This window comes from Methylobacterium sp. P1-11, from assembly GCF_008329595.1.
GTDB lineage: Bacteria > Pseudomonadota > Alphaproteobacteria > Rhizobiales > Beijerinckiaceae > Methylobacterium.
Map to the genome: position 1 here is coordinate 1 of NZ_NPKS01000015.1, position 164,473 is coordinate 164,473.

General features: G+C 68.7%; 173 protein-coding genes, 1 tRNA gene and 5 pseudogenes. 86 read left to right on the plus strand and 93 right to left on the minus strand.

Annotation, left to right across the window (positions count from 1 at the left end):
• From CIW48_RS16215 to CIW48_RS33275, 10 genes and pseudogenes are all read right to left on the minus strand, one after another.
• Positions 1-111 (minus strand): transposase (locus tag CIW48_RS16215; RefSeq protein ID WP_149311704.1); only part of this gene is annotated, 111 nt, incomplete at its 3' end.
• Between the two features lie 94 nt (positions 112-205).
• Positions 206-409, minus strand: coding sequence for a phage terminase large subunit (locus CIW48_RS16220; RefSeq protein ID WP_246695271.1), 204 nt, complete (start codon positions 407-409; stop codon positions 206-208).
• On the minus strand, positions 399-689 hold the full coding sequence (locus CIW48_RS16225; RefSeq protein WP_149311705.1) for a DUF5681 domain-containing protein: 291 nt from the start codon (positions 687-689) through the stop codon (positions 399-401). Before CIW48_RS16225 ends, CIW48_RS16220 begins: the two co-directional genes overlap by 11 nt.
• A gap of 21 nt (positions 690-710) precedes the next feature.
• Positions 711-1,028, minus strand: a complete 318-nt coding sequence (locus tag CIW48_RS16230) for a hypothetical protein (protein ID WP_149311706.1) — start codon at positions 1,026-1,028, stop codon at positions 711-713.
• An 81-nt stretch (positions 1,029-1,109) separates the two neighbouring features.
• Positions 1,110-1,280: a hypothetical protein gene (locus CIW48_RS33270; RefSeq protein WP_173009282.1), complete on the minus strand. Its 171-nt coding sequence runs from the start codon at positions 1,278-1,280 to the stop codon at positions 1,110-1,112.
• Positions 1,280-1,468: a hypothetical protein gene (locus CIW48_RS16235; RefSeq protein WP_246695272.1), complete on the minus strand. Its 189-nt coding sequence runs from the start codon at positions 1,466-1,468 to the stop codon at positions 1,280-1,282. Before CIW48_RS16235 ends, CIW48_RS33270 begins: the two co-directional genes overlap by 1 nt.
• The gene (locus CIW48_RS16240; protein ID WP_149311708.1) at positions 1,468-1,689 is read right to left on the minus strand and encodes a hypothetical protein; all 222 of its coding nucleotides are present in this window, start codon (positions 1,687-1,689) and stop codon (positions 1,468-1,470) included. Before CIW48_RS16240 ends, CIW48_RS16235 begins: the two co-directional genes overlap by 1 nt.
• Positions 1,686-1,916 (minus strand): recombinase family protein, encoded by a 231-nt coding sequence (locus tag CIW48_RS33985; protein WP_246695273.1) that lies wholly within the window; start codon positions 1,914-1,916, stop codon positions 1,686-1,688. The genes CIW48_RS16240 and CIW48_RS33985 overlap by 4 nt, the downstream gene beginning before the upstream one ends.
• A gap of 145 nt (positions 1,917-2,061) precedes the next feature.
• A pseudogene (locus CIW48_RS33990) lies at positions 2,062-2,397 on the minus strand (recombinase family protein); the annotation flags it as partial.
• A gap of 369 nt (positions 2,398-2,766) precedes the next feature.
• Positions 2,767-2,940, minus strand: coding sequence for a hypothetical protein (locus tag CIW48_RS33275; protein ID WP_173009283.1), 174 nt, complete (start codon positions 2,938-2,940; stop codon positions 2,767-2,769).
• Between CIW48_RS33275 and CIW48_RS16250 the strand changes: the two genes are divergently transcribed.
• The gene (locus CIW48_RS16250) at positions 2,933-3,181 is read left to right on the plus strand and encodes a hypothetical protein (protein ID WP_149311709.1); all 249 of its coding nucleotides are present in this window, start codon (positions 2,933-2,935) and stop codon (positions 3,179-3,181) included. The two genes, CIW48_RS33275 and CIW48_RS16250, sit on opposite strands and share 8 nt — an antisense overlap.
• Before the next feature lie 447 nt (positions 3,182-3,628).
• Here the strand turns inward: CIW48_RS16250 and CIW48_RS33995 are convergent, their stop codons facing one another.
• Both CIW48_RS33995 and CIW48_RS16260 read right to left on the minus strand, forming a co-directional pair.
• Positions 3,629-3,766, minus strand: coding sequence for a hypothetical protein (locus CIW48_RS33995; RefSeq protein WP_246695274.1), 138 nt, complete (start codon positions 3,764-3,766; stop codon positions 3,629-3,631).
• A 188-nt stretch (positions 3,767-3,954) separates the two neighbouring features.
• Complete coding sequence (locus CIW48_RS16260; protein ID WP_149311710.1) at positions 3,955-4,431, minus strand: hypothetical protein; 477 nt, start codon at positions 4,429-4,431, stop codon at positions 3,955-3,957.
• 758 nt (positions 4,432-5,189) lie between these two features.
• Between CIW48_RS16260 and CIW48_RS16265 the strand changes: the two genes are divergently transcribed.
• The gene (locus tag CIW48_RS16265) at positions 5,190-5,810 is read left to right on the plus strand and encodes an FkbM family methyltransferase (RefSeq protein WP_246695275.1); all 621 of its coding nucleotides are present in this window, start codon (positions 5,190-5,192) and stop codon (positions 5,808-5,810) included.
• A gap of 513 nt (positions 5,811-6,323) precedes the next feature.
• Positions 6,324-6,569, plus strand: coding sequence for a pentapeptide MXKDX repeat protein (locus CIW48_RS16270; RefSeq protein WP_149311711.1), 246 nt, complete (start codon positions 6,324-6,326; stop codon positions 6,567-6,569).
• 212 nt (positions 6,570-6,781) lie between these two features.
• Here the strand turns inward: CIW48_RS16270 and CIW48_RS16275 are convergent, their stop codons facing one another.
• The 3 genes and pseudogenes from CIW48_RS16275 to CIW48_RS34005 all read right to left on the minus strand — a co-directional run.
• A complete protein-coding gene (locus tag CIW48_RS16275) occupies positions 6,782-7,174 on the minus strand; it encodes a hypothetical protein (RefSeq protein ID WP_246695276.1) in 393 nt (130 codons plus the stop codon).
• Between the two features lie 335 nt (positions 7,175-7,509).
• The gene (locus CIW48_RS34000; RefSeq protein WP_246695277.1) at positions 7,510-7,773 is read right to left on the minus strand and encodes an SPFH domain-containing protein; all 264 of its coding nucleotides are present in this window, start codon (positions 7,771-7,773) and stop codon (positions 7,510-7,512) included.
• 61 nt (positions 7,774-7,834) lie between these two features.
• Positions 7,835-8,263 (minus strand): annotated as a pseudogene (locus tag CIW48_RS34005) (SPFH domain-containing protein); the annotation flags it as partial.
• A 583-nt stretch (positions 8,264-8,846) separates the two neighbouring features.
• Between CIW48_RS34005 and CIW48_RS16290 the strand changes: the two are divergent.
• Positions 8,847-9,950, plus strand: a complete 1,104-nt coding sequence (locus tag CIW48_RS16290; protein ID WP_197739353.1) for a site-specific integrase — start codon at positions 8,847-8,849, stop codon at positions 9,948-9,950.
• 924 nt (positions 9,951-10,874) lie between these two features.
• Here CIW48_RS16290 and CIW48_RS33280 read toward each other — a convergent pair.
• A complete protein-coding gene (locus CIW48_RS33280) occupies positions 10,875-11,033 on the minus strand; it encodes a hypothetical protein (protein ID WP_173009284.1) in 159 nt (52 codons plus the stop codon).
• A 516-nt stretch (positions 11,034-11,549) separates the two neighbouring features.
• Between CIW48_RS33280 and CIW48_RS16300 the strand changes: the two genes are divergently transcribed.
• Positions 11,550-12,590, plus strand: a complete 1,041-nt coding sequence (locus CIW48_RS16300; RefSeq protein ID WP_149311713.1) for a hypothetical protein — start codon at positions 11,550-11,552, stop codon at positions 12,588-12,590.
• Between the two features lie 9 nt (positions 12,591-12,599).
• Here the strand turns inward: CIW48_RS16300 and tgt are convergent, their stop codons facing one another.
• Positions 12,600-13,736 (minus strand): tRNA guanosine(34) transglycosylase Tgt, encoded by a 1,137-nt coding sequence (gene tgt / locus CIW48_RS16305; protein ID WP_149311714.1) that lies wholly within the window; start codon positions 13,734-13,736, stop codon positions 12,600-12,602.
• Complete coding sequence (gene queA / locus CIW48_RS16310; protein WP_149311715.1) at positions 13,733-14,797, minus strand: tRNA preQ1(34) S-adenosylmethionine ribosyltransferase-isomerase QueA; 1,065 nt, start codon at positions 14,795-14,797, stop codon at positions 13,733-13,735. The genes tgt and queA overlap by 4 nt, the downstream gene beginning before the upstream one ends.
• 98 nt (positions 14,798-14,895) lie before the next feature.
• Between queA and CIW48_RS16315 the strand changes: the two genes are divergently transcribed.
• The 3 genes from CIW48_RS16315 to CIW48_RS16325 all read left to right on the plus strand — a co-directional run bounded on the left by CIW48_RS16315 (position 14,896) and on the right by CIW48_RS16325 (position 16,353).
• Complete coding sequence (locus CIW48_RS16315; protein WP_149311716.1) at positions 14,896-15,153, plus strand: hypothetical protein; 258 nt, start codon at positions 14,896-14,898, stop codon at positions 15,151-15,153.
• Positions 15,150-15,368, plus strand: a complete 219-nt coding sequence (locus CIW48_RS16320; RefSeq protein WP_149311717.1) for a hypothetical protein — start codon at positions 15,150-15,152, stop codon at positions 15,366-15,368. Before CIW48_RS16315 ends, CIW48_RS16320 begins: the two co-directional genes overlap by 4 nt.
• Positions 15,369-15,465: 97 nt before the next feature.
• Positions 15,466-16,353 (plus strand): cation diffusion facilitator family transporter, encoded by an 888-nt coding sequence (locus CIW48_RS16325; protein ID WP_149311718.1) that lies wholly within the window; start codon positions 15,466-15,468, stop codon positions 16,351-16,353.
• 8 nt (positions 16,354-16,361) lie between these two features.
• Here the strand turns inward: CIW48_RS16325 and CIW48_RS16330 are convergent, their stop codons facing one another.
• The 10 genes from CIW48_RS16330 to coxB form a co-directional block, all read right to left on the minus strand.
• Positions 16,362-17,618, minus strand: a complete 1,257-nt coding sequence (locus CIW48_RS16330; RefSeq protein ID WP_149311719.1) for an SfnB family sulfur acquisition oxidoreductase — start codon at positions 17,616-17,618, stop codon at positions 16,362-16,364.
• A 42-nt stretch (positions 17,619-17,660) separates the two neighbouring features.
• The gene (gene sfnG, locus CIW48_RS16335; protein ID WP_149311720.1) at positions 17,661-18,773 is read right to left on the minus strand and encodes a dimethylsulfone monooxygenase SfnG; all 1,113 of its coding nucleotides are present in this window, start codon (positions 18,771-18,773) and stop codon (positions 17,661-17,663) included.
• Positions 18,774-18,985: 212 nt separating this feature from the next.
• The gene (locus CIW48_RS16340) at positions 18,986-19,735 is read right to left on the minus strand and encodes an SURF1 family protein (RefSeq protein ID WP_173009291.1); all 750 of its coding nucleotides are present in this window, start codon (positions 19,733-19,735) and stop codon (positions 18,986-18,988) included.
• 11 nt (positions 19,736-19,746) lie between these two features.
• Positions 19,747-20,121: a DUF983 domain-containing protein gene (locus CIW48_RS16345; RefSeq protein WP_173009285.1), complete on the minus strand. Its 375-nt coding sequence runs from the start codon at positions 20,119-20,121 to the stop codon at positions 19,747-19,749.
• A 152-nt stretch (positions 20,122-20,273) separates the two neighbouring features.
• Entirely contained in the window at positions 20,274-21,134 is an 861-nt protein-coding gene (locus CIW48_RS16350; RefSeq protein WP_091781716.1) for a cytochrome c oxidase subunit 3, read from the minus strand.
• Between the two features lie 154 nt (positions 21,135-21,288).
• Positions 21,289-21,900 carry a cytochrome c oxidase assembly protein gene (locus tag CIW48_RS16355; protein WP_149311722.1) on the minus strand — a complete coding sequence of 204 codons (612 nt, stop codon included), beginning with the start codon at positions 21,898-21,900 and terminating at the stop codon, positions 21,289-21,291.
• Positions 21,901-21,910: 10 nt separating this feature from the next.
• A complete protein-coding gene (locus tag CIW48_RS33285; protein WP_043348492.1) occupies positions 21,911-22,075 on the minus strand; it encodes a hypothetical protein in 165 nt (54 codons plus the stop codon).
• Positions 22,076-22,080: 5 nt separating this feature from the next.
• Entirely contained in the window at positions 22,081-23,031 is a 951-nt protein-coding gene (locus CIW48_RS16360) for a heme o synthase (protein WP_149311723.1), read from the minus strand.
• Positions 23,032-23,245: 214 nt separating this feature from the next.
• The gene (ctaD, locus tag CIW48_RS16365) at positions 23,246-24,874 is read right to left on the minus strand and encodes a cytochrome c oxidase subunit I (RefSeq protein ID WP_149311724.1); all 1,629 of its coding nucleotides are present in this window, start codon (positions 24,872-24,874) and stop codon (positions 23,246-23,248) included.
• 50 nt (positions 24,875-24,924) lie between these two features.
• On the minus strand, positions 24,925-25,764 hold the full coding sequence (gene coxB / locus CIW48_RS16370) for a cytochrome c oxidase subunit II (protein WP_091781705.1): 840 nt from the start codon (positions 25,762-25,764) through the stop codon (positions 24,925-24,927).
• Positions 25,765-26,132: 368 nt separating this feature from the next.
• Here coxB and fdhD point away from each other — a divergent pair, with 368 nt between their 5' ends.
• The gene (gene fdhD, locus CIW48_RS16375) at positions 26,133-26,906 is read left to right on the plus strand and encodes a formate dehydrogenase accessory sulfurtransferase FdhD (RefSeq protein ID WP_246695284.1); all 774 of its coding nucleotides are present in this window, start codon (positions 26,133-26,135) and stop codon (positions 26,904-26,906) included.
• A gap of 22 nt (positions 26,907-26,928) precedes the next feature.
• Here the strand turns inward: fdhD and CIW48_RS16380 are convergent, their stop codons facing one another.
• Positions 26,929-27,765: a hypothetical protein gene (locus tag CIW48_RS16380; protein ID WP_149311726.1), complete on the minus strand. Its 837-nt coding sequence runs from the start codon at positions 27,763-27,765 to the stop codon at positions 26,929-26,931.
• A 539-nt stretch (positions 27,766-28,304) separates the two neighbouring features.
• On the opposite strand from CIW48_RS16380, the gene gltB reads away from it, so the two are divergent.
• Together gltB and CIW48_RS16390 are read left to right on the plus strand one after the other, a co-directional pair.
• Positions 28,305-33,020 carry a glutamate synthase large subunit gene (gene gltB / locus CIW48_RS16385; protein WP_149311727.1) on the plus strand — a complete coding sequence of 1,572 codons (4,716 nt, stop codon included), beginning with the start codon at positions 28,305-28,307 and terminating at the stop codon, positions 33,018-33,020.
• 101 nt (positions 33,021-33,121) lie between these two features.
• Positions 33,122-34,555, plus strand: a complete 1,434-nt coding sequence (locus CIW48_RS16390) for a glutamate synthase subunit beta (RefSeq protein ID WP_149311728.1) — start codon at positions 33,122-33,124, stop codon at positions 34,553-34,555.
• A gap of 24 nt (positions 34,556-34,579) precedes the next feature.
• Here CIW48_RS16390 and CIW48_RS16395 read toward each other — a convergent pair whose 3' ends face one another.
• The 3 genes from CIW48_RS16395 to galE form a co-directional block, all read right to left on the minus strand.
• Positions 34,580-36,007: an SGNH family hydrolase gene (locus tag CIW48_RS16395; RefSeq protein ID WP_149311729.1), complete on the minus strand. Its 1,428-nt coding sequence runs from the start codon at positions 36,005-36,007 to the stop codon at positions 34,580-34,582.
• Between the two features lie 93 nt (positions 36,008-36,100).
• Positions 36,101-37,291 (minus strand): lytic murein transglycosylase, encoded by a 1,191-nt coding sequence (locus tag CIW48_RS16400; RefSeq protein WP_149311730.1) that lies wholly within the window; start codon positions 37,289-37,291, stop codon positions 36,101-36,103.
• A gap of 4 nt (positions 37,292-37,295) precedes the next feature.
• Positions 37,296-38,288 (minus strand): UDP-glucose 4-epimerase GalE, encoded by a 993-nt coding sequence (gene galE, locus CIW48_RS16405; protein ID WP_149311731.1) that lies wholly within the window; start codon positions 38,286-38,288, stop codon positions 37,296-37,298.
• 174 nt (positions 38,289-38,462) lie between these two features.
• Here galE and galU point away from each other — a divergent pair, with 174 nt between their 5' ends.
• Positions 38,463-39,332: a UTP--glucose-1-phosphate uridylyltransferase GalU gene (gene galU, locus CIW48_RS16410; protein ID WP_149311732.1), complete on the plus strand. Its 870-nt coding sequence runs from the start codon at positions 38,463-38,465 to the stop codon at positions 39,330-39,332.
• Positions 39,333-39,726: 394 nt separating this feature from the next.
• Here galU and CIW48_RS16415 read toward each other — a convergent pair whose 3' ends face one another.
• On the minus strand, positions 39,727-40,629 hold the full coding sequence (locus tag CIW48_RS16415; RefSeq protein ID WP_149311733.1) for an N-formylglutamate amidohydrolase: 903 nt from the start codon (positions 40,627-40,629) through the stop codon (positions 39,727-39,729).
• 206 nt (positions 40,630-40,835) lie between these two features.
• Here CIW48_RS16415 and CIW48_RS16420 point away from each other — a divergent pair, with 206 nt between their 5' ends.
• From CIW48_RS16420 to CIW48_RS16435, 4 genes are all read left to right on the plus strand, one after another.
• Positions 40,836-41,192: a response regulator gene (locus tag CIW48_RS16420; protein ID WP_003603128.1), complete on the plus strand. Its 357-nt coding sequence runs from the start codon at positions 40,836-40,838 to the stop codon at positions 41,190-41,192.
• Between the two features lie 104 nt (positions 41,193-41,296).
• Positions 41,297-41,566, plus strand: a complete 270-nt coding sequence (gene grxC / locus CIW48_RS16425) for a glutaredoxin 3 (RefSeq protein WP_149311734.1) — start codon at positions 41,297-41,299, stop codon at positions 41,564-41,566.
• Positions 41,559-42,416: a carbon-nitrogen hydrolase family protein gene (locus tag CIW48_RS16430; protein WP_149311735.1), complete on the plus strand. Its 858-nt coding sequence runs from the start codon at positions 41,559-41,561 to the stop codon at positions 42,414-42,416. The genes grxC and CIW48_RS16430 overlap by 8 nt, the downstream gene beginning before the upstream one ends.
• A gap of 20 nt (positions 42,417-42,436) precedes the next feature.
• On the plus strand, positions 42,437-42,889 hold the full coding sequence (locus tag CIW48_RS16435; protein ID WP_149311736.1) for a DUF1178 family protein: 453 nt from the start codon (positions 42,437-42,439) through the stop codon (positions 42,887-42,889).
• Between the two features lie 24 nt (positions 42,890-42,913).
• On the opposite strand, the gene CIW48_RS16440 is transcribed toward CIW48_RS16435, so the two are convergent.
• Together CIW48_RS16440 and CIW48_RS16445 are read right to left on the minus strand one after the other, a co-directional pair.
• Entirely contained in the window at positions 42,914-43,402 is a 489-nt protein-coding gene (locus CIW48_RS16440; protein WP_149311737.1) for a disulfide bond formation protein B, read from the minus strand.
• 2 nt (positions 43,403-43,404) lie between these two features.
• Positions 43,405-43,986 carry a YqaA family protein gene (locus tag CIW48_RS16445; RefSeq protein WP_091781670.1) on the minus strand — a complete coding sequence of 194 codons (582 nt, stop codon included), beginning with the start codon at positions 43,984-43,986 and terminating at the stop codon, positions 43,405-43,407.
• Positions 43,987-44,111: 125 nt separating this feature from the next.
• Between CIW48_RS16445 and CIW48_RS16450 the strand changes: the two genes are divergently transcribed.
• The 5 genes from CIW48_RS16450 to CIW48_RS16465 all read left to right on the plus strand — a co-directional run bounded on the left by CIW48_RS16450 (position 44,112) and on the right by CIW48_RS16465 (position 46,932).
• A tRNA-Leu gene (locus CIW48_RS16450) sits at positions 44,112-44,196 on the plus strand.
• Positions 44,197-44,404: 208 nt separating this feature from the next.
• Positions 44,405-45,307, plus strand: coding sequence for an FAD-dependent oxidoreductase (locus tag CIW48_RS16455; RefSeq protein ID WP_149311830.1), 903 nt, complete (start codon positions 44,405-44,407; stop codon positions 45,305-45,307).
• Positions 45,307-46,224, plus strand: coding sequence for a histone deacetylase (locus CIW48_RS16460; RefSeq protein WP_149311831.1), 918 nt, complete (start codon positions 45,307-45,309; stop codon positions 46,222-46,224). The genes CIW48_RS16455 and CIW48_RS16460 overlap by 1 nt, the downstream gene beginning before the upstream one ends.
• Before the next feature lie 146 nt (positions 46,225-46,370).
• Positions 46,371-46,544: a hypothetical protein gene (locus CIW48_RS33290; protein ID WP_173009287.1), complete on the plus strand. Its 174-nt coding sequence runs from the start codon at positions 46,371-46,373 to the stop codon at positions 46,542-46,544.
• 145 nt (positions 46,545-46,689) lie between these two features.
• Positions 46,690-46,932 (plus strand): hypothetical protein, encoded by a 243-nt coding sequence (locus CIW48_RS16465; RefSeq protein ID WP_149311738.1) that lies wholly within the window; start codon positions 46,690-46,692, stop codon positions 46,930-46,932.
• A gap of 15 nt (positions 46,933-46,947) precedes the next feature.
• On the opposite strand, the gene CIW48_RS16470 is transcribed toward CIW48_RS16465, so the two are convergent.
• The 3 genes from CIW48_RS16470 to CIW48_RS16480 form a co-directional block, all read right to left on the minus strand.
• A complete protein-coding gene (locus CIW48_RS16470) occupies positions 46,948-48,114 on the minus strand; it encodes an alanine racemase (protein ID WP_149311739.1) in 1,167 nt (388 codons plus the stop codon).
• Positions 48,115-48,200: 86 nt separating this feature from the next.
• A complete protein-coding gene (locus tag CIW48_RS16475; protein WP_149311740.1) occupies positions 48,201-48,836 on the minus strand; it encodes a 2-dehydro-3-deoxy-6-phosphogalactonate aldolase in 636 nt (211 codons plus the stop codon).
• Positions 48,833-49,711, minus strand: a complete 879-nt coding sequence (locus CIW48_RS16480) for a 2-dehydro-3-deoxygalactonokinase (protein ID WP_149311741.1) — start codon at positions 49,709-49,711, stop codon at positions 48,833-48,835. The genes CIW48_RS16475 and CIW48_RS16480 overlap by 4 nt, the downstream gene beginning before the upstream one ends.
• Positions 49,712-49,923: 212 nt before the next feature.
• On the opposite strand from CIW48_RS16480, the gene CIW48_RS16485 reads away from it, so the two are divergent.
• The 8 genes from CIW48_RS16485 (at position 49,924) to CIW48_RS16520 (ending at position 58,452) form a co-directional block, all read left to right on the plus strand.
• A complete protein-coding gene (locus tag CIW48_RS16485; RefSeq protein WP_149311742.1) occupies positions 49,924-50,682 on the plus strand; it encodes an ABC transporter ATP-binding protein in 759 nt (252 codons plus the stop codon).
• The gene (locus CIW48_RS16490; protein WP_149311743.1) at positions 50,675-51,418 is read left to right on the plus strand and encodes an ABC transporter ATP-binding protein; all 744 of its coding nucleotides are present in this window, start codon (positions 50,675-50,677) and stop codon (positions 51,416-51,418) included. Before CIW48_RS16485 ends, CIW48_RS16490 begins: the two co-directional genes overlap by 8 nt.
• 291 nt (positions 51,419-51,709) lie before the next feature.
• A complete protein-coding gene (locus CIW48_RS16495) occupies positions 51,710-52,927 on the plus strand; it encodes an ABC transporter substrate-binding protein (RefSeq protein ID WP_149311744.1) in 1,218 nt (405 codons plus the stop codon).
• A gap of 28 nt (positions 52,928-52,955) precedes the next feature.
• Positions 52,956-53,843 (plus strand): branched-chain amino acid ABC transporter permease, encoded by an 888-nt coding sequence (locus CIW48_RS16500; protein ID WP_149311745.1) that lies wholly within the window; start codon positions 52,956-52,958, stop codon positions 53,841-53,843.
• Between the two features lie 20 nt (positions 53,844-53,863).
• Positions 53,864-54,850 (plus strand): branched-chain amino acid ABC transporter permease, encoded by a 987-nt coding sequence (locus tag CIW48_RS16505; RefSeq protein ID WP_149311746.1) that lies wholly within the window; start codon positions 53,864-53,866, stop codon positions 54,848-54,850.
• Positions 54,851-55,102: 252 nt separating this feature from the next.
• Complete coding sequence (locus CIW48_RS16510; RefSeq protein ID WP_091781639.1) at positions 55,103-55,456, plus strand: hypothetical protein; 354 nt, start codon at positions 55,103-55,105, stop codon at positions 55,454-55,456.
• A gap of 54 nt (positions 55,457-55,510) precedes the next feature.
• On the plus strand, positions 55,511-57,472 hold the full coding sequence (gene mutL / locus CIW48_RS16515) for a DNA mismatch repair endonuclease MutL (protein WP_149311747.1): 1,962 nt from the start codon (positions 55,511-55,513) through the stop codon (positions 57,470-57,472).
• Between the two features lie 212 nt (positions 57,473-57,684).
• Positions 57,685-58,452, plus strand: coding sequence for an SDR family oxidoreductase (locus tag CIW48_RS16520; RefSeq protein WP_149311748.1), 768 nt, complete (start codon positions 57,685-57,687; stop codon positions 58,450-58,452).
• Between the two features lie 39 nt (positions 58,453-58,491).
• Here the strand turns inward: CIW48_RS16520 and CIW48_RS16525 are convergent, their stop codons facing one another.
• Positions 58,492-60,135, minus strand: a complete 1,644-nt coding sequence (locus CIW48_RS16525) for an AMP-binding protein (protein ID WP_149311749.1) — start codon at positions 60,133-60,135, stop codon at positions 58,492-58,494.
• Positions 60,136-60,355: 220 nt separating this feature from the next.
• On the opposite strand from CIW48_RS16525, the gene CIW48_RS16530 reads away from it, so the two are divergent.
• From CIW48_RS16530 to CIW48_RS16545, 4 genes are all read left to right on the plus strand, one after another.
• Entirely contained in the window at positions 60,356-60,895 is a 540-nt protein-coding gene (locus tag CIW48_RS16530) for a phasin family protein (RefSeq protein WP_149311750.1), read from the plus strand.
• On the plus strand, positions 60,892-61,830 hold the full coding sequence (locus tag CIW48_RS16535; protein WP_246695278.1) for an alpha/beta hydrolase: 939 nt from the start codon (positions 60,892-60,894) through the stop codon (positions 61,828-61,830). The genes CIW48_RS16530 and CIW48_RS16535 overlap by 4 nt, the downstream gene beginning before the upstream one ends.
• 399 nt (positions 61,831-62,229) lie before the next feature.
• Entirely contained in the window at positions 62,230-62,670 is a 441-nt protein-coding gene (locus CIW48_RS16540) for a helix-turn-helix transcriptional regulator (protein WP_091781622.1), read from the plus strand.
• Positions 62,671-62,721: 51 nt separating this feature from the next.
• A complete protein-coding gene (locus CIW48_RS16545; RefSeq protein ID WP_149311751.1) occupies positions 62,722-63,096 on the plus strand; it encodes a cupin domain-containing protein in 375 nt (124 codons plus the stop codon).
• A gap of 7 nt (positions 63,097-63,103) precedes the next feature.
• Here the strand turns inward: CIW48_RS16545 and rsmD are convergent, their stop codons facing one another.
• From rsmD to CIW48_RS16565, 4 genes are all read right to left on the minus strand, one after another.
• Positions 63,104-63,661: a 16S rRNA (guanine(966)-N(2))-methyltransferase RsmD gene (gene rsmD, locus CIW48_RS16550; RefSeq protein ID WP_149311752.1), complete on the minus strand. Its 558-nt coding sequence runs from the start codon at positions 63,659-63,661 to the stop codon at positions 63,104-63,106.
• Entirely contained in the window at positions 63,658-65,436 is a 1,779-nt protein-coding gene (locus CIW48_RS16555) for a pseudouridine synthase (protein ID WP_149311753.1), read from the minus strand. The genes rsmD and CIW48_RS16555 overlap by 4 nt, the downstream gene beginning before the upstream one ends.
• 131 nt (positions 65,437-65,567) lie before the next feature.
• The gene (locus CIW48_RS16560; protein ID WP_012317097.1) at positions 65,568-65,744 is read right to left on the minus strand and encodes a DUF1328 domain-containing protein; all 177 of its coding nucleotides are present in this window, start codon (positions 65,742-65,744) and stop codon (positions 65,568-65,570) included.
• A 77-nt stretch (positions 65,745-65,821) separates the two neighbouring features.
• Positions 65,822-66,013 (minus strand): CsbD family protein, encoded by a 192-nt coding sequence (locus tag CIW48_RS16565; protein ID WP_149311754.1) that lies wholly within the window; start codon positions 66,011-66,013, stop codon positions 65,822-65,824.
• A gap of 161 nt (positions 66,014-66,174) precedes the next feature.
• On the opposite strand from CIW48_RS16565, the gene CIW48_RS16570 reads away from it, so the two are divergent.
• Together CIW48_RS16570 and CIW48_RS16575 are read left to right on the plus strand one after the other, a co-directional pair.
• Complete coding sequence (locus CIW48_RS16570; protein ID WP_149311833.1) at positions 66,175-66,648, plus strand: nucleoside deaminase; 474 nt, start codon at positions 66,175-66,177, stop codon at positions 66,646-66,648.
• 57 nt (positions 66,649-66,705) lie between these two features.
• Positions 66,706-67,410 (plus strand): SDR family oxidoreductase, encoded by a 705-nt coding sequence (locus tag CIW48_RS16575; RefSeq protein WP_149311755.1) that lies wholly within the window; start codon positions 66,706-66,708, stop codon positions 67,408-67,410.
• A gap of 7 nt (positions 67,411-67,417) precedes the next feature.
• On the opposite strand, the gene CIW48_RS16580 is transcribed toward CIW48_RS16575, so the two are convergent.
• Complete coding sequence (locus tag CIW48_RS16580; RefSeq protein WP_149311756.1) at positions 67,418-69,196, minus strand: outer membrane beta-barrel protein; 1,779 nt, start codon at positions 69,194-69,196, stop codon at positions 67,418-67,420.
• Between the two features lie 319 nt (positions 69,197-69,515).
• Between CIW48_RS16580 and CIW48_RS16585 the strand changes: the two genes are divergently transcribed.
• Positions 69,516-70,016, plus strand: coding sequence for a MucR family transcriptional regulator (locus CIW48_RS16585; protein ID WP_149311757.1), 501 nt, complete (start codon positions 69,516-69,518; stop codon positions 70,014-70,016).
• A 492-nt stretch (positions 70,017-70,508) separates the two neighbouring features.
• On the plus strand, positions 70,509-71,684 hold the full coding sequence (locus tag CIW48_RS16590) for an MFS transporter (protein ID WP_149311834.1): 1,176 nt from the start codon (positions 70,509-70,511) through the stop codon (positions 71,682-71,684).
• Positions 71,685-71,688: 4 nt separating this feature from the next.
• On the opposite strand, the gene CIW48_RS16595 is transcribed toward CIW48_RS16590, so the two are convergent.
• Positions 71,689-76,533, minus strand: a complete 4,845-nt coding sequence (locus CIW48_RS16595) for an NAD-glutamate dehydrogenase (protein WP_149311758.1) — start codon at positions 76,531-76,533, stop codon at positions 71,689-71,691.
• A gap of 159 nt (positions 76,534-76,692) precedes the next feature.
• Here CIW48_RS16595 and CIW48_RS16600 point away from each other — a divergent pair, with 159 nt between their 5' ends.
• The 4 genes from CIW48_RS16600 (at position 76,693) to CIW48_RS16615 (ending at position 80,388) form a co-directional block, all read left to right on the plus strand.
• A complete protein-coding gene (locus CIW48_RS16600; RefSeq protein WP_091781599.1) occupies positions 76,693-77,109 on the plus strand; it encodes a MarR family winged helix-turn-helix transcriptional regulator in 417 nt (138 codons plus the stop codon).
• A gap of 29 nt (positions 77,110-77,138) precedes the next feature.
• On the plus strand, positions 77,139-78,425 hold the full coding sequence (locus CIW48_RS16605; protein WP_149311759.1) for an MFS transporter: 1,287 nt from the start codon (positions 77,139-77,141) through the stop codon (positions 78,423-78,425).
• A gap of 193 nt (positions 78,426-78,618) precedes the next feature.
• Positions 78,619-79,785, plus strand: coding sequence for a multidrug effflux MFS transporter (locus tag CIW48_RS16610; RefSeq protein WP_149311835.1), 1,167 nt, complete (start codon positions 78,619-78,621; stop codon positions 79,783-79,785).
• A 75-nt stretch (positions 79,786-79,860) separates the two neighbouring features.
• Positions 79,861-80,388, plus strand: coding sequence for a DoxX family membrane protein (locus CIW48_RS16615; RefSeq protein WP_149311760.1), 528 nt, complete (start codon positions 79,861-79,863; stop codon positions 80,386-80,388).
• On the opposite strand, the gene CIW48_RS16620 is transcribed toward CIW48_RS16615, so the two are convergent.
• The gene (locus CIW48_RS16620; protein ID WP_149311761.1) at positions 80,389-81,837 is read right to left on the minus strand and encodes an MFS transporter; all 1,449 of its coding nucleotides are present in this window, start codon (positions 81,835-81,837) and stop codon (positions 80,389-80,391) included.
• A 207-nt stretch (positions 81,838-82,044) separates the two neighbouring features.
• On the opposite strand from CIW48_RS16620, the gene CIW48_RS16625 reads away from it, so the two are divergent.
• From CIW48_RS16625 to panE, 3 genes are all read left to right on the plus strand, one after another.
• The gene (locus CIW48_RS16625; RefSeq protein WP_091781851.1) at positions 82,045-82,935 is read left to right on the plus strand and encodes a DUF3313 domain-containing protein; all 891 of its coding nucleotides are present in this window, start codon (positions 82,045-82,047) and stop codon (positions 82,933-82,935) included.
• A gap of 299 nt (positions 82,936-83,234) precedes the next feature.
• On the plus strand, positions 83,235-84,728 hold the full coding sequence (gene guaB / locus CIW48_RS16630; RefSeq protein WP_149311762.1) for an IMP dehydrogenase: 1,494 nt from the start codon (positions 83,235-83,237) through the stop codon (positions 84,726-84,728).
• Between the two features lie 7 nt (positions 84,729-84,735).
• Positions 84,736-85,680 carry a 2-dehydropantoate 2-reductase gene (panE, locus tag CIW48_RS16635; RefSeq protein WP_149311763.1) on the plus strand — a complete coding sequence of 315 codons (945 nt, stop codon included), beginning with the start codon at positions 84,736-84,738 and terminating at the stop codon, positions 85,678-85,680.
• 22 nt (positions 85,681-85,702) lie between these two features.
• Here the strand turns inward: panE and CIW48_RS33295 are convergent, their stop codons facing one another.
• Positions 85,703-85,876, minus strand: coding sequence for a hypothetical protein (locus CIW48_RS33295; RefSeq protein WP_173009289.1), 174 nt, complete (start codon positions 85,874-85,876; stop codon positions 85,703-85,705).
• Between the two features lie 155 nt (positions 85,877-86,031).
• Here CIW48_RS33295 and CIW48_RS16640 point away from each other — a divergent pair, with 155 nt between their 5' ends.
• Positions 86,032-87,390 (plus strand): RsmB/NOP family class I SAM-dependent RNA methyltransferase, encoded by a 1,359-nt coding sequence (locus CIW48_RS16640; protein ID WP_246695279.1) that lies wholly within the window; start codon positions 86,032-86,034, stop codon positions 87,388-87,390.
• A gap of 114 nt (positions 87,391-87,504) precedes the next feature.
• Positions 87,505-88,518, plus strand: coding sequence for an alpha/beta hydrolase (locus CIW48_RS16645; protein WP_149311764.1), 1,014 nt, complete (start codon positions 87,505-87,507; stop codon positions 88,516-88,518).
• 4 nt (positions 88,519-88,522) lie between these two features.
• On the opposite strand, the gene CIW48_RS16650 is transcribed toward CIW48_RS16645, so the two are convergent.
• The 4 genes from CIW48_RS16650 to CIW48_RS16665 all read right to left on the minus strand — a co-directional run bounded on the left by CIW48_RS16650 (position 88,523) and on the right by CIW48_RS16665 (position 92,157).
• Positions 88,523-89,761, minus strand: coding sequence for a peptide ABC transporter permease (locus CIW48_RS16650; RefSeq protein ID WP_149311765.1), 1,239 nt, complete (start codon positions 89,759-89,761; stop codon positions 88,523-88,525).
• 106 nt (positions 89,762-89,867) lie between these two features.
• Entirely contained in the window at positions 89,868-90,392 is a 525-nt protein-coding gene (locus tag CIW48_RS16655; protein ID WP_149311766.1) for a DUF2937 family protein, read from the minus strand.
• 80 nt (positions 90,393-90,472) lie between these two features.
• Positions 90,473-91,486, minus strand: a complete 1,014-nt coding sequence (locus tag CIW48_RS16660; protein ID WP_149311767.1) for a WD40 repeat domain-containing protein — start codon at positions 91,484-91,486, stop codon at positions 90,473-90,475.
• Positions 91,483-92,157: a YoaK family protein gene (locus CIW48_RS16665; protein ID WP_149311768.1), complete on the minus strand. Its 675-nt coding sequence runs from the start codon at positions 92,155-92,157 to the stop codon at positions 91,483-91,485. Before CIW48_RS16665 ends, CIW48_RS16660 begins: the two co-directional genes overlap by 4 nt.
• Before the next feature lie 207 nt (positions 92,158-92,364).
• Between CIW48_RS16665 and CIW48_RS16670 the strand changes: the two genes are divergently transcribed.
• Both CIW48_RS16670 and CIW48_RS16675 read left to right on the plus strand, forming a co-directional pair.
• The gene (locus CIW48_RS16670; RefSeq protein WP_149311769.1) at positions 92,365-92,793 is read left to right on the plus strand and encodes a response regulator; all 429 of its coding nucleotides are present in this window, start codon (positions 92,365-92,367) and stop codon (positions 92,791-92,793) included.
• Positions 92,794-92,817: 24 nt separating this feature from the next.
• Positions 92,818-93,183, plus strand: coding sequence for a photosystem reaction center subunit H (locus tag CIW48_RS16675; protein ID WP_149311770.1), 366 nt, complete (start codon positions 92,818-92,820; stop codon positions 93,181-93,183).
• 108 nt (positions 93,184-93,291) lie between these two features.
• Here CIW48_RS16675 and CIW48_RS16680 read toward each other — a convergent pair whose 3' ends face one another.
• The 16 genes and pseudogenes from CIW48_RS16680 to CIW48_RS16755 form a co-directional block, all read right to left on the minus strand.
• Complete coding sequence (locus CIW48_RS16680) at positions 93,292-93,921, minus strand: DUF2939 domain-containing protein (RefSeq protein ID WP_149311771.1); 630 nt, start codon at positions 93,919-93,921, stop codon at positions 93,292-93,294.
• A gap of 24 nt (positions 93,922-93,945) precedes the next feature.
• The gene (locus CIW48_RS16685) at positions 93,946-94,500 is read right to left on the minus strand and encodes an RNA pyrophosphohydrolase (protein ID WP_149311772.1); all 555 of its coding nucleotides are present in this window, start codon (positions 94,498-94,500) and stop codon (positions 93,946-93,948) included.
• Between the two features lie 94 nt (positions 94,501-94,594).
• Positions 94,595-95,830, minus strand: coding sequence for a divergent polysaccharide deacetylase family protein (locus tag CIW48_RS16690; protein ID WP_149311773.1), 1,236 nt, complete (start codon positions 95,828-95,830; stop codon positions 94,595-94,597).
• Between the two features lie 173 nt (positions 95,831-96,003).
• On the minus strand, positions 96,004-97,344 hold the full coding sequence (locus CIW48_RS16695) for a S41 family peptidase (protein ID WP_149311774.1): 1,341 nt from the start codon (positions 97,342-97,344) through the stop codon (positions 96,004-96,006).
• On the minus strand, positions 97,344-98,642 hold the full coding sequence (locus tag CIW48_RS16700) for a peptidoglycan DD-metalloendopeptidase family protein (protein WP_246695285.1): 1,299 nt from the start codon (positions 98,640-98,642) through the stop codon (positions 97,344-97,346). The genes CIW48_RS16695 and CIW48_RS16700 overlap by 1 nt, the downstream gene beginning before the upstream one ends.
• Positions 98,643-98,717: 75 nt before the next feature.
• Entirely contained in the window at positions 98,718-99,212 is a 495-nt protein-coding gene (gene rlmH / locus CIW48_RS16705) for a 23S rRNA (pseudouridine(1915)-N(3))-methyltransferase RlmH (protein ID WP_149311775.1), read from the minus strand.
• A 15-nt stretch (positions 99,213-99,227) separates the two neighbouring features.
• Entirely contained in the window at positions 99,228-99,617 is a 390-nt protein-coding gene (gene rsfS, locus CIW48_RS16710; RefSeq protein ID WP_149311838.1) for a ribosome silencing factor, read from the minus strand.
• Between the two features lie 144 nt (positions 99,618-99,761).
• Positions 99,762-100,349 (minus strand): annotated as a pseudogene (locus CIW48_RS16715) (nicotinate-nucleotide adenylyltransferase); the annotation flags it as partial.
• Positions 100,350-100,368: 19 nt separating this feature from the next.
• Positions 100,369-101,667: a glutamate-5-semialdehyde dehydrogenase gene (locus CIW48_RS16720; protein ID WP_149311776.1), complete on the minus strand. Its 1,299-nt coding sequence runs from the start codon at positions 101,665-101,667 to the stop codon at positions 100,369-100,371.
• A 159-nt stretch (positions 101,668-101,826) separates the two neighbouring features.
• On the minus strand, positions 101,827-102,942 hold the full coding sequence (gene proB / locus CIW48_RS16725) for a glutamate 5-kinase (RefSeq protein WP_091781546.1): 1,116 nt from the start codon (positions 102,940-102,942) through the stop codon (positions 101,827-101,829).
• 190 nt (positions 102,943-103,132) lie between these two features.
• Complete coding sequence (gene obgE, locus CIW48_RS16730; RefSeq protein ID WP_149311777.1) at positions 103,133-104,161, minus strand: GTPase ObgE; 1,029 nt, start codon at positions 104,159-104,161, stop codon at positions 103,133-103,135.
• A gap of 138 nt (positions 104,162-104,299) precedes the next feature.
• Positions 104,300-104,905, minus strand: coding sequence for a GNAT family N-acetyltransferase (locus CIW48_RS16735; protein WP_149311839.1), 606 nt, complete (start codon positions 104,903-104,905; stop codon positions 104,300-104,302).
• A 185-nt stretch (positions 104,906-105,090) separates the two neighbouring features.
• Positions 105,091-105,357 (minus strand): 50S ribosomal protein L27, encoded by a 267-nt coding sequence (rpmA, locus tag CIW48_RS16740; RefSeq protein WP_091781540.1) that lies wholly within the window; start codon positions 105,355-105,357, stop codon positions 105,091-105,093.
• An 86-nt stretch (positions 105,358-105,443) separates the two neighbouring features.
• Positions 105,444-105,758 carry a 50S ribosomal protein L21 gene (rplU, locus tag CIW48_RS16745; RefSeq protein ID WP_010683509.1) on the minus strand — a complete coding sequence of 105 codons (315 nt, stop codon included), beginning with the start codon at positions 105,756-105,758 and terminating at the stop codon, positions 105,444-105,446.
• 190 nt (positions 105,759-105,948) lie between these two features.
• On the minus strand, positions 105,949-106,350 hold the full coding sequence (locus tag CIW48_RS16750; protein WP_246695280.1) for a hypothetical protein: 402 nt from the start codon (positions 106,348-106,350) through the stop codon (positions 105,949-105,951).
• 429 nt (positions 106,351-106,779) lie between these two features.
• On the minus strand, positions 106,780-107,412 hold the full coding sequence (locus tag CIW48_RS16755) for a YceI family protein (RefSeq protein WP_149311778.1): 633 nt from the start codon (positions 107,410-107,412) through the stop codon (positions 106,780-106,782).
• A gap of 132 nt (positions 107,413-107,544) precedes the next feature.
• Between CIW48_RS16755 and ruvA the strand changes: the two genes are divergently transcribed.
• From ruvA to CIW48_RS16795, 8 genes are all read left to right on the plus strand, one after another.
• Complete coding sequence (ruvA, locus tag CIW48_RS16760) at positions 107,545-108,162, plus strand: Holliday junction branch migration protein RuvA (protein WP_149311779.1); 618 nt, start codon at positions 107,545-107,547, stop codon at positions 108,160-108,162.
• A gap of 225 nt (positions 108,163-108,387) precedes the next feature.
• The gene (locus CIW48_RS34010) at positions 108,388-108,660 is read left to right on the plus strand and encodes a (2Fe-2S)-binding protein (protein WP_091781532.1); all 273 of its coding nucleotides are present in this window, start codon (positions 108,388-108,390) and stop codon (positions 108,658-108,660) included.
• 44 nt (positions 108,661-108,704) lie between these two features.
• Positions 108,705-109,202 carry a bacterioferritin gene (gene bfr, locus CIW48_RS16770; RefSeq protein WP_012317139.1) on the plus strand — a complete coding sequence of 166 codons (498 nt, stop codon included), beginning with the start codon at positions 108,705-108,707 and terminating at the stop codon, positions 109,200-109,202.
• Positions 109,203-109,322: 120 nt separating this feature from the next.
• A complete protein-coding gene (dapB, locus tag CIW48_RS16775; RefSeq protein ID WP_149311780.1) occupies positions 109,323-110,120 on the plus strand; it encodes a 4-hydroxy-tetrahydrodipicolinate reductase in 798 nt (265 codons plus the stop codon).
• Between the two features lie 17 nt (positions 110,121-110,137).
• Positions 110,138-110,776 carry a 2,3-bisphosphoglycerate-dependent phosphoglycerate mutase gene (locus CIW48_RS16780; RefSeq protein WP_149311841.1) on the plus strand — a complete coding sequence of 213 codons (639 nt, stop codon included), beginning with the start codon at positions 110,138-110,140 and terminating at the stop codon, positions 110,774-110,776.
• Complete coding sequence (locus tag CIW48_RS16785) at positions 110,777-111,424, plus strand: alpha-ketoglutarate-dependent dioxygenase AlkB (protein WP_149311781.1); 648 nt, start codon at positions 110,777-110,779, stop codon at positions 111,422-111,424. It abuts the gene before it with no gap.
• Positions 111,421-112,779: a DUF817 family protein gene (locus CIW48_RS34700; RefSeq protein ID WP_149311782.1), complete on the plus strand. Its 1,359-nt coding sequence runs from the start codon at positions 111,421-111,423 to the stop codon at positions 112,777-112,779. Before CIW48_RS16785 ends, CIW48_RS34700 begins: the two co-directional genes overlap by 4 nt.
• 75 nt (positions 112,780-112,854) lie before the next feature.
• On the plus strand, positions 112,855-113,823 hold the full coding sequence (locus CIW48_RS16795; protein ID WP_149311783.1) for a hypothetical protein: 969 nt from the start codon (positions 112,855-112,857) through the stop codon (positions 113,821-113,823).
• 4 nt (positions 113,824-113,827) lie between these two features.
• Here the strand turns inward: CIW48_RS16795 and CIW48_RS16800 are convergent, their stop codons facing one another.
• From CIW48_RS16800 to CIW48_RS16810, 3 genes are all read right to left on the minus strand, one after another.
• Positions 113,828-115,447 carry a gamma-glutamyltransferase family protein gene (locus tag CIW48_RS16800; RefSeq protein WP_149311784.1) on the minus strand — a complete coding sequence of 540 codons (1,620 nt, stop codon included), beginning with the start codon at positions 115,445-115,447 and terminating at the stop codon, positions 113,828-113,830.
• Positions 115,448-115,604: 157 nt separating this feature from the next.
• Complete coding sequence (locus CIW48_RS16805; protein ID WP_149311785.1) at positions 115,605-116,027, minus strand: hypothetical protein; 423 nt, start codon at positions 116,025-116,027, stop codon at positions 115,605-115,607.
• A 136-nt stretch (positions 116,028-116,163) separates the two neighbouring features.
• On the minus strand, positions 116,164-116,988 hold the full coding sequence (locus tag CIW48_RS16810; RefSeq protein WP_246695281.1) for a hypothetical protein: 825 nt from the start codon (positions 116,986-116,988) through the stop codon (positions 116,164-116,166).
• A gap of 334 nt (positions 116,989-117,322) precedes the next feature.
• On the opposite strand from CIW48_RS16810, the gene CIW48_RS16815 reads away from it, so the two are divergent.
• Both CIW48_RS16815 and CIW48_RS16820 read left to right on the plus strand, forming a co-directional pair.
• Entirely contained in the window at positions 117,323-118,360 is a 1,038-nt protein-coding gene (locus tag CIW48_RS16815; protein WP_149311786.1) for an aspartate-semialdehyde dehydrogenase, read from the plus strand.
• A gap of 127 nt (positions 118,361-118,487) precedes the next feature.
• Complete coding sequence (locus tag CIW48_RS16820; protein WP_149311787.1) at positions 118,488-120,320, plus strand: alkaline phosphatase family protein; 1,833 nt, start codon at positions 118,488-118,490, stop codon at positions 120,318-120,320.
• A gap of 207 nt (positions 120,321-120,527) precedes the next feature.
• On the opposite strand, the gene CIW48_RS16825 is transcribed toward CIW48_RS16820, so the two are convergent.
• From CIW48_RS16825 to CIW48_RS16835, 3 genes are all read right to left on the minus strand, one after another.
• Complete coding sequence (locus CIW48_RS16825) at positions 120,528-120,806, minus strand: DUF2312 domain-containing protein (RefSeq protein WP_026604676.1); 279 nt, start codon at positions 120,804-120,806, stop codon at positions 120,528-120,530.
• 116 nt (positions 120,807-120,922) lie between these two features.
• Positions 120,923-121,231 carry a DUF1244 domain-containing protein gene (locus CIW48_RS16830; RefSeq protein WP_149311788.1) on the minus strand — a complete coding sequence of 103 codons (309 nt, stop codon included), beginning with the start codon at positions 121,229-121,231 and terminating at the stop codon, positions 120,923-120,925.
• 61 nt (positions 121,232-121,292) lie between these two features.
• Positions 121,293-122,057 carry an N-formylglutamate amidohydrolase gene (locus tag CIW48_RS16835; RefSeq protein WP_149311789.1) on the minus strand — a complete coding sequence of 255 codons (765 nt, stop codon included), beginning with the start codon at positions 122,055-122,057 and terminating at the stop codon, positions 121,293-121,295.
• Positions 122,058-122,235: 178 nt separating this feature from the next.
• Here CIW48_RS16835 and CIW48_RS16840 point away from each other — a divergent pair, with 178 nt between their 5' ends.
• The 3 genes from CIW48_RS16840 (at position 122,236) to pyk (ending at position 125,579) form a co-directional block, all read left to right on the plus strand.
• Positions 122,236-123,555, plus strand: coding sequence for a glycerate kinase (locus CIW48_RS16840; protein ID WP_149311790.1), 1,320 nt, complete (start codon positions 122,236-122,238; stop codon positions 123,553-123,555).
• A 37-nt stretch (positions 123,556-123,592) separates the two neighbouring features.
• A complete protein-coding gene (locus CIW48_RS16845) occupies positions 123,593-124,003 on the plus strand; it encodes a DUF1036 domain-containing protein (protein WP_149311791.1) in 411 nt (136 codons plus the stop codon).
• 139 nt (positions 124,004-124,142) lie between these two features.
• Complete coding sequence (pyk, locus tag CIW48_RS16850) at positions 124,143-125,579, plus strand: pyruvate kinase (RefSeq protein ID WP_149311792.1); 1,437 nt, start codon at positions 124,143-124,145, stop codon at positions 125,577-125,579.
• Positions 125,580-125,767: 188 nt separating this feature from the next.
• Here the strand turns inward: pyk and CIW48_RS16855 are convergent, their stop codons facing one another.
• The 6 genes from CIW48_RS16855 to ubiG all read right to left on the minus strand — a co-directional run bounded on the left by CIW48_RS16855 (position 125,768) and on the right by ubiG (position 129,968).
• Positions 125,768-126,784 carry an alpha/beta hydrolase gene (locus CIW48_RS16855; protein ID WP_149311793.1) on the minus strand — a complete coding sequence of 339 codons (1,017 nt, stop codon included), beginning with the start codon at positions 126,782-126,784 and terminating at the stop codon, positions 125,768-125,770.
• Positions 126,781-127,392, minus strand: coding sequence for a tetratricopeptide repeat protein (locus CIW48_RS16860; RefSeq protein ID WP_149311794.1), 612 nt, complete (start codon positions 127,390-127,392; stop codon positions 126,781-126,783). Before CIW48_RS16860 ends, CIW48_RS16855 begins: the two co-directional genes overlap by 4 nt.
• Positions 127,393-127,531: 139 nt before the next feature.
• On the minus strand, positions 127,532-127,657 hold the full coding sequence (gene ykgO, locus CIW48_RS16865) for a type B 50S ribosomal protein L36 (protein WP_003601867.1): 126 nt from the start codon (positions 127,655-127,657) through the stop codon (positions 127,532-127,534).
• Positions 127,658-127,831: 174 nt separating this feature from the next.
• Complete coding sequence (locus CIW48_RS16870; RefSeq protein ID WP_149311795.1) at positions 127,832-128,452, minus strand: PAS domain-containing protein; 621 nt, start codon at positions 128,450-128,452, stop codon at positions 127,832-127,834.
• 414 nt (positions 128,453-128,866) lie between these two features.
• Entirely contained in the window at positions 128,867-129,160 is a 294-nt protein-coding gene (locus CIW48_RS34025) for a hypothetical protein (RefSeq protein ID WP_246695282.1), read from the minus strand.
• A gap of 46 nt (positions 129,161-129,206) precedes the next feature.
• On the minus strand, positions 129,207-129,968 hold the full coding sequence (ubiG, locus tag CIW48_RS16880) for a bifunctional 2-polyprenyl-6-hydroxyphenol methylase/3-demethylubiquinol 3-O-methyltransferase UbiG (RefSeq protein ID WP_149311796.1): 762 nt from the start codon (positions 129,966-129,968) through the stop codon (positions 129,207-129,209).
• 259 nt (positions 129,969-130,227) lie between these two features.
• On the opposite strand from ubiG, the gene CIW48_RS16885 reads away from it, so the two are divergent.
• From CIW48_RS16885 to CIW48_RS33300, 6 genes are all read left to right on the plus strand, one after another.
• Positions 130,228-131,463 carry an aspartate kinase gene (locus CIW48_RS16885; protein ID WP_149311797.1) on the plus strand — a complete coding sequence of 412 codons (1,236 nt, stop codon included), beginning with the start codon at positions 130,228-130,230 and terminating at the stop codon, positions 131,461-131,463.
• Between the two features lie 189 nt (positions 131,464-131,652).
• On the plus strand, positions 131,653-133,914 hold the full coding sequence (gene ptsP / locus CIW48_RS16890; RefSeq protein ID WP_149311798.1) for a phosphoenolpyruvate--protein phosphotransferase: 2,262 nt from the start codon (positions 131,653-131,655) through the stop codon (positions 133,912-133,914).
• A gap of 220 nt (positions 133,915-134,134) precedes the next feature.
• Positions 134,135-135,220, plus strand: a complete 1,086-nt coding sequence (prfA, locus tag CIW48_RS16895) for a peptide chain release factor 1 (protein ID WP_149311799.1) — start codon at positions 134,135-134,137, stop codon at positions 135,218-135,220.
• Between the two features lie 9 nt (positions 135,221-135,229).
• Positions 135,230-136,129, plus strand: a complete 900-nt coding sequence (prmC, locus tag CIW48_RS16900; RefSeq protein WP_149311800.1) for a peptide chain release factor N(5)-glutamine methyltransferase — start codon at positions 135,230-135,232, stop codon at positions 136,127-136,129.
• Positions 136,130-136,549: 420 nt separating this feature from the next.
• A complete protein-coding gene (locus tag CIW48_RS16905; RefSeq protein WP_149311801.1) occupies positions 136,550-137,614 on the plus strand; it encodes a DUF4167 domain-containing protein in 1,065 nt (354 codons plus the stop codon).
• A 60-nt stretch (positions 137,615-137,674) separates the two neighbouring features.
• The gene (locus tag CIW48_RS33300) at positions 137,675-137,869 is read left to right on the plus strand and encodes a hypothetical protein (protein ID WP_173009290.1); all 195 of its coding nucleotides are present in this window, start codon (positions 137,675-137,677) and stop codon (positions 137,867-137,869) included.
• A gap of 549 nt (positions 137,870-138,418) precedes the next feature.
• Here the strand turns inward: CIW48_RS33300 and CIW48_RS16915 are convergent.
• The 3 genes from CIW48_RS16915 to CIW48_RS16925 form a co-directional block, all read right to left on the minus strand.
• Positions 138,419-139,144: an RlmE family RNA methyltransferase gene (locus CIW48_RS16915; protein WP_149311802.1), complete on the minus strand. Its 726-nt coding sequence runs from the start codon at positions 139,142-139,144 to the stop codon at positions 138,419-138,421.
• Positions 139,145-139,154: 10 nt separating this feature from the next.
• Positions 139,155-140,249 carry a Ppx/GppA phosphatase family protein gene (locus CIW48_RS16920; RefSeq protein WP_149311803.1) on the minus strand — a complete coding sequence of 365 codons (1,095 nt, stop codon included), beginning with the start codon at positions 140,247-140,249 and terminating at the stop codon, positions 139,155-139,157.
• Positions 140,250-140,359: 110 nt separating this feature from the next.
• The gene (locus CIW48_RS16925) at positions 140,360-140,833 is read right to left on the minus strand and encodes a response regulator (RefSeq protein ID WP_012317168.1); all 474 of its coding nucleotides are present in this window, start codon (positions 140,831-140,833) and stop codon (positions 140,360-140,362) included.
• Positions 140,834-141,147: 314 nt separating this feature from the next.
• Between CIW48_RS16925 and CIW48_RS34545 the strand changes: the two genes are divergently transcribed.
• The 8 genes from CIW48_RS34545 (at position 141,148) to CIW48_RS16970 (ending at position 148,326) form a co-directional block, all read left to right on the plus strand.
• Positions 141,148-141,948, plus strand: a complete 801-nt coding sequence (locus tag CIW48_RS34545) for a cold shock domain-containing protein (RefSeq protein ID WP_149311804.1) — start codon at positions 141,148-141,150, stop codon at positions 141,946-141,948.
• Positions 141,949-142,478: 530 nt separating this feature from the next.
• Positions 142,479-142,790 carry an iron transporter gene (locus CIW48_RS16940; RefSeq protein ID WP_149311806.1) on the plus strand — a complete coding sequence of 104 codons (312 nt, stop codon included), beginning with the start codon at positions 142,479-142,481 and terminating at the stop codon, positions 142,788-142,790.
• 26 nt (positions 142,791-142,816) lie between these two features.
• On the plus strand, positions 142,817-144,310 hold the full coding sequence (locus CIW48_RS16945) for a PepSY-associated TM helix domain-containing protein (protein ID WP_149311807.1): 1,494 nt from the start codon (positions 142,817-142,819) through the stop codon (positions 144,308-144,310).
• Positions 144,307-144,654 (plus strand): DUF3325 domain-containing protein, encoded by a 348-nt coding sequence (locus tag CIW48_RS16950; RefSeq protein ID WP_149311808.1) that lies wholly within the window; start codon positions 144,307-144,309, stop codon positions 144,652-144,654. The genes CIW48_RS16945 and CIW48_RS16950 overlap by 4 nt, the downstream gene beginning before the upstream one ends.
• 340 nt (positions 144,655-144,994) lie before the next feature.
• Positions 144,995-146,518, plus strand: a complete 1,524-nt coding sequence (gene adh, locus CIW48_RS16955) for an aldehyde dehydrogenase (protein WP_149311809.1) — start codon at positions 144,995-144,997, stop codon at positions 146,516-146,518.
• A gap of 516 nt (positions 146,519-147,034) precedes the next feature.
• Positions 147,035-147,460 (plus strand): DUF779 domain-containing protein, encoded by a 426-nt coding sequence (locus tag CIW48_RS16960; protein WP_149311843.1) that lies wholly within the window; start codon positions 147,035-147,037, stop codon positions 147,458-147,460.
• A gap of 15 nt (positions 147,461-147,475) precedes the next feature.
• Complete coding sequence (locus CIW48_RS16965) at positions 147,476-147,889, plus strand: carboxymuconolactone decarboxylase family protein (RefSeq protein WP_149311810.1); 414 nt, start codon at positions 147,476-147,478, stop codon at positions 147,887-147,889.
• Positions 147,886-148,326, plus strand: coding sequence for a cupin domain-containing protein (locus tag CIW48_RS16970; RefSeq protein WP_149311811.1), 441 nt, complete (start codon positions 147,886-147,888; stop codon positions 148,324-148,326). Before CIW48_RS16965 ends, CIW48_RS16970 begins: the two co-directional genes overlap by 4 nt.
• 4 nt (positions 148,327-148,330) lie before the next feature.
• Here CIW48_RS16970 and CIW48_RS16975 read toward each other — a convergent pair whose 3' ends face one another.
• From CIW48_RS16975 to gap, 7 genes are all read right to left on the minus strand, one after another.
• On the minus strand, positions 148,331-149,383 hold the full coding sequence (locus CIW48_RS16975) for a tetratricopeptide repeat protein (protein WP_246695283.1): 1,053 nt from the start codon (positions 149,381-149,383) through the stop codon (positions 148,331-148,333).
• Positions 149,380-150,024, minus strand: a complete 645-nt coding sequence (locus CIW48_RS16980; protein WP_149311812.1) for a thiamine phosphate synthase — start codon at positions 150,022-150,024, stop codon at positions 149,380-149,382. Before CIW48_RS16980 ends, CIW48_RS16975 begins: the two co-directional genes overlap by 4 nt.
• Positions 150,025-150,044: 20 nt before the next feature.
• Positions 150,045-151,115 (minus strand): class II fructose-bisphosphate aldolase, encoded by a 1,071-nt coding sequence (gene fba, locus CIW48_RS16985; RefSeq protein WP_149311813.1) that lies wholly within the window; start codon positions 151,113-151,115, stop codon positions 150,045-150,047.
• A gap of 109 nt (positions 151,116-151,224) precedes the next feature.
• Positions 151,225-151,497, minus strand: coding sequence for a hypothetical protein (locus CIW48_RS16990; protein WP_149311814.1), 273 nt, complete (start codon positions 151,495-151,497; stop codon positions 151,225-151,227).
• 79 nt (positions 151,498-151,576) lie between these two features.
• The gene (locus tag CIW48_RS16995; protein ID WP_149311815.1) at positions 151,577-152,779 is read right to left on the minus strand and encodes a phosphoglycerate kinase; all 1,203 of its coding nucleotides are present in this window, start codon (positions 152,777-152,779) and stop codon (positions 151,577-151,579) included.
• A gap of 35 nt (positions 152,780-152,814) precedes the next feature.
• Complete coding sequence (locus tag CIW48_RS17000) at positions 152,815-153,288, minus strand: hypothetical protein (RefSeq protein ID WP_149311816.1); 474 nt, start codon at positions 153,286-153,288, stop codon at positions 152,815-152,817.
• An 89-nt stretch (positions 153,289-153,377) separates the two neighbouring features.
• Entirely contained in the window at positions 153,378-154,382 is a 1,005-nt protein-coding gene (gap, locus tag CIW48_RS17005) for a type I glyceraldehyde-3-phosphate dehydrogenase (protein WP_149311817.1), read from the minus strand.
• A gap of 449 nt (positions 154,383-154,831) precedes the next feature.
• On the opposite strand from gap, the gene CIW48_RS17010 reads away from it, so the two are divergent.
• On the plus strand, positions 154,832-155,116 hold the full coding sequence (locus CIW48_RS17010) for a DUF4164 family protein (RefSeq protein ID WP_149311818.1): 285 nt from the start codon (positions 154,832-154,834) through the stop codon (positions 155,114-155,116).
• 17 nt (positions 155,117-155,133) lie between these two features.
• Complete coding sequence (locus tag CIW48_RS17015; protein WP_149311819.1) at positions 155,134-155,505, plus strand: cell division protein ZapA; 372 nt, start codon at positions 155,134-155,136, stop codon at positions 155,503-155,505.
• Between the two features lie 311 nt (positions 155,506-155,816).
• Here CIW48_RS17015 and CIW48_RS17020 read toward each other — a convergent pair.
• A pseudogene (locus CIW48_RS17020) lies at positions 155,817-156,061 on the minus strand (helix-turn-helix domain-containing protein); the annotation flags it as partial.
• A 171-nt stretch (positions 156,062-156,232) separates the two neighbouring features.
• On the opposite strand from CIW48_RS17020, the gene CIW48_RS17025 reads away from it, so the two are divergent.
• Both CIW48_RS17025 and CIW48_RS34705 read left to right on the plus strand, forming a co-directional pair.
• On the plus strand, positions 156,233-156,805 hold the full coding sequence (locus tag CIW48_RS17025; RefSeq protein WP_348645130.1) for an NAD(P)H-binding protein: 573 nt from the start codon (positions 156,233-156,235) through the stop codon (positions 156,803-156,805).
• 24 nt (positions 156,806-156,829) lie between these two features.
• On the plus strand, positions 156,830-157,108 hold the full coding sequence (locus CIW48_RS34705; RefSeq protein WP_348645131.1) for a hypothetical protein: 279 nt from the start codon (positions 156,830-156,832) through the stop codon (positions 157,106-157,108).
• A 53-nt stretch (positions 157,109-157,161) separates the two neighbouring features.
• Here CIW48_RS34705 and CIW48_RS17030 read toward each other — a convergent pair whose 3' ends face one another.
• The 3 genes and pseudogenes from CIW48_RS17030 to CIW48_RS17040 form a co-directional block, all read right to left on the minus strand.
• Entirely contained in the window at positions 157,162-157,830 is a 669-nt protein-coding gene (locus tag CIW48_RS17030; protein WP_149311820.1) for a GntR family transcriptional regulator, read from the minus strand.
• Positions 157,831-157,898: 68 nt separating this feature from the next.
• Positions 157,899-158,310: pseudogene (locus CIW48_RS17035) on the minus strand (hypothetical protein).
• Between the two features lie 55 nt (positions 158,311-158,365).
• Positions 158,366-158,647, minus strand: a complete 282-nt coding sequence (locus CIW48_RS17040) for a malonate transporter subunit MadL (protein WP_149311821.1) — start codon at positions 158,645-158,647, stop codon at positions 158,366-158,368.
• 185 nt (positions 158,648-158,832) lie between these two features.
• Between CIW48_RS17040 and mdcA the strand changes: the two genes are divergently transcribed.
• The 7 genes from mdcA to CIW48_RS17075 all read left to right on the plus strand — a co-directional run.
• Positions 158,833-160,479 (plus strand): malonate decarboxylase subunit alpha, encoded by a 1,647-nt coding sequence (gene mdcA, locus CIW48_RS17045; RefSeq protein WP_149311822.1) that lies wholly within the window; start codon positions 158,833-158,835, stop codon positions 160,477-160,479.
• Positions 160,480-160,518: 39 nt separating this feature from the next.
• Positions 160,519-160,827, plus strand: a complete 309-nt coding sequence (gene mdcC / locus CIW48_RS17050) for a malonate decarboxylase acyl carrier protein (protein WP_149311823.1) — start codon at positions 160,519-160,521, stop codon at positions 160,825-160,827.
• Positions 160,828-160,829: 2 nt separating this feature from the next.
• Positions 160,830-161,759 (plus strand): biotin-independent malonate decarboxylase subunit beta, encoded by a 930-nt coding sequence (locus CIW48_RS17055; protein WP_149311824.1) that lies wholly within the window; start codon positions 160,830-160,832, stop codon positions 161,757-161,759.
• Entirely contained in the window at positions 161,746-162,462 is a 717-nt protein-coding gene (gene mdcE / locus CIW48_RS17060; protein ID WP_149311825.1) for a biotin-independent malonate decarboxylase subunit gamma, read from the plus strand. The genes CIW48_RS17055 and mdcE overlap by 14 nt, the downstream gene beginning before the upstream one ends.
• A complete protein-coding gene (mdcG, locus tag CIW48_RS17065) occupies positions 162,455-163,114 on the plus strand; it encodes a malonate decarboxylase holo-[acyl-carrier-protein] synthase (protein WP_149311826.1) in 660 nt (219 codons plus the stop codon). The genes mdcE and mdcG overlap by 8 nt, the downstream gene beginning before the upstream one ends.
• Entirely contained in the window at positions 163,111-164,037 is a 927-nt protein-coding gene (locus CIW48_RS17070; RefSeq protein ID WP_149311827.1) for an acyltransferase domain-containing protein, read from the plus strand. The genes mdcG and CIW48_RS17070 overlap by 4 nt, the downstream gene beginning before the upstream one ends.
• 165 nt (positions 164,038-164,202) lie before the next feature.
• Positions 164,203-164,473, plus strand: a 271-nt coding sequence (locus CIW48_RS17075) for a GDP-mannose 4,6-dehydratase (RefSeq protein ID WP_149311828.1), incomplete at its 3' end; no start/stop codon positions are given.

The window sequence follows — 164,473 nt, forward strand, 5'->3', positions numbered from 1 at the left end:
GGTCGGCTCGGATACACCCATCTTCCGGCAGACCTCGTCCACCGTCGCGCCGTTCTCCGCCTGTCGCAGGGCGAAGGCGATCTGTTCGTTCGTGAAGCGTTTGCGGGGCATGGCATCCACCCTCCTTCAGGGTTCAGGATGCCCGAAAAACTTGCGCTCAGCGCGGACCAGTTTGGTGGGTCAGGGTCACCAGGAGGTCGACCTGCTACGCGAACAGCGCGTGCGCCGATTCCGCGATGCTGTTCTGGAACTCGCGAGCGGCGAGCACTCGGAGCGGGCGCTTCGCCCCCATGATGAGGAGCGCCCGGCCGAAGCCCAGGGATTTCGCCCCGCCGCGGCCGCCATAGGCGACCTTGTAGCGGGCCGGCTCGAACAGGAAGGCGAGCTTCTCCGGGAACTCAACCTGCATCGGGCGGGCGCTCGGGCCGGATGAAGGTCACCGTCATGCCGGTCGGGATCGCGCCGCCCTCGCCGTCGCCGTCGATGGGCTGGGTCGGCTTGCCGTACCCGTGATCCAGGATGGCGTTGGCGGCTGCTACGCGGGCGGCCTCGCTCTCGCCGCCCATCGCGATGTCGACGAGGACCTGCAGCGCTGTCTCAGTGTGCGCGCGGGCGAGGTCGCGCACCTTGGCCGAGGCCTTCGGGCGGCCGCCGGGGTTGCCGGACTGGCCGGGCTGGAACTGGCTCATGGGCCTGTTTCGTGCCTGATCTCAGGAGCGCCGCCGCTGGCAGAATGTCTTGTGCGTGCCACCAGCCGGCAGGCTCAGATGCGTAGTCAGCAGCGTGCCGACCATCGGGCATTCGGTGACGAGCACCACCGGCTGCGTGAGCACGTCGAGGGCGGTATCGCTCGTGCAGTCGGGCCCTTCGACCCCAGGCGGGCAGGCGAGTGCGCCGGCCATGTAGCCCGGAGACTGGGCGTGTGCAGGCTGGTCAAACAGCCAGACCCAGGCCCAGCCGAGCATCAGGATGAGGAAAATACCGGCCAGCTGCCGGACACCGAGAATGCTGCGGGCGATCTCAAGCATCGGTCGCGATCTCCATGACCAGCACATCAGCGCAGACGCTGAGCCGTATCTCTGTGGTCGCCATCACACTTCAGCCCGCCGTCAGTGCTTGGCGCGGGACGGCATGTCGCCGAACAGGAGCATCAGGCGCTCGGCCCAGACGCGCACGTCGTCGGGCAGCGCCAGCCGGACCATGACGAAGGACGCCGGGCGGCGCGGGCGCAGGGCCGCCGCGGCGATGCCGGCGAGGAGGGGGGCGCAGACGCGGGGCATCAGCGGAGAACCTTCAACGGGGTGCCGAGCAGGCGCTCCGCATCGGTGCGCGACAGCTTCGCGATCGCGCTCGACTGCGCACCGAGGTCTGGACCGGCGCACAGCTCACGCTCGCCACCATGGACGCGGGCGGGCTCGGGAGCGGCGGGACGGACACCGAGCAGCAGACGGAGCAGAAGCCGGCCCATCAGCGCGCGTTCCTCATCGCCATGGAGCGGCGAACCTCGAACTCGCCGGCCCGGGCCTCGTCGTACGGGGTCTCGGCCGGCAGCCGGACCGGCGCCGGGATCAGCCCCTTGCGGCGGAGGTGGTCGCCGTAGGCCTGAGCCGCCGGGTCGCGCTGCAGGCGCTGCGCATGGCGAAGGGCCCAGTCCGCGTCGGCCGAGGTGCAGTCGGGGCGTGCGGTCAAGAGATGATCGCCTCGTGCGCGTCCGGCTGCAGGACGTGCGTCTCGAGCCCGCTCCACCGGAACAGGTATTCGATCGCGCCGCGGTATTTCGGGTTGTCGAGCACGTAGCTGACCCGAAATGGGTGCCACGTGGCGCCGCCAGGTGATGGGATGCCCTCGCGGTTCAGATCGTCGGCGATAGACCGAAGCGTCCGCTTCCGTCGCCGCTCCCGGAAGATGCGCTGCACGATGCGCGCTTGCTCCGGGACGATGCGAAGGTGCCTGTCCGAGTCTCGCTCGTAGCCGTAGGGGACCCGCCCCCCCGGCAAAGCCGCCTTTGCTGGCCTTGGTCTGACGGCCACCCGCCGTGCGGTCGCGGATCGCGAACCGCTCGTTCTCCGCCATACCGGCCAGGATCGCGAACAGAGTGCGCCCCATCGGGGTCGCTGTGTCGATCGGCTCCGTTACTGACCGGATCACCACATCGTGGCTTTCCGCCAGATCCGAGACCGTAGTGACGGCGAACCGGATCCCGCGAGCGAGACGGTCAAATTTGTGGACCAAGAGCACGGTGAAGGCGCCGGCCGCAGCCAGCTCCAACACGCGGCCGAAGCCGGGCCGATCCGCCGACCGGGTGGCACCCGAGACGCCGGGGTCGGTCGCAACCTCGACGAGCTCGTAGCCCTGGCTCTCAGCGAAAGCCCGAACCGCATTGTCTTGCGTCTCCAGACCGTGGCCGGTAGCGGCTTACTCCTCTGTCGAGACCCGCACGTAGGCGACTGCCTTGGTGGCGATCGCCGCGCGGGCGTCGGTCTGGGCTTTATTCCGGGCCCGCAGTCGGCCCACACGACGCAAGCCAGAAATCACCGCAAGCTACTATTTTTGTTGATGTTTTTTTGTTACTCGTTGCACTTTGTCATCTTACTCAAGAGTATGGTGGTTTCGCTTCGATCCGAGGTTCTGAGCGAGGCCAATCGAGCCCGGCCGCGGCTATCGGATCGGCCGCTCATGGAGCTGCGGCTTCGTGCAGCCGAAGCGCGGGAATTTATTGGTCCTCTTTGCGGAGCCTTATCGAGAGGTGTGCAGGATCTGGACGCTTCAGGAGTGCTCGATGACTTCCTCGCGTACCGCGTTGATCGCTGCGGCTTTCGCTGTCTCCATCCCCTCGTGCGCCGTATTTGCCCAGGCAGAGCCGCCCCGGTCCGCACCAAGCCCGGAGGCATCGCCCATCAGCCGGCCGTACCCGGTACGGGTGGAGAGCACGATGAGCATCAACATTCCCGTGATTGCCGGGTCGAGCAGCGAGGACCAGCTCAAGCAGATCGCAGCAACCCGCGCGGTTCTCTACCAAGCGGCAGCTCAGGACTGCGATACTCTGAAGCAAGCCTTCCGATCGGAATGCCGAATCCTGAACATGAGGGTGAACAGCAACGTTCAATCGAGAGGCGGCTCGGGCGAGGTCATCTACGTGAACGTGTCGTCGACCTACGAAGTGACCGTCCGCCCGAACTGAATGCAACACGCTGTCTCGCGGCTCACAGCGTGATCCGAACGACCGTGCCTTCGACAAAAAAAGTTAGCGGAAGCGATCCAGGTGGCGGGATCGGCGGTTATCGCGACCTGGTCGGCAGCCTCAACGCCGAGCGATGTGGATGCCGATGAGGGCCCACGTACTCAGGATGGCCACCCCGACGCACACCCAGAATAGCTTATCGAATTGATCGAACGGCATAGCAATGGTGCCTAGTGCGCTAAGCCGTCACGGCTTCAGACCATCGTAGGCTGAATGCAATAGCCAGTGGTAAATGGCACGCCGACGTACGGCCAAAGCAGCTTTCGCCGCTCAGGCCGCCTTCCGACCCGTCCGTACTCGCCGCGCCACCGTGAACGGCTTGCCCTTCTCGCTCTGTCCGGACTGGCCGAACGTGCGCTTCTCGACTGTCCCGATCAGCGGCCGAAGCTAGCGGATCATCGCCCGGATGCGCCGGCAGTGATGGTCGCGGGCTTCGAGGTCGACGTCCTGGCGCCCGGTCGCGCGCATGCGGCAGCGCGCGAGGCTCTCCTCCTCGATCGCGGTGACGATAGCGTGGGCGCTCATCGGGGACCGATCATGGCATGGAACACTGCCCGCATCTGCCCGAGCAACGCTTAAGCTGTTGAGCGGGTTCGGTGAAGCTAGGCCCGGACATGCCAACGCCCGGAAGCCAGTAGGCTCCGGGCGTGCGTCTAACGACTGGAGCCTACTGGCTGTTCGCCCGTCGGGTGTCAAGCCGCCGGCGCCTCCGCCTACTCGACCACCTCGTCCCGCGCCAGCGCCGCCGCGATCCGGGCCGGCACGCTCTCTGCGTCCGCGAGGTAGACATCGTCCGGCGTCGGCCGCCCCGCGCCGCGGGCGGTGTGCTGGGCCGCGGTCAGCCCCTCCAAGAGGAAGCGGAAGTGCGCCGCGACCTGGGCCGTGCCCTTCTCGCTGCCCTTGCCCCGCGCAGCCGCGTAGGTCCGGAAGGTCCAGCCTTCGGTCAGGATTGCGCGGAGGAATCGGGCGCCGACCGAGCCGAGGGCGCGCTCGAGGCGGGCGGAGAACTTCCGCACCCGCTCGGCATCCTCGACGCTGTAGATGATGGCCAGCTCGTGGGCGATCGTCTGGCCGCGAGATCCAGAGATGTCCCAGCCGCCGGAGCCGCGCTCGTACACGGCCTGGATCAGCCGGCCGACGAAAAGCTGCGCGTCGGTGATGTCCCCGCGGGCGCGCTCGGCGCCCAGCACGTCGACCCGGCGCTTGACGGTGGTCAGGATGAAGGTGCCCAGCTCATAGGGGAACGGGACCGTCGCGGCCCCGGTTGGATCGCGCGGTCGCGCGCCGTGATCGGCTGAGCCGCGGCCGCCCGGCGCCGCGCGCCGGCCGAGCGCTTCTCGATGCGCACGTGCGAGTGGGTTGCCGGCGAGCCGGCGAGAGTGATGGGCTTGGTCTTGGACGCTGCCACGGTGGTGCCCCTTGAGGCGGTCGACCTTCCGTCGATCCGTGACACCTGATCTCCGTTCCTTTTTTGGACACTGGCGAGCGAACGCAGGCCCACGCGCCATTCAGAGCCGTAAGCCGTCTATAGGGGTCGAGCTTCAACGCTCGGAATCCGCCCTCGTAGTCCGCAACGGGTAGATTTCTGCCGGTCCGCTTTCGCTTAGGAAAGGCATCGAATCAGAAGTCGTCTCCCTGCCCATACTCGCCCGCCTTCGGACCAGCGGACTGGCCTGATTATTGATTAATTCGGTGTTTAAGTCATAATTATCCACTGCATAACAAAGGAGGTCCGCATGATTTCCGCAATGAGCTTGGCCTTATCGGGAACTGCGAGTGTATTAAGCAGAATTCTAGAAAATCACTCCGCTCAGAAAGTATTATTTAATGCGTTGCGCCTCAACAGGGAGGAGGCAAAAAGATCATCGTCAATGATGACATGAGATTTATTAGCTACTGCTTAGCACGGAGAGATCGCTCCAGATCGCAAATCCTACAGGATCTATGGGTGTGTTTTGAGCTCGGAGAGAAGAATGGAGGATTTTTCGTAGAGTTTGGTGCGACAAACGGCGTTAAAAACAGCAACACATGGCTTCTAGAAAAGAAATTCGGCTGGAAGGGAGTTTTAGCTGAGCCAAATCCGATCTGGCATTCAGATTTGGCAATCAATAGAATTGTTTTCATTGAGAGAGATTGTGTTTATTCAAAATCAGGGGATTCGATTGAATTTATACTGACTAATGACACTGATCCCGAGCTGAGTGGAATAGCTAAATTCTCAGATGCTGACCATTTCGCCGAAATTCGAAGCCGGGGTCAGCGCATAGAAGTAAATACAATATCTTTAGACGATTTACTTAATAAGTATAACGCTCCATCTGTCATCGACTATTTATCAATGGACACGGAGGGCAGTGAGCTAGAAATATTATCTTCATACAGTTTTCGGCATCGCTTCAGGGCAATATCTGTTGAGAACAACCATAAAAATGAGAGATCGGTAGACGAAATACTCTTATCGAAAGGACATATCAGAGTTTTCAAGCAATTTTCACAATGGGACAGTTGGTATGTCACCTCTGAATTGAGAGGTGAAAAACAAATAAATATAATAGCCCCAGAGGCATAGATTTTTATCTGACAGTATTTTCATCAATGCACACACACAAAGCGATCAAACACCTCGATGTAACCGCTACGGCGGCGGAGATTTGCGAGATTTTGGTACTGGGAGAGCTGGCCAGTCGCCTTCGAGTTAGCGTCAGACGCCATCCAAGACTTCCGCGGCGCCCTTGCCGGTCGGCCGCTTGTGGCCCCAAGTCGAAGCTGACGGACAGCTGACGATCGGCCGCTTTGGAGGAGCGCTGACATCGCTCCCGGCGACTGGGTTGGGTCGCTACCGGAAGGGCAGCTCAGGGTGGTTTTTGACGGTCCGCTTCCGGGCGATCAATGCAGAAAGCGGACGCACAGGGCCCGGCGACGACTCACAGAAACAGCCGGCGGAAACGCTCTCATGGTAATCTTAGAGGACCGAGGGCCGAGGACGCGTAGAATCGCTGATATACGGATGTAACCTGGCCGATGCCACCACGAACTCTGCAAAGTGCCATGGACTTGGCACTGGACTGCAGTGAGCACCGACATGACTAAACTGTTCCGCACTGCCTCAGCCGTTTTCCTCGCGACCTCGGTCGCAGCGAGCCCAGTAATCGCCGCCGAAGCCATGGGCAAAGATCCGATGGCTAAGGACTCGATGGATAAGAAGGGCGCAATGGCCAAAGATCACACGGCCACAGATCCCATGGGTAAAGATCCCATGGGTAAAAATCCCATGGCCAGGGATCATATGTCCAAGGACAGCATGGCCAAGGATCCGATGAAAAAGTAAAATAGAGTGGGTCGTCGGGTGAGCCGTGTTCGGCGGCCCGACCTCCCTCTTCGTGCACATCTCATCCGTCGCAATGCCAGCGGCGACGAACGGTCGAGGCGATACGCAAGCGACCACTTCGAAGACTTACGCGAGTCCGTGCTTTCGACTGCATTGGGTCGCAAGCAGCCGCGCTGGGCTGCTCAGCCAAAGAAGGCCACCGCAGGAAGAAGTCAGGCTGATCCGCCTCCCGCCCTGCGCACATTCCAGGCCTCCGCTATCCGCTCGCAGGTCCGCTTCCGGCGCCGGTCGAAGGTCCGCCGCCAGATCCCGCACTCGCGGCAATGGTCGGTGATCGTCCCGCCTGGCACGTCCTTCAGCAGCCGAAGCCGACGGTGCCGCTTGATCCGCCGCCGCGCCTTTGCCCGGGCCCACTTCAGCAGCGCAATCCGCTCATCACCGTCCCGGCCGAGGACCTCGGCAGAGAACACGATCCAGTCGAAGGTCGCCCGCATCTCCTGCGGGTCGTTCGGCTGGAGCCGGTTCGTGCGGACGCTGAAGATGCCCGAGCTGGTGAAAGCCATGAACGCCGCCGCCAGCCACCGCTCCACGTTCGCGCACGTCATTGACGGTGGGTCCGGGCCTTCGATCCGTAGCGGGTTCGCCATCAGCACCGGGTGCGGTGTCTCCTAATGCCCATCGCGAGGGGTGACACGCGCCGTCACGGCTTCCCCACATTGAGCATCGGCAGGGCGCCGCCGGGCACCATGATTGTCGGCAGCTTGCCTTCCCACCGCTCCGCCTGCGTCAGCGCCACGGGACCGGGGTTCGAGCCGAGAGCCTCCGCCCGCGCTCGGATCGCGCTGGCCTCCGCATCGCCCCGGAGCTTGGTGGCATCGGCCTCGGCCTGCGCCCGCTGGCGGATCGCGTTCGCTTCGGCGCCGGCCTTCGTGCCGACGATCTAGGCCTGGACCTTCTCCCGGAGGGCATTTTGCTTGAGGCGGTCACCCTCGACGGAGGCCTGCATGCGCTTCTCGATCGAGCGCATGTACTCAGGCGAGAACTGGATGTCCTCGATCTGCACGGCGTCGATCACGATGGGCGCGTTCATGGCGCCGACGGACTCGTGAATCGCGGCCGCCATCTGGGCATTGAGGCGCACCCGATCCTTTACGGCCGTCAGGGCGTCGAACTGGCCGAAGACGTTCTTCGACTGCTCCAGCACCTTCGGCTGGACGACGCGCGCCTCCAGGTTCCGGGTCGACGTGAATCTTGCTGTAGACCTCAGACATCCGGTCCACCGGCACGTGGTAGAGGACCGACAGCTTCATGACCGCCGGCTGCCGGTCGCGCGAGTAGGCCTCCATCTTGTCGAACTCGACACGATGGGACTCGACGCTGATCGCGACCGCCGTCTGCACGAACGGCGCCTTCCAGTGCAGGCCCGGGTCCGCCTCTCCGACCACGGCGCCGTTGGTGAGCAGCACCACCCGCTCGCGCTGGTCGACGGTGTAGAACGAGCCGCCGACGACAGAGAGGACAACAAGGCCCGACCGGAAGCGCTCGGCCGCGTCGTGAATCGCGGCAAGCGGCAGGTCCTTCAGCGCCGACACGTACTCCGCGATCAGCACCTCGTTCTCGTAGTCGCCGCGCCCGCGCCCCTGCTCGAATCCCAGCAGCACCCGGGGCGCTACTACATCACCGAGTGCGAGCATTGCGGCTGGGTAGGATCGTCCGAGCAGTGCGGGGGCGAAGACGACGACATCGTCTGCCCGGTGTGCTGCTCATCCGTCTGCGGAGACGAGCCCAGTGAGGCGGACATCGCCAAGCACGGCGAGGCCGTAATGCAGCGGATGCTCGCCGCCGAGGCTGCCCGAGATCGTCTGCTTATCGCCTTCCACGACGCGATCCGTCGGCCGCTTGGCGTGACGCCGGACAGCGGGGCCGAGTTCTACGACCCACGGATGGCGGATGAGGCGGAGGCGCGGCGGGCCGGGCGCACCGCTCTGCGCGAGCTGTCGCCGAAGGAAGCAGCGGCGCGCCGCTGCGCTGGCCGATGCGCGAAGGCGCGAACAGCAGGGAGGGACCAGTGCCGCGTAGCGTTCGCATCCCGGACCGGCACGAGGTCGACGACACGACGCCGCTGCGTCTCGACGTTGCGGCCGCTATCGCCTTCCCCGGCGGCGCCATGACGGGAGCGGGGCTTCGCCGCGAGGCCGCGCGCAGCCGCCATGCTGTCTCGCGCGTGGCGGGGAAAGACTGGACCACGCTTCGTGCAATTGCCGAGATGATCGAGCTATGCCGCGCCGCTCCGAAGGTCCCCACCTCAAGCTCGAACGGGCAGAGACGGATTCCGAAGGCCGGGTCACCCGGCACGCGTCCTGGATCATCCGAGACGGACGACGGAAAATCCGCACAGGCTGCCGCGCTGATGAGGCTGCAGCGGCTGAAAAGCGGCTCGCCGCCTACATCGCCGAAAAGCACGAATCCGCGCGGGAGAGCGATCGTGACCCCGCTCAGGTCTGGGTCGCCGACGTAGTTTCGGTCTACCTCGACGACATCGCCAGCAAGAAGGCGCGCCCGAAGGAGATCGCCGGCCGGCTGGGCAACATCCTGGCGTTCTTCGAGGGCAAGCGGCTGTCGACGGTCACCGGCCGCGCCCGCCGAGACTATGCGGAGCACCGTGGTCTCACGGTGGCGCGGCGCGAGCTGGAGGACTTCCGAGCGGCGATCAACCACTACCACCGCGAGGGGCATCTCGCCTCGCCGGTGCCGGTGGTGATTCCGGACCGGGGCGCCGCGCGAGAGCGGTGGCTTACCCGTTCCGAGGTTGCAAAGCTGATCTGGTCCGCCTGGCGTTACAGCGAGGTGCAGAAGGGCCAAGCCACCGGCCGGCGCTCTCGCCAGCACGTCGCTCGCTTCATCCTGGTGGCGCTGTACACGGGCACCCGGGCCGGCGCGATCTGCGGCGCGGCCATCCGCCCGACCGTCGGTAGCGGCTACGTCGACCTCGAGCATGGCACCTTCTACCGGCGGGCGCCGGGACCTCGACAGACCAAGAAGCGCCAAGCGCCGGCGCCATTGCACCCGCGGCTTCTGGCGCACCTCCGGCGTTGGGAGCGGACGGGCATCGCTTCCCGCTACGTGGTCGAGTGGCAGGGCAAGCGCGTCGAGCGGATCAACAAGGCGTTCCGCGCGGCGCGCGAGGATGCTGGGTTCGCCCCCGACGTCATCCCGCATTCGTTCCCGTCACACGGCGATCACCCTGGCGCTCCGCGGCGGTTGGCCGCCCTGGGAGGCCTGCGGTTATTTCGGCGTGACGCTGGAGGTCCTGCAGGACGACTACGGTCACCACTGCCCCGAGCACTTCCAGGGTGCGCTCCAGGCGATCGGCGGCCGTAGGAGTACCGGGACGCCTACCGGGACGCTTTCCCGCGCACCGAACGTGAACAAAGCGGGGTGATGATCTGAGCGTCTTCTAGGGACGACGCGGCAAGATCGAAAGGCAACGCGTTCGGGACGTTGGGTAGCAGGTTCAAATCCTGCCACTCCGACCAAGATTTCCCGAGATCACTGAAAGTTGGCGCTAGTCGGCCTGGTATTGCCGAACAGGCGTGATGCTTGGGTGCGGGTAACGCGCCGCAGCCGCCTCGAGAGCGTCCCGTGTCCGCACGAACGCGGTCATCGGCCTCGCGCAGGCCTCGACGTGTGTCTGGCTTGCGCCCCTCTGCCCGATTTTCTGCGCGGGCCGCCTCTGCGTCTCGGTCGACATGAAAGCTGCCCGGCGGTTCGAGCGCAGACTATCCCGCGCCTCGCCCGTCCGGGCGTCCCGCGCTCTGCTTCTGCGGTCGGCTCGGGCCAGCGTCGAGATCCGTCCTTTCGGATCCGGCACCGGAAAGCTTGAGCGGCGCAGCGGGTACGCTCTCCACCAGTAGCGCGATCATCGCGGATCGCGAGTTTAAGAGAACGGCCGGCGGCTCGCCCGTGATTTGACGCCATCGGGTGACAAAAACGCCCGTCGGCAACGCGGCGAGGGCATCCGACTCCGTCGCATGACGGTCCGTTTTGGGAGGCGCGGACTGATCCATGCGCCTCAACGGCCTGGGCCCCGATTCAGCAACAGCATCCGCGTGGAATGGTGAAGCGGTCGTTGCCCTGCTCGGAGAAACATCTTCCCGCCGCGGCGGGCGAGGCGAAGGAGACCCGATGTGTCGACGAGCAGCGCGGCCGAGCCCACTGGTGGGGAGGGCGAACTTGGAAGCCCGGCGGCGACGTGAATCGGGCCACATGAAGAGGCGCGCCGCGCAAAGGCCTACATCCACGCCTTCAAACTGCGCTCAGCGCCAGCATGAGCCTCTGTCCGATCACGGCCAGGCCTGCCAGGAGGCCACCGATCATGATCAGGTCGGCAAGGCCACGCTTCGGTTCGGGGCGAGGCTGCGTTCCGGGATTGCGGGACCGCATCACGTTGTCCGACAGGCTCATCACCGACCTCCGTTCGTGAGATCATCCCTATATTGCCGTTTGCGTATCCCGGGGTTGCGCAAGCGCACACGGCCGCGCCTGTCGGCGAGCCCCGGGAGACTCCAGGGTGCTCGCACGTTCCGCCGCTGCGGCCACGTCGGATACCGGGAGGCACGCGAGATCCTGATCGGTCCAGTACAGGCACAGGACGAAGCGAATGCGGTCGCGGATCAGAACGAAGTGCTCCTGATCCTGACAGTCCAGATGCCAGCCGGCCTCGGGCAACGTCTCGGATCCATCCGCGAGGCGGAAGTTGTGTGCGGTGAACGTCGTCGGACTTCTCCGCCCCGCATACCCGTTCGGGAGGCGACGCCGCGCTGAGTTTAAATGATGCCATGCCGAGCGGTTCACGGACTTCGTCGATCTGCCTGTGCGGACACGTCAGTGATCGATTGTTGTGCAGCCCAACATTGATGCGGCCTGTCTCCGCGCGCGATCCTGCGACGCGGCTCGCAGAACGGCGTAAGGAACTGGCTGATGAAAGCGCCCTCGCACCGCCAAGCCGGTCAGCCCGCAGGATGGACCGGTTTCGCGCGCAGCTTCGTCGTCAGTGCCGCCGCTCTGGGCTTGGCGGTGATTGGCTTCGTGGCCGCAATCGATCCCTACGGCTTGCGGGCCGCGCCAGGCCGTCCACCCGGTCCGATCCTGGACGCCAACCAGCGGCTTTCCTACCCTCAGATCGCGCGCGGGGGTCCCTTCGACGCAGCGGTCTTCGGCACCTCGACGGCGCGGCTGCTCGATCCCCAGGCACTGGATGCGGCCTTCGGTGTGCGGTTCGCCAACTTGGCGATGAATGCCGCAACGCCCGACGAGCAGACGCGCCTCGCCACGCTGTTCCTGGCGCGCCGGCCGATCCGCGCGATCCTGTTCGGTCTCGACGCCACATGGTGCTCCGCCGATCCGCCGGCGCGAACCGCCAATGCTTTCCCGGACTGGCTCTACGCGGATCGGGCTCCCGGTGACGTCCTCCGGCAGGTCAACCTGCGCTCGGTGACGACGGCCGTCAGAACCGGCCTCGCCGTTCTCGGGCTTGCACGGTCCAGGATCCGCGGCGATGGCTACGCGGTGTTCACGCCGCCGGACGAGCACTACGATCTCGGCCGCGCCCAGGCGCATATTCGCGCGGGAACCGTCAACGCGACGGCCGAAGACCGCCTCGACGCGCCGATGCCGGCGCTCACCCGGCTTGACGATCTGCTCGGACGCCTGCCGGCAGAGGCGCTGAAGGTCGTGGCCTTCATGCCGGTCCATGCGGCGGCGCAGGGGCTGCCGGATTCGGCCGCCGGCCGACGCACAGAGGCCTGCAAGGCGCGGACCGCGATGATCGGGAAACGCCGCGGAGCCGTCGTGGTGGATTTTCGCCTGATCTCGCCGCTAACTACGCGAGACGCAAATTACTGGGACGCGCTGCATTACCGTCTGCCCGTCGCTGCGCGCCTCGTATCGGATCTGAAGGCCGCCGTCGCGACCGGCCGCGACGCTCCGGACGGCGTCTACCGCGTGCTCACGCATCCCTGACGCAAGCGGTCAGGCGGCGGCGCGCTCGGCGCTGGCCCAGCCCACGCGGGTGCTGACGCAGTAATCAGCGTAGCGTCCATCCCGGATCGCCGCGCGGGCGCCGGCCATCAGGTCCTGGTAATAGGCGAGATTGTTCCAGGTCAGCAGCATCATCCCGAGGATCTCGTTCGAGCGCACGAGGTGATGCAGATAGGCACGGGAATAGTCCCGGGTGGCCGGACAAGCGGAAGCCTCGTCGAGTGGCGCGGAGTCCTCGGCGTGGCGGGCATTGCGCAGGTTGACCCGTCCGTGGCGGGTGTAGGCCAGGCCGTGCCGTCCGGCGCGGGTGGGCATCACGCAGTCGAACATGTCGATGCCGCGGGCGACCGCGCCCAGGATGTCGTCCGGCGTGCCGACGCCCATCAGGTAGCGCGGCTTCGCCGCCGGCAGGTGCGGTTCCACGGTCTCGATCATGGAAAACATCACGTCCTGAGGCTCGCCGACCGCAAGGCCGCCCACCGCGTAGCCCTTCAGATCGAGATCCGTGAGGGCGCGGGCGCTCTCGATGCGCAGAGCCGGCACGTCGCCGCCCTGGACGATGCCGAATAGGGCCCGCCCCGGCTGCTCGCCGAACGCGACGCGGCAGCGTTCAGCCCAGCGCAGGGACAGGTGCATGGCCTTCTCGATGGCCGCGTGATCCGCCGGCAGGCGGACGCACTCGTCGAGTTGCATCTGGATGTCGGAGCCGAGCAGGCCCTGGATCTCGATGGAGCGCTCCGGGCTCATGTGGTGGGCAGTGCCGTCGATATGTGAGCGAAAGGTCACGCCCTGCTCGTCGATCTTCCGCAAGGCGGAGAGCGACATCACTTGAAATCCGCCGGAATCCGTCAGGATCGGCCGGTCCCAGTTCATGAAGCGGTGCAGGCCGCCGAGCCGGGCCATGCGCTCCGGCCCGGGCCGCAGCATCAGGTGGTAGGTGTTTCCCAGAACCACGTCGGCACCGAGGTCGCGGACTTGGCCGGGATACATGGCCTTGACCGTCGCGGCGGTGCCCACCGGCATGAAGGCCGGCGTCCGGATCTCACCGCGCGGCGTCGCGATCACGCCGGTGCGCGCCGTGCCGTCCTGCGCCAGCAGATCGAAGCGGAAGTGGGTGCTGTCGGTCATGGGATGTCCGCGCACGGGCCCGGGAAGAGCAGGCTGGCGTCGCCGTAGGAGTAGAATCGATACCCGGCTCTGATCGCGTGCGCGTAGGCCGCGCGCATCGTCTCGAGGCCGGAGAAGGCAGAGACCAGCATGAACAGCGTCGAGCGCGGCAGGTGGAAGTTGGTCACGAGGGCGTCAACCGCGCGGAACCGGTAGCCTGGCGTGATGAAGATTTCGGTTGGCCCCGAGAACGCCGCCAGGCTCCCGTCCGGGCGGGCCGCGCTCTCCAGCAGGCGCAACGCCGTGGTGCCGACCGCGACGATTCGGCCACCCGCGGCCCGCGCGGCATTCAGGGCATCGGCGGTGGCGGCGTCGAGGATGCCGATTTCCGCGTGCATGCGGTGTGCGTCGGTGTCGTCTGCCTTGACCGGCAGGAAGGTCCCGGCGCCGACATGCAGGGTGACGTGATGGCGCACCAGGCCGGCGGCATCGAGATCGGCGAGCAGCGCGTCGGAGAAGTGCAGGCCGGCCGTCGGTGCCGCCACTGCGCCCGGATTTCGGGCGTAGACCGTCTGGTAATCGGTGGCGTCGCGGGAATCCGTGGCACGCTTGCCGGCGATGTAGGGGGGGAGCGGCAGGGCCCCCTCGAGCGCGATGGCGGCGTCGAGGTCCGGCCCGGCGCGGTCGAAGGCCAGCACGATCTCTCCGGCGTCGGCCTTCTCGAGCACCGTGGCGGATAGCGTGCCGAAGCGCAGCGCGTCCCCCGCGGCGAGCCGCTTGGCCGGCCGCGCGAAGGCGCGCCAGCGGTCGGGAGCCTCGCGCAGGTGGAGCATCACCTCCGTGCGCTGTCCGGGTGCGCCGGGGCGGGTGCGAACGCCATGCAGCCGGGCAGGGATCACCCGCGTGTCATTGAAGACCAGGGCATCGCCGGCGCGGAGGGCGTCAGGCAGATCGCGCACGGCCCTGTCGGCCAAGGGCGCGCCGGGGCGCACCACGAGCAGCCGTCCGGCGTCGCGCGGCTCAACCGGGCGCAGGGCGATACTGGTCTCCGGGAGTTCGAAATCGAAGAGGTCCACGCGCATCGCCGGCTGCGTGCACCGAACGTCCAGCGGTTTCAACCGCGGAACCGCTGGGGAGCGCGTCCGTTTTCCGCGTCACCGAGACGCGAGGCCCTCGATCCATGCCCTGGTACGCCGTTCGCCCCCGTGATGACGCCGACCCCCGCTGGCCGCTGGCCGGCACACCCGAAATCGTGCTGAAAGCCGAGGATCATGCCGACGCCCGCGCGAAGTTCGAATCGGCCTATCCGAGCCAGCCCTTCGGTAGTCCGGGCGTGCCGGTCCCGGATGTCGGTGCTGGCAGCTTCCGCGGCGATCCCGACGCCCTGACCGTGGCTGAGACCGGCGAACCGCCCGCACCGCGGGATCACGAACGATGACGCCTCGCTCCCGACTCAGGCGGATCACCCTCGACGGCCAGCTCCTCGGGTACTGGGAGCGCGAGGCCGCCCGTCTGGAGGCCCTCGCCGCCGCGACGCGCTTTATCTGGCAGCGTCGCCGCTATCTCCGCAAGGCCGAAACCGCGCGGTCCAAGGCGGAACTGAGCCGCCGGCGCGAGGCCGCCCGGGGTAACGGAGGCGCGTCGGAGACTTAGCCGCGGCTAACACGTTTTCGACGGCGTCGAACCTTTGCCGTGGCCTTGGCCGTAGCGGGTGCCGTATGGGCGCGGCGTCACTCGAACGGCGCGCACCATGGACCGCACCCAGAAAGCCGCCCTCTTCAGCGCGGGCATCGGCCTCGCCGTCACGGCGATGAAATTCTACGCCGCGTGGCTCACCGGCAGCCTCGCCCTGTACTCCGACGCGCTGGAGAGCATCATCAACGTGGTCGCGGCGGTGGGCGCTTTCGTGGCCCTGCGCGTCGCCGCGCGCCCGGCCGACGAGGACCATCCCTATGGCCACCACAAGGCGGAGTTCTTCTCCGCGGTCATCGAGGGTGCGTTGATCGTGGTGGCGGCGCTGCTGATCCTGCGCGAATCCTATTACGGGCTGCTCGCCCCAAAGCCCCTCGACGCGCCGACCCTCGGCCTAGCGATTAACTTCGCGGCGGGAATCATCAACGCGGTTTGGGCGGCGGCGCTGATGCGGTGGGGCCAACGGTGGCGGTCGCCGGCCCTGATCGCCGATGCGCGCCACGTCTTCGCCGACGTGGTCACGTCCTGCGGCGTGCTCGCCGGCGTCGGCGCCGTGGTCCTGACCGGCTACCCCGTCCTCGACCCAGTGGTGGCCGGGCTGGTCGCCATGAACATCCTGTGGTCCGGCTTCCGTATGGTCCGGGAATCGGTGGACGGCCTCATGGACCGGGCCGCTCCGGCCGAGATGGTGAGCCAGATCCGGTCGCTCATCTCCCAGCACGGGGAGGGTGCGCTGGAGGCGCACGACGTGCGCACGCGTTCCGCCGGTCAGGCGACCTTCATCGACTTCCACCTCGTCGTTCCCGGCACGATGACCGTCGAGGATTCTCACGCGATCTGCGACCGGCTGGAGATCGCCCTGGAGACCACGATCCCCGGCGCCGTGGTCACCATCCATGTCGAACCCGGCGACGAGGCCAAGGCCCGAGGATTGCCCGTGCTGTAGCCCTCCGGTTAGCTCCAGGCGTGGAGCGGGGGGTTCACGCCATTGAGGGCGTGGTTGCCGACGATCGCGTATTTCCAGCGGACCGGATCGTGCAGCGTGTGCGTGCGGGCGTTGCGCCAGTGACGGTCGAGATTCTCCGCCGCCAGGGTCGAGCGCGTCCCCGACAGCTCGAACAGCTTGTTCGCCGCCGCCAGGGCCACCCCGGTGGTCAGCACCTTCGCCTCCGCCACGGCGAGCTGCGCGGCCGCGACGGTCTCGGGATCCGGCCGCGCCACGGCGGCATCCAGGGTGAGGCCAGCCCGATCGAGCAGCGCCTCTGCGGCGTGCTGGCGGATGGTCAGATCGCCGACCGCCTGGATCGTGTAGGGATCCTCCGAAGCCCGCTCCAGGCCGCTGTCGATCCACGGACGGGCCTTGTCGCGGACGAAGCGGATCGTATCGTCGAGGGCCTCGCGGCCGATCCCGGCATCGACGGCTGCCTGGATGATCTGGAACACCGCGCCGTCGGCGGTGGGCGCCTCGTAGCCCTTCCAGGCGGGAACCAGATGACTCTTGGGGACACGCACATCCTCGATCAGCACGGTCCCGCTTGCCGTACCGCGCTGGCCGAAGCTCGACCAATCGTCGATCACCGTCAGGCCGGGCGCATCCCGCTCGGCGATGGCGTACCAGGCGCGCCCCTCGGCATCGAGGGCGACAATCGGAACGAGATGCGCGAGGAGCGCGCCGGTGGCGTAGAATTTCTGGCCCCGCACGACGACGTGATCGCCGTGATCGGTGAAGCGTGTGTCGAAGTCGGCCGCCCGCTTGGTGCCGCGCTCCGAGAAGGCATTGCCGAACCGCGTTCCGCGCAGAGCCTCTGCGAAGAGCAGGTGCTTCTGCGCCTCGTCCGACACGGTCCGGATCGCCGCCAGGATGCCGAGATGGTTCTGGGCGATCTGCGCGATGGCCGGATCGGCGGCCGCCAGAATGGCGATCACCTGGGCGAGGGTCCGGTACGAGGCCTCGGGTCCGCCATAAGCCCGCGGCACGTTGATCGACCAGAGGCCGCTCTGGGAGAAGGCATCGAGTTCCGCGAGCGGGCGTACGGCGTGGCGGTCCCGCTCAGAGGCGCCGGCCCGGAATTCGGCGGCCAGCCGTTCTGCGACCGATAGCGCTTCGGCATCGTCACGGATCACATGGGCGGGGGAGGGCGGCCGCGCGGGTCCGGGAGCACCCGGGCGGTGCTCCGGCTCGAGCGTGCGCGCATCGACGGCGATGTTCATGGCTCACTCCGGTCAGACAAGTTTCGCATCGGCAGGCGGCGCTCAGGCCGCCTCGGCGCGCCGGTCGCGGGCGGCTTCGAGGGCGCGGACCCGCGGGATCACGTGCGCGCCGAAATACGCGACGTCCTCCTGGAAATGCAGGAAGGCCAGCAGGGCGAGGTCGGCACCGGCATCCTTCAGCGCCAGGATCCGCTCGGCGATCTGGTCGGGCGTGCCGATCAGGTTCGTCTTGAAGCCGTCGTTGTACTGGACGAGGTCCTCGAAGCTCGACTTCGCCCAATTGCCTTCCCCTTCCGGAGAAGCCTTGCCGGCATTCTTCACCTCGTGGCCGAAGGCTTTCACGGCGTCCGGATCGGCGTGGTCGACGATCTCCTGAAGGACGGCGCGGGCTTCCGCCTCGGTGTCGCGGGCGATCACGAAGGCGTTCACGCCGATCCGCGGATGATTGCCGGTCTCGGCCGACTTGGCGCGGATGTCATCCACCTGGGCGCGGATCGTCTCCGGCGTGCCGCCATTGGTGAAGTACCAGTCGGAGACGCGGGCCGCCATGTCGCGCGCGGCGCGCGACGAGCCGCCCTGGAAGATCTCGGGCAGGGGCTGGGCCGGCTTCGGCTTCAGCGTGTAGTCGCTGTAGCGATAGAAGTCTCCGCGGAAGGTGAAGTTGTCCTGCGTCCAGATCCCGCGCAGGCTGCGGATGAATTCCTCCGATCGGCGATAACGCTCGTCATGATCGAGCCAGGGTTCACCGATCGCCCGGAATTCACCCGAGAACCACCCCGAGACGATGTTTACCGCGATACGGCCTTCGGTGAGCTGCGAGATCGTGGCGATCTGCTTGGCAGCGAGGGTCGGATGCCACGGCCCGGGAAGGAGGGCAGCGATCACCTTGAGCCTGGTCGTGGCGGCCAGCAGGTCGTGGCTGAAGGCGACCGATTCGTGCTGGTACTCGGCCCCATAGCCGGCGGTGAACCGGATCTGCGTCAGCCCGTAGTCGAATCCCGCTTCCTCAGCGATCTGCGCCAGCTTCCGGTTGTACTCCGCATCCCAGCCCGTCCGCTGGAGGATCTTGCTGATCACCAGCCCCCCGGAGACGTTGGGCACCCAATAGGCGAAGCGGATCGGCTCCCGCGGTGCGTTGTCGAAATGGCTGGTCATCCGGCGTTACCTCAGTTGCACGGCGGCCCAGCGCCGTGTCGTCTTCGGATGATCGCCGCGAACTGAATACACTATGCAGAACGCGGTTGATCGCTCAAGAACACTGAAAGTATTCCGGGGCGATGGCGCGCGGTCAAAGGAACGGGATGCCGTTTTTCGGCCGATCCAGGCGAGACCTTTCCTCGCCAGGGACGCGAAGCCACGGCTTTGTCCTAGGCGATACCTGCCGTGGGCGAATCATGCAGGCGGCGCCACGCGAAGACCGAGAAGACGCCGATCAGACAGGCTGCGAGGCCGAACCACGTGAACGCGTATTGCAGATGGTTGTTCGGCAGGTCGACCCGTAGCTGACCGCCGCGCGGCCAAGTCGTCTGACTGGGCACGGCATCGGCCTCGATCAGGTAGGGGGCAACCGCGCTGAGGCCGCGCGCCGCCGCGATTCCCGAAACGTCGCGGTTGAACCACTCACCGCGGCTGGGGTCCGGCTCCGGAACGAACAGGCCCCGGGCTTCGCTGGCGCGAAGGATGCCGGTGACCCGTGTTGGCCCTTCGATCAGGCCGTCACGGCGATCGCCCTGCGCCTTCAGCTCGGTGGGCACGAAGCCCCTGTTGATCAGCACAATGCTGCCATCGTCCCGGCGGAGCGGCGTGAGCACGTAATAGCCCTGCAAGGCGCGGCCCGGTGTCTCGCCGGCTGCCAGCCCGTGGACCAGGGTCTCCTGATCATTGAGGAAGCGCCCCGAGACCTGGACATGTCGAAACTCATCGCGCGCCGGATCCCAGGACTCAACCGCCGGTGGCGCCACCGGCTCCGCCCGGGTCTGCCGCACGATCCGGGCGATGAGGTCTTCCTTCCAGGCCTTGCGCTCAAGCTGCCAGGCGCCGAGGCTCAGCAGGATGGCCAGTGCGATCAGCGACGCGACTCCCGGCGCGACGAGATCGCGCCAGGCAGCCCGATGCATTTCGGCTGCGGTCACGGCTCGAAGCGTCCTTCCTCCGCCCGGTTGCTGTATTGCAGGGCGATCAAAAGACCCTTGAGCGGCCGAACCAGGAGCAGGCTAAGACCTACGGAGAGTGTCAGGGCCACGGCGGCGTGGACCCAGATCGGCGGCTCGTAGGTGATTTCCAGCCACAGGGCGAGGCCGACGACGATCAGTCCGACGATCGACATGACGAAGAAGGCCGGCCCGTCCGCCGAGTCGAAATGCGCGTAGTCGAGGCCGCAGGCCTCACAGGTGGGGCGCAGAGTCAGGAAGCCGCGGAACAGATGCCCCTCGCCACAGCGGGGGCAGCGTCCGCGCAGGCCGGTGGGGATCGGGGGCGGCGGAGAATAGGTTCGGTTGTCCACGGGCACACTCCAGAACTGATCCGCGCGGGCCCCGATCGCCCCGCGCCCGGGCCGTCCTATCCGCATATGGGGTTCTCGATCCCTCGGAAACGCAAAAGGGCGGCCTGAGCCGCCCTTCGCAGGTCCGCCATGCAGCGGCGGGATGGTTCGGCTCAGTGGGCGCTGCCGTGGAAGACGCCCGAGCCCCACACATAGATGGCGGCGAAGAGGAACAGCCACACGACATCGACGAAGTGCCAGTACCAAGCGGCGAATTCGAAGCCGAGATGCTGACGCGGGGTGAACTGGCCCGCATAGGCGCGGAACAGGCATACCGCGAGGAAGATCGTGCCGATGATCACGTGGGCGCCGTGGAAGCCTGTCGCCATGAAGAAGGTCGACGAGTAGATGCTGCCCGAGAAGCCGAACTCGGCGTGGCTGTACTCGTAGGCCTGGCAGGCGGTGAACAGCACACCGAGGATGATGGTCAGCCAGAGGCCGTATTTCAGGCCCTTGCGGTCGCCCTCGATCAGCGCGTGGTGCGCCCAGGTCACCGTGGTACCCGAGGTCAGCAGGATCAGCGTGTTGAGCAGGGGCAGGTGCCAGGGATCGAAGGCCTCGATGCCCTTCGGCGGCCAGACACCGCCAGTGAACTCCACCCGCGAGACCTGGATCGGGTCGGCTGTGTAGAGGGCAGCCTCGAAATAGGCCCAGAACCACGCGACGAAGAACATCACCTCGGAGGCGATGAACATCATCATGCCGTAGCGGTGATGCAGCTGAACAACGCGGGTGTGGTCGCCGGAATTAGCCTCGTGCGCGACGTCCTTCCACCACGAGAACATCGTGTAGAGGACACCGATCGCGCCGGCCCCGAAGATGTAGGGGCCCGGCGTCAAGGTGCCGATCTGGAGGCTCTTCATCCAGAACACGGCGCCGAACGCCATCAGGAAGCCCGAAAAGGCCCCGATCAACGGCCACGGGCTCGGATTCAGGATGTGATAGTCGTGATTCTTGGCGTGCGCCTCGGCCATCGTCCCGTCGCTCCTCACCCTCGCGCCCCGCGCCGTTCCCGGCATCCGGCCTTACGCTGTTCGTTGCTTACTCTTGGCCAGGCGCGGCACGCACCACACCCAAGCTTGCCCGAACGTTTAGTCGGTGCAGCCCCGTGTTGTCACGGGTCCGCGATCAGAAATCGCCCTTCGTTCCCGAAGAACCGGACCTCGCTACCGTCGCCTTGACCGGCTGGCCGTTCTTCGAGGCGAAGTACGTGTAGGACAGCGTCATCTCCGAAAGATGCGCGGTGTTCGAATCGTCCCGGACGGCCGGATCGACGTAGAACACCACCGGCACGTCCAGCGTCTCGCCCGGCTGAAGCGTCTGCTCATTGAAGCAGAAGCAGGCGATCTTGACGAAGTAGCCGCCCATCAGCCCCGGCTGCACGTTGAAGGTCGCCACCCCCGCCGAGGGCACGCTGCCGGTATTCTGCACCCGGAAGAAGACCGTCTTGGTCTCGCCGAGCTTCGCCTCGACGCGGCTCACCTCCGGGATGAACTTCCAGGGCAGTCCCGGCGCGACGTTCGTGTCGAAGTGGACGACCATGCTGTCGTCAGTTCGAGCCGCCGATTCAGCCAAGGCTGGACCCTGTCGGGGCGTGCCGTCGTAACCGGTCGCCTTGCAGAAGGCGTCGTAGAGGGGCACCGACGCGAAGGCGAGGCCGATCATGCCGACCGCGAGGCCGGCACAAGCGAGAGCGGTCCGCTTCGCGCCTCGGCTCGGTCCGGGAGGAGTTGCTGCCATCGGGAAAGCCTCAGAGCGGCCGGCTCAGGATCTGCGGTCCGAGCTTGACGATCGTCAGCACGAAGAACAGCAGCACCCATGCGCCGAGGGCCAGCGCGATCGCCACGGAGCGCTTGCGGCGCCGCGCTTCCTCCTCGGGCGTGAGTGGCCGGTACTGGATCTCGGGATCCGCCATGGCGCTCAGCCCAGGACCGGGCGGAACAGGCCGAAGCTCTGCTCGGCCAGGAGCGCCGAGAACAGCGCGAACAGGTAGAGGATCGAGAAGCCGAACATTCCCATGGCGGCGCGCTTCTCGGCATCGCCCTCGCGGTTCCGCAGTACCCGGATGCTGAAGGCGATCATGCCGAGGCCACCCGCCAGGCCGATCACCGCGTAGACGAGGCCGCCGAAGCCCAGAGCCACCGGCACGAGGCCGAGGGGCGCGAGGAGCAGGGAGTACCAAACGATCTGGCGGCGGGTGGAGGCCGGACCGGCGACGTTCGGCATCATCGGGATGCCGGCGCGGGCGTACTCGTCGGCCTTGATCAGGGCCAGCGCCCAGAAATGCGGCGGGGTCCAGATGAAGATGATGGCGAACAGGATCAGTGACTCGACGCCCACCGAGCCGGTGACCACCGCCTGACCGATCACCGGCGGCAGCGCTCCGGCGGCACCGCCGATGACGATGTTCTGTGCGGTCGCCCGCTTCAGCCACATCGAGTAGACCACTGCGTAGAACACGATGGTGAAGGCCAGCAGCCCTGCGGCCAGCCAGTTCGCCGTCAGGCCCAGCACCAGGACTGAGGCCACCGAGAGGAAGAGGCCGAAGCCGAGGGCTTCTTCGGACGTGATTTTGCCGGCCGGGATCGGCCGCGTGGCCGTGCGGCTCATCACGGCGTCGATATCCGCGTCCCACCACATGTTGAGGCAGCCGGAGGCGCCGGCGCCGACCGCGATGGCGAGCAGCGAGATGGCGCCGATCGCCGGCTGCACGTGACCGTGGGAGACTACCATGCCGACCAGCGCGGTGAAGATGACGAGAACCATCACCCGCGGCTTCAGCAGGGCGAAATAGTCCGGCACGTCACCACCGGCGCTGGTGAGGGCCGGGGCCGGGAGGTCCGGTCCGATGCTGTTCGTCAGGCTCGTCATCGCGTCTGCCGCTGCTGTGTCGGCGCCCGGCCGCGCGCGTCACGGCCGAGTCGTGTGTCGAATTCGACGTGTTCCAAGAGTCGGCGTGAGCGGGGCCCAGGAGATCTCCCTCGGCCCGTGCAGTTCGCCCTCATCGCTCGCCCTTGCCGGGAGGTCGGTGACCGGCCTCCGGGGAAGGGCGAGGGCCGCCGATGCGGCCCTCGCGAGCTGTCTATCAGTGCGCGCCCGGCTCGTCGACGATGCGGGGCAGGGTCTCGAACTGGTGGAACGGGGGCGGGGAGGAGAGCGTCCACTCGAGGGTGGTGGCGCCTTCGCCCCACGGGTTGTCTGCCGCCCGCTCCTTGGACCGGAAGGCCAGAACCACGCCGATCACGAACACGAACATGCTGAGGCCAAAGATGTGTCCGCCGTAAGTCGAGACCTTGTGCCACTGTGCGAACGCATCCGGGTAATCGGCGTACCGCCGCGGCATGCCGGCCAGACCGAGGAAGTGCATCGGGAAGAACAGGACGTTCGCGCCGATGAAGGCCAGCCAGAAGTGCAGCTTGCCGGCCCATTCCGGAATGATGTGGCCAGTCATCTTCGGGAACCAGTAGTAGACACCGGCGAAGATGATGAACACGGCACCCAGCGACAACACGTAGTGGAAGTGTGCGACGACGTAGTAGGTGTCGTGCAGGTACTTATCGACCGCCGAGTTGGCCAGCACGACGCCGGTCACGCCGCCCACGGTGAACAGGAAGATGAAGCCGACGGCCCAGTGCATGGCGGCGGTGAAGCGGATGGAGCCGCCCCACATGGTGGCGATCCACGAGAAGATCTTCACGCCGGTCGGCACCGCGATCACCATCGTGGCGAAGACGAAGTAGGACTGCGTCTGCAGCGACAGCCCGACCGTGTACATGTGGTGCGCCCACACGACGAAGCCGACGACGCCGATTGCCACCATGGCGTAGGCCATCGCGAGGTAGCCGAACACCGGCTTCCGCGAGAACGTGGCGATGATGTGCGAGACGATGCCGAAGGCCGGCAGGATCATGATGTACACTTCGGGGTGACCGAAGAACCAGAACAGGTGCTGGTACAGGATCGGGTCACCGCCGCCGGCCGGGTCGAAGAAGGTCGTGCCGAAGTTCCGGTCAGTGAGCAGCATCGTGATGGCGCCGGCGAGCACCGGCAGCGACAGGAGCAGCAGGAACGCGGTGACCAGCTCGGCCCAGGCGAAGAGCGGCATCTTGTGCAGCGTCATGCCGGGGGCGCGCATGTTCAGGATGGTGGTGATGAAGTTGATTGCGCCGAGGATCGAGCCGGCGCCAGACAGGTGCAGGGCGAAGATCGCGAAGTCCACGGCCGGTCCCGGATGACCGGCGGTCGAGAGCGGCGGGTAGACGGTCCAGCCGGTGCCGGCGCCGGAAGCGCCGGGTGCGCCCTCGACGAACAGAGAGCAGAGTAGGGAGCAGAAGCCCGCCACCGTTAGCCAGAACGAGATGTTGTTCATGCGCGGGAACGCCATGTCGGGCGCGCCGATCATGAGGGGCACGAACCAGTTGCCGAAGCCGCCGATCAGCGCCGGCATCACCATGAAGAACACCATGATGAGGCCGTGGCCCGTGACGAACACGTTGTAGGTCGCGGGGTTCGAGAAATACTGCAGGCCGGGCGCCTCCATCTCCATCCGGATGCCGAAGGAGAGGAACGCGCCGATCATCCCGGCGCAGAAGGCGAAGAGCAGGTAGAGGGTGCCGATGTCCTTGTGGTTCGTCGAGAGGAACCAGCGGGCGAAGAACGACGGCTTGTGGTCGTGGACCTCGTGGGCCTGAGCATGGGCTGCGGCTGTAGCCATGGATTCGGGTGCCTTGTGGATCTGATGGGTTCGGGTCGGTCAGCCGGGGCTCAGCGCGCCTCGGCGACGCTCGTGCCGTTGTCGATGCGGGCGTACTTGGTCTTCGCCTCCTTCAGCCAGTCGGCGTAGGCCTGCTCGCTGACCACGCGGACCACGATCGGCATGTAGGCGTGGCGCTGGCCGCACAGCTCGGAGCACTGGCCGTGGAAGGTGCCTTCCTTGTCGGCCTTGAACCACATCTGGTTCAGGCGCCCGGGGACCGCGTCGATCTTGAAGCCGAAGGCCGGCATGGCCCAGGAATGCAGCACGTCGGCGGCGGTGACCTGGATCTTCACGATCTTGCCGACCGGGACCACCATCTCGTTGTCGGTCTGGAGCAGGCGCGGTTGCTTGTCCTCGTCCAGGTTGGCGTCGAAGGTGAAGCCGCCGCCGGCCTCGGTCTGCGGGTACTCGTAGGACCAGTACCAGGCGTGGCCGATGACCTTGACGATCATGTCGGCCTTCGGATCCGAGAGCTGCGTGCGCAGCAGGCGGAACGAGGGGATCGCCACGGCGACCAGAATGAGAACCGGGACGATCGTCCAGGCGACCTCGATGGCGGTGTTGTGCGTTGTCCGCGAAGGCGTCGGGTTCCGCTTCTCGCCGAAGCGGAAGACGCACCAGAGGATCAGACCCAGTACGAAGACCGAGATGCCGAGTGACAGCCAGTGCAGGCCGATCTCGAAACTGAGGATGTCGCGACCGTTCTCGGTCACCTGAACCTGGCGGCTCATCTCCCAAGGCTCGGGCTGGCCGAAGCCCGCGGCATGGGCAAGGGATATCGGGGAGAGCAGGGCGCCGAAGGCGGCGAGGCTCCAGAGTGACCGGTTGATCGTCCGCACCGTCCGCATCTGCCTCTCGTGGCTCCCCTGGCTAACTGGCTGCCGCCGGACCTTCCCGTCTTGATTGCGTGCGGGATTGTACCGACGTGACGGAGTACCGGTTGTGTCACCCGGCATTATCCGACCGGGGCTTCAGACCACAAGGGCCGACGCGGTGCAACCGCACAAGCGTCGCATCACGCGCTTTCCGCCCGGTTCACGACCTCTCGTGGCGTCGGTGCACTAGGGGCCCGCGGATATGTCCTCGGACGCGTTGCGTTGGGGATGAAGCGGCGGCTAGTGTTCGTATCGCCCCATCGGAGTTCAAGATGTCGACGGAAACCGGAGATCGATCATCCGGTCCGCTGCCCTGTGCGGTACGCGTGCCCATGCAGGTGATGGCCTATGGGGGGGCGGCGCCGAAGCCGGATACGCGGGCGCTCGCCGTCGAGGCGCCCGTTAACCTCGTCTACGGCAGCGTGCCGCACGCCGTGATGATGGCGACCCCCGCGGACCTCGAGGATTTCGCCTACGGGTTCAGCCTGACGGAGGGCATCGTGGACAGCGCGGAGGAAATCCGTGCGACCCGGGTTGAGGCAGCTGTGGATGGCCTTCGCCTCCACGTCGAGCTGGCGCCCGGACGACTTCGCGAGCACCTGGCGCGCAAACGCGCCATCAGCGGCCGCACCGGCTGCGGGGTCTGCGGAATCGAGGATCTGGCGCAGCTGCCGCGGGCCGAGGCACGGGCGGCAGCCGGAGTCCGTGTCGCGCTGCCGGCCATCGCCCGCGCTCTGTCTGATCTGGATCCCGCCCAATCGCTCGGCGCAGAGACGCGCGCCGTCCATGCGGCGGCGTGGGCCCGCCTCGACGGCAGCCTCGCTGCGGTGCGCGAGGATGTCGGCCGCCACAATGCCCTCGATAAGCTGATCGGCGGCATGATGCGGTCAGGCGCGGCCGCCGACGCGGGCTTCCTGGTCATCACCAGCCGCTGCTCGTTCGAGATGGTCGAGAAGGCCGCGCGTCTCGGCGCAGCCGTGATCGTCGCCATCTCGGCTCCGACCTCCCTGGCCCTCGAACGCGCTCGTTCCTACGGCATGACGCTCTGCGCCATCGCGCGGGCCGATACGGTGACGGTCTTCACCGGTGCCGAGCGGCTGACCACCGACCCATGAGGCGACTACTCCGGCTTCGTTCCTACTCGGACGGGCCCGGAACGATCGTGGCGCCGCCGATCACGCGCACCGGCTTCTTGTCCGATGGCGGGTCCTTCCAGTCCTTCGCAGCTGGCTTGGCCGCCTCCGCGACGGCAGCATCGGCTGGTTTCGACGACGTGGTGGCCTGAGCCGCGGAGGGCGCTGACGGAGCCTTCTCGATCGACGCCGCCTTGGTCTCCGGTTTGGAATCCGGCGTCGGATCGCTCTTGATCGCTTCGGCTGGGGCGATCTTCGGAGCCGGCGCCTCGGGTGAGGTGCGGTGGGACGGCTTCATGTCGGGTGTACGGGCTGGCGCCGCGCGAGCGACCTTCCTGGGCGGAGCGCTTCGGCCGACGCCGTCGGGATTTACGCCGTCGGGATTGGCTTCAGGTCTGATGGCTTCGCCGCTCGACCGGCGCTGCGGTCGCGCCGTCGGAATATCCTCGGAGGGAACAGGACGGACCACGCGGTGCGGGACGGACTCATCCTCGGTCCGGCCGAAGCCGGGCGCCGGTCTCTCCAGGCGCGCGTAGGATTCCGGTGCGCCGATCCGTTGGCGGCCCACGATCGCCGCGGTCATAGGGTCGACGATGAGGCGCACTGGCACGCCGGTCGGACCGACAGCATCGACCACGTAGACCCGCCCGTCGAAGCGCGGGCGGCTGAGGCCGCCGAAGCCGCGCTCGGCGAGGCGCCAAGCCACGACCCGCGGCGGCAGGACCTCGTCCTCGAAGGCGAATTGCGCATGCGCGCCGCTGGACGCACCCAGAAGGGTGGCCGCCGATAGGGCGATCGCACCAAGCGTTTGGCTGCGGAAGCGTGCGGCTCTGCTCTTCATCGTCACTCTTGTGCGTTCCCGATTCGGAGACCCGCAGAGTATCCGGTTCCGGCATGGTCCGGGCCGGTGGACCCGGACCTCGACCATGCCGGCGAGGTCGTTGCCCCGCATGCCGCTTGTGCTCGGCTCGTCCCGTAGATCCCCCGATTCGGGCGAGATTGCGGAGGCCGGAACCCGGCGCCGGCCAGCTATCCAGAGCGGCAACGCTGCAGACGCGCGCGGTCTCTTGCTGAAAACATTTCAATCTGGCAGTTTCCCGCCGTTAGGACAGCACAACTGTCCCATCGGCCGTGCATCCCGGCCGTCGCCGTCTCGCGCGCGGGCGAGTTCTTCGGCTGACGGATACGGGCGCGCCAGCGCACCGCTCCTCGAGCGGTCTGGGTCCTCGATGAACGTGAGCCGACGGGCGTGTCCAACCGGACCGGCCGGATGGCCTGCGGCAAGAGGCCGGAGCGCCGGGCGCCGACGGCTTGCGGGCATGAAACATGCTCGCGGGTTCATTGGCTGCGGACGGGTTCGAGGGAAGGACGAGACGAAGCATGTCACAACGCAGGCCCGCCGAAGAGTTTGCTGCGTCCACGGACCAGGCTGCCGCCCCGCGCGGTGGCGCGATGCCGCTCATCGTGCGCGATCCCGCGCTCCCGAAAGCCCAGGGCTCCTACGATCCGGCGAACGAGCGCGACGCCTGCGGCGTCGGCTTCATCGCCGATATGCATGACCGCCGGACACACGCCATCGTCGAGCAGGGTCTGAAGATCCTGGAGAACCTCGATCACCGCGGCGCGGTGGGCGCCGATCCCAAGATGGGCGACGGCTGCGGCATCCTCACGCAGATCCCGCACGGCTTCTTCGCCGAGGAATGCTCACGCCTCGGATTCGAACTGCCGCCGGCGGGCTCGTACGCCATCGGACAGTTCTTCATGCCGAAGGCCGAGGGGCCCCGGGCGATCATCCAGGAGATCGTCGAAGCGGCGCTTGCCGCCGAGGGCCTGCCGCTGCTCGGCTGGCGCGACGTGCCGGTGGACCCGGAGGATCTCGGCGAAGCCGTGAAGGCCACCGAGCCGCATCACCGTCAGGTCTTCATCGGCCGGCCCGCCTCGGTCACTGACCAGGACGCGTTCGAGCGCCGGGTCTACGTCGCCCGCAAGGTGATCTCCAACAAGGTCTACGGCCTCGACGACCCGCGGGTGAAGGAATTCTACCCGGTCTCCGTTTCGACCCGGACCATCGTCTACAAGGGCATGGTGCTGGTCACGCAGCTCGGCGGCTACTTCCTCGACCTGAAGGACGACCGGTTCGTCTCGGCAATCGCCCTCGTCCACCAGCGTTTCGCCACCAACACCTTCCCGACCTGGCGGCTCTCGCACCCGTACCGGATGGTCGCTCATAACGGCGAGATCAACACGCTGCGCGGCAACGTCAACTGGATGGCGGCCCGGCAGGCGAGCGTCGATTCCGACCTGTTCGGCAACGACATCTCGAAGCTCTGGCCGATCTCCTACGAGGGCCAGTCCGACACGGCGTGCTTCGACAACGCCCTCGAGTTCCTCGTGCAGGGCGGCTACCCGCTCGCCCACGCGATGATGATGCTCATCCCGGAGGCCTGGGCCGGCAACCCGCTGATGAGCGAGGAGCGGCGCGCCTTCTACGAGTATCATGCCGCCCTGATGGAGCCGTGGGACGGTCCCGCCGCCGTGGCCTTCACGGACGGTCGTCAGATCGGCGCGACCCTCGACCGCAACGGCCTGCGCCCGGCCCGCTACATCGTCACCGACGACGGCCTCGTGGTGCTCGCCTCCGAGATGGGCACGCTGCCGATCCCGGACGAGAAGATCGTGCAGTCCTGGCGCCTCCAGCCGGGCCGGATGTTGCTGATCGACCTGCAGAAGGGCCGCATCGTCTCCGACGAGGAGATCAAGGGCGAGCTCGCCGCCGCGCACCCCTACGCCGACTGGGTGAAGAACACTCAGATCGTCCTGGAGGATCTTCGCCCGGTGCAGCCGCGCGAGTCGCGCGGCGACGTCAGCCTGCTCGATCGCCAGCAGGCTTTCGGCTACACGCAGGAAGACCTCAAGCTGCTGATGCAGCCCATGGCCGTCACCGGCCAGGAGGCGGTCGGCTCGATGGGCACGGACACGCCGCTCTCGGCCCTCTCCGAGAAGTCGAAGCTGCTCTATACCTACTTCAAGCAGAACTTCGCACAGGTGACGAACCCGCCCATCGACCCGATCCGCGAGGAGGCCGTGATGAGCCTCGTCTCGTTCATCGGGCCGCGGCCGAACCTGCTCGACATGGAGGGCGCGTCCCGGCGCAAGCGCCTGGAGGTCCGCCAGCCTATTCTCACCAACGCTGATCTGGAAAAGATCCGCTCCATCGGCCATTTCGAGGACCGGTTCGATACCAAGACCCTCGACATGACCTACCCGGCCGAGACCGGCGCGGCGGCCATGGACGGGGCGTTGGACCGCCTCTGCGACCGCGCCGAGGCGGCGGTGCGCGGCGGCTACAACATCATCGTGCTCACCGACCGGGCGGTCGGGCCAGACCGGATCCCTATCCCGGCGCTCCTCGCCACGGCCTCGGTGCACAATTACCTGATCCGCAAAGGGCTTCGGACCTCGGTCGGCCTCGTGGTCGAGTCGGGCGAGCCGCGCGAGGTGCATCACTTCGCGTGCCTGGCCGGCTACGGCGCCGAGGCGATCAACCCCTACCTCGCCTTCGAGACGCTGCTCGAGATGAAGGACGAGTTCCCACCGGATCTGACCGACGACGAGATCATCTACCGCTACATCAAGGCGATCGATAAGGGCCTGTTGAAGGTGATGTCCAAGATGGGCATCTCCACCTACCAGTCCTATTGCGGCGCTCAGATCTTCGATGCGGTCGGCCTGAACTCTACCTTCGTGGGCCGTGACTTCTTCGGCACGGCGACGACCATCGAGGGCGTCGGCATGGCAGAGATCGCCGAGGAGACGGCCCGCCGTCACCGCGACGCCTTCGGCGACGCTCCGATCTACCGGAACGCCCTCGATGTCGGTGGCGAGTATGCCTACCGCCTGCGCGGCGAGACCCACACCTGGACGCCCGACACGGTGGCGACCCTGCAGCACGCGGTGCGCCTGAACGTGCCCGAGCGCTACCGGGAATACGCTGCGCTGGTGAACCAGCAGGAGCACCAGCTCAAGACGCTGCGCGGCCTGTTCCGGCTCAAGTCCGCTGCCGAGATCGGCCGCGCGCCGGTGCCGCTCGAGTCGGTCGAGCCGGCCTCCGAGATCGTGAAGCGCTTCGCCACGGGCGCCATGTCGTACGGCTCAATCTCCAAGGAGGCGCACGAGACGCTCGCCATCGCGCTGAACTCCTTCGGCGGCCGCTCGAACTCGGGCGAGGGCGGCGAGGAGGTCGAGCGGTTCAAGCCGCTGCCGGACGGGCGCTCACGCCGGTCCTCGATCAAGCAGGTCGCCTCCGGCCGCTTCGGCGTCACGACGGAATACCTCGTCAATTCCGACATGATGCAGATCAAAGTCGCGCAGGGTGCCAAGCCGGGCGAGGGCGGCCAGCTGCCCGGCCACAAGGTCGACGCGAAGATCGCCAAGGTCCGCTACGCAACCCCGGGCGTCGGCCTGATCTCGCCGCCGCCGCACCACGACATCTACTCGATCGAGGATCTGGCCCAGCTGATCTTCGACCTGAAGAACGTGAACCCGTTGGCTGACGTGTCGGTGAAGCTCGTCTCCGAGGTTGGCGTCGGGACGGTGGCGGCCGGCGTCGCAAAGGCGCGTGCGGACCACATCACGATCTCGGGCTTCGACGGCGGCACCGGCGCGGCGCCGCTGACCTCGCTCAAGCACGCGGGCGGCCCCTGGGAGACCGGCCTCGCCGAGACCCAGCAGACGCTGGTGCTCAATGGCCTGCGCGGACGCGTCGCCCTCCAGGCCGATGGCGGCATCCGGACCGGGCGCGACGTGATCATCGCGGCGCTCCTCGGCGCCGACCAGATGGGCTTCTCCACCGCCCCGCTGATCGCGGCCGGCTGCATCATGATGCGCAAGTGCCACCTGAACACCTGCCCGGTCGGCGTCGCCACGCAGGATCCGGTGCTGCGCAAGCGCTTCAAGGGCACGCCCGAGCACGTGGTGAACTACTTCTTCTTCGTGGCCGAGGAGGTGCGGGAGATCCTGGCCTCCCTGGGCTTCACGAAACTGGAAGAGGCGGTCGGACGGTCGGATGTCCTCGACAAGGTCGAGGCCATCGCCCACTGGAAGGCGAAGGGACTCGACTTCACCAAGCTGTTCCACCGGCCGAAGGTGGCCGAGGGCACGGCGATCCGCCACGTCGAGGTGCAGCATCATCCGATCGACACGGTCCTCGATCGTCGTCTGATCGAGGGAGCCAAGCACGCCGTCGAGACCGGTGAGCCGGTTGTCCTCACTGACACGATCCGGAACTCGGACCGGGCGGCCGGGGCGATGTTGTCCGGCATGGTCGCCAAGGCGCACGGCCACGAGGGCTTGCCCGACGACACCATCGTGGTGAAGCTCAGCGGCACCGCCGGCCAGAGCTTCGGCGCCTGGGTTGCGGCCGGCGTGACCCTCGAACTCACCGGTCACGGCAACGACTATGTCGGCAAGGGTCTGTCGGGTGGCAAGCTGATCATCCTGCCGAGCGATGCGCTGAAGTCGCCGCCGGACCGGACCATTATGGTCGGCAACACCGTGCTGTACGGGGCGATCGCCGGGGAATGCTACATCCGCGGTGCGGCCGGTGAGCGCTTCGCAGTGCGCAACTCGGGCGCCATCACGGTGGTCGAAGGCATGGGCGACCATGGCTGCGAGTACATGACCGGCGGCGTGGTCGTGTCGATCGGGGAGACCGGCCGCAACTTCGCGGCTGGCATGTCCGGCGGCATCGCCTACGTGCTCGACGAGGACGGCTCGTTCTCGGCGCGCTGCAACTTGTCAATGGTCGATCTGGAGCCCGTCGAGGAGGAGGACGACCTGATGCGCCGCTTCCACCAGGACGGCGACCTGGAAACCAAGGGCCGGGTCGACATCCTGGCCGACATGTCGGGGCACGACGAGGAGCGGCTGACGCAGCTCATCACCAACCACCTCAAGTACACGGGCAGCCCGCGGGCGAAGACGATCCTAGACAACTGGTCGGCCTACCGCACCAAGTTCGTGAAGGTGATGCCGGTGGAGTACCGCCGGGCGCTCCGCGAGATGGAGATGGCCCGGATGCCGGCGGCCGCCGAGTAGCCGGCGCTCAAGGCCGGGCGGTGCGCCGCCCGGTCCCGCACACACGAGACGAGACGACGCGGGCAGCGCAGTCACAGACTGGCCGGCCCAGGGGCTGACCAATGGGCAAGATCACAGGCTTCCTCGAATTCGACCGGCAGGAGCAGAAGTACCAGCTCGCCGCCGATCGGGTCCGGCACTTCCGCGAATTTACGCTGCCGCTCGACGAGCACGACCTGACGAAGCAGGCGGCCCGGTGCATGGATTGCGGCATCCCGTTCTGCCACGGCCCGACCGGCTGCCCGGTCCACAATCAGATTCCGGACTGGAACGACCTCGTCTTCCAGTCGGATTGGGAGGAGGCCTCGCGCAACCTCCACTCCACGAACAATTTCCCCGAATTCACCGGCCGCGTCTGCCCCGCGCCCTGCGAGGAAGCCTGCACGCTGAACCTCGAAAACCAGCCGGTGGCGATCAAGACGATCGAGCAGGCCATCGCCGACCGGGCCTGGAACATGGGCTGGGTCAAGCCCGAGTTGGCGCAGGCTCGCACCGGAAAGCGTGTCGCCGTTGTCGGCTCAGGGCCGGCTGGCATGGCGGCGGCGCAGCAGCTGGCCCGGGTCGGGCACGATGTCCACGTCTTCGAGCGCGAGGCGAAGGCCGGCGGTCTCCTCCGCTACGGCATCCCGGACTTCAAGATGGAGAAGCGGCACATCGACCGACGCGTGCGCCAGATGGAGGCCGAGGGCGTCGTCTTCCACTACAACCAGAATATCGGCGTGACGAAGTCGGTGGATGAACTGAAGGCCGAATTCGACGCCGTGATGTTCTGCGGCGGCGCCGAGGATCCGCGCAACCCGCAGCTCCCGGGCCAGGAGCTCGACGGTGTCCACTACGCGATGCCGTACCTCGTCCAATCGAACCGTCGGGTGAGCAACGAGCCGATGCGCGGCAACGGCGAGCAGCCGATCCTGGCCAGCGGGAAGAACGTGGTCGTCATCGGCGGCGGCGACACCGCCTCCGACTGCGTCGGCACCGCCTTCCGCCAGGGCGCCCTGTCGGTGACGCAGCTCGACATCCGCCCGCGGCCGCCGGAGCGGGAGGACAAGCTGACCGTGTGGCCCTATTGGCCGACGAAGATGCGGACCTCCTCAAGCCAGGCGGAGGGGGCGGAGCGTGAGTTTCAGGCCGCGACGCTTCGGCTCCAAGGCAACAAGAAGGGCCAGCTTACCGGCGTGGTCTGCGCCCGGGTCGATGCCAAGCGCCAGCCGATCTCCGGCACCGAATTCGTTCTGCCCGCCGACCTCGTCTTCATGGCGATTGGCTTCGCCGGCTCGGTCCAGAAGGGCCTGCTGGAGCAATCCGGAATCGGCGTCAGCAAGCGCGGCAATGTCGAGGCGAACGAGGACGATTACCGCACCTCGGATTCGAAGATCTGGGCGGCTGGCGACATGCGGCGCGGCCAATCTCTGGTGGTCTGGGCCATCCGCGAGGGGCGTCAGGCGGCGCGAGCCATCGACGAGACCCTGATGGGAGCCAGCGTCTTGCCGCGCTGAGGCCGAGCGACAGGCGCGCCCGGCTCAGCCGGGCGGCCAACGGAAGTCGTCGGCGCGGCCGGGTTGTGGCATCGGCGCGTTGCCGCGCAGAAGCGTACGCTCGACGGTGCCGAAATTATCCGGCTCGCGCGGCCGCCCGTTCAGTAGCGCGCCGCCGGGCGAGACCTCCGTTCGGCTCAGCGGGACCACGGGGCCGGCCGCGGGCTTGACCGGCAATGCCGGAACGCCGGGTGGTTCCGGCAGGCTCGGTAGCATCGCTGTGATCTGGCGATCGATCGCAGCGGTGTCGGTCGCAGGTGCGGTCCCGTCAAGGCTGGGCCCGGCGGTCGGGGTCGCTGCGGTCGGCGCCACGGTTGCGGTGGGCGCAGGCTCGGCCGTACCCGGGACCGCCCCCATGAGGCGCTTCAGCTCCACATCGGCGAAATGGGCGAGCTTCCGGTCGCCCGCCTTTGTGAAGTGAACACCATCCGCGGTGCGAAGCTTGGCGATCTGGCCTTCCGGATCCGGCCCCGATGCGGCGTAGCGGTCGCGGTCGTCGACGAAGCCCGGCCAGATGTCGACATAGGTCCCGCCGGCCTTGGTGACCGTGTCCCGAACGATGTCGTTCAGCGCTGCGAGATCGCGGCTCAGCGCTTCACTCTGCATGGGCGGCAGGCCGACCCAGATCAGCGGGATCTTGCGATCTACGAACACCTTCGCCAGCGCTTCCACCCGCGCGTGGTAGAGGGCGCGCCATCTGTCCGTGAGGGGCTCGACCGTCTCGTCTCCCTCGCGAATCGCCTGCCGGTCGTTGGCGCCCATCATCACGATAGCATAGCGAACCTTGGAATTACTCTGCAGGTAGTCCTGCGCAATTTTCGGCCAGTCGACCGCATCCTTGCGCACCAGGCCGCTGTCGCCCTTGGCGCGGTCGATCACGGCGACGTCGGCATTGTCCTCGAATACGTCGTCGAGGCCTTTCGCGAGATGGTCGGCCAGGGAATCGCCGAACACGGCAATCTGGACATTGGGCTCGGTCTTGGCGATTGCGGGCTTCGGCGGCGTCGGCGCCCGGGCCGGACGAACCCGACGCTTGACCGCCGGGGCCGGTCGCTGCGCCTCCCCGGTTCCGTAGGGCGTGCGTGGGCGCGGCGCCCGGTAGGTGCGCTCCGGCTGCGGCGCCACCTGCTGCGGCCTATCCTCCCAGGGCCAGTAGAACTGGCGCGGCGCCTCCTGCTGCGGCGCGTAGCGGGGCTGGCGCCCGTAGGTCCCATCGTCGCGGTAATAGGCGTCCCGCGGGCGACGACGCGGCGGCGCCTCGTAATAGGTGCTGCCCCCGGGCTGCTGGTAGCTGTCGCCCCACTGGGCGCGTGCGGGCCCTCCGCCGAACGCCGACAGCCCGGCCAAGCCCAATAGGGCGGCGAGTCCGAGGAGCAACGGGCGTTCCGAGTGACGCCGACGAGCGACTACCATGCGCATCCCGTACGCTGTACGCCGAACGGAAACCGTTCGGAATGCAGCCATTATAGGTGGAAGCGGACCACAGGTCTAAACCTGTCGACAGGCTCAGCGTCGCGGCACCGGTGTCCCGGAGATCCGGGCCAGCAGGGCCGGCGTGGCATAGCCATCGGCCGGTATTCCGACGCTGATCTGGTAGCGCCGCACCGCCTCGCGCAGCTTCGGGCCTGCGCGGCCATCCGTCGGCCCGTCGTAGAAGCCGGCCGCCGCGAGGCCGGATTGAAGGGACCGCAGGCCCGGCCCATCGAGGCGTGCCCCGGCTGCCGGCCAGGGAGCTGCGAGGGGCGGCCCGCCGGCGAGCCGGTCCGCGAGATGGCCCACGGCCAGCGCGTAGGAATCCGACGTATTGTAGCCTCGGATTACTTCGAAATTGTCGGTGATCAGAAAGACCGGGGCGCCCAGGCCACCGGGCAGAAAGAGGCTGGCGCGGCCACGCGCGGGCAACGGCTTCCCATCCGTGCGGCGGATGCCGCGCTCCGTGAAGGCACCGAGTTCGCCCGAGTACCGGCTTAGATCGAAATCTTTCGGCAGGCGTACCTCGTAGCCCCAGGACAGCGTCGGATCCCATCCGAGATCCTTGAGGTAGGCCGCGATGGAGGCCAGGGCGTCCGCCTCGCTCGTCCAAATGTCGCGTCGGCCGTCCCCGTCGAAATCGACCGCATGGGCGAGATAGGTGGACGGCAGGAACTGGACCTGACCCATGGCACCGGCCCAGCTGCCGCTCATCCGGTCCGCGGTGATGTCGCCGCGTTGCAGGATCGTGAGGGCGGCGAGGAGTTCGTCCCGAAACAGGCTGCCGCGGTGCCGCGCCTCGGCCAGCGTCGCCAGGGCTCGGATGGTCGGGACGCTGCCCGCACTCGCCCCGAAATCCGACTCGACACCCCAGAATGCGGTCACCATCGGCCCCGGCACGCCGTAGCGGGCCTCGATGGCCTGAAGTGTCGTCGTGAGGGCTGCGGCGCGGGCGCGCCCGCGCGTTATGCGACCGGCAGAGACCGCGCCAACAAGATAGTCCCAGACCGGCCGGACGAATTCGTTCTGCCGGCGGGTATGCGCCAGGATCCCGGGATCGGGGGCCGTGATCCCGCGGAACGCCGCATCGAAGGTCTCGGGTGTGACACCCAGCGCCGCCGCGTCCGGCCGCAGGGCTTCCACGAAGGTCCGGAAGGCGTCCTCGGCGCGAGCCTGCCCGGTGGCGAGGCACGCCCCCGCGGCGAGAAACCATCTGCGGGAGAACATCCGATCAGATCCGATTGCGCGTCCCCAGGCGCTCCTCCCAGGCGAGCGCCTGGGCGACGATGGCGTCGAGATCGTCATGCCGGGGCTTCCAGCCCAGCCGCTCGCGGATCAACTCGGCTTCGGCGACAATCTGGGCCGGATCGCCGGCACGGCGCGGGCACAGCCGCACCTCGAAATCGCGGCCGGATATCCGCTTCACCACCTCGACGACCTCGAGGACCGAGTAGCCGCGACCGTAGCCGCAATTCATCGTCAGGCTCTCGCCGCCGGAACGGAGGTGCTCGAGCGCGAGGCGATGCGCCTCGGCAAGATCCGAGACCTGGATGTAGTCGCGCAGGCACGAGCCGTCGGGGGTCGGGTAATCGGTGCCGAACACGTCGAGCCGTGCACGCTGCCCCAGCGAGGCCTGCGTGGCGACCTTGATGAGATGCGTGGCATTCGGCGTCGACTGGCCGGACCGACCGTCCGGATCTGCCCCGGCGACGTTGAAGTAGCGCAGGACCACGTAGGAGAAGCCGTGCGCGGCCGCCGCGTCGGCGATCATCCACTCGCTCATCAGCTTCGAGCGGCCGTAGGGATTGATCGGCTTCAGCGGCAGATCCTCGGGAACCGGAACGACTTCCGGCTCTCCGTAGACGGCCGCGGTCGAGGAGAAGATCACGTGCCGCACGCCGGCACGCACCGAAGCCTCGATCAGCGAACGGGTCTTCACCGTGTTGGACAGGTAGTAGCCCAGGGGATCGGCGACAGAATCGGGCACCACAATCTTGGCGGCGAAATGGGCCAGCGCATCGATCCGATGCTGGAGGACCGTTTGCGTGACGAGGGCTTGATCGGCCACGTCGCCGACGACGAGCTTAACGCCTTCCGGAACGGCCCAGTCGAAGCCGGTGGAGAGATCGTCCAGGACGACGATCTCCTCATGGCCGGCATCGAGCAGCGCCAGCACCATGTGGCTGCCGATGTAGCCGGCGCCGCCCGTCACCAAAACCGCCATGTCGCCCCCACTGACGCTGTCGCGCCACGCCTGCTTACGCGCTCGCAGACGGACTATTTACGCCCCCCCGCCTTATACTATCGACGTAGAACCCTTGCGACGGCTCGCGTTAAGCTATCTCACTGACCGCACCGCCGACCACGTCGTTCCATCCTGTTCCGGGGTTACCGCTCGATGAAACCGATCCGCAAGGCCGTCCTGCCCGTCGCAGGCCTGGGCACGCGCTTCCTGCCAGCCACCAAGGCGGTCCCGAAGGAGATGTTGACGGTCGTGGACCGGCCGGTGGTGCAGCACGTCGTCGACGAAGCCCGCGAGGCGGGAATCGAGCATTTCATCTTCGTCACGGGTCGGGGCAAGGCGGTGATCGAGGATCACTTCGACATCGCCTTCGAACTCGACCACACTCTGCAGGAGCGGGGCAAGACAGCGGCTTACGAGGAGCTGAAGAAGGATCTGCCGAAGGCTGGCCAGACCAGCTTCACACGCCAGCAGGCGCCTCTCGGTCTCGGCCATGCGGTCTGGTGTGCCCGCGAGATCGTCGGTGACGAGCCCTTCGCGGTGCTGCTGCCCGACATGCTGAGCCGCGGCTGCATGCATCAGATGCTGTCGGCCTACGAGCAGCACGGCGGCAACATCATTGCCGTCGAGGAGGTGGCGCCCGAGGAGACGCATCAATACGGAATCGTCAGTGTCGGCGAGACCTACGGTCAGTCGTTCCAGATCACCGGGATGGTCGAGAAGCCCAAGCAGGGCACCGCGCCATCGAACTTCATCATTTCCGGCCGCTACATCCTGCAGCCCGAGATCTTCGGGATTCTGGAGCACGGCAAGAAGGGCGCGGGTGGCGAGATCCAGCTCACCGATGCCATGATCGAGCTGATGCAGATGCAGGCCTTCTTTGGCATGCGCTACCAGGGCCGCACCTATGATACTGGTTCCAAGCTCGGCTTTCTCACGGCAAACCTCGCCTACGCCCTTGAGCGGAAAGACCTCTCAGGCCCGCTGAGGTCCGAGATCGAGAAGCTCTTGAAGGGGCAGGGCTGAGCAACGCGACCGGCGCAGGCGCGGCGATCACGGTGTCGACCCGAGCCGGCGCCGTCGATCGATCCAGATGTCGCCATCGAACCCGGATCGTCGGACACCGCGATCAGGGTTTCCTTTCCGCCTCGATGCATCGTCCGGCTGCCGCGACGTTCTCCGCTGCGTCCGGTGAACGCGGTTCAGGTATGCATGGGATGCGGCCGGGGACGCCGTTTTGCTCTTGCTTCTTGTGCGCCGCACTTTAATTTGTGCATTGCGAGATCGCGATGGCGTCGCGGTCTCGCTGCCCTTCTTGGGCGTTTCCTCCCTAGACTTCGGGCCGCTCCTTCGGGAGTGGCCTTTTTTCTGTGCGGTCCACGGGACCGGCTATGTCCGATGAACGGGCCTCGCGCTGCCGCTATTCCGCAGCCATGCGGCGCGGCACGAGATCGTCGAGGTCTCTGGCAACATCGAGGATGACGGCGCGCAATGTGTCCGCCAGTGCCGGAAAGCCCGATGTCATCGCGAGGCTGGCCTCGTTCATGTAGAGCCCGCGATTGATCTCGATCTGGAGTGCGTGTCGGTCGAGGTTCGGCTCGCCGTAATGCTCCGTGATGAAGCCGCCGGCATAGGGCTTGTTGCGGACCACGCGGAGGCCCCGCGCCCGGAACGCGGCCTCGAACCCGTCGATCAGGACGGGCGCACAGGCCGTCCCGTAGCGATCGCCCAGGACCACGTCCGCGTTCATCGCCGGATCACGGCCCAGGCTCGATGACGGCATCGAGTGGCAGTCGACGAGCATGCAGCGACCATGCGTGCGCGCCGTGCGCTGGATGAGGCCGCGCAGCACCCGATGATACGGTTTGTACAGGCCCTCGATCCGGGCCGTCGCCTCGGCCACGGGGAGGCGGCGCGAATAGATCTCCTGACCGTCGGCGACGACCCGCGGCACCGTCCCGAGACCGCCGGCGACGCGCATCGAGCGGGTATTGGCGAACGGCGGCAGGCGCCCCTCGAACATGCGCGGATCGAGTTCGTAGGGTTCGCGATTCACGTCGAGGAACGCGCGGGGAAAGTTGGCGCGCAGGAGAGGCGCGCCCAGTTCGACGACCGGAGCGAACAGTCGTTCGACATGGGCGTCCTCAGAGCGACGCAGAGCCAGGGCATCGAGCCGCGAGGCCGCAATGAAGTCGGGGGGGTAGACGGCCCCGGAATGGCCGGTATTGAAGACGAAAGGCAGGGTGTGCGCCGCGGGCTCGTCGACCGCGAAGGCCGGGGCAAATCCGAAGGCGTCTGGCTGTACCGGTTCGGATGCAGTCATCGGCTGGTGGACACCCCGGCGTTCGAACGAGGACGACAGGCGTTCAGTGTGGTGTGCGATCGACCGCCTGTCCACTCCGTGCCGGCGCCTCGCATAGTCGCTCGGGAGACACGCGGCGCCCGCTGCGTGCTCCATCCTAACACCTTGTTTACCATCGCCTCCCTTTATGGGATCAACTTCTCGACTCGAAGGCTCGGATCCGGCCGATGAAAATCCTGCTGGCGGAAGACGACAACGACATGCGCCGCTTTCTGGCCAAGGCGCTGCAGAATGCGGGCTATGATGTCCTGTCCTTCGACAACGGCCTCTCCGCCTACAACCGGCTGCGCGAGGAACCGTTCGAGCTGCTGCTGACCGATATCGTGATGCCCGAGATGGACGGCATCGAGCTGGCGCGCCGCGCCACCGAACTCGATCCCGACATCAAGGTGATGTTCATCACCGGCTTCGCGGCGGTCGCCCTCAATCCGGATTCGAAGGCTCCGAAGGACGCCAAGGTCCTGTCGAAGCCCTTCCATCTCCGCGATCTCGTCAACGAGGTCGAGAAACTCCTGGCCGCCTGAACTGGCCGCTGCGCGGACCACGTCGCCTGTGACCAGACGGGCATAGGCAAGTCACACCCCGCGCTCCTATATGTCGGGAGTTCACGCGCGGGACGACCATCGCGATGCAGCCGGTCACAATCTACACCACGGCCTGGTGTCCCTACTGCTCGGCGGCCAAGAGCCTGCTGAAGGAGAAGGGCGCGGCCTTTCAGGAGATCGACGTCGAGCGCGTGCAGGGCGCCCGTGCCGCCATGGTCGGGCGCGCCGGCGGCCGCACGAGCGTACCGCAGATCTTCATCGGTGCCGCCCATGTCGGCGGCTGCGATGATCTTTATGCCCTCGACCGGTCCGGCAAGCTCGACCCGCTGTTGAAGGACACGGCCGATGCCTGAGGCCCGGTTCACGGCCGCCTGCTTGCAGATGCGGTCGGGGCGCGACCCGGTTGTCAACCGCGATGCGGCCGTGGCGGGCGTCCGCGAGGCGGCGGGGCGGGGGGCGGCCTACGTGCAGACACCCGAGATGACCTCCCTGGTGGAGCGGAGCCGCGAGCGCCTGTTCGCCCACGTCACCACCGAGGAGCAGGACCAGACCCTTGCAGCCATCCGTGAGGCCGCGCGGGCGACCGGCACCGTCGTTCAGATCGGTTCGATCGCAGTCCGGTCCGGTGACAAGATCGCCAACCGGGCCTACCTGATCGGTGCCGACGGTGCGATCCTAGCCTCCTACGACAAGCTGCATCTCTTCGATGTCGACCTGCCGAGCGGTGAGCGCTGGCGGGAATCGGCCACCTATTCCGGAGGCGCCTGTGCGGTGCTTGCCGAGACGGGGTGGGCGACGCTGGGCCTGACGATCTGCTACGATATCCGCTTCCCCGCTCTGTACCGCGCCCTCGCCGAAGCGGGCGCGGATGTGCTGACGGCTCCGGCCTGTTTTACCCGTCAAACCGGGGAGGCCCATTGGCACGTCCTGCAGCGGGCTCGGGCCATCGAGACCGGCGCCTTCATGATCTCAGCCGCGCAAGGGGGGGTGCACGAGGACGGACGCGAGACATACGGCCACTCGCTGATCGTCGACCCCTGGGGCCGGGTGCTGGCCGATGCTGGCGGGGCCGAGCCCGGGATCATCCTGGCGGAGATCGATCTCGCGCAGGTCGCGGAGGCCCGGGCGCGTATTCCGTCGCTGCAGCACGGCCGGCCTTTCACCATCGAGCGCCTCGGTTCACAGGTTCGAGCGTCGCAGTAGGCACCACAGCAAGCAACAGAATGATCCGGTACAGTCTCGTCTGCGAGGCCGGACACGGCTTCGAGAGCTGGTTCCCGTCCTCCGATTCCTACGACACGCAAATCGAACGCGGACTCGTGACGTGCCCGGTCTGCGAAACCGCGAAGGTCGGCAAGGCCCTGATGGTGCCTAACGTCGCCCGCACGGATCGGGAACGTGAACCGGCGGCGCCTGCGAAGGTGGAGGCTCCGGTGACCATGATCGCCGAGCCCGAGCGGCAGATGAGGGCGATGCTGCGCGCACTCCGCGAGCACGTCGTGGCGAATGCCGAGCATGTCGGCGCGCGCTTCCCCGAAGAGGCGCGCAGGATCCATTATGGCGAAGCCGAAGGCCGCTCGATTTACGGCGAGGCAACGCCCGCAGAGGCGCGCGCCTTGGTCGAGGAGGGCATCGAGGTCGCGGCGATCCCGATCCTGCCCGACGACCGGAACTGATCGAGGTTCGAGCCTGCGCGAAGCTCAGGGCTTCAGGGCGGCGGTCCCCGCGAACGAGGCCAGCAGCGCGGAGATCAAAGCGCTCCAGCCGGCGAGCGAGATTCCGGCCACGCGCAGCGCTGCCACCGAACAATCGACCACCTTCGTGGCTTGGAGCGCGTTGAGGAATTCGCCGATCTGGCCCGGATTGGCTCCCGTTCCGCCACCGCAATCGGCCGGGCCCGGCCAGAAGCCCCATTCGGCGCCGGCATGATAGACCCCGATACCCGCCCCATAGAGCAGGCCGAGGGCGGCCAGCCCGAGCGCGATCCGCGCCAGACGCTCCGGTAGGAACAGTGCCAGCAGGCCCAGCGGAATCGCCGCGTAATAGGGTAGCCGCTCGGTCAGGCAGAGCTTGCAGGGTGCGTAGCCGTATCCGTACTGAAGAACGAGTGCGGCTCCGACGGTGAGGGCGGAGGCGATCGCGAGCCAGAGGCCAGCGGTCTTGAGGCGCAGGGCGGCCGCCGTATTCATCGCTACAGGATTACCTTGAAGAGCAGGAAGCCGAGGACGATGACGGCGACGGAGATCGCCGCGACCGCGTTGAGATGCCGATCGAGCACGCCGCGGATCTGGACACCATAGCGGCCGAGCAGTCCGGCCAGAATGAAGAAGCGCGCGCCGCGGGTCACGATCGACAGGATTGTGAACCAGAACAGGCTGTAATGGGCGAAGCCCGACGTGATCGTCACGAGCTTGTAGGGGATCGGCGTGAGCCCCTTCAGCAGGATCACCCAGTGGCCGTAACGCGCGTAGGAATCTTGGAAGGTCGCCGCCGAGTTCTGCAAACCATAGAGGCGGATGAGCCACTCGCCGACGGAATCGAACAGAAGAGCCCCGATGGCATAACCCACGAGTCCGCCGATCACCGAGGCGACGGTCGCGATCGTGGCGTAGAGCCAGACCCGGTCAGGTCGAGCGACGGCCATAGGCACCAGCATCGCGTCCGGTGGAACCGGGAAGAAGGAGCTTTCGGCGAAGGCCACGGCGCCGAGCGCGTAGGGCGCAGATGGTCTGTCGCTGAGGGCCAGGATCCACGCGTAGAGCCGGCGGAGCATTCAAGATCCCGAATTGAGCGATCGGCCGCCCTTTGAGCATAGGCGACCCACCTTGGCCAGATCGATGCCGATCGCAAAAACACACTTGGCCGGAGCTGCCGACCTATGCGAAGAGCCCCTGGCACGCGGGTATGGCGGAACTGGTAGACGCGGGCGACTCAAAATCGCCAGCCGCAAGGCGTGGGGGTTCGATTCCCTCTACCCGCACCATGCACCCTCGGACGACCGCGCGGTGCGCTCCTCCCGTCAGCATCGTTGTCGCGATCCCCGTTCGCTTGCGGCGTGGAGCGAAAATCGGTCGCTCTGACGTCGTTCGTGGTGTCCTCTATTTTCGCTGCCGTGCGGCCATCAGAGCCGCTCTCCGAGGCGGAGCAGGCGCGTGATCGAGCAGGGGATTGTCGCGGTTCTCGGCGCCGGCATGGCTGGCGCAGCCGCCGCGCGCCGGCTCGTCGAGGAGGGCTTGCGCGTACACGTCTTCGACAAGGGGCGCGGAGTTGGGGGTCGCATGGCGACCCGACGTGTCGGCGCCGTGCAGTTCGACCACGGCGCACAGTTCATGCGGGCGCGCGGGGCCGTTTTCAAAGCGCAGATGGATAGATGGGCCGAGCGCGGCATCGTCGCGCCCTGGGCCGGTTCCGAACGATACGTCGGCGTGCCCGGCATGGCAGAGCCCGTTCGTGACTTGCTGGCGAATCTTCCGGTCGCGACGGCCACGACCGTCCTGCGACTTCATCGAGAGGCGGCTGGCTGGCGTGTCGAGGATGCATCCGGGACCGTTCACGGCCCATTCGACGCTGTGGCTGTCACGTTTCCGGCGCCGCAGATCATGACGCTCCTCGAGTCCACAGGCGTCATGTTGCCCGAGATCACCCGCGCTTCCTATGCGCCCTGTTGGTCCCTCATGCTGGCCGTTGAGACGGGCCCGTCCGATGCCCTTTTCGAGCCGCGGACCGACTCGATCGGTCTGATCGCATGCGATTCCTCGAAGCCCGGCCGGCCCGCCGGAACCCGGCTCACGGTGCATGCCACGCCGGATTGGTCCCGTCGGCACCTTGAAGCCACGCGCGCTGCAATCGTCGCCGAACTCGTTCGGGCAGCCGGGAACCACCTCGGAACCGAACTTCGACCGACCCACGCGGAGGCGCATCGCTGGCTTTACGCGCAGGTCGAGACGGCCCTGCAGGTGCCCTGCCTGTATGATCCCGCTCTGCGCCTCGGAGCGGCCGGAGATTGGTGTCTCGGTGCCCGGATCGAGGCGGCCTATGAGAGCGGGCAGGCGCTCGCCAACGCTCTGCTGGCCGATCTGGATCTGCCCGCGTGATCCCGCCGATCGCCTTCCATCCGGCCTACGAGGCATCCCTTCCGTCCGGCCATCGATTTCCGATGCGCAAGTACAGCCTCCTCGCGGAGACGCTGATCGCCAGGGGCTTGGCGCCCCTGGGCTTCGTCACGCCGGAGCTGGCCGGTGCGGATATCCTGATCCGCGCCCATGATCCCGCCTATGTGGATGCGGTTCTGGCCTGTGATGTCGGCCGGGAGACCGAGCGGGCCATCGGGCTTCCGGTGGATGCCGCCCTGGTCCGCCGCTCTCGCGCCTCGGTGGGTGGCACCCTCCTGGCCGCGCGCCTTGCCCTTGCGGAGGGGCTGGCCGGCAGCGCCGCCGGCGGCAGCCATCATGCGCGCCGACAACAGGGTGCCGGCTTCTGCGTGCTCAACGATGTCGCGGTGGCGGCGCGCACCCTCCAGGCCGAAGGGCTCGTCCGGCGCGTGCTCGTGATTGATCTCGACGTGCACCAGGGAGACGGCACCGCGGATTGCCTCGCTCGCGACCCCGACCTGTTCACCCTCTCGATCCACTGCGAAAACAATTACCCTGCCCAGAAGATCGCCGGAGACCTCGACATCGGTCTGCCGGACCGGCTCGACGATGCCGGCTACATCGAAGTCCTGAGGGCCCGGCTGCCGCCGCTTCTCGATGCGTTCGCGCCGGACCTCGTTTTCTACAATGCCGGGGTCGATCCGCATCGCGATGACCGCCTCGGCCGGCTCTGCCTCACCGATGAGGGTCTGCTCGCCCGCGATCGCTTTGTCGTGGCCCAGGCCCGCGCCCGCGGGATCGCACTCGCTGCGGTGATCGGCGGTGGCTACACGCACGATATTGAGGCTCTCGCGCGGCGCCACGCTCTGGTCTTCGAGGCGATGGCGGCCGCGGCCGTGGCCAGACCGCAACTTCGGTGAGGCCCGATTGCATCACGTCGCCGAGGATATGCAGGTCTCGGCCGCACGAGAAAGGTTTTGGGAAGAGCTGCGGCCGAGGATGATGGGGTGCGGATTGTCGAGGCGGATCCGCCGCTTGCCATCAGTAACGCCGTTGGAGTTCGGCCATGCTCGCGCGGGTCTGGGACGTGGTGAAGGCGACGCTGGCGGTGTCGGCCCTGATCGCCGCAGCTCTCGTCTCGGCGGATAAGGTGGACCGGCAGAGAACGCAGCCTATCATCGGCGCTGCGCTCAGCGAGCCGGCCACCACAGGAGCGATCGCGCCGAGCGGAAATCCGTGAGCCAAGCGCCCCGCGACGGAGCGGCAACGCCCCTGCGTCAGATTGAAACAAGCGCCATGGGATATCTTGTCCCGCATCGGCGTTCTCGCCCGATGCCGAGGCTTGGCCGTTCGCTGCCCGGACCCGTTCAGGAGAACCCATCGCGATGAAGTCCGCACCCTTCGCCTTGTTCGCCGTCCTCATCGGCGCGGTCCCGGCGTGCGCGGAGACGGGGGCCGAACGGGCCGCCTGCACGCCGGACGTGATGCGCCTGTGCGCTGCCCAGATCCCGAATGCCGGTGCGATCACCCTCTGCCTGCGCGACAAGCGCGTGTCGCTCAGCAATGCCTGCCGGACGGTCGTCGACCGGTCCGACCGCTCGGCCCGCGACATCGCCAATCGTCGCTAGGCGCGGCGCCCCGTTTCACCAGCCGTTGATGCGCGGCCAAATCTCGCCGGTCAGGCTTCCGTCGGCGACGACGTGGTAGCGATCATGCTGGGCACCGGTGGCGCAGGCGTGGTTTGGCAGGACCCGCAGGCGCGCTCCGATCGGGAGATCGGGGAGCCCGGCCGCCGAGCCCTTCCGCACCGCCACGATGCCGTGCTCCTGATTGGCATCCTGTACGATCAGGTCGGGGAAGGGCCGTCCGGTGAGGTCACAGGCCAAGCCGTAGCCCTGATCGATTGCCTGCCGCGCCGTGCCGCGGTCGCGCGAGAGCGCCATCCACCCGGCATCCGTGATGATCCAGCCCTTGTCCCGCTGGTGTCCGATCACCGTCGCCAGAACAGTCAGCGCGATGTCGTCCACCGCGCACGATCCGACCCCCGCCTGGAACAGGTCGCCGATCATGAAGACGCCGGCGCGCACCTCCGTGATGCCGACCAGGTTCTCCGCATAGCGGGCGGTCGGTGTCGAGCCGACGCTCACGATCGGGCAGGGCAGCCCGGCCGCGCGCAGGGTCTCGGCCGCCACAACGGCGGCACGGCGCTCGGCCTCGGCCGCTGCACGGAGCGCGGCGGGATCGCTCAACCCGTAGCTGTCGCCGGCATGAAGCAACACGCCGCGCAGGCGGGCGCCAGCGTTGAGCGCACCGCCGATGGCGACGAGCGCCTCCGCATCGCGTGGCCCGACACCCGAGCGGTGACCATCGGCATCCACCTCTATCAGCACCGGAAGGGCATCTCCGGTCCGGCGGCTCCAGGTTGCGACGGCCTCGGCCTGCGCGACCGCATCAACGACGATCGCCAGATCCGTCCCCCATCGCCGCCGGATCGCGCCGACCCGGTCGAGCTTCTGCGGCGCGATGCCGACAGCGTAGATCATGTCGCGCACGCCGCCCTCGGCGAAGAACTCCGCCTCTCGCAGCGTCGAGACCGTGGCAGGCCCGGCGGGACTCGCCATCGCCCGGCGCGCGACCTCGAGGGACTTGGCGGTCTTGAGATGGGGGCGGAGTGTCACGCCCAGCCCGTCGAGATGCCCGCGCATCCGGGCGACGTTGGCGTGCAACTTATCCGCATCGAGAAGCAGGCACGGTGTCTCGAGCCCCGCAAATCCGTCGCCACCGGCCGATACCGTGCTGTCACCGATCACCGATCGCTCCCGTGCTGTCCGATGCGCGAGCCTGATAGGCGAGCCTCGGCTTCGGTCCAAGCGGGCGGAACGCCGAGCGTGGCGCGCTAGGCGGCTCGCTGGAACGCCGTCACGTAGGCCGCTGCATCGCGCGCGACGTCGGCGGCCGGCTTGCCGGGGCGGTAGAGGTTGGATCCGAGGCCGAAGCCGACGGCGCCCGCCTGCCGCCAGCTTGCGATCGTTTCGGGCACGACCCCGCCGACCGCCAGAACCCGCGTGTCCGGCGGCAGAATCGCACGGTGAGCCTTGAGCGCCAGGGGCGTTGCGACGTCCGCGGGGAACAGCTTAAGCGCGGTCGCGCCCGCCGCCAGGGCCGTGAAGGCTTCCGTTGGCGTCTGATAGCCCGGCAGAGAGGCGAGTCCGGCGGTGACGGTCGCACCGATCACGGCCGGATCAGCGTTCGGCGACACGACGAGGGCCCCCCCGGCTGCCGCAACGTCGCCGATCTGCCGCGCGGTCAGAACGGTGCCGGCGCCGACCAGGGCCCGCCCGGAGAGGTGCTCGGCGAGCACCGCAATGCTCTGCAGCGGATCGGGCGAATTCAGGGGTACTTCGATGAGGGTGAATCCGGCGCCGACCAGGGCCTCGCCGATGGCCGGCGCCTCGTCCGGCGTCAGCCCACGCAGGATCGCGACGAGCGGGCAGGCCGCGAAGGCCGCCTCGAACCGGTCGAGGATGGTCATGCCCGCAGACTCCAGATGGCGTGGATACCGGCTGTGGTTGAACCGTCCGGCACGATCACCGGATCCCCGCCTGCTTCGGTGATGGCAACGGCGTAGAGCGCGGCCAGCGGGCCGCCGCCGAGCAGATGAACCGGGCGGCGCTGAAGGTCGTCCCGGGTGCCAATATCGGCGCCGATCAGGATGCCGCTGGCATACGAAGCTGCCTCGGCGGCGGCGAGACGATCGAGGAGGAGCCCGGAGCGGACCTCGAACAGGGTGGCGGCGAGATTCCGGGACGTGATCCCGCGCCGGACCCCCCTACGGAAGGCGGCTCCATCCGCCACGACCCCGTCGAGCATACCGGCCAGGATGCCCTGTGCCCGCAGGAGGGCGAAGATTTCACCGGTCATCACGGTGGTGAAATCCGTGATGGCGCCGTCGACCGTCTCGATCCACTTGTTGTGCGTGCCCGGCTGACAGAACAACGCCGTCGGCGGCGCGGCACCCGCGCCGATCGCGCCGAAGACCTGGATCTCCTCGCCCCGCATCACATCGGGACGCTTCTCGTGCCGCAGGGCGACACCGGGGACGATCCATACGTCCGGAGCCGGCGCGATACAGGCCTGCGCCAGGGCAGCGAGGGTCGCCGGCGCGGCCACGTAGGGCGCCCCCTGCCAGCCCCGGTTCGAACCCACCATCCCGACGGCGATGACCGGGTTGGCACCGAGCCGCGCGCGCAGAGACGCGATTGCTGCAGGATAGTCGCCGGGCTCGAGGGCGAGCACGCCCTGTTCGTCCTGCAGGCTGTCCAGCACCGCGCCCTCGGCCGACATGGCGAAGGCCCGGCGATTCGTCGTGCCCCAGTCGACGGCGAGATAGGCCGCTCGACCGACCATGCGGTGCCTCCTCGATCGTAGCGGCGTCCGGATTTGTCTGCGTTAATGGCGCTCTGCCGAGCGGTCAAGTTCGGTTCAGCGGTCGGCGTGACACTGCCGCCGACTGATATCACTCCCGGGGGATTGTCGCGTCGCCGCGAGCGTTAGCGATGGACTGTGCTGCCGCGGATCGGCGATATGGCGGCAAGAAATCAAACCCGGGAGGGACACGCTTGGCACGGGATGTAATCCTGGCGACCGATGGCCTGACAATGGAATTCCGCGGATTCCGGGCCGTCAACGGCGTGGCGTTGCAGGTGGAGCGCGGGACGATTCACGCGCTCATCGGACCGAACGGCGCCGGCAAGACTACCTGCTTCAATCTCCTGACTAAATTCCTGATCCCGACTGCCGGGACGATTCGTTACAAAGATCGCGACATCACCGGGCTCAAGGCGGCGGATGTCGCGCGGCTCGGCCTCGTGCGGTCCTTCCAGATCTCGGCCGTGTTTCCTCACCTCACCGTGACGGAGAATGTCCGCATCGCCCTGCAAAGGCGGCTCCGGGGCGATTCCTTCGACTTCTGGCGGCCCGAGCGGGTCCTGCGGGCGCTGAACGGCGAGGCCCTCGCGCTGGTCGAGGCGGTGGGACTCTCGGACTTCGCCGACGTGCTGGCGGTCGAACTCTCCTACGGTCGCAAGCGCGCGCTGGAGATCGCCACGACGCTCGCTCTCGATCCCGAGATGCTGCTCCTCGACGAGCCGATGGCCGGCATGGGCCACGAGGATGTGGACCGGACTGCGGCCCTCATCCGGCGGGTCTCGAAGGACCGAACCATCCTGATGGTCGAACACAACCTCTCGGTGGTCGCCTCCCTGTCAGACCGCATCACCGTCCTGGCCCGCGGGCAGGTGCTGGCGGAGGGCGATTACGCCACAGTCTCGAAGGATCCGCGCGTGGTCGAAGCGTATATCGGGGCGGGACATGCCTGAGGCGGCGCTGAAGACGGTCGTGCCGGCCGCCGCAACCGGCTCGCTCCTCACGGTCCGCGGATTGGAGGGCTGGTACGGCGAGAGCCACGTCCTCCACGGCATCGACATCGATGTCCGGGCGGGCGAGGTGATCACGCTGCTTGGGCGCAACGGCGCGGGCAAGACCACGACGCTTCGGGCGATCATCGGCATCCTCGGCAAGCGCGCCGGCTCGGTCGTCTATGACCGCGTCGAGACCATCCGCATGGCCTCGCGCAACATCGCCCGCCTCGGGCTCGGCTATGTGCCGGAGGAGCGCGGCATCTTCGCGAGCCTCACGGTCCACGAGAACCTGATGCTGCCGCCGCGGGTGAAGCCGGGGGGCATGTCGGTGGCGGAGATTCACCAGCTCTTCCCAAATCTGAAGGAGCGCGCTGGCAGCCAGGGCACCAAGCTCTCCGGCGGCGAGCAGCAGATGCTGGCGATCGGGCGCATCCTGCGGACCGGCGCCAAGCTGATCCTCCTCGACGAGCCGACCGAAGGTCTTGCACCGGTGATCGTCCAGCAGATCGGCCGGACCATCCAGCAATTGAAGACACAGGGCTACACCATCGTGTTGGTGGAGCAGAACTTCCGCTTCGCCCAGACCTTGGCGGACCGGCATTTTGTGATCGAGCAGGGGCGGGTGGTCGACATGATCCCCAATGCCGAGCTTGACGCCAATATCGACAAGCTGCACGCCTATCTCGGCGTCTAACGACATGGCTGAGATCTGTCCAAACAGCGGATCACAGTTGATAGGGGCACCGTCATTCCGGGGCTTGCCGCAGGCGAGAGCCCGGAATCCAGAAAAATCGCGGGCTCGGAGTGTCGCGCAACGAACATATCCGGCGGCTCAGGATCCCGGGCTCCGCTGTGCGGCCCCGAAATGACGGTGACGGTTATCTGCTCGAGAATACGGCAACGTAAGACGTTTCAATAACTCCCCCGTCAGTCCGAATACCGGGTCGGCGCGAATGGGTGCGTAAATTCAAGGATGGAAACGAACATGTTCGGACGTATCGCCCGGCCTGTGACCCTCGCCGCCCTCGCTGGAGCCCTGATGATGGGTACCGCAGCGGCCCAGACGAACGTGAAGATCGGCATCCTCGGCGACCGCTCGGGCGCCTATTCAGACATCAGCGGCGAGGGCTCGGTGGTGGCCGCCAAGCTCGCGGTCGAGGATTTCAAGCCGGAACAGCACGGGCTGAAGGTCGAGATCGTCTCCGCCGACCACCAGAACAAGCCCGATGTCGGCGCTGCCATCGCCCGGCAGTGGTACGACCGCGACGCCGTCGACATGATCACCGACGGCGTGACCTCCTCGGTGGCGCTCGCCATCAGCCAGGTCACCAAGGAGAAGAACAAGGTCTTCGTTGATACCGGCGCCGGCACGGCCGATCTGACCGGCCCGCAATGCACGCCGAACACGATCCACTGGGTCTACGACACGGTGGCGCTCGCCAACGGCACCGGTGGCGCCATGGTGAAGCGCGGCGGCAACACGTGGTTCTTCCTCACCGCCGACTACGTCTTCGGTCAGACCCTCCAGCGCGACACCAGCGCGGTCATTGCCAAGAACGGCGGCAAGGTTGTGGGTTCGGTCAAGACCCCGTTCCCGACGTCGGATTTCTCGTCCTTCCTGCTGCAGGCGCAGGGGTCGGGCGCCAAGGTGATCGGGCTCGCCAATGCCGGCACCGACACGATCAACTCGATCAAGCAGGCCGGCGAGTTCGGCATCACCGAGGGCGGGCAGGCGCTCGCCGGCCTCCTGGTCTTCTCCTCGGACGTCCACTCGCTCGGCACCAAGGTCGCGCAGGGCCTCGTGCTCACCGAGCCGTTCTACTGGGACCTGAACGACCAGACCCGCGCCTTCTCGGACCGGTTCGCCAAGCAGATGAAGGGCGGCTCGAAGCCCACCGCCAACCATGCGGGCGTCTACTCGGACGTGCTCCACTACCTGAAGGCGGTGGCCGAGCTGAAGTCGACGTCCGACGGCGCGGCGACGGTCGCCAAGATGAAGGCGATGCCGACTGACGACCCGCTGTTCGGCAAGGGCGTGATCCGCGCCGACGGCCGCAAGATCCACGACATGTACCTGTTCGAGGTCAAGAAGCCCGCCGAGTCGAAGGGCGAGTGGGACCTCTACAACAAGCTCGAGACCATCCCCGGCGATCAGGTCTTCCGCCCGCTCAACGAGGGCAATTGCCCCCTCGTGAAGGGCTGAGCATGCGATCGGGGCGCGGAGAACGGCCATGACCACGATCTTCGGTGTGCCGACGCAGGCTCTGTTCGGTCAGCTGCTGCTCGGCCTGATCAACGGGTCGTTCTACGCGATCCTGTCGCTCGGGCTCGCGATCATCTTCGGGCTCCTGAACATCATCAACTTCGCCCACGGTGCGCTCTACATGATGGGCGCCTTCGTGGCCTGGATGCTGCTCACCTATTTCGGCCTCGGCTACTGGTGGGCGCTGGGCCTCGCGCCGCTCGTGGTGGGTGCCTTCGGCATCGTGCTGGAGCGGGTGCTCATCGCCCGGCTCTACAAGCTCGACCACCTCTACGGGTTGCTGCTGACCTTCGGGTTGGCGCTGATCATCCAGGGCCTCTTCCGCAACCAGTACGGCGTCTCGGGTTTGCCCTACGCGATCCCGCCCGAGCTGTCCGGCGGCCAGCGCCTGCCCTTTATGTTCCTGCCGAACTACCGGGCCTGGGTGGTGGTCGCCTCGCTGACCGTGTGCATCGCCACCTGGCTCGTCATCGAGAAGACCAAGCTCGGCGCCTATCTCCGGGCCGCGACCGAAAACCCGACCCTGGTCCAGGCCTTCGGCGTGAACGTGCCGCTGTTCCTGACGCTGACCTACGGGTTCGGCGTGGCGCTCGCTGGCTTTGCCGGGGTGCTGGCCGCCCCGATCTACTCGGTGAACCCCAATATGGGCGCCGACATCATCATCGTGGTCTTCGCCGTGGTGGTGATCGGCGGCATGGGCTCGATCATCGGCTCGGTGATCACGGGCTTCGCCCTGGGCCTCGTCGAGGGGCTGACCAAGGTGTTCTATCCGGAGGCCTCGGCCACCGTGATCTTCGTGATCATGGTGCTGGTGCTGCTCGTCAAACCCGCCGGCCTGTTCGGGCGCACGGCCTGACCGCGAACTGAGGCTCACACATGGCCGACACTGCCGCCCTCGACGCCGCGCCGATCGCCGCCGCGCTGCCGACAAGCCGGGACGACAAGGCGCTCCACCGCCTGATCTTCGTCGGCATTGCCGTGCTGCTGATCGCGGCGCCGCTGGTCCTCTACCCCGTCTACCTGATGAAGGTGCTGTGCTTCGCGCTGTTCGCGCTCGCCTTCAACCTGCTGCTTGGCTACGGCGGCCTGCTTTCCTTCGGCCACGCCGCCTATTTCGGCATGGCGAGCTACCTCTGCGCCTACACGGCCAAGAGCTTCGGCTTCACACCCGAACTCGCGATCCTCTCCGGGACGGTCACGGCCGCGCTTCTGGGGCTGGTCTTCGGCGCGCTGGCGATCCGCCGTCAGGGAATTTACTTCTCGATGATCACCCTGGCGCTCGCCCAGATGGTGTTCTTCTTCTCCCTGCAGGCGAAATTCACCGGCGGCGAGGACGGGATCCAGGCTGTTCCCCGCGGCGCCCTGTTCGGCATGTTCAGCCTTGCGGACGACCGGGCGATGTACGCGGTCGTCGCCGTGGTGTTCATGGCCGGCATGCTGCTGATCTACCGGATCATCCACTCGCCGTTCGGGCAGGTGCTGAAAGCGATCCGTGACAACGAGCCGAGGGCGATCTCGCTCGGCTACCGGGCGAGCCAGTACAAGCTCGCGGTGTTCGTACTCTCGGCGACGCTGGCCGGACTCGCCGGCTCCACCAAGGCGATCGTGTTCCAGCTCGCGTCGCTGACCGACGTCCACTGGTCGATGTCGGGCGAGGTGGTGCTGATGACGCTGGTCGGCGGCATGGGAACGGTGTTCGGGCCGATCGTTGGCGCGCTGGTGATCGTCACCATGGAGACCTACCTCGCGCAGTTCGGTGCCTGGGTGACGATCATCCAGGGCTGCGTATTCGTGCTGTGCGTGCTGCTTTTCCGCGAGGGCATCGTCGGCCTCATCGCCAGGCTGATCCGCAGACCGCTCTAGGCGGGCGCGCGATCTGCGGTGGGCGGCACGCAGGCGCGCCGACTGCGCCGACCCCGTTCAGGCTTCGTGACCCATTGGCTTTTGCCTGATCGGGACGCGCTTGCGGGCGCGGATCGCCACGAAGGAATCGCGTGGCTCTGCGGCAACGCGACCGCCGCCCTATTCGGCGGCGAATGAAGTCCAGCCGGATACGGTGAGCTTTCGTTAACCATCTCCGCCCACCCTGACGGCCTCACGCTGGGAGAGGCCGCCATGACGCAGGACCAGACGCTCAGCATCGACGATCCCGCCCTGGACTGCCCGGTGGCGCCGGATGTCGTCGGCCGCCTGATCAAGGCCGATCCGGAGGGCGCTACGTTCCTCCTGGATGGCATCCCCGAGGCGACGCGGGCACGCCTCGCGGTCTGGCTCTACGGCCGCAGCCACACCCACGCGATCGGCGTCCGGGTCGCGGCGACCTGCGACGGCGTCACCCTCCGGCGGACGGCGGGCCTCGTCGGGACCGTCCTCTACGACCTGTCCCGCCGACCTCAGGCGCTGGCGAGCCACCCGACACGGGGCGCCGTCGGCCGAATTTCCCTCGGCGGATCGCGGCGTCGCGCCTGACGGACCGCGCGGCGCGATTGGATCGCCGCCGCGCAGGGACTATTCTTCGGGACGATGTCCGCCTCCGTGTCCTCCCATTTATCCGCGCCGTCCGTCCGCCGCCTCGAGCCTGTGCTGGTCGATCGCATCGCCGCGGGCGAAGTGGTCGAGCGACCGGCCTCGGCCGTGAAGGAACTCGTCGAGAACGCCATCGATGCCGGGGCGCAGGCCATCGAGGTCACCGTCGAGGCCGGCGGGCGCCGGCTGATCCGCGTTGTCGATGACGGCCGCGGCATGACGCCGGGCGATCTCGACCTCGCGGTCGAGCGGCATGCCACCTCAAAGCTTCCGGGCGGCGACCTCACGGCGATCGCCACCCTCGGCTTCCGCGGCGAGGCCCTGCCGTCGATCGGCGCTGTGTCGCGGCTCGCTATCGTCACCCGGACTGCGGAGGCCGAGGCCGGCGCGAGTCTGACGGTCGAAGCAGGCCTGAAGGGTCAGGTCCGACCGGCACCGGCGCAGCGCGGTACCCGGATCGAGGTCACCGAACTCTTCGCCGCGACACCGGCGCGGCTCAAGTTCCTGAAATCGGACCGGGCGGAGAACAGCGCCATCGCCGAAACCCTGCGCCGGCTCGCCGCGACGCAGCCCGGTATCCGGTTCACCTTGCGGGCCGATGCCGGTCAACCGCTGGTTCTGCCTGCTGAGTCCGGGGCCGAAGCGGAACTGCGCCGGCTCGCGGCGGTGCTGGGACAGGACTTCCTCGCCAATGCCCTGCCGGTCTCCCTGGCGCGAGAGGGCTTCGCGGTCACCGGTCATGTTGGCCTGCCGACCTACCATCGCGGCGCGGCGACCCATATTCACCTCGCGGTCAACGGGCGCCCGGTGCGCGATCGGCTTCTGCTCGGGGCCATTCGCGGCGCCTACGCCGACACCCTGGCCTCCGACCGGCATCCGGTGCTCGGCCTCGCCATCGCCTGCGATCCCGGACTGGTCGACGTCAACGTCCACCCGGCCAAGACCGAGGTGCGCTTCCGTGAGCCTGGCCTCGTGCGGGCCCTGGTGGTGAGCGCGATCCACGATGCCCTGCGCCGGGGCGGCGCCCGCTCGGCCACCACTGGCGCCGCGCGGACCCTCGACGCGCTGCGCCCGGCGGGGCCCGTGCTCGCGACCCATAGCGGCGCAGCAACGCCGAGCCTGTTCCGGCCGACGCGTCCGAGCCTGTTTCCGGCCGGCGCGCCCTCGGTGGCGGCACCGCCGGGTTATCGTCAGCCCGCCGCGTGGAATCCGGCACCGCAACAGGCCTGGGCGGACCCCGCCGGCTTCGGCGAGGCCGCGCAGGCCGTGTTTGCGGGATCCGAGCCCGCCGAGGCGGTCGCCCCACCTCAGGCGGATACCCGCGTGGCCGATGAGGCGGCGGAAGCTCTCGATCATCCCCTCGGTGCAGCACGCACGCAGATCCACGAGACCTACATCCTCGCTCAGACCCGCGACGGCCTCGTGATCGTCGATCAGCACGCTGCCCATGAGCGCCTCGTCTACGAGCGGATGAAGGCCGAGCGGGAAGCGGGCGGCATCGCCCGCCAGGGACTTCTGATCCCCGACGTCGTCGAGATGAGCCCGGAGGAAGCGGACCGGCTCGTCGCGGCCGCTCCGGACCTCGACCGGCTCGGGCTCGCCATCGAGGCCTTCGGACCGGGGGCGGTGCTGGTGCGCGAGGTGCCGGCCGCGCTGATCGGCGCCTCGACGCGCCATCTCGTCACCGACATCCTCGATGCCCTGGAGGCCAGCGGCGACGAGGAGGGCGGCGCCCCGGCCGGGGAGGGCGGCCCGCTCGGGCGCCGCCTCGACGCTGTCCTGTCGCGCATGAGCTGCCACGGTTCGATCCGCGCCGGGCGGCGTTTGCGGCCGGAGGAAATGAACGCCCTCCTGCGCGAGATGGAAGCGACGCCCAATTCCGGACAGTGCAATCACGGTCGCCCCACCTCGATCGAGCTGAAGCTCGCCGACATCGAGCGTCTGTTCGGACGTCGATGACACGACTGCGCGGCCGATGTGGCTGGCGGACCGGGCGGAGCCGGTTCACAACAGGGGTTGAAGCCCCGGCGTGAAGATCGAGGGATTGGCCGTCCGGAATCGACGGCCCGCGCATGGGAGGCGCAGAGCCATGACCGACATCATCACAGGCGCGCGCTGCGTCGCCGAGCGGACGCGGAGCACGGTGCCGTCCGTCGCGGCGGAGCGCTGAGATGGCAAGCCCGTTCGATCTCGCCGGCCGCCACATCCTCATCACTGGCGCTTCGAGCGGCCTGGGTCGTCACTTCGCTGAAACCTTGGCGCGCGCGGGTGCGCGTCTGTCGCTCGGTGCCCGCCGGTCCGGCGCCCTCGCCGAAACCGTCGCCGGCGTCGCGTCCCAGGGCGGAGAGGCTCACGCCGTCGTCATGGATGTCACCGATGCCGCGAGCATCGAGCGGGCGCTCGACGCCGCCGAGGCGCACTTCGGACCCGTGGCTGTGCTGGTGAACAATGCCGGCGTGACGGCGACCAAGCCAGCCCTCGATCTCGACCAGTCCGACTGGGACGCGGTGCTCGACACCAATCTCAAGGGCGTCTGGCAGGTGGCCCAGGCAACCGGCCGGCGCATGGTCCGGCACGGCGCGGGAGGCAGCATCGTCAACATCGCGTCGATCCTGGGGCTGCGGGTCATCGGCGGGCTCGCGCCCTACGCCGCTTCAAAAGCCGCGGTCGTGCAGCTCACAAAGAGCTTGGCGCTCGAGTGGGCCCGTTACGGGATCCGGGTGAACGCCCTCGCGCCGGGCTACATCAAGACCGAGCTGAACGACGCCTTCTTCGCGTCCGATGCCGGCAGGGCGCTAATCAAGCGCATCCCACAGCGTCGGCTCGGGGAGGCGGCCGAACTCGACGGACCGCTCCTGCTCCTCGCCTCGGAGGCCGGCGCCTACATGACCGGCAGCGTCGTCGCGGTCGATGGCGGCCACCTCGTTTCCGGCCTCTAGAGGCCGCTCCGAGATCGACCCTGTCCGGGCAGGCGCTCGTCAGAGGGCCCGCGCCTGCTCGCGCAGAACGAATTTCTGGATCTTGCCGGTCGAGGTCTTCGGTAGCGGCCCGAACACCACCGTCTTCGGCACCTTGAACCGCGCCATGTGCTCGCGGCAGAACGCGATCAGCTCCTGGTCGCTCGGCACGGCCGCGCCGGGCTTCACCTCCAGGAACGCACAGGGGCTCTCGCCCCAGGTCGGGTCCGGCCGCGCCACGACGGCGGCCAGCATCACCGCCGGGTGGCGCATCAGCACCTCCTCCACCTCGAGGCTGGAGATGTTCTCGCCGCCCGAGATGATGATGTCCTTCGCGCGATCCTTGATCTCCACCGATCCGTCGGGGTGCCAGACCGCGAGGTCGCCTGTCCGGTACCAGCCGCCGGCCAGCGCCTGTTCGGTGGCGGACGGGTTCCCGAGATAGCCCTTCATCACCGTGTTGCCGCGCAGACGGATCTCCCCGACCGTCGTGCCGTCCTGCGGCACTGGCGCGTCGGTTGCAGGATCAGCCACGCTCACCGCCTCGAGCGTCGCCAACGGTACGCCCTGGCGGGCCATGCGGGCGTAGCGCTCGGTGTCGGGGAGATCGGTCCAGTCCGGCTGCGCCAGACAAACCGTCGCGGGTCCGTAACTCTCGGTGGCGCCATAGAGGTGGGTTACCTGAAAGCCCAGCTCCTCCATGGTACGGATGATCGTCGAGGATGGGGCCGCCCCGCCGACGGCGCAGCGTACGCGCTGCGGCAGCGGCACGCGTTCCTGCGCCGGCGCATGCGCGATCATCGACAGGACGATCGGAGCCCCGCAGAGATGCGTCACCCCGTGCTCGGCGATCAGCCGGAAGATCGCCGCCGGCTCGACCCTGCGCAGGCAGACCTGCGTGGCGCAGGCCGCGACGCTCGCCCAGGGATAGGACCAGCCGCTGCAATGAAACATCGGAAGCGTCCAGAGATACACGCTCTCGGCGGTCAGGCCGAACGTGACGGCGTTCCCGAGGGCCTGTAGGTAGCCGCCGCGATGGCTGTAGACTGCACCCTTCGGGTCGCCCGTCGTCCCGGACGTGTAGAGCAGGCAGAGCGACTGCCACTCGTCCTCCGGACCGGCCCAGGCATAGTTCGGATCGCCCTCGGCCAGCAGCGCATCGTAGGACAGGGCGCCGTCGATGCCGGTGTCGCCGATCGCCACCACCAGGATGGACTCTGCGAGGTCCCCGAGCGCCCGCGCGGCCAGCGCCGCATACTCGGCCTCGACGATGAGCGCCCTGGCGCCGCCGTGCCTGAGCGAGAACGCGATCGTCGCCGGGTCGAGGCGGGTGTTGAGCGGGTTGAGCACCGCGCCCAGCATCGGCACGGCGAAATGCGCCTCGACCATCTCGGGCACGTTCGGCGACAGGATCGCCACGGTGTCGAGGTGTCCGATCCCCCGGCCTGCGAGACCGGCTGCGAGGCGCCGGCAGCGCGCATAGAGCTCCGCGTAGGTGAGACGCCGGGCGCCGTCGATCACCGCCGTCCTGGCGCCGTCGGCGGCGGCGGCGCGCGCCAGGAGGCTTACGGGGGTCAAGGGGACGTAGTTGGCTGGCCGGCGGCCGAGCCCGACCTCGAACGGATGATCGCGGGCCTCGGTGGGGATCGGACGGGTCTCCGTCATCATGCTGCCTTCTGATCGGGCGGCGGGCGTGGCGTGCGCTCCGCGAGACGATGATTTCGCGGACGTCGCGCCTGTCAATCGCGGGTCCGGTGACCGTGTGGGCCCCGCGCGAATTCTGTTACCCGTCGCGGTTGACGGGACGACGGCCCTGGCGGATGCCCGTGGTCCTGCCCGGGGCCGTCCGGGCCGGGCAAGATTGGCCGATCTGCAGGAGACGATAATGGGCAACGACAACCTGCCGATGGTCGCCAACGAGACCGGCCGCGCCATGGCCGAGAGTGGTGTCGCCCGGGCGCGCGAGGCGTATGAACGCTTGGCCGAGGCCGGCGAGATGGCGCTCAACGCCTTCGAGGCTTCGCTTGCACAAAGTTTCGAGGGCTGGCGCTCGGTGATGGGCTCCAGCCGCGAGACCGCGCACCAGCTGACCGACAGCAACGTGGCCGGCGCCCGCAGGATGCGCGAGCAGTGGGACGCGGCCGGCGCGCGGCTCTACAACGCCTTCGAGGACAACGCCGTCCATACCATGGCGGCGATGCGCGAGATCGGCCATCGGATGCTGGTGGCCTCCGACACCAATGTTAGGGCGGGCCTCGATTTCGCGGACCGCATCGCCAAGGCGGCCGATGCCCGTGAGGTGGCGGCGCTGAACATCGCGTTCCTGCAGGAGCAGTCGCGCCGGCTTACCGACCAGATGGTCGACCTCCACCAGACGACTAGCCGCCTTGCCCGCGAGGCCGCCGCGCGAACGGAGACCCCGTGACCGCTGGCGCGGAGGGGCCGTCTGCCGGACCCGAGACGATGCCGCGGCTCGACGCTCTGAGCTGCGCGGATGTGCCGTTCCGGACCGGCCATTTCCTGGCCTATGCCCCCCACGACTTCCACCGCATTGCCTACGTCGAATGGGGCGATCCGAACAGCCCGCACATCGTCGTCTGCGTCCACGGCTTGAGTCGCCAGGGCCGCGATTTCGACGCGCTCGGTTATCGGCTGGCGAAGCTCGGTTACCGGGTGATCTGCCCGGACCTGCCCGGGCGCGGCCTCAGCGGATGGTTGAAAGACCCCGAACGCTACGGCCTGCCGCAATACGCCGCCGACATGGCGGCGCTCATCGCGCATCTCCGGGTTCCCGGAAAGATCGACTGGGTCGGCACCTCCCTGGGCGGCCTGACCGGCATGGTCCTGGCCGCCGCCGCCCGCTCGCCGATCCGCCGGATGGTGATCAACGACATCGGTCCGTTCCTGCCCTGGGCGCCGATCCGCGAAATCGGCTCGCGCCTGCGCGACGCGCCACGCCTCCACCATAACCTCGCCTCGGGCGAGTCGCGCCTGCGTACGGTGCTGGGCGCCTTCGGGCCGCTCACCGACGAGCAATGGCGCCACATCGCCCGGTACAGTTTCTTCCAGGAGCCGAACGGCGCCTGGCGGCCCCATTACGATCCCGGTATCGGCGACGCGTTCCGGCCCGGGCGGGTCTACAGCGTCAGCATGTGGCGCGACTGGGACGCCATCACATGCCCCGTCCTGCTGCTCCGCGGCGAGCATTCGGAACTGCTTCTCGCCTCGACCGCCGACGAAATGACCCGGCGCGGTCCGCCCACGCGACGCGTCGAGATCCCCGATTGCGGCCATGCGCCCGCCCTTCTAGACGACGACCAGTTGCGAATCGTCAGCGATTGGCTTGGCCCGGCGGCGTGAAAAGCCCACCACCGATCGGCTGCGAATACCGAGGCGACCCGCAAGCCGTTGCGCTGCATTCAAAGCGATCGGCGGAGCCGGCGCGAATCCCGGCTAGGCAATCCAATAGCGCGTTGCAGTGTTCAAAAGTGAAGATCCCGCCAGTTGCAATCACGTATATTTGATCGCCCTAGGTATTTGAGTTGTTTTTCGCATAGGCATTGAACCGCCGGCGCCGCGGTCTTCGGGATCTAAGATTTCGAAAGCGTAACCATTCGTTGCACGCGCGGCTGACCTGTGGCACTAACAGATGTCAGGTCTGGATCTTGGCCGCGCAATGTTGCACCTGTCGGTTGTGATTGGCGCCCTGGATCCGGGCGAGCAAGCCTGCCGACAGCAAGAACATCCGGACTACCAACCATGGCCAACCCAACCCCCAAGCCGAAGCAGACGACAGCTATCGATCACGGGGTCGGCAGCCGCATCGCGTTCCTACGAGCGGCCAACGGGCTCAGTCAGTCCGCCCTGGCGAGCGCGCTGGGCGTCAGCTTCCAGCAGGTCCAGAAGTACGAGACCGGCAAGAACCGTGTCGGTGCCGGCCGCCTGCAGGCGATCGCCGAGCGGCTCGGCGTGCCGGTCTCGAGCTTCTTCGACCCCGAGCCCGAGGCGACCACCGAAAACGGTCCCGCGTTGCTGCGCGTTTCCGGCGCCGTCGAACTGCTCCGGGCCTACAATCAGATTGCCGACGATCAGATGCGCCGCGACGTGCTCTCGCTCGTGAAATCGGCTGCGCGGATCAGCCAGTCCCGGTCGGCGGACGAAACGGCGCCACAGGCGACCGGCGCAGCGCGGAATTCCTGACTCCGGGCTTCGCAGCCGCCAACCCGGCATCCGCGTCAGTCAGGCGGGACGATGGCCGAAATCCCCACGCTCGTGACCAACCTTCTGGTCGATCTGCCGCTGCGTCGGGACGAAGAACTCGTATCGGTTCTGGTTTCCGGCCCGGGTCTGCGGGTCGAGCGCATCGTCTCGACCGGCCAGACGAGCCCGCCGGGATTCCATTACGATCAGCCGCACGCGGAATGGGTCGTCATTCTGACGGGTTCGGCCGACCTGCGGTTCGCCGACGAGGCAGCTCCGCGTCGCCTCGTCGCCGGCGATGCCGTGCTGATCGCGCCGCACCGCCGGCATCGGGTCGAGTGGACCGACACCCCCACCGTCTGGCTGGCAATCCATTTCGGCGCCGACCTGGACGCGACGGCTCCGGTACCGGCCGAGCAACCCTAGCCACTGCTCACGCGGCGAATCGGGCGATCGCCACCGCCGTGTCGCCGTAGATGCGCCGCTCCAGCTCGTCGAAACCCGCGGGCCAGTCGAGGCGTACGGCTTCGGTCTCCTCGACCACGATGAGGGCTCCCGGAGCGAGCCACGCACCCTCTGCGGCGCTCTTCAGGGCTCGGGGCGCCAAGTCTCGGCCGTAGGGCGGATCGCAGAAGACCAGCGAGAAGGTGCCCGCCGTGGCGGCCGGACCCAGGCGCGTTGCATCCCGGCGGAACAGACGCGTCACACCCTCAGCGCCCAGCGCTTCGATGTTGGCGCGGATCACCGCGCGGGCCTCGGCGCCTTCATCGACGAGCAACGCGTAGGTGGCACCCCGCGAGAGGGCCTCGAAGCCGAGGGCGCCCGTGCCGGCGAACAGGTCGAGGACGCGGGCGCCGGTCACGGCGCCGTCATAGGCGTGCGTCAGCACGTTGAACAACGATTCGCGCAGCCGATCCGATGTCGGCCGTATGGCGTCGGTGCGCGGCGTGGCGAGCCTGCGGCCCCGCCACGCGCCGCCGACGATCCTCACCGCGTGCCGCGTGGCGGCCGGCCGCCGCCGGGCTTGGCTCCGCCGCGCGGAGCACCGGGACGGCCTCCCGGACGTCCTCCGCCCGCGCCTGGCCCATTTCCGGGTCCTCTGCCGGGTCCCTTGCCGCCGAAACCGCCTGGCTTGCCGCCAGGGCGGGCGCCTCCGGGCCGTGCGCCGCCGGCCTTGGGTCCACCGAAGGCAGGCTTGCCGCCAGCAGGGGCCGGCCTCTGCCCGCGGAATCCCTCGGGCTTCCGAGAGGCCCCCTGGGCTGAGCCGGTGTCGAACGGACGCTCGCGGCGACCGCCGGGCTTTCCGGTGCGGCGCTCATCAAAGCGAGTGTCGTCGCGCATGCCGTCGTGACGCGCCGTGTCCCGGCGCGGCCGCTCATCGGCGCCGCGCTCCGCGCGCGGACCGGAATTCCGTTCCGGCCGATCCATTCCAGCCTTGTCGGCGAAGCGGCGCCGAGGCCTTTCGGCGGGGGCGGCCTCGGCGGGCTTCGCCGCGAGACGCTCGACCACCACCCGGCGCTCGCCGGCGCGGATCGATCCGACCCGCTCGCGGCCGCGTTCCGCCGCAGATGCCTGCGCGGCCCTTGGATCTGCGCCGCGACGGGGTATGCGCGTGCCCCGGGGTTTCGCGGCATCCTCATCGCGCCAAGTCGAATTCCGAGGCCCGGAACCGCTGCCGCCTGTCGAGACCCGAGGCGCCGGTGCGGGGCGCGCCGCATCGCGACGGGACGGAGCCTGCTTTGTGGCGCGGGCTTCCCGATCCCCCGAAGGAGCGCCGCCGAAAGGCGCGATCGGATCGCGCACCGGGCTGTCGAAATCCACGCCGGCCTGCTCGGCAAGGCTCTTGCCGAGCTGATCCTTGAGCACGCGCGTGCGCACCTCCTCCACCAAGCCGACCTCCAGGTCGCCGAGCTGGAAGGGCCCGAAGGAGAGCCGGATCAGACGGTTCACCGAGAGCCCGAGATGCTCGAGGATGCGCTTGACCTCGCGGTTCTTGCCCTCGCGGAGACCGAGCGTCAGCCAGACATTGTCGCCCTGGACCCGGTCGAGGGTCGCCTCCACGGGACCGTATTCCATCCCGTCGATTGTGACGCCCCGGGCCAGCTTGTCGAGCTGCGCCTGGTCGGTGTCGCCGTGCGCACGGACCCGGTACCGGCGCAGCCACCCCGTATCGGGATGCGCGATGACCTTGGCGAGGCCACCGTCGTTGGTGAGGAGCAGCAACCCCTCGGTGTTGATGTCGAGGCGTCCGACCGCCACGACCCGGGGCAGATCCTCGGGGAGCACGTCGAACACGGTCTGCCGGCCCTCCGGATCCCGGGCCGTCGTCACGAGGCCGCGCGGCTTATGGAAAATCCACAGCCGGCTGCGTTCCCGCGACGGCATCGGCTCGCCGTCGATCAGAATCCGGTCGTTCTCGGTGACGTTGAGGGCCGGCGACGTCAGGATCTCACCGTTGACGCTGACCCGGCCCGCCAGGATCATCGTCTCGGCATCGCGCCGCGAGGCGATGCCGGCACGGGCCATCGCCTTCGCGATGCGCTCGCCGGGCGGGGTCTCGATCAGATTGTCTTCGTCTGTCGACGGATCGGGCTCCGTCTGCGGCGGCTTTCGCGCAATCTTCTTCGCGGCGGATTTCGCACCCGGCTCCCGCTCGGTATCGGCGCTCCCCGCATCAGTCGGCGGGGTCCAGCCTCCGGTACGCGTCGTTTCCGGGGCCGGACCAGCGGTCCCTTCCGGCTTATCGTCGTTCGGCAAGTCACTCATGCCTGCCGCTTATCAGAGCCGGTTCCCACAGGCGAGACGGGTCGTGCAGCGCGCCGATGGCCTCAACGCAAAGAGGCGGCCCATCGGGACCGCCTCTGACGCGTGGACGACGGAGATAAAACGCGGCGCCGTCAGAGCCTGGGCGAACGCCCGCGCATCACGCCGAAGACCGCAGAGATCAGGAACAGCGCAATCGCTACGAAGAAGACGATCTTGGCCGCCTCCATCGCTGTGCCGGCTATGCCGCCGAACCCGAGAAGCGCCGCTACGAGAGCGACGACGAGAAATGTGACAGCCCAGCCGATCATGGCATCCTCGCGTTATACGGGTCGGTTCAAGTCTGGAACCCGCGCGAGGCGGGTTCCGTTCCGCTCGTGCTCGGTGATCAGAGCTTGTCGGTCGCGGACTTTACCGCGCTCTTGGCATCCCCGACGGTGCCCTGAGCCTTACCCTTGAGTTCCTGGGCCGCGCCCTCGGCCTTCAGCTTGTCGTTTCCGGTCACGTCGCCGACGCCCTGCTTGGCCTTGCCGAGACCCTCGTTGGCGGCGCCCTTGATCTTGTCGGTGGTGCTGCTCATGGCGTTGTCCTCTTATCTGGCCTGCGGCGGCGCCGCACTGGTTCCTGAAACGGTCACTGTCGGTCGAATGTTCCAGGCTGTAACATTGACTTGGATCAAGCGAGGCGCCCGCTCCGCGTCCATGGCGTCAGCGGGATGACAACAGCGTGGCCGTCGATTCGATGAACCCTGCGGGCGGGGCACCCCCCGGTACGTTGACTGCGCTGGATCGTGCCTTCGCGGCCGCCCGCGCCGCGGCCGCCATCGGCGAGGTCCCCGTCGGCGCCGTGGTCGTCCGCGACGGAAAGGTGTTGGCGATCGCTCACAATCAGCCGCGGCGGCTGCACGACCCGACGGCGCATGCGGAGATCCTGGCGATCCGCGCGGCCTGTGCCGCCCTGGGCTCCGAGCGCCTCACCGGCTGCGATCTCTACGTCACCCTGGAGCCGTGCCCGATGTGCGCGGGGGCAATTTCCTTCGCGCGGATTCGGCGGTTGTATTACGGCGCAGCGGATCCGAAGGGGGGCGGCGTGGAGCACGGGCCCCGCGTCTTCGATCAGCCGACCTGTCACCATGCGCCCGAGGTCTATGGTGGGTTCCGCGAGCGCGAGGCAGCGGCGTTGCTCCGGGATTTCTTCGCGCAGCGCCGCGGATGATCGCGGGGCACGCGGACATGTCACGGCGGCCTCGAAGGGAACCAGGAGGAGGACACGATGATCCCGAGCTATCGCAGGGCCCTGATCGTGGGGGCGGGTTCCGGTCTCAGCGCTTCGCTGGCGCGCCTCCTGGCGGCTGACGGCTTGCGGATCGGCCTTGCCGCCCGGAACGTCGACAAGCTCGCCACTCTGGCCGCCGAGACAGGGGCGGCCGTTCATGCCTGCGATGCCAGCCGGCCCGCGGAGGTGGAGGCCCTGTTTGCCCGTCTCGAACCCGCCCTCGGCGGCACTCCGGATGTCGTCGTCTACAACGCGAGCGGCAGACTCCGTGGCCGGGTCGCCGACCTCGATCCGGCAGCGGTTGCGGAGGCTCTGATGGTCTCCGCGTATGGCGGATTCCTCGTGGCGCAAGCCGCGGCGCGGCGCATGCTGCCCCACCGCCACGGTGCGATCTTGCTCACCGGTGCTTCGGCGAGCGTGAAAGGCTTCGCTGGGTCGGCACCCTTCGCCATGGGGAAATTCGCTCTGCGGGGCCTCGGCCAGAGTCTCGCGCGGGAATTGCAGCCCCAGGGCATCCACGTCGCCCACATCGTGGTCGATGGAGCGATCCGTAATCCGGCCCGTGGCGGCGAGCCGCCGGAATCGCCCGACAGCCAGCTCGATCCCGACGCCATCGCCCGGGCCTATCGCGATCTCCTGCGCCAGGACCGGAGCGCCTGGACATCCGAACTGGAACTGCGGCCCTGGGTGGAGAAGTTCTGAGCCGGCCTCAGGGATTGACCCGCAGGCCGAGCAGGAAGGTGTTCTCGCGAAAGCTCGATCCGGCGACCGTGCTGTCGAACTTTTGATAGATGTAAGTGCCGCGTAGGGTCAACCAGCGGGTGAAGTGGTAGTCAAGCCGCGCAGTCGCAGAGAATCCGTTCTCGCGGATGCTGCTGCTCTGGTAGTCGTTCCGAAGATACGATCCGCCCAGAACGATCGACAGGTTCCGCAGCAGATCATGCTGCACCTCCAGCGTCGCCACCTCGGTGAGGACGCCGCTGGATCCTGGTATCGTCGTCTCGGTGACGCCGGTCGCCGCCGTGAACCGGACGGTGGTGAGCGGACTCGCCGCCCAGACCAGAGCGGCATTGACCAGCGGCGCGTTGATGTCGCGCAGGCTCGGATCGACATAGGTCCGATGCTGGAGACCGGCCGAAATCTCGCCCGTCACCGAGCGTGCCAGGCCGATGCTCGTGCCGAAGGCGATCGCGATGCCATCCGAATCCCGGCGCACGCCCGTGGTGTCGAAGCGCTGGTCGTAGACACGCGTGTCGCCGAGGAGATCGATGAACGGGCTGAAGTCAGGATTGACCTCGTAGGCCGTGCGCAGCTGGAGGCTGTACTGGTTCAGGTTCCGGTCCGATTGATTGACGATCGTCCCGTCGGCCAAACGCGCATTGTCGAATTCGGAGCGGTCGACGGATCCGCGCAGGGTCACCGACAGGCGGTTGAACGTCTGCGTCGCCCCCAGCGAGCCGCCATAGACCGCCAGCAGCGGTCGGCTCGTGGCCGAGGAGGCCTGGAGATTGGCGCTCGACGTGCGCTGCGTGTCGACGAGGAACCGCCCCTCCGCGTCGATGCGCAGATCCCGGTCGGCGTCGATCCGCAGGCGCACCACGCCGTCGGCCGCAGGGCGGCTCGCGGCCTCGTTCTGCGGCGTCTCCAGGTATGAGCCGCGGAGCGAGCCCTGCAGCGAGCTGGACGACCAGTTGCTCCGGAAGTCGACCGTGGCATCGGTGCGCAGCGCGACGGAGCCCTTGGCGATCTGCCGGCTGGTCTGATCCGGGTTGGAATCGTAGCCGACGCTCTGCGCGAACGTCGGGAGAACCGTGAAGGTCCCGATCTGATAGCCGATCGGTGCGTAGGCAGGATCGGTGGGGATCGCGCGCGCCAGGTCCGTCCCGAGGATGAAGCCGGGGGTGAGAAGGCCGAGGGCCGGCGCGATGGATTGGAAGGGCAGGATCGGCCGGATCGGCGTCAGCGGCTGCGGGTTCGGGACGCCGACGACCGCCTGCTGCACGACCGGCGTCAACCGGAGCGCCGGGGGCGGGATCTGCGTCACATCCTGGGTGACTCGCCGGGTGGCGGTGCCGATCCGGCGCGGCGGAGCGGCCCGGGTGCGCAGGAGCGTCGACGGCGCGAGGTTGGCCGGCGCCGTCGAGGTTCCGCCCGTCCGCCGTCCTCCCGTGGTGACGCGGGTATCGAGCTGGGATTGGCCGGGCTGCCCCGGAACTTGAGTCGGGATCGGGGGCGACAACGGGGATCGGAGGCTGTCGCCCCCGGTCTGCTCGCCGCCCGTCGTGTCCCCGCCGAGCGCGCTGCGGCCCTGGTCGCGGCTCAGCCCGTCAGGAATGCTCCGCTTGAGGGTCGGCAGCCCGTTCGGCGCCGTGTCCTGACCGATGCCGGGATTGTCGGGCTGACCGGTGACGGGACTGGTCGCATCGAAGCGCTGGGCCACCGCAGGCGTCGCGAGCATGATGCTCAGGGACGCGACGGCGAGCCGCATCGTCTCCCGTTCCCACCGGTCAGCCGCCGTCCGCACCTGATCCCGGTCTCCGCCAACGTCCCCGGGGCCAAGAACCGGAGATCACAGTCCCGTCGACCCAGAACAGGCCGACGACATGGTTAATGAACCCTAGCGCCGGCATGGTTAATGCACCGTCAACGACGGCATTGCCGCCACGTTCAGGCGCAGGGATTCAATCTCGCCTGTGCAATGCGAATACGATTGAGAGTTTCCGTATACTATGCTACGAAGATGGAGAATTCGATCGCATCCGAGAGGGATTGATCGGTCAGAACAATTGTAACTCTTGAGGTTTTCCGTGAGTGAGAACGCTGGGACCGAGCATAGCCCGTCGATCGGGCTTGCCGTAGATATCGTGGCCGCTTACGTGTCGAACAACTCTGTGCCTGCGTCGGAACTTCCCGGATTGATCGGCGGTATCCATGCGGCATTGAACAGTCTGACAACTCAAGGTCGCGTGACGAACTCGATTGTCGAGAAATTGAGCCCGTCACAGATCCGCAAATCGATCACGAATGATCATCTTGTCAGCTTCGAGGACGGGAAGCCGTACAAGACGCTGCGTCGCCACCTGACGCTGCGAGGCCTGACTCCCGAGGCCTACCGCGAAAAGTGGGGGCTGCCGCGGGACTATCCGATGACGGCGGCAAGTTACTCGGCGCAGAGATCGGAGTTGGCCCGGGCCCTCGGCCTGGGGCAGCAGCGCCGCAAGAACCGCGTAGGATCGGCGCCTGCACCGGAGGTGACCGCTGCGCCCGCTCCGAAATCGCGGAGCCGGAAGAAGGCTCCGGCCGAGTAAGTCTGCCGAGCGCGGCGATCGCTTTCCATCAGATCGCCTTGGACCGTGTCTCGCACCTGCGCCCCTCTCGCACCTTTGGCCGAGCGGAGCGTGGGTGCTTTCGCGCACCGATCTGGATCGAGCCGGTTCGGTGGTCGCGCTCCGCTGCCGGCCATATCGACGCACCGCAGACTTCATTTCAACCTGAGCGCCGTGTGGCCGCCGCAGGACGGGCTCGATCAACACTGGGTCGCGCGCCTCCGGTTCGACGCGGCCGATCGCACGGAGCGTATCGGCACCGGCTGATCCGCACGCTGCGAATCCTCGTGTCGTCCTCGATCAGAGATCCTCTGCGCGCTGAGACACGGCGCGAGTGCGGGTTGCACGTCGCGCCGCGCCCTCCCTCTGCGTGTCGCGCAACTGTGCGCCGCGCCGCTGGCGCTATCCTTCGGCGGACGCGCTGCGATGCTGCTCCGCACCATCGGATCTCCGCTCGCGCCGAAGGATTTTCCTGTGCCGCCCCTGCCGATCCTCGCCCTCGCCGTCGCCTCGTTCGGGATCGGCACCACCGAGTTCGTGATCATGGGCCTGCTTCCGGAGGTCGCGCAGAGCTTCGGCGTCACCATCCCGCAGGCCGGCTATCTGGTTTCGGGCTATGCCATGGGGGTGGTCGTGGGGGCCCCGATCGTGGCGATCGCCACCGCGAGCCTGCCGCGCAAGACCGCGCTCCTCGCGCTGATGGCCGTGTTCCTGGTGGGCAATCTCGGTTGCGCGCTGGCACCGAGCTACGGCCTGCTGATGGCGGCGCGGATCCTCACGGCCTTCGCCCACGGGGCGTTCTTCGGGATCGGTGCCGTGGTCGCGCGGGATCTCGTGCCGCGGGAGAAGCGCACGCAGGCGGTCTCGCTGATGTTCGCGGGCCTGACCCTCGCCAACGTGCTCGGTGTGCCGCTCGGCACCGCCCTCGGGCAGGTTGCAGGGTGGCGCTCCACCTTCTGGGCCGTAGTCGGAATCGGGCTCGCGGCCGGACTCGCGATCCAGCTCTGCGTGCCCGACGGGCTTCCAGGGACGCGCGGGCGGCTCGTCAGCGAGTTCCGGGCGCTCGGCCGCTGGCCGGTCCTGCGGCCGATGCTGATCTCGACCCTGTCGTCGGTGAGCTTCTTCACCGTCTTCACCTACATCACGCCGTTTCTGACCGGCGTGACCGGGTTCACGCCGCAGGGCGTGACCGGCGTGCTGTTTGCCGCCGGCACGGGACTGACCATCGGCAATCTCGCGGGCGGCCACCTGGCCGACCGGGGCCCGATGGCGACCATCATCGGCAGCTTTCTGGGCATCGTCGCGGCCCTTCTCGCGCTGGCCGCGGTCGCGCACCACCCGGCCCTCACGGTGGCGGTGGTTATCCTCTGGTCGGGGCTGGTCTTCGCCCTGGTCTCGCCCCTGCAGATCTGGGTCGTGGAAGCCGCAAGCGACGCGCCGAACCTTGCCTCCACGCTGAACCAGGGTGCGTTCAACCTCGGCAATGCCACCGGCGCCTGGATCGGCGGCACGGCGCTGACCCTCGGGGCCGGCTATAGCCAGCTTCCGCTGATCGCTGCCGCGGTGTCGCTCGCCGGACTCGGTTTGGTGCTCACCGCACTCAGCCGCGGGCGTCGAGGCGTCGCCTCGGCCTCCGCGCCCGGCGCCTGATCGGTCAATCGGCCCGGACCAGGTCGCCCAGCAGACTCGCGGCCACCGTCGCCTTGGAGACCGTGAGGCCGGAGGCACTGATCGCGTCCACCGCTTCGCGGATCCGGGCCAGCGGGGCGCCGCGCGCCTTGATCCAGGCCTTCACCGCATCGGGCCCGGCGCCGAGATCCGCCACCACCTCGGCGGTCAGCTTCCGGTGGGCGGCGGCGATGCCGGCTCCCGCGCGCTCCAGGGCGACGCGGTCGAACGTGTCGGCCACCGGCACGGTGCGCGCCGCAGCGGCGAGGTCGTCGAGACGGAAGGCGTGTTCCAGCGCGAAATGAGTCGCCGCGACCTCCTCGACCGGTCGGCCACTCGCCTCCGCGACCCGAACGATATCGGGCGCGGAGACCAAGGCGGTGAGCGAGGCGAGCCGCCGGGCCTGGGCTTTGGCCATGCCATGTCCGGTCAACTCTGCCTCCCGGCCGCCGATCGTCGTCAGGGCTTCGTCGCCGAGGACCTTGGGCAGGGCCGCCTCCACGGCCGCGATGCCGTCCCGATAGCGGGCGACCACCGGCGCGAGGCCGCCGGTCAGGTCGAGATTGCGGATGAACCACACGATCCGGTTCGTCAGCAGATCCTGCACCTCCGCATAGAGGTCGAGCTGCCCCTGGCCGGAAACGCGGCCCGCGAGCCCGTCGATGGCGAGGTTCAGCTCCATCAGGCCGAAGGCGTCGCGGGTCACCGCGTAGGCCTTGGCGATGTTCGCGGCGTCGGCCCCGGTGCCGTCGACGAGGCGGGTCACCAGCGACGGGCCGCCACGATTGACGATGATGTTGGCGAGTGCCGTGGCGATGATCTCGCGGCGCAGACGGTGCCCCTTGACGGCATCCGGGAAGCGCTCGCGCAGCGCCTTCGGGAAGTAGCGCTGCAGCTCCCGGTCGAAATACGGGTCATTCGGGACGGCGCTCTCGAGGATTGCGTCGTGCAGCGACAGTTTCGCGTAGGCGAGCAGGACGGCGTATTCCGGCCGGGTCAGCCCCTCGTTCCGCCGCATGCGCTCGGCGAGGATCCCGTCCTCCGGCAGGAACTCCACCGCCCGGTCGAGTCGGCCCTCCGCCTCCAGCGCTTGCATCGTCCGCATGGCGAAGCCGGTCTCGCCCAGCCCGCCGCGCTGGGCTAGGGAAAGGGCGAGCGTCTGGAGTTCGTTGTTGCGGAGGACCAAGCGTCCGACCTCGTCGGTCATGTCGGCGAGCAGGGCGTTGCGCGCCGCGTAGCTCAGCCGGCCATCGCGCTCCGGGATCATCAGGGCGATCTTGATGTTCACCTCGACGTCCGAAGTGTTGACTCCGGCCGAGTTGTCGATGGCGTCGGTGTTGAGGCGGACGCCCGCGCGCGCGGCCTCGACGCGCCCGCGCTGCGTGAGGCCGAGATTGGCGCCTTCGCCGACGACCTTCGCGCGCAGCTCCGGGCCGGTGATGCGCAGGGCATCGTTGGCGCGGTCGCCGGCATCCTCGTCGGTCTCGGTGGTGGCCCGAACATAGGTGCCGATGCCGCCGAACCAGAGCAGGTCGGCGGGCGCCTTCAGGATCGCCTGCATCAGCTCGGTGGGCGTCGCCTCGGACCGTTCGAAGCCCAGCGCCGACCGGATCGCCTGCGACAGTGGCACGGTCTTCAGGCTGCGCGAGAATACGCCGCCGCCCTCCGAGATCAGGCTCCGGTCGTAATCCGCCCAGGACGACCGCCCCAGATCGAACAGCCGCCGACGCTCGGCGAAGCTCGCCGCCGCATCCGGATTCGGATCAAGGAAGATGTCCCGGTGGTCGAAGGCCGCGATGAGGCGGATGCTCTCCGAGAGCAGCATGCCGTTGCCGAACACATCGCCCGACATGTCGCCCACGCCGACCGTGGTGATCGGGTCGGTCTGCACGTCGATGTCGATCTCACGGAAATGGCGGCGCACCGCCTCCCAGGCGCCGCGCGCGGTGATGCCCATGCCCTTGTGGTCGTAGCCCTGGCTGCCGCCGGACGCGAAGGCGTCGCCCAGCCAGTGGCCCTTTTCCAGCGAGAGGGCGTTGGCGATGTCCGAGAAGGTGGCGGTGCCCTTGTCGGCCGCGACCACGAGATAGGCATCGTCTGGATCGTGCCGCACCGTGTCGGGCGGGGGCACGATAGCGTTGTCGACGATGTTGTCGGTGAGTTCGAGGAGCGTGCGGATGAAGATCCGGTAGCTCTCGGTGCCCTCTTGCATCCAGGCGGCGCGATCGGAGGCCGGCGGCAGCCGCTTCGGGAAGAAGCCGCCCTTGGCGCCCACCGGCACGATCACGGCGTTCTTGACCTGCTGGGCCTTCACGAGACCGAGGATCTCGGTGCGGAAATCCTCCGGCCGGTCGGACCAGCGCAGACCGCCGCGGGCGACGTAGCCGAAGCGCAGGTGCACGCCCTCCACCCGCGGCGAATAGACGAAGATCTCGAAGAACGGCCGCGGCAACGGCATCGCTGTCACCTTCGCGCAGGCAAACTTGAAGCTGATCGTCTCCCGCGGTTGCCCGTCCGCCCCAGTCTGGAAGAAGTTGGTCCGCACCGCGGACTCGACGAGGTTGACGAACCGGCGCAGGATCCGATCGTCATCGAGGCTGGTGACCTCGGCGAGCGCCGTCTCGATACCGGCGCGGACCTGCGCCTCCCGCGCCGCTCGATCGCCGGTGACGGCCGGGTCGAACCGGGCGTCGAACAGCGCGACGATCGCGCGGGCGACCCCGGCGTGGCGGCTCAGCGTGCCGGCGAGGTAGTCCTGGCCGTAGCGGATCCGCAGCTGCCGCAGGTAGCGACCGAGCGCTCGGAGCAGGGCCGCTTGGCGCCAGGGGAGGGCGGCCTCCAGAACGAGGCGGTTGTAGCCGTCGGATTCGGCCGCACCATCCGCGATGGCGAGCATCGCGGCTTCAAGAGGTCGCTCCAGTGCTCCGAGGTCGATCGCTGCGCCGGAGGCTCGCTCGATCAGCATGTCGTGCAGCCAGATCCGGGCTGACTCCTCCGCCCCCGCCGGCGCAATCCGGTAGGTGCGTTCGTTGATGACGCGGAAGCCGAGATTTTCGAGCACCGGTACACGATCGGACAGGGCGATGGCGGTCCCGCGCGAGAACACCTTCAGGCGGACCTGCCCGTCAGCATCGCTGGGCCGGCGTCCGAGATGGACCGCTCGCGGCTGCATCTCGCCGAGGCTGTCCAGAATCGCCACGTCGGCGACGGCGACCTCAGGCTGGAAGTTGTCACGGTATGCGGCGGAGAACGCGTCGCTGTAGCGCGCGGCCAGCTGGCGCGCCCGGTCGCCGCCCTGGGTCTCGGCCAGCGCCGCCCGCAACGCGTCACCCCACGTCCGGACCAGGGCGACGATCCCGGCTTCGAGAGACGCGGGATCGTGCTCCGGGCCTCCCTGATCGGGCAGGCCGATAATGTAGTGGATCCGGGCCAGCGACCCTTCCGGATAGTCGGGATAGGCCGCGCTGAGCTCCCCGCCATAGGTCTCGGCGAGATAGCTGCCGATCCAGGTCCGCACCCCAGAATCGTAGCGGTCCTTCGGAACGTAGACGAGCAGCGAGACGAAGCGACCGAAGCGGTCCGGACGGGACAGCACGCGGACGCGCGGCCGGTCGGCGAGGGCGGCGATGGCGAGGGTGAACCGGTAGAGCCGGTCGATGTCGATCTGGAAGAGTTCGTCCCGTGGGTAGCTCTCGAGCACGGCCAGGAGGCTGCGCCCCGCATGGCTCGTCGGGTCGAGGCCTGCGCGACGGACGACGGCCTCCACCTTCCGGCGCAGGACGGGTATTTCGCGGGCCGGGCTCGTATAGGCCGAGGCGGTGAACAGCCCGACGATCCGCACCTCGCCCGACAGCTTGCCGAGGCCGGAGAACAGCTTGACGCCGACATAGTCCAGGTAGGCCGACCGATGGACCCGGGACTTCACGCTCGCCTTGGTGATGATCAGTGGCTGCGGCTCTTCCAGGAAGGCGAGGATTTCCGGCGTGTAATCCACCGGGGTGTTGCCCCGGCGCAGAGGCGTCGCGCCCGGATCGCGGAGAACGCCGAGGCTCGACCCCTCAACCAAGGGATGCGCGTCGCCGGCGATGCCGTGCTCCTGCATGCCGAGGATCAGGAACTGGCCGTCCGTCAGCCATTCGAGGAAGGCCCGCGCCTCTTCGGTTTCCGGCTGCGGCACCGGGGTCGGCGCCCGACCCAGATCCGCCGCGAGGTCGCTGAGGCGCGCCAGCATGGCGTTGTGATCGTCGCTCGCCAAGGCGACGTCCCGGTAGACCGCGTCGAGGGCGTTGAGGAGCCGCTCGCCGGTCTCGGCTGTCAAACGGTCGAGATGGATGTGGATGAAGCTCTCGCGCGCCAGACTCCCGTGCGCATCCGCGGTCGTCTCCCCGACCACCCGGATGAGCCCGCCGGCGCCGTCCCGCTCCACGCCGAGGATCGGATGCGCGACGAGCTGCGGGGCGAGGCCCTGCTCGGTCAGTTCGGCCAGGGTCGAGTCCAGCAGGAACGGACGGTTGTCATTGACGACCTCGAGAATCGTCGTCTCGCGCGCCCGTCCGTCGCGCAGGAACTCGCTGTCGCTCAGGCGCATCCGCGCCGGGTCGCCGGGGCTGCGGGGTTCTGACAGGAAGGCCCTGGCGCGGGCGGCGAGGTCTGCGAGGACCGCGGGGTCGTAGGGCGCCAGATCCTCCGGTGTCACGCGTCCGTACAGGTCGCGGACGAATCCGCCCGAACCCCCCTGCTCGGTGACGATGTCGGCGGCCGCCTCGATCAGCCCGGTGCGGGCTGTCTTCTGCTCCGAGGAGGACAACGCCGTCGCGGTCTCGAGTGTCATCGCGTTTCTCCCGAACCGGGTCACTCGCGCAAGCGATAGCACCGTGGCCGGACGTGTCGATGATGCCGCCCGCTTGTTTCCGGGCCAACGGGTGTCGATCGATGCGAACCGTCAGCTTCAGCTTGCCCCCGGGAGCATGCGTGCATATACACCTATGCCATGAGTGGTCCTCCCCCCGAGCCGTGCACCTGCTCCGCCCTGCGCCGTGCAACGCGGGCGCTGACGGCGACCTACGACGCGGCACTGAAGCCGACCGGGCTTCGCGTCACGCAATTCGCGATTCTGCGCCATCTGGATCGGCTCGGGCCGGTTCCGGTCACTCGCCTCGCCGCCGAGGCGGCGCTGGAGCGGACCACGATGGGGCGCAACCTTGATCCGCTCAAGCGGCGCGGGCTCGTATCGGTCACCCCCGGCGAGGCGGATCCGCGGGAGCGCCGCGTGTCCTTGACCGATTCCGGCCGCGCGGCGCTCGGGGCGGCGACACCCTACTGGCGCGAGGCGCAGACGCGCATCAATGCCCGGGTCGATCCCGCAACCGTCTCCGCCATGGCGGAAGCCCTGATCTCCGCCGCCTGACCGATCCGCCCCGTTTCCGGAGCCCGTCCATGACCACCCTCACCGAGACGCGCCCCGGGTCGCGCGTGCATTATGCCTGGATCGTCGTGGCGATCACCTTCGTGGTGCTGCTCGTCGGCGCCGGTGTCCGCGCCACGCCGAGCGTCCTGATCGTGCCGTGGGAGCGGGAATTCGGCTGGTCCGCCGCCACGATCAGCGTCGGGATCGCACTCAACATCTTCCTGTACGGGATGATCGGTCCCTTCGCGGTAGCGATCATCGAGCGGTTCGGCCTGCGCCGCTCGGTCTGCACGGCGCTGCTGATCCTGGCGATCGGCACAGCTGCCACCAGCCTGATGACCGCACCCTGGCAGATGGTTCTGCTCTGGGGCCTCGTCGTCGGATCCGGATCCGGGATGGTCGCCAACGTCCTCGGCGCCACCGTCGCGGGGCGCTGGTTCGCCAAGCGCCGCGGCCTCGTGCTCGGCATGCTGACGGCGAGCAGCGCCACGGGCCAGCTCGTGTTCCTGCCGATGCTGGCTTCGCTCGCGGTGGGACAGGGCTGGCGCTCCGTCTCGCTGGTGGTCGCGGCGGCGACCCTCGCTCTGATCCCGCTGGCAGCCCTGTTCCTGCGCGATCGGCCGGCGGATCTCGGCCTGCCCCGCTACGGCGAGGCGGCGGTGACGCCGACGCCGGTTCTCACTGAGAACCCCGCCGTCCGGGCGCTGCGCGGCCTGCGGGTGGGTCTGCGCTCCCGGGATTTCTGGCTGCTCGCCGGGACGTTCTTCATCTGCGGCGCCTCGACCAACGGCCTGATCGGCACCCACCTGATCCCGGCCTGCATCGACCACGGCATCGCCGAGGTCACGGCGGCCGGTCTGCTGGCGCTGATGGGCATCTGCGACCTGATCGGCACGACCGCCTCCGGCTGGCTCACCGACCGGTTCGATTCGCGCAAGCTGCTGGCTTGGTACTACGGCTTACGCGGCCTCTCGCTGATCTTCCTGCCCTATTCCTTCGACTACAGCTTCTACGGCCTGTCGCTGTTCGCGGTGTTCTACGGGCTCGACTGGATCGCCACGGTGCCGCCGACTGTCCAGCTCGCGGGCAAATCCTTCGGCGAGGAGAACGCCGCGCTGATGTTCGGCTGGATCGCGGCCGCCCACCAGATCGGCGCGGCCTCGGCGGCCTGGCTCGCCGGCACGATCCGGACCGACACCGGCACCTATCTCGGCGCCTTCGTGTCGGCGGGCCTCCTGTGCCTCGTCGCGGCGCTGATGGCGGCCTTCGTTGGCCGCAAGCCCGCCGAGCCGGTCCTGCGCCCGCTGCCGGCCTGAACTGCGCCGGGCGGGCGCGGTTGTCACAAGTGTGCCGCGAAGGACGAGCCCTGATCGGCCGATCCCAGCGCATCCCGAGAGCCCGCTTTTGACCATCGCGATCCGGCCCGTACCACCGATCCAGGAGGTCCGCACGCCGCGACCGTGGTCGGGCCCGGGCTTTGCCGAGTTCGTCGCCATCATCGCCCTGATGATGGCGGTGACGGCGATCTCCATCGACAACCTGCTACCGGCTTTCCCGGCGATCGAGGCGCGCTTCTCCGTGCCGGATCCCAACCGGCTGCAGTTCCTCGTCTACGTCTACATGATCGGCTTCGGCTTCGCGCAGATCGTCTACGGGCCGGTCTCGGACGCGCTCGGCCGAAGGCCGGTGCTGCTCGCAAGCCTCGCCGTCTACGTGGTCGGCTGCGGCCTCGCCATGGTGGCACCGAGCTTCGGCTGGCTGCTCGCCGCGCGGATCATCCAGGGTGTGGGGGCGGCCGGCGGGCGCGTGCTGTCGGTCGCGATCGTCCGCGACCGCTTCGCCGGCCGCGAGATGGCGAGCGTGATGTCGCTCACCATGATGGTGTTCCTGATCGTCCCGATGATCGCGCCCGCGATCGGCGGGATGATGCTGGCCCTCGGATCCTGGGTCTACGTCTTCGTCTCGATGCTGGTCCTGGCCTTCTGGCTGACCCTCTGGTTCTCCCTGCGGATGCCCGAGACCCTGCACCCAGAATACCGCCGGCCGCTGTCGCCGGCCGCGACCTGGGAGGCGATCCGCATGACGCTCAGGACGCGCGTCGCCATCGGCTACACCACCGCGCTCGGCCTGATGACCGGCTGCATCATGGGCTATGTGGGCTCGGCCCAGCAGGTATTCGACACCGGTCTGTACCATCTCGGCCCCCTCTTCCCTCTGGCCTTCGGGCTGGTGGCGGGTTCCATGGGCGCAGCGACGCTGATCAACGCCCGCGTCGTCCGGCGGATCGGGATGCGGGCGATGTCCCACGGCGGGATCATCGCCTTCCTCGTGGTCGCGCTGGTGCAGGTCGGCGTCGGCTTCGCCTATCAAGGCCGTCCGCCGCTGGCTCTGTTCCTGGCGCTCCTGGCGCTGAATCAGTTCTTGATGAGCTTCGCGATGCCGAACTTCAACGCGTTGGCGCTGGAGCCCCTGGGCGCCATCGCGGGCACGGCGTCGTCGTTCCTCGGCTTCTACACGACGATCCTCGGCGCCCTCTGCGGCTTCCTGATCGGGCAGGCCTTCGACGGCACGGTGCTGCCGGTGGCGATCGGCTACGCGGGTCTGGGCGGTCTGGCGCTGCTCGTGGTGGCCTGGACCGAGAGAGGCCGATTGTTCCGCGGCGGGGTGGGCGGCTGAGGCGTCGGGCTTAACGCGGTCTTCAGCGGGAAACGGTCAAGCTCCAGGCTTCAACCCAGCTGACCGGACCCGCCCATGATCGCCCGCGTCCAGGACGGAACCCTCCTCGCTGCGCGTGTGCTGCTTGCCGCCGCGCTGCTGCCCACCGGAATCGCGCGGGCGCTCAACGTATCGGGCTTCGCTCTCACGCTTGCCGGCAGCGGCATGCCCGCCCCAAACGGCGTCGCCACCGCCGCCGTGGTGGTTCAGGTGTTCGGACCGCTTGCACTGATCCTCGGCGTGCTGCCGCGCTTGACCGGCTTGGCGCTCGCCGCCTTCGCGGCCGTGACGGCCTTCGTGCTCCACCCGTTCTGGCACTTCGTCGGTCCGGCCGCGGTCGCCGAGCGCACGCTGATGCTGGCCGATCTCGGGTTGGCGGGCGGTTTCCTGATCTACGCCCTGATGGGCCCTGGCGCGTGGAGCTGGCAGGGCTGGCGGGCCGGTGTTCCGGCCCCGGCGCCGAGCGCCAAGGCCACCGCCGGAAAGGCCTCGGCGAAGGGCAACGCCGCGCGGGGCGGCGGCAAGCGTCCTACCGGACGCGCGCCTGCACGCGCGGCGGCCTGATCAGCCGTGCCGCGGCCTCATCGCGGCGGCCGGAGCCGGCGCCGCGGCGATGGTCTTGCGCCCGGAGATCTCCGCGCCGGCATCCGCCGCCAGCTTGCGGAAGCCCAGCACGGAAGCCGCGGAGATCATCGCCACGGCGAAGAAGGCCGGCCCGAAATCAGCGGCCTCGATCTGCGTCCGCCCGTGCCAGGCGGCCGTTCCCTCCAGCGCCAGCGCGCCGAGCGTGACGCCGAGGCTCAGCGACAGCTGCTGGCAGACGCTGGCGAAGCTCGTCGCCGCGCTCATCTCGCGGGATTCGAGATCGGCGTACGCGATGGCGTTGACGCAGGTGAACTGGATCGAGCGCGAGCAGCCGCCGACGAACAGCAGGGCCACCATGATCCAGTGCGAGGTCTGCGCGGTGTAGAACCCGTTGACCGCCAGAAAGAGGGAGGCGACCAGCGCGTTCCAGACCATCAGGGTCCGGAAGCCGGTGCGGCGCAGGATCTTCGGCGCCAGGGTCTTCACGAACATCGCGCCGGCCGCCGCCGCGAAGGTGATCAGTCCGGAATGCAGGGCGTCGAGGCCGAAACCGACCTGCAGCATCAAGGGCAGCAGGAACGGGATCGCGCCGGTTCCGATCCGGAACAGGCTGCCGCCGATCACCGCGACCTGGAAGGTCGGCCTCTGCATCAAGTCGAGCCGCACGATCGGGTGGGCGGCCCGCCTGGCATGCGCCCAGTAGAGCGGCAGCAGGAGCGCGCCCGCGGAGAGGCAGCCCCACGAGACGGAGCCGGGCAGCAGGTGGCGGCCCAGCGAGGCCAGACCGAGCATCAGCGCAGCGAGCCCGGTGCCGAGCAGGACGAAGCCGAGGATGTCGAGGGGCGGTCGCTCCGGCTCGCGCACATCCTCGAAATACAGGCTCGCCAGCACGATTCCGGCACATCCGATCGGCAGGTTGATGAAGAAGATCCACCGCCAGTCGAACCAGGTGGTGATCAGGCCGCCGACGGGCGGTCCCAGCACTGGGCCGACGAGGGCCGGGAAGGTCAGGTAGGCCAGCGCTGTGACCAGCTGCGATTTCGGCACGCTGCGCAGCACGACGAGGCGACCGACCGGCACCATCATGGCGCCGCCCATCCCCTGGAGGAACCGCGCGGCGACGAACCATGCCAGCCCATTGGCGGCCGCGCAGGCGAGCGAGCCGGCCATGAACACGACCAGGGCGACACGGAAAACCGTCCGCGATCCGTAGCGGTCGGCCATCCAGCCGCTCACCGGGATGAAGATTGCGAGGCTGACCAAGTAGGAGGTCAGGGCGAGCTTAAGGGCGATCGGATCCTCGTTCAGGCTCGCCGCGATGCTGGGCAGCGCCGTGGCGATCACCGTCGAATCGGTGTTCTCCATGAACAGAGCGGTGGCGACCGTCAGCGGGACGATCCAGAACGGTCTTTGAGCGGTCGCAGGCATCAGACAGCAGACGCGTGTCGCGCCGCGACGGTTGCACGGCCGTGCAGCCACCTCGCACCCTCGTGTTTCGCGATTGTATCCCTCCTGCAACAGACGTCGAACGCCTGACGGAGCCCACCTTTTTTGCGGGTGCTCCAATGGCTACGTTTCCATCACGCGTCCGTGAGGCCGCTCCAGCCGGCCCGGGGCCGGGCCCACGAGGAAATGATGCAGTCCAGCCCCAGCAAGATCCGCTCCGTGCCGCGGATCGCCGCCGGCGTCGCCCTTCTCTCGATGGTCGCCGCCTGCGGCACCGTCCTGCTCAACGACCGCGGCTCCCTCACGCGCTATGACCGGCTGAAGTCCAGCGATCAGGTCGCTTCGGCCTCGCGGATCTTTGTCGACCAGCCGGCTTTGGCGAAGGCCCGAACGGTGCGGATCATCCCGACCGCGTTCCACGCCGACGTGGCCGGAGCCGCGCCGCTGACGCCGGCCGAGCGCCGCCTCATCGCCAACGCTGCGGACCGGGCGCTCTGCTACGACCTGTCGCTGAAATACGACATCGTGACGAGCCGCGATGCCGACCTGACGGTGCGGGCGCAGGTCACCCGCGTCGATCCCACGGATCTCCTCGGCGCCGGCGCCACCATTGCGGGCTCGGCCGGCGTCACGGTGGCGTCGCAGCTCGGCCTGAGCTTCGCCGAGGGCGTCGGCCGCGTCCCGATCCCACGGGTGCCGATCGGCCTCGGCAGCCTGACCGTGGAGGCCGAGGCACTGGACCGGCGGCGCGAGCAGCGGGCCGCCATGGTCTGGGGCGGAGCGGCCAATTCCTTCACCAGCCAGCCGCGCTTCTCCCAGGCCAGCGACGCCTACGATCTCGCCGGCGAGTTCGGCCAGGATTTCGGCTACATGCTGGCGACGGGCGAGGATCCGTTCACGGCGCCCAACACGCTTCCGACCTGGGACCGTATCCGCATCACCACGCTCGGCGAGGCGCCTCTCGACCCGGATTGCGAAGCCTTCGGCCGCGCCCCCGGGATCGACGGGATGCTCGGCGATTATATCGGCCTGCCGCCCGAATATACCGACAAGGGGCCTGCCACGCCGGCGATGCGCTGAAGCGCCCTCCGCATTCCGCGTCTTCGCGAGCGCTCCTCGCCAGAGGGTCGCACCTCCCCGCGTCGTGGCGCTGCGCTCGTCACGAACGGCGAGGGACGCGTCGACCACGGGGGCCTCGGCGTCCGAGGGCGCCGTCCGGCGACCCGACCAAGCGTGGATAAGCACCGAGCCATGCACGTTTTGGCATTGCGACGCATCAACCGCGCATTGGCGCCGTCAGGGAGCCCGTGATACTGGCACTTGCCAACCCGATCCCGCAGCGCGAACCCCACGCGCCGCCGTCCGAGGAAAGTTGGCACATGGCCCGAGTAGAAACCGCATCGATCATCGAGGGCCTGACCTTCGACGATGTGCTCCTGCGGCCCGCCGCCTCCTCGGTGATGCCCACCGAGGTGAGCGTGGCCTCCCGGCTCACCCGCACGATCCCTCTGAACCTGCCGATCCTGGCTTCCGCCATGGACACGGTGACGGAAGCCCCGATGGCCATCGCCATGGCGGCCAATGGCGGCATGGGCGTCATCCACCGCAACCTGGAGCCGGCGGAGCAGGCCGAGCAGGTTCGCCTCGTCAAGAAGTACGAGTCCGGCATGGTGATGAACCCCATCACCATCCACCCCGACGAGACCTTGGCCGACGCCTTCGAGGTGATGAAGCTCAATCGCATCTCCGGGATTCCGGTGGTCGAGCGCGGCCCGAACGGCTCGCGCGGCAAGCTGGTCGGCATCCTGACCAACCGCGACGTCCGCTTCGCCACTAATTCCGCCCAGCCGGTCGCCGAGCTGATGACCCGCGACCGACTGATCACGGTCCGCGAGGGCGTGACGCAGGACGAAGCCAAGCGCCTGCTCCACCAGTTCCGGATCGAGAAGCTGCTGGTTGTCGATGACCATTACCGCTGCATCGGCCTGATCACGGTCAAGGACATCGAGAAGCGCGTCGCCTACCCGAACGCCGTCAAGGACGAGCAGGGCCGCCTGCGGGTCGCGGCCGCCACGACGACGGGCGACAGCGGCTTCGAGCGGGCCGAGCGCCTGATCGATGCCGGCTGCGACGTCATCGTGGTCGACACCGCCCACGGCCACTCGATCAAGGTGCTCGACGCCGTCGCACGGGTGAAGCAGCTCTCGAACGCCGTGCAGGTCATCGCCGGCAACGTCGCGACGCGGGACGGCGCCAAGGCGCTGATCGATGCCGGCGCCGATGCCATCAAGGTCGGCATCGGGCCGGGCTCGATCTGCACCACCCGCATCGTCGCGGGTGTCGGCGTGCCGCAGCTCACCGCCCTCATGGAGGCCGTCGAGGCAGCGGGCGAGGCCGGCATCCCGGTGATCGCCGATGGCGGCATCAAGTATTCCGGCGACCTCGCCAAGGCGATCGCCGCCGGCGCCTCCGTGGCGATGCTCGGCTCGCTTCTCGCCGGCACCGACGAGGCGCCCGGCGAGGTGTTCCTCTACCAGGGCCGCTCGTACAAATCGTACCGCGGCATGGGCTCGGTGGGCGCCATGGCCCGCGGCTCGGCCGACCGCTATTTTCAGGCCGAGGTGAACGACACCCATAAGCTCGTGCCGGAAGGGATCGAGGGTCAGGTGCCCTACAAGGGACCGGTCGGCAACGTCTTGCACCAGCTCGCCGGCGGCCTGCGTGCCGCCATGGGCTATGTCGGTGGCGCCACGATCCCCGAGTTCCAGGAGCGGGCACAGTTCATCCGCATCACCAATGCCGGCCTGCGCGAGAGCCACGTCCACGATGTGACGATCACCCGCGAGAGCCCCAACTATCCGTCGCGGACCTGAGGGATCGATGCGCACGCTGATCGTCGGGGCCGGCGCGACCGGCGGCTATTACGGAGCGCGTCTCGCCGAGGCGGGCGCAGACGTGACCTTCCTGGTCCGGCCGGCGCGGGCCGCTAAGCTCGCCGCGGACGGCCTGAACGTCCGTTCGCCGCTCGGTGACCTGCACCTGGCCGATCCGCCCACTGTCACGGCCGACCACCTGGCGGGGGCCGGGCGGTTCGATCTGGTCCTGCTGTCGTGCAAGGCCTACGACCTCGACAGCGCGGTTTCGGATCTGGCGCCGGCGGTGGGCGAGGGCACCGCGATCCTGCCGGTGCTGAACGGCATGTCGCATCTCGACGTGCTCGACGCCCGCTTCGGCGCCGAGCGCGTCCTCGGTGGCTCCTGCGCCATCGCGGCGACGCTCGCGCCGGACGGCGCGATCCGCCACATGAGCGAATTGTGCAGCATCACCTACGGCGAGCGCGACGGCTCGCGCTCGGCCCGCATCGAGGCGGTCGATGCCCTGATGCGCGGGCTCAAGTTCCAGCCGCGCCTGAGCGACGTGATCCTGCAGGAGATGTGGGAGAAGTGGGTGTTCCTGGCGACGCTGGCCGGGGCGACGACCCTGATGCGCGCCGCGGTCGGCGACATCGTGGCGGCACCCGAGGGGGCCGCGCTGATTGCAGCCCTGCATGCCGAGTGCACGGCCGTTGCCGCTTCGAGCGGCTTCGCCCCGCGGGCGGTCGTAGCCGAGCGGGCGCGGGCGCAGCTGACCGCTGCCGGATCCACCTTCACGGCCTCGATGCTGCGCGACATCGAGAACAAGGGGCGGATTGAGGCGGATCACGTGATCGGCGACCTGATCGCGCGCGGCCGGCGGCAGGTGCCGGAGACGGTGTTCCCGCTCCTGACCGCCGTCTATACCGGCCTCAAGGCCTACGAGGCCCGACGGGCACGGGAGGCGGCCTGAGCCGCCGCCCCGTGCTGATGTCTCAGTAGCGGCTGGACGGCGGTGCGGGCGGCGTGCCGTATTCCAGCTGCGTCTTGGCGTCGACCCGCGGGCGCGGTGGCGGCGTCAGATCCGGCTGAGCCGCGGGCGCGCTCGCACAGGCGGCAAGGGTGGCGGTAACCAGGGCCGCGAGGGCAAGGCGAAGGGTTGACGTCATGGGCTGGGGTACTCCCGGTACGCGCCCGGAGACGGACCGCTCTGGTCCGGGACGGGCGGATGCCATACGACACGCGGTAGTCCACACGACGGACCACCCGCAGCACGGTCTGCGCCGCGAAGGTGCAGGAAGCTCGGCCGTATCGTGGCGGCATCGTGGGCCAAGCGTGGCCGTTTCGCGTCCGCGCTGACGCATTCCGAAGGATCCGACCCCTGACCCCCGCCGCTCGCTGCTCCGCCGCCATTGAAGTCCTGACCGATATTGCCGAGCGCCGTCGGCCCGCCGCGGACGCCCTCAAGGATTGGGGCCTCGCCCATCGCTTCGCGGGCTCGGGCGACCGAGCGGGCATCGCCAGCCTCGTCTACGACGCCCTGCGGCGCCGGGCATCGGCGGCCTGGATCATGGGCGCGGACACGCCGCGCGCCATCCTGATCGGGACCCTGCGCCTCCAGCAGGGGCTCGCCGCGGCTTCGGTCGCGGCCTTGTTCACGGGCGAGCGCTTCGCGCCGCCCCCCCTCAGCGACGACGAGCGCATACGCCTCGACGGGGGGACGCTGCAGGATGCGCCTCCGGAGGTGGCAGGCGACGCCCCGGCCTTTGTGCTCCCGGACCTCGCGGCCTTGCTCGGCGACGACCTCATCCCGGAGCTGAAGGCGCTGGCCCGACGCGCCCCCCTTGATATCCGCGTTAACGCCCTGCGCGGCGCCCGCGATACGATCCTGCCGGCGCTCGCCGCCTTCGATGCGGCCCCGACGCCGCACGCGCCGGCGGGTTTGCGCGTTCCGATCGGCGCCGACGGGCGCGGGCCGGCGCTCCACGTGGAAGCGGAGTTCCTCGAGGGCTGGTACGAGATTCAGGACGAGGGCTCGCAGCTCGCCGCGCTCCTGGCCGCGCCTCGGGCCGGCGAGACCATCGTGGACCTCTGCGCCGGCGGCGGCGGCAAGACCCTAGCGCTTGCGGCCGAGACCGGGAACGGTGCCCGCCTGATCGCCACGGACGGCGATCCGCGCCGGCTGGCGCCGATCCATGAGCGCCTGCGACGGTCCGGTGCGCAGGCCGAGGTGCGGACCCCGCGCAGCGGCAAGGCGCGGTCCGACGTCCTTGAGGATCTCGACGGCAAAGTCGATCGGGTCGTGGTCGACGCCCCCTGCACCGGCTCCGGTACGTGGCGCAGGAACCCGGACGCCAAATGGCGCCTGCGGCCCGGAAGCCTCGCGCTGCGCACCGCCGAGCAGGCCCAGGTCCTCGATCGGGCGGCGCGGCTCGTCCGGCCCGGCGGCCGGATCGTCTACATCACCTGCTCGCTGCTGGCGGCGGAGAACGACGCGGCTGTACAGGGCTTGGTGTCCGGTTGGCGTGGCCGCTTCGACGTCGTTCCCCCGGACGACGTGCTGGCGGCGGGGCCGGATTCGCTGCGGACGGCCGTGCGGACAACCGCCCATGGGGTGCAGATGAGCCCGCTCCGGACCGGAACCGACGGCTTCTACGTCGCGGTCATCGCGCGAAAGGCCTGAGGCGCGCGGACGCGGCGGAACCCGCGACGCAGCCTTTGGCGTTGGACCGGCGCTCCCGCGGGAGCTGGGCCGTCGGCGGACGGCTCCGATCGCAGCTCGATCCGGGAGATGCCCTTGCGCCTCGACCGCCGTTTCCTGCTTGCCGGCCTCGGAAGCGTTCTGGGATTCCGCAGCGCCCGGGCTGAACGCCCCATGGGAACGGAACCGCAGCCGTCACCACAGGAGGCGGTCCGAGCGCTCCCGCGCAGCCTGCCGGGCGCGGATCTGGCGGTGATCGATCTGTGGCCCGGCGAAATGCCGGGCGGTGGCGACGGACCGAATGCGGACAATTTCCGCTACGTCGAGGGACGATACGGCGACATCACCCGGGTGTCGCGACCATGCCTGCTGGTCATGCGGCCGGCCAATCCCAGCGGTGCCGCGATGATCGTCGCCGCAGGCGGCGGCTACGAGTCCATTGCCCTCGGCAACGAGGGCGTGCCGGTCGGGCGGGTCCTCAATGCCGCCGGCATCACGGTCTTCCTCCTCGTCTATCGCCTGCCCGCGGAGGGCTGGGGTGCGGGGCCGGACGCGCCGCGGCAGGACGCACAGCGCGCCCTCCGGCTGGTCCGGGCGCGGGGTGCGGAGTTCGGCATCGATCCCGGACGCGTCGGCGTCCTCGGCTTCTCGGCGGGCGGCCACCTGATGGGCGAGACCGCGGTCGGCAGTGCCCGAAATCTGTACGCGGGCGTGGATGCCGCCGATGAGCAACCCATCCGTCCGGTGCTGGCCGGATTGATCTATCCGGTCATCACCATGCGCAAGCCGTTCGACCGGACCGCCACGCGCCGCATCCTCGTGGGCGACGAGGTCACGCCCGTCGAGATGAAGACCTACTCGGTGGACCTTCAGGTCGGGCCGGAGACGCCACCGACCTTCCTGGTCCAGGCGATCGACGATCCTATCGCCGTCGCCGATCACCCGCTGCTCATGTTCTCGGCTCTGCGGAAGGCGCGGGTGCCGGCCGAACTGCACCTGTTCGAGCGCGGCGGCCACGGATTCGGCCTCGGCGCGCCGGGGACGCCCGCGGCGGCGTGGCCAGGCCTGTTCCTCGCCTGGATCCGCCTTCACGGCTTCCTGCGCACCTGAGGCTTCAGCCCTCGCGGGATTGCAGCCGCTGCAGCCTGGCCACCTTCGGCCGGCTGGTGCGGAACTGACCCCGCTCCACGGCGACGAAGACCACGATCGCGATGGCGACGGTCGTCAGCCACCAGACGGACGTGAGGCCGACACTCAGGCAGGCCACCGTGAAGGCGGCGGCGAAGCAGCCCATCGCGCCCGGCACCAGCGCCGGACCGTCCCGCCCGGCCCGGCGAATCGAGGCGTAGAGCGCGAAGGCGGCGGCCAGCGCGCCGACGATTCCGAGTTCGTACCAGAACTCGAAGAGCGCGGTTGTCGGAGCATTGGCCGGCAGCAGGCCGATCAGGCGCCCGCGCAGGGCCGTCTCGAAACCGTGCCCGGTGATCAGCCGCACCGGATCTGCCGTGACCACCTTCTGCCAGCTCTTGAGTGACAGCACCGCGGGCGCGAGCGGCCCGAGAATGGCGGCCCCCACAGGCCGCGCCAGGAAAGGCAGCAGCGGCGCGGCGGCCAGCAGAGCGGCCGAAAGGAGAGCAGTGAGGATCACGCCGAGCCGCGGCCGGTAGCTCGTGATCGCGAAGGCGATGGCGCCGACCGACAGGGCGGCGATCTGGGTCCCGTCGGGCTGGACCGTGAGGGCGAGGGCGACCAGCAACGCCAGGCCGAGCGCCTCGCGATCGCGGCGCCGGGAGCGGAGCCACGCCAGCGCCGGCCAGAGCAGCAGGATGAGCAGGACCAGTCCGCGATCCAGCGCACCGTCATCCTCGACGCCGGACGGACCCATATGGGCACCGAACAGCCCGAGCACGATCGCTACGATCGCCCCCGCCACGACGCCCAGCGGCAGAAGGTAGAGGTTCGCCGAGCGCATCCGGTCGGGAAGGGCCAGGTAGCCGAGGAGTGCGAGGCCGATCGTGGCGCCCAGGTTGGCCAGCCGCTCCAGGGCCGGCCCGAGGAAGGGGGTCCAGATCAGCGACAGCGCCGACCACAGAACGACCAGCATGCCCGCCAGGAAGGCCGGAGCGGTCAGAAGGCGGTAGCTCGCCGGGCGGACCGGGCGCTGGCGCCGGTCGATGACGCTCGCGATGATCAGCAGGATCACGGCAATCGGTGCGAGGATCACCGAGGCACGGCGTGCGACCTGCGCCAGGACCGGGAGAACGACGAACAGGCCGAAGAAGCCGATGCGGCGCAGCAGAGCGGCGGCGTCGAGCGCCGGATCGATGGTTGTGGAGGTCGACGCACGCGGCATCTTGCGCCTTCTCCCGGACCGGGACGGCCGGATCCCTGCTCGATACGCAAGGCTCGCGCAAGCCGCTGTAGACGTTGCGCCACACTCTCGGCCGCACGAACCGCGCTCAGGCGACGCGCGCGGTTTCGCGGGGGCGCCGACGCACGGCCCGCCGGCCGACATCCGAGGCGACCCGCCAGCCGCCCCACGCGATGAAGAACCCGATCAGCCCTGCTGCGAGGCCGTCGGCGCTGGTGGGGACGGCCGGGCTGAAATCGCGATAGGCCGCCTCGGCCACCGGCAGGTCGGGATCGCGCAGCATCGCCACGACTCGCCCGAGGGGGCTCGTCGCCGAGGCCAGAGCCTGTTGCTGAGCGCTCAGACGGGCGAGGCGCGCGATGTCCGCCTGGGCTGCCTCGCCGCGGCGGGCCACCAGCTGATCCGGGTTGGCGCGGAGCCGATCGACGGCCCCGTCGCGGGTCGTGCCAGACGCCTGCGCGTCGGATTCGAGCACGGCCACCTGCCGGCGCAATTCGTCGGCGGCACCGCCGAGCCGCTGCGCGTATTGCTGGGCGAATTCGGGGGCCTGCGCGGCCACGACGCCGCCCAGCAGGCCGAGCGCCAGCCCGAAGGTGCGGAACACGCGAAACATGTCTGGCCTCCGGCGCTGGAATCGACCTCCGACAAAGAGCATGCGCGCGGCCACGGTTCCAGCCGGGGCCGCGACAGGTCTCAGCCCGGAAGCGTCAGCAGGCCCGCCTTGCCGTCGGCGCATCCGAACAGCAGCCGGCCGCCGCGCCCGTCCCAGGCCAGCGCCGTCACGCCGCTCCCCGGAATGGCTGGCCGCACCAGAAGCTCGGCCGCATCGTTGAAGCGGACGAGCAGAATGCAGCCGTCCTCGTAGCCCATGGCCAGCACCGGCGCCTTCGGGTGGAACGCGACCCGCGAGACGCGGGCGGGACGAACACCGCATTCCCGCGGCGCCTTGCCGGTCGGCCCCTCCTTGGAGTCGAAGGGCCACACGATTGCCGCCTCCGCGCCGCTGGTCGCGAGCCAGTGCCCGTCCGACGACCAGGAGATCGAACGGACCTTGCCGGGATAGCCCGACATCCTCATGTGGCCGCGGTCCGGCTGCAGGCGCCAGCCATGCAGGCTGTTCTCCTGCATGGTGGACACCACGAAGCGGCCGTCGGGCGACCATGTCACGTCGATATGCGAACCCTTCCAGCCGATCACCTCGGCAGGCGTCTCCAGGTTCGGGTACCAGAGGCTGACCCCATTGTAATGGGCGATACCGAGCCGATACCCCTTGGGCGCGAAAACGAGGCCACGCGCGGAGGAGGGGGCCTCGAAGGTCTTCTCACGGCCCTTCGGGTCGCGGGCCACGACAATGCGGCCGGCCGACCAGGCGACGGCGCCGTCGGGATGGACGGCCAGCGCGTCGATCCAGGCGCCGCCTTTGGCTATGGCGATCTGCTCCAGCGTTCCGTCTGTGCGGATCGCCACCACGCGGCCGTCGTCGCCGCCGGTGACCAGCCGGTCGCCACACCCGGTTGCGACGAGGATTCCGCTGTCGGGATGGGCCGTGACCCGGGTCAAACCGTCTTCCCGCGCCAGGGCGACGGTGCCGTCGCTCAACGCCAGGGCAGGCACATCCTTCAGGAAATGCGCCGCGAGCACGTGCTCGCCGGGCTCCAGCGCGGCGACGTGACTGGTAAGGGAGGGATTGCTGACAGGGCTGCTCATCTTGGGGGGACATTTGCGGCCCGCGGCGCGGTGCGCAAGACCAGGAGAGCGGTAATCAACGCCAGGCCGCCCGAGATCGCCGCCGGGGTGATCAGCGCGTACAGGCCGAATTGCTGATAGGCGTGGGCGCCCATCAGGGCGCCGACCAGCAGCGACACCCAGACCAGAGCGTCGCCGATCCAGCCCAAAGGATTACCGGTACGGGTGAGCGCCTGCGCGATCTTCTGGCCCAGGCTGAACAGCGCGCCAGTGACGAAGGTCGTCCCGGCCCGGAACCCTGTGACTTGCGTCAGGACCGCATTCTGCGACCCCATCGCCACCGCGATGAAGAAGGCCGCGAGGCCCAGTTCCGGCGATGCGAGGCCGAGCCCGAGGCCGGCGAGGATCAGCAGCGCTTCGTAGCCGAGCACCGTGGGCGTCGCCCAGCGAGCGGGAACCAGGATCGCCAGTCCACTCCCGAGGACCGAGCCCGTGAGGAAGGCGAAGATCAGGATCGCGGGCAGGACCATGCGGTGCAGCTCGACCTGCGCCCCGAGAACGGCGAGCTGTGTGGTGTTGCCGCTCATGAAGGACGTGTAGAGCCCGCCGAGCCGCACGAAGCCCAGGGCGTCGACGTATCCGGCCAGCCCCGTGAGGAGCAGGCCGGTCCCGAGCTGCCACGGGCGCTTCACTGTCCGACCCCCGCGAGGCAGCCCGGTAAGGCTTCGTTAACCATTCCGGAGACTTCGTTGACGGATGCCGGACGGCGGTTAACGCACCGCTCACCAAACCCGAGCAATTCGATGCAATCACGGTGAACGCCGCGTCGAAAGGGGCCGTTGCCCCAACGATCCGGCTCGGGGACATCGTGCCCCCGCCGGGTGAGTGGGAGTTGCGTCATGGTTCCGTTCGCCGCTTTCGTCTGCCCGTCCCCGCTTGTCCCGGACCGGGCCGTCGCCACGATCCTGGTGGTCGAGGATGAGCCGACCGTATGCGAGCTTGCCGCCGAAGCGCTCCTCGATGAAGGGTATCGGGTGCTCACGGCCGCGGACGCTTGGGAGGCCGAGGCGATCCTCGCTCGGGAGAGCGTCGATCTGCTCTTCACCGATATCGACTTGGCCCGCAACACGGATGGCCTGTCGCTGGCCCGCTGCGCCCGCAGGCTCTCTCCCAGCCTTCCGGTCGTCTACACCTCCGGGGGGCGGGCTTCGCTCCCGCCTTGCGAAGCGGTTCCGGGCTCGGTCTTCGTGCCGAAGCCCTATCGTCCGAGCCAACTCGTGGCGCTGACGCAGGATGTTCTGCGCGCCACGCTCCTTCACGCCGTCTGAACCGGACCTCCGAGGATAACCGCCATGGGGCGCACCCTTCCCGCACTCGGCCTCGCGATCGCCGTTCTGGTCGCTGCATCGCCGGCCCGGGCCGCCTGCGACGTGAAGGGCGCGCAGATCGAGGAGGCGATCGCCAAGAAGAGCGAATTGCGCGCGGATGCCAACGCCCAGCTGGTGCGCGACCTGCGGACCCTGCGCGACGCCGCGATCGTCCTCGAGAGCTACAAGTTCCCCGGCGAGTGCGAGGTTCTGCTCGGGATCGTGCGGTCGTTGCTCGCCAATCCGAGCAAGACTATCGAGCAGAGTGGCGACACCGACGAGGAGAAGGCCGAGGACCTGATCGAGGCGCGCGAGCCCAAGGACGCGGCCGGCGCGCCGAAGGCGAAGTAGTGGCGCGATTCACGCGCCGAGGGATCGGGCCGGGCTGATCGGTTCCCGGCCTGGATCGGCCTCCGACAAGATGCCGTGTCGCCCGTGCAAGAGCGCCCCCCGGGGCCGTCAGCGCTCCTCGCCGGCGCTGGCCCCGATCTTGGCGCGCGCCAGTGCCCGGCTGAGCTTGGCGGCAATCTGCTCGCGCAGCACGTCGGCCATCTCGATATCGACGAGGCGCCAGCTCAGTCCGCGCAGCCGCAGCCGGATTCGCGTGCGCTCGGCGCGGGAGGCTTCGGGCGGGATCGGGATCACCACCGCGCGGAACCCCCGCATCTCCAGCGCCGCGTAATACGACATGAGCCGCCCGAGGCTGCGGATCGCCAGACCTTCGGGGCGGGCGCCGGCCGGCCGTTCCACGTCGAGCTTGTCGGGCCAGCCATTGGCCAAAAGATCGATCACCGTCTCCGGCGTGACCATCGTTTCCGCGAGCGCCAAGGCAAGGCCGTAGGCGGCGTCGTTGAGGCGCTGGCGGTCGCGGGGTTCCAAATCCGGGTCGCTCTCGGACGCCATGCGCATCGCCGCGGTGATCTGCCGGACCAGCGACAGGCGCAGCGTCCGGAAGTTCACGTGGCTCTCGACATAGGCCGCATCGTGCCGACGAACCGCCTGCGCGAGGTCGTAGAGCGACCAGAGCGGACTCATCGTGAAGGCGAGCCACGCGAGGGCCAGGGCGAGCGGGACCGCGAGCCAGCGCATGGCCTCAGTGTCCCGTCCGCGCGGTCATGTCCGCACCGCCCACTGGTCGAGGCCGGCAAAGGCCGCGACGACGCGCTCGTAGACCGGCCGCTTGAAGGGAACGATCAGATCCGGAAGCTCGGAGAAATGCGCCCAGCGCCACGCGTCGAACTCTGCCTTGTGGGCGCCGCCGCCGGGGTTGAGCACGTCGATCTGTTCCTCGCTGCCGACGAAGCCGTAGGCGAACCATTTCTGCGTCTGGCCGCGGTAGCGACCCTTCCAGGCCTGTTTCATCACTGCGGGCGGCAGATTGTAGGCGAGCCAGTCCGGGATCTCTGCGAGGAGTCTCACGGCATCCGGCGGAACATTGGTTTCCTCGTAGAGCTCGCGGCGCGCGGCGGCCTCGGCATCCTCGCCGGGATCGATGCCGCCCTGCGGCATCTGCCACATATGCGGACCGGCGACGTGTTCGGGGCCGGCATCCTTGGTGCGCCGCCCGACGAAGACCCCGCCCGCGGGCGCGATCAGAGCGATGCCCACGCAGGGGCGGTAGGGCAGGGCAGTGCCCGGGTCCGAATCCTTCACCATCGCAGAAACCATAGGTCAGGGGTGGGGGAGGCGGCAACGTCGCCCCAGTCTTCACCGGCCCCGGAGGATCCGGATCGACTTGCGCTGACTTTGGATCCGCGCGCTCTCAATCAGCCGTCGAGACCCGCTTGTCGCGACCGCCGCGAAGCGCAACGCTTGCCGGGACCAGGCGCAGGCCACGGGCATCGATCTCCCTCGCCCAGCGCGCGATTCGGTCGACACTGAGCGCCGCTCCGCTCGCGGAGACGAGGACGAAGCCGTTGGCGCGGGCCCGAGCCTCCGCCTGGGCTAGGGCAGCGTCGATGGCATCGGCGCGCGGCGTCGCGTCGAGGACGAGCTCGGCGCGGACGATCGGGGTCTTGCCCTTGTTACCGGGCGGGGTCGCAGCCCTCGGGGCCGTGCCGTCGTCGAGGAACCCGAGGCCGCGCGCGCCGATTTCGCGCAGGATCGGCTCGAAGGCCGCATCGACCATCAACTTGGATCCCATAAAGTTCGCCACGCCGACATAACCGGGAAAGCGGGCCATCGCCCAGGCGAGGCGGTCGGCATTCTCCGGTCCCCTCAGAGCGGTCAGCAGGGTCTGCGGCCCCGGGTCGCTGTCGGGGTAATCGAACGGTTCCATGGGCAGCTGGAGGAAGATTTCGTGGCCGGCATCCCGCGCGCGGGCAGCGGAGCGCTCGGCCTCGCCGCCGTAAGGCAAGAAGGCGAGACTCACGGCCGCGGGCAGGCGCGCGATGGCGCCCGCGGTGGCGGCTTGGCCGACGCCGAGCCCTGTCACCACGATCGCGATGCGGGGCCCGGTCCCGGGTTCCTCGGGGCGAGCGTAGACGTCAAGGGCGCGGATGCGGCTCTCGCCGAGCTTCGGCATGAGGCCGTGGCGACCGGATTCGCTGATCCGCGGATCCGGGGCCGGGGCGAGTCTCGGGGCGTTCGGCGGCGGCACGCGGATCACCACGGCCTCGCTCGGTCCGCTGCCAGGCGGGCGCACCACCGTCACGCCGGATGCGGTCTCGATCTCCTCTGCGCTTCGCTGAAGCGGCGCCGTTCCCGGAGCCGTCGTGATCACGTCCGGCTGTGCTGGGACGGGAGCCTGTGCGGTCGGCCGGACCACAGGCTCACGCATCGTGATCGCAACCTGCACCCGGGGCTCACCGCCCTGCGGATCGCCGAGCGCCACGATCAGGCCGGCCGACACGGCGAAGCCGCCCGCGATCGCGGCGGCGGCGATCCGGGGCCGGCGGGCAGCCGCGATCAGCCGCCCGAACCGGCTTGCGGGCTGCGCCGGCACCGCCTCCGGCACCCCGAGGGGGCGCGTGAGGATATCGTCGGTGGACTCGGTCAAGCGGCTCTCGATGCGGGATCACACTTGCAGCGCCGGTCGGCGCGCGCCAATCCTTCCGTCCATTGCCGTCGAGTATGGTTAATGTTCCGCTAATCCCTGATTCCGGAACGGGAAATCCCGCCCGGCGGTGAGCCGGGCGGGATCTGGTTATTCTCGATCCATCGTATGTGGGGTCAGTTCGGCAGGCTGGGCTTCTGCTGCTGCGCCGCCGGCGTGCCATTGGCCGCGCCCTTCTGGATGCCGTGCAGGAAGTCCACGGCCGAGATCAGCTGCTTGTCCTTGGCGGGATCCGGCGGAACGTAGGCGGAGGAGCCGCCGCGCTCGTCGGTATCCTTCTGCTTCAGGTGGCCCTTCAGGCCCGCCTCGCCCTTGGTCTCGTCCTTGCCCTTCAGTTCGTCCGGAACATCCTGCGTGACCTCGACGTCCGGCTCGATTCCCTTGGCCTGGATCGAGCGGCCCGACGGCGTGTAGTAGCGCGCCGTCGTCAGGCGCAGGGCACCGGAGCCGCCGAGCGGGATGATCGACTGCACCGAGCCCTTGCCGAAGGAGCGCGTGCCCATGATCGTCGCGCGCTTGTGATCCTGAAGGGCGCCGGCCACGATCTCGGACGCCGAGGCGGAGCCGCCATTGACCAGCACGACGATGGGCTTGCCCTTGGTCAGGTCGCCGGCCTTTGCGGAAAACCGCTGGGTCTCGTCCGGGTTGCGGCCGCGGGTTGAGACGATCTCGCCGCGATCCAGGAAGGCGTCCGACACCATCACCGCCTGATCGAGCAGGCCGCCTGGGTTGTTGCGCAGGTCGACGATGTAGCCCTTGATCTTGTCGGCCCCGATCTCGCCCGTCAGCTTGTCGATTGCCGCCCGCATCCCGTCGAAGGTCTGCTCGTTGAACTGAGTCAGGCGGATATAGGCGACGTCGCCGCCCTCGACCTTCGAGCGCACCGGCTTGATCTTGATCACGTCGCGGGTGAGCGTGACGTCGATCGGGTCCTTCGACTCCTTGCGCGAAATCTTCAGCTTGACGCTCGAGTTCACCGGGCCGCGCATCTTGTCGACCGCCTGGTTCAGGGTGAGGCCCTGGACCTGATCGTCGTCGATCTGCGTGATGACGTCGTTGGCGAGCAGGCCGGCCTTGGCGGCCGGGGTATCGTCGATCGGCGTGACGACCTTAATCAGGCCGTCCTCCATGGTGACCTCGATGCCGAGACCACCGAACTCGCCCCGGGTGGTGGTCTGCATGTCGCGGAACGCCTTGGCGTCCATGTAGCTCGAATGCGGATCGAGGGAGGTCAGCATGCCGTTGACGGCCGCCTCGATCATCTTCGACTCGTCGGGCTTCTCGACGTAGTCGGTGCGGACCTTCTCGAACACGTCGCCGAACAGGCTCAGCTGACGGTAGGTCTCGGCCGACGCTGCGACGGCCCGCGGACCTGACAGGAAGTCGGTCTGGGTGGCCACCATCGAGGTGCCGGCACCCAGGAAGGCGCCGAGCATGATCAGGGAAGTCTTGCGCATCAGCCGCGAACCTTCTCGCCAAGTACCGTATTGTTCGGGCTCTTTGCCCACCACGGCTCCGGATCGATGGAGCCGCCGTCCTTCTTGAACTCGACGTACAGGGTGGGATCACCCTCGGATCCGCCGGGACCCGCGCCCTTGTCGCCCATGCTGCCGACCGGTTCACCCGCGAGCACGAATTGACCGACCTCGACGCTGATCTGATCCATGCCCGCGAGCAGAAGATAGTAGCCGTCGCCCGCGTTGATGATCAAGAGTTGCCCATAGGACCGAAACGGCCCTGCGAACTGCACCCAGCCGTCGGCCGGCGAAGAGACCGATGCCTTCGGACGGGTCGTGAACGACACCCCCCGCGTCGTACCGCCATTGCCGTCGGGCTGGTTGAAGCCGCGCGCGACGCGTCCACTCACCGGCCGCGGCACTTCGCCCCGCGCCTCGGCGAAATGCACTTTGGGTGCCAGCCTGGCAGGGTCGCGGAAGCCCGCCGCGGCGAAGCGCTCCTGCGTGACGCGCACCTCCCGCTCGGCCGCGGCCTTGGCCTCTTCGGCGGAGCGCTTCGCTGCCGCAACTTCCGCCTCTGTGCGGTCGAGCAGATCTTTCAGGCTCTTGGCTTGAGCGCCGAGTTCGGTGGCGCGCCGGCGCTCGGCCGTGAGGCCGCTCTCGATCTCGGCCTGACGGGCGCGCCGGGCCGCGACCAGTGCCTGCAGGCGCTGCTGCTCCCGCGCCCAGCCGGCGAGGTCATTGGACAGACCCTCTTTGTCCTGCGCGATCAATCCGCGCAGCCTGATCATTTCCGCGAGATCGGCCGCCAGCGTGTCGACCTCGCCGCGCAGTTCCGGCACCACCGCACCGAGCAGCATGGAGGTCCGAATGGCGGCGAGCACGTCCTCGGGGGACACCAGGACGGCCGGTGGCGGACGGCGGCCCATGCGCTGGAGCGCCGCCAGGATCTCGGCGACCACACTGCGTCGACCCTGCAGCGAGTGCCGGATCGCCGCCTCGCTCTCGCTCATCGCCTTCAGGCGCTCTTCCAGGCGGCTCAGGCGGTCTTCGGTCGCCTGTGCCTGCCGGTTCGCGTCGAGGAGGGCGGCATCGAGCTTCGCCCGGTCGGATCCGATCGCCGCAATCTCGGTCTCGAACTGGGTGCGCTGACCGGCGCTGGCGGCGAGCGCGTCCTGAACGCGCTTCAGATTCTCCGCACGGCGTTCGCGCTCCTCGTTGGCGCGCTCAATAGCTTCGGGATCGGTGGGCTTAGGAGCCTCCGCGTGCGCCGTACCGGTGAACGACACCAGGGCCACAAGGGCGAGCGCCGGCAGCGCCCGTCGTGATGCCTGGCTCGGCTCGGCTCCAATCTCGGAAATCGCCACGGCCGCTCAGCCCGCCTCACCGCGATGATACGGGTGTCCGGCCAGGATGGTGAGGCTGCGGTAGAGCTGTTCGAGGGCGAGCACGCGCACGAGTCCGTGAGGCAGGGTTGCGGCCCCGAAGGACAGGATCAACTCCGCCCGCGTCCGAATTGAGGCGTCCAGACCGTCCGGCCCGCCGATCGCCACGACCAGAGCCGGGCGCGACGCATCGCGCCAGGCGGCGACACGTTCGGCCAAAGCGTCGCTGCCGAGGTCCGCCCGGCCCCGCTCGTCATAGGCGACCAGCACACCGCCGGGGGGCAGAAGGGCCGCGAGCGCCGTGCCTTCCTCGGCGCAGCGGTCGAGGGCGCGGCGGGCACGTGATTCCGGAATCTCGACGCTGTCGAAGGTTGCGAAGCCGAGGCCGCGACCGAGTTGCGCGGCGCGGTCGCGATATCGTGAGGCGAGCTCACGCTCCGGCCCCGCCTTCAACCGTCCGACCGCGGCCAGGACCAAGCGCACGGAGCGCGATCCGTCCTAGCCGGCCGCGATCCCGACCGGGCGGTCGGCGCCCCACATCTTCTCGAGATTGTAGAAGCCCCGAACCTCGGGACGGAAGATGTGCACGAGCACGTCGCCGGCATCGATCAGTACCCAGTCGCAGGCCGGCATGCCTTCGACCCGGGCGTTGCCGAAGCCGCGATTCTTCATCTCCTGGATGATCTTGTCGGCGATCGAGCCGACATGCCGCTGCGAACGGCCCGATGCGATGATCATCGTGTCGGCGAGCGAGGTCTTGCCGGCCAGATCGATCGCGATCGTCTCCTCGGCCTTCATGTCGTCGAGACATTCGAGCGCGAGGGCCTTCAGGTCGTCCGAGCGCGCCTGACCGGCTTCGCCCGGGGCCTGGACGGGGGGACGGATCATCTCCGTGCGACTGATCTCGGGCAGAGTCCTGGTTCCTCGTTCTGCCGCACTGCGCCATCGGGCATTGCGGGATTCTATGAAATTGGCGGTATCGGGCGTCGATTGCAACCGCGCCGGCGGGAGTTGCGGTGTCCCGGGCCCGATCCGTGCGCGGATCTGCGTGGATGACAGGGGCGAGCGGGGCCCGTGCAGGAATACCCAGGCCGGCGGCGGACGCAGCGCGAGGGTCGATACCGCTTCCTCGGGAATCCGGGCGCCGGCCAGGCGCCGCGCCGCCCGCGCGCTGAGAGGCGTCATGGTGAAGCCGGGGCGGTCGATCACCGCGATCGGCATCAGCTGTGCGATCTCGGCAAAGCCTTTCCAGCGGTGGAAGGTGGCGAGCGAATCGGCCCCCATGATCCAGACGAAGTGAACGCCCGGATACCGGCGCGTGAGAAAGCGCAGGGTCTGGACTGTGAAGCGGACGCCCAGAGCCGCCTCGAAGCCCGTGACGGCGATTCGGGGATGCCGGGCGATGCGCCGCGCCTGCCCGCACCGCTCTTCCACGGAGGGGAGGCTGCTCCGGTTCTTCAGCGGGTTCCCGGGGCTGACCAGCCACCAGACCCGGTCGAGGCCGAGCCGACGCAGCGCCGAGAGAGTGACGTGCCGGTGGCCCAGATGGGCGGGGTTGAAGGACCCGCCGTAGAGGCCGATCCGCATGCCCGGGGCGCACGGCGGCAGGATCAGCCGCACGCCGGACCTTCCACTCGGGTCACGGACGGGTCTGGCCGTTGCCGTGAACGCGATATTTGAACGTGGTCAGCTGCTCGACACCCACCGGTCCGCGCGCATGCATCCGCCCCGTGGCGATGCCGATCTCGGCCCCGAACCCGAACTCGCCGCCATCCGCGAATTGCGTGGAGGCGTTGTGCGTCACGATGGCGGAATCGACTTCGGCCAGGAAACGGGTGGCCTCGGCATTGTCCCCAGTGATGATCGCGTCGGTGTGATGCGATCCATACGTCTCGATATGCTCGATGGCGGCCCCGATCCCGTCGACCACCCGCACCGCGATGATCGCGTCGAGATACTCGGTGTGCCAATCCTCCTCGGAAGCGGTCGTCACCCGCGGATCGACCGCACGGGTCTCGGCATCGCCGCGGACGGCACAGCCGGCATCGAGCAGCGCGCGGACGAGCGGCGCGAGATGCGTCGCCGCGCAGGCGCGATCGACCAGCAGGGTCTCGGCGGCGCCGCAGACGCTGGTTCGGCGCATCTTGCTGTTGAGCAGCACGGAGCGGGCCATGCCGAGGTCCGCCGCCGCGGCGACGTAGACATGGTTGATCCCGTCGAGATGCGCGAAAACCGGTATCCGCGCCTCGGCCTGGACGCGCTCCACGAGGCCGCGCCCGCCGCGGGGGACGATCACGTCGACGCAGCCGTCGAGGCCGGCGAGCATCAGCCCGACCGCGGCGCGGTCGCGGGTCGGCACCAGCTGGATGGCGTCCTCCGGCAGGCCCGCATCCGCGAGACCGCGGCTCATGGCCCGCGCGATCGCCATGGCGCTGCGATGGCTGTCCGAGCCGGCCCGGAGGATCGCGGCATTGCCGGCCTTGAGGCAGAGCGCGCCCGCATCCGCGGTCACGTTCGGGCGCGCCTCGAAGATCACCCCGACGACGCCGAGCGGCACCGCGATGCGCTCGATCAGCAGGCCGTTCGGCCGCTCGATGGCGGCAAGCTGCCGCCCGACCGGATCGGCGAGCGAGCCCACCTTCTCGACGGCATCTGCGATCGCGGCAAGGCGCCCTGGGTCGAGGGTGAGGCGGTCGATCAGCGCGGCGCTCTGGCCCGCGCTCCGGGCGGCGGCCACGTCCCGCGCGTTCTCGCTCAGGATCTCGTCCCGGCTCGCACGGATCCGCTCGGCGATCAGCTTGAGCGCCATGTCCTTGGTCCGCGCCGAGGCCAGCGCCATGCGCCGCGCCGCCGCACGGGCGCGGCGGCCGATCGCGGCCATCTGCTCCGGCAGCCCATCGGCCTCGGCGAAGTCCGATCTCAGGTTCAGGACGGGCACGCTGGCGTCCTCGGTTGTCGGCGGCCGAACAGGCGGCCAGAACGGGGATGAGCGCCGTATTTGCACATCGGGCGCTGCTCCGACAAGAGTGCTTGGCCTGGGATGCTAACGATGATCGCGACCAAAGTTCGTAAATAGATTGGCTTAGATCGACGATCTCTAGAACAATGCCAAATCATCGCGGTGCACCATCCAGGCGCGGCCGGGATAATTGAGCAGATCGGGAATGCGCGCGCTCGGATGACCGATGATCAGCGCGGCCTCGGCGCTGTCATACGCCACCAGGCCGCGGCCGAGGATCCGACCCTCCGGATCGCGGATCATGACGGCGTCGCCGCGGGAGAAGCTGCCCTCGATCGCACGAACGCCCACCGGTAGGAGGCTGGCGCCGCTGCGCAAGGCCTGCTCGGCACCGGCATCGATCGTGAGGGTGCCGCGCGGCTCCAGGGAGCCGGCGATCCAGGTTTTCCGGGCGGCCGTGGGCGTGGAACCGGAGAGGAACCACGTGCAGCGCGCGCCGTCCCGGACCGCCTTGAGCGGGTTCTTCCCGCGCCCATCGGCGATTACCAAGTGGGTGCCGCCCGAGGCCGCGATCTTGGCGGCCTCGACCTTGGTGCGCATGCCGCCCCGCGACAGTTCCGAGGCCGGCCCTCCGGCCATCGCCTCGATCTCCGGGGTGATGCGATCGACGATGGCGAGGTGGCGCGCCGCCGGATCGCTCTTGGGCGGGGCGGTGTAGAGACCGTCGATATCCGAGAACAGGACCAGCACGTCGGCATCGATCATGGTGGCGACCCGGGCCGCGAGCCGGTCGTTGTCGCCGTAGCGGATCTCGGAGGTCGCCACCGTGTCGTTCTCGTTGACGACCGGGACGGCGCGCATCTCCAGAAGCTTCAGCACGGTCGCGCGGGCGTTGAGGTAACGGCGGCGCTCCTCAGTATCCTGGGGAGTGACCAGGATCTGCCCCGCGACGATGCCGTGATGGCCCAAAGCCTCGGCCCAGTGGCGCGCGAGGGTGATCTGTCCGACCGAGGCCGCGCCCTGGCTCTCCTCCAGACGCAGCGGGCCCGGCGGCAGGCCGAGCACGGTCCGTCCGAGGGCGATGCTGCCGGAGGACACCACCAGCACGTCGACTCCCCGGCCGTGCAGCTCCGCGATGTCCTCGGCCAGCGCCGCGAGCCAGGCATGGCGCAGGCGGCCGGCGGCGCGATCGACCAGCAGGGCCGAGCCGACCTTGATCACCACACGGCGGAATTCTTCGAGGGCAGGGATCATGATTTTTGCGGGGACGTGCGTTCCGTGCGGGTTTGAACCAAGACCGGCCCGTTGAACAGCCGCGCGAGGACATGGGTCGCCGCACTCATCCGGATCGACGGCCACATATCTCGACGCTCGGGATGTCGGGGCCGAGCGACCCGTGAGAGCGGACGGCCTCCGCCGCCAAGCCTCGAAGCCGGTCCGCCGGCTACGGCTGCCAGGCGGCCTCCGGCTTCCGTTCCGCCTCGGCGCTCGCATCGATCTCCGTCTGAAGCGCCCGCAACGCCTCGGGCACGCCTTTTCGGCTCGCCGAGGACAGGACCAGGGGCGCGCGGCCGGCGGCGCGCTTCAGCTTGGCGACCTGGCTCTTCAGCGTTTCGGCATCGAGCGCGTCGGCCTTGGAGAGCGCCACGATCTCGGGCTTCTCAGCGAGGCCGTTGCCATAAGCTTCGATCTCGCCGCGCACCAGCTTGTAGGTCTTGCCGGCATGCTCGCTGGTGCCGTCGACGAGGTGCAGCAGCACCCGGCAGCGCTCCACGTGGGCGAGGAACCGGTCGCCGAGGCCGACGCCCTCGTGCGCGCCCTCGATCAGGCCCGGGATGTCGGCGAGCACGAATTCGCGGCCATCGGAGCGCACGACGCCGAGGCCGGGATGCAGGGTCGTGAACGGATAATCGGCGATCTTCGGCTTGGCGGCCGTGACGCTGGCGAGGAACGTCGACTTGCCGGCATTCGGAAGCCCGACGAGGCCGGCATCGGCGATCAGCTTGAGCCGCAGCCAGATCCACATCTCCTGGCCTTCCTGGCCGGGATTGGCATGTTTCGGAGCGCGATTCGTGGAGGTCGTGAAGTAGGCGTTGCCGAAGCCGCCGTTGCCGCCCTTGGCCAGCCGGATCCTCTGGCCGACCTCGGTCAGGTCGGCGAGCAGGGTCTCGCCGTCCTCGGCGAAGATCTGCGTGCCGGCCGGCACCTTCAGGACCGTGTCCGCACCGTTGGCGCCGTGGCAGTTCGAGCCCATGCCGTGCTCGCCCTTCCGTGCCTTGAAGTGCTGCTGGTAACGGTAGTCGATCAGGGTGTTGAGCCCCTCGACGCATTCCACCCAGACGTCGCCGCCGCGGCCGCCGTCGCCGCCGTTCGGGCCGCCGAACTCGATGAACTTCTCCCGCCGGAACGAGACGCAGCCGGGGCCGCCGTCACCGGAGCGGACATAGACCTTGGCTTCGTCGAGGAATTTCACGGCTCTTCTCGTCTTTGGCAGGCCTCGGCGCACCGGGGCCGCCGCAGGATACAGGGTGCAGGATATATGGGGATGCCGGCGCGTCCGAACCCGCCCCCGGCGCCTCCACAGGGTCGGAGGCGCCGGCGACGGGCCGCATCAGCAAGCCATCGCGAGTTCCGGGGCCGGCTCGACCGCAGCCGCGCGCGACATCCAGGCGTCACGGTCGAGGCCGAAGAGATCCATCTCCCGGTCGCTGCCGCGGGCCGGGCAGACCCGCAGGACACGCCCGGCCCGGCGGAAGCCGGTCTTCTCCAGGACCCGCCGCGAGGCCGGGTTGTCCGGCAGCGCATGGGCCTGGAGGCGCTCGCCCCCGGCATAGGCAAAATAGGCGTCGGCGAGCGCCTGGACCGCTTCGGCTGTCAGCCCGTCGCCCCACCACGGGCGACCGAGCCAGTATCCGAGATGGGGTGCCGCCGCGTCGCCCGACAGCGCGACCAACCCGATCAGCGTCGCGGGGGCTGAGCGCTGGGTGATCGCCAGCGTCAGACCGGTGCCGGCGGCGTTGCCGCTGCGCACCTTGAGCACGAAGGGCTCGACGTCGCGCCGTTCGAGGGGGTGCGGGATCCGGGCCGTCATCTCGGCCACCTCCGGCTCGCCCGCCCAGCGCAGGATCGCCGGAATGTCCTTGGCGGTGGGCCAGCGCAGCCACAGCCGGCGTGTCTCGATCCGGAAGACGTCATCACGGGTCAGATCGGGGAACATCGTGCCCTCGCAGGGCGGCATTCCCGACTCCGGGGCACCGCCTCAAGACGACGAAGGGGAGGATGGCGTCCCATCCTCCCCGGTGTTCCGTCCGAACCGGCCCGTCAGGGGCTCGGCAACGACGTCTCCGGTCCGGTGTGGGACACCGGGCGGGACGCCAGCTTCGCCTCAAAGGCGCCCGCCTGTTATTCCGCGGCCTCGGCCAGCGGTGCTACGGCCACGAAGGCGCGCCCGCGGCGCGTCTCGAACCGGACATGGCCCGGTACCAGCGCGAAGAGCGTATGGTCCTTGCCCATGCCGACATTGGCGCCGGGATGCCATTTGGTGCCGCGCTGACGCACGATGATGTTGCCCGGAATCACGGCTTCCGATCCGAACTTCTTGACGCCGAGGCGCCGGCCTTCCGAGTCGCGACCGTTGCGGGACGAGCCGCCTGCCTTTTTGTGTGCCATGGGATGAACTCCGAATTCTGATTGGCTTGGATGCGGTCGCGGATCGGATCCTCAGGGACCCTGACGCGCCCTGCGTCTGGCGTGCGTCAGGCCGAAATGCCGGTGATGCGCACGACCGTGTGGTCCTGCCGGTGACCGCGCTTGCGGCGCGAGTTCTGCCGACGGCGCTTCTTGAAGGCGATGACCTTCTTGTCGCGACCGTGGCGCACGATCTCGCCGGTTACGCTGATGCCCGAGAGGGTCGGGGCGCCGACCTGGGTCGCGCCTGCGCCGTCGGCGAACAGGAGGACCTCGCCGAAGGTCACGGCCTCGCCGGCCTCGCCTGCCAGGGAGGCGATGGTGATGGTGTCGTTGGCGGCGACGCGGTACTGCTTACCGCCCGTCTTGATGACTGCGAACATCGTTCTCTCGTGTTCTCGAACGGCCTCCGGGGCGGCTGCCCCTGGACCGGCTTCTTGTTTGAAGTCATTGCGCGGACTTTGAGCCCGGACAACGCGAAACGCGCGGACCCCAGCTGAGGCCGCGCGCCATGCGGGGTCACTACGGGCGCGCCGCTTCCGTGTCAATCCGCGCCGCCGTGCCGGGGCGTATTCACCGGATCCGGGCGCCGGTGGCCAGGACGCCCTTGGCCACGGTGCCATCCGGGCCGAAGGCCGCCAGCGCCGCGGAGCACCAGGCTTCGCGGCCATCGGCGGCGAGCTGCTGGCGCACCTGGGTGGCGCGGGTCCGCAGCTTCTCCTCCAGCATCGCCTCCTGGCCGGCATTGACCCGGGCGGCGAGACGGAGCGTCGTGAGCTGGCCGGCCCTCACCTGCACGCCCGGACAGGCCTGCTCGGCGATGATCGTGGTGGCCGCCGCCGCCGCGTAATTGTCCAGGGGCGAGGTTGCCACGGTCGGCGCCGACGAGGGAGGGGGCGGCGCAGGCACCTGCGCCGCGGCTTCGCCCACGAAGCTCATCGCCAGGGCAAGGCCAAGGATACCGACACGCCGCACGGTTCAGGCCTCCACGATGGCGCCGACCTGCGCGGTGATGCACCCGTCAAGCTCGGGACGGCGACGGGAGGTGCCCCTCGGGAAAAGCATGGTCATGTGGGTCCATCCCTTCGCTGCAGCGGCGCGACGGCGGCTGCCTACACCCCCGGCGACAAGGCGTCACCCGACCCACTCGCGTGCAGGCACGGGCCCCCACACGGAAGCGGCGTTCTCGGCGCGTCGGCCCCCGCGCCGGTCGATGCGAACCATCTTTCCGCAGTGCCGAAGGCGAGCCCGGAGTCCGGAGCCGCTACCGGTGCCCATGCTTCGCGCATCGGCGCATCTGGATCCCGCTATGCGGTCCCGAAATGACAGGGAGACGCGGCTGCGGGCGTGCTCGGTCGTTCCAGCATCCCCGGTTCCAGCCGCGATAGATGGACCTTCCAGACGTCAGGGCGCGGCCTTGAACTCGCCCTCGATGCGCAGGCTTACCTCGTCGCCGAGCTGCGGCAGGTAGGCGTTGATGCCGAAATCCGAGCGCTTGATGACCGCGCGGCCGTCGAACCCCACCGTGTAGCGCTGATCCACCGGATGGATGCCGGCCTGGTTGAACGTGGCGTCAATCGCGAACGGCCGGACGGTGCCGCGCAGGTTCAGGTCTCCGCTGATCCGCGCCGTCGTCGGACTGGTCGGCTCGACCTTGGTGGCCGTGAAGGTGGCGTTCGGGAACTTGGCCGTGTCGAAGAAATCGGGTGCCGCAAGGTGCTCGTTCAGCCGCATGCTGCCGGTCATCACCCCGCTCAGCGGCACGGTCACTTCGAGCCGGCTCTTATCCAGGGCCTTCGGGTCGAGCTGGAGCGTGCCGTTCAGGCCGGTGAGCTGACCGTAATAGGTCGAGTAGCCGAGATGGGAGACCGACCACGTGATCTTGCCGTGGTCCGGATCGAGCACGTAGCTCCCCGGCCGGACCTGCGTCGGATCCGCGCTGGGCGCAACCGGAGCGGGCGGGGCGGCCGGATTGTCCGCCGCCGCGGCTGCGCCGAGGCTCAGCAGGCCGAACAAGGCAAGAAGTCGCGCACGCATGGTCGTCCCCCGTGACCGGCCAAGCTCGGCCGGCGCGGCGCCCGTGATTTCATGATCTCCCTGCGCGCTCAAGCACGTCTGGCGGAGGCCGCCGCGGTTCTGTAGGCAACCCGGGACAGCGGCGGGCGTGGCATGATCGGCAAACTCAGGGGCGTCGTGGACTCGTTCGGCGAGGATTTCGTGATCCTCGACGTCTCGGGCGTCGGCTACATCGTGCATTGCTCGGCGCGGACGCTCCAGCGCATGCCCAAGGCCGGCGAGCCCGCGGAGCTGTCGATCGAAACCCATGTCCGCGAGGACATGATCCGCCTCTACGGATTCCGCTCGGACGCCGAGCGGGAGTGGTTCCGCCTGCTCCAGACCGTGCAGGGCGTCGGCGCCCGCGTGGCGCTGGGTGTGCTGTCGGTCCTCGAACCCGAGGCGCTGGCGGCCGCGATCGCCACCGGCGACAAGGGTGCGATCAGCCGCGCGCCCGGGGTCGGGCCGCGACTGGCCGCGCGGCTCGCCGCCGAACTCAAGGACAAGGCCCCGGCCTTCGCGCCCATCGACCCGGCCCTGATCGCCCTCACCGGCTCCGTGGAGGAGGGCGCCGCGCCCCGGCCGGTGGCGGATGCCGTCTCCGCCCTCGTCAATCTCGGCTATCCGCAGGTTCAGGCCGCCGCCGCCATCGCGGCCGCCCTCAAGGGCGCGGGGGAGGGTGCCGAGGCCAAGGTGCTGATCCGGCTCGGCCTGCGTGAACTCGCCCGGTGACCCGCGGCGCGGCACGACCGTGACTCCGATGCGACTCCAGCGCGACCTTTGGGGCGCACTTTGATCGCACGCCCTTGACCCGCCGGAGCGGCGGTGCCATGTCGACCGCAACCGGTAAAGTATTGAAAAGCCAACTACTTTTCAATTCTTCTAAACTGGAACGGGTGCCCGGGACGGTCGTCGACGACCTAGGCGGGCGCGGGGATGACGGGATTTGCGGCGCGCATGATCGTCTGTTCTTGTAACGTCATATCGGACGGCGCGGTCCGCGGCTGCCTTTCGCCTGGCCCGGGCTGCCCGCGTACGCCCGCGCAGGTCTATGCGTGCCTCGGCTGCAGCCCGAAATGCGGACGCTGCGCCCGCACGATCCGGGCAATCATGCAGACCGCGCTGGGCGAAGCGCCGGCGGTGGAAGGCAGCCATGCTTGCTCGACGACTTGCGCCAGCGCGTGTAGTTTGGTGAAGTTCCAAACTGCGGATGAGGGAGTCGCTGCCTGATGCTTCTACCCCCCGCCTGAGATCACGGTAAGGAGTACGGGGGCATGAAGGGCGACACCAAGGTCATCGAGTATCTGAATCGTGGCCTGCGCAGCGAGCTGACGGCCGTCAGCCAGTACTGGCTGCATTTCCGCATGCTCAATGACTGGGGCTACGTCGAGCTGGCGAAGTTCTGGCGCAAGGAATCGATCGAGGAGATGAACCACGCGGACCGGTTCATCGACCGGATCCTGTTCCTCGACGGGTTCCCGAACCTGCAGGAGCTCGACCCGCTGCGGATCGGTCAGAACGTCCAGGAGATCCTGGAATCCGATCTCGCCGCCGAGAACGAGGCGCGCAGCCTCTACCTCGAAGCCGCGAAGTACTGCGACTCGATCAACGACCGCGTGTCCAAGCGCCTGTTCGAGGATCTGGCCGAGGACGAGGAGGGCCACATCGACTTCCTCGAGACCCAGCTGGAACTGATCAAGCAGATCGGCCTGCCGCTCTACGCGCAGAAGCATATCGGCGGGCTCGAGCAGATCGCCCCCGAGAAGGAGTGAGAGCGCCCGGGCTCCGGCCGCCCGCAGGGCGGAGCTGGAGCCCGGACAGCGAGGCGAACAGGGGCGGGGCCGGCGCGGCCCGGTCCCTGCGCGCATGAATAAGGCAAGCTGGGGAACGGAATGCGGCTCGTGGTGGTCGGCGCCGACGGGCGCATGGGGCGGATGCTGATCCGCGCGGTGGCGCAGGCCGAGGGCTGCACGCTCTCCGCGGCAATCGAGCGCGCGGGATCCCCGGCGCTCGGACAGGACGCCGGCGTGCTCGCCGGGCTGCCGCCCCTCGACGTGCCCGTCACCGACGACGCTCTCACGGCCTTCGCGGCCGCCGACGGCGTCCTCGACTTCACCGCGCCGGCCGCCACGGTGGCCTTCGCCGAGCTGGCCGCTCAGGCGCGCATCGTCCACGTCGTCGGCACGACCGGCCTTTCGGACGACGACTTCGCCAAGTTGAAGGCGGCCTCCTACCATGCCCGCATCGTGCAGTCGGGCAACATGTCGCTCGGCATCAACCTGATGGCCGCCCTGGTCAGCCGGGTCGCCAAGGCCCTGGGCGACGAGTTCGACATCGAAATCTGCGAGATGCACCACCGCATGAAGGTGGACGCGCCCTCCGGCACCGCGCTGATGCTGGGCGAGGCCGCCGCGGAGGGCCGCGGCGTCGACCTGAAGGCGGTCCGGGTCTCGACCCGGGACGGGCATACCGGCGCCCGCCGGCCGGGCGATATCGGCTTCGCCACCCTCCGGGGCGGCAGCGTCGTAGGCGACCACAGCGTGATCTTCGCCGGCACCGGCGAGAGCCTGACGATCAACCACCACGCCGCCGACCGGGGCCTGTTCGCCACCGGCGCCGTCAAGGCTGCGCTCTGGGCGCATCCCAAGCCGCCGGGACTCTACACAATGACCGACGTGCTCGGCCTGTGACCGGCGGCGCGGCCTCGATGGAGCGGCTGCTCGTCCTCGTCCGGCACGGCCAGAGCGAGTGGAACCTCCAGAACCTGTTCACCGGCTGGCGCGACCCGGACTTGACCGAGCGCGGCGTCGCCGAGGCCCGGGCGGCCGGGCGCGAGTTGAGGCGGGATGGCTACGGCTTCGACGTGGCCTTCACCTCCGAGCTGATCCGGGCGCAGCATACCTGCGCGCTAATTCTGGAGGAGATGGGCCTCTCCGATATCCCGATCCTGCGCGAGCGCGCCCTGAACGAACGCGATTACGGCGACCTCTCAGGCCTCAACAAGGACGAGGCCCGCGCCCGCTGGGGCGACGCGCAGGTCCAGGCTTGGCGCCGGGGCTACGACGTGCGGCCGCCCGGCGGCGAGAGCCTGAAGGACACGGCCGCGCGGGTGCTGCCCTGCTACGTTGCGGCGATCCTGCCGCGCGTGATGGCTGGCCAGCGGGTCACGGTGGTGGCCCACGGCAACTCGCTGCGTGCCCTGGTCATGGTCCTCGACGGCCTGACCGAGGCGCAGGTGCCGGATCTCCAGATCCGGACCGGCGTGCCGCTGGTCTACCGGCTGAACGCCGACACCACGGTCGCGTCGAAGACCGTGCTGGGGCAGGACGTCGACGCGGGAAGCTAAGTGGCGACGGAACTCGCTCCCGGCCTGATCCACCATCCGGGCTTCCTCGACGCGGCCGCCCGCGCGCGGCTCGCCGCCGAGATCGCCGCGATCCTCGCCGAGGCGCCACCCGTCACGCCGCGGATGCCCCGCACCGGCAAGCCGTTCTCGGTGCGGATGTCGAATGCCGGCCCCCTCGGCTGGGTCTCGGACGTTGCCGGCTACCGCTACCAGCCCGACCATCCCGAGACTGGTCGGCCCTGGCCGGCCCTGCCGCCGACTGCTCGCGCGGCCTGGGCGGCGCTGGCGGCCTATCCGGCGCCGCCGGAAGCCTGCCTCATCAACCTCTACGCGCCGGGCACCCGCATGGGCCTCCACCAGGATCGCGACGAGGCCGATCTCGCCGCGCCGGTCCTGTCGCTGTCCCTCGGCGCGGCGGCCCTGTTCCGCTACGGCGGCCTGAGCCGGTCGGACTCGACCCGCTCGATCCGGCTGCAGGCCGGCGACGCGCTGGTGATGGGCGGCGCATCGCGGCTGGCTTTCCACGGCATCGACCGGCTCTACCCGGACGGCGACCTGCTGGCGGCGGCGGACGGGCCCACTTTCCTGCCGCCGGGCGGCCGCTGCAATCTCACCCTGAGACGGGTCACGGTGCCGGCCCCGCCATGACGCGCGAGCGAGATCCGGAGCAAAGGCCGACCGCGATGCCGCCGGCGATTCCGGGCGGGCGCGTCAGCGCGGCGGCCCAGTGGCCTGCACTCGCCGGCTTCGTCGCGGCCGAGGCCCGCCTCCAGGAGGCGGCTCTGGCGCGCGGGCGCGTCACGGCCGGGCTCTACGAGTTCGTCAGGTTCGGGCTCAAGCAGGGCTGGGCCTGCCTGTTCGGCGGCCTGCTCCTGGCACTCATGCTCGGCACGCGCCTCGTCTGGCCGGCCCACGCGCCCGTCGCCCGGTACGACGCGCTGTTCCTCGCCGCCCTCATGCTCCAGGTCGCGATGCTACGGCTGCGGATGGAGACGTGGTCGGAGGCCCGGGTGATCCTGGTCTTCCACGTCATCGGCACGGCCATGGAGATCCACAAGACCGCCATCGGCAGCTGGGTTTACCCGGAGGCGAACCTGTTCCGGCTCGGCGGCGTCCCGCTGTTCACGGGCTTCATGTACGCCGCGGTCGGCAGCTACCTCGCCCGCGTCTGGCGCCTGTTCGATTTCCGCTTCACGCGGCACCCGAGCCTGCGCCTTCTCGCGGTCCTGTCGGTGGCGATCTACGTCAATTTCCTCATCGATCATCGCGGCATCGACCTGCGCGTCGGCCTCATCGTGGTCGCGGTCGCAGCCTTCGCCCCCGCGACCGTGTACTTCAAGGTCTGGCGGGAGCACCGCACCATGCCGCTCCTGCTCGGCCTGATGCTCGTCGCGCTGTTCATCTGGTTCGCCGAGAATCTCGGCACGCTGTCCGGCACGTGGCTCTACCCGAACCAGCGGCACCACTGGTCGATCGTCCCGGTGGCCAAGCTCTCGTCCTGGTTCCTGCTGATGATCGTGTCCTACACCCTGGTCGCGCGGGTGAACGGGATCGCAACCTGGCCGGCCGTGCCGGCCGCGCCCGCCCGGCGGGATCTGCCGATGGCCCGGGCGATCCATCTCGGCCTCGCGGCCGCCGTGATTGCCCTCGGCCTGCTGCTACGCCTGCCACACTGGGGCGTGCCGCTCGCGGTCCACCATTACGGCGGCGGGATCCTGTGGGGGGCGATGCTGTTCCTGCTGGTCTCCGCCCTGCGACCGATGGGCTGGGGTCTGCACGCCTGCCTGATCGCCGCCTGCGCGGCCGCCGCGCTCATCGAGGGCAGCCGGCTCGTCCACACCCCGGCTCTGGACACTTTCCGGACGACCCTTCCAGGTCAGCTCCTCCTGGGCTCCATCTTCTCAGCTTGGAATCTCCTCGCCTACGCCGTCGGGATCGGTGCGGCCGCCGCGCTCGCGGTTTCCCTTCATCGTGAACGCAGGCGCGCCGCGTTGCCGGCTTGACAGAACAGGTCGCCCGGCAGACCCATCGCGTGCGGACTAACCCCAAGTTGGGTCCACCAGGAGAACCGGTTTTCGATGCGGATGCGCAACCTGACGCTGCGTCTGGGACGGGTTCTGTGCGCAGCCGCGCTGGCGGCCAGCCTCGGCTCGGCCGCCCGGGCCGGCGATCCCGTCTATCCCGCGGGCTCGCGCTTCGGCTTCGACCCGCCCGCCGACATGTCGCTGTCGCGGCGTTTCTCGGGCTTCGAGCGGAAGGAGGGCGGCGCGACCGTGTCGGTCGTCGAGCTGCCCCCGAACGCTTTCGCGGAACTCGTCAGCGGCTTCACCGACGCCAACCTGCTCAGCCAGGGCTTCGCGGTCGAGAAGCGCGAGGAGGTCAAGATCGGCGACAACGAGGGCATGCTCTACACCGGTGAGCAGCCCGCCGATCCGGGCTCATCCGCGCCGGCGATCCGGAAGTGGATCCTAGTGGTCGGCACGCCGACCGTGACCGGGCTGATCATCGCCCAGGCACTACCCGACGCCGAGACCGAGGCGTCGATGCGCAAGATGGTGACGGGCGTCACCCTCCGGCCGGCCCTGTCGCTGACCCAGCAGGTCGACGCGCTGCCCTTCCGCATCGCCGACATGGCGGGCTTCCGACCCGTGCGGGTGATGGCCGGCAACTCGGTCCTCCTCACCATCGGGCCCAAGGACCAGATGCAGAATCTGGAACAGCCGATCCTCGTCCTGGCGCAAGCCGTGCAGCAGCCGCCCGGGGCCGAGCAGCGGGACGGCTTCGCCCGCGCCGCCCTGGCGTCCAACCAGACCCTCAAGGACTTCGTCTTCGAGCGGGCGCAGAGCTACCGCTCGAACGGCGTCGACTGGCACGAGATCGTGGCCCGCGCCCTGGACCAGCCGACCAACCAGCCCGTGGTGGTCATGCAGACCATCCGGTTCGCACCGGACGGCTACATCCGTGCCCTCGGCGTCGTGCGGCAGGATCAGCGCGACGGCGTCCTCGCCAAGTTCCGCCAGGTGGTGGACAGCCTCCAAGTGAAATAGCGCCTCACCAGACGGCAGCCTGCCCGTCGCGGCGCGGGTCGCTCGCCGCCACGTAGCCCTCGACGGCCGGATCGCCCATGCGCCAGATGAACTGGCCGGCTCCGAAATCCTGGTAGCTGTCCTCGATCACCTCAAGCCGGTGGCCGAGGGCCTTGAGGCGCTCCAGGGTGGCTCCCGGCATCGCTGCCTCGACGTTGATGTCAAGGCCCTCGTTCACCCGCCAGCGGGGCGCGTCGCAGGCCGCCTGCGGGTTCTGGCCGTGGTCGATCATCCGCACCAGGGTCTGGACGTGCCCCTGGGGCTGCATGTTGCCGCCCATCACGCCGAAGCTCATCACCGGCGCGCCGTCCTTCGTGAGGAAGCCCGGGATGATGGTGTGGAACGGGCGCTTGCCGGGCGCCACCACGTTCGGGCTCTCCGGATCGAGCACGAACCCGTAGCCGCGATTCTGTAGGGAGATGCCCCAGCCCGGGATGACGACGCCCGAGCCGAAGCCCATGAAGTTCGATTGGATGAAGCTCACCATCATGCCGGATTCGTCGGCCGCGGTGAGGTAGATCGTGCCGCCCGCGGGCGGCTTGCCCGGCCCGAAGACCTGAGCCCGATTCCGGTCGATCAGCTTGGCGCGCTCCGCGAGGTAGGCAGGGTCGAGCATGGCCTCCGGCGTCACCTCCATCCCGCGCGGGTCGGCGACGTACCGGTAGGTGTCGCTGAAGGCGAGCTTCATCGCCTCGATCTGCAGGTGCTGCGCGTCCGGCCCGTCCACCGGCAGGCCGCCGAGATCGAACTGTTCGAGAAGGCCCAGCGCGATCTGGGCCGCGATGCCCTGGCCGTTCGGTGGGATCTCGTGCAGCGTGTAGCCGTGGTAGTCCTTCGCGGTCGGCGTCACCCATTCGGGGCGGAACGCCGCGAGGTCGGCGGCCGTCATCGCGCCCCCGTTCGCCCGCGCGTGCGCGGCGATCGCTTCGGCGATCTCGCCCCGGTAGAAGGCCTCGCCCTTGGTCTCGCCGATCAGCCGCAGGGTCTTCTCGGCGCCCGGGAAGGTCACCAACTCGCCGACATCCGGCGCCCGACCCCGCGGCAGGAAGAACTCCGAGAAGCCCGGCTGGCGGGTGAGCGCCTCGATCCGGGCCGCGGCCGCCCATTTCTGCTGGACGACGACCGGCGCGAGATAGCCGCGCTCGGCGATGCGGATCGCGGGCTGCATCAGGTCGGCGAAGGGGAGGCGGCCGAAGCGCTCGCTCAGCGCCGCCCATGCTGCGACCGCGCCCGGCACGGTCACCGAGTCCCATCCACGCATCGGCGGCCGCTCGGCGGCGCCGTATTTCCGCAGGAAGTAATCCTGGCTCCAGGCGGCCGGAGCCCCGCCCGAGGCGTTGAGGCCGTGCAGCGCCTTCCCGTCCCACAGGATGCAGAAGGCGTCGGAGCCGAGGCCGTTGCTGCACGGCTCGGTGACGGTCTTGGCAGCCGCCGTGGCGATCGCGGCGTCGACCGCGTTGCCGCCGGCCTGCAGCATCTGGATGCCGGCCTGCGCCGCCAGCGCGTGCGAGGTCGCAACGCAGTTACGCCCGAACATCGGCATCCGCAGCGACGGATATCCGGTCACCCAGTCGAACGGCTTCATGGCACAGTTCCCGGCCTCGGCAGCCCACGCGCTCCCGCAGCCCTTGGCATACAGGATATCCGGCGTCGGTGAAGGCGCGGCCGGGCTCGACCGCCAACGAAAAACGCGGGCCCGAGGACCCGCGCTTCACGAACGTCATGCAGCCTGGATGGGCCGCTCAGTAGGGGCGGCCGTAGAGTGGCGATGTCGGATCCATCCGGTCGACGAAGGACAGGTCGACGTTGCGGATCGCCGAGGAGCGAGCGCCGATGAACGGCCCGTTGGTGATCGGGTCCGGCAGGATGCCGCGGCCGAAGCGATCCGTCGGACCGTAGGGCGGGGTCAGCTGGTTCGAGGCCGCGATCAGGTAGGGGTTCAGAGCCGGGTTGCGCGAGCCGCCGGCGCCCGGAACGTTCGAGGTCAGCGGCACGTTTCCGGCGTCCAGCCAACTGCGCGGGCGCACGCGGATCGGAAGCGGCCGGCTGACCCGGTAGATCGGGCCGGGGACGTAGCCATCCTGAGCCTGGGCGGGCGCGGAGGCCAGAGCGCCGAGGCCGGTGGCGGCGACGACGCCGAGAAGGGCGATCTTAAGCGAGCGCATGGCCAACCTTGTCCTTGAGTGCCATCAGTATGGCGGCCGAAGCTTAACAGTTCGCCGCCTTTGACGATAAGACGCTTGGGCGAGGCTGTTGTTCCGCAATTATGGCTGAGCTTGTGCGTTTTGCCACACTCCAGCCTCATTTTTTATTTTGTGGCCGCCGGCTTAGCGATCCGACCCTGCTCTGAGCCTCCGACCCGGCCGTCGCCGGGCACGCGCCTGCAGGATCTGGCGCGGCCGCGAAGGCCGCGGTCGTGCCGGCATCAGCGAGGTCGACGAGGCTCAGGGCGTCGAGCATGCAGCCGAGGGCCTGCGGCTCCGGCGGGCGCGCCAGGGGGGCGCAGAGCCACCCGTCGAGCTGGAACGCCGCGTCGCGGGTGACGAAGCCGGTGCAGGTCCTCTGCGACGGGCCCGCGAAGGTCACGTCCAGGGTCTCGACCGCGCCGAACTTGGTTCGGACCTGGCCGCGCGCACCGGTTCTTGCGACCGCCAGAGCGGGCCGGTCGAGGGCCGGACCGTTCGCAGCGCGCCGGGCCATCAGGACGAAGAGCGTTGGCGGTGCACCGGACTGAAGGCCGCGGGTGAGCTGGATCCGCAGAGCCGGCGCCTCGACCGCCGCGAAGTCGCCGCGGGTGAGCGTGTCCTCGCGCAGCCCGGTCCGCGGATCGACGCGGGCGGTGACGCGCACCGGATCAAGCCCCGGCTCCGCTAGGCCGAACTGGGCGACCGCGGCCGCGGGCGGCGCCGGCGAGGCCTGCACGGAGGGGACGAAGGGAGTCGCTGCGGCCGGCGGCGCGACTGGCGGAGCCTCGCCGGGCCAGCGGGGAAGAACCCAGAGCAGGGCGATCGCCGCTGAGGCCAGGGCGATGCGCAGCCCCAGCGAGGCCTTGGAGCCTGGCGCGTCCGGCGCGCGCGCGAACCGGCCGCGCGGGATGCCGAACCCGATCCGATCGACGAGGGGCACTGTTCCGGTCAGGGGCGTGGCTCCGTAGCGACCGCGGGCCGCGGGGCTGGGCCGCCAGGGTCGCGCCGAAGGATTGAATTCCCTTTCCGTGCCCGAGGCCGTCACCGGGTTTCCGGGGGAAGGGTGAATCGAGTGTTGCGCCCTCGGCGGCCTTGACAGCGCGCGCCCAGGCGCGCCTTGCTCGACCCGGCCGTCAGCCCCACCTCTGCGGAGGACGGGGTCTGCGGCCGCGCCCATTTGGCGGGCGCGTCCGGCACGAACGATCCTTCGGCCGATTGTACTGGCACAGGCGCGGCACCCGGATCGGTCGGGGTTTTCCGCGCGGAGACGAGAGATGGGTTACAAGGTCGCCGTCGTCGGCGCCACGGGCAACGTGGGCCGCGAGATGCTCGATATCCTGGCCGAGCGGGCTTTCCCCGCCGACGAGGTCGTGGCGCTGGCCTCGCGCCGCAGCCAGGGTCAGGAAGTCTCCTACGGCGACAAGACGCTCAAGGTCAAAACGCTGGACACGTACGACTTCTCCGACACCGACATCTGCCTCATGTCGGCGGGCGGCGAGGCGTCGAAGGAGTGGTCGCCCCGCATCGGTCAGACAGGCTGCGTGGTCATCGATAACTCGTCAGCGTTCCGCTACGACGCCGACGTGCCGCTGATCGTGCCCGAGGTGAACGCCGACGCCGTGGTCGGCTTCACCAAGCGCAACATCATCGCCAACCCGAACTGCTCGACCGCGCAGCTGGTCGTCGCGCTCAAGCCCCTTCACGAGGCGGCCACGATCAAGCGCGTGGTGGTCTCGACCTACCAGTCGGTCTCCGGCGCCGGTAAGGAGGCGATGGACGAGCTGTTCAACCAGACCCGCGCCGTGTTCACCGCCGGCGAGATCAAGCAGGGCGGCAAGTTCACCAAGCGCATCGCCTTCAACGTCATCCCCCATATCGACGTGTTCATGGAGGATGGCTACACGAAGGAAGAGTGGAAGATGGTCGCCGAGACCAAGAAGATGCTCGACCCGAAGATCAAGCTGACGGCGACCGCCGTCCGCGTTCCGGTCTTCATCGGGCACGCGGAAGCGGTGAACGTCGAGTTCGAGCACCCGCTCTCGGCCGAGAAGGCCACCGAGATCCTGCGCGCCGCTCCAGGCGTGCTGGTGATCGATAAGCGCGAGAACGGCGGCTACATGACCCCCCACGAGGCGGCCGGCGAGGACGCGACCTACATCTCGCGCATCCGCGAGGACGCGACGGTCGAGAACGGCCTGAATTTCTGGTGCGTCTCGGACAATCTGCGCAAGGGCGCGGCCCTCAACGCGGTGCAGATCGCCGAGGTGCTGGTCAACCGGAAGCTGCTGAACCGCGCCAAGCGCGCGGCCTGAGACCCGTCCCCCTCCCGCCGGGAGGGGGATACTCCCGACGGACTTTTGGGACACGATCCCTAGGATCCGTCACGCGCCTGTCATCGTTCGGGCTCACGCCGCGGACCGGATCACTCGGAGATTCGGTATGCGGCGCGTCCTCGTTTCCTGTCTCATCGGCCTGAGCATCGCCGGGCCGGCCCGCGCCGAGCCGCAGCCCCGCAACGTTGTGCTGTTCATCGCCGACGGGCTGCGCGACGGGCTCGTGAGCGCCGCCACCACGCCGGCCATGGACGGCCTGATGAAGGCCGGGGTGCGGTTCACCAACACCCACTCCCTGTTCCCGACCTTCACCATGCCGAACGCCACCGCCATGGCGACCGGCCATATGCTGGGTGATACCGGCCAGTTCGGGAACACGATCTACACGGCCTTCCCGGTCCCCGGGGCGGGCGAGAGCCTCACGCCGTTTCTGGAGAGCGACCCGGTCCTGGGCGACGTCGATGCGCATTTCGCCGGCAACTACCTCAACGAGGAGACGATCCTGCGGGCGGCGCACGCGCAGGGCCTCTCGACCGCCAGCATCGGCAAGCTCGGGCCCTCGCTGGTCTTCGACCACACGGGGCGCTCCGGGCAGGACAGCGTCTTGGTCGACGACAGCACGGGCCGGGCCGGCGGCATCCCGCTGAGCGAGGACCTCCGCGCGCGCCTCGCCGCGACCGGCTTGCCGCTGCAGGCGCCGACGCGGGGCGCCAACGGCCAGTCCGGCACCGCCGAGGTGCCCGGGACGCTCGCCGCCAACGTCGAGCAGCAGGCCTACTTCACCGACGTGGCCACCAAGGCAGTCCTGCCGCTGTTCAAGGCCCGCGGAAAGCCGTTCGTGCTTGTCTACTGGTCGCGCGATCCCGACGGGACGCAGCACAATCAGGGCGACAGTCTCGGCCGGCTGGTGCCAGGGATCAACGGACTGACGAGCCTGGCGGCGATCCGCAACGCGGATTCCAACCTGGCCGCGCTGCTCGCCGCGCTGAAGGCGCAGGGCCTCGCCGAGAGCACCGACGTGATCGTCACCTCAGACCATGGCTTCTCGACCATCTCAAAGGAGAGCGCGACGAGCTTCGCCGCGTCGCAGACCTACCGCGGTGTTCCGAAAGGCCAGCTTCCGCCCGGCTTCCTCGCCGTCGATCTCGCACACGACCTCGGGCTCAGCCTGTTCGACCCGGACGCGAAGGGCGCCAAGCTCGGTCCTGACGCCTTCCCGAGCCGGGCCAACGGCCTGATCGGTACGGACCCGGCCAAGCCGGCGGTCGTGGTCGCGGCCAACGGCGGCTCGGATCTGGTCTACCTGCCGGAGGGCGACCGGGCGCTGGCGCAGCGCGTGGTCGAGGTCCTGGCCCGCCAGGATTACGTGAGCGGCCTGTTCGTCAGCGCGGCCCTCGGCCCGATCCCGGGAACGCTGCCCCTCGCGGCGATCGCCCTCGACGGGTCGGCGCTGACGCCGATGCCGGCGATCGTAGTCAATTTCCGGAGCTTCTCGACCGGTTGCGCCGACCCGACCACCTGCGGGGTCGAAGTCTCCGATACCGGGCTGCAGCAGGGGCAGGGCATGCACGGCAGCTTCTCCCGCGCCGATACCCGCAACGTCATGGGCGCGATGGGGCCGAGCTTCCGGGCCGGCCTGCGGAGCCCGGTGCCGGCGAGCAACGCCGATCTCGGCAAGACGATCGCCCAGCTCCTGGGCTTGACGATCCCCGGCAAGGGCCAGCTGGTCGGACGCGTCCTGACCGAGTCACTGGCGAACGGCAGCACACCGACCTTCGCCCGGGCGGAGCTGCGCTCTGAGCCGGACGCCACGGGCCAAGTCACGGTTCTCGCCTACCAGACCGTGGGTGAGACCCGCTACTTCGATGCCGCCGGCTATCCCAGCCGCACCCTCGGCCTCGACGTGCCGGCCCTTCCGGCTGCCGCGGAGGCGCACTGAGCGTCGCGTCGTCCTACCCGCAGGGCGGAGTGCGTGGAGCGCCCCCCTCTCGCGCGCCTCCTATGAGGTGCCCGCCTCGGCGGCCCTCGAAGGAAGGCTCCAGCCTGCCGCACAATCCCAGTCGGGCTTCGTCGATGCCTCGGCCGCGCTCCGGCACCTCCAGACGCCGGCCGCGGAGGGGATGGATCGGGCTTCCGCCCGGTCCGACTACGCCATGCCGAGGGCCTGCATGTAGAGCTCGAGGATCGCCTCCTGCTCCTGGCGCTCGCTGTGGTCCTGCTTGCGGATGCGCAGGATCGTGCGGACGGCCTTCGCGTCGAAGCCCCGGCCCTTCAGCTCGGCGAACACCTCCTTGATGTCGCCCATGATGCCGGCCTTCTCTTCCTCGAGACGCTCCAGGCGCTCGATGAACTGCTTCAGCTCGTCCGCGGCCACACCCTCGGCCGACGAGACGTCGCCGCCGGGCCGCTGTGCGGCGGTGGGCATCGAATGGGCGTTCATGGGGCTCTCCCGAATGCACGGCGCGGTTGCGCCCTGGACCCGTGGTTAACGGGCCGGCCTTACCGGAAGCTTAGCCGATTCGCCGCACGCCGGTCGCCGCCTCAATGATCCTTGGGCTGCGCGGCCGCGAAGCCCGCCTGCTGCTGCGGACTCGCCTCCGTCTGGAAGCGCGCCTTCCATTCGGCGTAGGGCATCCCGTAGACCGCCTCGCGGCTCTCGTCCTTGGTCAGCGCCACGCCCGTCTCGTCGGCGGCATCCTTGAGCCAGTTCGACAGGCAGTTTCGGCAGAAGCCCGCCAGGTTCATTAGGTCGATGTTCTGCACATCCGTCCGGTTGCGCAGATGCGTGACCAGGCGGCGAAACACCGCCGCCTCGAGTTCCGTCTGGGTCCGGGGATCCATCTCGCTCATCGGTCGCACTCTCTTCAGGTCAGGCGGGCCGCTCCCGATTTCGGGAGCGGCCGCACGGAGATCAAGCCGCGAGCAGCGGGCGCAGGACGCGGGCGAAGCGCGCGGCCCACTCCGCCTGCCCGTCCGCTCCGGCGATCAGGTCCTGGCGGATCTCCACGAGGGCGTTCGCGAGGCCGCGCGCGGTGGCGTGGCGGTCGATCGTGTCGCCCGGCAGGCCGCCGCCGTAGGGCTGGTTGTCGCCGACAGTGAGCCCGGCCGGATCAGCCTCCAGGGCGCGGATGAGCGGGCGGGCGAAGCGGTCGTCGCGGTCGTACAGGACTCCGACCTGCCAGGGCCGCGCGATGCCGCGCCAATAGGGCGTGAAGCTGTGCATGGTCAGGAGCACCGGGGGCCGGCCGGATGCCTGGGCGGCGGCGATCGCCTCGTCGATGGCCGCGTCGAACGGCGCGTAGAAGCGGGCGATCCGGGCCTGCTTGCCGGCCTCGTCGATCCGGGCATTGCCCGGCACCACCGCGCCGTCAGACAGGCGCATGACCAGGGTCGGATCGTCGCGCCCGCGATTCGGGTCGATGATGAGGCGGGAGAAGTTCGTGAGGATCGCCGGGGCGCCGAGCTGCGCCGCGAGGCTGCGCGTCACCGCCGCCGCGCCGATGTCGTACGCGATGTGCCGGGCATATTCCGACGCGGGGACTCCGAGCGCGATGTCCGGCGGCACGAAGTTCGAGGCGTGGTCGCAGGCGATGACGAGGCCGCAGGCGGGCTCGCCGGGTAGGATCTCGCAGGGATGCGCCGGCGGGACGGCCGCTTCTGTCTCCGGTCGAGTCACGGGGCTCCGAGGTCTTCAGATCTGTGCGAGGGCGCCGATGGCGCTTGCCGTCGCGCGGCCGCTCGGGCAGATCACCTATCAAGGATCGTGCGCTCACGGCAAGAAACGGGCCCGCCGCCCAGAAAAGAAACGGGCGGGGAGTGCGCGACGCGAACAAGAGAGGAGCCCGTTCGACGCCATGACCGAGACCGTTCCGCCCGTCACCGACGCGGCCAACCGGGACCAGCGCGCGCTCCTCGACTCGATCCTCACGGCCGCGATCCGCGCCGCCCATCCGGATCTCTGCCTGCCGCCGCACCTGCCGGAGCCGAGCCCGGGCCGCCTGATCATCCTGGCCGCCGGCAAGGCAGCCGGCAGCATGAGCGCGGTGGCGAGCCGCTTTTACCGGCAGAAGCACGGCCTCGGTGACGACCGGATCGTCGGCCTCGCCGTGGCGCGACACGGCTACGGGCAGGACGCGCCGGGCATCCACATGGTCGAGGCGGGCCATCCGGTCCCCGACGAGGCTGGCATCTCGGCGACCCGGGAGGCCCTGCGGCTCGCCACCGAGGCCGGGCCGGACGACGAGGTCCTAGTCCTGCTGTCGGGCGGCGGCTCGGCCAACTGGATCGCCCCGGCCGGCGACCTGACACTCGTTGAGAAGCAGGCGATCACTCGGGCGATGCTCCGCTCCGGCGCGCCGATCGGCGAGATCAACACGGTGCGCAAGCACATCTCGCGGATCAAGGGCGGCCGCCTCGCCCTCGCGGCCCGCAACGCCCGGCGCGTGCTGACCCTGGCGATCTCCGATGTGCCCTTCGACGATCCTGCGGTGATCGCCTCTGGGCCGACCGTGCCCGATCCCTCGACCCTGGCCGATGCCCGGGTCATCTGCGAGAAGCGCGGCATCCCTCTGCCAGAGGAGGCGGTCCGCCTCCTCAACGACTCGAATAACGAGACTCCGAAGGCCGGCGATCCCGCCTTCGCCCGCGCCGAGTACCGCATCATCGCCCGGCCGATCGACGCCCTGAACGCCGCCGCCGAGGCAGCCCGGGCCGCCGGATACGAGCCGATTATGCTGGGTGCCGACCTGGAGGGCGAGGCCCGCGAGGTCGCGGCCGAGCACGCGGCCGAGGCCAAGCGCCACAAGGCGGCCGGCCGGCGCGTCGCGCTGATCTCCGGCGGCGAGCTCACCGTCACCATTCGCGGCGAGGGTCATGGCGGCCCGAACCAGGAATACGCCCTGGCGCTGGCCGTGGCGCTCGATGGCGAGCCCGGCATTTTCGGGATCAGCGCCGACACTGACGGGACCGACGGCGGGCGGGGCCTCGCCACCGATCCGGCGGGCGGCCTCGTCGATCCCACGACCCTGGAGCGGGCCCGCGCCGCCGGCCTCGACCCGGCCGCGATGCTGGAGCAGAACGACTCCACCGCCTTCTTCGCGGCCCTCGGCGATCTCGTGAACCCCGGTCCGACCTGCACCAATGTCAACGACTGCCGCATCATCCTCGTCAACTAGGTCTCGCATCTCGGCGGCTCAGATCCTCCCGGCAGTCATGGTCCTCGGCCTCGCACTCCTCGGCGCGAGTCCTGCCCGGGCGGACCTGCGCCTGTGCAACCAGACCGCCAGCAAGGTCGGGATCTCGCTGGGCTACCGCGACCCCCAGGGCTGGGTGACGGAGGGCTGGTGGGATCTGGCGCCGAAGGCCTGCGAGACGCTGCTCAAGGGCGCGCTGGCGGCACGGTTCTACTACGTCTTCGCGGTCGACTACACGCGCGGCGGCGAGTGGAGCGGCCGTTCGCTCATGTGCACCCGCGATTCGGAGTTCACGATTCGCGGCATCGAGGATTGTCTTGCCCGCGGCTACGACCGGAACGGCTTCTTCGAAGTCGATACCGGCGAGCAGAAGAGCTGGACCATCCAGCTCACCGATCCCAACCGGCCTGACGCGCCGGCGAAACCGTAATGTGAAGGCGGCGGCCGAGACGTCGGCCTTGACGCTGTCCGGCCAGGGATGCTCACAGCCGATCTGCGCTCGCTGAGCCAGATCTTTCAACCGCCGGCGCTCGACGCCGCGCGGCAACGAGAACACGGAGGAAATACGCTTGAAACGGTCCCGCCGCACGAAGATCGTCGCCACCCTCGGTCCGGCCTCCGATTCGCCGGAGATGATCGAGCGGCTGTTCCGCGCGGGCGTCGACGTGTTCCGGCTCAATATGAGCCACCTGCCGCGCGAGAAGCTGCCCGAGAAGGTGGAGGCGATCCGCACCATCGAGCGCGAGGCCAAGCGGCCGATCGGCATCCTGGTCGACCTGCAGGGGCCGAAGCTGCGGCTCGGCACCTTCGCGGAGGGCGCCGCGATGATCGAGGCCGGCGCGACCTTCGTGCTCGACGGCGACCCGACGCCGGGCGACGCCGCCCGCTGCCACCTGCCGCATCCCGAGATCCTTGAGGCGTTGGAGCCGGGTCACGCCATCCTGCTCGACGACGGCAAGCTGCGGCTAACCGTGGTCGAGACGGCGCACAATCGGGCCGTCACTCGCGTCGAGGTCGGCGGCCGGATCTCGAACCGGAAGGGCGTGTCCCTGCCGCACACCGTGATCCCGGTGCCGGCGATGACCGACAAGGACCGGGCGGATCTCGACGCCGGCCTGAACGCGGGCGCCGACTGGATCGCCGTGTCCTTCGTCCAGCGGCCCGAAGACGTGGCCGAGGTTAAGAAGGTCTGCGCCGGCCGTGCGCTGGTGATGGCCAAGATCGAGAAGCCGCAGGCTCTGGCGCGCCTCGACGAGATCATCGAGATCTCCGACGGGCTGATGGTCGCCCGCGGGGATCTCGGCGTTGAGATGCCCCTGGAGCAGGTCCCGGGCGTGCAGAAACGGATCACCCGCGGCGCCCGGCGCTACGGCAAGCCTGTCGTCGTGGCGACCCAGATGCTCGAATCGATGATCACCGCGCCGGTCCCGACCCGCGCCGAGGTCTCCGACGTCGCAACCGCGGTCTACGAGGGGGCGGACGCCGTGATGCTCTCCGCGGAGAGCGCCTCGGGCGCCCACCCGATCGGCGCCGTGGAGACCATGAACCGCATTGCCGAGCAGGTGGAGCGGGACGCCATCTACTGGTCGATCATCCGCGCGCAGAGCGCGACCCCCGACGAGACGGCGGCCGACGCCATCGCGGCGGCGGCCCACCAGATGGTCGACGCGCTGAGCCTCGACGCGATCATGGCCTGGACCAATTCCGGCTCCACGGCCCTGCGGCTGTCGCGCGAGCGCCCGAACGCCACCGTGATCGCGCTGACGCCCCGGCGCGAGACCGCCCGGCGCCTCGCCATGGCGTGGGGCACGCACCCGATCGTCACCAAGGACGCGAGCGACGTGGACGACATGTCGTTCCGCGCCGCAAAGTTCGCCGTGCGCGAGAAGTTCGCCGCGGTGGGCGACCGGGTGATCGTCGTGGCCGGTCTGCCGTTCGGCACGCCGGGCGCCACCAACCTCGTGCGGCTGACCTTCATCACCCGCGAGCACGCCGAGAAGGCGTAACGCGGGATCTGATCCCCGGCACTGCGTGGTCCCGGGGCGGCGCAGCGTCGCCCGGGATCAGGAGGCGCCGAAGGCGCCCATTCATGGCACGGGCGGCGGTCCTGGGTCCCGGGCTCGTCTGGCGGCGCCCCGGAATGACCGCGGAAACGACGAATGGGGCGAATCGCCGTGCCCGGCCGCCCGGCGCCTCAATGCGCGACGGTCGGCTCCCGACCAGTTGTGCCCGTCGCACCGGCCAGCCGGGTGATCTCCTCCGTCACGCGCTCGGCGGCCACGTATTGGAGCATGTGCCCGATGCCCGGCAGCAGCACGAGCCGCGCGCCCGGGATCGCTCGCGCGAGTGGCACCGCCTGCGTGTCGGCGCGGACGATCGGGTCGGCCTCGCCGGAGATCACCAGGGTGGGCATGCGAATCTCGCCGTAACGGGGACTCTGCGCTGCGAGGGCGTGCGACAGGCCGAGCAGATCCTGGACGTTGGCGAGTAGGGTTTCCGGCCGCAGGACCAGCTCCGACCGAGCCCGTTCCGGGTAATCCGCCTGCGGAGGTTGCGGCAGGAAGACTCGCCGCGCCGCCACGGGGAGAAAATGCTGCGCCAGAGGCGGACCGACCGTCCGACTGAGCAGCCACGCAACCGGCGGCTTGACGGCGATCCGCCAGTACCAGGGCAGATCCTTCACGCGGTCCGGCATCGGCATCGCCACGGGCGCCCCGAGGGCGAGGGCCGAGACCCGCTCCGGGTGATCGAGGGCAAGGGCGAGGGCGAGCGCGCCGGCCCAGGAATGGCCGAAGACAATCGCCGGGCCGACACCCAGGCGCTGCAGCGCTTCCGCGATCATCCCGGCCTGCGCGGATGGGGCCGCGGCGTCACCTCCGGCGATCCGATCGCTCCAGCAGAAACCCGGCCGGTCGAAGGCGATGACCCGGAAGCCCTGTGCGGCCAAGCGATGCCCAATGCCCTCCATCGGGTCGGACGCGTTGGCCGAGGCCCCGTGTAGGATCACGATGGGCGGCCCGTCGGCCGGGCCGTCCTGCAGGGTCGCGAGCCGCCCACCGCTGATCGCGACGAACGGTCCCGCAGGCGGATTAGCATGGCCGACCCGGAGCGTGATCACCAAGGTCGCCAGCGCGCCGACTGCCAGCACGAGGCTGGTCAGGGCGAGAGGTAACGCCAGGACGGTGAGGAGGACGGCGATCACCCGGGTCACAGGTCGCGGCCGTCGACCTCCGGAGTGAGACGGTTGATCGCCTCGCCGATTTTCTCCATCTGCGGGTACAGTGCCCGCGCCCGCCGGAAAGCGGCCAGGGCCCGCGCCTTGTCGTCGATCGATTCGTAGATCCGGCCCATCGCGGCCCAGGCCTCGAAGTGGCGCGGCTCCAGCACCAGGGCCCGCTGCAGATTCGCCAAGGCATCGTCCTTGTCGGACAGAAGCCAGAACACCGTCGCGCGTCGGTTCCAGCCCTCGGACCAGTTCGGTTCGAGGACGGTGACGCGATCCATCAACTCGGCGGCCAGGTCGAAGTCGTGGGCGGTGACGGCCTGACGGGCTCGGTCGGTGAGGAGGTCGGCGGTCGGACTGCCGGACCCGGCCATGCGCCGCTCGATGAGCTGGGCGATACCCTTGGCTTCCGCGGGATCCTCGCTGGCGCGGAGGCGCGCGAACAGATCGTCGAGGCTCGGTGGCTTCGGCACCGGCTTCGCCTCGGGAGCGGCGCGACCGGGACGCGCCGTGTCCGGCGCCGCCTGCACCACCGAAGTTTGCACGGCGAGGATCGACAGGCAGACCAGGGCGGCGGGGAGGCGGCTCGGCATCATGCGACCAGACTGTGCGTCAGGCCCGCATCCGTCAACGTGCCGCGGTGCCGCGCGCAAGCGGAGACGGCCGCACCCGTTCGGACACGGCCGTCCCCCTGATCGAAGCGGTCCGGACCCGACGCGGCCGGGCGGGGCAGTCTCAGCCCTGGCGGGCCTTGAAGCGCTTCTGGGTCTTGTTGATCACATAGACCCGGCCCTTGCGACGCACGAGCTGGTTGTCGCGGTGGCGGCCACGCAGGGACTTGAGGGAGTTGCGAATCTTCATCGGTCTCTCGAGCCCGGAGGGCCGTCCATGGGTAAGATATCGGGAACGTGATCGCGAGGCAGGACGCGATGTCGCGTCCAGCGATCACGGCTCACGCATCGCGGGGTGGCGCGGCCATATCAGGATTCGCCCCGCGAAAGCAAGGCACGGCGCGCATCGTGCCGCCCGCGCGCCTCAATGGATCCTGTCGAGGTCCGGCACAGCCGGCGCGACCGCAAGTTGCCGGCCAATCTCGTGCAACAGCAGGTCGAGCAGAGGCTTCAGACGCTCGAAGCCCGGTCGGGGAAGACCATCCTCGGCGGCGCCGTACAGAGCCAGGGCCATTTCGGCGATACGGTCGATGCCCCCCGCTGCCACATCGGTTGCGCAGAACGCGGCTTCGTCCAGGAAGCCGTCCCGGCTGCACGCGGTCACGTCAATGACGATCCCATGGGCTTCGCCAACGATGCCCTGCGCGTTCCGGATGAAGCGGCCGCGCGCCAGGACCCAGCGGATCTCACCGGGCTCCGGTACCGTTCGGTACTGCGCGATGTACAGACCACCCTGTCGGCGAAGGTCGTCGATGATCGATCCGATCCGCCGCTGATCCTCAGGGTGGATCCGCTCCAGGAACGCCGCGAAGGTGGTCCCGATGCCATTCCTGGTCCTGGGCAGACCCAGGATCGTCGCGGCGACGGCATCGCATCGGAGAACGTCGTCGGTGATGTGCCAGGTCCAAGTCCCGACATCAGAAGCAGCCAGCGCGCGCGCCACATTGCTGCCGCTCCGCCGCTTCGTGCGCACGTCGACGCCCACAGGCTCGGTCTCCAGCCATGTCCGGTTGGTCTGCCCAGACCACTTTTCTGGTCGACACAATACGGAGATCACAGATGCTGCACAACGCACGGGGCTGGCCGGGCAGAGCTGTATCGTTGCGGTTACCGCTTGATCATGACCGATGGTAAACGCCTGTCGGCGTGCTTTTCGCGACGATATATCCGCGCATGAGTTTTGGGAGCGCGCCTCGGCCCGGCGCCTTAGCCAGGGGCAACGGTTGCCGGAGCGCGTAGATCCGGAAGACGTAATCGTTCGGTCCATGGTCGGTGGCAGGATCCGGGGCAGCCATTCCGCGCGCAGGAAGCTGTTCCGGCCCGCCGCGTGGCCGGAGTCGGCGCGCCCGGGGCTCGGCAGCACAGCCTCCGAAAATTCGGCGGGCTCAAGCGCGAGCGCTCAGACGATGAGATGAACCAGCGGATGCAATGTCGTCCGGCTTCCGGCATCCTCGACGAAGAGGACGAGCGCCGCCGTGGCGGTCGGCAGGCCGTTCCAGGCGAGGGGTGGCGATACGCCCGCGTCGCCCGACGTGAACCGGGCGAGCATATCTGCCCCATCGTCGAAGGCCGGGCTCGACCGCGTCAGGCTCTCGGGGATTTCGGCGAAATTCGCCCGCGACACCGCCTTGTCCAGGGCCGCCTTCAGGCCTGACAGGACTGTGCTGATCGCAGCGGGGATCTTCTCGAGCATCGCCGCCTCATCCCCCGCGTTGACAACGGCGAGAGGCACAATCCGTTCAAGCAGATCGCTCGGCCGCGACCATATAGTTCACCGCCTTGTCGCGGCTAATGCGCCAGCTGTCCGTAAGCGGGTTGTAGACGACACCTACCGTGTCGGTGACAGCGAGGCCGCCTGCCCGGACGGCGCGGGCGAGCTCCTCTGGCGTCACGAATTTCTGCCAGTCATGCGTGCCCCGCGGAAGCCAGCCGAGCACGTATTCGGCCCCGACGATGGCGAGCGCGAAGGAGCGCAGCGTCCGGTTGAGCGTCGCTCCGAACAGCAACCCGCCGGGTTTCACCGCCGCGCAGGCGGTCCGCACGAAGGCCGGCATGTCGGAGACGTGCTCCACCACTTCCATGATCAGCACCGCGTCAAAGCTCTCGCCGTCGGCGACCACCGCCTCGATAGTCTGCCCACGATAATCAACCGGCACGCCAGCCGCCTCGGCATGGGCCTTGGCCACCGCGATGTTCTGCTCAGCCGGATCGAGCCCGGTCACGCGCGCGCCGAGCCGCGCCAGGGGCTCCGACAGGACGCCGCCGCCGCAGCCGACGTCGCAGACCGACAATCCCTCCAGCGGGAAGGGTGCGCGCGGATCACGCCCGAATCGCCGGCAGAGCGCATCGCGGATATAGGCAAGCCGCACCGGGTTGAACCGGTGCAGGACGCGCATCGGGCCGGTCTCGTCCCACCACGTGGCGGCCAGCGCGTCGAAGCGCGCGACCTCGTCGCGGTCGACGAACCCCTCCGCGACCGGATCCGTGGCTGCCCTGTCCATGCGCGTCCCGTCCTGATGCTGGCGTCGCCTGGACCCGGCCCTGCCCGTCAATTCGGGACGGCCGGGCGGGCAGGATACGCCGCGATGCGTCGTGCCGGCGCTCTAGCATGGAGACGGCACGGAAGTCGCCGCGGCGCGCAGGCGCCATGCTCGGCCGGTTGTTGACACTCTACCGAGCCGCTTGTACCCGCCGGGCACCGTCCGGACAGGGCTGCAGCGGTCCGTCCAATCGCCACCGGGAACCTGCGACCGAGAGATAATGCCCCGTCTGGTGATGAAATTCGGCGGCACCTCCGTCGCCAACGTCGACCGCATCCGCAACGTGGCGCGTCACGTCGCCCGCGAGGTGGCGGCCGGATACGACGTCGCGGTGATCGTGTCGGCCATGTCGGGCAAGACCAACGAACTGGTCGACTGGGTCAAGGACGCAAACCCGCTCTACGACCCGCGCGAGTACGACGCCGTCGTGGCCTCGGGCGAACTCGTCACCGCCGGCCTCCTGGCGATCGCGCTGCAGAAGGACGGGATCAAGGCTCGCTCCTGGCAGGGCTGGCAGATCCCGGTCGTAACCTCGGACGCGCACGGTTCGGCCCGGATCGCCGAGATCGATCCGAAGAACCTCGAGGCCGGTTTCGTCAAGGGCGAGGTCGCGGTGATTGCCGGCTTCCAGGGCGTCCACGCGGAGACCGGCCGGGTCACGACCCTGGGCCGCGGCGGTTCCGACACCTCGGCTGTGGCGATCGCAGCCGCGATCGGGGCTGAGCGCTGCGACATCTACACGGACGTGGACGGGGTCTACACGACCGATCCGCGCATCGTGCCGAAGGCTCGCCGCATGGAGCGGGTGACCTTCGAGGAAATGCTGGAGATGGCCTCCCTCGGCGCCAAGGTGCTGCAGGTCCGCTCGGTGGAACTCGCCATGGTCCACCGGGTGCCGACCACGGTTCGGTCCTCCTTCGATCCGCCGGACGCCGCGCGCCCGGGCACCCTCATCTGCGACGAGGACGATATCGTGGAACAGCAGATCATCACCGGGATCGCCTTCTCCCGGGACGAGGCGCAGATCACCCTGCGCCGGGTCAAGGATAGCCCCGGCGTGGCCGCCGCCATCTTCGGGCCGCTGGCCGACGCCAACATCAACGTCGACATGATCATCCAGACCGTGTCGGGCGACCAATCGACCACCGACATGACCTTCACGGTGCCGGCCGCGGAGTATCAGCGCTCGCGCGCGATCCTCGACGAGGCGCGTACGCAGATCGGCTACGCCCAGATTGAGGGCGCCACCGACGTGGTGAAGGTGTCGGCGATCGGTGTCGGCATGCGCAGCCATGCGGGCGTCGCCGCCAAGGCGTTCCGGGCGCTGGCCGAGAAGGGCATCAACATCCGTGCGATCACCACTTCGGAGATCAAGTTCTCCGTGCTGATCGACGCCGCCTATACGGAGCTTGCCGTGCGCACGCTTCACTCGCTATACGGCCTGGATCAGGCTTGAGCCTGTGACGACGCGGGTTCGAGCGGGTCGCGTGGTGTGAACTGAACAGTCACGGGCTGATTCGTCGATCCCAGAGCGCCTCTGGGACCAGCGGTCCGGCCCATCCGGCGCCGGCCATCCCTGGTTTGGCGCCAAGGTTGCAGGGTGGTCGACGCCAAGGCCGCTCACCGACGCTGGAACGACGAAAAGATGCCCGCTGCGCCCGGAGGCCCGCGCCTGCTGCTGCGCCGCCTCCGCGAAGCGATGGCGGAGCCGGTCAGCCCCCAGGCACGCCTCGACCGCATCGTCGTCCTGATCGCCGCCAACGTGGTGGCCGAGGTCTGCTCGGTCTACGTGCTGCGCGATGACAACACCCTCGAATTGTTCGCTACCGAAGGTCTGAACCGCGAGGCGGTACACCAGACCCGCATGCGCACCGACGAGGGCCTCGTCGGCCTCATCGCCCGCACGGCGGAGCCGCTGTCTCTCTCGGATGCCCAGAACCATCCGGCCTTCTCGTACCGGCCGGAGACCGGCGAAGAGGCCTATCATGCGTTCCTGGGCGTGCCGCTGCTGCGCGCCGGCAACACCCTCGGCGTCCTGACCGTCCAGAACAAGACCTATCGCGTCTACTCCGAGGAGGAGATCGAGGCGCTTCAGACCACCGCCATGGTGCTCTCGGAGATGATCGCCTCGGGCGAGCTCGAGGGTCTGGCGCCCGATGCCGGCACCGCCGCCCGGCGCCCGGTCCTCGCCCGCGGCATCGCCCTCGCGGACGGAATCGGCCTCGGCTACGTGGTGCTGCACGAGCCCCGCGTCGTGGTGAAGACGCTGATCGCCGAGAATGTCGAGCGCGAGGTGGCGCGGCTCGACGCGGCGATCGAGGAGGTGCGCTCGGCGATCGACGCCCTGGTGGAGCGCGGCGACCGGATCGGGACCGCGGAGAGCCGCGAGGTGCTCGAGACCGTCCGGATGTTCGCCCATGACAAGGGCTGGCTCCGGCGGATGCGCGAGGCCGTGGCCTCGGGCCTCACCGCCGAGGCCGCCGTCGAGCGGGTCCAGTCGGACAATCGCGCCCGGATGATGCGCCAGTCCGACCCGTATCTGCGCGAGCGGCTGCACGATCTCGACGACCTGGCCAATCGCGTCCTGCGCACCCTGATCGGCCCCGAGGCGGCCGGCGCGCTGGTGCTGCCCGAGAACGCCATCCTGGTGGCGCGCACCATGGGGCCTGCTGCGCTTCTCGACTACGAGGCTTCGACCCTGCGCGGCATCGTCCTGGAGGAGGGCGGCCCGACGAGCCACGTGGCGATCGTCGCCCGGGCGCTCGGCATCCCGGCGGTGGGCGAGGTCGAGAATGCGACCGCTCTCTGCGACGCAGGCGACGCCATCATCGTCGATGGCGTGGCTGGCGAAATCCATGTCCGGCCCGGCCCCGAGGTCGAGGCTGCCTACGCCGAGATGGTGCGCCTGCGCGCCCGCCGGCAGGAGCAGTACCGGGCGCTGCGCGACGTCCCGGCCCAGACCCGCGACGGCGTGCGGGTCGGCCTGCACCTCAATGCCGGCCTGCTGGTGGATTTCAGCCACCTTCAAGAGACGGGCGCGGAAGGAGTCGGTCTGTTCCGCACCGAGCTGCAGTTCATGGTGGCGCAGCGCATGCCGTCGGCGGCCGAGCAGGAGGAGCTGTACCGCAAGGTCTTCGCCGCCTCGGCGGGCAAGTCCGTCACGGTCCGCACCCTCGACATCGGCGGCGATAAGATCCTGCCCTACATGGCCAAGCTAGAGGAGGAGAATCCGGCACTTGGCTGGCGGGCGATCCGCATCGGCCTCGATCGGCCGGCCCTGCTGCGGATGCAGCTTCGGGCACTGCTGAAAGCCGCTGACGGCGATCCGCTCAAGATCATGTTCCCGATGGTCGCCACGGTGGACGAGTTCGTGCGCGCTCGCGGCATCGTCGAGCGCGAGAAGGCCTATCTGAAACGCCACGGCTACCGGCTTCCCGCCGATTGCCGGCTCGGTGCGATGATTGAGGTGCCCTCGCTCCTGTTCCAGATCGACGAGATCGCCCGGGAGGCCGATTTCCTGTCGGTCGGCTCGAACGACCTGATGCAGTTCCTGTTCGCGGTGGACCGGGAGAATCGGCGGGTCGCGGACCGCTTCGATCCGCTGAGTGTCGCCGCTCTCCGTGCCTTCCGCCTGATCGCCGACCGGGCCAACGCGGCCTCCTGTCCGGTGACGGTCTGCGGCGAGATCGGCGGCCGTCCCTTAGACGCCATGGCGTTGATCGGCCTCGGCTACCGGCAGCTGTCGATGTCCCCGGCGGCCATCGGTCCGGTCAAGGCCATGGTGCTGAGCCTCGACGCGCGCGCCGTCGCCGAACTCATCGACGTCGAGATGGAAAGGATGCACGACGGCGATTCCCTTCGCCCGGCGCTCACGGCCTTCGCGCACGCACACGGCATCCCTATCTAAGCGCGGATGCGACCCTTGCCGAACATTCGGCCAGGGTTGTACGGCAACGCCACGACGTTTTCGGTCGATGCGCCACGGCTTCCGCTCTCGAACGGACGAGGCGTGGTTTTGGGGGACGTCCTGCCGGGTCATACATCCTCCAAGCCACGCGTCTCCGCCCCGGAGACGAGACCCGCGCCCGTCTCGGAACGGCGCGCGTAGACTTGCAGAAACACGGGCGATGATCCCCTTTCCCATCGAGCGCCTCGACGCCATCCTGGCGCGGCACGACATCGTGACCGCGCAGCTCGCCTCCGGCGAGATCGATCCCGAGACGGTGGTCCAGCTCTCTCGCGAGCTGTCCGACCTGGATCCCGTCGTTGCGGCGATCCGCGCCTATCGCGCGGCACTGGAGAATCTCGCGGGCGTCGAGGCCCTGATCGACGAGCCGGGCACGGATCCGGAGATGCGAGCGCTCGCCGCCGATGAGAAGCCGGAGGCGCAGGAGGCGCTCGAAGCCGCGCACCGGGCCCTCCAGCTGCTGCTCCTGCCGAAGGATGCCGCCGACGAGAAGAGCGCCATCCTGGAAGTCCGTGCCGGCACCGGCGGCGACGAGGCGGCCCTCTTCGCCGGCGACCTGTTTCGCATGTACGCGAAATATGCCGAGTCGAAGGGCTGGCGGGTCGAGGTGATCTCCGAGAGCGAGGGCACGGTCGGCGGCTTCCGCGAGGTCGTGGCCGAGGTGAAGGGCCGGGGTGTCTTCGCGCGCCTCAAGTTCGAGAGCGGCGCACACCGGGTGCAGAGGGTACCCGATACCGAGACGCAGGGGCGGATCCACACCTCCGCCGCCACTGTGGCGGTGCTCCCCGAGGCGGAGGAGGTCGATATCCACGTCAACGACGCGGATTTGAAGATTGACACGATGCGGGCGCAGGGCGCCGGCGGCCAGCACGTTAACAAGACGGAATCCGCGATCCGCATCACCCATCTGCCGACCGGCATTGTGGTGTTCGTCCAAGAGGAGCGGTCGCAGCACAAGAACCGGGCACGCGCCATGGCGCTCCTGCGCGCCCGGCTCTACGACGCCGAGCGCAGCGCCAAGGATTCGGCTCGGGCTGCGGATCGCAAGGCGCAGGTCGGCTCCGGCGATCGCAGCGAGCGGATCCGCACCTACAACTTCCCGCAGGGCCGGGTAACCGATCACCGGATAAACCTGACCCTCTACAAACTCGAGGAGGTGATGGCCGGGACTGCCCTGGACGAAGTGGTCGATGCCCTGATCACTGAGCACCAAGCGGAGCTTCTGGCCGCCGAGGGCATGGTCTGAGGTCATGTCGTGACGTCGGTCCCGATGCAGAACCTGTCGCGTCGCGAGGCGCTGCGCGCGTGCACGGCCTGCCTGTATGCCGGCGGCGTCGGTGAAGCTGCAGGCGACGCCCGGTTCCTCCTGCTCGGCATCCTCGGCCTGGAGACGCGCGACCTTCTGATCGAAGGCGACCGCCTCGTCGGTGCGGACGAAGCCGTTGCCCTCGAAGCGGCGCTCGCACGTCGGCTCGCCGGCGAGCCGGTCGCCCGCATCCTCGGCGCCTGGGAATTTTGGGGCCTGCCGTTTCGGCTCGGGCCCGACACCCTGGTGCCGCGCCCGGACACCGAGATCCTGGTCGAGGTCGCGCTGGCGGCCGTTCCTGACCGGAGAGCACCGCTACGCTGCCTGGACCTTGGAACCGGCACGGGCTGTATCCTCACGGCCCTCCTGTCCGAGATGCCTCAGGCTTGTGGGGTCGGACTCGACCGCTCGGAAGGTGCCCTGCGCGTTGCCCGGGACAACGCCGCCGCGAACGGCCTCGGCGAGCGAGCCAACTTCGTGGTCGGGGATTGGTGCGATGCCGTGGAAGGGACGTTCGATCTCGTTGTCGCGAACCCGCCCTATATCGCACATGATGTGATCGCGACCCTCGATCGCGAGGTGCGCGCCCACGATCCCGCGACCGCCCTGGACGGGGGCGTGGACGGCCTCGACGCTTACCGGCGGATCCTCGACGGCGCAGGTGCGCGACTTGCATCGGGCGGCACGCTCGTCCTGGAGATCGGTTACGATCAGGCGGCGGCGGTGCAGGACCTCGCGCGGGTGGCCGGATACCGGGAGCGTGGATTGGCCCGCGATCTGGCCGGTCATGACCGAGTCCTCAGTTTCGACCGGCCGGGGGGGCTTTTCTCCGGCCACAGGGATGCCTAAGTCTGGGTTGACCATCCCGGCACCGAAAAATTGCTTGTTGCATCAACCGGGGAACGCTAAAGTCGGCTTGAAGATCGCGAACCGTCCGTTAAGACGGACGGCTGTAAGGTCGGTGATGACTATGGGTCGCCGATTGGTTCGCTGGTCCCCCTACACCGTCGAACCAGAACGCGCCGGTACCAGCGCGGCGGTACGACATATTCGAACCTGACAATCGACTGAGGATCGGCGACCGTCTGCGGACGCTCGGTTCAAGGGATGGTCAGGCAGACGCGCGGACCGTGTAACGGTCGCACGCGCGGCGCCGCCGGATGCGCTTGGCCGGACTGCGCTACCCGATCAGACCGGGCGCCTCCGTAGACAGTCGTTTGCGTGAACGAGGGTCATTACAGACCGATGAGACCAAACCAGAATCGACGGATGCGCGGCCGGAACCGGCCGAAGGGTCCGAATCCGCTGACGCGCTCCTACGAATCCAACGGTCCCGACGTCAAAATCCGCGGCACCGCGCAACACATCGCCGACAAGTACGCGCAGCTCGCACGCGATGCTCTGGCGGCCGGTGATCCAGTTGCAGCCGAAAACTACTTCCAGCACGGCGAGCACTATTTCCGGATCGTGTCCGGCGCCCAGGATCAAGGCAGACCGGCCAATACGGGCGGTTATGCCAGTCGTCCCTATGATGATGACATGGAAGAGGGCGACGACGAGGGCCAGGGCAACGGCGGTTCGCAGAACGGTCACGCCTATAACGGGTACGACGATAACGATCCCGGCCAACAGCCGCAGCCCTACGAGAACCGTTCAGACGCCAACCAGGATGGCCGTCAGGGCCGCGATCGCTTCCAGAACCGCGATCAGCGCCGTTTCGACAACAACGGGCGCCAGGATTATCGACGTCAGGACCAGCCGCGTCAGGATTACCAGCGACAGGATTATCAGCGGCCGGATTATCGTCAGGAAAACCGGCAAGAGAATCGGCAGGACAACCGGCAGGATCGTCAGGATTATGGCCGTCCGGATTACCGGCAGGAGCGTCAGGACGGCCGACAGGACCGCCAGGACAATCGGCCGGACAATCGGCAAGAGACGCGTCAGGACAGTCGCAGCGACCAGGGTCGGTACGAGAGCGGCCGCGGCGAGGCCCCGCGCTCGGAGGCCCGGCAGGAGGATCGTCCGGCGAGTCGGCCGGAGCGGGCTCCCCGCGGTGAGGCCGTGCGTCAGGGTGAGGCTGCTCCCCGTCGTGAGCGTCGGCGCGAGGCTGCACCCGTCGTGGAGGCCGAGGAGCCGAGCGGCCTGCCGGCGTTCCTGATGGCGCCCGCGCGTCCCGCCCCTGCGGCCGAACCGTCGACGGCTCCCGAGCCCGAGGTTCCGGCCGAGGAGGCCCCAGCCGCGAAGCCCCGTCGCCGTCGCCGTCCGCGCTTCGAGAGCGCCGCGGAAGAGGGTGGCGCCGCGACGCCGGCGGCGGACGTGCCGACCGAGTGAGCGTAGGCTGCTAGCCGCAGTTCGAAGAGGCCGTTCCGGGTAAGCGGGGCGGCCTTTTTCGTGGCCGAGCCAGCGGCGAACGGCCTTTCGATCCGGGTAGGGCTGGACCCGGCGGATCAGACGGTGTCGCCAGCCGATCTTGCCGAACGGCGCAACTTCCCCGTCCCTGGCCACCGCTGCGGGCGAGTGCCCGATCCCGAACAGCAGATCGAAACGGTCCGTGATTTGGCCGCGTCGGTCTTCCGCGCGCTGTAGCGTGTCGGTGATCAGACAGACCCGCTCGACGCGGCCGGCAAGTGGGTCCAGGGCCGCAAAATGGCTCTCGATGAGTTCCGCCCTAAGCCGGGCCGGGCCGGGGCGTCGCGGACGCGGGCTTTGTGGGTCTCGATCGGGACGATCGAAAGCTGGGAGAGCAGATTTGCCGCGTCGATCAGATCGGCGCCCGGGCAGGGACCCGCTGACGGCTCGGCGAAGCCCGCGGGTTTCGGCAGTCATCGCGAAGTTCGGGTACCGGCGGGTGACGACCCGGGCCAGCGACGGATGGACGGCATTCACCAGGCCGACCCGGTCGAACAGGTGAGTGAGTTCGTCCAGCGGCACGTCGTCGAGCAGACCGGATCCCAACACCACCGCGTGCCGACGCTGACGCGTCGCCTAAGCCGCGATCACGCTCCGCGCCAGCGCAAGATGCAGTGCGCAGGCCGCCCGGCAGCGATGCGCAGGCATGGAGCAGGCCGCTCTGCGGACCTAGCCGCGCCGGGTTAATGGTCGACAGAGTCCGGGCGAGCAGCATTGCCGTGCGGCTCAATCCTCGTCGGAGGATGCAGCCGCGGTCGGCGTACCTCGATAGCCGGTTGCCAGGACGTAGAGCTCGCTCGAATCGGCCCGGCTCGCGGCTGGTTTGACGTGGCGGACCGTAGCGAAATCGCGCTTCAGGTCGTTCAACAGAGCGCCCTCGGTGCCGCCCTGGAGCACCTTGGCGAGATAAGCGCCCCCGGGCCCGAGGATCTCGCGGGCGAATTCCGCCGCCGTCTCGGCGAGGCCGATGATGCGCAAATGGTCGGTCTTCTTGTGGCCAGTGGCGTTGGCGGCCATGTCCGACATCACGAGATCGGCCGGGCCGCCGAGCATGCCGGTCAGCCGGGCGGGGGCCTCGGGGTCGAGAAAGTCCAGGGTGATGAACTCGACCCCGGCCATGGGCTCGATCTCCAGAAGATCGATGCCCACGATTCGACCGGACGGTCCGACCACCCGCGCGGCCACCTGCGACCAGCCCCCTGGGGCGGCGCCGAGATCGACGATCTTCTGGCCGGCCCTCAGGAGCTTGTAGCGCTCGTCGATCTCCAGCAGCTTGTAGGCCGCCCGCGACCGATAGCCCTCGCGCTTGGCGCGCGCCACGTAGGGATCGTTGAGCTGGCGCTCGAGCCAGCGCTTCTGGGACAGGGTCCGACCGCGGCCGGTCTTCACCCGCTGCTTCAGTTCGCCCCGGACGCCCCCGCCTGAACTCGCACCGCCGCGCCGGTCGCTCATCGCGCCGCCCTCATCTGACCGCCTTCCGGTTCCAGACGCCGTCCTCCCGCATCATGTTCATCAGCAATCCTTCGCGCAGGCCGCGATCGGCGATGCGCAGGCGCTCCGACGGGAACGCACGGCGGATCGCCTCCAGAATGGCGCAGCCGGCGAGTACAAGGTCTGCCCGGTCGCGGCCGATGCAGGGATTGTCGGCGCGCTGTTCCAGCCGCGTGTCCAGCAGGTCGTCGATGGCGGTCGAGACCGCGTCATCGCTCATCCACAGGCCGTCGACACGCCGACGCTCGTAGCGCGCAAGCCGCAGATGCATTGCCGCGATGGTCGTGACCGTTCCTGAGGTGCCGAGGAGGTGGAATTTCGGCGCAGTCGCGGCCGCCGCCGCCCGGATCGCGAAGGCGGAAAGCTTTTCGGCCACTTCCTCGACCATGCCCTCGAACATGCGGCGCGTCACCTCGGCGCCGCCATGGCGCTCAGCCAAGGTCACCACGCCCACCGGCAGCGAGTCCCAGGCCCGGATGCGCAACGTCGGGTCGGTCGACGGGTTGGCGGCCGCACCGTCGAGCCACGCGATCTCGGTCGAGCCGCCGCCGATGTCGAAGATGATCACCGACTCTGCCAGCGGATCCGCGAGCGCGGCGCAGCCGGTGACCGCGAGATAGGCCTCGGTCTGCCGATCGACGATCTCGAGGTCGAGGCCGACGCCGCGGCGCACGCGTTCCACGAAGGCGGCCCCGTTCACCGCGAGGCGGCAGGCCTCCGTGGCGATGATCTTGGCCCGGTGCACACTTCGAGCCTGCATCTTGGAGCGGCAGATCCGCAGGGCCTCGACGGTGCGCTCGATCGCCGCCTCGCTCAGCCGATCCGACGTACCGAGGCCCTCACCGAGGCGGACGATACGCGAGAACGCGTCGATGACCCGGAAGCCGCTGAAGGTCGGCTCCGCGACCAGCAAACGGCAATTGTTGGTGCCGAGGTCGAGCGCCGCGTAGGCGGCGCGCCGACGCTCGTGGCCCGGCACCGGGACGGGCGACGGGGCTGGCGTCTGAAGCGTCACCGCGCCGGTCTGGATTCGGGACGGCGCGGCCGCGGCGGTCTCGTCCCTCATCGGCGCGGCCGTCGATCCTTCGGGTCGGCCTTGAGCAGCGCGCTCGGCCTTTGTTGATCTGTGACCCTACAGGCTCGGTGGGGAACTGCAACGCCCCATCGCGGTCGCGGTCAGGCCACGGCCTTCATGGCGCTGGCCCGACGCGGGATCGGGCGCAGCAGGCTCTTCACCTGCGAGTAGGGGCGCGGCCGGTTGATCACCTCGTCGAGGCGCGACCATAAGGTCTTCGGCGAGAATGGCTTGGCGATGATCTCGTTGACGCCGAGCGCCACGGCGCGGTCGACGACGTTGCGACGCGGTTGGGCCAGCATCAGGATGATCGGGATCGTCGGACAGGGGGAGGTGGTGGGCGTCCGCGCGAGCCGGATGAACTCCTCGCCCGACAGGATCGACAGGTCCCAGTCGATGATGCTGATGTCGGGCTTGCTCTCCGCCAGCACGCCAAGGGCCTCGGCCCCGTCCGGCGCCTCCAGCACGCGCTTGATGCCGACGCGCATCAGCATGTCGCGCACGATTCGGCGAATGTAGAGACTCTCGTCGACAACGAGCGCCGAGAGATCGGGGAAGGTCGGGGTCGCGATCATGGCCAGCTGGCTCTGCGGGGCGCAGCGCGGAGTGTAGCCAGACAGCCTTTGCGTTTCGCTAACGCCTTCTCTCGAATGAGAAAGGACTGGTCCGGTGACTGCGGCGGATTCCGTTGTTTGCCGCGAGAAAGTAACGAAACCGGCGCGTCTGAGCCAAGAAGGTCCTTGCGGTCAAGGCCCGATTGCGTCAGGACTGGGGCGTTATTCTTGGTTACCGCGACCTGGGGTAATGATAGTGCGGGGCGTGGGCTGTCTGGGATGGCGCGCACGCGGTATTCGAGACAAGGGCGGCGGACGGTTTTTGCGAGCTTTCTATGGGACGTGGTCGTGATTTCAGGGGGCCGCAGAAGCGCGGCTTCGACGAGAGTGGCGAGCCGAGATGGCCTGATCAGGCTCCCCCGAGCAGCGGATACGGCGGCGGCGGCGGCTTCGGGGGCGGTGGTGGCGGCGGGTTCGGCGGCGGCGGTTTCGACCGTGGTCCGTCGCGCGGCGCGGCACCGGTTGCGTCCGGACCGGAGCGCGATGCGACGGTCAAGTGGTTCAACAAGGAGAAGGGCTTCGGCTTCGTCGAACTCGGCGACGGTTCGGGCGACGCCTTCCTCCATATCCGCGCCGTCGAAGCGGCCGGCCACGATGACCTGCAGCCGGGTACCCGGCTGACGGTCACGACAGCTCAGGGCCAGAAGGGTCCGCAGGTCACCAGCGTCACCAGCGTCGACACCTCCACGGCCGAGGCGCCTGCGCCCCGGCGCGAGTTCCGTCCGCGCACCGGTGGTTACGGTGCCGGTGGTGCGGGCGGCGGCTACGGCGACCGCAGTGGCGGCTACGGCGATCGTGGTGGTGGCGGTGGTTACGGCGGTGGTGGCGGCGCGGGCGGTGGTGGCCGCTTCGCCGGCGGCCCGTCAGTCGAGATGAGCGGCACCGTGAAGTGGTACGATCCCGCCAAGGGGTTCGGCTTCGTCTCCGTCAACGACGGCGGCAAGGACGTGTTCGTGCACCGCTCCGCCCTGTCCCGCGCAGGTCTCGATTCGCTGGCCGAGGGCCAGCAGGTCACCCTGGGCGTGGTTGAGGGCCAGAAGGGCCGCGAGGCCCAGAGCATCAACGTCGAGGATTAAGGATGGTGCGGCGGTCGCTTTACCGCCGCGATCCACGAGAAGAGTGTCAGGCGGCGGCTCCTCCCGGGGCAGCCGCCTTTCTCGTTCCTGGATAGCCCATGCGCCGCCTGCTGCTGTCCACGGCTCTGCTCATGCTGGCCGGTAATGCCCGAGCGGAAGACTTCACGGGCTTCTACGCTGGCATCAATGCAGGCTACGGCTGGGGACACGCGCGCGATGGACACACGGGAGCCGGTCCGGCTGCCGCAGCCGCCCCAGCCTCTGCCAAGCCGGATCCCGGAGCCGATCTGCCGCCAAGCGCCCGGAGCGCGGCCGTGGCGATTCGTCGATCCGATCGGGCGGGTCCGTCCGGAGCGGCCCGTCCGTAAGACGACCAGCCGATGGTGACGAGGTCGTGGCTGGCCCGCCCGTCACGCGGCTTCCTAACCACCTCTTTTCACACTGGAATCGTTCCGGAACATAGCCGTTGCGCGCCGACCGGCGCCGCTGGTAGGTCGCGGCATGGGCTCACTGGAACGAGAGGTGGCGCCATGAGCGCCCGCACCACGCCAATGCTGGCGGATCGCGCGGCGGTCGCCGGGCGGGTGCTCCTGGCGGCGCTTGGTAGCTACACGGTCGCCGCGCTCGCCAGCGCACTGCTGGCCCTCGTCCTGCCCGGTCCGAGGGCCGAAGCGGTCTCTGCCGGGACGTTGGCGAGCTTCGCCATCATGGCGGCAGCAGCGATCTGGGTCTTCGCCGCCCGGACATTGACGCGGGCGGTCCTTTTCCTCGGCCTGACGGCCCTGCTGCTGACCGGAGCCCTGTGGCTCGCGGGTGCTTTCGTCCCAGGCGGTGCCGCTTGAGCCGGGCGCGGAGCTTCCGCCAGTCGATGGCGTGGCTGCACACATGGTCCGGCCTCGTGGTCGGGTGGGTGCTGTTCGCGATCTTCGTCACCGGGACCGCCAGCTACTACCGCACTGACATCTCGCATTGGATGCGGCCTGAACTATCCGATTCGAGCTCAGATCCAGCGGCTGCGGCGACGCGCGCCGGCGCCTATCTGCGGAAAGCCATGCCGAACGCGGCCGGCTGGTCGGTCAGGCTGCCGAATGCCGAGAACCCGGCGGTGGAGGTCTATTGGTGGCCGAATCCAGGCGGCCCCTACCATCACGCACTCCTCGATCCGGCGACAGGTGAGCCTGCGCGGGTTCGCGACACCCGCGGCGGCGATTTCCTGTATCGCTTCCACTTCGAGCTGAGCCTGCCACCAATCTGGGGACGCTGGATCGTCTCGGTCTGCGCGATGATCCTGTTGATCGCGCTGATTTCCGGGATCGTGACCCACCGGCGCATCTTCGCCGATTTCTTCACCTTCCGGCGCGACCGCTCGGCCCAACGCGGCTGGCTCGACGCTCACAACGTGATGGGCGTGCTGGCGCTGCCCTTCCATCTGATGATCGTCTACACGGGCCTCGTCACACTCTCGGCGATGCTGATGCCCTGGGGGATGAAGGCCGTCTACGGCAACGACCCGCTTCGCTACTACGCAGAGGCCGGCCTGGCGATCCCGGGCGTGGCGCCGGCCGGGCGCCCCGGCACGCCGCTGCCGCTGGGCGAGCTTGTCGCCCGCGCCGCGGCAGCCGGCGGCGCGGTGCCCGAGGTGATGCTGGTCACCCAGCCGGGTGACGCCGGTGCTACCGTGACGGCGTATTTCGAGGAGCCAATGGGGCTCGCGCATCTTCACCCGCAGATCGCCTACGGCGCCGATACCGGCTCGGAGATCGCCCGAGTTGGCGAACCCGGTGCCGCGACCCGGACCGGGGCCGTGATGGCCGGGCTGCACGAGGCGCATTTCGCCGCCGCTCCTCTACGCCTCTTGTTCTTCCTCTGCGGCGTGATGGGCGCGGCTACGGTGGCGAGCGGGCTCGTCCTCTGGACCGTGGCGCGGGCGCCTCGGGGCGCCGATTCGGAAGGATTCGGCCTGCGGCTCGTGCGGCTTCTCAACATCGGCACCATCGCGGGCATGCCGGTCGGTCTCGCCGCTCATTTCCTGGCCAATCGTCTGTTGCCCCTCGGGCTTGAGGCGCGGGCCGATTGGGAGATTCGCGTCTTCTTCGCCGCCTGGATCGCCGCCGCGATCGCCGCGTCCCTGTATCCGCGGCGGCGAGCGTGGTCGGTTGCCCTTGTCGTACCGGCTTGCGCCTTCCTGGTCATTCCCATGTTCGACGCTGTCCTGGTGGGCCAGCCACGCTTCCTCGCCTTCGATGCCGCAATGGCGGTGGTGGGGCTGGCCTTCGTCGCCGCTTCCCGGCTTGCGGCACGGCCGCGATCGGCAGCGTCGCGACTTGTGGAGGCGAATCTGTCCCGGACGATCGAAGCATGACATCCGCTGCGCTGATCCTCAGCCTTCTCCTGAGCTTCTCGGGCTTCGCCGCCTTGGCGTTGAGCCTCGACCGGCATCATCGGGCAGCCTACCGCGTGGGCGTGCCGAAGCGGCGCGTCGGAAGGCTGCGGATGGCCGGCTGGTGTGGACTCGGCCTTTCCTTCGCGGCGGCCATCGCGGCCGCGGGGTGGAATTTTGGGCCCGTCCAGTGGATCGGATCACTCACCGGGTCCGCCCTGGCCGTAGTGGTGATCATCGCTTATCGGCCAAGCTGGCTGCGCAACGCTGCCCTGGCGGCGCTGCCGTTCGCGGCCGCGGCTCTGCCACTCGCCCTGCTCGGATAGGCGCTGCAGCTGAATCTTCGCAGTATTGCATTGAACCGTCGGGCTGCAGGACCAATCACGGCCTTCGACACAGCGTCCGGGGCCCGTAATACGGTCATGGTGAATGTCTCCGACGGCGCCGATCTCCAGGATAATTGTCCGCTCGCGATGACGCCGGGAAGCGCGTAGGATCTCGACACTCGCGCACTGGCCAAAAGTCCACCTTGATTCGGCAGGCCAAAAGCCATTGGCTGCGAACAGAGCGGAAGCGGATGCGGCCCCAACGATCGGTCGCCCGAACGCCAGCTTAAGCCCAAGAGCCGCGGTTCGCGAGGCCGGGGCCTATGGAGGGAACACTGCGATGAACAAGCCGGAATTCCTCGGCGACGCCAAGGTCAAGTCGCCCTTCTCGGCTCGCTACGAGAACTTCATCGGCGGCCAGTGGGTCGCCCCCGCGGCGGGCCGCTACTTCGAGAACACCTCGCCGATCACCGGCAAGGTGGTGTGCGAGGTCGCCCGCTCCGACGCCCAGGATGTCGAGAAGGCGCTCGACGCCGCCCATGCGGCCAAGGAAGCCTGGGGCCAGACGGCGCCGGCCGAGCGCGCCCGCATCCTCCTCAAGATTGCCGACCGGATGGAGGAGAACCTCGATCTGATCGCGCTCGCCGAGACCTGGGACAACGGCAAGCCGATCCGTGAGACCACCAACGCCGACATCCCGCTGGCCATCGACCATTTTCGCTACTTCGCCGGCTGCGTGCGGGCGCAGGAGGGCTCGATCTCCGAGATCGACCACGACACGGTCGCCTATCACTTCCACGAACCGCTCGGTGTCGTCGGCCAGATCATCCCGTGGAACTTCCCGATCTTGATGGCGGTGTGGAAGCTCGCCCCGGCGCTCGCCGCCGGCAATTGCGTGGTTCTGAAGCCCGCCGAGCAGACCCCGGCCTCCGTGCTGGTGCTGATGGAGATCATCGGCGACCTGCTGCCGCCGGGCATTCTCAACATCGTCAACGGCTTCGGCCTCGAGGCCGGCAAGCCGCTCGCCTCCTCGCCGCGGATCGCCAAGATCGCTTTCACGGGTGAGACGACCACCGGCCGCCTCATCATGCAGTACGCGTCGCAGAACCTGATCCCGGTGACGCTGGAGCTCGGCGGCAAGTCGCCGAACATCTTCTTCGCCGACGTCGCGAACGAGGACGACGACTTCTTCGACAAGGCCCTTGAGGGCTTCACGATGTTCGCCCTCAACCAGGGCGAGGTCTGCACCTGCCCGAGCCGCGCGCTCGTGCACGAATCGATCTACGACCGATTCATGGAGCGCGCGGTGAAGCGCGTCGAGGCGATCACGCAGGGTTCGCCGCTGGATCCGGCTACGATGATCGGCGCCCAGGCCTCGGGCGAGCAGATGGAGAAGATCCTCTCCTACATCGACATCGGCCGGCAGGAGGGCGCCCAGCTGCTCACCGGCGGCGAGCGCAACGTCAAGGACGGCGAGTTCGCCGAGGGCTTCTACGTGAAGCCGACCGTGTTCCGCGGCCACAACAAGATGCGCATCTTCCAGGAGGAGATCTTCGGGCCGGTCCTATCGGTCACGACCTTCAAGGACGATGCCGAGGCGCTCTCTATCGCCAACGACACGCTCTACGGCCTCGGCGCCGGCGTTTGGACCCGCGACGGGACCCGCGCCTACCGCTTCGGCCGGGCGATCCAGGCCGGCCGAGTCTGGACGAACTGCTACCATGCCTATCCGGCCCATGCGGCCTTCGGCGGCTACAAGCAGTCCGGCATCGGCCGCGAGACTCACAAGATGATGCTCGACCACTACCAGCAGACCAAGAACATGCTGGTCAGCTACTCGGCCAAGAAGCTCGGATTCTTCTGAGGTTCTTTCCGGGTTAACCCCCGAGACAACTTCAGCCCCGGCCTAGCGGCCGGGGCTTTTTCAATTCCAGGTCGCCGTGCTCAAGATGGGCTACCCCTTTAGAAAAGGACATTGACGATCGCGCTCTGTAGGCCACGGGTCCGGTATCTACGCTGACGCTGGGCATGTGGTCCAGCGGAGTTTCCAGGCCCGCGAAGCCTATGAGCTTGGCAGGCGGGACGTTGGGGTTCCAGCGGCAGGCAGCGCGTGCTCCACGCTCAGGGACCGGCGGGGCTGGGCCGGGAGAGCAAGCCGTGCGGCGGCCGCCGGTTGGTCAGGCTGAGCTGAGCAGGATGAGGACGAAGCAGACGGCACGGGTCCGACCGACCAGGACGGGCACGTCCGTTCCGCTTGGGCGGCGCATACAGCGCCTCGTCGGCGCGACCGCGCCCTTCGGCGTCAGGGGAAGTGCAAACGATCGACCGTGGAAAACCGCAGGTGACCACGCATATTCAGACGACGACTGGGGAGGATGACATGGGTTCGGATCAGGCCTTGGACGACAACGTCGCGCAGCAGGCCGGCGCCGACGGAACGCCTCTGCGGGTTACCGCCACACCCGTGGCCCTCGCGCTGATCGACGAGCTGCGGGGCGAGTACGGACCGGTCATGTTTCACCAGTCGGGCGGCTGCTGCGACGGGTCCTCGCCGATGTGCTACCCCGTCGGTGACTTCGTCGTCGGTGACAGCGACGTCAATCTAGGCACCGTGGGCGGCGCGGACTTCTTCATCAGCCGGTCGCAGTTCGAGGTGTGGAAGCACACGCATCTGATCCTCGACGTGGTGCCGGGACGCGGCGGCATGTTCTCGTTGGAAAACGGGCGTGAGAAGCGTTTTCATATTCGCTCGCGCCTGTTCTCCGACGCCGAGAATCGGGCCCTCGAGGGGGCATGCAAGCTCTGAGAGGAGGCGGCCGCGATGGCTACTGTGAAGCTCTGGTCCGACGCTGAGGCCGAAGCCGAGCCGCGTATAAGTGCCGTCTTCGCCGACATCCGGGCGACCCGCGGCTCCGACTTCATCAACAATTTCTGGCGCGGTCTCGCCAATGATCCGGCGTTGCTCGAACGGACATGGTCGACGCTGAAGACCGTCATGGGGGCGGGGAGCCTGGATCCCCTGACCAAGGAACTGGTCTACATCGCGGTCTCGATTGCCAATGGCTGTCCATACTGCATCCATTCCCACACCGCGGCGGCGCGAGCCAAGGGCTTGACGGCAGAGCAGCACGGCGAGTTCCTAGCCGTGGTCGGGATGGCCAACCAGACCAATGCGCTGGTCAACGGCATGCAGATCCCAGTCGATCCCGCCTTCAGAGTGGAGGAAGGTTCATGAGTGCCGGATCCGATACGGAGACACAGGGGTTCCGGGTGGTGCACGAGAGTGCACCGTTCCGGGGCAAGCAGGGGCACATCTATCGGCCGGCTGTCTCTGCCGAAGCTGTGGGCGCGAAGGCGCTGCACATGCAGCTCCTGGAGATCCCGCCCGGCGAGCGTGCCCACGCCCACAAGCACGAATCGCACGAGACGGCGATCTACGTGCTGTCCGGCGTGTCGGGCTGCTTCTGGGGTGAGCGTCTGGAGAACCACGCGATCGCGGGGGCCGGCGAGTTCGTCTACATCGCCGCCGACGTGCCGCATCTGCCCTACAATCGCAGCCAGACCGAGCCCGTCACGGCCGTGATCGCCCGGACAGACCCGAACGAGCAGGAGAGCGTCGTCCTGCTGCCGCACCTCGAGGCCGGCGTCGACTGGTCGAAGGCCGAGGGATAGCGACTCAGCGCTGCTCGATCCGCTCGTTGGCAAGACGCTCGGCGCGTGTGCGCTCGTCGGCAGAGAGGCTGGACAGAGTCTGGTCCAGCCAAGCGTCGGACAAGCCCTGTCCGGCCGCGGCGAGATTCCAGGCCGCGGCCTCCACGGGGTTCTTGGCTACGCCGCGGCCGACCGCGTAGAGCCGCGCGACGCGGTTCTGCGCGATGGCGTTGCCGCGCGATGCTGCGTGCAGAAAGTAGCGGGCGGCCGCGCGCTCGTCCTTCGTAACGCCGGTGCCATTGAACAGCAGGATCGCGTATTCCACCTCGCTGGCGAGATCGCCGTTATCGGCTCCGCGCCGGAACCAGGCCGCAGCCTTGGACGGATCCTTCGGCACGCCGCGGCCCTGCAGGTAGAGCACGCCCAGATCGTGCTGAGCGGGGCCGATCTCGGCCTCGGCCGCCTTGCGGAACTGCGTGGCGGCCGCTGCCTCGTCGGCGGTGGCTCCGGTGCCGATCAGGATCAGGCCGAGATTGTAGGCGGCGGTCGGCGAGCCGTGGGAAGTCGCCTGTTCCAGCCAGCGACGCCCGGCCTTCGGATCCTTCGGCATGCCGCGGCCGTCGAGGGCCATCAGCCCGAGGGACGCCATGGCCGACGCGTCGTTCTGCGCTGCGGCCAAGCGGTACCAGTCGGCCGCCTTCACCGGATCCTGCTTCACGCCGAGGCCCTGATTGTACAATTCCCCGAGCAGCGTCATGGCGGCGGCATCCTTCGGATTCGCCTCGATGCGCTTGGTCGCCTCCCGGAAGGCGGTGACGTACTGGCCCCGTTGATAGGCTCCGTAGGCGAGGTCCGGCGGCTGGCTGCCCGGCGGCGGGACGGCGCCCCGCGTGTAGTTCGGCGTGTAGGGGCTCGGCAGTTCCGGCATCGGCTTCTTGCCGGTCTGCGCCGTCGAGCCGATCGACCCGGGGGGGGGGGGTCCGGCCGGGTCGGCCGGCCCAGAGGCAGCCCAGGCTGGCAGGGCCAACACGGTGGCCCCGACGAAAGCCACAACGTGATGCGCGATACGGCGCCTCACGCGGCCGCCTCCCGAACAGCCTGCTGAGCCCTCGCGACGGCGACCGGATCCGGCAGCCACAAGCCGCTCTCCAATCCGACGAACTCCGCACCGGTTGCGCCGAGCGGCGCAATCTCCTCTGCGGCGGCAGCGACGGCAACGCAGGGCGTCTCGAAGATTTCGGCCCACCAGGAGGCACGGGCGCGCACGGTCTCCGCGTCGGGCGCTACGCCGTCCGGGTAGAGGCCGCCGAACATCAGATAATCGACCCCGGCCTCTCCGGCCTCCATGGCCGCGTGCTTGGTCTCCAGGCCTCCGGCGCCGAGAATACGCCCATCCCGCAACTGGCCGCGCAGGTTCTTCAGATCGCGCGGCTTGTCGACGTGGATGCCGTCGGCACCGCCGCGGACCGCCACGGCCGCGAGGTCGCCCAAGAAGCCCGGGCAAGCCACGACCAGGGCTGCGCCCTGTTCCTGCGCGACCGGGGCTACCAACTTGACGCGCGCCGTTAGCGCGCGCTCGTCAGTGGCCGCGAGGCGCAGGATCACGGCGGCGACTTCGCCGGCTTCGCAGGCGGCCTTCAAGGCTGCCACGAAATCCGCGATGCCATCCGCCTCGAGGCCGTGTGGCCCGAGCAGGGCGAGACGGGCGCTATTGCTCATCGAAGCTGACAATCTGCGTTCTACCGCGCGCCGATCTTCGGATCGAGAGAGCCGCTGGCGTAGCGCTTGGCCATCTCGGCGACGGAGATCGGCCGGATCTTCGAGCCCTTGCCGGCGGTGTCGAACTCCTCAAAGCGCTGCTTGCACAGCTTCGTCATGGCTTCCATGGCGGGCTTCAGATACTTACGCGGGTCGAATTCCGAAGGGTTCTCGGTGAGCACCTTCCGAATCTGGCCGGTCATCGCCATGCGGTTGTCGGTGTCGATGTTGATCTTGCGCACGCCATGCTTGATTCCGCGCTGGATCTCCTCGACCGGGACGCCCCAGGTCGGCTTCATCTGACCGCCGTATTGGTTGATGATGTCCTGCAGGTCCTGGGGCACCGACGAGGAGCCGTGCATGACGAGGTGGGTCGTCGGCAGGCGGCGGTGGATCTCCTCGATCACGTTCATCGCCAGCACCTCGCCGTCGGGCTTGCGAGTGAACTTGTAGGCGCCGTGGCTGGTACCCATGGCCACCGCCAGCGCGTCGACCTTCGTGGCCTCGACGAACTTCACCGCCTCGTCCGGGTCGGTGAGGAGCTGGTCGTGGCTCAGCGTGCCCTCGGCGCCGTGGCCGTCCTCGGCCTCGCCCTGGCCGCTCTCGAGCGAGCCGAGCACGCCCAACTCGCCCTCGACCGAGACACCAGCCCAATGGGCCATCTTGGTGACGTTGCGGGTGATCTCGACATTGTAGTTGTAGTCGGCGGGGGTCTTGCCGTCGGCCTTCAGCGAGCCGTCCATCATCACCGATGTGAAGCCATACTGGATCGCTGTGGCGCAGGTGGCTTCGTTGTTGCCGTGGTCGAGATGCATGCAGACCGGGATGTGCGGGTAGATCTCGACAAGACCGTCGATCAGCTTGGCCAGCACGACGTCGTTCGCGTAGGCGCGGGCGCCGCGACTCGCCTGGAGGATCACCGGCGCGTCGGCGGCGTCGGCCGCCGCCATGATAGCGAGCCCCTGCTCCATGTTGTTCAGGTTGAAGGCGGGCACGCCGTACTCGTATTCAGCGGCGTGATCGAGGAGCTGCCGGAGGGTGATGCGTGCCATCGTGCGTGTCTTCCCGTTTCCCGTTTGGTCGTCCGCCCGATCGCCGGAGGCGCCGTCAGGCCCTCAGCTGAGCTGTATCGTGTCGCTCTGCCGAGTGCCTTGCTTTCGGTCAATCTCCCAGGCGGCGCAGGGCATTCTTTCGGCGGATGATCCTCAGCGGGTCCGGCCCACTGACCCGCGCGTCGAAGTCGCCCGCTCTGGCCCGCCTCATCACGAGCATCCCCGCCGCGTTCCCGCGATCGTTGCGCGTGTCGAGATTGGGGCGATCGGTCCATGCCTCAAGTCTATCGAAGCGCGCCACCGTCTCCGCCCTCGGATCTGCGAGGCTCGTCTGAATGCCCTTCAGGATCTCGAATCCCGCGTTCTCCACGTCGTCACCCATCGACCCGGCTCCCGGCTGAAGACGGCCGGCAATAGAGATAGGGCCGTGCCGCCGCGGGAGGAGAGCAAGGCGGGCCGTCTCAGCCCTTCGCCCGCAGCGCCTCGACGCCCGGGAGGGCCTTTCCCTCGAGCCACTCGAGGAAGGCGCCGCCGGCGGTCGAGACGTAGGTGAAGTCCTGCGCCACCCCGGCATGGTTGAGCGCGGCTACGGTGTCGCCACCGCCCGCTACCGAAACGAGCTGGCCGTCCTTTGTCCGCGCGGCCGCGTGCTTGGCGGCGGCCACGGTGGCGGCGTCGAACGGGGCGAGCTCGAAGGCGCCCAGCGGGCCGTTCCAAACGAGGGTTTTGGCCCCGTCGATGGCGGCGTTGATCTCGGCGACCGAGCGCGGTCCGGCATCGAGGATCATGCTCGCGTCCGGCACGGCATCCACCGGCACGGTCTTGTGGGGGGCCTGCGCCTTGAACTCGGTCGCGGCGACCGCGTCGACCGGTAGGATGATCCGGCAGCCGGCCTTCTCGGCCGCCGCCAGGATCCGCGTGGCGGTCTCGGCGAGATCCTTCTCGCAGAGGGACTTGCCGATCCCCTTGCCCTGCGCGTGCAGGAAGGTGTTGGCCATGCCGCCGCCGATGACCAGCATGTCGACCTTGGCGACGAGGTTCTCCAGGAGATCGATCTTGGACGAGACCTTGGCGCCGCCGACCAGCGCGATCACCGGGCGCTGCGGCGATTCCAGGCCCTTGGTCAGCGCGTCGAGTTCGGCCTGCATCTCGCGGCCGGCATAGGCCGGCAGCCGGTGCGCCAGACCCTCGGTGGACGCGTGGGCGCGGTGGGCCGCCGAGAAGGCCTCGTTGACGTAGACATCGCCGTTCGCCGCCAGGGCGTCCGCGAAGGCCGCATCGTTCTTCTCCTCGCCCGGATGGTAGCGGGTGTTCTCGAGGAGGAGGACGTCGCCGTCCTTCAGGGCCGCGACCGCCTCCGCGGCCGCGTCGCCGACGCAGTCCGCCGCGAAGGCGACGCCGCGCCCGAGGGCGGCGCTCAGCGCCGGAACCACCGGCTCAAGGGAATCCTTCGGCTCGCGCTTGCCCTTCGGCCGGCCGAAATGAGCGAGCAGGATCACCTTGGCGCCCTGGTCGGCGACCTCGCGGATCGTCGGCGCGACGCGCTCGATCCGGGTCGCGTCGGTCACCCGGCCGTTCTCCATTGGCACGTTCAGGTCGACGCGCATGAGGACGCGCTTTCCCGCGAGGGAGCCGGCATCGTCGAGGGTGCGGAAGGCGCTCATGCGGTCTGGTGCGGTCCTGTGCAAAGTGAGGGCGATTACTGCGCGGTGGAGCCGATTGTGGCCCGCTGCGGCAGCAGGCGGTCGAGATTGAGCCGCTGGACGGCGACCATCAGGACCACGGTCAGGATGGCAGTGATCACGGCCGTGAGGACGAGGGCACCGGTCCCGGGCAGGCGCCGGGTGCGCTCGGCGAGGCCGCGCATCTCCGTCCGGAGCGCCGCGACGTCGGACTGGCGCGCGGATTCATTCATCCGGTTCGCGGCGTTCTCGACCTTGTCCTCGACCCGGGACAGCAGCGCCTCGGAGCGGGCGTACTTGTCCTCGATGCGCGAGCACTTGTCCTCGATGCGCGCGAGCTGGTCGAAGAGCTGGTTGGCCGGGAGCGCGTGGGACGGGACCGCGGACGCGGCAGGTGCAGCGGTCGGTGAGGTGGGCGGCGGCGGAGCCGGCCTGGGGGTGGGCGGCGCGGCAGCCAGTCCGCTCGACGTGCCCTGCGAAGCGTCGGTCATCCCTGGAGAGTCCCTGGTTCGAAGATAGGCCGTCCGAAGAGTGGTGCGGCCGCCGATCTCTCAGAAGGCGGCGACCGCTGTAGTCCGGCTCAGATGAGCTTGGCCATCGCCACGGCGGTGTCGGCCATGCGGTTCGAGAAGCCCCACTCGTTGTCGTACCACGTCAGGATGCGCACCAGCACGCCGTCCATGACCTTGGTCTGGTCGAGGTGGAAGGTCGAGGAATGCGGATCGTGGTTGAAGTCGATCGAGACGTTCGGCCGGTCGGTGACGCCCAGGACCCCCTTGAGCGGGCCGGCCGCCGCGGCCTTGATGGCGTCGTTGATTTCCTGGACCGTGGTCGCCCGCTTGGCCGTGAAGACGAGGTCCACTGCCGAGACGTTCGGGGTCGGCACGCGGATCGCGGTGCCGTCGAGCTTGCCCTTGAGCTCCGGCAGCACGAGGCCGACCGCCTTAGCGGCGCCGGTCGAGGTCGGGATCATCGAGAGCGCCGCGGCGCGGGCCCGGTAGAGATCCTTGTGCATCTGATCCAGCGACGGCTGGTCGTTGGTGTAGGAGTGGATCGTGGTCATGAAGCCGCGCTCGATGCCGACGGCCTCGTCCAGCACCTTCGCCACCGGGGCGAGGCAGTTCGTGGTGCAGGAAGCGTTCGAGACCACAAGGTGCTCGCTCGACAGCTTGTCGTGATTCACGCCGTAGACCACCGTCAGGTCGGCGCCGTCGGCCGGGGCCGAGACGAGGACGCGCTTGGCGCCGGCGTCGAGATGGGCCTTCGCCTTGTCCTTCGAGGCGAAGATGCCGGTGCATTCGAGCGCGATATCGACGCCGAGGTCGCGATGGGGCAGCTCCGCCGGGTTGCGCACGGCCGTGACCTTGATGCGCTTGCCGTTTACCACCAGAAACTCGCCGTCGACGGCGACCTCGCCGGGGAAGCGACCGTGCACGGAGTCGAAGCGGAGCAGGTGGGCGTTGGTCTCCACCGGGCCGAGATCGTTGATCGCCACGACCTCGATGTCGTTGCGGCCCGCCTCGGCGATCGCGCGCAGGACGTTGCGGCCGATGCGTCCGAACCCGTTGATGGCAACCTTCGTCACGGCGTGACTCCTTCCTGATGCGGCTCGCCGCGCGCCGGACCTGGGATCGGTCCGCGGAGCGGTCTCGGCGGCCCGTCATACCGTCCAGGCCGGGCCGGGCGGATCTGGGCGGGCGGATTTGAACCTGCGATGAACCGGACCGGGAGAGGCCGGGCTTCGACGCCCGTGACCGTCGGATCGGACGGTGCCGGCTGAGGCCTCGGAACTGTCGCGGACCGGCCCTCCGGCATGTCTCGCGCGGTCCCTCTTCGGGATCGCGCGGCTGTCTAGCATGGCGCCTCGACCTGTCAAACGCATCGCCATGACAAAGACCTTCGTTCCACCGACCAATAAGCAAGGATCGCGACGATCCATTCGGTGAACGGCCGGATCGGGGATCGTTCGCGATTTCGCGCTGGAATTTCGCCTGCATTCGACGGAAAGCTTCAGGTCGAGGTAGACGAAGACCCATGGCCGACAAGACCGAGACCCGTTCCATCGACGACGCGCTCAGCCGGCTCGAAGCGGCGATCAACCGCCTCGATGCCGTCGTCCAGCATCGCCTCGACGCCGACGCCGAGCCCGACGATCGGGATGCGGAACTCGCCCTCATGGATGAGGATCGGGCGCGCCTCGCCGCAGCCCTCGATGCGGCGAGCGCCCGGCTCGCGACGGTCACGACGGCCACCGGGGAGGTCGGCCACCGGCTCGACCGTGCGATCGAGTCCGTCCAGGATGTCCTCGGACGCGTCTGAGCCCAGCGGAGCCACCCTTGCCGCAGATCAACGTGACCATCGACGGCCGCAGCTACCGTATGGCGTGCGGCGAGGGCGAGGAGGCGCATCTCACGGGTCTCGCCGCAACCCTCGACGGGCGTATCGGCGAGATGCGCAAGAGCTTCGGCGAGATCGGCGACATGCGCCTTCAGGTCATGGCGGCGCTGACCATCGTCGACGAACTCGCGGAATTGCGCGCGCGTATCGCGACCCTGGAGACCGACGTCACGAAGCTGCGCGCTACTGCCGAAGCCGCCGACCGCGCGCGGGCGCAGGACGCCGAGAGGGCGGCGTTCGGGATCGAGCGGGCCGCAGAGCATATCGGGAAGCTCGCCGACGCCCTGAGCGCATCGGGGCCACGCGCCTGATGCTTCAGTCTGCAGCTAGAGGCTGGGCGCTGAGCCAATTCAAGGGACTGTTCGGAGGCGTGTCTCGATCGCCCGGTATGGACGGATCGCAGCCACGCCGACCCGTCATCCCGGGGCTGCAAAGCGGAGCCCGGAATTCAGCCGCGCCGACGCGGCAAGGCTTGGCATGGAATGAGGTTCTGGGTTTTTGGGTTCGCCTCCGGCGTCGCAGAACAACGGTGCAGATCGACGGCAAGAGATGTCACGGTGCATCCGCATATTGCTCTCCGTGACCTCCTGACGAAGTCGGGATTTTCCGCGGACGACCGCTCCTAGGCAGATGCCGCATCGAACCGCGACTGGGCCGCCTGGATGGCGCCATGGCTCTGTTCAGCCCATCGGACGAGGAGGGAGAGCGGGTCAATCGGTCCGCCCCCGCGAGATCCGTGAGCTGGTATTCCACGCACGGTGGCTTGATCGGGAACACCGTCCGCGCGACGAAGCCGTCCCGCTCCAGATCCCGCAACCTCTGGGTCAGCATCCGTTTTGAGATGTCGGGCAGCGTGCGCAGGAGCGCGCAGGATCGAGGGTCGCGGTCTGCCGGGAGGCGTACTCCTCCGCCAAGTCGGTGCGGCCGGTCAGCACGAGGGTTCGGTCGCGGTTACCTGATCCCAAAATCCTGCCTCCTTCACCGGCCGGACGGTCTCATCAAGGGGCCTTGTTCCGATAAGGCCCCTCCGGGCACAGCATGATGGCCCCCGATCGACCCGCTCTGTTCGTTACCGGCGCCACCGGTCAGCTCGGCTGTCAGGTCGTCGCGACGTTGCTGGCGGGTGCCCGCCAGCGCAATCGGGGCCGTTGCCCGCAGCATCGAGAGCGCGCTCGCCCGAACCTGCAGGATCGCGGTGTTGCGGTCCATGAGGCTGAATATGCGAGTCCGTCGACGCTCGATGCCGCGTTTCAGGGTGTCGAGTGCCTGCTGCTCATCGCTTCCAGCGAAATCGGACGATGCGTCGCGCAACATCGCAACGTCATCGACAGCGCGAAGCGAGCGGGCGTGGCGCTGATCGCCTCTACCAGCCTCCTGCATGCCGACATGTCGCCGCTCGCCCTCGCCGAGGAGCATCGACAGACCGAGCGACTGCTCGAAGCCTCCGGTATCCCGTTCGTCCTGCTGCAGAGGGGCTGGTACACGGAGAATTATGCCGCCGCGATTGCGCCTTCGCTTGCCCATGACGCTCTTCTGGGCTGTGCGGGCGACGGCCGGATCGCCTCGGCGGCACGGGCGGATTGTGCGGCCGCCGCGGCACTCACCGCCTAGAACCAGGGCAGCCGCGTCTACGAGTTGGCAGGCGACGAGGCTTATACGCTGACAGAGTTTGCCGCGGCGATCGGCGCCGCCGCCAAGAAATCGATCGCATACCACGATCTGCCGCAGGCGGAGTATCGCGCGGCTCTGGCTGCAGCGGGTCTGCAGGAGGAGGTCGCCGCGTTGCTGGCCGATGCGGATGCGGCCGCAGTGCGGGGCGCCTTGAACGACGGCAGCCGCCAGCTGAGCGCGCTGATCGGCCGGCCGACCGCGCCATACCGGTCGACGACCGATGCGGAGGTCGCGCAACTCTGAGGCCCGGGGGCGGGTCGCACGCCGGCGCTTTCGCCCCGTCCTGACTCAGAGTTTCATTCTGTCCCGGCGATGTAGCGCCCCAGCGCCGCGGCTGCCCGGAGCATGTGGGCGCGCATGCGCCGGGCGGCCGTTTCGCCATCGCCTTCCGCGATCGCCGACAGGATTTCACCGTGCTCCTCCCGGGAGCGGCGGATCCGGTCGGCGTGGCGCAGCTGGGTGCGCCGGAAGGCGGCGAGACGCTCGCGGATCGCAAGCGCCTGCTCCGCCATGAAGCCGTTATGGGTCGCGGTGTAGAGTGCCTCGTGGAAGACGCGGTTGAACCGGTCGTAGGTGTCGACATCGCCCGCCTCGACCGCCGCGGCGGATGCCTCGTGGAGTTCCATGAGCTGTCCCCGTTCCAAGGGCGTCATCCGGTAGGTGGCGAGCCGGGCGCACATCGCCTCTATCTCGGCGGTGGTCTCGAACATGTCGGCGATCCGCTGCGGCGTCAGGCGCGCCACCACCACGCCCCGTCGGGGCCGCATCTCCACGAGCCCCGAGGCTGCGAGCTGACGCAGCGCCTCCCGGACGGGCGTGCGCGACGCGCCGTAGCGATCGGCCAGGTTCTGCTCGTCGAGTGCCGTGCCGGCCGCGATCGTCCCCGACGCGATGGCGTCGGTGAGCGCGTCGCGGATCCGGTCCGAGAGCAGCCCGCTGTCGATCTTCTGAAAGTCCCCCTGCATCCGCCGTTCCTCAATCATCCCGTGAGCGGCGCCTGCCAGTCCTCGGGAAGACGAGGCGCAACCATACCCTAATCGGCGGGCACGGATCGGCATTTCGACCGGCGCGCCGGAATGCTGCCGCGTCTGCCGATCAGGAACCGCGCCGTCAGGAACTGGATCAAGCGTCCGACGAGGCAGCTGATACCGGTTTGGAACGTCACCGTCAGCGCGCCGTAGGGGACGAGCTTCGGATCGGTCGCCGCGAGGCCGCCCGCAGCCCCGCTGACCGTGCCCATTCGACGAGGGCCTTCTTCCCGTCGTGTAAGGCCCGGCGACATAGACGAGCACCAGCCCCAGCACGATCAGGATGGTGGAGCCGTGGACGCGGCCGTTGGTGAGATGCTTGGCGGCGAAGTTTGAGACGAGGATCAGCGCACCGACAACCGCGAAGGCGGCCGTGAGACTTTGCTCAACGAAGACGTGCTCGATACCGTGCCAGATGTCGTGTCCCAGGTCGGTCAGCCCGTCCTTTCAGCGGGCTCGGCGTCGCCGCCGATCACGCGGAGCCGCCGTGCTCCACGGCGCCGCTGCCTGGATCGCACCGGCCAGTCCGGCTGACCAGGGCGACGGCACCGAAGCACGGGACCAGGGAGCCGGCCGCGGAATTGAGCAGGATCATGGCGATGGCGACGCCGCCGACATTGGCGTTCACGCGCAGAGCGAGGCCGAGGGGATCACCGAGATAGTAGAGGCCCGTCCGCGTGCAGCCGGCGAGCAGGGCGACACTAGGGGCGATCGTCGGCGTTGCCCCTTCATGGGGCGTCTTCTCCGACCCCATTCAGCGGCCGTGCGTTCGCATGCAGGATGGAGGCCTCCTTTCCGGAGTGGCCTGCTGAAATCAGCCTTAAGTATGCAAGACGTTGACTGGGCGGCGATCACGTATGCGATTTGGCGAGCGGAGCTGGTTTAAAAATACCAGCGCGGCCGCTATGTATCGTTCGGTACACCGATGGGAGCACGCGGATGGGCGAGTGGCGCGGTGAGGGGAAGGCGCGCGACGCGCGCATCGCGGCGGGGCGCGCCCATGCGAACGGCAAGGTCGTGCCGGCTGCGGCCGTCGTAGATCTGCTGGAAGCCATCCTGCGGCCCGGTGATCGTGTCTGCCTCGAGGGTGACAACCAGAAGCAGGCCGACTGCCTTGCCCGCGGCCTGAGCGCCTGCGACCCCGCCAAGATCCACGACCTGCACATGGTCCAGTCGGGGATCGTGCTGCCCGAGCATCTCGACGTGTTCGAGACAGGGATCGCGAAGCGGCTCGACTACTCGTATTCCGGTCCGCAGGGTGCCCGCATAGCCAAGATGCTCTACGGCGGCCAAATCGAGCTCGGGGCCGTCCATACCTACCTGGAGCTGTTCGCCCGCTACTTCGTCGACCTGACGCCCAACGTGGCTCTGATCGCGGGCGTCTCCGCCGACCGCGACGGCAACTTGTATACGGGTCCGAATACCGAGGACACGCCGACCGTCGTGGAGGCGACCGCCTTCAAGAACGGCGTCGTGGTCGCGCAGGTCAACGCGGTCGTCGATACGGTCCCGCGGGTCGACATCCCGGGCGACCGAATCGACTTCGTGGTCAAGGCCGACAAGCCGTTCTACGTGGAGCCGCTCTTCACCCGCGACCCGGCTGCGATGACCGAGACGCAGATCCTGATCGCCATGATGGCGATCAAGGGGATCTACGCCGAGTACGGCATCAAGCGGCTTAACCACGGCATCGGGTTCGGGACGGCGGCGATCGAGCTGCTGCTGCCGACCTACGGCGAGAAACTCGGCCTCAAGGGGAAAATCGCCACCCACTGGGCGCTCAACCCGCACCCGACCCTGATCCCGGCGATTGAATCCGGCTGGGTCAAGCAGATCCACTGCTTCGGCTCGGAAGTCGGGATGGACCGCTACATTCGCGAGCGGACCGACATCTTCTTCACCGGCGCCGACGGGAGCCTGCGCTCGAACCGGGCCTTCTGCCAGACCGCCGGCCTCTACGCCTGCGACATGTTCATCGGCGCGACGCTTCAGATCGACCTGATGGGCCATTCCTCGACCATAACCCAGTCGCGCGTGGCGGGGTTCGGCGGGGCGCCCAACATGGGCTCGGACCCTCACGGCCGCCGCCATCCTTCCGATGCCTGGATGAAGGCCGGCCGCGAGGGCCAGATCGTCGGCGATCCCGCGCTGATGCGCGGGCGCAAGCTCGTGGTGCAGCTGGTCGAAACCTTCGGCGAGAAGCTGGTTCCCACTTTCGTTGAGAAGCTCGACGCTCTTGAGCTGGCGAAGTCCATCGGTCTCGAGCTGGCGCCGGTCATGATCTACGCTGACGACGTGACCCACATCGTCACCGAGGAGGGCATCGCGAATCTGCTCCTCTGCCGGGACGCCGACGAGCGCGAGCAGGCGATTCGGGGCGTGGCTGGCTACACCGACGTCGGTCGCGGCCGCGACCGGGCAAAAGTCGAGGAGCTGCGCGCCCGGGGCGTCATCCGCCGCCCAGAGGATCTTGGCATCGAGCCTCTGGACGCCGACCGTGCGCTGCTCGCGGCGAAGTCGATCAAGGATCTCGTGCATTGGTCCGGCGGGCTCTACGAGCCGCCGGCCCGGTTCCGGAACTGGTGAGCGGCGCGCGATGAAGGGTCCTCTCTCAAGGAGCCGGCGATGGAAACCCTGACCTTCCGCCACACCACCAAGAAGCCGCTGGCCGGCTCGGTGCCGAACGCGATCACCGGTGTCGTGGCGTCCGGCAACCTCGAGATCTTGCTCGAGCGGGTTCTGCCGCCGGATGCCTGCGAGGTGGCCATTGAGACCCCGATCGCCGGCTACGGAGACGTCTGGGAGGCGGTGGTGGCCGATTTCGTCGCCCGGGCGCAGCCGGGGGGGCTTCGCATCAGCATCAATGACGGCGGCGCCCGCCCCGACACCGTGTCGCTGCGCCTGCTCCAGGGCGCGCGGCTGATGGAGGTCTGACCATGGCTGGCAACCGCGCCGCGAGCATCGATCCGGACACCCTGAGCTGGTACGAGGCAACCGCCCGCCAGCGCGTTGCGGCGCTCACCGATCTCGGAAGCTTCCGCGAGTTCCTGCCGCCGACCGAGCGGCGCATGAGCCCGCACCTCCCGCTCTTCGATCTGCCGCGCGCCTTCGACGACGGCATCGTAGTCGGTCGCGCGCGTCTCGACGGTGCCCCGATCCTGATCGCCGCACAGGAGGGCCGGTTCATGGGCGGGGCCTTCGGTGAGGTGCACGGGGGCAAGCTTGTCGGCCTGCTCCGGGCGGCCCTGGAACTGAAGCCCAAGGCCGTGCTGATTCTGTTCGACACCGGCGGCGTCCGACTTCAGGAGGCCAATGCCGGCGAGACGGCGATTGCAGAGACCATGCGCGCCATCGTCGACGCCCGCGCTGCCGGCATCCCGGTCATCGGGCTGATCGGCGGCCGGGCCGGCTGCTACGGAGGCGGCGGCCTGATCGCCGGTACCTGCTCGCGGCTCGCCGTGTCGGAGGGCGGCCGCATCTCGGTGTCCGGGCCTGAAGTGATTGAGACCAACAAGGGCGCCGAGGAGTTCGATTCCCGCGACCGGGCGCTGGTCTGGCGGACCATGGGCGGCAAGCACCGCCGCCTCACTGGGGGCGCCGACGCCTTCTGCGCCGACACGGTCTCAGCCTTCCGCAAGGCCGCCCTCGCTCTCGTCGGGCGCGCGCCGGCCTTCGACCTGCAGACTCTGGAGGCCGAGCAGGCGCGCCTGGAAGCCCGGATCGACCAGTTCGGAGACTGCCGCGACGCCGCCGATGTCTGGGCGCGCCTCGGCGTGAACGATCCTGAATCCGTGCCGGCGATGGACACGGCGGCCTTCGACGAGACCGTGGCCCGCAGCCCGGAGGCCGATCATGACGCTCGCTGAGATCCTCGCCTCCCTGTTCCCGCAGGGCCACGCGGTCGCGGTGCGCGACGGCCTCGTGACCGGCACCGGTCCCTTCGCGGGCAGCCAGATGCACGTGGTGGGCGTCGATGGCGACACACCCCTCGGCGTCGACGGGGCGCTCATCCTTTCGCGCGTCGTGCTCGACGCCGTGCGGGCTGGCGACCGTGCGCCGATCCTCGTGGCGGTGGATTCCGACAGCCAGCGCATGAGCCGCCGCGACGAGCTGCTGGGCCTCAACGAATGCCTCGCGCATCTCGCCAAGGCGATCCTCCTGGCCGACCGGTCCGGCCACCCGACGATCGGGCTGATCTACGGTCATTCGGCCGCGGGCGCCTTCATCGCCACGGCGCTCGCCACGCGAGTCCTGGCGGCTTTGCCCGGGGCGAATCCGAGCGTGATGGATCTTCCGTCCGTCGCCCGTGTGACCAAGCTGCCCCTCGACAAGCTGAAGGACATGGCGAAGTCGACGCCCGTCTTCGCGCCAGGACTCGACAACATGGTGGCGACCGGCGCGGTCCACGTCGTTCTGGAGCCAAACCTCTCCCTGGAAGGGCAGATCCGCGCGCTGATCGACGGGATGCGTGCGGGTGATGTTCGGGACCGGCTCGGCGAGGAGCGGGGCGGCCGCCCGGTGGCGCGCGCCATCGCGGCCGCGATCGCCGATCAGGCCCGCCTTGGCTGAGGCCTTTCAGCGCCACGACCTCGTTCACGTCGACCCGGTGGCATGGACGGCCTGCCTGGCGAACCGGTCCGATCTTCGCGATGTCCCGCACCTGAAGGGATGGGCCGAGGCCGGCCGACCGGTGATCGTTCGCCGCCGGGCCCCGGGGGAGGGGGACGACGCGGTTCCGCTCGGCCTGCCGCTGCCACCCGCGGACGGCAAGCGACGGATTGGCCTCTCGTTGCCCCCGACTGCGCTATCTCGCGCGCCCATGGTCAGCCTCGCCGACGCTGCCGCTCAGGCACCGACTCCTTGGGGGTCGACCATTGCGACGCTGACGGCGCTCGGCCGCCGGCACGAGATCGTGCCGCGGCCCTTCGGCAGCCTCCTCTGGCAGGCCGTCACGGGCCTGACCTACCTGAGCGCAACCTCCGACCTCGATGTGCTCTGGCGCTGCCGACTGCCGGTGCCTCTGAGCCTGCTCGACGGCATCGCCGCCGCGGCGGAGACGGCGCCGATGGGCATCGACGGGGAGATCCTGGTGCCGGACGGCGCCGGTCTGCACTGGCGCGAGCTGCGCGACGCACCGGTGGATGGATCGGTGCTCGCCAAGAGCCTTGATCGGCTGGCCCTGCGACCCGTCGCCGGACTGCGCGCCCGCAGGCCCGCATGACCCTGGCGCTCCTCCTCTCCGGCCAAGGCGGCCAGCACCCCGCGATGTTCGACCTCACGGCCGATCACCCGGCAGCCCAGGACGTATTCGCCGCCGCCAGGCCGCTTCTCGACGGTGCTGACCCGCGCGATCTGGCCCGAAAGGGCGGCCGCGACCTCCATGCAAATCGCACGGGCCAGATCCTGTGCTGCGTCTCCGCCCTGACGGCGTGGCGCGCGCTCGGTGGAGCGCCATCCGACCGCATGATCGTGGCCGGCTACAGCATCGGCGATCTCGCGGCGTGGGGCGTTGCTGGACGCCTCGACTTCGCAGACGTGCTTGCCCTGGCCGCCCGACGCGCGGAGGCCATGGATGCCGCCTCCGGCGCGGGGTTCGGGCTCGCGGGCGTGCGGGGCCTGAGGCTCGACGCGCTCGAAGGTCTCGCCGCCCGGCACAATTGCCATCTCGCCATCCGCAACGCGGCCGATAGCGGCGTTGTCGGCGGCCGGCTTGAATCCCTCGAGGCGCTGTGCCGGGAGGCAGCCGGCTCGGGCGCGCAGCGAGCCGTGATCCTTACCGTCCGCACGCCTTCACACACGCCCCTGCTGAACGCCGCGACGGCGGCTTTTCGGGAGGCGCTCGCCGCCGCGCCGCCGCGCCGCCCGCCGCCAAGCGCGCCGCGGCTCCTCAGCGGCCTGGACGGTGCCGCGGTGTTCCGCGACGTGGAAGGACGGGAGAAGCTGGCTCTGCAGATCTCGCGCACGATCGACTGGGCAGCCTGCCTGGAGGCCTGCCGGGAATTCGGAGCCGATCGCGTGCTTGAACTCGGGCCCGGCCACGCCCTTGCCACCATGGCGCGGGCGGCGCTGCCGGAGGCGCGCGTCCATGCCATGGACGAATTCCGCTCAGTCATGGGCGTGACAGACTGGCTCGCGCGACCTTAGCCGTGCGGCGCTTCTTCTGCGGAGGCTCGTGCCGCCGCAGGGCTAGTCTGGTGATGTAGGAATCAGGCCTCAGTCCCTTGCGACAATACTGATGTCGAGACCTCGCCTTGACGCGTAGGCCGTCACGGTCGTAGCAGCCGGGCATCTTCGGAACGGGACGGGTTCATGACGGCCAAGCGAGCGCTGATCACAGGTGTGACGGGCCAGGACGGTGCGTATCTGGCGCAGCTGCTCCTGCAGAAGGGCTACGCCGTCACCGGCATCGTGCGCCGCTCCAGCCATGCCGGCGTGTTCGATCACCGGTTGAAGTGGCTCGGCATCCTCGACGGTGTCGAGTTGGTCGACGGCAACCTGCTCGACCAATCCGCCCTGCTGCGCATCGTCCAAGCCGCCAAGCCGGACGAGATCTACAACCTGGCCGCCCAGTCCTTCGTCA

Bases quoted from the DNA above. Each gene is read 5' to 3' on its own strand.
- CIW48_RS16455 (WP_149311830.1), top strand. From the start codon at position 44,405: ATGGCTGGCGCAGCCGCCGCGCGCCGGCTCGTCGAGGAGGGCTTGCGC.
- CIW48_RS33270 (WP_173009282.1), bottom strand. From the start codon at position 1,280: ATGCCCCGCGTCTGCGCCCCCCTCCTCGCCGGCATCGCCGCGGCGGCC.
- mutL (WP_149311747.1), top strand. From the start codon at position 55,511: ATGTCCGCCTCCGTGTCCTCCCATTTATCCGCGCCGTCCGTCCGCCGC.
- CIW48_RS16505 (WP_149311746.1), top strand. From the start codon at position 53,864: ATGGCCGACACTGCCGCCCTCGACGCCGCGCCGATCGCCGCCGCGCTG.
- CIW48_RS16475 (WP_149311740.1), bottom strand. From the start codon at position 48,836: ATGACCATCCTCGACCGGTTCGAGGCGGCCTTCGCGGCCTGCCCGCTC.
- CIW48_RS16860 (WP_149311794.1), bottom strand. From the start codon at position 127,392: ATGATGCCGAGCCGCCTCCCCGCCGCCCTGGTCTGCCTGTCGATCCTC.
- CIW48_RS16350 (WP_091781716.1), bottom strand. From the start codon at position 21,134: ATGGCCGAGGCGCACGCCAAGAATCACGACTATCACATCCTGAATCCG.
- CIW48_RS33995 (WP_246695274.1), bottom strand. From the start codon at position 3,766: ATGAGCGCCCACGCTATCGTCACCGCGATCGAGGAGGAGAGCCTCGCG.
- CIW48_RS16980 (WP_149311812.1), bottom strand. From the start codon at position 150,024: ATGAGCAATAGCGCCCGTCTCGCCCTGCTCGGGCCACACGGCCTCGAG.
- CIW48_RS16610 (WP_149311835.1), top strand. From the start codon at position 78,619: ATGGCGGTGACGGCGATCTCCATCGACAACCTGCTACCGGCTTTCCCG.
- prfA (WP_149311799.1), top strand. From the start codon at position 134,135: ATGATCCCCTTTCCCATCGAGCGCCTCGACGCCATCCTGGCGCGGCAC.
- CIW48_RS16615 (WP_149311760.1), top strand. From the start codon at position 79,861: ATGATCGCCCGCGTCCAGGACGGAACCCTCCTCGCTGCGCGTGTGCTG.
- CIW48_RS16575 (WP_149311755.1), top strand. From the start codon at position 66,706: ATGATCCCGAGCTATCGCAGGGCCCTGATCGTGGGGGCGGGTTCCGGT.
- CIW48_RS16540 (WP_091781622.1), top strand. From the start codon at position 62,230: ATGGCCAACCCAACCCCCAAGCCGAAGCAGACGACAGCTATCGATCAC.
- sfnG (WP_149311720.1), bottom strand. From the start codon at position 18,773: ATGACCAGCCATTTCGACAACGCACCGCGGGAGCCGATCCGCTTCGCC.
- panE (WP_149311763.1), top strand. From the start codon at position 84,736: ATGCGCACGCTGATCGTCGGGGCCGGCGCGACCGGCGGCTATTACGGA.
- CIW48_RS17055 (WP_149311824.1), top strand. From the start codon at position 160,830: ATGGCTGGCAACCGCGCCGCGAGCATCGATCCGGACACCCTGAGCTGG.
- CIW48_RS16555 (WP_149311753.1), bottom strand. From the start codon at position 65,436: ATGAGTGACTTGCCGAACGACGATAAGCCGGAAGGGACCGCTGGTCCG.
- CIW48_RS16565 (WP_149311754.1), bottom strand. From the start codon at position 66,013: ATGAGCAGCACCACCGACAAGATCAAGGGCGCCGCCAACGAGGGTCTC.
- CIW48_RS16905 (WP_149311801.1), top strand. From the start codon at position 136,550: ATGCGCGGCCGGAACCGGCCGAAGGGTCCGAATCCGCTGACGCGCTCC.
- ptsP (WP_149311798.1), top strand. From the start codon at position 131,653: ATGCCCGCTGCGCCCGGAGGCCCGCGCCTGCTGCTGCGCCGCCTCCGC.
- CIW48_RS16840 (WP_149311790.1), top strand. From the start codon at position 122,236: ATGACCGAGACCGTTCCGCCCGTCACCGACGCGGCCAACCGGGACCAG.
- CIW48_RS16525 (WP_149311749.1), bottom strand. From the start codon at position 60,135: ATGACGGAGACCCGTCCGATCCCCACCGAGGCCCGCGATCATCCGTTC.
- CIW48_RS16915 (WP_149311802.1), bottom strand. From the start codon at position 139,144: ATGAGCGACCGGCGCGGCGGTGCGAGTTCAGGCGGGGGCGTCCGGGGC.
- CIW48_RS16650 (WP_149311765.1), bottom strand. From the start codon at position 89,761: ATGCCGCGTGCGTCGACCTCCACAACCATCGATCCGGCGCTCGACGCC.
- CIW48_RS16430 (WP_149311735.1), top strand. From the start codon at position 41,559: ATGCCTGAGGCCCGGTTCACGGCCGCCTGCTTGCAGATGCGGTCGGGG.
- galU (WP_149311732.1), top strand. From the start codon at position 38,463: ATGAAACCGATCCGCAAGGCCGTCCTGCCCGTCGCAGGCCTGGGCACG.
- CIW48_RS16510 (WP_091781639.1), top strand. From the start codon at position 55,103: ATGACGCAGGACCAGACGCTCAGCATCGACGATCCCGCCCTGGACTGC.
- gltB (WP_149311727.1), top strand. From the start codon at position 28,305: ATGTCACAACGCAGGCCCGCCGAAGAGTTTGCTGCGTCCACGGACCAG.
- CIW48_RS16560 (WP_012317097.1), bottom strand. From the start codon at position 65,744: ATGATCGGCTGGGCTGTCACATTTCTCGTCGTCGCTCTCGTAGCGGCG.
- CIW48_RS17040 (WP_149311821.1), bottom strand. From the start codon at position 158,647: ATGGGGTCGGAGAAGACGCCCCATGAAGGGGCAACGCCGACGATCGCC.
- CIW48_RS16965 (WP_149311810.1), top strand. From the start codon at position 147,476: ATGGCTACTGTGAAGCTCTGGTCCGACGCTGAGGCCGAAGCCGAGCCG.
- mdcC (WP_149311823.1), top strand. From the start codon at position 160,519: ATGGAAACCCTGACCTTCCGCCACACCACCAAGAAGCCGCTGGCCGGC.
- CIW48_RS16300 (WP_149311713.1), top strand. From the start codon at position 11,550: ATGAAAGCGCCCTCGCACCGCCAAGCCGGTCAGCCCGCAGGATGGACC.
- CIW48_RS16990 (WP_149311814.1), bottom strand. From the start codon at position 151,497: ATGGGTGACGACGTGGAGAACGCGGGATTCGAGATCCTGAAGGGCATT.
- CIW48_RS34010 (WP_091781532.1), top strand. From the start codon at position 108,388: ATGATCGTCTGTTCTTGTAACGTCATATCGGACGGCGCGGTCCGCGGC.
- CIW48_RS34700 (WP_149311782.1), top strand. From the start codon at position 111,421: ATGACGCGCGAGCGAGATCCGGAGCAAAGGCCGACCGCGATGCCGCCG.
- CIW48_RS17000 (WP_149311816.1), bottom strand. From the start codon at position 153,288: ATGACCGACGCTTCGCAGGGCACGTCGAGCGGACTGGCTGCCGCGCCG.
- CIW48_RS33290 (WP_173009287.1), top strand. From the start codon at position 46,371: ATGCTCGCGCGGGTCTGGGACGTGGTGAAGGCGACGCTGGCGGTGTCG.
- ubiG (WP_149311796.1), bottom strand. From the start codon at position 129,968: ATGGACAGGGCAGCCACGGATCCGGTCGCGGAGGGGTTCGTCGACCGC.
- mdcE (WP_149311825.1), top strand. From the start codon at position 161,746: ATGACGCTCGCTGAGATCCTCGCCTCCCTGTTCCCGCAGGGCCACGCG.
- CIW48_RS16325 (WP_149311718.1), top strand. From the start codon at position 15,466: ATGGACCGCACCCAGAAAGCCGCCCTCTTCAGCGCGGGCATCGGCCTC.
- CIW48_RS16235 (WP_246695272.1), bottom strand. From the start codon at position 1,468: ATGGGCCGGCTTCTGCTCCGTCTGCTGCTCGGTGTCCGTCCCGCCGCT.
- CIW48_RS17070 (WP_149311827.1), top strand. From the start codon at position 163,111: ATGACCCTGGCGCTCCTCCTCTCCGGCCAAGGCGGCCAGCACCCCGCG.
- CIW48_RS16395 (WP_149311729.1), bottom strand. From the start codon at position 36,007: ATGGTAGTCGCTCGTCGGCGTCACTCGGAACGCCCGTTGCTCCTCGGA.
- ctaD (WP_149311724.1), bottom strand. From the start codon at position 24,874: ATGGCTACAGCCGCAGCCCATGCTCAGGCCCACGAGGTCCACGACCAC.
- CIW48_RS16815 (WP_149311786.1), top strand. From the start codon at position 117,323: ATGGGTTACAAGGTCGCCGTCGTCGGCGCCACGGGCAACGTGGGCCGC.
- CIW48_RS16845 (WP_149311791.1), top strand. From the start codon at position 123,593: ATGGTCCTCGGCCTCGCACTCCTCGGCGCGAGTCCTGCCCGGGCGGAC.
- CIW48_RS16670 (WP_149311769.1), top strand. From the start codon at position 92,365: ATGGTTCCGTTCGCCGCTTTCGTCTGCCCGTCCCCGCTTGTCCCGGAC.
- CIW48_RS16675 (WP_149311770.1), top strand. From the start codon at position 92,818: ATGGGGCGCACCCTTCCCGCACTCGGCCTCGCGATCGCCGTTCTGGTC.
- CIW48_RS16465 (WP_149311738.1), top strand. From the start codon at position 46,690: ATGAAGTCCGCACCCTTCGCCTTGTTCGCCGTCCTCATCGGCGCGGTC.
- CIW48_RS16920 (WP_149311803.1), bottom strand. From the start codon at position 140,249: ATGAGGGACGAGACCGCCGCGGCCGCGCCGTCCCGAATCCAGACCGGC.
- CIW48_RS33275 (WP_173009283.1), bottom strand. From the start codon at position 2,940: ATGCTCATCGTGCTCTCCACCCGTACCGGGTACGGCCGGCTGATGGGC.
- CIW48_RS16315 (WP_149311716.1), top strand. From the start codon at position 14,896: ATGCCCTGGTACGCCGTTCGCCCCCGTGATGACGCCGACCCCCGCTGG.
- proB (WP_091781546.1), bottom strand. From the start codon at position 102,942: ATGATCCCTGCCCTCGAAGAATTCCGCCGTGTGGTGATCAAGGTCGGC.
- CIW48_RS16945 (WP_149311807.1), top strand. From the start codon at position 142,817: ATGGCGTGGCTGCACACATGGTCCGGCCTCGTGGTCGGGTGGGTGCTG.
- CIW48_RS16580 (WP_149311756.1), bottom strand. From the start codon at position 69,196: ATGCGGCTCGCCGTCGCGTCCCTGAGCATCATGCTCGCGACGCCTGCG.
- CIW48_RS16620 (WP_149311761.1), bottom strand. From the start codon at position 81,837: ATGCCTGCGACCGCTCAAAGACCGTTCTGGATCGTCCCGCTGACGGTC.
- CIW48_RS16695 (WP_149311774.1), bottom strand. From the start codon at position 97,344: ATGCGCAAGACTTCCCTGATCATGCTCGGCGCCTTCCTGGGTGCCGGC.
- CIW48_RS16680 (WP_149311771.1), bottom strand. From the start codon at position 93,921: ATGCGCTGGCTCGCGGTCCCGCTCGCCCTGGCCCTCGCGTGGCTCGCC.
- CIW48_RS16755 (WP_149311778.1), bottom strand. From the start codon at position 107,412: ATGCGTGCGCGACTTCTTGCCTTGTTCGGCCTGCTGAGCCTCGGCGCA.
- CIW48_RS16940 (WP_149311806.1), top strand. From the start codon at position 142,479: ATGAGCGCCCGCACCACGCCAATGCTGGCGGATCGCGCGGCGGTCGCC.
- CIW48_RS16320 (WP_149311717.1), top strand. From the start codon at position 15,150: ATGACGCCTCGCTCCCGACTCAGGCGGATCACCCTCGACGGCCAGCTC.
- queA (WP_149311715.1), bottom strand. From the start codon at position 14,797: ATGCGCGTGGACCTCTTCGATTTCGAACTCCCGGAGACCAGTATCGCC.
- CIW48_RS17010 (WP_149311818.1), top strand. From the start codon at position 154,832: ATGGCCGACAAGACCGAGACCCGTTCCATCGACGACGCGCTCAGCCGG.
- CIW48_RS16500 (WP_149311745.1), top strand. From the start codon at position 52,956: ATGACCACGATCTTCGGTGTGCCGACGCAGGCTCTGTTCGGTCAGCTG.
- rpmA (WP_091781540.1), bottom strand. From the start codon at position 105,357: ATGGCACACAAAAAGGCAGGCGGCTCGTCCCGCAACGGTCGCGACTCG.
- CIW48_RS16355 (WP_149311722.1), bottom strand. From the start codon at position 21,900: ATGGCAGCAACTCCTCCCGGACCGAGCCGAGGCGCGAAGCGGACCGCT.
- CIW48_RS16380 (WP_149311726.1), bottom strand. From the start codon at position 27,765: ATGAAGAGCAGAGCCGCACGCTTCCGCAGCCAAACGCTTGGTGCGATC.
- guaB (WP_149311762.1), top strand. From the start codon at position 83,235: ATGGCCCGAGTAGAAACCGCATCGATCATCGAGGGCCTGACCTTCGAC.
- bfr (WP_012317139.1), top strand. From the start codon at position 108,705: ATGAAGGGCGACACCAAGGTCATCGAGTATCTGAATCGTGGCCTGCGC.
- CIW48_RS16390 (WP_149311728.1), top strand. From the start codon at position 33,122: ATGGGCAAGATCACAGGCTTCCTCGAATTCGACCGGCAGGAGCAGAAG.
- CIW48_RS33295 (WP_173009289.1), bottom strand. From the start codon at position 85,876: ATGACGTCAACCCTTCGCCTTGCCCTCGCGGCCCTGGTTACCGCCACC.
- CIW48_RS17025 (WP_348645130.1), top strand. From the start codon at position 156,233: ATGATGGCCCCCGATCGACCCGCTCTGTTCGTTACCGGCGCCACCGGT.
- CIW48_RS34025 (WP_246695282.1), bottom strand. From the start codon at position 129,160: ATGCTCGAGAAGATCCCCGCTGCGATCAGCACAGTCCTGTCAGGCCTG.
- CIW48_RS16830 (WP_149311788.1), bottom strand. From the start codon at position 121,231: ATGAGCGAGATGGATCCCCGGACCCAGACGGAACTCGAGGCGGCGGTG.
- CIW48_RS16660 (WP_149311767.1), bottom strand. From the start codon at position 91,486: ATGAGCAGCCCTGTCAGCAATCCCTCCCTTACCAGTCACGTCGCCGCG.
- ykgO (WP_003601867.1), bottom strand. From the start codon at position 127,657: ATGAAGATTCGCAACTCCCTCAAGTCCCTGCGTGGCCGCCACCGCGAC.
- galE (WP_149311731.1), bottom strand. From the start codon at position 38,288: ATGGCGGTTTTGGTGACGGGCGGCGCCGGCTACATCGGCAGCCACATG.
- CIW48_RS16970 (WP_149311811.1), top strand. From the start codon at position 147,886: ATGAGTGCCGGATCCGATACGGAGACACAGGGGTTCCGGGTGGTGCAC.
- fdhD (WP_246695284.1), top strand. From the start codon at position 26,133: ATGGCCTATGGGGGGGCGGCGCCGAAGCCGGATACGCGGGCGCTCGCC.
- dapB (WP_149311780.1), top strand. From the start codon at position 109,323: ATGCGGCTCGTGGTGGTCGGCGCCGACGGGCGCATGGGGCGGATGCTG.
- CIW48_RS16420 (WP_003603128.1), top strand. From the start codon at position 40,836: ATGAAAATCCTGCTGGCGGAAGACGACAACGACATGCGCCGCTTTCTG.
- rsfS (WP_149311838.1), bottom strand. From the start codon at position 99,617: ATGATCCGTCCCCCCGTCCAGGCCCCGGGCGAAGCCGGTCAGGCGCGC.
- fba (WP_149311813.1), bottom strand. From the start codon at position 151,115: ATGGCACGCATCACCCTCCGGCAGCTCCTCGATCACGCCGCTGAATAC.
- CIW48_RS16220 (WP_246695271.1), bottom strand. From the start codon at position 409: ATGCAGGTTGAGTTCCCGGAGAAGCTCGCCTTCCTGTTCGAGCCGGCC.
- CIW48_RS16495 (WP_149311744.1), top strand. From the start codon at position 51,710: ATGTTCGGACGTATCGCCCGGCCTGTGACCCTCGCCGCCCTCGCTGGA.
- CIW48_RS16490 (WP_149311743.1), top strand. From the start codon at position 50,675: ATGCCTGAGGCGGCGCTGAAGACGGTCGTGCCGGCCGCCGCAACCGGC.
- CIW48_RS16445 (WP_091781670.1), bottom strand. From the start codon at position 43,986: ATGCTCCGCCGGCTCTACGCGTGGATCCTGGCCCTCAGCGACAGACCA.
- CIW48_RS16685 (WP_149311772.1), bottom strand. From the start codon at position 94,500: ATGGTTTCTGCGATGGTGAAGGATTCGGACCCGGGCACTGCCCTGCCC.
- CIW48_RS16655 (WP_149311766.1), bottom strand. From the start codon at position 90,392: ATGTTTCGCGTGTTCCGCACCTTCGGGCTGGCGCTCGGCCTGCTGGGC.
- CIW48_RS16340 (WP_173009291.1), bottom strand. From the start codon at position 19,735: ATGCATCGGGCTGCCTGGCGCGATCTCGTCGCGCCGGGAGTCGCGTCG.
- CIW48_RS16595 (WP_149311758.1), bottom strand. From the start codon at position 76,533: ATGACACTCGAGACCGCGACGGCGTTGTCCTCCTCGGAGCAGAAGACA.
- CIW48_RS16735 (WP_149311839.1), bottom strand. From the start codon at position 104,905: ATGTTCCCCGATCTGACCCGTGATGACGTCTTCCGGATCGAGACACGC.
- CIW48_RS16275 (WP_246695276.1), bottom strand. From the start codon at position 7,174: ATGACGTGCGCGAACGTGGAGCGGTGGCTGGCGGCGGCGTTCATGGCT.
- CIW48_RS16820 (WP_149311787.1), top strand. From the start codon at position 118,488: ATGCGGCGCGTCCTCGTTTCCTGTCTCATCGGCCTGAGCATCGCCGGG.
- CIW48_RS33280 (WP_173009284.1), bottom strand. From the start codon at position 11,033: ATGAGCCTGTCGGACAACGTGATGCGGTCCCGCAATCCCGGAACGCAG.
- CIW48_RS16960 (WP_149311843.1), top strand. From the start codon at position 147,035: ATGGGTTCGGATCAGGCCTTGGACGACAACGTCGCGCAGCAGGCCGGC.
- tgt (WP_149311714.1), bottom strand. From the start codon at position 13,736: ATGACCGACAGCACCCACTTCCGCTTCGATCTGCTGGCGCAGGACGGC.
- CIW48_RS16605 (WP_149311759.1), top strand. From the start codon at position 77,139: ATGACCACCCTCACCGAGACGCGCCCCGGGTCGCGCGTGCATTATGCC.
- CIW48_RS16290 (WP_197739353.1), top strand. From the start codon at position 8,847: ATGCCGCGCCGCTCCGAAGGTCCCCACCTCAAGCTCGAACGGGCAGAG.
- CIW48_RS16570 (WP_149311833.1), top strand. From the start codon at position 66,175: ATGAACCCTGCGGGCGGGGCACCCCCCGGTACGTTGACTGCGCTGGAT.
- CIW48_RS16480 (WP_149311741.1), bottom strand. From the start codon at position 49,711: ATGGTCGGTCGAGCGGCCTATCTCGCCGTCGACTGGGGCACGACGAAT.
- CIW48_RS16995 (WP_149311815.1), bottom strand. From the start codon at position 152,779: ATGAGCGCCTTCCGCACCCTCGACGATGCCGGCTCCCTCGCGGGAAAG.
- CIW48_RS16415 (WP_149311733.1), bottom strand. From the start codon at position 40,629: ATGACTGCATCCGAACCGGTACAGCCAGACGCCTTCGGATTTGCCCCG.
- CIW48_RS16250 (WP_149311709.1), top strand. From the start codon at position 2,933: ATGAGCATCAACATTCCCGTGATTGCCGGGTCGAGCAGCGAGGACCAG.
- CIW48_RS16885 (WP_149311797.1), top strand. From the start codon at position 130,228: ATGCCCCGTCTGGTGATGAAATTCGGCGGCACCTCCGTCGCCAACGTC.
- CIW48_RS16950 (WP_149311808.1), top strand. From the start codon at position 144,307: ATGACATCCGCTGCGCTGATCCTCAGCCTTCTCCTGAGCTTCTCGGGC.
- CIW48_RS16330 (WP_149311719.1), bottom strand. From the start codon at position 17,618: ATGAACATCGCCGTCGATGCGCGCACGCTCGAGCCGGAGCACCGCCCG.
- rplU (WP_010683509.1), bottom strand. From the start codon at position 105,758: ATGTTCGCAGTCATCAAGACGGGCGGTAAGCAGTACCGCGTCGCCGCC.
- CIW48_RS16795 (WP_149311783.1), top strand. From the start codon at position 112,855: ATGCGGATGCGCAACCTGACGCTGCGTCTGGGACGGGTTCTGTGCGCA.
- ruvA (WP_149311779.1), top strand. From the start codon at position 107,545: ATGATCGGCAAACTCAGGGGCGTCGTGGACTCGTTCGGCGAGGATTTC.
- adh (WP_149311809.1), top strand. From the start codon at position 144,995: ATGAACAAGCCGGAATTCCTCGGCGACGCCAAGGTCAAGTCGCCCTTC.
- CIW48_RS16625 (WP_091781851.1), top strand. From the start codon at position 82,045: ATGCAGTCCAGCCCCAGCAAGATCCGCTCCGTGCCGCGGATCGCCGCC.
- CIW48_RS16530 (WP_149311750.1), top strand. From the start codon at position 60,356: ATGGGCAACGACAACCTGCCGATGGTCGCCAACGAGACCGGCCGCGCC.
- CIW48_RS16545 (WP_149311751.1), top strand. From the start codon at position 62,722: ATGGCCGAAATCCCCACGCTCGTGACCAACCTTCTGGTCGATCTGCCG.
- CIW48_RS16440 (WP_149311737.1), bottom strand. From the start codon at position 43,402: ATGAATACGGCGGCCGCCCTGCGCCTCAAGACCGCTGGCCTCTGGCTC.
- CIW48_RS33285 (WP_043348492.1), bottom strand. From the start codon at position 22,075: ATGGCGGATCCCGAGATCCAGTACCGGCCACTCACGCCCGAGGAGGAA.
- CIW48_RS16230 (WP_149311706.1), bottom strand. From the start codon at position 1,028: ATGCTTGAGATCGCCCGCAGCATTCTCGGTGTCCGGCAGCTGGCCGGT.
- coxB (WP_091781705.1), bottom strand. From the start codon at position 25,764: ATGCGGACGGTGCGGACGATCAACCGGTCACTCTGGAGCCTCGCCGCC.
- CIW48_RS16800 (WP_149311784.1), bottom strand. From the start codon at position 115,447: ATGAAGCCGTTCGACTGGGTGACCGGATATCCGTCGCTGCGGATGCCG.
- CIW48_RS16270 (WP_149311711.1), top strand. From the start codon at position 6,324: ATGACTAAACTGTTCCGCACTGCCTCAGCCGTTTTCCTCGCGACCTCG.
- CIW48_RS16435 (WP_149311736.1), top strand. From the start codon at position 42,437: ATGATCCGGTACAGTCTCGTCTGCGAGGCCGGACACGGCTTCGAGAGC.
- CIW48_RS34545 (WP_149311804.1), top strand. From the start codon at position 141,148: ATGGGACGTGGTCGTGATTTCAGGGGGCCGCAGAAGCGCGGCTTCGAC.
- CIW48_RS16925 (WP_012317168.1), bottom strand. From the start codon at position 140,833: ATGATCGCGACCCCGACCTTCCCCGATCTCTCGGCGCTCGTTGTCGAC.
- CIW48_RS16600 (WP_091781599.1), top strand. From the start codon at position 76,693: ATGAGTGGTCCTCCCCCCGAGCCGTGCACCTGCTCCGCCCTGCGCCGT.
- CIW48_RS16825 (WP_026604676.1), bottom strand. From the start codon at position 120,806: ATGCCCACCGCCGCACAGCGGCCCGGCGGCGACGTCTCGTCGGCCGAG.
- grxC (WP_149311734.1), top strand. From the start codon at position 41,297: ATGCAGCCGGTCACAATCTACACCACGGCCTGGTGTCCCTACTGCTCG.
- CIW48_RS16780 (WP_149311841.1), top strand. From the start codon at position 110,138: ATGGAGCGGCTGCTCGTCCTCGTCCGGCACGGCCAGAGCGAGTGGAAC.
- CIW48_RS16360 (WP_149311723.1), bottom strand. From the start codon at position 23,031: ATGACGAGCCTGACGAACAGCATCGGACCGGACCTCCCGGCCCCGGCC.
- CIW48_RS16805 (WP_149311785.1), bottom strand. From the start codon at position 116,027: ATGCGCTCGCTTAAGATCGCCCTTCTCGGCGTCGTCGCCGCCACCGGC.
- CIW48_RS16400 (WP_149311730.1), bottom strand. From the start codon at position 37,291: ATGTTCTCCCGCAGATGGTTTCTCGCCGCGGGGGCGTGCCTCGCCACC.
- CIW48_RS16520 (WP_149311748.1), top strand. From the start codon at position 57,685: ATGGCAAGCCCGTTCGATCTCGCCGGCCGCCACATCCTCATCACTGGC.
- mdcA (WP_149311822.1), top strand. From the start codon at position 158,833: ATGGGCGAGTGGCGCGGTGAGGGGAAGGCGCGCGACGCGCGCATCGCG.
- CIW48_RS17030 (WP_149311820.1), bottom strand. From the start codon at position 157,830: ATGCAGGGGGACTTTCAGAAGATCGACAGCGGGCTGCTCTCGGACCGG.
- CIW48_RS16225 (WP_149311705.1), bottom strand. From the start codon at position 689: ATGAGCCAGTTCCAGCCCGGCCAGTCCGGCAACCCCGGCGGCCGCCCG.